Here is a 230,686-nt window from a genome sequence, read left to right as displayed (position 1 = left end):
TGGTGGCGATGATGGGGTTGTCGATCGTGCCGCCCTTCGACACCGCGTTGTCACCCACGAGGTTGAGCGTCGACAACTGGCTGCCGCCGGTGAAGGTCAGGTTTTGACCGGCGGTGCCGACCAAGGTGTTGAACTCTTTCACGCCCTTGACTTGGCCGTTGAAGATCGCCTTGTTGCCCACGGTCACGTACGTGCCGGTGGTGTCGGTCGTGGTCACGCCGTCGAGGTTATCGATGATCGAACCGCTCGAGTTCGAACCATCCTGCAGATCCAGCACCACCTTGCCCGAACCCTCGGCCGTACGCGACACGCGCAACAGCACGCCGTTGTTCTCGGTCAACGTGCTGCCGGCACCCACCACGATGTTCTGGTTGGCATCGGCCTTCGTCAACGTCGAGAGCATCGATTCGTTCTTGGACTTGACCGTGGTGTTGCTCAGGGCAATGGTTGCGCCGTCGATCAGGCTCAAACCGCTGCCTTGCTCGGAGGTCAACGTGCTGTTCTTCGCGTACAACGCGCCGCCGTAGCCCACTTGCGCGGCATGGCTGTCGGCGCCGGTGACGGTCACGGTCGAATTGTTGAGGTTGACCGTGCCGGGGCCATCGGTCGAGACCGGGATGGGTGCACGCATGATCGTCCAATGTTCTTCCACGACCGGCGCACCGCCAGCCGCCACGCCATGGCTGGCGATGCCGGCCGTGGTCACGTTGACGTCATTGAGCGTGACTTCCGTCAGCATCGGCTGCTCGATCTCACCGCGAGCAAACGACAGTTCCTTCGACGAGGCGCCCGATGCGGAGACGCCGTAGGCGGCGTCGCCCGTCGTGGCGATCGTGCCGCGTGTGAGCGATGCGAGCGCACCGCCAGCAACCAGACCGTGCGCATCGGCACCCGTCGTGGTCAACGTGCTGTCGACCAGATCGAGCGTCGATCCCGAGGTGGACCGTGCCGCGATGGAGCGCTTGCCGGTCGTCGCGATCGACGCATTGCCGGTGACGGTGCTTTGGTACGTGGCCGACAAACCGTCGCTGCCATCGCTCTCGTAGCCCCAGTTGTAGGTGTATGAACCGCCGGCGGTCGAGATCTTGACGTCGGTCAGCTTGACCAACGAACGCGAGGCATAGATGCCGCGGGATGCGTCGCCTGAGGTCTTGATCGAGACACCGGTCAGCGTCACGCCAACGTCGTTGCCGTAGGTGTTCAACGCGGTCGAGTCGAGCCCCTTCGTCGTAATGCTGCCGCCCTGGAAGCTGATCTCGGCGTTGTCTGTGCTGACACCTTGCGCCGACTCGCCTTCGGTCGAGATGTTCGCGTAGCCGGTGACCTTGGCGCCATAACCTGCCGTGAGGCCGGCAGATCCGAGTCCGGTCGTTTTAATCGATGCTGTGTCGGACAACACAAGCTGTGCCTTTTGATTTACGTCGATGCCTGTGCTCCACCGGCCGGTCGTCGTCACCGCCACGCCGGAGGTGATGACGCTGTTCTCACCGACCGCCGCGATGCCGATGCCGGTTTCACCGGAGGTGGTCACGGAACCGCCCGTCAACGTGACCTTGCCATTGTCGGCATAAACACCGCGCGCCACCATGCCCGACGTGTTGATCACAGCCGAGCTGGTGATCTCGGCGCCGTTCTGCGCCACCAACGCGTTGCCCCAATCGCCCTCGGTTGTGATGGTGCCGCCATCGATCGTGGCTATGCCATTGTCGACCCGCACGCCGTTGGACTGCTGGCCTTTGGTGATGAAGACGCTATTGGTGCTCTTCAGCATGCCGCCGAATGCCACTTGCGCAGCGTTGGCTTCGCGACCAAGTGTTGTGACGGTAGTGTCGACCAAGAAGGCGTTACCCGCGCTCGTGCCGAAGTTGTTGCCTTGAACGATGTACTCGCCACCGGCCACCACGCCATGGCTCAATAAACCATTGGTGGTGACATTGACGCCCGTCAGATTCAATGTGCTGACCGTCGCGACGCTCGCCAACCGGCCGAAAATGACTTCCTGACCGTAGGCCGCCGCGCCGTAGGCGGCGGTGCCGCTCGTCGAGATCGATCCCTGGTCCATCTCGGATGTCGCGTTGAAAGCCACAAGGCCATGCGCGCTGTCACCCGTGGTGCCCAAGTCGCTGGCCTTCAGGGAGAGAAGTCCGTCGAACGACGCCACTGCAGCGCTTGCCCCAAATCCGGAGGTGGTAACGCGTGCCGAGCCGGTGATCAGGCTGGAGTACGACGACAACACACCATAGCTGGAATCGGTCCGGTTCTGAACATAGGTACCGGTCGTGTCGATGACGACGTTATTCAACATCACTTTGGCGTCGCTGGCGTAAACGCCGTGGGCACTGTCGCCGTAGGTCGTAATCTTGGTGCCATCGACCAAGGTCGTGCCTACCGAGCGACGCGCGACGAGACCGTAGGCGCCAATGCCGCCCGTCGTGATCTCGCCGCCCTGGAGAGTAGCGGCTGCTTCGCTGACGTCCACCCCAGAGGAAGCATACCCTTTGGTCTTGATCGTGCCTGCTGCGGTCACCGTAGCGCCTGAGCGTGCGCGAACGCCCACGCTGTAATCCGCTGAAGTGGTGATTTTGGACTTGCTTGTCAGATTGACGATACCGCCGTCTTCCGCCGCCACCGCAACGGTATTGCGGGCGTTGGTAGAGATTGTCGCACCGCTCGAAATCGAACCGTTGCTTGCGGCGAGGAGGCCAAACGCGTCCATGCCGAGCGTGGTCACTTGTCCCGACAAGTCGACCTTGGCACCATCAAGGGCAACAACGCCATGCGCGTTCGCGCCACGGGTGATGATCTTCGCCGTCCCGTCGACCCTTGTGCCGATACCGCTTGCAAACACACCATAACTTTGGGTGCCCTGGGTCTCGATCTCGTTACCTGGCAACAGCATTGCTGTAGCGCCGTTCTCTGCGAGAAGACCATGCGCATTAGGACCATCGGTCTTGATCGACGTCGCGATGTCCGCGCTGGCCTTCGACAGTGCAACGGCATGTGCTTCACTACCGATCGTGTTGATCGAGCCCCCGGTGATCTTGACTTTCGAGCGCGCCTCGGCGCGAACGCCCACCGCTGCGGGACCGCGTGTGGTAACCGCCGTGTCCAGCAAATCGACAACCGTGGCATCGCCCAATGCCAGTACACCCGCCGCATTCGGGCCCCAGGTGGTGATCGTGCTCGACGTCACCAAGCCCTTCACTGCACCATCGAACGCGCTGTGAAATTCAAGCCCAGCGCCGCCCATCCCTGCCGTGACAACAGTGACGCGATCAAGTGTGAGTTTGCTCGCCATTTCGTCAGAGAGCGGCTTGTTCTGGTACACGCGAATGCCGGCCGAATTGCTGCCATTCGTCGATACGGTCGACGTCTGCAGGTGCAGCGATGCGCCAGACTCGACAAGAACGGCAGCGTTATCTTGAATGGGGCTGACTGACAGCGCGTGGAACGACGAATCTGTGAACGAAGCCTTATTCCCGACCGGAACGTACAGGGCCAATTCGCCGTCGGTCTCAACGTTTACATTCGAACTTGCTTCATCGGGCTGTGCAACGTAGGTATTGCTCGGGACGGCAGCGGCCGGCAGGTGTGCACCCAACATGCTCAAAGCGAGCGTCCCGCCGACGAGGACCGAACGACTGCTGGAACTGCGTTTGCCGCGTCCCTTGGTGGCTTCAGAGACGGCGACGAAGCACTGCGTGCGGTCGCTCCAGATCGATTTGTATGCGCGGTTCATAAGGGGTGCAGACCTGATAGACGATTGACAGAAATGAAAGCGAGTTACATCAGGTCGCAAATATGTACGTTTGGCACGGAAAACTCAAAACATTATGTGTAATTCTGAAGCTATTTACACATTTCGTAGCTTTTAGGATGCATTTCCACACCATGTCAAACCGGGTTTGGAAAATTTGGAATCTGGCAGGCGTTTTAATTCTTTTTGGCACCATCGAAAGAATGAGCTACCAAACGATCAACGCCAATGAATCTCGCACTAATTGAATGGTGCAAAACAGCCAGTTCAGCGAAGCGCTGAATCGAGAAATTGGACGGCGAGCGTTTATTCGTCGAGCGGCGGCACGATGCCATCAGACAGCGTCTTCAGCAGACGAACCCGACGCTTTTCCAGATCCGCGATCTGGCGCTCAATCGAGAGCAGCCGCTTGCGCTGCACCTCACCCGCTTCGGTGCACGACGCCGCCCCCTCGATCAAACGCATGCAATCTGGAAACGCCTGAATATCCGCCAGGCTGAATCCGGTCGCGATCATCCGCTGGATCTGTTTGACCTGGATAACCGCCTCGATGGGAAACGTGCGGTAGCCATTGCTTGATCGACTCGATCGCAGCAAGCCCTGGTCGTCGTAATGGCGAATCGAGCGCACGCTGGCGCCCGTTGCTTCCGCAAGCTTGCCGATCGACAGTTGCTGGGGCGAGGGGTCGTTTTCCATACGGAAAAGATATCACGTTCAAACCGCTTGACCCTCACATCAATGGCAGGGTTGAGACTGTGCACTCGATCAAAATGGAGTACCGCACATGTTCACCCTTGCCCACCGGCGCGCCATGCTGGCGTTCGTTCTGCTCGCCGCGCTAATCATCACCGCCACCGCTTCGGCGGCCACCACGTCGGTGCCCACAAAAAGCTATACCGTGAACTCGCCAGATGGCGTCGAATTGGCCGTGCAAGAAGCCGGCAATCCCAATGGCCCTGCGATCATCTTTGTTCACGGCCTGCTCGGCAGCCATCTGAACTGGGAAAAGCAGCTCGCCAGCCCACAGCTGCAGCGCTATCGCTTGATCACCTACGACATGCGAGGGCACGGACTATCCGGCAAACCCGCGGTGGCTGCCGCCTACAGCGACGGCAAACGGTGGGCGGAGGATCTGAACGCCGTGATTGCCGCGTCGAAGGCATCGCGTCCAGTGCTGGTGGGCTGGTCATTAGGCGGTGCAGTAATCACGAACTACCTGGCGTCCTTTGGCGACGATCGCATCGCCGGAGCCATGTATGTGGGCGGAGTGATCGAGCTCAACGCCGATCAGATCGTGTCGCACCCGGCCATCTACCGTGATCTCGTCTCACCCGATCTCAAAACGCACCTCGACGCGGTTCGCGAGTTCTTGAGCCTGTGCTTTCAGACGCAGCCGGATTCGACGACCTTTATGCGCCTTTACGCCAACGCCGCCATGGCGTCATGGACCATGCAGAAAGCCGTGCAATCGATGTCGATCGCGTCTGACGGGTTGAGTAAAGCGCGCGTGCCGATGCTGATGGTGTATGGCGAGCAGGATGCGTTGGTGCATGCCAGGCCGTCGCTGGCGAGAGCACAGGTGCTGAACCCGAAGGTGCGCGGCGAGGTGTTTGCCAAGTCGGGGCACGCACCCTTCATTGAGGAGGCGGAGCGGTTCAATCAGGTGTTGGCGGGGTTTGCGGCCACCACGTTTGGGCAGGCTGCGTCGAGGCAATGAACTCACGCGTTATTTGAACGATGCGGTGGCTATTCGTTCCTCGCCGAGCTTTCTGCGCCAACGTACCCGAAACGCTAAGACCGCGTCATTGCTCAATACAGATTGGTGCGCACCGCCTGCGCATAGTGCGCATCGATCTGCTCGATCTGTGACTCGTCCACCTGAGCCTGCGCATCACCTAGTTTGCTGAGTTCAACCATCATCTTGCCGATCGACGGCAGCGTGCTGCGATCGATGCGCGCATCTTCTTGCCAGAGCTTCGAGCGATTGATCGCTTTGCCACAATGCATCAATACCTCGTCGATCACGACAACGGTCGCGGTCTTGGGAAGGCGGTCACCCTCTTTGAGTTGCTCCAGCAGTACCGGGTCTGTCGAGATTCGTCCCCGGCCGTTTATCCGCATGAACACCTCGAGCCCGGGAAATAGAAACACCATTCCCAGTCGATCATCCGACTCCAGATTGCGCAACGATTCGATGCGATTGTTGCCGGGCCAGTCGGCGTAGGCCACGGTGTGCTTATCGAGCACGTGCACAAATCCAGGCGGGCCGCCACGCGGCGACGCATCCAGCCCTCGCTCACTACCCGTGGCCAAACAAAAGAATGTGGCCGCTTTCAAATAGGCCTCATGAAAGCCAACAAGGTGATTCAACACCGCTTTCTGAATGCGTTCTGCCGGCGGATCATAAAGGGTGGCCAGTGCCGGCCGCTCACCGCCCTTGGGCGGATGATGAAGATCGGCAGGGGATGTCGCTATCCTGTCGTCGTCTCCATTCTGGCGTTCTGAACCGGCTGCGTTCTGGCGTTCTTCATCGGCGTCATTCCGGCGTTCTTCACCCGCGCCATTCCGACGTTGTTTAGCGGCCCTATCTTGATCGTCTACAGTGCCATTCATCGCTTGCGCTCCCATCGGTAAATGCGTGGGGACGAAGATAGCGCCGATGTTCTGCCGTCGATAAACTAAACCGGACAACACATATCATTCTTCCGCCATGGCTGACCTGAAGGTAGACGTACACGCAACCAACAGCGCGGATGATCCGGTGCTATTCGTCCTGACGGCGCACGGCAATGTTGAATTGGCGGCAGCGCCGCATCGGCATGCACGGGGCCAATTGTTTGGCTCGTTGCGGGGCCTGCTCACTGTTGAACTCGAAGAAGGCGTCTGGGTCGTCCCCGCCATCCACGCGGTTTGGCTGCCACCCCATCACACGCACGCCGGTCGAGCCCACGGTCCGTATCACGGCTGGAGCGTCTACATCGCCGAACAAGCTTGCGAGAATCTGCCCAAACGGCCTTGCACCCTGCGCACATCGGCATTACTGCGCGAAGCGGTGTTGCGTGCAGGCACATGGCCAGTCGAGCCTCTGGACGCGCCCAGAGCGCGGATTGCCGAAGTCATCCTCGATGAGATCCGCACCCTGCCCGTCGAGTCGCTCGGCTTACCCATGCCCCGGGACCCGCGCCTGCAAAACATTGCCAAGGCCCTGATCGCCGATCCCGCAGACGTCTTCGATATCGACCACTGGGCGCTGAAGGCCGCCATGAGCACGCGCACGCTGAGCCGCCGCTTCGTAGCAGAAACCGGTTTCAATTTTACGGCATGGCGCCAGCGTGCGCGGTTGATGCGATCGCTCGAAATGCTCGCGGGCGGCACGTCGGTGACGGCGATTGCACTCGACCTTGGCTATTCAACTGCGAGTGCTTACATCGGCCAGTTCAAACGCACATTCGGCGACACCCCTTCCGCTTATCGAACACGGCTGTGACGACGTCGACGTAGCCTTGGGTATGCCGCGACCTGGGCGATGCGCACTCACTGCTTGAAAAACGTTGTGCGCTATAACGCACAACGGTATGCTGTCCGCTTCTGGCATGCAACGCCGCTGGAAACAGCGCCGACTGAATAAGTCGACTGCACGTGCCAAATGCACATGCCAAATGTTTGGGTTCCAGACCAATGTTCTCGGCGAACAGCGCAAGCCCGCGGGACGCCCACAGAAAGCCCAGTCCTCATCATCTTCATCGTTGTCCCTCATGACCACGCCACTCACCGCTTCACGCAGCCTGCGCCGCGATCTCTCCACCGCCTCGGTCGTCGCAGGCTTCACCGCCGTGTTGATCGGCTACTCGAGCTCGGCCGCCATCGTCTTGCAGGCCGCCTACGCAGTCGGTGCCACGCCCACTCAGGCCCAATCCTGGCTGATGACGTTGGGCTTGGCGACCGGCGTGCTGTGCATTGCCATCTCGCTCTACTACCGTGCGCCGGTGCTCTTTGCCTGGTCCACGCCGGGCGCCGCATTGATCGGCTTGCTGCCGCCCGGCACTGGCATGAACGAAGCCGTTGCCGGTTTCATGTTTGCTGCCGCCCTCATGACCCTCTGCGGCGTAACGGGCCTCTTCGATCGCGTGGCGCGCGCCATTCCGCGTGAGCTTGCCGCAGCAATGTTGGCCGGCGTGCTCGTGCGGTTCGGTCTCACGCTGTTCGCTTCAGCTCAGGCGCACCTCGCTATCGTGCTCGGCATGCTGGTGGGCTATCTCGTCACAAAGCGCGTAGCGCCCCGATACGGCGTCTTGGCCGCACTCGCCATCGGCATAGCGATCTGGCTCTTCTCCGGCCAAGCCGAAATGGCGCAGCTCTCCTTTGCACTGCCAGCACTCGAGTGGGTGCCGCCCCATTTCTCGCTTCCCGCGATCGTGAGCATCGGCTTGCCACTGTTTATCGTGACCATCGCCTCGCAAAACCTGCCCGGCATCGCCGTGCTAAGGCAAAACCATTATCAAACCCCCGTGTCGCCACTCATCACGGCAAGCGGCTTGGTCACGCTCGTGCTTGCGCCCTTCGGCGTGTTTGCCGTCAACCTGGCGGCGATCACCGCGGCCATTTGCGCCGGTCCCGAAGCGCACGAAGATCCCGCGCGGCGCTATACCGCGTCAGTTGCTGCGGGCGTGTTTTATTTGCTGGCTGGGTTGGCCGGTGCGGCGATCGTCACGCTCTTCGCCGTGCTGCCGCCCGTTATCGTGGCGGCCATTGCCGGCATTGCGCTGCTGGGCACCTTGGGCGCGAGCCTAAGCGATGCCTTGCTCACGCCCACGCATCGCGAAGCCGCGCTGATTACGTTTCTGGTGACGGCATCGAACTTGAATCTGATGTCGATCAGCAGCCCGGTCTGGGGATTATTGGCCGGCGGACTGGTGATTGCCGTGGCCCACCGACGTCAAGGTTGAGCGCCGTAGCGAATCGGCGACCATACGCACGCCGCCCGAATATTCGTCACTCGATCAAACCGTGCGATCAACGCGCGGCGCATGCTCTGCCATCAACTCGATGACCCAATCGATAAATACGCGCAGCTTTGCACTCACGTGTCGGTTGGGTGGAAACGCGATATACATCGGCATCGACTCAAGCTGCCAATCTTCAAACAACTGCACAAGCTCACCGCTCGCCAGATGCCCTCGCGACATATAGTCCGGCAACCACAGCACGCCCAGCCCCGCCAAGCCTGCCGCAAGATACGCATTGCCATCGTCCACCGATAACGCGTGACGCCCATGCACCTTCACGCTCTCGTCACCGTGATGCATCGCATACGGCAACGCCTTGCCCGTGCGCGACCATAGAAAACCCACGATGCGGTGATGCGTACTCTCGAGTTCGTTGGGATGCAATGGCCGCCCCGCTTGCGCCAGATAGCTGGGTGCCGCAAACACACCAAGCTGAAGATCGCCAATATGCCGCGCCACGAGCGACTCATCCCTGATCTCGCCCCCACGCACCACGCAATCCACGTTGTCGCCGATCACATCCACGATGCGATCGCTCACGCCCACATCCAGTTGAATGTCTGGGTAGCGCGCATAAAACGCCGGTAGTGCCGGCACCAAAATCATGCGCGCAAACGGCGCCGGCACGTCCACCCGCAGCCGGCCACGCGGCAACGCCGATGCACTCGACAGGCTCGTCTCCGCATCGTCCATATCCGCCAGCAGCCGCAGCACGCGTTCGTAATACGCCGCCCCATCGGCCGTGAGATTCACCCGGCGCGTGGTGCGATTCAGCAGCTTCACGCGCAACCGCGCCTCCAGTTGCTGCACCAGCTGGGTCACCGTGGTCTTGCTCATGTGCAGCGTCTCGGCAGCTTTGGTGAAGCTGCCCGCTTCCACCACGCGTGCGAAGGCCTGCATTGCATCGAACCGGTCCATGGGGTGCTCCGAAAGCTCAGGGGATTATTTGGATTCTACAAACAGTGATGGATAGATGTGGGCGTTTATCAACCGCGCGTGGGGGCATACAGTAGGTTCATCGAACACACCGGGCCGGGAGCGGCCCTTTCTCAGGAGATTCTTGATGACGACTTCCAAATCCACCCGCGATGTTGTTTTCCCCGCTGGACGCCAGGCACTGTACGAACGCTATCGCTATTCGCCCGCGGTGCGATCCAATGGACTGCTGTTTGTTTCGGGCCAAGTCGGCAGCCGTGAAGACGGCACACCGGAGCCGGACCTCGAAGCCCAAGTGCGGCGCGCCTTCACGAATCTCAATGGGATTCTCGAAGCTGCGGGCTGCACGTTCAACGATGTGGTCGACGTCACGGTATTCATCGTCGATCCCGAAAAGAACTTCGAGAAAGCCTGGGCCGCAGTTGCAGAGTTCTGGGGCGAGGCGCCCTACCCGAACGTGACCGTGCCTGGCGTGACCTGGCTGGCAGGGTTTGATTTTGAGATCAAGGTGATTGCGCAGTTGCCGAAGGGTGACTGATCGGCAGGCCATCTCGGCTGCCGACGGCACATAGATGGCTCGTCATGCGGCACACGGGAATCTCAGATTCCCTTCAGTGCCCTTGTCATTTCCGGACGGTGGATCTCAGCGGCGAGAGCGCGAGTTTATCCTCGCCTCCAATAATCCAAATCTTCGGCTGTGCAAGCACACGCGTTAAAAACGAGTCCTCGGACTTAATGCGCTTGCGCCATTCATCGCCCGTCAAAATAGTGGGATTAACCGGTCGACCAAGTGCATGACCAACATCTTCCAGCGCAGTGAAAACATCGCCGTAGCTGACGTTATCACCAATCAACATCAGGTCAATGTCACTTCGTGCGGTGTCGGTACGCTTTGCGACCGATCCATAAACGAACGCAGCCGTAATCTGTTGCGTTATGGGCGCGAGCGCTTCGCGTAGCGGCACGGCTAAGCCAATCGTTTTCTGAACAATCGCGCTTAGCTCTGCAAAGATGGGGGATTCGGCATTTGCCTGATAGTGCTTCTGGTTGCCGATGGTCTTCATCGTGACCAGGCCACTCTGCTCTAGAACAGCCAATTCGCGTTGCACCGCTCCTGACCCGCTACCAACGAGGCTGATGACCTCTTTAGCGTAGAAGCTTCGTTCAGGCTGGGCGAACAGCAACCCTAGCACACGCTGCTTGGTGCCAGGAAAAAGCGCATCGGCAAATCCCGAGCGCGATCGAGAGTCAGTCGTCATCGTACCCATATTGGGTTTTATTGCACCCAAATTGGGTACGACTGAGTAGTAACGCGTTTACTTACTCCGCTCACCCACCAAATCTCGGCCGTTCTGATGCAGCACCATCCGCACTGCCTCACCCTTCTCCCCCGGTGTCACGAAGCTGATCTGCGGATCCACTACGGTGTAGAAAAAGTCAGACGCACTTTCTGCATACACTCGAAACCGCTGCTGGCCGGTGGCCTGCACAAACAGTGCATCACCTTCGCGAGTCACCTCGAGAGCAAACTCCGGCGTCAGCCGATATCGCCCCACATACCGCTCCAGCACTTCCCCCGGCACATCGATCGGCACGCGCTGCGCGGAGAGCGGTTCAGCGGCAGACATCATCCCCGACATCAGCAGCCGTCTACCGATATCATCCACGCCAATCACCGGACGTACATTTGCCAGCACCACCACGCCCGTCCGCGTAAACGGCACGAACCCGATAAACGCGCTATAGCCGCCGGTCGCCCCGTTATGCCAAACCATCCCGCCGCGCGACTCAGGATCCACGTGCCACCCCAGCGCGATCTGCCCTTCCGAATCGGCAATATCGCGCTCGGTAGCCAGCGTAATCGCCATCGCGCGAGCGAGCGGCGGCGACGGATCGCCCATTGCCGTCTTCATCAACTTGAGCAAATCCTTGGCAGACGAATGCAATGCACCCGCCCCCGGCAACGCACCCATATGCCAGCCCGGCACGCGCTTGAGATCGCCGTCGTGACCTGGGGCCAATCGCGCCTGCATTGAAGGAGACAGCGCCGCAGAGGTGTCCGCCATGCCTAGTGGACCCGTTACCCGATCGCGCAGTGCGGCGTCATATGCCGCAACTGAATCGATCAGTGCGCCGACAGGCGCTTCAGCCTGGCCATCTGCGCCGATCAAGGCTTTGGCATTAGCACGCTCCGTGCTACCAACACCGGCGTCGGAACCAACAGCGCCCTTGCCACTGACGCCGGCCTCAGCATTCGCGTTGGTAACTTTCGAACCAGCAGCCGCCCGTCGCGCCAGCGCATCGCCCAGCAGCCCCATCCCCAGATTCGAATACTCATACGTCGCGCCAATATCCCGCGGCAATTGATACGACGACAAAAACGCATACAACTTATCCGGCGTGTAATCCGCATAGGGATCCGACATATCCGCAGGCTTCAAATTGCCCGGCAACCGCGGCAACCCCGACGTATGCGTCGCCAAATCTACCAACGTGATCGACTTCCCCGCGCGCTTCGGCGTGGTCACGCCTTCCAGCAAATACCTGTCCACCCGATCGTCGAGCTTCACCTCACCGCGCGCGACCATCTCGCCCAGCAATAGCGTCGTAAACACCTTCGACACCGACCCGATCTCAAAAATCGTATCGCCATCCACCGGCCGCCTATCGTCGCGGTCAAACTGCCCGTGACTGATCACGCGCATGCCATTGCTGTCGATCACGCCCACCACAACACCGATGGGCGGCTTCTCTCCCATCGCCATCACCAGCTCGTTCTTGATATCGGCGCTGGAAGGCAACTCGGCCCCGACGCTCATGGGAGCGGCGAGGCCGAGGCTCAAATAGCAAACCGCCGTCAAGGCGTAAAAACGCCCGACGGCGGCGGTCGCGCTACGGCGCGCGTGCGTGCCCAACTGCTGCCGCACACCCGCCGCCATGCTTATGCCTTCAACAGCAACTGGTTCAAGCGCTTCACGAAGGCGGCCGGATCGGCGATTTGCGCGCCTTCGGCGAGCATCGCTTGATCCAACAACAACTGCGCCCAATCGCCAAACTCTTCGTCGCTGGCCTTCTCGATACGGCCCACCAACGCGTGCTCGGGATTGATTTCCAGCACAGGCTTCACCACCGGCGCTTCCTGACCCGCCGACTTCAACATACGCAGCAGATGCGGGCTCAAGTCGTTCTCACCCACCACCACGCACGCCGGCGAATCCACCAGACGCGACGTTACGCGCACTTCCTTCACCTTGTCGGCCAAGGACGCTTGCAAACGCTCCACCAGCGGCTTGAACTGCTCGGCCACCTCTTCCTGATGCTTCTTCTCGGCTTCGTCCGACAGCTTGTCCAGATCCAGACCGCCCTTCGCCACCGACGCCAACGACTTACCGTCGAACTCACGCAGGTGCGACATCATCCACTCGTCCACACGCTCGGTGAGCAGCAGCACTTCGATGCCCTTCTTGCGGAATATCTCCAGGTGCGGGCTGTTGCTTGCCGCAGCAAACGAATCGGCCGTCACGTAGTAAATCTTGTCCTGACCTTCCTTCATGCGGCCCACGTAATCGGCCAACGACACGGTTTGCGACTCATCGCCCGAATGCGTCGACGCAAAACGCAGCAGCTTCGAAATGCGCTCCAGATTGGCCGCGTCTTCGCCCGTGCCTTCCTTCAGCACCTGGCCGAACTCCGTCCAGAATGCGGCATAGTCTTCGGGCTTGTTCTCGGCCATATCTTCCAAGAGCGACAGAATGCGCTTCGACGACCCTTCACGGATCGCACGCACATCGCGGCTCTCTTGCAGAATCTCGCGCGACACGTTCAGCGGCAGATCCGCCGAATCGATCACGCCACGCACAAAGCGCAGATACGACGGCAGCAATTGCTCGGCATCGTCCATGATGAAAACGCGCTTCACATACAGCTTCACGCCGCGCTTGCCATCGCGATCCCACAAATCCATCGGGGCATGCTTCGGGATAAACAACAGCTGCGTGTACTCGCTACGGCCTTCCACACGATTGTGCGACCACGCCAACGGCTCGGCGAAATCGTGCGTGATGTGCTTATAGAACTCTTGATACTGCTCGTCAGTCACTTCCGACTTCGAACGCGTCCACAACGCATTCGCCTGGTTGACCGTCTCGAGCTCCTCGCCCTTCACTTGCTCGCCCTTCTCCGCATCCCAATCTTCCTTGGCCATGCGGATCGGCAGCGAAATGTGATCGGAATAGCGACGCAGAATATCGCGCAGCTTCCAACCATTGAGCAGCTCGTCTTCGTCTTCACGCAAATGCAGCGTCACGCTCGTGCCGCGCTCCTCGCGCTCGACCTGGGCAATCGAGAACTCGCCCTGACCATCCGAAATCCACTGCACGCCTTCGCTCGCGGGCAAACCAGCGCGACGGCTCAGCACCGTAACCTTGTCCGCCACGATGAACGACGAATAAAAGCCCACGCCAAACTGACCGATCAGTTGCGCGTCTTTCTGCTTATCGCCCGTGAGCTTGGAGAAGAACTCGCGCGTGCCCGACTTCGCGATCGTGCCCAGGTTGGCCACCGCCTCGTCACGCGACAGGCCAATGCCGTTGTCGGTGATGGTAATCGTGCGGGCCGCCTTGTCGTAATCGACACGCAAGCCCAGATCGGCACCGCCTTCCAGCAGCTCGGGATGGTCAATGGCCTCGAAACGCAGCTTATCGCAGGCGTCCGAAGCGTTGGAGATCAGCTCACGAAGGAAGATTTCCTTATTGCTGTAAAGCGAGTGGATCATCAGGTGAAGCAGCTGCTTCACTTCGGCTTGGAAGCCGAGCGTCTCGGCGCCGTTCGCGCCAGCGGATGCGGTGGAAGTGTCAGTTTGGCTCATGATCGACTAGAAAAAGTGGGTTGAAGCGAGGGGCGCCAGGCCCCCAGACCGGTAAATTATGGGGGCATTCCACAAATTTTCAATATCCGATATAATTATTGGCTCGACACCACGCTGACCTTTCGCTGCAACGGCCTAAGGAACACGCGACCTCCTATGCCCGGGTGGTGAAATTGGTAGACGCAGGGGACTCAAAATCCCCCGCCGCAAGGCGTGCCGGTTCGATTCCGGCCCCGGGCACCAGATAAAGGAACCGCTACTCTCAATAAGTAGCGGTTTTTTGCTTTCTGCGTTGGTCACGAGCAGTAGCGCCTACGAGATTCATCGCAACTGCGAAGACGGATACGGCGATCTATGCGACGGTAACGCTCGAAGGATTCTCAAGAACGCTTGTCGCTCGGCATAGCCAGGCAGGTCAAACGCGTGCGTCAATGCCTAAAAGAGGCGAGCACGCGCGGTAATGATGTTGGCTCATGATTACGGAATGGTCTCCTATTCTTCCGCCATCCGGCGCTCATGAGACATCCAATGAGCCGTAAAACCGCAATATCTGCGCTGAAGAAATTACTGCTGGTCTGCCAGCGAAAAACTGCCTGAATAACTGCATGATGTACAATTTCCACCATCGGAAACAACTGCGAAATCGCTGGAACATCCATGCTTGTTACTGCTGTCATTGTCACCTGCTGCACTCAGAGAAAGTCTGGATCAGACCGGATAGATATGTCGCAGATTCCTCATCTGCTTACTACCAGGCAGTTGGCCGAGGCGTGGCGAAATGTTGTTAGCAAAGTGTTCCCGGTTGCGACTGCGCAGTCGTTGTACCAAGGTCGCTCGGTTACTGATACAGCAGCAGCGGCTAGCCACTTAGGTGTGTCTTGGCGCATCGTTTCGGCGGGACTAGGCCTAGTGAAGTCTGACGATTTCGTGCCAGGGTACGAATGCACGGTGGCTCCGGGGTCGGACCTGGCGCGTCGGCTCCAATCCATTAACGCAACTGCGGCTGATTGGTGGAACGAGTTAACCGCTCTCCGACCCTTCCCCTTATCTCACCTAATCGCCCAGTCACCGACGCTACTCGCGCTCCCTAGTAGTTATTTTCGTCTGGTCCATGATGATTTAGCTCGGGTGAGTCCGGCCTCTGCTAATCATCTGCGAATTTTCACCTCGAACGCGGGAGCGCGCGAGGTACCCAAGCACCTGATCGACTGCGTCATGCCTTACGACGAACGCTTGGAGTCGATACGCGAATTTGCCGGCACACAGTCTGATTTTGCACAGCGCGCGCTGAGGCATTTCGTGACTACTCTCGAAGCATCGACGCTACCGCTAACAAAGGCACGATCGGCGGTTGCAGCAGCACTCGCAAATCAATTGCGAATGCCCCGTTCAGCCAACAAGCGCATGTCGGATGAAGAAATTCGTGAGGTACTCATCAAAAAATGGGCACAGCATGAGGGTAAGAGTACGCGATTACTAAGATACCTGCGGGATGAGGCATGTATCTCCTGCGAACAAAAGCGATTCAGTCGTCTTTGGCAAGCGCTAGCAATTGAATTGCGCAACTGATATGGGAGTGTCCATGAAGCCTTCGCCGACTCGACCAGCACTTGTGATACGTGCATTACACACAACCCAGGGTCAAGGATTAGATGTTTACGCGTTCTTCATTAAGGGCGGGGACATCGTAAGAGTGGCGGACATTTCGCGGATTGGGCGAGATGCAACTGACGCACTAAAAGGCTTCCAACGACCAGAAATTCGTCAGCACGTGAAGGGTATTGTTGACTACCTCAACCAAGGCGACGTGTTGTTTCCCAACGCAATAATTCTAGCAATGGCACCCGATGTGAAGTTCACTGCCTCGCGCGGAAGCCGACCAACTGGCGATGCTAGAGTCTCTGAGAGCGGAACGCTAACTTTACCAATCTATGACGAGGGCCAGCGTGTGGCTTGGATAGTCGACGGGCAACAAAGGTCGATCGCCCTCTCTCAAGCGCAACACAGTGATTTAGCGGTTCCAGTGATCGGGTTTGTGTCGGACAAAATATCCGTCCAGCGAGAACAATTCATCTTGGTCAACAAGGCCAAACCGCTGCCAACCCGACTAATCAACGAACTCTTGCCGGAGACAGCAGCCTTCGTGCTGCCTCGTGATTTGGCGGCTCGAAAGCTACCGGCTGAGTTGGTAAATCTACTGAATCAAGATCCCGCATCGCCATTCCACCGGATCGTGAAGCGAGCATCAGACCAAACAGCCTCCGGGGCGGTAGTAACGGATACTGCACTTCTCTCGATCGTCAAAAATAGTCTATCGACTGCGCTAGGGGCACTCGCACCTTTTAAATTAATCGGACGCGACGGCGGCGGAGACGTTGAAGGTATGTACCGGTTATTAATCACATACTGGACAGCAGTAAAAAACGTATTTCCTAACTGTTGGGGAATGGATCCAAAAAATAGCAGGCTGATGCATTCGGCTGGATTGCTCGCGATGGGTCTGCTAATGGATGCGATCTACCTTCGCTTAGCTCCGAATGCTGACGTAGCCACAGTGCAACGCGAGATCGAAAAAATTGCCCCAGCTTGTAGGTGGACAGAAGGAACTTGGGAGTCGATAGGCTTACCCTGGAACGAAGTTCAAAACACTCCACAGCACGTTAAAAAACTACAAGCTGCTTTGATGCAAATCTATGCCGCGAGCAACCATACAAAAAAATTCACATGAAATTTCTCTACTCTGATACTCAGGATTACGTAGATCCTGGGTACGATTTTCTTAATGATCGCAACAGTCCCGGGCGTGAACGTTACTGGTCGGATGTGTACGCTCATGAACTCATGGAACCAGCACCATACGATGGCCTCCTGGTTGCAATGAGTGCAGTCCGACAAGCTCCCGGGGTTGCCGCTTCAAAAGTGCGTTACTCAACTCGAGAGGAGCAACGCCTACTGCGTGATGGCGCTCGAAAATTTCTGCGCTACGACGACATTCGCTTCAAGGATGCAATGCTGATGGGGGATTGCGGTGCTTTCGCGTACGCTAATCACCCCGAACCGGCGTACTCACCCAAAGAGGTTCTGGAGTTTTACATTGAAGCAGGATTCACTCATGGCGTCTCGCCAGACCACATCATCTTCGATTGTGACCTGAGCAACCCATCGGAGAACGAGGTAGGTGCAGCAGTTCGACGGCGATACGCGGTCACGCTGGACAACGCTGAGGCGTTTCTGAAACTAACCAAACGCGAAGGTATGCCATTCGAGCCCCTTGGTCCCGTGCAAGGATGGTCCCCGAATAGCATGGCCGAGGCGGCGTATCGCCTAGAGCGTATGGGATATGGTTACCTAGCTATCGGCGGTTTGGTACCTTTGAAGGTTGACGCGATTAAGACAGTCCTTTCAGCGATTCGCGCACGCATCCATCGAAATACGAAGATTCATCTTCTTGGCTTTGCGAAGGCGGATAGTATTCACGAGTTCACAGACTTTGGCATCACTAGTTTCGATTCCACTTCGCCGTTAATTCGCGCATTTAAGGATGAAAAAGCCAACTACTACAGTGAAGGGTCCGACGGTAGACTTGCTTACTACACTGCTATCCGCATCCCTCAGGCCATCGAAAATTCACGTTTATTACAAGGCATCAAGCGCGGGATATTCAGCGCCGAGGATTTGCATGTTCGCGAGCGCAAAGCCCTAGCAGAATTACGCTCATTCGACCGAGGCAATTCGAACGTCAGCGTCACGCTGGAAGCAGTGATGGATTACCACCAATTCTTGATCCGCGGCGATGGCACGGGAGGAGATCTTCAGGATAAGGCGCTCGGCAAAATTGCTTCGCACATCCAACGAACACTTGAGCACGAACCATGGAAGCAATGCAAATGCGATGTGTGTCGTGCAATCGGCGTGGAGGTAATCATCTTTCGATCGAGCAATCGCAATAAGCGTCGTGGATTCCACAATCTGGGCGTCTACCACCGCCATTTACGGAAAACCTTGAGAGAAACCGCGTGACTAAATATCGATTTAAGGCCGTTCGGGCCCAACAGGCAAAGGGGCATGACGTGTTTGTGTTCGCCGCGCATCCTCACGACATACTGTCATTTGCTGAAATCGAGCGAGTTTCCCGCTCGGACGATGGGAGCTTAAAGGGGTTTCAGCGCCATCAAGTGGCGTCCCATATTCGCGACATTCGCGACTACTTATCTCGTGATGACGCACTCTTGCCCAATGCGGTCATAGTAGCGTTCATCGACGGCGTAACGATAGAAAACCTGAGTGACGAAGTCGCAGAAGTCACGATAACGATGCAGGGCGACAAAAAACCCGGCTTCGTGGTCGACGGACAGCAAAGGCTAACAGCGCTGTCTGGTATCGACAAGCCGGACTTTCAGGTATTCGTATCGGCTCTTGTCTGCAGGGACTACAACGAATTGCGTCAGCAGTTCGTGCTGATCAACAATACGCGCCCCCTACCAAAAACACTAATTTATGAGTTGTTGCCAAACGTGGAAGGACTGCCGGAGCGCTTCACGCAGCGAAAGTTCTCCGCACGTATCGTCGATTTACTCAATTTCACTCGCGGTAGTTCGCTACATGGTGAGATAAGACAACACACCAATCCGGCGGGCGTAATCAGTGACACCGCAGTACAGCGCCTGATTATGAACTCGGCCTCAGACGGGGCTATTCGAGACCTCGTTCAATATGACGATCGAGATGAGCGGGCGTTTCGCCTCGTTAGCGAGTTCTTCCATGCAGTGGCCAACGTATATAAACCGGCGTGGGCGGGAATGACCCCACGGTTCTCACGATTGCGGCACGGCGCCGGTATCGTTTCAATGGGCTTTGTCATGGACCACTTGTACAGTGCTGAGGGAGCCACCGAACGTAAACAATTCGAGCCAGGCCTGCGGCTACTTGCTTCCTACACAGCATGGACTGGAGGGCAGTGGCCACTTGAGACGTGGGACACGCGCCCCTGGAATGGAATCCAGAATACTCCAAGTGACATCGATCAATTGACTCGCTACCTGGTCAGTTCTATCAAGAAGGCGCTACGTAAATCGCGCCGCATCGACAATGAATAACGACATGAAGCGCAAAGCATTGGTGCTGTTCTCCGGCGGGCAGGATTCCACGACATGCCTAGCCTGGGCTTTGAATCGCTATGCACATGTAGAGACAATCGGCCTCCACTACGGACAACGGCACGCGGTCGAGTTAGAGTGCCGATTAGTGATCCTGGAACGCTTGAAGGCGCAATTCCCTGCCTGGGCCGAGCGACTTGGTGCGGATCATATGCTTGACTTGACCTTGCTAGGGCAGATCAGCGACACGGCACTCACACAAGATCGTGAAATCACGTTCAAAGAATCCGGCCTACCCTCAACCTTCGTACCGGGTCGCAACTTGCTGTTCTTCACGTTCGCTTCGGCAATTGCCTACCGGCGCGGATTGACTGCGCTAATAGGCGGTATGTGCGAGACTGACTATTCTGGATACCCCGATTGCAGGGATAACACCTTGAAGGCGTTGCAGGTGGCGATGAGCCTCGGCTTGGATGCACCAATGGTCGTGGAGACGCCGCTCATGTGGCTGAACAAGGCGCAAACCTGGACGCTAGCGCAAGAACTGGGCGGCCCCCCTCTCGTAGAACTAATCCGCACCGAAACACACACCTGCTACTTAGGAGACCGTACTCACGTGCATCACTGGGGCTATGGGTGCGGTCACTGCCCTGCGTGTCATCTACGCCGCGACGGCTACGACATCTATGTGCAACCGGAGACAGCATGAACGCGCATACTCCCTCCCTCGCTATATTGCACGCTGCCAGCAGTCGATTTGAAGCTGCCCGGCAGGTAGATATGCTGCCAGACGGCCACCGCTGCCGGCACATGCACGGACACGGTTTTACGGCCACAGCATATGCTACCGTTCCGGCGGAGTGGGCGGCGTACCCGGGTGACGAGGCGACTGCTCTGCAGCGGCGGCTCCATCGCTGCACTGAGCTTCTCACCTATGGTGTGCTCAATAAGCATCTATCGCAGCCGACGGATGAAAACCTGGCACGCTGGATTCGCGAGCGACTCGAAATGCCCGGCATCGACCGAGTGGCGGTGCAAAGCACGCCGAACCAAGGCGTAGAAGTGGATGCGCGAGGCCACGCGCACGTCTGGCGACGCTACCGCTTCCAGGCGGCTCACCAGTTGCCGCATGTGCCACTCGGACACAAATGTGGCAGAATGCACGGGCATGGCTTTGAAGTGATTCTTCATGCCAACCAGGACATGGCTGGCGCGGATCTTAGCATCGACTACGATCATCTCGACGCGCTTTGGGATCCGATCTCGGCGCAGATCAATTATCGCTGCCTCAACGAGGTGCCCGGACTTGAAAACCCAACCAGCGAGACCATCTCGTCGTGGTTGTGGGAGCGGATCAAACCGGCGCTGCCGGCGCTTTCGTGGGTCACCGTCTACGAAACAGCTTCCTGCGGCGCTACGTTTGATGGGGCGAATTATCGGATCTGGAAAGACTTCACTATTGACAGCGCTGTTCGGCACCGACGTGCACCGACCACTGATCCGCGCCACGCCATTCACGGTCATACTTACACTCTGCGTCTACACCTAACCGCTCCGCTAGATCAAGTAATGGGATGGACAGTAGATTTTGGTGATGTGAAAGCGGTATTCGATCCAATCTTCAAGTCTCTAGACCATCATCCTTTACACGAACAGGCTGAACTAGCCGACGGCGACATCACGACGGTGGCGTGTTGGCTGCACGAAACAACGCTACGCGCATTGCCGCAACTTGTGCGCGTTGATTTATTCGAGTCCGAGGGCTGCGGTTCGATGATTGGCGTAGACCTAGGAGGGCCGGCACTGCCGGCGTGAAGCGATGACATATTCGGTCAAAGAAGTCTTTTATACGTTGCAGGGCGAAGGCCTTCAAGCTGGCAGACCAGCAGTGTTTTGCCGATTCTCCGGATGCAATCTGTGGTCAGGCCGTGAAGAGGATCGGACTTCAGCGATATGTCAATTCTGCGATACTGACTTCGTCGGCACGGATGGAACGTCGGGCGGGAAGTTCGCTTCCGCGCGAGAATTAGCAGGTCAAATTGCTTCTTTCTGGCCAGCCCACGATTTTGAGCACCGCTTAGTCGTGATGACTGGAGGGGAGCCACTACTGCAGTTGGACACAGAACTAATTGACTGCCTCCATGACCTCAGCTTTAAAGTGGCCGTGGAAACGAATGGTACGATCGCGGCGCCCGCCGGAATCGACTGGATCTGCGTAAGCCCAAAAGCCGGAACGCATTTGGTACAAACTCGCGGCGACGAACTGAAGTTGGTATTCCCACAAATGGGGTTTGGCCCGGCAGATCTAGATCTCTTGGCTCTAAAATTTGATCACTACCTAATTCAACCAATGGATAACCTTTTGGTCCGCGAAAACACCGCGGCAGCTATATCATATTGCCAAAGTCACCCACTATGGCGGCTATCAGTTCAGAGCCACAAGATTATCGGCATTCGCTGATTGCCGACTTTCACTTTCTTCAATGATTAACATTAGCTTCACGGGTCAAAAATACCCGGCCTAACTCATATCACACCTGTGGCAGGCTAAACGTCCACTAAGCTCCCGTTCTCGAAATGCCCGCATGGTGATCTCACATCGATTAAATGGCCTCACGACACTATTCCGACGACCAGTATCAAAATTTGGCGGTTGGCCATTCGTTGAGCGGCATCTTTCGAGACGCAAGTCGCCTGCATCTAACTTTCCATGCGCATCGATCATGCACTCCAGTAGAGGTGCGCGGAATGCTAGTGATAAAAGCTAGCCCTACTTAAGCCGTGCTAGCAGCACAACGCTATCCGGCCTTGGTCTGCTTCAAGATCGCGGTGATCCTCGCGATTTGCGAACCATGGGGTTGTCACGCAAAATTTTCCTATTTGCTGGTATTGGAAACTTTGCCTCTTTCGAAGGAAGCTTGCCAGGAGGTTTTCACCTAACCGCTTGGATCTGAAACTTTCCGACCAATCGTTGCCTTGCCTCTGTCACAAAGCTAAAAACTTCATACTTCCCGTGACAGCAGTTGTCAGTCTTACGCCGCGATTTTCCTAAGCACGCAATCGAGGATACTGGCACTGCCTTTGCCGATCGGAAGCAAGGTTTGCCGTGCGCCCCTAGCCTCCTTTGCAGCGAAGTATGCTTGGTGCTTGCTGCTTTTCCAAGCGAATACAAATATGTCAGCGGTGGCGGCTAGGACTTTAAGTTTTTCGGTTGCAACGTGGTCAGAATTCAACTCCACCTTGGCTTGCGGAAACAATTTCTTGAGGAACTGCTTCGCCCGCTGCCCTGCCGGCTCTGTTAGGGTGTAGATGCCAATCAAACCGGAAAAGTCGACGCGCGGCGCCAGCACTTCATGAAAGCTGTTACAACCTGGAAACGACTCCAATAGGCTGGAGCATCCGTAATCCTGGGCCAGCAAGCTAAGAATCTCGTATTGTACGGGACTGAGTCGGTGAAAATACGTACGGGCCGTGCCGACGACCTCCATGAAAAGCCGGAGCCGCGACTCTTCGTCCGGAGAAGAGTGAAGGGCTAGCATTTCTGCTGCGTTAAGTGCCCAGTCCATGTTGCCTGGAGCACGGTTCGCGCCCACAATTTCCGAGTAGGCATCGACCGCTTCAGCGTAATCCTCTTTCGAAGGCGCGAGGCCAACTAGGGCGTGAATTACAGCGGAAGCCAGTTCGAGCTCGTTAGCGCTAACCGCGCCGTTCCAGGCTACGACACGGATCAGCATGGCATAGAGTGGAGCGAAGGCACGGACCGGCCGTTCAGGCCTGTCTACGAAGAATTCGACTAGAGGTGCGAATGCGTCGCGGAACACCTGTTCGGCGCTTCCCCCAGCGTTCCCGATCCGTTCGGCCAATTCCCTGCAGATCGCCGGGTCCAAGGCATATGCCTCGACGCTCCATCGAGGAAGCGCATCCTCAAGGACCTCGAGCGGGGGACGGCCCTGGGTCCCGGATTTGACGTAGTCTACCCAAGACAGCCAATCCGCTTCTGGACGGATCGTCCTGGATGGTGGATCAGCGACTTCTCCCGATTCCACGGCGATGTCCGCAAGCAGTTGCTGGAGCCTGGCCAAGTCCCTCGTCGTCCATTTCAAGCGTTCGACTTCGGACGCTGTCTCAACAGCAGCAAGAACCCTAAGAGCAATTTCTGCATCATCCATTTCAACAGCGCAACGGAGCAGAGCACCGAACGTCCACGAATCAGGGAACGCGTCGAAGGAAAGTTGGAGGGCCAACCCATAGTCCTCGTCACCGAAAGCCTGGCGGACTAATTCGTAAATACCAGTGCTGGGCGTGACGTCCGAAGTAACCAGTCGTTCAGCCCAACGCTCCACCAGTGCTCGTCCACAACCGTCAGGGTAAGTGGACACAATAGCTAGGCAGCGCTCTGTGTTTGGTTCGGCCTGGATGAGTTCATAGAGCATGAAGGCTTTGAGCACGCTGGGATGCATGACGCCTTTACGCTCGAGAAAAAGAGGACCGAAGTCGGCGGCGATCTTTTTCCCAAATACCGACAGGACTAACTCGTCATCGCCGCTGTCCTCAATGTCGGCAATATGCGTCGAGTAGAGCGCTCCAACCAGGTCCGCAATAGTTTGGGCAGGTAACGACAGGCCAAGTACGGATCTGACGAGTGGGAAGTTGTGCGCTAATTCGAGTGGGCGGCGCAAACCGGCGAGCATCCGAATTTCCAGGTATTTTTCCTGTTCGGTATCCAAGCGGCCGCTGCCCACCAACTCCGCGCGCAGCCGTACTGCATCCAGTTCATTGCCAGCGAGCAAGGCTCGGTCGAACTCGGCTCGCACCTTGCCAAATGGCCGTTGAGCGCGGTCTGGAACGCTGGGCCGGCGGCGCAGCAAGCCCAAATACAGTTGTAGCGCGTCGGCAATTGCCAACCGATCCCTAGCATTAACTGGTACCAACCGGAAAACAAATCGCCCAAAATGTTCGAGCAGCGCGTTTTCGATTGCGTCGTCCCGGTCCGGTTCGAGGAACTGCCCTCGGAAATCGCTGAAACTGGGGCCGATAAACGCCGTCAGCTCCATCGACAAGGCGCTTGCTCCGTTCTCATCCGGCGCCATGGCGTACCATTGGGCGGACCCCTCAGAGCAGAAAACTGGTAGGACGATGGGCAACCGCCCTCCCGAAGCTGAGAACGCGGTGATCCACGGCAGCGCCTGCTCCAGCCAGGCCGGCGACGCGCTGCGAGCGAGTACGCTTTCCCATTTCAAGGAGTTTCGGCCCGAAAAGAATCTTTCGAGCCAGGACTTATCCGCCGGACGCAGGGCGTCAATCATCTCGATTCCCCATAACGCGCGAATTCGAGCCGCGTGCGCCTTAGGTCGGATGGGTCGAGCGAGAACTCCACCCATTCATCATTAATGGTCATGCCGTTATAGGTAAGGTTCATCGATCCCAACAGCAGGCCCCTCGTCAGCAGTACGCCCTTCGTGTGGAGTTGGTCATAGATACGAACGGTCAATGAGTCTTCCAGATCGTGTTCGCTGACAAGTTCGGCGAGGCTCGTACGGAACAAATCGTTGCTGCTCTCGTTGCGGGTGACGACGTGCGCTTTCGTGCCGCGACCCATCAAGGTTACCAACACGTCCGCGAGGCGGATCTCGCGCCGACCCCACTCAGGGTTAAGTGCATCAAAATTTCCGGAACGGTTGTCGATGAGTACAACATTACTAATCCAGGGCGAAACTATCCAAACTTCCTCACCAGGTTGCAGGACCTCTGCCACGAACATCGTTTGCATCAGTTCCTGAATGGCTGCGACGCCGGTGGTCTTCGTCTTGAAAATACGTCGGTAGGGGACGTTCATTGCACGGCTTCCACTAGTTCGATGTCGGCCTCGATCAGGGACAGCGTCTGGCGGACTCCCTGGAGGCGGGCATACGCGCGCAAGTAGCCCGATTCAATGGGGTTTGTCACCAACGCGTTAAGGGCCGCAGCCAGGCTGGAGCGGCTGGTCTCCGGACATGTAAGAGTCACCTGGCGGCCGGCCGCGAGCTCTTCGGAAGCTTTCTCAAACCACCCGGCGTCTAGCATCGAGATGCAAACGCGGTCGTCGCCAATAGACTCGGAGACAAGTAAACGCTCGACTAGGGGGAGTTCAGCGAAAGGGTTTCTCATCTGCAGGGCGGACCGGCGGATAGCTTGCCCGCGCGGCCACAAGAGGCCGCTGATAGCGTTGCTCCGCCAAGCGCTTCTGTCGCCGACCGATGGGCCGCCTAGGTCGGGCACCACTCGATCGACCTCGTCGGAGTGGCTGAGAAAGTAGGTCATGACGCGTAGGTCGACCTCAATGCCAATCCGCTCTTCTTCCTCCCGCCACTGCCGTAATACCCGGGACAGGTAAATGTCCGTCGCGGCACCCGATCCAGGGCGGAGGATGCGGTTTCCGAGAGCGACAACAAACCCGTGGAACGGGGAAAATCCTTCGAGCATGAGGGATCGGCGAAGAGACTTGAACGTCCGTGCCATTTCGTCCTGGCTTTTCGCCATCCTGAACCTGCGGACCAATTCTGCGCTTTCCGAAATACCGCAATCTTCGTCATCGGCTAGTACATTGACAATCTTGCCTAGTTGGTGCTCGATAAGTTCGAACTCGCCCATTTCGAGATTCGCGCGTACCGTGGAGAAAAAGCGGCGGGGATCTTCCGCGTAACGACGCATGAACTCTTCTACGAGCCCATTTCCGCCCGGATTTCGCTCGGTAAACCAAGCCTCGACCACATCCGGGCGCAAGCCCGCATCCTGTCCGTCGAGCGCCGGCCCCCGATCCAAGTCGACCGACAGGTCCTCTTGATCAATTCCCGGGCAAAGATCGGTCACTGAGCGAAGCACCGCCGCCGCCAGGGTGGCGTGGAACACCCCTCGAAGCCATGGTTCCCAATCAGCCCCGATCGGCTCCCAAAGTGTCGCACCGAAACTGTGCAACTCGTCGAGTACATTCGAATCCCGAAGACAGATGTCCAACTCCTGTCGGAGCTTTTCGGTGCTCGCAGATTCTCCGGCCTCTTCCTTTTCTTCCACCATATGCGACTGGAATAGCAAGCCAAGTACGTCCTGAAGAGAAATCGAAGCCCGGCCTTCCCGGATATTGGCGCCGGCGTCGGCCAGTCCTACCTCGCAGCTCATTGCCTCATAGGTCAGGGCCGAGAGATAGATCTGAGCGAGCCATTCGCGCATGAATGGATTTTGGACCGCCGCCAATCGCTCGCCGCGCCAAGCGAGGTCGGCAAACCTAGCAGTTCGCAGTGCACGCCATTTCTCGCTTCCGCCGATGTCTTGGGATAAGTGCAAGCATGAGGGAATCTTTATCTGGAACACAACGCCATCGGCCGCGAACCGCGCTCCTAGTGCCGCTGGCTTACCGTTGACCCGGAAAGTGGTCTCAGCACGGACCCTCTCGGTGCCGAGGCCGATTTCCGCGGAAGCCCCCGTGGTAAACCGCCGGATCTCAATCGGAGCGTGCCGTGTGTGTGTGAAGAAGCCTATGCGCGAAACGATCTCGCACCACAGACTTCCCTCGGGCGGCGATACCCAAGAGGGTTCAACCGCCGCGACAATTTGGCTGTGCCACTTTGGAGAGGCGTTGGAGGAATCGGTTACCTCTTTCGGCGGCGCCTTAGTCGTCAGGCTCAAGGGACGGAAGACCGGGAGCGACACGCTTCCATCGCCCGAGCGGATCTGGTAATCGCCAAGGGCCTGATGACTCCCAATCAACTCAAGCTCAAGATCGAACGTACCGGATCCGTTCGGGAAATTCGGCAACGGCGGTATCCAATGACGCTCGGTTCGGTGGCTGACGCCGTAGCGACGACTAACGCGACCGGGCGCGAACTCCCGCAGTGCCGCGAACACAGCCATTGCCGGCGCGTCGAACCGGTCCACGCCTCCCGTCCCAGGCAACTCGATAGCCACTTCAGCCAAGTTGAGGTCGGCGAAAAGGGAACCGGGGATGAATTCAGGAAGCGGATTATTGAACGTACGATAATCCTGCTTCGTTTTCCCTCCCGCAGCCCAGTCGCTCGACAGGCGCCTGATCGCGGTCGGTAAGACCGTCGTCAGGAGCGGCCTGGGGAACTCCCACATGATTGCCGAAAGGTCTTCCGCGGAAATCCCCAACGCGCTTTTCAGGTAATTGCTAAGGCGCCTTACCCCAGCCTCCGTCTCCAAGATGTTGCGCAGTTCGCGAAGCAACTTCTGGCGTCGAGTCGCACTGTATTTTTCGCCGCCGCACAGTTCACCCCAAACGCTGCCCGGTGAGACTCCATCCAATTTCGAGCCCAGATAATCGATCGTTGCGAACACGGCTTGCATCCTGGTAACGTATCGGTTGCCCAGAGGCAATGTCCGAACCGGCAATTCCGGATTGAACAGTAGGTCGTAGCTTTGGTAGGTAGCACGATCCCGCCCATAATCAGATAGCACGACCACTGTCCACGGCCGCATGCCACGCGTACGCCCGCCACGGCCCTTCCGTTGCAGCAACCCGGCCATGCTCCGCGGAGCCTTGTGCTGTATTACCGCTCCGACCGCAGGGTCGTCGAAACCGACTTCCAGTACTGCTGTAGCGACGACAACGTCGGCTTCCGCATCAACACCGCGGTCTTGCGAACTGACTCGTTTCACTACCAGGCGCCGGTTTAGGCCGCCGTGCAAGTCCTCGCAAACACGCCAGTCTTGACCGTTCAAGTACCGAGAATATGAAGTGCCAGTGTTCCGCAGTATCGCCAAGCCGCCGTTGGGAGCATTGCGTATGTCGGGGTCGCCATAACTATTCCTCCCCTCTGCACTCAGGAGATCAAAATACAGGCGGTTGATCACGTCTAGATTGTCAGTAAAAACGAAGGTACGCTGTCCAAACGTGCCGCAACTGACGGAGTCGCCAGGTTTATCCGCCTTCGGGTCGAGGCATCGCTGCAGCGCCATGCTCGCTTGGATCGTGGTAGAAAGCAGGGCCGCGCGCGACACTGGATCTCCTCGCAATGCCAGCATGTACTCCGCCCCTTCAGACACGACCTCTTCGGATCGAGGCGACACCTCATCAACCAGGTTGTTGTGGCACCCGGTCAGCGCCGAGAAAAACTGTGCAGCCTCCCGCAAGGTTGCAGAGAGGCCGACGAAACGAAGGCGCTGGTCCAGCAATCGCTGCCAGCGGCGCATAAGGTAAGCGACTTGCGCGCCGTGCTTGCCCTCGTAAGTGTGCACTTCGTCCATAAGAACCAATTCCGGAGCCCGTAAGGCATTCGGCCCTACGCCGAAGATGTGTGCCGTCGAAGTGTCCGATAGACGTTGATTGAGCATTTCCGTCGTGGTGAACAACAGATCAGGTACGCTTTCCTTCATGGATTCGCGAGTTATGGCGAAATCGCTGCCGTCTACGACGCCCTGGCAAGCCGCGCATACCAGGCGTTCGACCCCGTCCTCGCGGTCCTTCTTGAGCCAACGAAGTTCGCCGCCGCAGTCCGGGCAGGCAAGAGTCGGGCAGATGCTGTCGTTTCCAACCTTCCGCCAGTCGCAATACCGTGCAGAATGGGGCGTATCTCCATAAAGTGCCCCAATCCGGATCTTGGCCGCTGCTCCATCAGGCAAATCATCCTTCAGGGCACGGATGCGCTGCAGCACTTCACGCAATTGATCCTTGAGAAGCTCCGTCCGTGGGTAGAGCGCCACCGACTTCACCCAACCCGAGTTCTTTCCGTCCAACAGTACGTGACGGTAAGCGGATGCGAGTGCGGGCAGGTAAAAAGCTAATGTCTTGCCGCTACCAGTGCCAGCGCAGACGATAGTGGCCAGGTCCAAATCATTTTCGATGGCCCGGAGAATCCTTTGTGCTGCCCTCACTTGGAAACCTGACAATTGGACGGCGCCGCCCCCTCGTAATAACAAGGCTTTAACCGCAGTCAAAAGCGCAGGGCTCCCGGCCGCTTCGCCAATCAGGGCTAGAGCCTGCTCAATGGATATGTTGCGGGCCGGGTAACAACGTCTGCGGCGAAGGAAACGGAAGTCGGCGACCAGCTTGGGCGCGCGTTGCCATCCGGAGGATCCGCCATGCTTCGGGAAAAGTTGCCTGAGCCTTTGAAGTAGACGGACTGTCTCCGCCATGCGGGACCGGTAACTCAAGCATCCGCCGCCGATAGGCACCTCAGTAATCAACTTACGCACTAACAACTCACCCAGCACGTCGTCAGCCGTCAGGAAGTCTTCGATGCCGTTGTAAAGCGCTTCTTCGATGAGCGGGTCGATAATCCCGTGAATCTCTGTTTTGCTGAACGCACCATCCACGATGCCCCAGACTAGTAGCTTCGCTTCGCGTTCCTCAATGCAATCCAACGTGGTTCTAAGAAATTTTTCACGCGATTCCGACATAATTTCTTCCTGCTATCTCGCTCGTACAGAAAAATTTTTAAGCATGCCACTCAAACTCAGCCAATTGACGACGTCAGTCGTAAGCAACTCCAGATTAGCTCCGCTTGCCGAAGAAGTAGCATCGAAGAATGCTCGTACCTCGGAAGGAACATCCTGGTTTTCGACGAATCGAATCTCAGACAGTTGCCTGGAGCACTCCTGAACTTCTTCCAATGCTTCGGTTGTGTCAGGAACTCCCGCGCGATGCACTAACAATCGCTTGTGAAGACGTCTATAAAGCGCCAAAGCTTCCTGGTTTTCCTGCAGGGTCATCAGGATTGTCTGTTCTCGCTGTTCTGGAGGGAGCCCTCCGAACAGCCTGCTGCCGCAGTAGCCCTTCCAGTCGTACTTTTGTAGTGTCTCTTCCACGGTGTTGAATTCGCCGATCGACTCCGTCAGCCTGATCCAGCGCTGCTTATCCACCAGCGTTGCCGCCTTGGGAGATTCCATGAATCTGGTAAGTATCATGGCGCATGACTGCCTGGCCTTCTCTACATCCGGCGACTGAGACAGCGGAACCCCTCCCCGCTCTAGCAGGCCACGGCGCTCAGCCAAGGACGCGACCTTCGCAGCGAGAGCGTGCAACTCGCTCTTCTTCTTAGACAGAGCCTCAGCTTCCTCAACGCTGCTCATGGTCGCCTCCGCGCTTACTAAGCGTTCGCGCGCCTTCCTCGCTTCGTCGCGTATCACAGTGCTTCTCCCTCAACCGAAAAGGAATCTAACTCGTCCAGCAGGATCCGAAGCAGATCTTGGATCTCCGCGGCTTGCGCTTGGGGATCCACCCCTTCAAATTGCGTCTCCAATGCGGATGCATGCCTTTCGGCCGCGCGTACCACCTTTCGCGCGAGATCCACAAACTCGACTGCGATGATGAGCGGATTTACTTCTAGACGGCCCATCTTTGTAATGAGATGCGGACTGCCCTGTTCCATTTTTTCTTTACCCACGTCCGCAAGGGTGGCGAGTGCTGTCCCGACTGCAGCGGCACGGAAATCGTCGCAACGGTTCTTGAACGCGGCCGTACCGATGCCAATGTCCTGCATGGGCCAAGCGCCGCTACCGCCCAACTGATCCGCTAGGGCCTTAAGTTCATCGACGATTTCGTGCTTGTCGAAACTTTCCCCGAATTCGGCGACCAACTTGTTTCGGATGGACGTCGCTTCCTGCAACGCCCTTCGTGCCAAGGGACTAACTCGTGTTTCGCCCAACTCGATGAGCGTTGCCCTCAATTCGGTTGGCAATTCGAGGACATTAGCCCCCTGGGTTCCGCTTTCCGCTTGCAGCGCACTCATCACTCTAACCGTGTCTATGGCGTAAGCGATTTTGCCGGTAGATCCTTGGAAACTACCGCAGTATGATGCGACCAGTTGCATCAGATCGGTACGTACCCGTACAGCCTGCTCCTGGCGCGCACGCCATTCCACGAAGGCGGCGTTCGCCCCCACTAAAGCACCCGGAGGAGCGTCCGGTTCGCCGAAGAGGAAAAGAGCTATGCTGGCAGGCGTCATGCCGCGTAAAGACAAGCCGAGCATCTGACTGTTTGTTTGCAGCAACCGTGCTGCGGCTCCCAATTTCTGGTGGGTTACCGCCCGGAACAAGGAAACTGCTTGCGGCATCAACCGGTCAGCGAGGTTTCCAACCCAGACCATGTCGTCGTCCGCGTCCTCATAGGAGCGCTTGCCGGCGTTCAGGTGGTAAAGCCTGGTTACAGCAGCCAACTCGGAACGAAGGTGCCCACTCAAGTCGGCGTGGTCCTCAGATACCTTGATCGGGTTCGCGGCAAGACCTGCTTCCCCACCTGCGTTCGGAATCGAAATTTGGGTCGGCAGAATAGGTGCCTTCGCGCAACGTTCACCTGACCAGTCGATGCGGTCATTTAGTGCGGCCGCGACGGATTTCCTGATATGGTTCGCCGCGATCTGCGGCATGCGCTCCCCTTGGGCCCATTTTTCCAGTATTTCCTTAAGCGATCCGTCATCAGGCTTCGGTTGGGGTGCCCACTGGGGTGGCGCTTTTACCGGATCGGCTTTCGTTTCTGCCTCCGGCGCCGGATGGAAATCGATGGCAGGGCGCTTCAAGTTGAAGGCGTCGAACACTTCCTTCGGGATATAACCGACTTCCGCCATGTTTCGGGGTGCGTTGCCCCAGATCGAAACAACCCGCCGGTACCGTTCCTGCAATTCGGCTGAAACCGGTAACGACGCCACCCACTGTGCCACTTCCGCCGTAGTGACGGGTGCGCTTATGCCAGGGGGGGGGAACAATCCCTTTTCAAAGGCTGGTCTGCCTAGCAGCAGCAGCGAGCGCAAAACGTTATCGATGATAAACCGAGGGGTGAAAACCAGCGCGTTGTTACGTGTGAGCGCCGCCCTAGCCAGTTGTTCGATGGCCAACTCCGTATAAGGAAACAAGGGAATTCCTTCGTCGTATCCGAAAGCAGCCAAGACGGGGGAGTCCCCGACCCCGTCGGGATCAGCGTAAACGCCTATCCGTTCGGTTTGGCTGGCGCCTTCTCTATTAGTCTCGAAATGACGAAGTAATTCCTTGAATCCCCAGCGCGAAGCATTCAGATACGCAGCGATCAATGCCTTAGTTCGACTGAGGACTTCCGCAGGACTGGACAGTTCGCTTTCCACCTTCCATTCACGCTTGGCACGGGTCGCGATTGTGTCCTCCGTATCCAGGTAGCCATCCGTAACGGCGATAACCGACCGCATCGTGGCCAACTCCTGCACACCATCGCGGACGCCCTCCTGGATCAGGACCTTAAGTAAAATGTCCTGGATCCCGGTGAGCGCCTTGAAGTCTTCCACAAAAATAACCAGTTCGCGCCCCTGCCCCAGCAAACGGCGCCTGATTTCGAGGATGACTTCCTGGATGGTCATGCCGCCCAATGACTGGTGCAGATTGAACAACTGGCGGATCGCCTGATCCGCAACCATGTTCTCGTTTAGTAAACGGGTCGCTGCTCGCAGCCCCTCACCATCTCTGCCCAGCAGGTTCCTAGTGTAGTAAGCATTAGTCTGGAAAGCCGACTTGGAAAGGTCGATTGACTCGGGAAGGACCAGATCGTCAGGAACAAAATCTCTTATCAACTCCACACTCTCGACCTGGTGCTGTCCAACAATGGCCCGCTGGACGAAGCGTGGAAAAATTTTCCCGCGGAAATGGTCAACTAGAACCGGATCACCCATGAATTTCGAGAGGGCGCCAGCGTGCCCCAATTGCTCCTTCAAGACCGAGTCGCGGGGATTTGCCCTGACCCTAGTCTCCAATTCCTTGGCCAACTGGCCCAAAGTGATGTCCAACTCACGTTGAAAACGGATTACTGCCGTCTCGACGTTGAGATCCTCGGTTAGCACCTTCGCGAATTCTGCCCTCACCTGGACGTATTCGTCCTCCGGAAGCTTTTCTAGAATCAGTTCGACGACTTTCCGCAGGCTGGCGCTCTTCGGAATACGTATGACAACGTACCTGCCATCCTCGTTTATGCTCTGCAAACGCGCATTGAGGATGCGTACCATGTGCGATTTACCGACGCCTGAACGTCCCGTGATCGGCACTACGTGGGCGCCGGAAGGTACATCTCCACTTATCAGGTACTTAAAGAGATCCTCCTCGCTAGCATCGAATTTCTCGCCAGAAGAAATTAGCTTGTAACTAAGGGGCGATGGGCGGTGGACCGCGAGAAGCAGTGCATCGTGCGCGCCTTCAGCTTCATGCTTTATGCAGGCGTTAATCTCTTCAGCTACGGGCCAGTACTGCAGCAGGCTCATTGAAATTCCCCAAGTAGATTGACATGGGTAAAGCTCTCCCACGCCCGGCCTCCTTGCCGCGTGAGGGTGAGCTGTGACTCCGCATCGGCGAGCGTGGCCAGGCCCAAAACCCCCTGCTTTTGCAATCTTCGCAGAGCGAACGACAGCGATGTCGAAAGGTACCCTAGCGGTGGCGCCGTCCATTTCTCTGGCTTCAGGGCTTCCTCCATTTCGATTCGGTACAACCCCTTGTCCAAGACTGGCAACCGTCGGGAAAGCCGTGCGACGAATTCCGCAGCCGTGAGGCTTTCTTTCGATTTTGTCAATTCGGTTAGCTCCGAGCGGACCGCCTCGGTTGGATCGAAGAAAAAGCCGGTGTCGTCCCCAGTTGCGAAACCGAGGAACCTCGCCCAATCCCGGAGCCCGGGCCACCGCGTGTCGTTCAAGAAAACGAACCGACCAGGCTTAACCTGTTCGGTAATATGACTTTCCAACTCCCCATAGGAACTAGGCAGAGAATAAATATCTTGACTGAGGCACCAAGCAAGGCCACGGCAAAAATCGGCAGTCACTCCCGTCCCTTCCTCGGAAATTCTGCCGCCCGCCGGCCAAAGCGGATTCCCTTGATCACGGTCCAACACTAAGCGCCGGCAGACAGTTGGCAGTCGGTCGGAAAAGGATTGGGTGGATTCCCCGCGCTTCGGTTCGATGGCAAGCCGGAATTTGCCGCCCTCTTCTACGAATAGGCCGAGCGCCGTCCATCGGATCAAGGTCCCGCTGGCCCTTGAGGACAGGTCCTTCCTTTTATCGCTGTCCCGATCGCTAGGTGAAAAGGGGACGCAGATACTGAGCAAATCATCGCGGGAAATCGCCTTCTCTCGAGCAACAGTGACCGCGAGCGTGAGGAGTATGGAAGGAAGACCGTCGTTTTCGCGGTTTAGGATGGTCATTGGCTTATCTCTTGGATCAGAGCTTCCAGGCGAATGCTATTCGGACTGACCTCGGAAAGGCGGCGCAGGTCGTTTACAGGGTCGGGTACGCTAAGTGGTAGGAGGACCACGTGGAAGGGTCGCCGTAGCATCTGGGTTTCCAAAATAACATTTGCCGGTACCCCTGGATCCAGAACGGTCAGACGGGCAAGGGGAGAATACGGCTCCATGTCGGACTCCTGCGGGGAACGATGCAGGAGAACCTTGTCCCGCGTGCGCCTGTAAAGGCCGTTCCATTCAGAGTATTGGGCGAAGGTCGATTCTGGATCGATCGAAATCTCACGGACGCCGCAGGACTGGACGAGCCATGATGCGAACTCGACGATCTCTCGACGAAGCGCTCCACCTTCACGGTCCTCGTCATAGAAGACAAATACGAAAGCGGGATCCAACCAGTCGAACCTTTCCGGCCAAGCCATGGACGAGAACGGCATCACGCGTCCGACAGAGGTCGTGACTGGTTCGGCGTAGTAGTTGGGCTCCACGTCCTCGAAACGGTCCCATGGGCATCCGCCACACGCGTGGCTGACGTGGACCGGCCACCGCTGAGACTTAATTCGGTATAACTCCGCGAGGGTCTCTCCCACCTCACGCCCGACCAATCGCCCATCTGCGGAGGGATCGGGCAGAAGTTGGCGCATCATCTGCAAATTGCGCCCCGCTGCATGCAGGGTCGCGGTGCGGGACGCTCCAACAGCCTGTTCCCAACGCTCCGGAATGAGGTGCCCGTTATCGAGAATGCGGACACGGACGCTTGGGACGGCCGCCCGAAACAAGGAAGCGCCTCCGTCCGTGTCCTCACTCGCATCCCCGGCATTGTTGTCGATCTCGATCGTCAATAGAGCGGCTCTTGCCATCAGGATGAGCGTCCGCATGTTCCAATCAACGTTGTATTGGCTAGGCCTATCTCCGTGTCGAGGAACTGCATCAATATTGATGCACCACAAGTCCTCTTCACATGTTTCCTGGCGCGACTGATACATGGCCTGCCAACGATTGAAACCCAATTCGTCGGAAATAATCTTTGGCTTCGCGAGACGCTCAGGCAACGCCCAGTCGGAAGGATCAAAAACTAGTAGGCTTGCGGAAGGCCTTCCGTCTCGACCACCTCGGCCTACCTCCTGATAGTAGCGGTCTAACGTCTCGGGAATTGTCGCGTGCATCACCGTCCTTACATCGCTCTTGTCGAGGCCAACGCCGAAAGCCGAGGTTGCAACAATGCCGTCGAGACGGTTTTTTGCCCACTCCGTGATGATCCTAAGTCGTTCCGAGGTCGCCGTTTTGCCGTCGAAAGTAGCAATTCGCGACAGGCCCGCCCTGCTCTGCAGGGTAGCCCCCCATCGCGCGACCTCTTCCCTCTTGGTCACGTAGAGAATGAATGGTCGGGGCGCGTGCCGCAACGCCTCCAAAATCCTCTCACGTTTATCTTCTGGGGACTTAGCACCGTAAAACCAGTACTGAGGTTCGGGCCGAAGATGTACCGCTGACACCATCTGCACCCGTTCCTGCGGTCCGAAAAGGCTAGCAAGTGTCTTTACCGTCTCTTCTGTGAAGGTCGCGCTCATGAGCAGGGTACGGAACCCGCGCGGCGCGAGTTTCAGCATGGTGTAGCGCAAACCCGACAGTGCCTGGAAGGACGGGCGAAATTCATCCCCCCACTGGGTTATGAGGTGCGCCTCGTCTATCACCAAGTAGCGCAGCATGCCAGCGCTCGCCGCATCTAACACGGCACTGAGCAAGGAGGTCGTCAGCGCTTCAGGAGATGTGAAAAGAATCCTCTGGGTCCCGTTGCGCAAACGCTGTCGGATTTCAGAGCGCTGTTCCTTCGGCAGGCCTCCAAACCACGCGAGCGGCCAATCGGGCCGAGAGGGATCCTGCCGCCGAAACAGTTCGCGCATAGCGCGCTCCTGGTCCAACGCTAGCGCGACCGTTGGGACCACAAACAGGGTTAGATGGCCGCCTTCGCCGTACACGAGGGCCGGAGTCTGCCCTACCAGACTCTTACCTGAACCGGTCGGAAGGTTAACCACCAGGGTGTCCCCCTCAGGCACGAGGAAGGTGCCGCGAACAGCTTCACGCTGGCCGGGAGAAGAGTAACTTTCAAAACCCGTTGCATCCCGTACGAACGGATCAGTTGGGCAAGGCTTTAACCTTCGAACGACACACTTGGAAAATGCGTCGGAGAAGGCTCCCCCCTCGCCACTTCCGAGCCACTCTGGATGCCACTCGAGCGCGTTTAACAAATAAGCTGATGGACCCGCCTCCAAGACCTCGAACCCGTGTGCCTCCCAACTTTGCCGATCTGGCCAGCCATGATTAATAGGCACCTTCAACCTGGGCGCTTTTCCTGACTCTTTCCCTTCACGTAAAAGGACATGCCTTAGCAACGGTTGCAAGTCGGCTTGCCATTCATTCCCGCCACGACAATCCCGAGCGGCCAGGAGAACCTGGCAAATCCGGTCCATTACACTATCTTCAACCAAATCGGGAATAGCCGCTACCGGCGGCCATTCCTTCAATAGAGCTTGAAGATCGTTAAGGCCAAAATTCATCGGGTTTCCCTCATGTGCTCCGATAAAATGGACACTGGTTCGCTCGTAAGGACGACTACTCCGGCAACGTCGACCTTGAGCGAAGGAGATGATATGCCCTGGTGAAGCGCTTCGCTGAGGGCGCGTTCGAGCGCGAATTGCTCCACCTCGGCGACGGCCTCGCGTCCATCGAGCGACTCAATACGAGTTCGAAGTCGGGCATGACGGATCTCGCCTTCGGCCAATGCCCTCTCCAGAGAATCCTTCTGCCGATTCAGTAGTTCCGGCTTCGAATTAACTATGGATATCGCCTTGTCGCGCATGCGTTCGCAATGTGTGCTCCAGTTCGCCAGCATATTGGGCGACCATCGTCTTAAAGCGTGCAGATACGCCGCATCTAGGTTCTTGTCAATGTAGCCGTCGCCGCCCTGCTTCGCATATTCCGGGTCGAGGTATCTCTTGACGAACTCTGCCGGCAGTTCGTCCCCTTCCTCGTTCAGCCAAACTTGGATCACGGTCGGACAGAACAAAGTATCGCCCCGTCGAGCAAGCGAGGCACGGGCTAATGTGTTCGTACGACTGCGCGCCTGGGCCAGCACATCCAACGCCTCGTCAAGGTCTGCTTCGACAATGAAGTCGAAGCGAAAGCATATTTGGGTTTCCATCGGCCTAAATTCGTTGGGGACCTGTCGCCACATCGCAAAACTTCGGCCGCGAACGTCTAATTCACAGAATGATCTGATCGACTCAACAAACTCGGTTCCATAACGTAAGGGACGCACGCGATGCTTGACCGCGGAGGGCCGGTGGGCCACGTAGGGATAGGACTGCGGTTTGTTCGACCGGTTGCCAGGGGCTTCGAAATCGATTGCTCCTAGAAACCCATCAAGAAACTCGGACAGCGATATTAGCGTCGACCGACCGGTTCTCGCATCAGGTGGGCAATAATGGAAACGAAAGGGGTCGTCGACTGCCAGGTCTCCGTTCGACTGCGTCAACTTCACTTTTTCGAATAGAAGTGTATTCTCAATCCAATCCGTCATTGCCTTGCTTATGTTCCGCCAGTCTGCATCCGCGTCGAAAAGGTCGTCTAACTCATGTTCCGGGACGGGCGACAACTGGTCCAGAGCGTCCTGTTGTGCAATGAGACGTAGTTCTCGCGCTACTAAGCCTGACGATCCTGCTAATTTGGCAAGCAGTGAGTCAAGCCGATCAACTCCCTCGTGTATTAATGATTGTGCCACGTCACTGATTTCTTCTTCTACCAAATACTGCAAACTCGATATCGATCGTTCGAACACTCCTAGGCCTTCGTTTAGGATACGGAACCATGCCATTTGGAAAGACGCGTCTCCATCGAGGAGCACGAATGACCGTACCGGTCTCCCTGCTCCATAGCGGTCTACCCGTCCCATGCGTTGCTCTATACGATTCGGTTGCAGTGGCAGGTCGAAATGGACCAATGCCTTGTTTCCGCCTTGTAGATTGATACCCTCTTCTGCACGCGGCCCACATACGATAGCAAGCACCTCCGGAACGCTCAAGAAGTCTCTCCAAGAGTCCTGCTCCGAGAAGTCCAGCGCATCTCCAACCTCGTGCCTTACGATTTTAAGCTTACGATCTTTAAGATAATGGAAGACCCGGTCGGCAATTCCCTCCTCGCCGCAAAATATGACGGCTTTCGTCCCCCTTGTAAGCGTTCCTAATCCTTGATAAAGCGTTTCTAAGCGACGGTCTAGCCAAGAATCCGTGTCAACCGTTTGTAGGATGGTTTCAAGTAGTGAACTTTCACCGTCAAATGGCACCAGGACTCCGATGCTAATTTGCCTTAATCGCTCTATACAAACCCGCGAGAGTCCCTCGGGACCTTGTGCAAGCACGCACACAGCAGTCCAATAGAAATCTGCAAGTTCGGAAAAGCCGTCAAACCCAATTTCGCCTGTCTCCAACGATGCGCAGACGCGCCAATTCTCCAGTGCGGACTCAACCCTGTTCATCGAGGAGGCTTCCACGCGCCACACTTCGGCCCCCTTGCGCTCTGGGGTTAATCCCTCGACCTGTGTTCTGCGGTTTCGCAAGATACGCCGATTGAGTCGGTATGTCTCGGAAATGTGCGCTCTCAACTGCCCGACGGAGGCGCAGAACTTTGGGTCGAACTTGTCAGGCATATCAAGCAATTGCTCTTTTAGTGCCAAGGACAACTCGATCAAACGCGGATCGTTTGAAAGCCGATTCAATAGTTCATCAAGAACGGAATCCATGAATAACGCATTGCCGGGGTCTAGTGCTGCGACGGTCTCGGCGAATGTTTGTCTATTGGAAACCTTTGTCCGAAACCCTTCTACGTCGTCCAGTCGATAGACCACAGGATCGAGAAGGTTGAGCATCCGAAGGAAGCCGCTCTCATTGCGCAGTATTGGCGTCGCGGATAGCAGCAGGAGCCTTTCCGCCCGCGACGCATTCTCTTTCACAAGTTGATAAAAACTCTGGACAGAATCGTCAGCGTTTGTTGAACATAGGTGGTGAGCTTCATCTACCACTAACAACGAAATATTCCGCGACACTTCTTTTAATTCAGCGGCGTCATCCTGCGAGAGGACAAATATGGACTCATCAAGTAAATCCGAGAGCCCGAAGCGGACGGACAACTCCTCTCTCCACTGCGTGATCAATTCGCTGGGAACAAGGATAAGTATCCTGTGGCCGCGCATATCATCGAGCACGGTCTGGCGAATTATTATCCCAGCCTCAATGGTCTTCCCCAATCCGACCTCGTCTGCAAGCAAATAGCGCTGCGTGTGGTCCGTCAGAACGCGTCGAACGACTTCGACTTGATGTGGCTCTAACTCTATGGAAGAGGAGAGCAGTGCTGAGATCCCGAACGCCGCTCCTCTTTGAAAAACATAATTTCGGATGAATCCTGAGCGGGCTTGGGCATATTGGGGAGTTTCCGTGATTAAATTGCCGAGAAAATCGACTGGATCTTCAATCGGCCGTTTCCAACGCACGAAGACTCTTTCGTAAGGCAGATAAACGTCTTGCTTGTGCGGCAAGCGCACTTCAATTCCTTCACCGTCGTCATCGAGGACCCGAGCAACCGTCCATTGATTAGACATCTCGTCCAAGGTGAACACTCGCATATTCCGCCCTAAGCGTTTCCGCCGAATGCACGAATACGGAACCGAGACGCGATGATGGACTGCGTCGGCGGGGGAATCGAAATATTCGACGACTCCTGTATCCCCCTGTACTTCGACGATTTTCCCTAAACCTTCCGATTCCCTGCTTTTTATCCAGCAAAAAAAATTTGCAGCCATGGTTTATCAAACCTTATTGATGGGCTGAGAATGCGTCACGCAATCTTCACTAATTGACCTGATTAGCGCATTATCCATCGAATACCTATTCGTGAGTAACTGCGCTGATGATACGTCGAGATCCGGTCATGCAGTACAAGAGAGATGGACTTTGTGCAATGATCCACACTTGGCAAGTTGAACTTGGGTGTGCCCAATTGTCAGCATGAACTGAACGGAAATTGCGTGACAATCAGGGAATCGAAATCTAGCAATTCTATGTGAGAGCCTTGCAAGTGGCGCCATCCACAAACGTTAGTAGCTCAAGGAAATTCCTGCCGAATGGCCCATACAATCGAGATGCATCAAGACAGCGCGCGTAATCAAGACGCAAAAATTCCGGGGCCGGAAATAACAAAGGCCGCGGACGCGGCCCCTTGTAGCAGAAAGCTTGAATTATTACGTACCCGCTACCCTCCAAATCACATTGCCCACATCATCTGCCACAAGCAATCCACCCCTCTTGTCGATAGTCACGCCCACAGGACGACCATTCGCATCACCATTGGCGTTCACGAAGTCCGTCAACACGTCAATCGGCTGTCCACTAGGCTTGCCATTGGCAAACGGCACGAAGATCACGCTGTACCCCGAACGCGGTTTGCGGTTCCACGAACCATGCAACCCGACGAATGCCCCATTAGCAAACTGCTGCGGCAATGTATTGCCTTCAGCAAACGTCATCCCAAGCGGTGCCACGTGTGTGCCAAGCGCATAGTCAGGCTTGATGGCCTTGGCGACGAGTTCGGGCTTTTGCGGCTGGATGCGGTTATCCACGTTCTGGCCGAAGTAGCTGTACGGCCAGCCGTAGAAGCCACCGTCTTGCACTGACGTCAGATAATCCGGCACCAAGTCGCCGCCGAGTTCGTCGCGCTCATTGACCACGGTCCACAGCGCACCGGTCGATGGTTCCCAGCCCATGCCGTTGGGGTTGCGCAGCCCGGTCGCGAAGAGGCGTTTGTTGCCCGTTGCGCGGTCGATTTCCCAGATGGCAGCGCGACCTTCTTCGATTTCGATGCCGTTCTCACCCACGTTGCTGTTCGAGCCCACCGTGGCGTAGAGTTTCGTGCCGTCTTTGCTGGCAACGACGTTCTTGGTCCAGTGGTGGTTCAAGCCGCCAGGCAGATCAGTGACTTTGGTCGCGGGCGCGGAGATGCTGGTGTCGCCTTCCTTGTAGGGGAATTTGACGATGCCGTTGGCGTTGGCGACGAAGAGTTCGTTGCCGACAAGCACCATGCCGTAGGGGGACGTCAGATCTTTCAGGAAGACGTTTTTAACTTCGGCTACGCCATCGCCATCGGCGTCACGCAGCAAGGAGATGCGATTGGCGCTCGGTTCTTTGGCACCAGCACGTGCCATGACGGCGTCCTGCACGAAGGCCTTCACTTTGGAGCCTTTGTACGACTCATTGCCGACGGGCTCGGGCGCGTTGGTCTCGGCCACCAGAACGTCGCCATTGGGCAGCACGTAGAGCCAGCGCGGGTGGTTGAGCTCGGCGGCGAACTTCACGACCTTGGTACCGGCCACACCCTTGGGCGTGGCGTTGCCTGTCCAGGGCTGCGCAGGCGCGATGTACACGGTGGGCAGCATGCGTTGCTGCTGTTCCGGCAGCGTGGGGTTGGGACCCGTGCTGGCGGTGTTGTCGAGTTGCGCATTGGTGCGGTTGATCGACCAGTAGGTGCCGCCGGCGGCGACCACGACCAGGGCGACGGCCACGGCGATGACGGTCAGGGGTTTGTTCATGTGTTTGTCTCGATAACGAGGAATGGCGCTTGAAGAGAAGCGAGAGTGAACGCTAGGTAGCAAACGCCGCGCCGCCGCGTTCAGGCGGCCGCCCGCCTGGTGCACAGCAGAAGCTGATCGCCCCTGGAGGTGGCGTTTCGCATGCGCGCATGCTTCCGGCAATCAGGCAGGCCCCGCCCCAGGCAATGCGCGCTCGCTACAATGACCCTCAATCGCCCTCCTTGGCGATTCGCCCATTTCGCTCTTCTCACCCTTGCCGCACCGTCTGCCCCGCGCCGACGCCTACCGATGTCCGATCCCTCGTTCAGCTTGAAAAAGATCGCCGTGCCGGCGTTCGGCCCGTCGTTGCTTTACGGCGTGAGCAATGGCGCCACGCTTCCCGTGATCGCGCTTACTGCCCGCGAGTTGGGTGCGTCGCTGGCGATGTCTGGCCTGATTGCAGCGCTGATTGGCGTGGGGTCGCTGATGAGCAACATCCCGGCGTCGATGATCATTTCGAGCATGGGTGAGCGGCGATCAATCATCGGGGCGGCGGTGTTCAGCATGCTGGCGTTCTTGCTGGCGATTTTTGCGCCCACGATCTGGGTGTTGGCGCTTTCGATGTTGATGGTGGGGATGGCGTCGTCGGTGTTCGTGCTGGCGCGGCAGACGTATCTCACCGAGGCGGTGCCGCTGCAGATGCGGGCGCGCGCGCTGTCTACATTAGGGGGTACTACTCGTATTGGCGCGTTCATCGGGCCGTTTGCGGGTGCGGCGCTGATTCATAGCTTTGGCATCACCGGCGCGTACTGGGTGGCGATCGGTGCGATGGTGGGCGCAGGCGCGATTGCGTTGTTTGCGCCGGAGCTTCAAGTGATCTCCAAGCAGGAAGGCAAACCGGCCCCACGCATGCGTATCCGGGAGATTGCACGCACGCATGCGCGTGTGTTTCTCACGTTGGGTGTGGGGGTGCTGCTGGTGAGCGCGTTGCGCGCATCCAGGCAGGTGGTGATCCCGCTGTGGGCGGAGCAGTTGGGGCTGGAGCCGGCCGTGACGTCGGTGATCTATGGCCTGGTTGCCGCGATCGATATGGCGGTGTTCTACCCTGCTGGCAAGGTGATGGACGAGCGCGGCCGCATTTGGGTGGCGATTCCGTGCACGTTACTGATGGGGTTGAGCTTGATGTCGATGCCGCTCACCGGTGGGCTAATCAGCTTCACGCTGGTGGCGCTGATTCTGGGGTTCGGCAACGGCATTGGCTCAGGGATCGTGATGACGCTGGGTGCAGACTCGGCGCCACCGGGGCAACGGCCGTCGTTTCTTGGGCTGTGGCGGTTGATGGCGGACATGGGCGCGTGCGGCGGGCCAGTGCTGCTGGCTGGGATTACTGCGGTGGCGTCGCTCAGCGCAGCAGTCGTTGCTAGTGGCCTGCTGGGTTGCGTGGCTGCGGCTGTGTTCTGGAAGTGGTTGCCGCGCCGGGTGTCGAACTAGCCGTTGCCTAGCAGCCCACCGTTTCTGTGACCTCTTACTGTGGCGAACGCGGTGGGCTTCTGGAGCGCTGCACCACACCTGAACGTGGCGAGCATCTCGCACACGCGATCGCTAGCGCAAAGAATCAAAACGTTTTGATTGTCGAGGCTGCGCATTCGATACCTGCAGTCTTGCCAGCCGGGCGGCATTTGCCGTGACCGACGCCACCTCCCTCATGCTAGTTGTCGTTCGGTCCTTCGCTCCGTCTCACGTCTAGTTTCCCTGGCGGCCGCCGCGCTCGGGGGCCGGGTCAGTGTCCGGGTTGGGGGTCGGGTTCGAGCATGGGCCCGCGTTGAGCTCAATACCGAACATCAAAAAACAATTGCCTCCCAAAAATCCCACCTGTAAGATGTCCAACATCCTATAAGTAACCGAGCTCCTCGCTGGTCGTTCGACCGCGAAGCCGCTCAGGTTCATAAAAGCGTGGAGACAAGAGATGGACAACAAGCCGTTAGGCCGCTTTACCGTGCTCGATCTGACGCGGGTGCGCTCGGGCCCCGCTGCCGTGCGGCAGTTTGCCGATTGGGGCGCCACGGTGATCAAGATCGAGGAGCCCGGCCCGGAGCAGGACGACAAGCCTGGCGGCTCCGCGCAGTTTGCCGACTATCAAAACACCCATCGCAACAAGCGCAGCATCACGCTCAATCTGAAGCATCCGGAAGGCCTGGCGCTTTTCATGGATCTGGTGAAGAAGGCGGATGTGGTGGTGGAAAACTATCGTCCTAACGTGAAGTTCAAGCTGGGCATCGATTACGAGTCGCTGCGCAAGGTGAATCCGGGCATCGTGTTGGCGAGTGTGTCCGGCTTCGGCCAGGATGGGCCGTACGCGACGCGCCCGGGGCTCGATCAGATCGCACAAGGGATTGGCGGGTTGATGTCCGTTACGGGCGAGCCCGGGCGCGGCCCGATGCGCGCCGGTATTCCGATCGCCGATCTCACGGCCGGTCTCTTCTGCGCGATCGGGATTTTTATCGCGCTGCTGGAGCGTGAAGTGTCGGGGAAAGGCCAGTGGGTGCAGACATCGCTGTTGCAGTCGCAAGTGTGGATGATGGATTTCCAGGCGATGCGCTGGCTGCTCAACAAGGAAGTGCCGGCGCAAAGCGGCAACGACCATCCCACCAGCAGCCCGACGGGGGTGTTCCCCACGCAAGACGGCTACATGAACATCGCTGCGATGGGGAACGACATCTTTGCGCGTCTCTGCCGGGTTCTCGAGATCCCAGAGATCGTGGAAGACGAGCGCTTCCTGACGGTACCGTTGCGGGGTCGCAATCGTCCGGCACTCAACGCCTTGATCGGCGAGCAGACGCAGCGCAAGACCACCGCGCAGTGGATCGATCTGATGAACGCCGCGGGCGTGCCCTGCGGCCCGATTCTTGAGATGGACGAGACTTTCGCGGATCCTCAAGTGAAACACTTGGGGATGAGCCGCGATCTCGAGCATCCTAAGCTGGGCGCGATACCCGTGGTGGGCCAGGCCGTAATCCTGAGCCGCACCGGTTTGGGCGACATGAAGCCGGCGCCCGATCGCGGGCAGCATAATGCGCAGGTCTATGGAGACATGTTGGGCATTGAACCGGCGCGGCTCGATCGGTTGGTCGAGGCGGGTGTGATCTGAGCGAGACGGCTACTATCGCCGGCATTGCCGCAACATTTACGCAACGCCCAAGGAGCTGACCCCACCATGACCGTGACGCAATCGCCCCCGCAGCAGGTATTCGCCAGCCTCGGCCGGCCCGATAACCTGCCCGACGAAATCGCACAGCAGGTTCGCCAGCGGATCATGAATGGCGAGTTCGCGCCCGGCGAACGCTTGCCCACAGAATTCGAGCTGGCGGAGATGTTTGCGGTGAGCCGCAATGTGGTGCGTGAGGCGATTGCGCGTCTCAAGCTCGCGGGCTATGTGGATACGCGGCGCGGTGTGGGCACGTTCGTGGCGCAAGACATGGGCTCACGCCGCTTCGAAATCGCACCGGAAGATCTGCTGCAGGCGGATACGTTGGAGCATGTGTTTTCGTTGCGGGTGGAGATCGAGGCGGGTGCCGCCGCAATCGCCGCACAGCATCGCACGCCGGAGCAGTTGGCGCAGTTGGCGTTGGCACTGCGGCAAGTGGACGCCTCGGGCGACGACTGGGAGCAAGGGGCAGCGACGGCTTTGGATTTCCATATGGCGGTGGGCGTAGCGACCAACAACCCCTACTTCATGCAGCTGATGACGCATTTGAGCCACGTGATTCGCGGTGCCGTGCGTACGTTGCGCTATCGCAGCGCGGGCACCGAGCGCATCGAGCAGATCGAGCGCGAACATCATCTTATTTTCAATGCCATCGAATCGGGTGACAGCGACGCCGCACGTCTGGCGATGCGCACCCATCTGACTAACGGGATGCAGCGCTACAAGGCTGCGGATACGAGGACGACACCATGAGCAGTGAACGCATTCTTCAAGGCGAGATTACCGAGAACATCATCGCCGAGAAGCGCGGCGCCATCGGTTGGCTCACATTCAACGATGCCGAACGTCACAACGCCGTGTCGTTTGCGATGTGGGAAGCCGTGCCGATCGTGCTGAATGCCTTTCGCGAAGACGGCGATATTCGTGCGGTGGTGCTCACGGGTGCGGGAACGAAATCGTTTGTGAGCGGCGCCAATATTTCGCAGTTCGATAATCTGCGTTCGGGCGAAGACGCTGTCAAAGCTTATGAAGTGGTGGCCGAAGCGGCGCAGCTGGCGCTGTATGACTTCGAAAAGCCAACGCTCGCGCGCATCCAGGGTTATTGCATCGGCGGTGGGTTGAATATCGCGTTGTGCTGCGATATTCGCGTGGCCTCGCCCGATAGCTCGTTTGCCATCCCCGCAGGCCGCTTGGGCCTTGGATATCGGCTGACGGCCATCCGCAACCTGGTCACCGTGGTGGGGCCGGCCAATGCCCTTGAGATTTTCCTGTCCGCCGCGCGCTACAAGGCCGACGAGGCGAAGGCGTTGGGCCTGATTCAACGCGTGTCGGCGCAAGGCGAGCTGGATGCCGCACTGGAAAGTTATCTGGAGAAGATCCGGGCCAATGCACCGCTTACCTTGAAAGCGGGCAAGAAAATGATTCGCCAGATGCAGCAGCTCGGGCCGCAGGTCGACGTGAAGGCCATGCAGCAAATGGTGTTGGATTGCTTTGCGAGTGAAGACTACGCAGAGGGCAAAAAAGCTTTTGCAGAGAAGCGGGCGCCTGTGTTCAAAGGGCGCTGATCCCCCACGCAGTACCGGGATCACGCAAAAAAGCGTGACCCATCCGGAGACAAAAAAAATGAACGTAAGACAAGTTGGCACGGCACTCGCCGTGGCCGCAGGCCTGTGCACGTCTGCCGCATCCGTCGCGCAATCGACGTTTCCCAATCAACCGCTGCGCATCGTGGTGGGCTACGCCGCCGGCGGCACCACCGATATCCTCGCTCGCGCGCTTGGCGAGCAGTTGGGCAAAGAACTCAAGCAGCCTGTGATCATCGAGAACAAGGCCGGCGCGGCCGGCAACCTCGCCGCGTCGTACGTTCAACAGGCGTCGCCCGATGGCTACACGTTGTTCATGGCGACGGTGTCGAGCCACGGCATCAATCCTGCCGTGTACAAGAAATCGCTGGGCTACGATCCTGTGGGCGGCTTCACACCGGTGAGCATGATTGCGTCGATCCCGTTGGTGCTCGTGACCACGCCAAACTTGCCTGCGAAAAGCGTGGACGAGTTGGTTGCGCTGGCCAAAAGCAAGCCGGGTGAATTGAACTATTCCTCGAGCGGCAATGGTTCTCCGGTGCACTTGGCCGCGGCGATGTTTGCGCAGGAAGCGAAGGTAAACCTGCAGCACGTGCCCTACCGCGGTGGCGCATTGGCCAATACGTCGGTAATGAGCGGAGAAACCCAGCTGAGCTTTGCGACGTTGCCCGCTGCGTTGCCGCAGGTGAAGGCGGACAAGCTGCGTGCGCTGGCTGTGACCACGAAAACGCGATCCTCCGAATTGCCGGATGTGCCGGCGTTGAGCGAAATCGCGATGTTCAAGGACTACGACATCAATACGTGGAACGGGTTGATGGCGCCTGCCGGCACGCCGGCCGACAGGGTCAAGATACTCAATGAAGCCATCGCGCGAGCACTGCAATCGCCGACGCTGCAGCAGCGTTTCAAAGGTGAAGGTGCGACCGCAGGTGCCAGTAGCCCTGAGGAATTGGGCAAGTTTGTGAATGCTGAGTTAGTGCGCTGGGCGGATGTGGTGCAGGCCGTGGATATTCGGATCGAGTAATGCGGGCGTAGGAATTCGCATCTTGCGACGCACCGCGTTGTGATCAGGTCGCGGAAACATGCCATAGGCATGACAGCATCATTAGCTGACGATCGACTTCGGATCACAGTCACGCAAAAAAACGCGGAATGCATCACAGTGCATTCCGCGTCTTCATTCAATCAAACGACTTTGTGATGCCATGGCGCAGCGTCGTCATCAGGTGAATGAGGCACGACGCCTTCGGGCCGCCATTTCACCGGCGGCCCAAAGAGCTTCAATCCACAAACAACATCGCCGGCTGCTCAAGCAATGCCCTCACCGCTTGAATGAATTCGGCCGCATCCATGCCGTCCACCACGCGATGGTCGAAGGATGACGACAGGTTCATCAGCTTTCTCGGCACCACAACCCCGTTGCGATACATCGGGCGCTCGACGATGCGATTCACGCCCACGATGCCAACTTCAGGGTGGTTGATGACAGGCGTGGTGACGATACCACCCAGCGCGCCAAGACTCGTCACCGTGATAGTCGAACCCGACATCTCTTCGCGTCGCACCGATCCACTACGCACGGCTTGCGCCAGACGCGTGATCTCGGACGCCAACGACCACATGTCGCGCGATTCGGCATGCCGAATCACCGGCACCATCAACCCCGCATCGCTTTGCGCCGCAACGCCGAGGTGCACCGCACCAAAGCGCGTGACCACACCGGAGTCGTCGTCAAACCGCGCGTTGATCTGCGGGAAGTCCGGCAACGCCATCACGATGGCACGAATGAGGAACGGCAGGATCGTGAGCTTGCCACGCTTCTCGCCCCATTTCTGGTTGAGCTGCGCGCGCAAGGTCTCAAGATCGGTAACGTCGATCTCTTCCACATAGCTGTAGTGCGGGATGCGGGTCTTGGACTCGACCATCTTCTGCGCGATCTTGCGACGCAAGCCAATCACGGGCACTTGATGCTCGTCGTGGCGTTGCTCGTAGCGATCGTGAACAAAGTCTTCGTCGGCGTAGGAGCGCACTTCGGCGGTAGAGCGAGGCGCAGGCGCAGGAGCGCCCCCGCTTCTCATTGCCGCAGAAGCAGACGCACCAGCGTTCTTCGCCATGTTGGCAGCCGGCGCCGCTGAACCCGTTGCTCCCGCAGACGCAGAAGCAGGGGATGCAGTCTGCGCAGCTTTTCCAGCAAGCAGATGCGCATCGAGATCCTCGTGCTGAATCCGCCCGGCAGGACCTGAGCCTTGAACATCCGGCAGATCGATGCCCAGATCGCGCGCCCGTTTACGCACCGCAGGCGACGCTGCAGATTTCGCGTTAAGAGCGTGCACGTCCGCAGGCTCGTGTCGCTCGACCGGCTTTGCGCTAACAGACGATGCTGCCGATGAAGAACCGTGTGATGCGGATGACGACGCAAGCGATGCAGAAGCAGACGCATCAGCCCGCGACGACGACGTCGAGGACGAACCCGACGCCGAAGAAGCAGACGCCGCCTTCGCACTTTTGGCATTACCACCCGTCACTGCGCCACCATTGGAGGTCGCGCCTTCTGCAACGATGCCATCTGCGGCAACGCTATCCGCGGCAGGCACGTCCACTGGCGCATTGGTGGCCATGTGATCGGCATCGCCCTCGTCGTCATCGGATGCTGTCGCACGGTTGCCCGAGCTGGACGCTGAAGCGCGTGACGTTGCACCGCCCGCAGCCGCCCCACCCTTCTGATTCCCAGCCCCCTCCACCTCCAGGCGAATCAACTCACCGCCCACGGCCATCACATCGCCTTCCTGACCACCCAGCGACACGACAGTACCCACCACCGGCGACGGAATCTCGACTGTCGCCTTATCGGTCATCACATCCGCCAGCGGCTGATCTTCAGCCACCACGTCTCCAACCTTCACATGCCAGCCCGCGAGTTCGACCTCGGCAATACCTTCGCCGATATCCGGCATCTTGATGATATGAATGCCCATGTCAAACCTCCATCACGCGTCGTAATGCATCACCCACTCGACGCGGGCCAGGGAAGTACGCCCACTCTTGCGCGTGTGGGTAGGGGGTGTCCCATCCCGTCACGCGCTCAACCGGCGCTTCCAACGAATAAAAGCAATGCTCCTGCACCAACGAGATCAGCTCAGCACCGAAGCCGCACGTGCGGGTGGCTTCGTGCACTACCACGCAACGGCCGGTCTTCTTTACTGAGGTCACGATGGCGTCGAGATCGAGCGGCCAGAGGCTGCGCAGGTCGATCACTTCGGCATCGATCCCCGTTTCTTCTGCGGCAGCCAATGCCACATACACCGTGGTGCCATACGTGAGCACGGTGACCGCTTCGCCCGGGCGCACGATCGTGGCCTTATCCAACGGCACGGTGTAGTAGCCCTCGGGCACCTGGCTCGAGGGATGCTTGCTCCATGGCGTAACGGGCCGGTCGTGATGGCCGTCGAAAGGGCCGTTGTAGAGCCGCTTGGGTTCGAGAAAAATGACGGGGTCATCGTTCTCGATGCACGAGATCAACAGGCCCTTGGCGTCATACGGATTGGACGGCATCACCGTGCGCAGCCCGCATACTTGCGTAAACATCGCCTCGGGGCTTTGGCTGTGCGTTTGCCCGCCATAGATGCCGCCGCCGCAAGGCATGCGGATCGTCATCGGGGCTTCGAATTCGCCGGCTGAGCGATAACGCAGGCGAGCGGCTTCCGACACGATCTGGTCGGACGCGGGATAGAAGTAGTCGGCGAACTGGATCTCGCACACGGGACGCAACCCATAGGCGCCCATGCCGACCGCCACACCGACGATGCCGCCCTCAGAGATTGGCGTATCGAATACACGCGAGCTGCCGTATTTCGTTTGCAGGCCTTCCGTGCAGCGAAACACGCCGCCGAAGTACCCCACATCCTGGCCGAACACGACCACGTTGTTGTCGCGTTCGAGCATCACATCCATGGCCGAACGCAACGCTTGAATCATGGTCATCGGCTTGGTCGCCTGACCTTCGGCCACTGGCGTCGTGGCCTGACCTTCTTTTTCATGTGCAGACATGGTCAACCCTCCAATTCGCGACGCTGTTGGCGCAAGTGTTCGGGCATCTCTTTGTAGACGTCCTCGAAGATGCTCGCCACACTCGGCACGTGGCCATCGACCAGCGTGCCGTGGCGTTCGGCTTCCTTTTGCGCGGCGATGATTTCGGCTTCCAACGAAGCCCGCAAGGCGTCATGCTCCTCATCGGACCAGATGCCCAGACCAATCAAATGCTTCTTGAAACGCGCGATCGGGTCGCCCAGCGGGTAGTTGCTCCAGTCGTCGCCAGGGCGATATTTGGACGGATCGTCGGAGGTGGAGTGCGGGCCGGCGCGGTAGGTGACCCATTCGATCAAGGTGGGACCTAAACTACGGCGGGCGCGTTCGGCGGCCCATTGCGAGGCCGCATACACGGCGAGAAAATCGTTGCCATCCACGCGCAGCGACGCGATACCGCAACCCACGCCGCGTCCGGCAAAGGTTGCCCCCTCACCGCCGGCAATGGCCTGGAAGGTGGAGATCGCCCACTGGTTGTTGACCACGTTCAGAATGACCGGGGCGCGGTACACGTGCGCGAAGGTCAATGCAGTATGAAAGTCGGCCTCGGCCGTGGCGCCGTCGCCGATCCAGGCGGACGCAATCTTGGTGTCGCCCTTGATGGCAGACGCCATGGCCCAGCCCACAGCCTGGATGAATTGCGTGGCCAGGTTGCCGGAGATCGTGAAGAAGCCTGACTCGCGCACCGAATACATTACGGGCAACTGGCGGCCCTTCAATGGATCGCGCTCGTTGGACATGAGCTGGCACATCATGTCGACCAACGACACTTCACGCGTGAGCAGAATGCTTTGCTGGCGGTATGTGGGAAAGCACATATCCGTCACGTTCAGCGCCATGGTCTGGCCGGTGCCGATGGCCTCTTCGCCCAGGCTTTGCATGTAAAACGAGAGCTTCTTTTGCCGCTGCGCGATGAGCATTCGGGCATCGAAGATGCGCGTTTTGAGCATGGCGCGCATGCCGGCCTTCAACTGCTCATGACTCATCTCGGGCGCCCACGGTCCCACAGCTTTCCCGTCGTCGTCGAGGACGCGGATCAGGCTGTATGCGAGGTCGGCGGTTTCCACAGGAGCGATGTCGATCGGCGGCTTGCGCGCCTCGCCTGCGGGGCTGAGAAGAAGAAAGGAGAAGTCGGTCTTTTGACCCGGCCGCCCAGTGGGCTCGGGCACGTGAAATTTAAGCGATCCGTAGTCACTCATCGATATTGTCTCCGCGCATGATTGTGTCGCACGCTTGATCTTTTGAAGGCGCCACTTTGGGGGATAACCCGCAGTCGCGTCCGCCGAATGACACCCAGGGTGTTGAAGCGCCATCCGAACTCAAGATTAGCAGAAGCGAGTCTTATTGAGGTTTGCGTCTTAAGGATGATGCGGCATGCGCAAGCCGCGCGCCACAACTGACCGATCGAAACATCCCCCTCTTTATTCGCCAAAATGCTTTGTGGCGGCTCAGATAACTCGCGATAATCGTCCGCACCCTTCGCTCGGAGATGCGCGTGCCTGCTTTCCCGGATGACCTGTCATGAATGATCCCATCGCGAATGCCCCTCTTCTGGAGCGCCATCCAACCGGCATGATCCGGGGCACCGCGGCCTTTGTTGCACTGGTGGCGTTGGCGGGCCTCACCCTGAATTTCCTTGCGCTGTTCGAGTCGGCACCCACGGCGGTGTCTGCGATATGGACGCTGCTGCGGTACTTCACGATTACGACCAACCTGATGGTCGCGGTGCTATTCATCGCGATTGCGGTGGCAGGACGAGCGAGCCTGGCGCCCAAGTGGATGGGCTGTGCGGTGCTGTCGATCGTGCTAGTGGGCGTGGTGTACGCCGTGCTGTTGAGCGGGCTGTATCAGTTCACGGGTGGCATGTATGTGGCCGATGTGCTGCTGCACCGGGTGACGCCGATCCTCGTGCCGCTGTTTTGGCTGGCGTTGGTGCCGAAGGGTAATTTCAGATGGCACGACCCATTGATCTGGGCGCTCTACCCGTTGGGGTACTTTGCCTACGCGATGATTCGCGGTGAGGCGGATGGGCAGTATGCGTATCCGTTCATCAATGTGGCGGAGCTGGGTTGGGGGCAGACGGCGTTTAATGCGGTCGCGATCGCAACTGGCTACTTTCTGGTGGGTTCGGCGTTTATCTGGCTGGATCGAAAGCTGGATCGGTAGACCTCTGCCGGGTCAGCGGTCAGCGGGCCGAGAATCCTGCCGCTTGGCACCGCCCGACGCAGGATCGAAGCTGCTGACGTACTATCGGGGCGAATTCTCAATCTTTACCCCCCAGCACGCTCAATGACCCAACCCTCCCCTGTGCAGTTCATCCCCGCCGGCTTTGTTCCCACCGACGAGCAGCGCGCCATTCAACTTTCGCGCAGCCGCGTGACCCTGGTCGCAGCCAATGCAGGTGCCGCAAAAACTACGACACTCGCCTTGCGTATCGGCGAAGCCCTCACCCGCGGACTGCCGCCCGAGGACATCCTGGCGCTCACGTTCACGCCTGAGGCCAAGCAAGTGATGCAGGCGCGACTGGTGGAGGTGGGCATCGCCTACAGCACGGCAAGGAAGATTCGCGTGCAGACAATGGATGAGTTTGCTGCGCGCGTGTTGGGCAATATGGAGGACGCCAAGCCGTTGGCGATGCAGTCGGCACGCGAGCAAAAGGTGCATGCCCTGGCCGCGCTCGAAGACGTGAGCAGCAACTACCCGAGCAAATCGGAACAGCTCGAGATCCGCACGCACAATCTGGCAGTGAGCCAGTTTCTGGAAGCGCTGCTGCGCATGAAGGCCACGATGGCGTTCGATAGCGTGGACGAAGGGCTCGATCTGGAATACATCGCCGAAGACTTGGGCGTGCCGCTCACCGATTATCTGTGGTCGATCGAATATGAGAAGCACCGGCTGGGCACATTCGGCGAAGTGCCGTCGCGCGGGTTCTTCGACGCCACCTACGATCTGGCGCGGGCGCTGCGCGACGATCCTGAAACCATCGAAGCGTTTCCGGCGTATCGCCTGGTGGTGGGCGATGAGCTGCACGATTTGAACGAGGCGTCGTTTCGCATTCTCGAAGCGCTGCTGAAAATGGACAAGCTGTACTTCGTGGGCGTGGGCGATCGCGACCAGGTGATCTATTCGCAGATGGGCGCGGACGAGGCCTATTTGAATCAACGTTTCTCGGCCGTGTTCCCGCAGTGCGCGCATTATCCGTTGACGATGACGTACCGCCATGGGCCGCACCTGGCCTATGCGATGGAGGCGTTCAAGCGCAAGCCGGTGGATTCGAAGCTGCCGATGAAGACCGAGATCAACGTGGTGTTCTATGGGCCGGCGAATGCTGGCGATGGGGGCTCGCACGACGCTGTCGCGCACGCCGACCGCGCCAGTCGCGATACCTCAGAAATGTCCGGCACTGCGGTTTCCGGTGCTGTGACTTCCGGTGCTGTGGTTTCCGGCACTTCAGCGTCCGGTGCTGTGGCCCCCGGTGCTGTCGCGTCCCAATCGCAAGACGCTGTAGATCGTCCCGCATCGGCCAACGCCGTCACCTGCGCCACCCGCGTCGTCGAAGCCATCGCAAAGTGGCGTCGCGACCGCAAGCCGCTCGATGGCATTGCGATTCTGCTGCGCGATAGCCATCAATCCATCGAGATTGAGAACGCGTTGATGCAGGCCGACATCGGCTATCGCACGTTGACGATGAACAGCTATCTGCAGCGCGAAGAGATCTTGTTTTTGCGCGGCATGTTTGCCATCGCGCTGAACAATCTCGAGAAGGTGGCCTCGCCCGCGAGTCGGGAAGCGATCGTCGAATCGTTGTCGATGTTTGGTGAGGTGCCGATGACGCCCGCCGCGCTTGAAGAAGCCAAGACGACGATCGCGCGCGATCCGGGCACGCTCAAGTATTTTTTCGAAGGACAGATTCAGCGCGTGGGCGCGGCTGCGGCCAGTGCGCGTATCGCCCAGGCAGTGGCGTACGTGCAGGCGCTGGAAGCGGATACGCCGGCGTACGTGGCACTGACTGAGATCTGCGAGCGCATCGGCATGGAGGCGCTCGCGCGTCGGGTGTACGTGCATCCTTACGACGCATCGGTGATCGCGAAGTCGGTAGCCGGCTTCATCGAGGCAGCACGCGCATCGGGCAAGAACGTGCGCGACTTTGCGGATTGGATCGGTCAGGCCGATGCGTTCGCGGGCACGCGCAAGGCGCGCGATCTGGTGGCAATCGATTGCGTGGCGCACGCCAAGGGCAAGGAGTTCGATCACGTGATCCTGCCCTACATGGCGGCGAGCGAGTTTCCGAACCCGCTGCGGGCGTTCAAGGAAGAAGAGAACCTGTTTTACGTGGCCGCGACGCGACCCAAAACAAGGCTCACGTTGATTGCGCCGACGGATCCCGCAGCGCGCAGCAGCTTCATCGCCCAGATGCAGTTGGGTGCCACGCGCGGTCGGGCCGACACGGCCGTACGCCGCAATACCGCCGAGCCGCAAGCCACGCAAAGCCGGCGCGACCTGCGCGTGGCCTATGCCGACAAGGACATCGTGAAGGCAATGGGCGCGCAGTGGGATAAGACGCGCAAGGTGTGGTACGTGCCGGGCAATATGGACGTGACGCCGTTTGAGAATTGGTTGGCCGAACCGCCACGCTAGCGCGCGCGACGAGATGCCGGTCGCGCATCGGTGCTCAAGCGCGCTCGCAAAAACGACCAACTTATTGTCACAAGGCCTGGTAATCAGCGTGGCACTCGGCGAAGAATATTCTTTGGAGGGCATAACGATGCGTCGACTGCGATCCATCAGGTATGCGTAACGTCGGCGCCTCGTGATGCGCACTTACCTCCGTCACCGCCCCCCCCGCGCCACCGCGTCATCGCCCCGCCTTCCCCAATCCCAACTTCTCCATCGCTTCCTGCGCGTCGATCGCCATGGCTGCCACTTCGGCCACGGTGATGCGCAGGCTTGTCGCCCGTGCACGCATGTGCTCGTAGGCCTGCACGTCGTTCATGCCTTGGTTGTCCACCAGCACTTTGATGGCCTTCTCAATCATGCGACGCGACTTGATCGTTTCCTCAAGCTTCCTGATCTTGGCTTGCTGCCGCTGCTGAAAGCCTTGTGCGGAGCGGGCCAGCACCAGGGTGCTCAACACGCCGGATGACCGAAATGGCTTGGTGAGCACGCCATGCGCGCTGGTGTCAAGCAACAGCTTTAAGGTGGTTGGGCTTTCGTAATCGGATAGCGCGATCAAGGTCGCGTCGCACGAGCTGGCACACCAGATGCCGCCGCCCGGCAGGTCTTGCGACACATGGAAGAAGATCACGTCTGCGCCTGGGGGTATCTCAAGCGGAAACGGCCACACGATCTGCAGTCGGCAGCCAATGCGCTTGAGCTGCTCGATCAGCAGATCGCGATCTTCGCCTGGGGGATGCACGACGGCCACGCAGATGCTGCGCAGGTCTTCGTAGAGTCGGCGGATGCTGCTCATCGCTATGCGAGCCAGAATTCGGCAAGGCCGAAGCTGCTTAGGTAAGGATCGGGCTTGACGGGTGCGGAGCCTTGCCAGATCACGTCGAATTGGCCGGCCGCGTTGCACATGCCGATGCGGGGGGTGAGCAGGCAGTGATTGTTTTCCGCGTCGATCTCGAGTTGGCCCTCGGGTGAGTCGTACCGCACGGCGTGCGCAGTTCGCACGAGTTTGGCGGTATCCAGGCTGCCGGTGCGCTCGAGCGCGCGGGCGAAGAGGTGCACCTGGTTGTACGCCGTTTCCGACCACGTGCTGGTGGGCCGATCGCCATAGCGGCTATGCCAGAGCGCAGTGAAGCGGCGGTTGCTGTCGTTGTCGAGCGAGTTGAAATAGGTAGCGGCAGTGATGTGGCCTACGCACAATTCCGGCCCGATCAGGCGTATCTCTTCTTCGGCCATCGACAGGCTGGCGATGGGGACGCGCTTGGGGTCCATGCCACTTTCGGCGTACTGGGTGTAAAGCGTGCGCGCCGAGTCACCCACCACGGTGGAGAACACGACTTCGGGCTGCGCGGCCTGGATGTCGCGAATCACCTCAGCCACCTCATCGGGTCCGGCCGAGAGCGGCAAGTACACCTCGTCCAGAATCTCGCCGCCATGTTGCTCGACCATGTCGCGCATCACGCGATTGGATTCGCGCGGGTAGATGTAGTCCGATCCCACCAAGAAGAAACGCGAGCCTTTGTTTTGCAGCAGATACGCCGCCAGCTGCATGCTGTTCTGATTGAGTACGGCGCCGGTGTAGATCACGTTGGGCGAATACTCGAAGCCTTCGTAAAACGAGCAGTACCAGAGCAGGCCGTTGTTGCGCTCGATCACCGGCAAAACCGCTTTGCGGCTGGAGGAGGTACTGCAGCCGAAGATCACGTTCACATCGTCTTCGGTCATGAGGCGCGTGGCGAGCCGGCGGTATTCCTCCGGATCGCTTTTAGGGTCGTACACCACCGGCGCTAACAGCCGATCGAGCACGCCGCCCTGGGCGTTGATTTCCTCGATGGCCAGGGCGGTGCCCAGGAAATGCTCGTTCCCCGTCACACCCGTCACCCCGGTGCGAGAGAACAGAATCCCAATGGGCCAATCCGACGATGCGGGCTTCATAACCGCCATGTGTTTACCTTTTTTTGCCGCAAAGGCCGCTACACGCGTAGATACGCGAAGACGGTTTCAGCGGCGGTTGTGTCGCGTGCATTGCCCTGCTCGACGATCTCGCCCTGCTTGAGCACCATGAACCGATCGGCCACCTGCAGGGCAAACGCCACGTTCTGCTCGATCACCAGCATGGTGGTGCCGTGGGTTTTACGCTCCCACAGCAGCGCCTGCGCCAACCGGTCAATGACCGAGGGCTGCAGACCTTCGGTGATTTCGTCCAAGAGAATAACGGATGGCCGCATCATCAGCGCCCGCGCCACCAGCAACATTTTCTGCTCGCCGCCCGAGAGCGTGCCAGCGTATTGCTTGAGCCGCGTCTTGAACACCGGAAAAATCGGCTCGATGGCGTCGAACCGAGTCGCGAAATCACTTTCGCGCGCAAGCCCGATGCGCAGGTTGTCGCGAATGCTGAGGTCGGCGAAGATGGCCTGCTCTTGCGCGGCATAGGCCACGCCCATGCGTGCCACGCGGTGCGGCGCGGTACGGGTGATGTCTGTGCCGTCGAGCCGCACCTGCCCGCTTTGCTTGGGCAGGTAGCCCATGATGGTTTTGAGCAACGTGCTCTTGCCCATGCCATTCTTGCCCAGCAGCGCCACGGCTTCGCCCGCAGCGATATCGAGCGACAGATCGCGCAGCACCACCGAGGCTTTATAGCCGCTGCTCACACCCTGGAGTTGCAAGCTGCTCATGTCGGCTCCTTCGAGATAGTGGACCGAGGTGGATCTTCTTTTGGCGCTTCCGGCACCGGCTGCGCCGTGCCCGCATAGATGTTGCGCACGAGCTCCGAATTGACCACGTCCTGGAAGCTGCCTTCCATCACCAGTTTGCCTTGATGCAGCACCACAATGCGGGTGGCGATCTGTTCGACGAAGTCGAGATCGTGTTCCACCAGCAGGCAGCACAGGCCGTAGCGATGCGCCAGGGCGCTCAAAATCTCGCCGATTTGCGTGCGTTCATGTTTGCTCAAGCCTGCAGTCGGCTCGTCCAGAAGCACGATGCGGGGCGCCAGCGCGAGCACCATGGCCAGTTCAAGCGCTTGCTGCTCGCCATGCGAAAGATCGCGCGCCACGGCATCGAGCTTGTGGTCAAGTCCCGTGGTGCGCACCACGTCGAGGGCGTAAGCGGGCAACGCCAATACCTGCGAGCGGCGCCAAAGCGATGGCCGCTCAAGCAACGTGCCAGCGATACGCAAGCTCTCGCCCACCGTGAGGCTTTCGAACACATTGGCATTCTGGAACTTGCGGCCCAGTCCGAAGCGTACGCACGCCTGCGGCGACAGGCGGCCGATGTCGTTGCCGCACAGGGCCACCGTGCCGCTGGTGCGGTCGGCGCCATCGCTCATGCAGCGCATCAGTGTGGTCTTGCCCGCGCCGTTGGGCCCGATCAGGCCGACCAGCTCACCGGCACGTGCCGAGAACGAGATGCCCTGCAGCACATGCAGCGATCCGAAGCGGCGGGTGACGTCCTGCATCACCAAGGCGGGCGACGTGTTGGCCGTATCGACTGGGGGCAATGCCCGCTCGGTCAGCGCCGGCGCGGTGGCGGTTCGCCTGCCGAACCCGAAGGGGCGCAGCAGCAACGGTATCAGCCCCTGCGGCAACAACACGATCACCGCGACGAAAGCGCTGCCCAAAATGAGTTGCCAGGCAAACGGCATGCTGCCGCTCAAGTAAGCGCTGGCCACGTTGATGAGCACCGCGCCGATCAATGGCCCCCACAGGGTGCCACGACCGCCCAGGGCAACCCAGATGATGAGTTCGGTACCGAGCACGAAGCCGGAGAGCTCGGGCGCGACCACGCCGCTGAAGGCGCCGTAGCCAAAGCCTGCCAGACCGGCGACGATGCCCATGGCGATCAATAGCATGATCTTGACGCGCGACACGCGGATACCAAGGTACTCGCAGCGCGACTCGTTATCGCGGATGGCGGTCAACACGCGACCGCCGTCGCTGCGCATGGCCAGCCAGGCGAGGGTGCCTACGGCGAGCAACGCGCTGCCCGACACCCAGAACCAGGCCTCGAGCGACCAGTCGAAAGTTTCATAGCCGGTGAGTCCGGAGCTCGAGCCCGTCCACTCGCCACCCGACAGCAGTAATTGCGAAAGAACGATGGGCACCACCAGCGAGATCACGGTGGCGAAGAACGGCGATGCCCCGCGGTAGAACGAGAGCCAGCCCACGAGTGCGGCCAGCAGACCGGTGCACGCGATCGCCGCGCCAACGGCTGCGGCCACCGTGGCAGGCGAAAATCCGTAATGCGTAAAGATCAGCCCGGCCGCGTACGCGCCCACGCCGAAGAAGGCCGACTGGCCGAACGTAAGGTAGCCGGTATAGCCCCACAGCACGTCTACCGTGATGGCGGCGATGGCAAAAAAGAAGGCCTTGATGAGAATGTTCAACAGGTAAGTGTCGAACACGTACGGGCCCACGACGACCAGCGCAACCCCCAGCCCGCCCAGGGCGGCCAGGCCGGCAACCGAGACGGGTTTACGAGGTGCTGCACGCGTGGCAACGGTAGCGTCAGTCATGCGCAAATCCTTTGGGACGAATGCGAAGGGTGAGCGCGGCCAGCACCGCGATGGTCAGTCCGCCCAGCACGGGGCTGAAGTAGATGCTGACCAGTACCTGCGCGGCGCCGAACACCAGGCAGGTCGCCATCAAACTGACCATGGAATGCCCCGACACCATCACAAGCATGAACGCGCTGACGAGCCAGCCCACGCCCATGTTGGGGTCCACGCTGGACAGCGGCGACACCAAGGTGCCGGCCAACGTACCCAGGCCCGCGCCCAGGCTGAAGGTGATGAAGCGAATGCGCCCGGCATTGATGCCGAGCCCGCTCGCCAGCGTTTCGTTCATGATGACGGCGCGGGTGTTGACGCCGAACCGCGTGCCGTTGAGCAACGCGGTCAGCACCCCGCACAACACCACGGCCACCGGGATCAGCAGCAGCCGATACGCCGAATAGCCGGTGCCGGCGAGGGTCCACATGCCGTCCAGCGGCGTATCGGTGAACTGCACTTCACGGCCGAACGCGATCACGATCAGTTGCCCGATGATGATGCCCAGGCCCCAGGTGGCCAGGATCGCGTCCAGCGGCCGCTTGTACAACGGCCTCACTACCAGATACTCGATGATGAGCCCCGCCACCATGCCGCACACGAAAGCGAGCGGCCAGCTCAGCCAGGGATCGAGCTTGAGATGCGTGACCACGTAGCTCACGTAGCCGCCCATCGTGAGCAGCGCACCGTGGGCGAAGTTGACGATCTTCATCACGCCGAAGATCATCATCAACCCGGCCGTGACGATGAACAACATCGCCGCGGTGGTGAGCACATCCAGTAGTAAAGCCATAGTCGTTCTCCAATCGCCCGCAGCGCTTACTTAATGTTCGGGCACTGGGGGCCCGGATCCACGCTCGGGAACGTTTGCAGGATCTTGATCGAGCCGTCGGCCTGCACTTCACCCAGCTGCATGGCCAGCGCCGCATGCCGGCTCTTGTTCATCTGCACCACACCGCGCGGGCCCTTGAACGACACTTCCGCCAACGCGGCAATGACCTTCTCGCTCTCCGTGGTGCCGGCCTTCTCGACCGCCGCCTTGTACAGGAAGAACGCCTCGTACTGCGGTTCCGACAACTCATTCGGCGTCTTCAAGTCGTTGCCGAATTTCTTGGTCATCGCTTCGATGAAGCGCTTGTTTTCAGGCGTGTCGATACTCGTCAGATACGACGCCGACAGATACATGCCGGTGGCCACCACGCCCATGGTCTTCGCCGTGCCTTCGTCGATCGCCAGGTTGCCGTAGGGTTGCTTCAACCCTGCGCCTTGCAGTTGCTTGGCCAGCGAGACGTTGGGCGCACCGCCCGCCGTGGAACTGATGAGCGCATCGGGATTGGCCGACCGAATCTTCGAGACGATCGCCGTCCAGTCGCTGCCGTCCATGGGCAAATACTCCTCGCCCACCACCTTGCCGCCGGTCTGCTCGATGTACTTCTTGGTAAACGACAGCATGCCGCGGCCAAACGAATAATCGCTGCCGATCAGGAAGAACGTCTTGGCCTTCTTCTCTTTGGTGAAGTAGTCCACGACAGGCGCCACCTGCTGCTCCGGCACCCAGCCGTTCACATACATCCACTTGCTGCACGAGCGGCCTTCGTAAAACGACGTGTAGATATACGGCGTCTTGCCGCGCGCCACGATGGGCAGGGCCGCACTGCGGGCCGCGCTCGTTTCCATGCCGATGACGGCATCCACTTTCTTCTGAAAGACCAGTGTGTCGAAGGCCTTCTGTGCACCCACAGCGCCCGAGCCATCGTCGGCGATTTCCAGTTGCACCTGGCGGCCCAGGATGCCGCCTGCGGCATTGATCTCGTCCACAGCCAGTTGCGAAGACTGCACCACGGCGGGCGCCACCACGCTATTGGCACCCGACAGCCCGACGGGCACGCCGATCTTGATCGGCTCTGCCGCCTGTACAGACACCGCCAACAGACTGGCGGCAGCCAACGCACTCAAACGAAACGAAGAAAAGAGAGGGTTCATGATGCTTCCTGTGAGGGAGTTGAGCTCGAGCGTGATCGCTCAGTTGCGGGGCAACGGCCAGCCGGTGCCGAGCATGGGGTCGTAGACATCGTCGCGGCGGTCGCGCATGACGACGTTGAAGGCATTGAGATGCCGCGCACTGCGGGAGTGTTTGAGGTTGATGGGGGCATAGAGAATCTCCTCGGTGTCGTCGCTGGCGGGGCCCGCGAGCGGCCAGCCTTGCGAGCTGACGATCAGGCTCTGGCCGAGAAACGGCTGGCCGCGCTCCACACCCACGCGATCGGCGCACACGATGTTCAGCCCATTGCTGTGGGCGCTCGCCATCGCCAGCGTATTGGCCATCGTGGGATGACGGGCATCCTGCGCGGGCATGGGCACCCAGTTGGTGGGCATGCACACGATGTCTACCCCCTGCATGGCCATGAGGCGATATACCTCGGGAAACCAGCCGTCGTAGCAGATGATGACGCCGAGCTTGCCGTATTCGGTATCGAACACCGGCAGGCCGCGATCGCCCGCCTCGAAGAACAGATGCTCGTCGCCCCAGAGATGCAGCTTGCGGAACGTGCCCAGATACCCTTGCGGCCCGATGACCACCGCAGCGTTGTAGAGGCGTTGGCCATCCTGCTCGGTGATCCCGGCCACGATGTAGATGCCCAGCCGTGCGGCTGCGGCGATCCAGGCCTGGCTGGTGGGACCGGCCGGCACGGGCTCGGCGAGGCTGAACGCCTCAGCGCGGCTGGCGAACACATAACCCGTATTGGCCAGTTCAGGCAGTACAACGATGCGCGCGCCCTGCGCGGCGGCGGTTTCGATGTGCGCAATGGAGCGCGCCACGTTATCGGCTTTGTGGCCCACGCGGCAATCCATCTGGATCGCCGCCACGATGACGTCAGGAAAATCTTCCGCTGCGGGCGTTGGTGAAGACATGAATGCTCCAAGAAAACAAAAAGCCCTCGAGCGCGCACTAGGCACGTTTCGAGGGCTCATATAGCCGGATAGGTGGCGCAGCAATGTTGCTGCGTGGCGGGGACGCTGTTGTCCGCACACCGAGACTCGATTATCGGAACTGCGCCGATCACGTGTCAATCGATGCGTGCTAGGGACATACCCGCATGCAACATACATCTGGCTTGCACATCAACTTGAAATTACATATCGACGCACAACGCATTGCAGGGCGAAGGCCATGCAAACGCAATGAGGGGCATGCCACTCAGAACCGAATTTATGGTTCGCGATCATGCACCGCATCGGTGATTTTTCACGCACTCAATTGGTTCAAAAAACCGCGTCCCTACGGCGTGTTGCACGCTTCCGTGCACGCGTCGAAATCAATCCAGAAAGGTCTTGCGCCGCCAAATTTCGCCAAGCAGAATCGGCCTCTTCTCAATGACTTCAGGCTGATCGACAGCTTCGATTTTTCACACGCAATTCGACACCACCAGTCGTCAAACCCACCATCGCATCAAGAGGATCCCAGCGCATGCACACACGCTCTCCCCTACGCCTGCACCGCTTCGTGCGCAGCGCCCTGTCGCTCGCCCTTCTGGCCTCCGCTGCCGCCGCCTTTTCGGCGCTCCCCGTGGCCGATGCACAAGCCAAGACGATTACGGCGGTGATGCACTCGCCCATCCGCATCCTCGATCCCATCATCACCACCGCGCACATCGTGCGTAATCATGGGTACATGATTTACGACACGCTGCTGTCGATGGATTCGAAGTACCAGCCCACGCCGCAGATGGCCGAGTACAAGATCTCGGATGACGGCCTCACCTACACGTTCACGCTGCGCGACGGCCTGAAGTGGCATGACGGCGCCGCCGTGACGTCCGAGGATTGCATCGCGTCGCTCAAGCGTTGGGGTTCGCGCGATGCGGGCGGCCAGATGCTGATGGACCGCACCGCAAGCCTGACGGCGGTCGACGCGCGCACATTCGAGTTGAAGCTGAAGGCGCCGTTCTCCGATACGTTGGACATGATCGCCAAGCCGTCGGCCGTGCCGGCGTTCATGATGCCGGCGCGCGTGGCCGCCACGTCGTCGTCGGAAGCGATCAAGGAAAACATCGGCTCGGGCCCGTTCAAATTCGTGCAGAAGGAATACGTGCCGGGCGTGAAGACGGTGTATGAAAAGTTCACCGATTACGTGCCGCGCAAGGAACCCGCAGATTTCCTGGCAGGCGGCAAGGTCGTCAAGGTGGATCGCGTGGAATGGGTGACGATGCCCGATGCGCAAACCGCCGTGAGCGCGCTGAACTCGAACGAAATCGACTATATCGAATCGCCCCCGCTCGATCTGCTGCCGATTCTGCAAAACAATGACGACTTGCAAATCACGGTGTTCAACGAGCTCGGCAGCCAGACGATGGGGCGCATGAACTTTCTGTACCCCCCGTTCGACAATCTGAAGATTCGTCAGGCCGCCCTGCTGGCGCTCGACCAGGAAAGCATCCTGCAAGCCTACATCGGCAACAAGGATTACTACACGCCTTGCGCCTCGATGTATGGGTGCGGTGTGCCTTTTGAAACCGCAGCCGGTGCGCCCCCATCGCTCACCAAGGGCGCAGAGCCGGAGAAGGCGCGTGCGTTGCTGAAAGAAGCTGGCTACGACGGCAAGCCCATCGTGATCATGCATCCTACGGACGTGAGCACGGTGAGCTCCCAGCCGGTGATTGCAGCGCAGCTGTTGCGCAAGGCGGGGTTCACGGTCGATCTGCAGCCCATGGACTGGCAAACGCTCGTCAGCCGACGTGCGAGTACCAACGCACCGGCGAACGGCGGCTGGAATATGTTCTTCACCAACTGGGTGATTCCGGAGGTGTGGACGCCGATGGTCAATCCGATGGTGAACGGGCGTGGCAAGGAAGGCTGGTTTGGCTGGCCGACGGATCCGAAGCTGGAAGAACTGCGCACGGCCTTCACGACCGCCAAAACGCCTGAAGATCGCAAGGCGGCTGCGGCGGCCGTGCATCAACAGGCGATGGAGCAGGTCATCTACATTCCGCTCGGCTCCTACAAAGCGCCCGCGGCCATGAGCAAGAAATTGACGGGTCTGGTCAAGGCACCGGTGCCGTTGTTCTGGAACATGTCCAAAGCCGATTAAGGCTTCTTCACCCCGCCCGCCTCATGCACGCCGTGCGTGGCGCGGGCGAGATGCTTTAACCGGTCCACCGCGCGCCCATGGGAGCAACGGGGGCCACGCAGGCCCACTTCACGCTTCCGCGCGCCGTTTGAGCGAGAATCACCATGCCTGCTTATTTCCTGAAGCGGATATTGGCGGTCATCCCCGTAATGGGTGTGGTCGCGGTATTCGTCTTTCTACTGCTTCGATTGACCCCCGGCGATCCCGCCGCGATCATCGCCGGCGATATGGCGACGCCTGAGCAACTGGCCAAGATCCGCGCCGCGCTCGGCTTGAACGAGCCGCTGCTCACCCAATTCTTCAGCTGGATCGGCACCGTGCTGAAAGGCGACCTGGGCACCTCGCTCATCTCGGGCACGCCTGTGACCACGTTGATCGGCCAACGCCTGGAACCTACGCTGAGCCTGGCCATCATGACCGCCATCCTGGCCGTCGTCATCGCCGTGCCGCTGGGCGTGCTGGCCGCCTGGAAACATCAAAGCTGGGTCGACAACCTCGTGATGTCGATGTCGGTACTGGGCTTCTCGGTGCCCGTCTTCGTGATCGGCTACGTGCTGGTGCAGATCTTCGCGCTTGAATTGCGTTGGCTGCCAGTGCAAGGCTATCGCAGCTGGACGCAAGGCTTCTGGCCGTTTCTGCAACGCGCCATCCTGCCGGCGTTCACCCTGGCCTCGATCTACGTGGCGCTGATCGCACGCATGACGCGCGCCAGCCTGCTCACGGTATTGGGCGAAGACTACATCCGCACCGCACGCGCCAAGGGTCTGGGCGAGATCATCGTGCTGTTTCGTCACGCGCTGCGCAATGCGGCCGTACCCATCCTCACCGTGATCGGCACCGGCTTCGCGCTGTTGATCTCGGGCGTGGTGGTGACTGAAAGCGTGTTCAACATCCCCGGCCTGGGACGCCTCACGGTGGACGCCATTCTGGCGCGCGACTATCCCGTGATCCAAGGGTTGATCCTCACCACCAGCGGCGTGTACGTGCTGATCAATCTGGTGATCGACCTTTCCTACAGTGCGCTCGATCCGAGGATTCGCTACTGATGACAGCCACCACGAAAAACCTCCCGCCTACTGCAGGCAAATCCGGCTCGGCGCCCGGCCTCGATGCCGCAGCGGCCGCCACGGCATCCACACCTGCCCGCCCCGTCACCCCCGCGGCGCGGCTCTCGCTGCACAACAGCCTGGGCGGCTTGCGGCGCATGAAGGCTGCGCCCGCGATATCGGCATTCGTCGTGATCGCCTTGATCCTGATGGCGATCTTCGCACCATTGCTGGCGCCGCACGATCCCCTCGCGATGACGCCTGCAATGCGGTTGAAGCCTTCCAGCGACATGTATTTGCTGGGTACCGACGCCTTTGGGCGCGACATCCTTTCGCGCATCATCTACGGCGCGCGCGTGTCGCTCACCATCGGGCTGGGCGTGGCGATCGTCAGCATCCTGATCGGCTTGCCGCTGGGGTTGTTGTCGGGCTTCTTCAAAACGCTCGACGCCATTCTGATGCGCGTGATGGATGGCTTGATGGCCATCCCCAGCGTGCTGCTGGCCATTGCGGTCGTGGCGGTGTCGGGCGCGAGCATGTGGAGCCTGATCATCGCGATCACCATTCCCGAGATCCCGCGCGTGGTGCGCCTGGTGCGCTCGGTAGTGCTGTCGGCCCGCGAAGAGCTTTACGTCGAAGCGGCCATCTCGCTGGGCAGCAGCCTGCCGCGCATCCTGCGCCGCCATCTGGTGCCCAATACGATCGCGCCGCTCATCGTGCAAGGCACCTACATCTGCGCGTCCGCCATTCTCACCGAAGCGATCCTGTCGTTTCTGGGTGCCGGCATCGGCACCGAAATCCCTTCGTGGGGCAACATCATTTCCGAGGGCCGCATGTACTTCCAGCTCAAGCCTTCGTTGATCTACTGGCCCGGCCTGGTGCTGTCGGCCTGCGTGCTCGCCGTGAATTTGCTGGGCGACACCGCGCGCGACATGCTCGATCCCAAAATGAAGCAGCGGGGTGGCCACTGATGAGCAACGATGCGATTTTGAGTGTGCGCGACCTGGTCGTGACCGCCGGCACCATGGCGGGGGCGCCGCCGATCCTGAACGGCATCTCGCTGGATATTGCCGCCGGCGAAACGCTGTGCCTGGTGGGCGAAAGCGGCTCGGGTAAATCGGTGACGTCGCTGGCCACGATGGGGCTGTTGCCGAAAGGCATTTTGATGGCGCGCTCGGGCAGCATCATGCTCGAAGGCCAGGATCTGCTGAAGGCTTCGGAGGCCCAGCTCAAGGCCTTGCGCGCCAGCCGCATGGCAATGATCTTCCAGGAGCCGATGACGGCGCTGAATCCGGTGATGCCGGTGGGCCGGCAGATCGAAGAGGTGCTGCAGGCCCATACGCCGATGGGCGGGCGCGATCGCAAGAAGCATGTGCTGCAGATGCTGGATCAGGTTCACCTGCCCGATATCGAGCGGGTATACGCGTCGTATCCGCACCAGCTTTCGGGCGGGCAGCGCCAGCGCATCATGATCGCCATGGCGCTCGTGCTCGAGCCGAAACTGTTGATCGCGGATGAGCCCACCACCGCACTGGACGTGACCACGCAGAAGGAAATCCTGCGGCTCATCAAGGAACTGCAGACCAGACACGGCACCTCGGTACTGTTCATCACGCACGATATGGGTGTGGTGGCCGATATCGCCGATCGGGTGTGCGTGATGCACCACGGCGATATCGTCGAGACGGCCGCCATCGCCGATCTGCTGGAACGTCCCACCACGGCCTACACGCGCAAACTGCTCTCGTCCGTGCCGAGCCTGACCGCGCGGCCGCCGCGTCCGATGAAGAGTCAGGAGATCGTGCTCGAAGCGATCGAGCTCAACAAGACCTACAGCACCAAAAGCTGGCTGCGCCGCGCGCGCGAGACCCACGCCGCGGCCGATGTGAACTTCACGCTGCGCCACGGCCGCACGCTGGGTATCGTGGGTGAGAGCGGCTCGGGCAAGTCGACGGTCGCGCGTTGCATCATGCGGCTGATCGATCCCACGTCCGGCAGCATCCGCCTCAAGGGCGCGGATATCTCAGACCTGCAGCGTCCCGCGCTGCAGCCGCATCGCAAGCGCATCCAGATCGTGTTTCAGGATCCCTATCGGTCGCTCAACCCGCGCGTGACCGTGGGCGAAAGCATCACCGAAGGCCCCACCAATTACGGCATGCCGTTGGCGCAAGCCATGGCCCGCGCCGCCGAGCTGCTCGAGGTGGTGGGCCTGCCAAAGGACGCCATCGACCGCTATCCGCACCAGTTTTCGGGCGGCCAGCGGCAGCGCATCGCGATCGCGCGCGCGTTGGCAATGGAACCCGATGTGCTGGTTGCCGACGAGGCCGTCTCTGCACTGGATGTGTCGGTGCAGGCGCAGGTGCTCGATCTGCTGAGCGAATTGCAGGAGCGGCTGGGCGTGGCCATTCTGTTCATCACGCATGATTTGCGCGTGGCCGCGCAGATCTGTGACGATGTGGCGGTGATGCAGCATGGGCGTATCGTAGAGGCCGGTACGGCGCAGGAGGTGTTGATGTCGCCGCAGATGACGTATACCCGCGCGTTGATCGATGCCGCCCCCGGGCGACACTGGGACTTCGCGAACTTCCGCCCCCTTCCTCAACAACCAACAGGACTTTGATATGTCTCGCCCCCGTATCGCCGTAGGCGGCTTCATGCACGAAACCAATACGTTTGCGCCCACCCGCGCGGATTTTGCGGCGTTCGACGGCGGCGGGGGCCGGCCCATCATGCGCGGCGATGAGGTGATCACCCTCACGCGCGGCACCAATAACGGGATTGCAGGGTTTGTGGAATCGCCCGAAGCGCAGGCCTGGGAGATCGTGCCCACATTGTGGGCCCACGCCAGCCCCTCGGCGCATGTGACGCAGGATGCCTTCGATCGCATTGCCGGCGAGCTCGTGCAGGCGATCGAGGATGCCGGACCGCTGGATGGCATTTACCTCAACCTGCACGGCGCGATGGTGGCCGAGCATGCCGACGATGGCGAAGGCGAACTGCTGCGCCGCGTGCGCGCCGCGATGGGCGACGCCATTCCGATCGTGGTGAGTCTGGACCTGCACGCCAACGTGACGGAAGAGATGGTGGCCTATTCGGATGCGTTGATCGGCTATCGCACCTATCCGCATGTGGACATGGCCGACACCGGGGCACGGTGCGCCACCTATATGGCGCGCATCGTGGGCACCACGCAGCGCGACGCCAAGGCCTTTCGGCGCATCGAGTTCCTGATCCCGATCGTATGGCAGTGCACGTATATCGAGCCGTGCAAGAGCCTCTATTCCCACCACGTGACGATGGAAGCCGCCGGCTTGCCCACGATCTCGTTTTCGACCGGCTTCCCGGCCGCAGACATCCCCGGCTGTGCGCCCACGGTGGTGGCCTACGCGGCGGACGCCGCCACGGCCGAGCGGGCGGCAGATGAGATGGCGGGATTGGTGAACGACGCCGAGTCGGCATTTGCAGGCCAGGTGTGGACGCCGGACGACGGGGTGAAAGAAGCCATGCGCATTGCGCAGACGGCGACCAAGCCCGTGGTGATCGCCGATACCCAGGACAACCCCGGCGCCGGCGGCGATTCCGATACCACAGGGATGCTGCGCGCACTGATCGCGCAAGATGCGCAACGCGCGGCGATCGGCAATATCGTCGACCCGGGCGCCGCCGCTGCGGCACACGAAGCAGGCGTTGGCGCAACAGTACGCCTGGCACTGGGCGGCAAATCCGGCGTGCCGGGCGATATGCCGTTGGACGAGGCGTTCGTGGTCGAGACGCTGACTGACGGACGCTTTACCGCCACCGGCCCGTTCTACGGCGGCGCGAAGCTTGATCTGGGCTTGTCGGCCTGCCTGCGCATCGGCGGCGTGCGAATCGTCGTGACCTCGCGCAAGGCTCAGATGGCCGACCAGCAGATGTTCCGCCAGGTGGGCATCGAGCCGCGCGATCAGGCCATCCTGGTCAACAAAAGCTCGGTGCACTTTCGCGCCGACTTTGCCCCCATCGCAGAGACGATTCTGGTGTGTGCGTCGCCCGGCCCGATGCCGGTCGATCCCGCCGTCTTGCCGTTTACGAAGCTATTGCCCGGGATACGCCTGTCACCCAGCATTGCGCCCGGCCACCGCGTGAAGTAACGTCGCACACGACGCTCTGCGTTTCGCCCGACGGGCCCCGCCCGGTCGCGCGGCGCAATGAGGCATGGCCATCCCGGCCGGCCGAGCTGCTTCGCTCGAGGATGTGCCTTGCGTCAGTCTTCATCGTCGGATACGCCTTCGGCGTCTGGCTCACTCTCCTCCAAGCCGCCCCGGGGCCGGCTTCCCAGGCTGTGGTGGGTATGGCTGCTGCCGCTGGCCGCCGCGATCGCCGGCGTCGGGTTGCTGATGTTTGAGGTGAGTGCGCGAGGCCCCACGATCACCATCCGTTTTCAGGACGTCGAAGGCGTGGCGGCCGACCGCACGCGCGTGCAATACAAGCATCTCGATGCGGGCGTGGTGAAAGCCGTGCGCTTGAGCGATGACCGCCGTTCGGCCATCGTGACGGTTCAGCTTACCGGCGCAACCGCGCACGCGGCCCAGGAAGGCAGCCGCTTCTGGATCGTGCGCCCGCACTGGACCGGCAGCAGCGTCTCGGGGCTTTCCACCCTGCTTTCAGGCGCGTTCATCACCCTGGAAGTGCCCGATCCGGCCCGCCGCGACGGCGCGCCGCGCGTGGCGCAAACCGAATTCGTCGGTATGGAGACGCCGCCCCTGATCGCCCAGGGCCGCTCAGGCACGCGCATCGATCTGCGCACCCGTGACATCGGCACGCTATATCCCGGCGCACCGGTGTACTTTCGCGGCGTCAAGGTGGGCGACGTCCTCGACTATCAGCTCAATGACGACGGCCGCGGCCTGGGCGTCGCCCTCTTTGTGGATGCGCCCCACGATGCGCACATCAAACCCGACACCCGCTTCTGGCGCGTGGGGTTTGCCGATCTCCAGATCAACGCGTCGGGCGTTCGCTTGCGCACGCCCTCGGCATTGACGATCGCCCAGGGCGGCGTGGCATTCGACGAAGTCGAGCAGGCTGCAACAGAGGACGAACTCGGCGAACGTGCGCGGCGGCTGTATGCCAGCGAACAGATCGCCCGCACCGCGCCGGATCGTCGCGCCTATCGGATTCGGATGCGATTCGAGCAGTCGATCCGCGGGTTGAATCCAGGCGCGGTCATCGACTTCAACGGTGTCGTATTGGGACGGGTCGATCACGTGGAGGTCGATCTGGATGCGAAGACGGAGAAGCCGGTGGCCTGGATCGACGCGCGCATCTACCCCGAGCGGCTGGGCAATGTGTTCGAAAGCGCGCAGCGTCTGGTCGACAGCGAATCGGCGACGGGCAAGCCGGTGCCGGAAGGCCTGCTCATCAAAGCGCTCGTGGCCAGCGGCATGCGCGCGCAGCTGCGACAGGAGAACGCATGGTCCGGCCAGCAGTACATTGCGCTGGATGTGTTTGCGGACGCGCCGGCGACCGACGTGACGCTTGCCGAGGTGACGATCCTTCCGACGATCGGCAGCGATACCGAACGCCTGCAACAGCACATCGATTCGATAACCGCGCGCATCCGCAAGGTGCCGATCGCCGAGATCGGCGAGGGCGTGGGTCAATTGCTGGCGCAGACCGGCCGCGTCATCAAGACGATCGAAGCGCCCATCGGCACCAATCTCGCGAAACTGAAGCAAGAGGCCGAAGCGGCCATTGCCACCTTGCAGCGCTTGCAAACGCAAAACGATGGCCGGCCCGCCACGATCAAACGCGCCAATGCCGAGATCGAACGTGCGGTGACATCGCTGCAGGCGTTGGCCAACTACTTCAAGGGCAACCCCGCGGCACTGATACGCGGCCGCGGTCCCAACGACGCGCCGAACGTCGACGTGCGCAATTGATCCTGCGCACGGTGCCAGCCATCGTTATCCCGGATCGCCAAAGCGCGGCCATCGGCGTACGCTTACGGATTACGTTCAACCGTCACCCGGAACCTCAATGCCCACGCTTACCCGCATCGAAAGCTACGCCGACGAACTGAAATCCATCCGCTGGGATATCCATGCCCACCCTGAAATCGGCTTCGAAGAAGAACGCACTTCGGAGGTGGTCGCCACCTTGCTGACGTCCTGGGGCATCGCGGTGCATCGCGGGATCGGCAAGACCGGCGTGGTGGGTGTGCTGGAAGGCAAGCTGGGCGCGGGCCGCAGCATTGGCCTTCGCGCCGACATGGATGCCCTGCCGATGCAGGAAACGGCAGACGTACCGTACAAGTCGACCATCGACGGCAAGTTTCACGGCTGTGGCCACGATGGCCATACGACGATGCTGTTGGGCGCCGCCCGCTACCTCGCGGAAACGCGCGACTTCGCCGGTCGCGTCGTTTTCATTTTTCAGCCGGCCGAAGAAGGCCTGGGCGGTGCGCGCGCGATGCTCGCGGAAAAATTGTTCGAGCAGTTTCCGTGCGACGAAATCTACGGTCTGCACAATTCGCCGTATCTGGATGCCGGCAAGATCTCGATTCGCACCGGCCCCTCGATGGCGGGCGCCGATTTCTTCGATATCAAGGTCAAGGGCCATGGCAGCCACGGCGCCAACCCGCAGGCCTCGAAAGACCCCATCATCGTCGCCAACGCCTTGGTGCAGGCGCTGCAGACCATCGTGAGCCGCAATACCAGCCCGCTCGAGTCGGCCGTGGTGTCGGTCACCCAATTTCATTCGGGATCGGCCTATAACGTGATTCCGCAGGAAGCCACACTGGCCGGCACGATCCGCACATTCTCGGCCGAAGTGGGCGACATGGTGCGCCATCGCATGCGCACCATCGCAGCCGGCCTGGCGGCCAGCTTCGATGTGGAGATCGAGGTCGACATCCGCAACATCTTCGACGTGCTGGTCAATCACGAAAGCCAGACCGAGGCGCTCAAGCAGGCCGCGTTCGATATCGTGGGTGAAGACAACGTGTCGACCATGAAGAACCCGGTGATGGGCAGCGAAGATTTTGCCGACATGCTGCGCGTGGTGCCGGGCTCGTACTGCTGGATCGGGCACTCGGGCAACATGCCGCTGCACAATCCGGGCTTCATTCTGGGCGACGATATCCTGCCCGTGGGCGCCAGCTTGCTGGCCCGGGTGGTCGAACGCCAGCTGGCGGCCTGATTCCCACGCCCTTGTGCAAAAGGCCGAAAGGCCGAAAGGCACAAGCTGAAACGGCGCCTCGATCGAGGCGCCGTTTTTGCGTCTACCGTTGACGCCGCCAGCAACTACATCTTGCCCGGCAACCAGGTGGCGATACCCGGCACAAAGTAGATGATGAAAATCGCGGCAAGCATCAGGAAGAACATCGGCAGCGATACCTTCGCGATATAAGGCAGCTCCCTGCCCGTCATACCTGAAAGCACGAACAGATTGAACCCCACAGGCGGCGTGATCTGCGCCATCTCGACCACGAGCACGATGAAGATGCCAAACCAGATCAGGTCGATGCCGGCCGCCTGCACTGCGGGCAGCAGCACGCCCATGGTAAGCACCACGATCGAGATGCCGTCGAGAAAGCAGCCGAGGATGATGAAGAACACCATCAACGCCATCACCAATCCGAACTGAGACAGGCCCAACGTGCCGATCCATTCGGCCAGCGCGCGCGGCAGTCCGATATAGCCCATGGCAAGTGTCAGGAACTGCGCACCCGACAAGATCAAGGCAATCATGCAGAACAGACGCGTGGCGCCGAGCAGGGAGTCGATGAACGCGCGCCGCGTCAGCGAGCGCTGCGCGGCCGACAGCACCAGCGATCCCACCACGCCGACGGCAGCGGCTTCCGTTGCCGTCGCGTAGCCGGTGTAGATCGACCCCAACACCGCAGCGATCAACAGCACGACGGGAATCAAGTGACGCGACTGATAGAGCTTTTGCTTGAACGAGAAGTTCTCGTCGGCAACGGGTACCTTGCTCGGATTGCGGACCGCCCAGAAGACGATGTAGCCCATGAACAAGAGGGCCAGCATGATGCCCGGCAGAATGCCCGCGACGAACAGACGCGCAATCGATACATCAGCCGCCACCCCGTAGACGATCATGATGATCGACGGTGGAATCAGCAATCCCAAGGTGCCTGCGCCCGACAGCGTGCCGAGGATCTGATCGTCAGGATAGCCCCGACGGCGCAGTTCGGGAATCGTCATCTTGCCTACTGTGGCCACCGTGGCGGCGGACGAACCCGACACCGCCGCGAAGATCGCACAACCGATCACGTTGGTATGCAGCAAACGTCCGGGAATACGGTTTAACCACGGTGCCAAGCCCTTGAACAAATCCTGCGAAAGTCGCGTGCGAAACAGAATCTCGCCCATCCACAGAAACAGCGGCAACGCGGTCAGGGTCCAGCTCGACGCCGCGCCCCAGATGGTGACGGCCATGGCGTCGCCAGCCGGTCGGTTGGAAAACACTTCCATGCCGATCCATGCGGCGCCAGCCAACGTCAAGCCGACCCAAACGCCAGAACCCAAGAGCAGGAAAATCGATACGACAAGCAGGGTAACGATATAGAAATCATTCATGTTGTTGACTCGATACCGGTGCGGCGTGACCCATGAGACGGCGAACGAACTCGTCGACGATGGCGATGAGGAAGATGACGGCGCCCACGGCCATCGACAACTGCGGAATCCACAGCGGCGTGGCGTCGTTGCCGGTGGAGATGTCGTTGTAGGTCAATGAGTCCATGACCAGCTTGCAACTGAAATACGCCAGCGACAGGGCGAGCAATATCCCCACGACAAGGGCGAACAGATCCAGGCGGCGATGGCCCGCAGGCTTGAGCGAATTCAAGATCAACGTGACGCGAATGTGCTCGCCGTGCTTGAAGGTGCTGGCCAAGGCAAAGAACCCTGCCGCCGCCATCAGATAGCCCGCGTACGCATCGGTGCCGGGAATATGCACCCCGATCTGGCGGGTGACCACGCCGGACACCACCATGAGCAGGACACCGATCATGCACAACGCGGCAAGGTAGGCCGTAACACTGTAAAGCGAGTCTAGAAAGCGACGCATGTCCAACTCTATGTTCAAGGTTCAAGCGCCCTGGAGGCTGGCACTTACGTTGAACTGCGCGAAGGCAGTTGGGAAGATATCGCACACCGGTACGATGATCGGCGATGACCAGATTGGCCGTTCGGTCGATGCTGCACCGCGGCATGAACCGAACGACGGCAAATTCTATCGAAGCGGACCGCACTTGAGCGTATAAGTGGCCTCATTTACGGGTAAGTCCTGAGTAAGTGGCGCACATCGCGGCCATTGTTCAGGCTCAGCAGCTCACGCCGAACAGCCTCCTGCGCTGCCTGGCGGCTTGCCCACTGAATTGGGTAATCGGGCCGTTTGCGTTACTCTCTTTCGTCTATTTAGAAGGAGTAATACTCATGGCCCAAGCCACTGCTCGTCATATCCTGGTTTCCAGTGAAGCCAAATGCAATGAACTGAAGGCCGCGATTGAAGGCGGCGCCGACTTCGCTCAAGTCGCCAAAGACAATTCGTCGTGCCCCTCCAGCCGCGACGGCGGCAACCTGGGTTCCTTCGGCCCCGGCCAGATGGTCAAAGAATTCGACACCGTGGTGTTCAGCGCCCCGATCAATGTGGTGCAAGGCCCCGTGAAGACCCAGTTCGGTTACCACCTGCTGGAAGTCACGAGCCGCCAGGACTGATCGCGGCCAGCCAGGCGCGGGGTTCATCACCCCTCGCCTCGCGCCGCACCGCGTGCGGCGTCTTCGGTGATCGCCGATCAGCGAAGCCCGCGCGGCAGGCGAACTCAAAAAGCGAGCGTTTCGACGCTCGCTTTTTGCATCTTGATGCCTGGTGATGTTCGGCAAGGCAGGGCTCCCGGCGTATGAATGGCGCAGCCGGATTCGTTCGGCCCGCGTATCCACAATGCGCAATTCGATACAGTGCGCTAGCAAATGTTCACTTTCCGCACTCGGCACACCCCTGGTGCTACGCTCGCGCCGCCTAAATCTTCAGGTCGGCCTTGATTCCGGCGGGGACCGACCGTTAACGATATAGGCCTGTGCCTTACTTCGCCCGTCGGATCGTTATGCGATGCCCCTTACCAAACTAAAGAACGCCGAACGCAACCAGGCGCTGCTGCGCCTGATCGTGGCCGGAATCGCCGAGGTCTACACGCTGGTCACGGCGGCGTTCAGCAGCATTCCGCTTGCCGATTCGCTGGCCGTGCTGATCTTCATCGCCCTCTTCATGGTGGTCTCCGCCGGGTTGCTGCTGCACGTGGTACGCCGGCCCGGCGTTTATCCCTGGCGGCGCGTGCTGGGCATGGCCTTCGACTACACCGGCATCAGTTTCACGATGATCATGGGCGGCGAATACCTGCTGCCCATCTATGTGGTGCTGCTGTGGGTCACCGTGGGCAATGGCATGCGCTATGGCTCGCAATACCTGGCGGTATCGACCACGCTGGGATTGATCGCATTGGCCACGATCTTCTACAACACGCCGTACTGGCACGCCCACCCGTATGTGATCGCGACCGTGGTGCTCACCACCGTGATCGTGCCGGCCTACGCGCAGGTGCTGCTCAGCCAAACCCGCGAGGCCTACGAAAAGGCCGATGCCGCCAATTTCGCCCGCTCGCGTTTTCTGGCGCAGGCCAGTCACGATCTGCGTCAGCCCATTCATTCGATCAGCCTGTTTACCGCCTGCCTGCGGGATGCCGATCTGGGGCCTGAGGAACGGCGCATGGTCGACAACATCGACAAATCGCTGCACAGCGTCTCGCAACTCTTTCGCTCGATTCTGGACAGCTATACGCTGGACAACGGCCGCGTGGCGGCGCGCACCGACGTGATCCCGGTGAAGAGCCTGATCGATGCCGTCGCGTTGCAGAATTCCGAAGTGGCGCGCTGGGCGGGTGTGACGCTCAAAGTGCGCGCGAGCCGGCATCGCGTGCGCGTCGACCCCAATCTGCTCAGCACGATGGTCCAGAACCTCGTATCCAACGCGATCAAGTACGGTCCGGGCGGCTCGGTGCTGATCGGCTGCCGCCAGCGCAACGGCACGCTCTCGATCGAAGTACACGACCAGGGCCGCGGGATTTCGGATCAGCATCTGCCGCATGTGTTCGACGAGTTCTATCGGGTGCGGCAGGTGCGTGACAAGGATATCGAGGGCGTGGGCCTGGGGCTGTCGATCGTGCAACGCATCGGCACCCTGATGGGCCTGTCGGTGCGCATCGCTTCACGCGCTGGCGTAGGCACCGTTGCCAGCATCGACGGCATCCCCATCGAAGCCGGTCCGCCCCTGACGCCGACCGTCGCGCCCGTCGCCTCGACGCGCCTGCTGGCCGGCCTGCGCGTGCTGCTGATCGAGGATGACCAGAACGTGCTGCTGGCCACGGCCACATTGCTGGAGAAGTGGGGCTGCCAGGTGCAAACGGCCACCACGATTCCCTCGGACGACGTGCAATGCGACCTGGTGATCAGCGACTTCGATCTGAATACCGAAGCGTCGGGCGCGGATTGCATTGCCTACATGCGGCAGTTGAGCGGCAGCAACATCCCGGCGATGCTCATCACGGGGCACGATACCCAACGCGTCGAAGATGCCGTGGGCGATCCCACCATACCCGTGCTATCCAAGCCGGTGCGGCCCGCCGAGTTGCGCTCGATGCTGACCGCGCTGAAGGCGGGACTCCCGCTGGATGCGATGCCGGCGGGCGCCGCGCGGCCGGTGTGAATACCCTCCCAAACCGCAAGGACGCCGAGCGCTCGCAGGCGATCGTGCGCCTTACGCTGGGCGGTGTGGCGGCCATCTATGTGCTCGCCACGGCGGCGCTCAGCCCGGTGCCTTCCGAAGGTGAATCCTTTGCCATTTTGATCGGCGGGTTCATGCTGGTGGCCGTGGCGCTTTACGCCAGTATCGTCAAATGGCCGGGCCACTACCCTGCCCGCCGGATATTCGGAATGGTGCACGACTACGCCGGCATCTCGATGACGATGATTCTGGGTGGTGAGGCGATGCTGCCTGTGTTCGGCACGTTGCTCTGGGTCACGGTGGGCAACGGCATGCGCTTCGGCACGCGCTATCTGGCCATTGCGACCACGTTCGCCATCACGGCGCTGTGCACGATCGCGTATCTGACGCCCTACTGGCGCGAGCAGCCGCAGGTGGTGGCCACCTTGCTGATCACCACGATGGTGGTGCCCGCCTATGCACACATGTTGCTGCGGCAAACGCGTGGCGCCTACGAGAAAGTGGACGAAGCCAACTTCGCGCGCTCGCGATTTCTGGCGCAGGCCAGTCACGACCTGCGTCAGCCCATCCATGCGATCAGCCTGTTTACCGCCTGCTTGCGCGATGCCCGCCTGGGCAGCGAAGCGCGCCGCATGGTCGACAACATCGATAAATCCTTGCACAGCGTCTCGCAGCTGTTCCGCTCCATTCTCGACAGCTACACGCTGGACAACGGGCAGGTCGAAGCCCGCGCGGCCTCCACGCCCATCAGGACGTTGCTCGAGGCCGTGGCGGCGCAAAACGCCGAAGTGGCCCGATGGGCCGGCGTGACGCTGCGGGTGCGCGCGGGCAGGCAACGCGTGCATGCGGATCCCGCGTTGCTCACGACCATGGTGCAGAACCTCGTGTCGAACGCGATCAAATACGGGCCCGATCGGCCGGTGCTGATCGGCACCCGAATGCGTCGCGGCCTGCTATCGGTCGAGGTGCACGATCAGGGCCGCGGCATCTCCGCCACGCACCTGCCGCATGTGTTCGAAGAGTTCTATCGCGTGCGCCAGGTCCGCGACAAGGACATCGAAGGCGTGGGCCTGGGGCTCTCGATCGTGCGGCGGATCGGCGCGCTCATGGGCGTTTCGGTGTCGATCCGATCGCGGCCCGGGCGCGGCACCGTGGTCACGATCGACGGGCTGCCCGTGGATCGCGGCCCCGTGCACACCCCTGCGCTGGCGACGGCCCCACCCACGGCGCCGCTCACGGGCCTGCGCATCCTGCTGATCGAGGACGACCACAATGTGCTGCAAGCCACGGCAACGCTCTTGCGCAAATGGGGCTGCCGCGTCGACACAGCCACCACGATCCCCACGGCGGACGTCGATTACGACCTGGTGATCAGCGACTACGATTTGAACACCGACCATTCGGGCGCCGACTGCATTGCCTACATGCGGCAACTGAGCGGCCGCAAAGTGCCTGCGCTATTGATGACCGGGCACAACGTCAAACAGGTGGAAGCAGCCCTGGACGACGCCGGCATTCCCGTGCTGTCCAAACCGGTACGCCCTGCCGAGCTGCGCGCAGTGCTGGCGGCGTTGCGCGCCCAGCTGGTCCTTCCTGCATGACAGGCGACTCAGCATATGCGCGCCCCGATGATGAGGCGCGGGAGGCGCGCTACCTGACGTTGCGATTGACCCCGGCACCCACGCCGAAGGCCGCTGCGCCCGCACGCGTGCTGACGTTCAACGCCCGCAACAATGCCGATACGTGAATGCGCACCGTGAAGGGCGAGATGTCGAGTTCACGCGCAATGCCCTTGTTCGACTGACCTTCCACGATCAGGCGCAGCACATCGTGCTGCCGGGGCGTGAGCTGCGCCAGGATGCGTTCGGCTTCGGCTTGCACATGCAAACCCGAACGACTGTATTTGACGACGAACTCGCCATTGCGGATGGCCAGCAAGGCCTGGGCGATCTCGTCCGGCGGTACGGCTTTGCCGATGAAGCCATCGGCCCCTGCAGCCATCACCTCGTTGATCTGGCGCTCGTCATCCACCATCGAGACGATGATGATCGAGCTCCGATTGAACTCCTGACGCAACGCGCTGATCGAGGTCGACGGCTGAAATCCCGGAAACAACAGATCCAGTATCAGCACCTCCGGGGCGCGGCCGGTGCGCGCGAGGCGCAACACGTGTTCGAGGCTTTCCGCCTCTTCAACCACCGCCTGGGGCACGCATCGCTCAACGATGCGCCGCATCCCTTCACGAAATACCGGATGATCGTCAGCCACGATGATGCGCTCCGGCTCACGGTTTTCTACTGCCAACTCATTCATGTCCCGTTATCTCCGGCCTGACGACCCTGCGAGCGATTGTGGTGGTACCGACATCGCGTCTGCCGCGCGCCACATTATTTTCCGGCGCCGGTGTTTTCTTCGTCAATGACAAGACCGAAGGAACCGCTGGGTGATGGGCCAACCCGCCCAACTACAAGCCAAATGAAACAGCCGGGAGTTTACTGCAAGCGTACTAGTGCAACGACATTATTTCTTGTCTGAATGTACGGGAGAGCCGCGCCAGCGTTGATTCTCGAGAACGCCCGAAGCGCCGATAGCACATCTGTACTAATGCCATCCGTACTAATGACGCACGCGTTGCCGTGCCGTAGCCTTGGCCCCGCCGAAAAGCCGAAAGTCATGCCTGCCACTTTGCCGTGCATGGCTTTTCGTTTTCCCATGCCTCCTACCCGTTTACGCCGCGCGTAACCCCCGCCGAGTGTCCCTCGGCACGATCCGCGCATTTTTCTTTACAGGATCACCTCGTGATTGCCCCTCGACAAACATTCAAGAAAACGGCGCTGAGCAGTCTGCTTTCCAGCGCCGTGCTGTTCCCGTCATTTGCCACGGTTGGCCTGACAGCCGGCATGAGCATCGCGCACGCTGCGGATGGCCTTCTCGATGGCACCCAGACCACCTGGAGTTCGGACCGCGCCTATGACGGCACGCTGACCATTGGCCGAGATCTGCCCAACAGCGCGTTGATCATCGACAGCGGCGCGACCGTTGTCAGCAAGGGCGGCTTCATCGGCCGCTACAACGGCTCGACGGGCGATGTGGTCGTGCGCGGCCCGGGATCGGAGTGGATCATCCCCCGCACCAACTTCGTCTTGGAAAACAGTCTGTACATCGGCGGCGCGTACGACGCCACGTTGGGCGGCGGCAAGGGTTCGCTGCGCATCGAAGATGGCGGCAAGGTGTCGGTGAAGAACACCAACATCACGTACGGCGCCACCGCATCGGGCTCACTGGTGGTGACGGGCGCGGGCTCGGTGCTGGACACTGAAAATCTGGCGCTGGCAGGCGGCAACAACGGCGTGTTCCGCATCGAGAACGGCGGCAGCGTACTCACGACCTACGCCAATATCAATAACCCGATGGTCATTACCGGCACGGGTTCAACGTGGACGAGTACCGGCACGATCGAAGCCACGGCCGATCTGCGCATCGAGAACGCCGCGAACGTGACCAGCAGCATCGTGTTGCTGGGCGCAAGCGGCGCGCAGACCAGTTCGCAACTGACCGGCGCGGGCTCCTCGCTCACCACCACGCGTTATCTGGTGGTGGGTGACAGCACCAGTTCGAAAGCCAATCTGTCGGTGGCCGAGGGTGCAACGCTGAGCGCCAAAGAAGGGATCCTGATCGGCCGAGGCAGTGCCGTCTCGGAAGGCTTCGGCAACCTCACGATCGGTGGCGACGTGGATGTTTCGAGCTGGACGTTGGTACCGTCGCCGCTGGCCGCTGCCGCTGCGGGCACGATCGATCCGGCGACGAACATTACGTTCGGAACGGGCCGTTCGCATCTGAACTTCAACCACACGAATACCGGCTACGTGTTTGCCAACACGCTGCTGGAAGAAGGCCGCATCAACCAGTTCGCCGGCGAAACCACCCTGACGGGCAACGCCGACCGCTTCTCGGGCGAGGTTGCAGTGAGCGGCGGCAAGCTGACCCTGGCCAGCAACATGACGCAGGTCAACACCGAACCGTCCAACAGCATCAACTACAGCTATACCCGTTTCGTCGTCGACGGCGGCACGCTGATCGCCAATGCCGAAGCGGGCCGTATGCAAACGGACTTCCTGGGCAACACCTACTACACGAACCGCAACGAAGTGACCGGCACCGGTATATTGGGCGGCTCGGGTCGACTGGGTTACACGCAAGTTCGCGACGGCGGCACGATCTCCCCGGGCGACAATGGCATCGGGACGTTGAACATCCAGGGCGACCTGGACATCCTCAACGGCGGCAATTACGCGGTCGACATCGCGGGCAACGGCGCCAGCGACAAGATTGCCGTCACCGGCAAGACCCGCCTGGACGGCAGCACGACGGTCGCCGTCACGGCCCTGGACCCGCAGCAAAGCTACCAGACCGGCCAGACCTATTCGATTTTGAGCTCGGCGGGTGGGATCACCGGCACGTTTGCGCAAGCCGTGTCGAAGTCGGCCTTCCTGGACGTGTCGCTGGCTCACAACCCGAACGACGTGGTGCTGTCGATCGCGCAGAAGGACGTGGGCGGCAATCCGGGCACCCCTGGCAACCCGGGAACGCCGGAAAATCCCGGCAACCCCGGCACACCCGAGAATCCTGGCACGCCAGGCGATCCCGGTAATCCCGGCACCCCCGGCAATCCTGGCACGCCCACCAATCCGGGTACGCCCGGCACCGGCGGCTCGGCCACGCCCGGCATCTTCCAGACGGTGGCCGAGAGCAGCAACCAATGGAACACGGCGGGCGCCTTGGGCACGCTCGCGCAAAGCGGCGCGTCGCTCGCGCTCTACAACAATGTGCTGGTGTTGAGCGCGGACGAAGCCCGCTCGGCCTTCAATCAGTTGTCGGGCGAGCAGCATGCCGCCACGCGTGGTGCGTTGATCGGCAGCACGCAACTCGTGAGCAACGCGGTCAACGATCGCATGCGCGCCATGTTCGACAATGACGGCACGCCCGTGCCCGCCATGGCCCGCAGCCTGGTGGCCTCGCCTGCTCCCACGCGCAATGGCGCCTGGGCGCAAACGTTCGGCACGTGGTCGCGCACGCAGGGCGACGACAACACCGGCAAGCTCTCCAACAACACCGGCGGTTTCCTGATCGGAGCCGATCACGCGTTCAACCCGAACGTGCGTGCAGGTGCCTATGCGGGCTACAGCCGTTCGAGCTTCGACGTGGATAGCCGCCGCTCCTCGGGCGATAGCGACAACTACCACCTGGGGATCTACGGTGCCGGCAAGATGAACGCGTTCACGTTGCGCGGTGGCCTGGGCTACACGTGGCACGACGTCGAAACGAAGCGCTCGGTGGCATTTGGCGGCTTCTCGGATTCGCTGAAAGCCGACTACGACGCCCGCGCCTTCCAGGCATTTGCCGACCTGGGCTATCGCATCGATGCCGGCCAGGCTGCGTTCGAGCCGTTCGCCAATGTGGCGTATGTGCGCCAACGCAGCGACAGCTTCATTGAAAGCGGCGGCGCCGCCGCCCTGCGCGCCGATAGCGACACGATGAGCACCACGTTCTCGACGTTGGGCCTGCGTGCCTCGACGGCCTTGCCGTGGTCGCGCGTGGATGCCGTGCTGCGCGGCTCGGTGGGCTGGCGTCACGCCTATGGCGACACGCTGCCCTCGGCCCGCATGGCCTTCGCCACCGGCGATAGCTTCTCGACCGCCGGTGCCCCGATCGCCAAGAACGCTGCCGTGCTCGAAGCCGGCATGGACTTCAAGGTCGGTCGCGCCACCACCATCGGCGTGGGCTACCAAGGCCAATACGGTTCGGACACCCGCGCCAACTCGGTCAACGCGCGCGTGAACGTGCTGTTCTGATCGAACGCGTGCCGCACCGGGATCGCTCGATCCTGAATGCGGCACACGGGCATCACGCAAAAGGCGGCCTCGGCCGCCTTTTGTTCGATCACTTCACGCCGAAGCGATTCAGGATCACCGTGCTGGCCGGTGCATTCGCCGTTTTCCATTCGGCGACCGAACCCGACGACGCACGCGTCAACGCCTGCTTCACCTCGGCGGGTACGGTGGTGTCGATCGTCACACCGTTCTTGCGCATGGTGTCGTAGTTTTCCTTCAGCCGTGTCTCGATGCGCTTCCATTGCGCCTTCTCGGTTTCGGCCGCCGCAGCATCGATCGCCGCACGCGCGGCCGGGTCGAGCGCCTTGTAAGCCTCGAGGTTCATCGTGGCTACCGATACCGGCATGGCGTAGTTGATCTCGGTGAAGTGCGGCAGATGCTCCCAAAGCTTGCGCCCGGCACCGCCATCGCCCGACGACAGCACGGCATTCACATCGCCCGCTGCAATTCGCGGCATGGCATCGGCAAACGAGATATTGACCGCCTTTGCACCGGCACGCGTCATCACGGCCTGTGAGGTGTTGTCATAAGTGCGAATGTTGAGCGCCTGCAGATCCGCCACGCTGTTCACCGGGGCCTTGGACCAGATGCCCGATGCGGGCCACGGCGTGGTGTAGAGCAACTTCTGGCCATGCTCGGCGAAAAATTTTTGGTACGTCGGCATGGCGGCTTTGTTCAGGCCAACGGCTTTCTTGAGCGAGTCCGCCAGGAACGGCAGCGACGACACCGCGAAGATCGGGTACTTGTTTGCCATGCCACCCGCGAAGGCATCGCCCGCATCCACCTTGCGCGCGGCCACGGCATCGATCATGTCACCGGATTTGAATCCGGCCGCAGCATCGAAGCTCGGCTTGATCGTCACGGCGCCCCGCGTCTTCTTTTCGACGAGTTCGGCGAAGGTGGTCACGCCCTGCCCCGGCATCGAGGTCGCCGGGTATTCGGTGGCCATCGAGAGCGAGACGGGCGCTCGGCCTGTGGCTTTTACCGCAGGTGCCGCCTGCGCCGCCAACGTCATCAGCAGCAAGGCCGCCGCCACCGCCAATACCGCGCGCCGCCGATAGATACCGGCCGCCACCGTTGCGATTTCAAAACCCTGTTGATTGTTCATGACACCCCCGAAGCCCACGCCGCCGGCCGATTGCCGAGAACGGACCAGTGTACGAACGAATGCCCCTGCCGGGCAGACGTACAAACGCCTAGTTCGAAGGCTGTAACCGGGTTGCCTGCAGGCCACGAAATCGTCCGGTTTTTCCACAGCGCGGATTACTTCCTAATGCACCCGCATAAGTTGTGTCGTACCCGGCAACCTTAAAAATCGAAATATTCCTGAAATGGTATATTCCCATCCAAGATGCATTGAACGTCCACTCCTCTGGATGGGGAGCGCCCTGAAAGATCTCAACAAACTGCCAGTGGAAGTCCGCACGCATATCGGCCACGCGTTGAATGCTGCTCAAAGGGGCGAGCGCGCTCCGTCCGCCAAAGCGCTCAGGGGATTTCATGGCAGCGATGTTCTCGAGATCGTCGTATCCGACCGCTCAGGCACGTTTCGAGCGGCTTACCTCATTCGCTTCCCTGAGGTGATCGTCGTGCTTCATGTTTTCCAGAAGAAAAGCAAAACAGGAATCGAAACGCCGAGAGAAGACATGGCATTGATCAATCGACGACTAAAAACGGCAATCTTCCAGCTGAAGGCGATCCAAAATGAAAAGAAAAGCGAACGACCACACTGAGTTTCAGATCAGTTCCGGCAACGTATTTGCTGATCTTTGCTTGCCTGACGCTGAAAGTCTGAAAGTTAAATCGGGCTTGGTGTGTGAAATCACCAAGGCCATACGTGATCGCAACCTGACGCAAAAGAATGCAGCCCAGCGAATGGGACTGACGCAGCCCAAAGTGTCGGCACTCCTGCGTGGTGATTTCACCAACTTCTCAGAACGAAAGCTTATGGATTGCTTGAATCGTCTCGGATACGACATCGAGATCCGCATTCGCGCCACGGAAGATCAGGTCGGACATTTGCTGCTCATGCACGGCTAACCCCGCCGGAGCCCAGTCCATGTCCATGACCCACACCTATGCCGTCGTCGAACCTACGCGCGCCGACGTCGACGCCCTCACGCAACCAACCGTACTGGAGTTCGGCACGGGCTGGTGCGGGCACTGCCGCGCCGCGCAGCCGCTCATTGCCGCCGTGTTCGACGATCATCCGGAAGTTGGCCACCTGAAGGTGGAGGACGGCAAAGGTCGGCCGCTGGGCCGCGCTTATCGGGTGACGCTCTGGCCCACGCTGGTGTTCTTGCGCGACGGCAAGGAAGTGGCTCGCCTAGTGCGGCCTCAGCGGCAGGACGACATCCGCGCGGCGTTCAAGGCGCTGACACCCACTTGATGCAGTGCGGCACGGCCCTTGCGCGACCCGGTACACACCTGGAGAACGCCATGACCGATCCGAAGCCCGATACACAAAAAGACCCGCAGGCGCCCACGGGCGTGAATGACGATCCCCCGCCCCATGCCGATGACCGGCCGCAGCACGAGGATGAAACCTTGAGCGGCTTTTTGCGCACGCACGATTCGGAAAGCACGAGCCGCGGCAAGGACAAGCCCGCCAAGTAGTGATTGGCCGGTGGGCGCGCGGTCTGCGGGCCCACCGGCGCTTCGCGCACGCGAACGTTCAACTTCGAAGTCTTTCTATCCGCGAACGCGCGCCGGGTTGCCGACGACGGTAGCACCGGCCGGCACATCGCGGGTGACCACACTCCCGGCACCGATCAACGCATCGTCGCCCACGGTAACGCCAGGCAGGATGATGGCGCCCGCGCCGATCCATACATTGCGTCCGATGCTGATCGGCCGGCCGAACTCGATGCCCTGCTCGCGGCTTGCCGCGTCGCGCGGATGATCGGCCGTGAGAATCTGCACGCCAGGGCCAATCTGCGTTTTATCACCCACCGTCACACTGACGACGTCGAGGATCACGCAGTTGAAATTGAAGAACACCCCCTCGCCCAGCGTGATGTTGAAGCCGTAATCGCAATGGAAGGGCGGACGCACGGTAGTGCCGTCGCCTACCGCTTTCAAGCGCTCACGCAGCAGTTCGCGGCGCTGATCGCGGTGCATGCCAAGGGCGGCGTTGTAGCGCACCATCCACGCCATGTTCTCGGCCAGATCATTCTGCAGTTCGGGATCGCCGGGATCGTACATCTCGCCGGCCAACATCTTTTGCTTCTCTGTGGGCATGAAAAAGGTCTCCTGGTTGGACACCGATCATACCCAGCACGCCGTGCGCCGCGCGCGGCGTCATCGTTGCCCGCTCAGGCGCGGTACCAGCGACGGACGGTTCGCCCGCGCGGCCAATATCAAACCCCTCACATCGCGCTGCGCCGCCCGCTACGGCGCGGGTAAACCCAAATTGACGTTGCAATTGGTGCATCTATAAGATGATTTTTTACGTAGTCGGGTGATCCTCGATCTGCGGCAAAGCCAAATGTCTTAGAGAGTTGTTCACCGTGCATCAGAAGTTTCCTGTCGTGTTCACCCTCTACACAGCGACGCGTTACCGCCCGCCTTTCGCCGCCCTCACCGCGATCCCATTTGCCGAGCCGACGCCTGGTGCGTCGACCGATGCTGGGCGCACCGCGCGCCACAACATGCCTGCCGCCCCTCCGTTTTCCGCTGCGCGCCATGCGTTCGCGCCGCATTCGGCCACGCGCAGCCAGCATCCCTCATAGCTTTTTGCTGCACCCACCAACCCCTGGCCGACATTCGTGTCTCGAGCGCCAAGGAATATCCGACGAAGATCGCGCCGCGAGCGCCAAAGGAGCACCCCAGACCATGCGTACTTCCACGTTGCTGAAGCGATCGGCGCTGGCCGCCGCCCTCGTTGTTGCCACCGGCCTGGCGCATGCCGCCGAGACCAAGACGTTCCGTTGGGCCTATCAGGGCGATGCGATGTCGCTCGATCCGATGGCGCTGAACGAGACGTTCACGTTGGGTTTCCAAAACAACATCTACGAACCCCTGGTGGCTTATGACGGCGAACTGAAGCTGGTACCCGCGCTGGCCACGAGCTGGGAGAATCCCGAGCCCACGAAGTGGGTCTTCAAGCTGCGCCAGGGCGTGAAGTTTCATGACGGCACGCCGTTCAATGCCGACGACGTGATCTTTTCGTGGAAGCGCAGCCTGACGCCGGGCTCGGACATGAAGGCGTATGGTGCCAAGGCCGCCGATATCAAGAAGATCGACGACTACACGATCGAAGTCACCACGCCCACGCCCAACCCCATCCTGCCGCGCGAATGGGTATACCTGTTCATCATGAGCAAACCGTGGTCGGAAAAGAACAAGACCACCGAGGCGACCAACGCCAAGGGCGACAACCAGGGCAACTTTGCCAATTTGAATTCGAACGGCACCGGCCCCTTCATGGTGACGTCGCGCCAGCCCGACATTCGCACGACGATGAAGCGCTTCGACGGCTACTGGGGCAAGGACAAGATCGCCACCAATGTGGACGAAGTCATTTTCCAGCCGATCACCCAGGAAGCGACGCGCGTGGCCGCGTTGATTTCAGGCGAAATGGATGCGGTGATTCCGGTGCCGGTGCAAGACTGGAAGCGGCTTGAAGACGCGAAAGGCGTGAAACCGTTGACGGGTGCCGAAGCGCGCGCGATCTTCATCGGGATGGATCAAAGCCGCGACGAGCTGCTGTTCTCGAACATCAAGGGCAAAAACCCGTTCAAGGATGTGCGGGTGCGTGAAGCGGTCGTGCTGGCCGTGGATACCAAGGCCATCAACGACAAGATCATGCGCGGCGCCGCCAAGCCGCTGGGGTCGCTCGTGGCCACGGCCATCAACGGCTATGCCGACTCGTACGGTGCGCCGATCAAGCCCGACGTCGAAAAGGCGAAGAAGCTGCTGGTGGATGCCGGATATCCGCAGGGTTTCGAAGTGACGATGGATTGCCCGAACGACCGCTACGTCAATGACGAAAAGGTCTGCCAGGCGGTCGCCTCGATGCTGGCGCGCGTAGGCATCAAGATCAACCTGCTGGCGCAGACCAAGTCGAAGTATTTCGGCAAGATCCTGCCGCAGGCCGGCAACCAGACCAGCATGTACATGCTGGGTTGGACGCCGAGCTCGATCGACGCGCACAACGCGCTGCTCAACCTCGTGACCTGCCGCGATCCCAAGACATCGGCCGGCCAGTTCAACCTGGGGGGCTATTGCAATCCCAAGGTCGACGAGCTGACGGCCAAGGTGGGTGTGGAGACCGATCAGGTCAAGCGCAATGCCATGATCAAGGAAGCCTTCGAGATCGTGCGCACCGATTGGGGTTATCTGCCGCTGCATCAGCAACCGATGTCGTGGGGCGTGAAGGACACCATCAAGGTCGTGCAACGCGCCGACGACGTGATGGATCTTCGTAGCGTCGTGATGCCCTGATATGGCAACGTTCATCGCCAACCGCCTCTTTCAGGCCGTGCTTGTCATGTTGGCCGTGGCGCTGATCGCCTTCGCCATGTTCCGCTATGTCGGCGATCCCGTCGCCGCCATGGTGGGACAGGACACCACCACCGAGCAGCGGCTGAAACTACGCCAGGACCTCGGGCTCGACGATCCGTTTCTCGTGCAGTACGCCCGCTTCGTGGGCAAGGCCGCACAGGGTGATTTCGGTATCTCGTACCGGCACCGCCGCCCGGTCAGCGAACTGCTGGCCGAGCGGTTGCCCGCCACGCTTGAACTGTCGCTGGTTTCGGCAGTGATGGCGTTGGCGCTGGGCATTCCCATGGGCATCTATACGGCGCTGCGCCGCCGCGGCATCGTCTCCAAGGCGTTCATGGCCGTGTCGCTGGCCGGCATTTCGCTGCCCACATTCCTCATCGGCATCCTGCTCATTCTGGTGTTCAGCGTGCAGTTGCGCTGGCTGCCCAGCTTCGGGCGCGGCGATGTGGTCAACATCGGCGGCTGGACCACCGGGTTCCTCACCCGCTCCGGGTGGGCCGCGTTGATCCTGCCGGCCATCACCCTGGCGCTCTTCCAGATGACGCTGATCATGCGGCTGGTGCGGGCCGAAATGCTGGAAGTGCTGCGCGCCGACTTCATCAAGTTTGCCCGTGCACGCGGGCTGCCGGAGCGCCTGATCAATTTCCGCCATGCCCTGAAGAACACGCTGGTGCCGGTGATCACCATTACCGGCCTGCAACTGGGCTCGATCATCGCATTCGCCATCATTACCGAAACGGTGTTTCAGTGGCCGGGCATGGGGCTGCTCTTCATCCAGGCCATCAGCATGGTGGACATCCCCGTGATGGCGGCGTATCTGCTGTTGATCGCCTTCGTATTCGTGCTGATCAATCTCGTGGTCGACCTGCTCTACCTGGTCGTCGATCCGCGCTTGCGCGTGCAAACCCGTTAAGCACCGCACTTTAAGAGACGCATGATGAATCGCGTAGCGACCTTCTTCGCCCAGACCGCCGATAGCGACATCTGGTACAGCTTCAAACGCTCGCCGGGCGCCGTCATTGCGGCCGTGGTGACCCTGGTGATGGTGCTTGCGGCGCTATTCGCGCCGTTGATTGCGCCGCACAACCCCTTCGACCTGGCGTCGTTGAGCATCATGGATGCCAACACGCCGCCGTCGTGGGAAGACGGCGGCAGTCGCGACTTCCTGCTGGGCACGGACGACCAGGGCCGCGATATCTTGTCGGCCGTGCTGTACGGCTCGCGCGTGTCGCTCTTCGTCGGGTTCGCTTCGGTCATTTTCTCGGTCGTGCTGGGCGTGACGCTCGGGTTGATCAGCGGCTATGCCGGCGGGCGGGTCGACAGCTTCATCATGCGGATCGCGGATGTGCAGCTGTCGTTCCCCGCCATTCTGGTGGCGCTCCTGATCGACGGCGTGGCTCGGGGCCTGTTGCCCCGCGATCTGCACAACGAACTCGCGTTGTACGTGCTGGTGTTCGCGATCGGCATTTCGGGCTGGGTGCAATACGCGCGCACCGTGCGCGGCGCCACGCTGGTCGAACGCAACAAGGAATATGTGCAGGCCGCACGCCTGATCGGCATCGGCCCGATCACGATCCTGCGCCGGCACATTCTGCCCAACGTGATGGGCCCGGTGCTGGTGATCGCCACCATCCATCTGGCCGTGGCCGTGATTACCGAAGCCACGCTGTCGTTTCTGGGCGTGGGTGTGCCGTCGACGACGCCGTCGCTGGGCACGCTGATCCGCATCGGCAACAGTTATCTGTTCTCGGGCATGTGGTGGATCTCCATTTTTCCGGGAATTGCGCTCGTGGTGCTGGTGCTCGCGGTCAATCTGCTGGGCGACTGGCTGCGCGACGCCTTGAACCCCAAGCTGCGCTGAGGCTGAAATGGCATTATTGAACGTTCAGAATATGCGCATCGAATTCGCCAGCCGCCGCGGCACGCTGGTGGCGGTCGATGGTTTGAATCTCACCCTGCAGAAAGGCGAAATCCTCGGCGTGGTGGGCGAATCCGGCGCGGGCAAATCGACGGTAGGCAATGCCATCATCGGCCTGCTCGAACCGCCGGGCAAGCTCACCGCGGGCGAGATCAGTCTGGCCGGCACGCGTATCGACGCGCTGGGCCCAGCCGAACTGCGCGCGATGCGGGGCCGCCGCATCGGCATGATCTTCCAGGATCCGCTCACCTCGCTCGATCCGCTGCAAACGGTGGAAAGCCAGTTGGTGGAAACCATGCAGGTGCATCTGCGCCTTTCGCATGCCGAGGCCTGCCTGCGTGCGATCGACGCGCTCAAGCAGGTGGGCATCCCCGAGCCCGAATTACGCGTGAAGCAGTATCCGCATCAGTTTTCGGGCGGCATGCGGCAGCGCGTGGTGATCGCCCTGGCGCTGTGCTGCGAGCCCGAGGTGATCATCGCCGACGAGCCCACGACCGCGCTGGACGTGTCGATCCAGGCTCAGATTCTGGATCTGCTGCGCAAGCTGTGCAAAGAGAAAGAAGTGGGCATGATCATCATCACCCACGACATGGGCGTGATCGCCGACATCACCGATCGCGTGGCCGTGCTGTATCGCGGCAAGCTGGTGGAGGAAGGCCCCACGCAGAAGATTTTGGGCGACCCGGATCACGAGTACACGCGCAGCTTGATTTCTGCCGTGCCGCGCCCGGATATCAAGCTGCACCGCTTTCCGATGGTGACGTACATCGAAGACGTGCGCACGCCCGCCAAACCGCTGGATATCGCCACGCACTGGCTGGGGCAACGCCGCGATTTCGGCACCCGCGAAGCGGGGCCGCTGGTCGAGACGCGCAACCTGGGCATGCAGTTCACGCTCAAGAATGCATTTCTGAAACGCAATCGCCGCACGCTCGATGCCGTCAAACAATTGAATGTGTCGATCCGCGAAGGCGAAGTGTTCGGTCTCGTCGGCGAATCCGGATCGGGCAAGTCGACCGTCGCACGCTTGATCGCCGGCCTCTACACCCCCAGCAGCGGCTCTGTGCACTTCAATGGCACCGAGCTTACCGGCCTGAAGGACGAGAAGGCGCAAAACGCATTTCGCCGCCAGATCCAGATGGTGTTCCAGGATCCGTTCTCGTCGCTGAATCCGCGCATGCGCGTGCTGGATATCGTGGCCGAACCGATCCGGTTCCATCGCCTGACCGAAAACGAAACGCAAACGCGTGCGGTGGTACACGATCTGCTCGACGTCGTGGGCCTGGGCGCACAAGCGGCCAAGCGCTTTCCGCATGAATTTTCAGGCGGCCAGCGCCAACGTATCTGCATCGCGCGCGCGCTCGCCACCCGCCCCCGTTTTCTGATCTGCGACGAGCCGACCTCCGCGCTCGATGTGTCGATTCAGGCGCAGATTCTGAATCTGCTGAAGGATCTGCAGGAAACACTGGGGCTGACGATGCTGTTCATCAGCCACGACTTGCCGGTGATCCGCCAGATGTGCGATCGCGTGGGCGTGATGCGGCACGGCGAACTGCTCGAAGTGGCGGATACCGAAACGCTGTTCAAGGCGCCGCAGCACCCCTACAGCCAGCATCTGCTGAGTCTCATGCCGAAGCTGAGCGACATGTCACGCGAAGGGCTGGATGTGGTGGCGGCTTGATCCCGTCGCTGTCGATTGCGCCCCGCTCGTCTCAACGCACCGGCGGCGCGCCTTCGTCGTAGGCCGGCACATCGGCATGCCATTGCAGCCAAGGCCGATCATGCGTGGTCCAGATGCGGGCGGCCGGTTGCACGCCAGGGTCATCGTCCAACGACGCCACGCGCAAGATAACGTAGTCGCGGCCCACCCACTCTGCCATCAGATGCGTGCCGCACTGTGCGCAGAAGTGCCGCAATTTTCCGGGCGTCGACTCGAAGGCGCGGCGCACGTTATCGCCGCGCGTCCAGCGAAAGCCGCTGCGTTCGACACGGGCCGTCGAGGCGAATACCGCCGAGTGCGCCTTCTGGCAGGTCAGGCAGTGACAGTGCACGATCGGCCCGGTCAGCGCATCGGCGTCATAAGCGACGCTGCCGCATAAACAAGATCCCTGCATGAGTCGGCCTCGTTGGGATGCAGTGAAAGATCCCGCCATCATAGGCGAAGCGCGCTATGGCGTGCCCATCGCCAGATGCTGTCGAAGCCCGACTCAAGCGCCGGCCAGCACGGCGTGCTTGCGATAGCCATCGCCCGCGCCTGTCGGTTGGATCGACGCCGCGCCCGCGTCTCCAGCAATCCGAAACACCGCGACGCTATCGCGCAACGCTTCGGCTTGCTCAGCCAGCGACAAGGCTGCCGCAGAGGCCTCTTCCACCAGGGCTGCGTTTTGCTGCGTCATCGCGTCCATTTGAGATACCGCGGTGTTGACCTGCTCGATGCCCGACGTCTGCTCCACTGCGGCGGCAGCGATGTCTTCCATGATGACCGTCACATCGCCGATGGCGCTCGCGGTGCGTTCAACCGTTGCGACGGCCGCGTCCACATTGGCTTCACCCGCACGCACACGGTCTACCGACTCCGCGATCAACCCTTTGATTTCCCTGGCGGCGCTCGCACTGCGTTGCGCCAGCGCCCGAACCTCGCTGGCCACCACGGCAAACCCTTTGCCCTGTTCTCCGGCGCGCGCAGCTTCGACGGCAGCGTTGAGCGCAAGAATATTGGTTTGAAAGGCGATCGTATCGATCACGCTGTTGATCTCGCTGATCTTGTGCGCGCTTTGCGCAATGTCCTGCATTGCGGCTTTCAACCCGTTGACGGCAGCGCCACCCTCGCGCGCGATATCCGCGCCGGTTCGCGCGAGTTGACTGGCCTCGCGCGCCTTGCCCGCATTGCCCTTTACCGTGTCGGTCAGCGCCGCCATGCTGGCGGCGGTTTGCTCGAGCGACGCCGCTTGCTCCTCGGTGCGGCGCGACAGATCGGTATTGCCCATCGCGATCTCGCCCGCGGCGCCCGAGATGCTGTAGGCGCTGGCGCGGATATCGCTCACCAGCTTGGCCAAGCCGCTGTTCATGTCGTTGAGCGCCCCCAACAACTGCGCGGTTTCGTTGTTGCCGACAATGCGGCTGCGACCGCTGAGATCGCCTCCCGCAGCCCGCTGGGCGAAGGTGACCGCATGCGCGACAGGCTGGGTGATCGACCGCGCAATGGCGATGGCCAGGCCGATCGACACCAGCAGCACCGCACCGACGACGCCCAACAACACGCCAACGTCGCGTTGCAGGGCCCCGGCCTGCGCCCCGATCCGATCAGCGAGAAACGCGCTTGCCGCCGTGTTGAAGGCGAAGTTGGCGTCGATGGCACGTGTGAGCGTGGCGAAGAACTCACCTGCCGGGGCATCCATGGACACGGCGTCGAGGATCGCCGTGCGCGCCAGCTTGAGCGCGGCATCCGTCTGGCCATGGGCGGACGCGGCACTGCCCTGCAAACGTTCGGCCAGTTCGGCATTGGCACCAGCCGCTTTCGTGTAGGCCTGGCGTTGCACATCGGCGCGCTCCTGCGCGCGCTCGACGAAGTTGATCATCGCCGTCATGTCCCAGGGCGATGCCGACTGCTTGGTCAAGACGGTAAAGCCGCGTGCGCGAATCTTGCCCAGGTCTTCGGTCAACGCGGGCACCGCGACCAGTGCGGCCGATATGAGCTCTGCAGTGTCGAGGTCGCCATCCAGCGACAAGCCATAGTGATCGAGCAGCAGACCATTGACGGTCAGCAGCTGTTGCGCGAGCGCCAGATGCGCAGCCAAGCTCTGGAGCTCGTCGAGGTCGCCCTTGGCGGCGCGATCGCGCAGCGCGCGCCAATCTGCTGCGGCGCGCGTCCACGCCTGCACGACCGCGCTCTGGCTGTCCAGCGCTGCAAGTTGCGCATTGACCGCATCTTGCGTGGCGTCGACCTGCCTGGCAGCCGCGAGCCGGGGGCCGTCGGCCGCCTTATCTTTTGCGGCCAATGCGGCGCTGGTCGCACTGCGATGCAGCTGCAACGTTTGCAGGACGCTGGTCACTGCCTTGATCGGCGCCAATCCCTGTAATTCGGTCTGCTTTTTTTGAATGCCGACGGTATTGCTCAACACAAACAGTGCCGTGGGCAGCCCTACGAGCAACAGCGCAATCACGCCCAGCATGCAAAACTTGACCGATAGCGTGAATCTGGAAAGCAGGGCCTGCATGATTACCTCTTGAGAGCGTTCCGATCACCCATTCTTCACATTTCACGCACAATTCGCCACGGTGTTAACTCTGTTTACAGTTGGCGAAATTTAAGGCAGTGTCGGTGTCAAGCATGGCGATGGCAATTCCATTTGCACATACGTGTCAGCAGCGCTGCGGGCAGCGATAATGCACCCGGCGTCGCCACCCCAGGATCGGTGCCACACCAATCAGGCTTATCCCATGCTGCCAATGAATGTGCTGTTTGTTCCCGATCACGATCGCGACAGCGACCGCGCTGCGATGATCGCCGCTGCCATCGCGTGTATCGAGGCGTTTACCGAGCGGTTCAATGCGCGTGATCTTGCAGGTATGGATGCGCATCTGCATTTTCCGCACGCCATCCTGTCGGCCGAAACCATGGTGATCTGGGAGGCGCCCAACCAGGTACCGCTTGATTTTTTCGACGCCATGGTGCGCGACAGCGGCTGGGATCGGACGGTATATCTCGATCGCCAGGCGGTGCTGGTCAGCCCGCGCAAGGTTCATTTACGGGTGAGCTACACCCGCAATCGGGCAGACGGCAGCGTCATCTCACAGCACAACAATCTGTGGATCGTCACATTGGAAGGCGGCCGCTGGGGCATCAAGGCCCGATCGTATTGATCAGGACGTGCTCAACGCGAGGCAAGCACGGCCTTCATCGATTCAGGCGCTTGCGATGAAGGCGCGTCGGTCCGTCAAGGTGCGCAGCCTTCGCCCGCCTTGCCTTCCGGATTGTTGGCCCGCTCCATTTCGCACGTGCGCTGCTGCGTCATGGCGCGCAGGCATTCGGCACCTTCGATGCGGCTGATCGTGCCCTGGCCGGCGCCATAGAACCTGCAGTTGGCGTCGCGATACGTGATCCACGCCCGCTGCGCCGATTTGAGCGGTGCGCGCTGCGCGGGATCGCTGCGTTTGGTCAGCGCCTGGTAGGCCGTATTCAGCCGCCCATCCCACACCTTCGCGCGTTCGGCCACGCATTCGGCGATGCCCATCGTGGTCTTGGCGCTGCATTGTTCGTAGTCGGCACCGTACATCTGCGCCGAGGCGGCGCTGGTGGCCACGGCCGATCCGCCCGCCGCCGGAGGGGCGCTGGAAGAGGCAGCAAGCAATGTTGCCGGTGCGCTGATCAGTGTCAACGTCAATGTGGATAGTGCAATGGCGTAACGCATGGGACACTCCTTTTTAAGTACGACTATGCCACGACCGCCCAATGCCCACCAACGCGACGGGCGATCTAATCCGGCCACAATGCAGGCCGTAACCATGCATGAATCTGATGGAGCGTGACATGACCGACGCGATTGCTGCCCGCGCCTGCACCCCTTGCCGCCGCGACGCCCAAGCCTTGACGCCGCAAGCGATCGCGCACGATCTGGCTCACCTGCCGGAGTGGGCATTGCTGGATGACGGACGGCGCATCGAGCGCCGATATCGCTTCAAGAACTTCGCGCAGGCCCTGGCGTTTGCCGTGACCGTGGGCGCCGCTGCCGAGGCGGAGGATCACCATCCCGACATGGGACTGGGCTGGGGCTGGGCGACGGTGTCGTGGCAGACCCACAGCATTGGCGGCCTGCACGGCAACGACATCATCATGGCAGCGCGTACCGACGCGCTATACGTCGCGCACCAATGACACCGTCCACCTCCCTGGATTAACCCCAAACCGTATCGAAAATGCGCCTTGCGAAAAATAAATGCGAAAAACACTTGCGCACCTATCTACTAGTAGGTAATATTCAACACATGGACAACGCAATGCGAGCAACACAGCAAAGCGCTCAGACCCACGGACGGCACCAAAAAGTCCGTTTTTATTTCCCGGTTTACCTACCTAGTAGTAGATACAACGAAAGCATCATCTTAACCGTATAGGACACCATCATGAAAACCATCACCTCCGCCCTGTTGATTTCCGCCTCCCTGCTGGGTTCCAGCGCTTTTGCCGCCGGCCCCGCCCCGTCTGGTGAGTTGGACTACCCGCCTGCCATTGCACAAACCTCGACGCTCTCGCGTGCCGATGTGGTCGCGCAATTGCACGCCGCCCAAGCCGCCGGCCAAGTGACCTTCGGTGAAAACGATGCCCCGGTGCTCGCCACCAATCAAGGCGCCACCGCCACGCGTGCCGAAGTGAAAGCCGCCGCCCGCGATGCGCGCGCCGAAGGCCCTGTGTCGTTCAGCGGTCAAGGTTATCCCCAAACCGGCGGCGCTTGATCGTGCTTTATTTTTCCCTCGAAACCTATCTACAGATAGATAGCTTTCGAGGCGAACACCCACCCGCTACATGCATGAATCCGATTCCCCCTATTTCTGGAGTGTCACCATGAAGACCCTTTTTTCCGCCCTGCTGCTTTCCATGACCTTTGCCGGTAGCGCCTACGCCGCTGGCCCCGCCCCTTCGGGCGAACTGGACTATCCGCCCGCCACCGTCAGCACGTCGAGTCTCACTCGCGCGCAAGTCGTTGAAGAACTGCGGGTGGCACGCGCCAATGGCCAAGTCACCTTCGGTGAACTCGACCAGCCTGCAGCGCAAACGCACGGCACGGCATTGACACGCGAACAGGTCCGCGCCGAAACCGCCCAGGCACGCGCCAATGGCGATATCGCCTTCGGCGAACTGGACTATCAAGGCAATCGCAGCTAATCGACGCGGCACCCTTTGCGCCGCAAGGAGCCGATCATCATGAATTCCCCCACCAACACGCGCGACCAGATCGTGGCGTTGGCCCAAACGCTTATTCAAACACAAGGCAGCAACGGGTTCAGCTATCGCGATCTGGCGGCGCGGATCGGCATCAAGACGTCGAGCATCCACTACCATTTCCCGCAGAAAGAGGACTTGCTGCTGGCGGCCGTTGAGGATTACCACCAGCGTTGGCACGTGGCCATTCGTGGGATCGATCGTCAGTTGCCCGCGGACGAGCAATTGCGGCAGTACATCGCCATGCAGCACAGCGCCTGTCGCGACTCCGGCAGCGTGTGCCTGGCCGGTGCGTTGGCGGCAGACGTCGGCTCGCTGCCGCCCGCCGTGTGCGAGGCGTTGCAGGCGTTTTACCGATCGAATGAAGATTGGCTGGAAGGCTTGCTGCGGCAGGGTCAGGACGACCACGCGTTGCGTTGCCCGAAAGATGCGAAGGCAGGGGGACGCGCGCTGTTTGCAGCGATCCAGGGCAGCCTATTGGCCGCCAGATTGTTTCATAACGAAGCGCGCACGCAGGACGTGGTGGCGGGGATGGTCAACGACCTGGTCAGGCAGCTGCCGACTGTGCATCCGGCTGGCCAACCGGCCGTTCAACCTGCACCGACGCCATGACATCGTTCAGGCGGCTGGCATTTTGAAAGAGGCGGCTGCTCATCAGGCCGCCTTGAAACGCAGCAAACAACCAGCGGCCGTCGCTTTCGCAATCGCCTGATGTTTTGAGCGTGCCATCGGCTTGCGCGCGTGCCATGACCTTGGCGAGCCAGGCTTCGTGCACGCGATAAAAGGCTTGCAAGGTCTGGCGCGAGCGCTCCGAGAGCGACGCCAGATCCGCGGCCAATGTGCCGCACAGGCAGATCTGGTCGCTGGGCGCGTTGGAAAACAACTGCGCATAGCGATCCAGCTGTTCCTTGGCGGATAGCGTTTCGTCGATGGCGTTGATGTTGGCGCTGACGCGCGCCGCGTAATCGCTGACGACTTCCAGCAGCAGATCTTCCTTGGTGGGGAAGTAGTAATGGATGCTCGCAGTCTTGACACCCACGTGCTCGGCCAGATCCCGGTAGCTGAAGCCGTTATAGCCCCGTTGCCGGATCAGGATCTGAGCGTGGTTCAACAACTGCTCGCGCGTGGTGGCGGTATTCATGCCTTGATGCTACCTACTACTAGATTGGGACGCAAGTCCACATCCGTGACAGGGTCTACCGACTCGACGCGCTATTCGTGCGCCGTGGGGTTGCCCAGGCTTACACCCAGGGTCGCCAGCGCGTCTTCCAATGCCGCACTGGGATACGGCTTCTGCAGGAACAACATTCGGCTGTCGGCCGGAAAACTCGCCTTCAGCTCGGGCGCGTGATAACCGCTGGCCATCACGATCGCCAGATCGGCGCGTAGCGCCAGCAGTTGGTGCGCCAGCACGTCGCCCTTCATATCGGGCAATCCCACGTCCAGAATGATGGCATCGAACGGCTCGGCCTGCATGAGGCTCAAGGCTTCTGCGGCGTTTTCGGCTTCGGCCACCTCGTAGCCGGCATCCTCGAGCGTTTCCACCGCAATCATGCGAATCATGGGCTCGTCGTCCACGACCAGCACGCGGGGAATGGCATGTGAGCGACCGGGCGCGGCCTTGGAGGATACGGGCGTCGTTTCGGCGAGCCCGGCAGATTCGACGGGTTGAGTGGGCGCTGAGGTGACGTCAGGCGCAGCGGCGTCGGCAGATCCGGCGAGCTCGGCAGCTTCGACCGCATCCAGCATCACCCGGACGCGATTGGCCAGGGCCACGAATGTGAACGGCTTGGACAGCAATTCCACACCCGCTTCGAGCCGGCCGCCGCGCGTGACCGGTCCTTCCGCATAGCCCGACGTAAAGAGCACCGGCAGTTCCGGCCGCACCGCATGTGCGGCTTCGGCCAGCTCGCGGCCATTCATGGCGCGCGGCAAGCCCACATCCGTAAACATCAGCGAGATGCGTTGCGCGCTCTGGATGATGGCCAAGGCCGCGTGACCGTCAGCCGCCTCGATCACGTCGTAGCCCAGGTCGCGCAGAATCGCCGTCGAATGCGCCCGCACGCCCTCGTCGTCTTCGACCACCAGAATCGTTTCGCCCTTGGCGATCAGCACCGACGGATCGGTATCGGGTTGAACAGGCGCGGCCACGTCCACACCTTCAAGGCGCGGCAGATAGATGTCGATGCGCGTGCCCTGCCCGAGTTCGCTATGCAGGTCGATGTGGCCACCGGATTGCTTGACGAAGCCGTACACCTGGCTCAAGCCCAGGCCAGTACCCGACCCGATATCCTTGGTGGTGAAAAACGGCTCGAACACCTTATCGATGATTTCCGGCGGCATGCCCGTGCCGGTGTCGGCAATGCTCAGCAGCACGTATTGGCCGGCATCGATACCCTTGAACGGCGGCGTGCCATCGCGGGCAATCTCGGCGTTGGACGTGGTGATGCTCAGCCGGCCACCGGCGATCATCGCGTCGCGCGCGTTGACCGCCAGATTGAGCAAGGCGTTCTCGAGCAAGTGCGGATCGGCGCGGGTGAACCACACACTCGGAGCCAGATCGGTGTAAATCTCGATCTGCTCGCCCAGGGTGCGAAACAGCAGTTCCGACATGCCCTGCACAAGCTGGTTGGGATCGATCTGACGCGGGCGCAACGGCTGGCGGCGGGCAAAGGCAAGCAACCGCTCGGTAAGCGCCGCAGCGCGTTGCGCGCCTTGCTTGGCATGTTGCAACGCCTTGACGATGCGTTCATCGCCCGTGGCACCGGCCATGCCGCTCAGTCGCCGCTCGAGCGTCTCGACATTGCCGAGAATGACGGTGAGCAGGTTATTGAAGTCGTGCGCCACGCCGCCGGTCAGTTGCCCGAAAACTTCCATCTTCTGCGCCTGGCGCAGTTGATCTTCGGCCACCACGCGCGCGTTATCGGCGTCCACACGCTGGTTGAACTCCTGGCGCAACCGCTTGTTGCTGTCGCTCAGCTCGGCGGTGCGCAGGGCAACCATGTGCTCCAGGGCATCGCGGGTGGTCTTGGTCTCGGTGATGTCGATGTTGACGCCGGTGTAGCCCAGCAGTTGCTGGCTGCCGTCGAAACGGGGCGCGCCATCGCACTTCAACCACCGGATGGCGCCATCCCGGTCGTACACCCGGACTTCGAACTCGAATCGCGTGCGTTCGGCCATGGCCTGACGAAACTTGGCCGAAAACGCTTCCACGTCATCGGCGTGCATGACGCGGCGCCACCCGCTTTCCAGCATTTCACCCGGCGCAATACCGAAGATGTGCTCGAAATGATGATTGGCGAACGTGACGGCGGCCTTCTCATCCGTGGTCCAGATCAGCGCGGGCGCGCTGTCGGCCATCACGCGGAAACGTGCTTCGCTATCGCGCAACGCATCTTCGATGCGTTTGCGCTCGCGCCGGCCTTCCGCCTCGGCCAATGCCCGTTGGGCAGCCGCCCCGAGACGCTCGAGCCGCTGCTTCATCACATAGTCGATCGCGCCTTCCTTCAGCGCGGCGATGGCGAGTTCTTCGCCGACCACGCCGGAGACGATGATGAAAGGAATGTGCTGTGCCTGGATGCGCGCGAGCTTCAGGGCCGACAAGCCATCGAAGGTGGGCAAGGAAAAGTCCGACACGATGAGCTCGATGTCACCGGCGGCCAGGGCAGCCTCGAACGACTCGCGATCGCTCACCCGATGCGTGATGGTGTCGGGCAGCGCCTCACGCAGCTGAAACGTCATCAGCTCCGCATCGAGATCGTTGTCTTCGAGAAGCAGAATACTCACGGGTCGCCTCTGGTACTGCGATCAGACGGGTTGCACGGGGCCGCGGGAAGGCACCTGGTTGAGAATCGCCCAAAACATGCCGAGGCTTTGGATGGCTTCGAAGAACTCGGTGAACTCGACGGGCTTGACCACGAACGAATTGACCCCGAATTGATAACTGCGCACGAGGTCGCGCTCTTCGCGGGAAGACGTGAGCATGACGACGGGAATCTGGCGCTGTTCGGGATCGGATTTCAACTTCTCCAGCACTTCGAGCCCATCGACCTTCGGCAACTTCAGATCGAGCAGGATCACCGCCGGATCGCCGGCCGGCCGCTTGGCGTGCGTGCCGCGGCGATAGACATAGTCGAGTGCCTCCGCACCATCGCGCACCACGGTGACCTCATTGGCGATGTTGCACTGCTTCAAGGCCGCCAGGGTCAACTCGATGTCGTTGGAATTGTCCTCGACGAGGAGGATAGGCCGTAGATCGTTCATGTGTTCGTTTGCTGGTTCGGAAGCGCAAAGGTAAAGCGCGCCCCCTGGTTAATCGTGCTGTGGGCCTCGATTCGCCCACCGTGTTTTTCCACAATCCGCTTGGAGAGCGCAAGACCGATGCCGGTTCCTTCGAAATCCTCGGGCCTGTGCAATCGCTGAAAGACGCCGAACAGCTTACCCACATACTCCATCTCGAAGCCCACGCCATTATCCGAAACCGTATACACCGTTTCGTCGCCAACGACCTCGCCCGTGATCCGGATCACTGCGGGATCGGCGTGCCGCGAATATTTGGCGGCATTGTCCATCAGATTGAACAAGGTTTGGCGCAGGTAGTTCTGATCGCCCCATGCACGGGGCAAACGATCGACCTGCCATTCGATCCGCCTGTCTTTGTTGGCGAAAGTGATCGTCTGACGGGCCTCATCCACCAGCTTGTTCATATCGACGTCACCGTGCGACAGCGCTGCGCGCCCGAGATGCGAAAACCGCAGCAGGTCATCCACCAGCGTGCCGGCCGTGATGGCTGCCGCGACGATATTGGCCAGATAGTGCTGCGAGGTCTCGTCCAGCCCGGTGGCGCGACGCTTCAATAATTCTGCGAAGCCCGCAATATGCCGGAACGGCGCCCGCAGATCGTGCGATACGGAATAGGAAAACGATTCGAGCTCGGCATTGCTGCGTTCGAGTTCGTCCGTCATTTCGGCGCGTTCTTCGGCGCGCAGCAGAACGAAGCTGATCAGCGCATTACGCAGATCGGCCACCGCCTCGACCTCCGATGCTCGCCAGGGCACGGAGCGCTGACGCAGTTGCTCCTGCCAGGCAGCAAACGACTTGCGCGGATGCAGCCGACCGTTGGACGGGTCCATCGGCTTGTGTGGATCGCCGCTCCATTTCACTGTGCGCACGACTTCGGGGCGAAACCAGAGGATGAAACTGGCGTGCAGCTGCGAAATCGGCACGGCGATCAAACCGCTGGCCTTGTCGGCAAAGGCGTCGGCGCCCGGCATCGCGCCGCTCAGATGATCGGTGGCGAAGGGGCGCTCGATCGCCTGGTGCTCAAGCCAATCCACAATGGCGGCGATCTGCGCCACAGAGGGCGTTTCGCCGGCTACATCGATGCGGCCCTGATCGACGATGGCCACGCCCTGCGCATTGGCGAGCCGCAACCACAAATCGGGCGTTTCGGTCATGCCGATCTGCAGGGACGAGGCCCGGGACAGCTTGGCCACCAACTCGGTTTCGATGTGTTTGGTGGCGAGACGGCGGGCATTTTCCAGCACCCGGTGCGTGGCACCGATCTGCTGCGCGACGATGCGTCCCAGAAACTCGCACGCCGCCCTCACCTGGGGCCCGACGGCCTTGGCTGTAGCGTTATGGCATGAGATGAGTCCCCACAAGCGCCCGTCGATCACCAGCGATACCGACATCGACGCCATCGTGCCCATGTTGCGCATGTACTCCACGTGCACCGGGGACACGCTGCGCAGATTCGCCGCCGACAAATCGATCGGCGCGCCGTCCAGTAGTGCCGGCGTCAGCGGCACCGGCGCATAGTCGGCATTGGGAATCAGGCGGACCCGATTCGAGACATAGAGTTCGCGCGCCTGCGGCGGGATATCGCTCGCGGGGAAGCGATGGTCCATGAACCCGGGCAGCGTACCGTCGCCGTTTTCACCGATGACCGTGCCGTGCCCATCCTCATCGAAGCGATACACGAGCACGCGGTTGTAGCCTGTGATGCCGCGGATTTCCTCGGCCGCTTTGGCGGCGATGGCGCCGATGCCCGATTCCGGCTCCAGATTGTCCAAAAAAGTGCGCATCCGCGGGTAAAGCGCCTCGAGCGTTTCCGTATCGCGCGGTTGCACCACTTCAAATTCGCACAGCAAGCCCTGGGAGGTGCGGTGGACAGCCAGTTGGAACGAATGGTTGTTGAACGCAATGGCGCGCACGAAGTGCGTCTCGCCAGATTGGGCCCAGGTGGCCACGGCGTCGAGCACCAGCTGCGCCTCGGCCGCATTGTTGCCGACGTGCAGACACTCTCCCACAGCAGCGCAATGCCCAAGCATCTCGGCGCAATTCGCACTTGCGCTCAGGACGCGCAGCGCCGTGGGCTCCACCAGCACCACCGCACCGTGCGGCTGCACGGCGCCTGGAATGCGGATCGGCTCCTCGGCGCATTGATCGATAGCGGTCGGATTGAGCGAGAACGAGATAAATCTTCCCCTGATAGATGGCGGCAAGCGTGCATACGAGGCGGCGACGACCACGGATGCGCAAAAGCTGAAAGGATACCGTACCAACGATTTCCAACTTGCAACAAAACACGTCGGAAACCTCCTTATTCCCCTGGCCTTCACCTGACAAAAGGTTTAAATTGCCGTGCTTGTAATTTTCGTGAAAGGTTTTACAGAACGGCCCGGAGCCGTCGCTTTCACAGCCTGTGCCACCGTGTGGGGAGGGGCCTGGGTCAAACGATTCGTTTGAATGCAGTATTTGGAGAAGCAAAGAAGTGATGTTCAAGAAAACCGCAGCAGCAATCCTCTTATCGTTCCCGTTGTATGCCGTACCGATGGCCGCCCACAGTGCCGCCGGCCCCGTGGTGGCCCACGGCACCACGCCCACGATGGGCAGCGTGCTCACCGACGGCGCCGGCAAGACGCTCTATGTGTTGTTGAGCGATTCCAAGAACGCCGATGAGCAGAAGGCCGCGCTCGCCGCCTGCGACAAGGCCTGTCAGGACAAATTCATACCGGTAGCGACCACCGGCCGCCCGTTGGGACTAGCGGTGATCCCGGGATTCCTCGGTAGCGTCAAGGGTGCCAGCGGCGCCGAGCAAGCCACCTTCCGCGGCTGGCCGCTCTATACGTTTGCCGACGACACGGCGAAAGGTCAGGTCAACGGCCAAGGGTTCAAGCAAGCCGCTTATGTGATCTCGCCCGTCGGCGAAGTCAACCGCGCCGCCCCCAAGGCTGTGGCCCGCGCGGGTGCAGCCGTTGCGAAAAAACCGGTCGACACGGCATTGATGCCGATCGGCCAGGAAAAATACGCAGCCACCTGTGCCGGCTGCCACGGCGCCAACGGTCAAGGCGCATTCGGCGCCGCGCTCGCGGGCTTTGCGCGATTGGGCGAAGACGACGCGTTCATCAAGCAGATCCTGATCGGCAGCGGCGATATGCCCGGCTTTGCCGGCGCGATGGACGATCGCGAGATCGCCGCCGTGGCGACCTACGCGCGCAACAGCTGGGGCAACGAGTTCGGCGGCATCACGCCCGAACAAGTCAAGGCCCTGCGCTGATTTCGTCTTCTCGACCCTTCGTTAGAACACTAAGCGCGGCCCGCCGCGACGCTGCCGGCACCGTCCGGCTCGCGCGCCGCCGACGCCAATGGAGCTTTACATGAAATTGCTGAATCTGATTCTGGCCGCCAGCGCCGGCATCCTGATTGCGCCCACGGTTACCGCCGCCGACGCGCAGAAATTCAATCCGATCACCGACAAGGACATCCTCGAGCCGTCGCCCAACGACTGGCTGATGTGGCGTCGCACGGTCGACAACCAATCGTTCAGTCCGCTCAAGCAGGTGACCACCGAGAACGTGAAGTCGCTGCAAATGAAATGGTCGTGGGCCCTGCCCGACACGGGTCTGCAGGAAATGGCGCCGCTCGTGCATGACGGCGTGATGTATCTGGGCATCAACCGCGGCATCGTGCAGGCGCTGGACGCCACCACCGGCGACATGCTGTGGGAACACCGCCAGGCATTGCCCGAATTCAAGGGCGGCTACCAGGCCAGCCAGCAAGACCGTCAACGCAACAACATCGCGTTGTACAAGGACAAGGTCTACCTGACGACGCCCGACGCCAAGATCGTGGCGCTGGATGCCAAAACCGGCAAGGTCGTGTGGGACGTGCAGGCGCACGATTGGGAAAAGGGCTTCAGCTACACGGCCGGCCCCCTGGTCATCAACGGCAAGATCTTCACGGGCATTTCGGGCTGCAGCATCACCGGCACGGCCGGCGGCTGCTTCATCACGGCGCACGACGCCGAGACGGGCAAGGAATTGTGGCGCCTGAACACCCTCTCCAGCGATGTGGATCCCGCGATCGACAAGACCTGGGGCGGCTTGCCGCGCGAGAACCGCTATGGCGGCTCTCCGTGGATCACGGGCGCCTACGACGCCAAGCGCAACATGCTGTACTGGGGCGTGGGCATGCCCGCACCGTGGTCGGAACAACTGCGCGGCTCGGGCGACGGCTCGGCGCTGTACACCAACTCGACCCTGGCGATCGATGCCGACACCGGCGCGGTCAAGTGGTATTACCAGCACCTGCCGCGCGACGACTGGGACTTGGATAGCCCGTTCGAACGCGTGCTGGTCAACAGCGAAATCGCGCCGAAAGCGGCCGACGTGAAGTTTCTGGCCAAGGACGTGAAGCCGGGTCAGAAGTACGACGTCATCGTCACGGTGCCGGGCAAGTACGGCACGGCGTTCGTGCTCGACCGCGACACGGGCAAGCTGCTGTGGGCACGCGACACGGCCTATCAAAACGTGATCAAGGGCTATACGGATGACGGCCATGCCATCACCAACGATGCCCTGATCGCCAAGAAGCTCGACGATTCCCCGCTGATCTGCGGCGGACGCGGGCTGGGCAAGCTGTGGATGGCCGGCGCCTACAGCCCGTTGAACAACACGTTCTACGTGCCGTTGAGCGAATCGTGCCGCACGATCACCCCGCGTCCGACCGAAATGCGCGAAGGCGAAATCATCGGCATGCAGTCGTCGGGCAAGTCGCAATACGCGCCGGGCGAAGACAGCACCGGCCGCATCTACGCGGTGGATGTGAAGACGGGCAAGATCACGTGGGTGCGCAAGCAGAAGCCGATTTTCAGCTCGTCGTTGCTGGCAACGGCCGGCGGTCTCGTGTTCGGCGGCGACAGCGCCCGCGAATTCTCGGCTTTCGACCAGAAGACCGGCAAGACGCTGTGGAGCATCAAGCTGAACACGACGATCGGCGGTCACCCGACCACCTATAGCGTGAACGGCAAGCAATACATCGCCGTACCCACGGGTCCGAACGCGCAAACGGCTGCTGCCGCCGCAATCGATCCCGAACTGAAGAAGATCACCGAAGGCGGTAACTCGCTATTCATCTTCGCGCTGCCGTAAGGCAGCCCCGCCCTCCCCGCGCTAGCCGATCTGTTCGGCCAATGGCGCGGGGGGCGCGGACGCGTCCTGCGCGGCGTGCCACGCCGCCAGACCGCCCAATAGCGCATAGGCGCGGCGCACGCCGCTGCGCTGCAGCCGTTCGGCCAGCAAGGCCGCCGAGATTTCATTTGGACAGGCGCAATAAATCACCAAGTGGGTATCGTCATCGATCGCCGGCAAGCGATCGAGGGCGACTTCCTGCGTGACGGCAATGGCGCCCGGAATGGCCGGCAAGGCATCGTCGGCGCCACGCACATCGAGCACCACGACCGGCGCGCCCGCGGCACACAATGCCTGCAGGTCGGTCACCGAAAGCCGCGGAATACGCCGGCTGCGCCGCAACAGCCCACGCCGACGCCAGAATCGCCACGCGATGAACGCGGCCAGCGCGCCCACGACGATCGCGATGCCGATGGGCACATAGCTGGCCAACAGGGCCAGCATGATCTGCACGGTGTCTTGAAACACGATACCCAGCATCAGGGCCGATGCGACCCAGATCGCCGAACCCGCCAGGTCATAGAGCAGAAAGGTGCGGTAGCGCGTGCCGACGGTGCCTGCCATCAGGGTGGACAGCGCGCCGGCGCCAGGTAGAAATTTTGCGATCAGCAGAATCTTCGGGCCGACCTGAAGATACAGGTGCGTGCTCTTGCGGATGCAGGTGTCGGGCGACATCGATACCCTGCAAATCGTGCTCATCATCCATGCGCCATACCGCCGGCCGGCAAAATACCAAGCCGAATCGGCCACCACACAGGCCAGCACACCCAGCGCCAGAATCACGCCCGGCGTGGCGGTCACGGCATCCAGCGATAGTGCGCCTGCCACCACGAGCGACGGATAGGCAGGCACCGGCAGCCCGGCCTGCTCGACCAGCACGTTGAGAAACAACAGCCACAGCGCCTGGTTCGACAGCAGGGCATGAAGGACGTCCATCGCACATTCCTAATCAGTGAGCGTGAATTATCCGCCTCGCTCGATCGCCCACTGCCAATGCCGTCACGGCGATCAGGGTCTCTTGCGCGGCCGGGCCACGTCTGCCTAAAATCGATCCTGCAGATCTCCTGCCAACCGGACCATTCGCCCATGCGCTTCTAAGCCCTTTCAAGTTTTTCTCGTGTTATCGCTGCGCTTTCGCGCGGTACGACGACGTGTGCAACACCTTGTCTGGAGCTTCGTGCCTTGGCCGACCTCAACCCGCGAGCGGCAGCGCTCGTCATCGCTGCCCCCAACCACCCTCCCACCGATCGCTCGGCCCCCGAGACCTTTGCCGCCGCGTTGCGGCATGTGACGTTGCGCGCGCCCGACGGCCGCGTGCTGCTCGACGATCTCGACCTGCATCTGCCTGCCGCACGCGCTGGCCTGGTGGGCCGCAATGGCACCGGAAAAAGCATGCTGGCGCATCTGCTGACCGGGGCCGTCTTGCCCGATGCGGGCAAGGTCGTGCGCACCGTATCCGTGGCGTACGTGCCGCAGACGATCGTGCCCGGGCCGCAGGATACGGCGGCTTCATTGGCCGGTCTGGATGCCGTGTTTGCCGCGCTCGATCGCGTCGAACGCGGCATCGCCCATGCTGCCGATCACGAGCTGCTGGAAGGCCGGTGGGACATGACGGCGCACTGGGCGCGCAGTGTGGCCGCTGCTGGATTGCGCCCCCTCGATCCCAGTGCGGCCGCGACCACGTTGAGCGGCGGCGAATGCACCCGCGTGGCGCTGATCGGCGCCTTGCTGTCGGAGGCGGGGATGCTGATCCTTGACGAACCCACCAACCATCTCGATGCGCCCGCACGCGACTGGTTGCGCACGCAGCTGAAACGGTGGCGCGGCGCGGCGCTCGTCGTCAGCCATGACCGGGAGCTGCTCGACGACATGGACCGCATCCTGGAGTTGTCGCCAGCCGGGCTGCGCAGTTATGGCGGCAACTACAGCGCGTACCGCGACGCACGCCTGGCGGAGGACGACGCGGCGCACGCCGCATTGGCCCATGCGCGCAACGCCCGCCGCGTGGCCGACCGCACACGCCACAAGCAGCACGATGCGCAACTGAAACGCCAGGAGCGCAACACCCAAGCCGCCAGGACCGCCAACCTGCCCGCGATCGTACTGGGCCGACGCCGCGACAACGCGCAAGCGCATGCCGGGCGCGAACACGCGCGCGAAACCGCTGCGCAAATGCAACTGATGGAAGCCGTACGCGCCGCGGCGGCAGACGTAAACGCCACCGCCGAGGTGGCGTTGCTGTTGCCTGACACAACCGTCCCTGCGGGACGCCGCGTGGCCGAGCTGATCGATGCCGTGCCACCGTACCCAGATGACGCGCCCCCGCTCACGCTGACGCTCGTCGGTCCCATGCGCGTGGGGCTTGCGGGCCCCAACGGCAGCGGCAAAACCACGCTTTTGCGCCTGCTCGAAGGCTCGCTCGCGCCGCGCGCCGGGCGATGCGCCACCTTCGTACCGACGGCCACACTGGATCAGCATGCGCACGCCTTGCTCGCGCCCGAGCACACGCTGCTCCAGCAATTGGCGATCTGGGAGTGCCCGTTGCCCGACGGCGTACTGCGCAGTCATCTCGCCTTGCTGGGTCTCACGGCCGAACACGTCAACCGGCCGTCCGGCACCTTGAGCGGTGGCGAGCGGTTGAAAGCGGCGTTGGCCTGTGCGCTCTGGCGCAAGCACCCCGCGCAGTTGCTGTTGCTGGATGAACCCACCAATCATCTCGACCTGCCTTCTGTCGCGGCATTCGAATCGGCGCTGACGCACTTTTCAGGGGCAATGGTGGTCGTGTCGCACGACAGGCGGTTTCTGGACGCGTTGAATCTGACGCATCGGCTGGCACGCATCGACCACGCGTGGGTCATGCAGGCGGTATGACATCAAAGATGGTGCAGCATGCGTAGCGACCGCGCGTCTTGTTCACGCTGAATCTCGATCTGATGCATCAGCCAGGGCGGCGCGCCCACGTCACGCAAGGTGTCGCCGTCCAGATGCTGCAATTCGGTCATGGCTTCGGTCCAGGCACCATAGGGCCGCGGGGCGAAGATCGCGATGATCCGCCGCCATATTCGTACGAGCGCGCTGGGTGTGCCGTGCGCTGCGGGGGCGGGGGCAGCGGCTGGGCCGCCGCATGCGGCCACATTGGCGGGGATAAAAGCCATGATGTTCTCCTCGATGAACCATGTGGTAAGACTATTCGCCCAAACTCGTGTCGAAAAGCGCATTGTTCTACCCTACTTGGTCGGCTATGCTTACCAGTCCGCACTTACGGCGTTGCCATGTCCCGCCTGCCACTTGCCACCCTGCCCGCCTTCCGCGCCGTCGCCGAACTGGAAAATCTGCGTGCGGCCGCCGATCGTCTGCACCTCACGCACAGTGCCGTGAGCCAGCAGATTCGCGTACTGGAAACGCAGTTGGGGTTTGCGGTATTCGACCGCGGCGGGCGTCGGATCAAGCTGAACGCGGCCGGCCGGGTGCTGCTGCACAGTGTGCAAGGCGCGCTGACCCAGTTGGACGACGGCGTGCACGCGGCCGCGCAGGCGGCATGTGGCCTGGAGCAGCGACTGCGCGTGTCGGTGTTGCCGTCATTTGCGCAACGCTGGCTGCTGCCACGCATGCACCGCTGGCGCGATCGCCATCCCAAACTTGCCTTGGAGATCGACGCGTCGCAACAGCCCGTCGATTTGCAGCGCGAAGGCTTTCACGTCGCGCTGCGTCAAGGTGCCGGGCCCTGGGCCAATCTGATGTCGGAACGGTTGTTCGAAGGCGCGATGCCGCTGATCGTGGTGGGCTGCGCCATCGACGCGCGGCGCTTGTTGGGCGAACCCGCCGAAGCACTGCTGGGTGAACCGTTGCTGGGCGACGCGGAGGTGTGGCGCGCCTGGTTCGCTGCGGCCGGCGTGCGCGCGAACGTTACCCCGGTTGCGGTGTTCAACGACAGCGGCATGATGCTGCAGGCCGCGGAGCAAGGACTGGGACTGGCGTTGACGCGCGAGTTGCTGGCCGCCGACGCCTTGCACGCCGGGCGTCTACTGCGGCTCTCGCCGATATCGGTGGAGTATGACGTGGGGCACACCTACCACTTCGTTTATCCGCCCAACCTGCAAACGTGGCCGCCCCTGATTGCGTTTCGCACGTGGATACGCGACGAGCTGGCGTTGTCGCAGCAACGTTTGGAAGAAAACGCGCCGGCGGCTATGCCCCGTTGAATACCGGCATCTGCGTTTCGATTCGCCGCAGCAGTTCATCGGCGGCGCGCGACAACGGCCGGCCCAGGCGCACCATCAACCGGCATTCGGGCTCGCGGGCCGCCTTGTGATCCAGCGGAATGAGCACCAGATCGCCGTCGGCAATTTCGCGTGTGACGCCGATATTGGTCATTAACGCCACGCCCGCGCCGCTCATCACATATTGCCTCACCACCGCCAACGAGTTCGTGGTCAATGCCGGTGAAAGATGAATCTTTTCGGCAAACTCGATCACATCGGCGATCCGTCGCAAGCCATACGGCGCCGTCATCAGCGCCAACGGATACTTCAACGCCTGATCAAGTGTGATGGCGCCGCGGTTGCGGGTGAGCGGATGGCCGCGCCCCACCAGCACATCCACGGGCAAACCGCGTCGCATCCGGCAGCGGATCTCGGGATGCGTGGGCGGGTTGAACGCGATGCCGATATGCGCGCGATCGGTGCGCACGGCTTCGACCACCTCATTGACCGACTCGACGTTGATGCCGATCTTGATGCTGGGATGTTCGAGGCAGAACGGTCCCACGACGTGCTGCATCAAGGTGTCGATCACGCCCTCGCTGATCGCCATGTTCACATGGCCGCGTTGCATGCCGCGCAGCTCCTGCAACCGGTCGGCCAGATGCTCGTGCTGGGCGCGATAGCCGCGCAGAAAGTCTTCCAGCATCTCCGCCGCTTCAGTTGGCACCAGCCCGCGCGCGCGGCGCTCGAAAAGCGGCAGTCCCACTTCCTTTTCAAGCAGTTGAATCTGCCGGCTGATGACCGACGGCGCGGTATTGAGCACATCGGCCGCGCCGCGGATCGACCCACAGGCGATCACTTCATGGAAATACCGCAACCGGGTTTGACTGATGTCCTGCATGCGTACCGCGCCTTGTTCGACTGTTGCCCTGAAAGCAACGATAAGTGATTGCCGTGGTCATTGTCTATAACAGCGATCTTGCTCACCATGCGCCATTCGCCTCGCCAGAATCACATCAGTAAAAAGGGAAAACCGATGGCCTCCACCTCCGCCGCGCTGCACGCGGATCAGCCCGCGTCCGACGCCGAAACGCGCGCGCTTTATCGCAAGATCGGCTGGCGCCTGCTGCCGTTCCTGCTGCTTTGCTACACCTTTGCCTACCTGGATCGTGTCAATATCGGCTTTGCGAAACTCCAGATGCAGGCCGACATCGGCATCAGCGACGCGGTGTACGGCCTGGGCGCCGGTATCTTTTTCCTGGGCTATGTGATGTTCGAGGTGCCCAGCAACCTGTTGTTGGTAAAGATCGGCGCGCGCAAAACGATCAGCCGCATCATGGTGCTCTGGGGCGCCACCTCGGCCTCGATGCTCTTCGTGCAAGGCGAATACAGCTTCTACGCCCTGCGCTTTCTGCTCGGCATCTTCGAGGCAGGCTTTGCGCCCGGCATGATCTTCTATCTCACCTACTGGTACACGCAAAAGCGCATGGCCGGCGTGATGGCGGTCGTGATGTGCGCCGGCCCCATCGGCGGCATGTTCGGCGGGCCGGCATCGGCGTGGATCATGACGCGTTTCAACGGCGCGCACGGGCTCGAAGGCTGGCAATGGATGTTTCTGATCGAAGGCCTGCCCTGCATGGTGCTGGGCGCCATCGCCTTCTTCTACATGGTCGACAAACCGCAAGATGCCAAGTGGCTTTCGGCACGCGAAAAGACGCTGCTCGAACGCGACATCGGCGCGCGCAGCAGCGGGCAGGTCAAGCACGCGTTTCGCGATGTGCTTAAGGATCGCGGCGTATACGCCCTGGCCGCCACCTATTTCTGTTTGATCTGCGGGATCTACGCCGTGAGCTTCTGGCTGCCCACGTTGCTGCAAGCCACCGGCATCAAGGACACGATGCAGATCGGCCTGTATTCCGCCCCGCCCTATGTGGCCGCCATCATCGTGATGGTGTTGCTGGCACGCAGTTCGGACCGCATGCGCGAACGCCGCTGGCACGTGGCGCTGCCCGCCATCGCCGGGGGCGCGGCGCTTTGCCTGGCGACGGCCTTTCCGCAGCATTTCGTGTTCTCGATGATCGCCATCGCGGTGGCAACGGCATTGATGTGGGGCGCCTATACGGTGTTCTGGGCCGTGCCGTCGCAGTACCTTAAAGGCGAAGCGGCCGCGGGCGGCATTGCGCTCATCAACAGCATCGGCTTGCTTGGCGGCTTTCTCAGCCCCTCGTTGATCGGGTGGATCAAGCAGAGCACCGGGTCGCTGAACGCCGGTCTGTATTTCATCGCCGCCCTGCTCGTGGTCGGCGCTATTCCGATTATCCTCACCAAACACGCCCGCTAACGAAGTTCACGGAGTCGATATGCACATTCTCGTTGCTGGCTTTCAGCATGAAACCAATACCTTTGCGCCGTCGCAGGCCGATTACAAGAACTTCGTCAATGGCGAAGGCATGCCCGCCCTGGCCCGCGGTGCCGACGTCATGCCGCTGGCCGATACCAACATTCCCGCCGGCGGCTTCATCAAGGCCGCCATGGCGGCCGGCCACACGATCGAGCCTGTGATCTGGGCTGCGGCCAGCCCTGCGGCGCACGTCACGCGCAACGCCTACGAACGCATCGCCGGAGAAATCGTGGCGGCCGTGAAGGAGAAGACGTACGACGCGATCTATCTGGATCTGCATGGTGCCATGGTCACGGTCGACGCCGACGATGGCGAAGGCGAATTGCTCAAACGCGTGCGCGCCGCGATCGGCCGCGAGATCCCCGTCGTCGTCAGCCTGGATCTGCACTCGAACACCACAGCCGGGATGCTGAACGATGCGACAGCGCTCGTGGCCTATCGCACCTATCCGCATGTGGACATGGCCGAAACCGGCCGCCTGGCGTTCGTGCTCCTCGAAGACATCGTGGCGGCAGCCGCGCCCCTGCATACGCATGTGCGCCGTCTGCCGTTCCTGATTCCCATCAACGGCATGTGTACGCTGCTCGAGCCGGCGCAAGGCATCTACGCGCAACTCGAACAACTCGAGCAACGCCCCGGTATCGTGTCGCTGTCGTTTACGCCGGGCTTTCCGGCCGCCGACTTCGACGAGTGCGGCCCGGTGGTCTGGGGCCACGGCACGGATGCCGCCGCCGTGCAGGCTGCCGTCGAAGAACTCTACGACGCCGTGGCGGCCGCCGAGCCGCAGTGGGCAGTCGAGTTTCTGGCTCCCGCCGAGGCCGTCGGCCAGGCTCAGCAGATCGCGGCAAACGCCTCGCGTCCGGTGGTGATTGCCGATACGCAAGATAACCCGGGCGCGGGCGGCGACTCGAACACCACCGGCATGCTGCGCGCGCTCGTCGACGCCGATGCCCAGGGCGCGGCGATCGGCTTGATCTGCGATCCCCTCGCCGTGGCGCAAGCGACGGCGGCCGGCGTGGGCCAAACGCTAACGCTCACGCTGGGCGGTCAGTCGGGTGTGCCCGGCGACTCGCCGTTTACGGGCACCTTCAAGGTGGAAACGCTGGGCGACGGCAAAACCCGATTCGACGGCCCGATGATGCATGGCGTGCAGGTCAATGTGGGCCCGGTGGCGGGATTAAGCATCGGCGGCGTGCGCGTGGTGGTGAGCTCGGGCAAGTCGCAGATGCTGGATCGCAATCTGTTTCGCATCGGCGGGGTGGATCCCGACACCATGCAGATTCTGGTCGTGAAGAGCTCGGTGCATTTCCGGGCCGACTTCCAGCCCATCGCCGAAAAGGTGCTGGTGGCCAAGGCGCCCGGCCCCATGAAGGCCGATTCCGCTGACCTCCCGTGGCAACGATTGGCGGCTGGTATCCGCATCCGTCCCTTGGGCGCGCCGTTTGCGCCATCGAGCGACTTGCGGTGATTACCGCCCCGTCCTAAGCTGGCGCTGTCCGTTCCGAGACACGTGCGGACGGCGACCTACAGGACACGATGCCATGCGTTTGGACGACTCAAGAGAAAGCAGCAATGTCGAAGACCGCCGCGGCAGCGGACCGCGCATCGGGCGCGGCGGCAGCATCGGCATTGGCGGCATCGTGCTGGCGCTGGTCGCCATGTACTTTGGCGTGGACCCTTCCGTGGTGCTCAACATGGCCGAAGGGCCGCAAACGCAGCAGCAGGAATCACGGCCCATTCCGGCCAACGATCCCCAGGCGCAGTTCGTTGCCCGGGTGCTGGGCGAGACCGAAGACACGTGGCGTGCCGTCTTCAAAGAGCAAACCAACGGCAGCTATCGCGACCCCGGCCTGGTGCTTTTTACCGGCGCCACGCCCACGGCCTGCGGCACCGGCCAGTCGGCCATGGGGCCGTTCTACTGCCCCGCCGATCAAAAGGTGTACATCGATCTGAGCTTCTTCAGCGAATTGCAGAAAAAGCTCAATGCGCCGGGCGACTTTGCCCAAGCCTATGTGATCGCCCACGAAGTGGGCCACCACGTGCAAACGCTGCTCGGCACCTCGGCCAAGGTCGATCAACAGCGCCGGCAGGTGTCGCAGCAGCAGGCCAACCAATTGTCGGTTCGCATGGAACTGCAGGCCGATTGCTATGCGGGCATCTGGGCCAACAAGGCTCAGGCCGCACGCAAGATTCTGGATGATGGCGACATCGCCGAAGGCATGAACGCGGCCAGCGCCGTGGGCGACGACACCCTGCAACGCCGCAGCCAGGGCCGCGTGGTGCCGGATGCCTTCACGCACGGCTCATCCGCCCAGCGCGTGGCGTGGTTCAAACGCGGCTGGGAGTCCGGCCAGATGCGCAACTGCGACACGTTCGCCGCCAACGCGATGTGATCGCACGCGACCCGGCATCGTGCGATGTCGGGCCGTGCTGCGTGCGACGCAGCCTTGGGGCCAGGCCTACAGGGATGCCGCTTCGGTAGCCACCCCGTTCACGTCAGCCTCATGCTCGGACGCCTGCGACGCCAGGGCGCGCCGATAGTCGGCCAACTCGGCCACCGTCAGTGCCACCAGGCCATGCACCGCCGCATAGCGCGCAATCGCGTCGCCCCGCATCATCGTGCCGTCAGGGTTCATCATTTCGCACAACACGGCAGCCGGGCGCAGACCGGCCAGCACGGCCAGGTCGACTGAGCCTTCCGTGTGCCCGCGGCGCGCCAGCACGCCATCGGGTTGCGCCCGCAACGGAAACACATGCCCCGGGCTGACGATGCTGCCCAACGGTGCCGCGCGATCGAGCGCCGTGCGGATCGTGGTGGTGCGATCCAATGCGGACACACCCGTGGTAACGCCCGAACGCGCTTCGATCGACACGGTAAAGGCGGTGCCGTGACGGCTTTCGTTATTGGGCACCATCGGCCGCAGTTGCAGTCGCTCAAGATCTTCGTCGCCCAGGCACAGGCACACGATGCCGCTGCAATCGCGAATCAACTGGGCCATCACGGGAACGGTAATTTTCTCGGCCGCCACGATCAGGTCGGCTTCGTCTTCGCGGTCGAAGTCGTCCATCAAAATGACCGGACGGCCGATGCGCAGATGCTGCAAGGCACGCGCCAACCGCATCTCAAACGGCTGAGCAGCGATGGTGGCGTGTAGCGGAGGGGTAGCGGTAAAACTGGACATTGAAACGCTCTCGCAAAAGTCAGTGGCGAAAAACGTTTCAGGGCTGCGTGACTGGCCGCGCCCATAGGAAAAGATGCCGGGCAAATACCGGCATCCGCACCTGTGGCGCAAGGCTCATCTTCTCTCATCCGGACTATACCGTCGGCTCTGGTATCTCACCAGATCTGCTGACCCCGCACTCGTGGAAGTGCGGGCGCTCGCGGGCTTTGCCCCTGGGGGCTTACCGCCGGTGGGGAATCTCACCCCGCCCTGAAGACGCATAACGAGCCGAAGGATTCGGCCCGCGTCGAGGTTAGATCGAAAGACGGCAGGGCGTCAAACGCGCATTGGACATAAGCATATGGCGTGGCGCCACGCGTCCGCGTCGTCGTAGCCCGTGGCCGTAGCTGTAGCCGGCGTCAATCTTTGCAACCAAATAAAGTGCGCGCCATCGCTGCTCATTGCCGAATTTTCCGTTTTCAGGCGCGGTATTTGCCTAAGTCGGACTACGCGGGCGACGACTCCCTCATCGGCCATCCGCCAAAAATCAGATCCCGTATTCCTGGAGAAGTCATGTCTATGCGTTCATCCGTACCCGCCCAAACGACCGCACGTCGGCCCTTTGCGCGTCCGTTCATCCTGCTTGCCGGCGTGGCCGCCATCGCCAGCCTCGCCGCCTGCAGCGCCCCAGCCGACAAGCCCTCGCCCGTGGCCAATGCCGTGGCCAATACGTCGGCCGCGCTGCGCGCCGACGACGATATGAAAACGGTGCTCGATGCTTTCGCTGCACTCGATCCCAAGGCGATCGAGAAGATCAGCGTGACCGAAGCGCGGGCGCAGCCTACGTTTGCCGACGCCGTGAACAGCGTGCTGCGCCAACAAGGCCGCGATACGTCGCCCACCGCGCTCGTGCCGGGCGTGACCTCGCGCGACACCACGATCAAGACCGCCGCCGGCGCCCTGCCGGTGCGCATCTTCACGCCACAAGGTAAAGGCCCCTTCCCCGTGATCGTGTACTTCCACGGTGGTGGCTGGGTGATCGCCGACAAGGCGGTGTACGACGGCGGCGCGCGCGGCTTGGCCAAACAGGCCAATGCCGTGGTGGTGTCGGTCGACTATCGCCGCGCGCCGGAGGCGAAGTTTCCCGCCGCTTGGGATGACGCCTTGGCGTCGTATCGTTGGGTCGCGCGCAATGCCAAATCGATCAAGGGCAATCCGAAGCAACTGGCCCTGGCCGGCGAAAGCGCGGGCGGCAACCTTGCCGTGGCCACAGCCGTGGCGGCACGCGATGCGGGCCTGACCGCGCCGATGCACGTGCTGGCGGTATATCCGGTAGCCCAAACCGGCAGCCTGAATACGCCGTCGTACATCGAAAACGCCATGGCCAAACCGCTCAATCGTCCGATGGTCGAGTGGTTCCTAGACAAGCTCTTGAAGAGCCCCGCCGACAAGGAAGATACGCGACTGGACCTGGTGCATGCCAACCTGACGGGCCTGCCGGCAACCACCATTATCAACGCGCGGCTCGACCCGTTGCGCAGCGATGGCGCACAGTTGGAAGATGCATTGCGCCGCGCCGGTGTATCGGTCGAGCGCAAGGATTACGAAGGCGTGACGCACGAGTTCTTCGGCGGCGCGGCAGTGATCCAGAAGGCCCAGGAAGCACAGACGTACGCCGGTGAACGTTTGAAGCAGTCGTTCGGCAACTAAGGCGATCGCGCGGGCTCGCGCCTGCACCTGGCAAAGCACGGCCCACTGAACATGTGGGCCGCTTTTTTAACGGGCGTTGCCACCGGGGCATGCCTCAAGATGGCCGGCCGCAACCTTAAAAACGATGCCGGATGCCCGCCGCATACTGCGACTCGTGCCAGTTTGCGTCATGCCAGGCGCCCTTCATATAGCCGTAGATCGCGTAGAGGTTGGTGCGTTTGGTCAGGTCGTAGCCGTAGCCGATCGAATACACCTGCTGACGGTGCGTGGCATCGTCGCGCGCAAGTGCACCGCTCGAACGCGGCATGCTGGCTTGCCATGAGGCGAGCATCGTACCCGCACCGATGCGCCACGCCGCACCCACCATGGCGCCATCGACCGTGCTGCCGGGAAAATAGGCGCGTTGGCCCGGCGACACGACGCCGGGAAGGGTCGACCCATTGCGCATGATCGACCATGCGGCGTACAGCGTGACGGGATTCAGACGCCACTTGCCGGCAAGCGTTGCCGCGTAAGGCTGTTCATCGCCACCGGCCGCGCGCATGGCAGTTTCCTGTGTGGTGCCCTGGCCCCAGTGCGCGCCTTCGTAAGTGGCCGTGAGCGCATAGGCATCGCGGTCGTACACGACCGCCCCGCTCATGAGCTTGCTGGAGGTCGGGGTGCGGTAACCCTGGCCGTCGTAGCTGAAACTGTAGTCCACGCCTGCGCGCAGGCCGCCGATGGTGGGCGTCCAATACGCCACGGTGTTGTCGGCCCGATTGGCGTTGTAGGGTAAGAGCGTGGTTTGCGCACCCGTGATCAGATACGACCCCAGAAACGCGTCGAAGTCGGCCAATGTGAGCGAGGAAGCAGACGTCTGGCGACCCAGACGCCATTCACCCCAATTGCCGGAAAGCCCCAGCCAGGCTGCGCGGCCGAACAAGCGGCTCCCTTGCGCCGACCGGCCTTCGTTCGCGAGAAAGCCACTTTCCAGAACGAAGTTGGCGCGGGTGCCGCCACCGAGATCTTCACTGCCGCGCAGGCCCCAGCGCGACCCGGACTGCACGCCGGACAGCATCTTCAGCGACGTGCCATCGTTCTGGCTCGAGATGCCGCCCACACTCAGATCGACCACGCCATACAGCGTGACACTGCTGGATTGCGCGTGAACCGTGCAGGCTACGCACGCCGCCAGGCCGGCGGCCATCCGCGAAAGTACCGTCATCGTGAGCGGCCCTTTACAGATACTTGAGCCAGGCGATATCGCGGCGGCGCGACTTCAGCCGCCCGAAAGCGCGCACCGGCCAGTACATCGCGATCGCCAGCAGCACTGTGATCACCCAGATCGTACCGATGCTGTTCACACCGAAGAACTTGCCTTGATCGAGTCCCCAGATCGCCACGCAACCCAGGTAGAGCGCCTTGAGCACGTACAGGTGCACCACGTAAAAGAACATCGGCGCCGCGCCGTACACGCACAGCGCGCGCACCCACGCGCGATGCTGGGCGCGTTCGATCAGGGCCAGCAGCAGGCATCCCAGCCCCAGCGTGAGCAGCAGGAAAAGCAGCGACGGCGGGTACTTCGTGATGTTGACGAAGCTCATCAGCGTGTGCAGGCCGTCTGCCCCGACCGACCACTTCTGCGATTGACCGTAGCCATTGGCACTGCGCAGCGCCACGAACGCGAGAAGCGCAATCACCCCGCAAAACGTCAGGTTGCGGCGGCGCGCTTCGGCATCGGCATCCCGCGCAAACCACGGCCCGGCGGCAAAGCCCAATGCGATCACGCCGATCCACGGCAGCACGGGATAGGAGGTTCGCAGGCGCAAGGCCTCGTTGACCTCGATCCAGCCGCGATCGTGCAGCACGGCCCACACCACGTGCAGCGGGTGCCCGACCGCGAAGTGCACGTGATCGAGCAGGTTGTGCCCGGCCACAATCGCCACGCCGACCGCCACCAACGCCCAGCGCGGCAACCACAGCAACGCCGCCAACGCCACCATGCTCAGACCGATCGCCCAGATCACCTGCAGGTACACCACCGAGGGCGGGAACTGGAAGGTCCATGCAAAGTTGATCACGATCATTTCGAGCAGGATCAGGAACACGACGCGCTTGAACAAGAAGGCCGACACCGCTACCCGATTGCCTGCCTTGTCGCCATAGAGCCATGCCGAGAGGCCGGTCAAGAATACGAATACGGGTGCGCAGAGGTGCGCCAGCAAACGCGAAAAGAAGAGCGCGGGGTCGGTGCTCGCCACATCCATCGGGTCGCCCACCTGATGATGCAGGAAGAACGTCTCGCGAACATGATCGAGCAACATGATGACGATCACCAGACCGCGAAGCGCGTCGATCGAGTGCAAACGTGCGGAGGACGGGGCGGGCGAAGCGGAGGATGACGAAAGCGACATGAGACGAGGAGCGATGCGGACAGCGGAAAACGCAAAGCCGGGATTGTAATGTAATAACATTGCTTTTCAACTCAACGTTGAACGAATTTCCCTGCTTCGGGAACAAGGCGTGCAGAGGCGGACTCCAACCTCGTCGAGGCCTGAACCTCTCGCTCGATGCCCACGCGACATTCGGCCGATCGCCCCGCCCTAGGAGAACCGCCCCTGATGACCTTGCACAGCCGCGCCACCACCTCCGATGACACCCGCGCCCTCATCGCCACACAACGCCCGATCGAAGCGCACGGCATCGTGGGCGATATGCGCACCGCCGCGCTCGTAGCCGATGACGGCACGGTCGATTTCTTCTGCTGGCCCGAGTTCGACAGCCCGTCGCTGTTCGTCTCATTACTGGATTCGCCGCGCGCCGGCGCATTCGAGCTGGCACCCGATCTGCCGGATGCACGCCGCATGCAGATCTATCTGCCGGATACGAATGTGCTGGTCACGCGCTGGCTCTCGGACGACACCATCGTGGAAGTCACCGACTTCATGCCGATCTATCCAGTCGATCGGCAATCGCGGCTGGTGCGCATCGTGCGCGCGATCGGTGGCGATGCCCGTATCGACATGCATTGCGCCGTGCGCCTCGACTACGCCCGGGCCGACACTCAGGCGCGCCAGGACGGCGACGACATCTGCTTTTACGCTGACGGTCAGCCGAGCGTGCGCCTGGCGGCAAGCCGCGCCATGACGCTTGACGACAATGCCGCGCACGCCAGTTTCGATCTGCGCGAAGGCGAAACGGCCGAGTTCATTCTTGGCGGTGTCGACGACGAACTCGTGCGCACCGAGGACATCGCCAACTGCTATAGCGACACCGTCAGGTTCTGGCAACGCTGGATCGGCACCTCCAATTACCGTGGACGCTGGCGCGAAATGGTGCAGCGCTCTGCGCTAGCGCTCAAGCTGCTGACGTCGCGCACCACCGGCGCGATCGCCGCAGCCGCCACGTTCGGCCTGCCCGAAAGCCCCGGTGGCGAACGCAACTGGGACTATCGCTATACCTGGATTCGCGATGCGTCGTTCACGATCTATGCGTTCATGCGCCTGGGCTTTACCGAAGAAGCGAACGACTTCATGCGCTGGACCGCGCAGCGCGTGACCACCGATGCCGACGGCAAGAACGTGCTGAGCATCATGTACACGATGGACGGCCACGAAGATATCGAAGAAAGCAATCTCGATCATCTGATTGGCCATGGCGGCGCCCAACCGGTACGCATCGGCAATGGCGCGCACGATCAGGTGCAGCACGACATTTACGGCGAATTGCTCGACGGCATTTACTTGAGCAATAAGTACGGCGAAGCCATTTCCCATCAAGGCTGGAAGCACGTGGTGGCGATCGTGGACGAAGCCTGCGAGCGTTGGAATACGCCCGACGTGGGCATTTGGGAAATGCGCGGCGAACCGCAGCATTTTCTGCATTCACGGCTGATGTGCTGGGTGGCCGTCGACCGCGCCATCCGGCTGGCGCAGAAGCGCTCGCTGCCCGCGCCGTTCAAGCGTTGGAACGATGTGCGCGCCGCGATTCACGACGACATCTGGAACAACTTCTGGGATGAAGAGGCCGGCCACTTCGTGCAGCGCCTGGGCAGCAAAGCGCTGGATGGGTCGTTGCTGCTGATGCCGCTGTTGCGCTTCGTGGGCGCGACCGATCCCTGCTGGCTGGCCACGCTCGAAGCGATCGAAAAGCGCCTGGTGCGCGACGGCATGGTGCGCCGTTACCTGCTCGAAGACACACCCTGCGATGGCTTGAAGGGCGAAGAAGGCGCGTTTGCGGCCTGCTCGTTCTGGTATGTCGAATGCCTCGCCCGCGCCGGGCGCCTCGACCATGCGCGCAGCGAGTTCGACAAGCTGATGTCGTATGCCAATCCGTTGGGGCTCTACGCCGAAGAGTTCGACCCAAAGGGCCATCATCTGGGCAATACCCCACAAGCCCTCACGCACCTGGCGCTGATCAGTGCAGCCACGTTCCTCGATCGCAAGCTCGACGGCAAGGACACGCACTGGCAGCCTTGAGAAAAACCCGGCTTCACCATGCGAGCGAAGCCGAGGTCGTCCGGATCAGCACTGAGCGCAGCGTCATGTTGGGCACACGTCTACGATCCCAGCCGCTGCAGGGTTATCAATTCAGCGTGAGGTTCGCCTCTTTCACCACCCGTTCCCACTTCACCAGTTCGGCACGGCGAAAGTCGTCCAGCGCTTGCGGTGTGGAGCCGATCGGCTCGGCGCCGAAGCCCTTCAGCTTGGCATCGATCTCGGGATCCTTGAGCACGTCGGCCAATGCCTTCGAAAGCGTGTCGACGATGGCGGGATCGGTGCCGGCCGGCGCAAACACCGCATTCCACTCATAGGATGCAAACCCAGGCACGCCCGCCTCGGCGATGGTGGGCAGCTCCGGGGCTGCCGGCGAACGCGCCGTGCCGCCCACAGCGATCGGGCGCAGCTTGCCGCTCTGAATGTGCGTCCATGCGGATCCCATGCTCGCAAACATCACGGGCACCTGACCCGCCATCACGTCGATCATGGCCGGACCGCCGCCTTTGTAGGCCACGTGCTCGAGATGCGTCTTGGCCAGCATATTGAACAGCTCGCCCGACAAATGCTGCGCCGACCCCGGACCGGCCGAGGCGAAGTACACCGGCTTATCCTTTTGCTGACCCAATGCGATCAGTTCCTTGACGGACTGCAGCGGATAGGACGGCGTCACCACCAGCACGTTGGGCACGCGCAGCAGCAGCGACACGGGCGCAAAATCCTTCAAGGTGTCGAACGTCATCTTGCTGTTCAACGCCGGGTTTTGCGAGTGATTCGAAGCATCGAGCATCAGGGTGTAGCCATCAGGCTTGGCCCGTGCCACCACCGCACCGCCGATCATGCCACCGGCGCCGCCACGGTTTTCGATCACCACAGGTTGACCGAGCTTCTGGCTCAGTTTGGGGCCGATCAATCGTGCCACCACATCGACGGTGCCGCCGGGCGGGTAGGTGACGACCAAGGTCACGGGCCGCTCGGGATATGCGGCCGCGCTCGGCGCGCTCACACCGAGCACGGCAACGCCCGTGAGCGCCGCGGCCACGACGGCGCGGCGCAGAATGTGATCGATCATGGTTTGTCTCCTAGATTTTGAATAGGTGTGCTGCCGTCGCGCCCAGGATGGCGCAGCGCGCGGAGGCGGGGGTGATCCAGTCATCCAGCTGCTGCCGGCAGGTGTCGAAATCCGTGGCGTTCCGGTGTTCGGTGTGGGGCCAGTCGCTGCCCCACACCAGGCGATCGGTGCCGAACGCGGCGAGCAGCAAGCGTGCGGCGTGTGCACTTTGTGCGGCAGCATCGTCGCACTGCCAGTTGCGGTACGCCGCCGAAAGCTTGACCCACACTTGCCTGCTCGCGGCTTGCGTCAGCAGATAGGCGAAGCCCGGGTCTTCCACGCCCTGGCGCGGATCGGGCCGGCCGAAGTGGTCGACGACCACGCGGCAACCGGCCGCCAGCAAGGGGGGCAGCACGTGCGGCAGCGCGCTCGCACGCTGATGCACCTCGATGTGCCAGCCCAGATCGTTGATGGCATGCAGCATCGCCGGCCATCCCCCTGACGCGAAATCGGGCACATCGCGGCCGAAGAGGTTGAGGCGCATGCCGACGATGCCCACGCGGTCCATCTCGCGCAACGCCCCCACCGGCGTTTCGGGCGGCACCACCGCCACCCCACGCAAACGCGCCGGTGCCACGCGCAGCGCGTCGATCAGATAGCGATTGTCGTAACCGAGAAAGCTGGGTTGCACCAGTACCCCATGGCTCAACCCCGCACGATCGAGATGCGCCAGATAGGCCGGCAACTCAGCATCTTCATCCGGCGTGTAGCGGCGGTCGGCCTCCATCGGCAGATCGCGATGAAACACATGCGCATGCGTGTCGATGGCCAACGTCGAGGAGGGTTCAGGTGCGGTCGGCGTCATGAAAGACGTGTCTCCGAAAGGCGGGCCGGCTGCATGAGCGGCGCGCTCGTTATGTCCAATGCGGCCAGTGTAGGCATCGCTCCCATTGTTTTCTATCTCTGGAATCGCCTTCTGATATATCGTTTCGATATGGAAACCCGTCACTTGCGCCATTTTCTGGCCGTCGTCGATCACGGCAGCATCAGTGCTGCATCTGCGTGGCTGGGCATTGCCCAACCTGCGCTGAGCCAATCGCTTGCACGCATGGAGAAGGAACTGGGCCTGCGTCTCTTCGAGCGATCGCGGGCCGGCGCCTCGCCCACACCGGCCGCACGCGCCATTCTCGAGGACATCCGGGTCAGCGTGGCGCGCATCGACGCCGCCGCCTTGCGGGCGCAAGCCATCGCCCAAGGCCGGGCGGGCCAGCTCACGGTAGGTCTGGTGTCGTCCGCGTTGTTCGAGACGTTGCCGCGCGCCCTGCGGGCATTGCGTCGCGAAGCACCCGATGTGCGCGTCGTGCTCAAGGAGATGAGCAATGTGGAGCAGGCCGACGCCTTGCAAAGCGGCGACATCGACATCGGCCTGATGCACACGCCGGTGGCCGTGGGCGGGCGCATGCGAGAGCGGCTGCTGGCGCGCGATCGGCTGTTGGCCGCCGTGCCGGACGATTTCGTGACCGATGCGAAAGGCCAGGTCGGCCTGGCCCAGATCGCGCACGCGGGCCTGGTGATGTTTCCCCAGTCGCATCTGCCCGTGCTCTACGCCGGCATCATGGACACCATCCGCAAGGCGGGCCTGGATGCCCGCGTGGAACAGGAAGCCAACCGCACATTGACCGTGCTCGCTTGCGTGGCCGGCGGTTGCGGCGTGGCCTTGCTGCCCACATGGATCCGCGCGCTGAAGTTCAGCGGGGTGAAGTTCTGCGACGTGCGCGATGGCGCAGCCCTGCCCAGCTTCGACCTGAGCGCTATCTGGCCGGCGCGTACGCAACCGGGGCTGGCGGATATCTTCGCGAATCTGGATCTCGCCCCGCTGTAACCGCGACCGGGCCGGATCGCCGGCAGGTGACGATCATCCTGCCGGCCGTGCGCTTTATTGCGGGGCGAGTTGCAGGCGATACGCCGACAACTGCGTCACCGGATCGAGATCGGTGCTGTGCACCGTCACGTTGGTCACACCGTGCGCCTGCGCGAGCGGCAACGTGCCGGGAATGCTGTTGAACACCACCGGCCCGGCCAATGCCACCGGTGCAAAGCGCCAGCTGCGATCCAGTCCAAACTGTGCCAGATCCAGCGTCTTCTTCGCCTTGATGTAATTGATCAGCACATCGCGGCTGGCATCCGGCGCTTGCAGCACGATGTCGCCCTTGCCGCCCTCCAGGCCGGGAAAGTTGCCACCGCCACTGGCGCGATAGTTGTTGGTGACCACGAGGTAGGCGTCATTGGCCTGCACCGGCGCGCCGGCGTAGGTGAGCGACGTGATGCGCGCGCCCTTCGGCTGCGTGATGTCGATCGTGTACTGCAGCGCGTTGCCCTCGGCGTAAAGCACGTCGAAGTTGAACGTGGGAAACGTCGTATCGATCAACGGCTGCACGGCGGTACGGGCAGGATCGATGCGATTGAATTGCTCGGCGGTCTTCTCCAACCATTGCCGCACGGTATTGCCGGTCACGCGCACCACCTGCAAGGTGTTCGGGTACAGATACAGATCGGCCGCGTTGTTGATCGCCACGTCACCTTGCTTCACGTTGGTGAAGTCGCCTGGCCCGTTGCGACCGCCTTTGAACGGCGCCGCGGCTGACAGGATCGGCAGGCCGGCATAGGCGGGCTGATTGGCCGCGATATACGTCTTCAGATAATCGATCTGCGCCATGTTCACGATCTGCAGCGCCGAAACATCGCCCACCAGCGCAAAGTTGGTCGACAGGTCGAACGTGGCCCGCCCGATCGGTGTTTTCACGTAGTCGATCGTAGCGGTATGCACACCAGTCACGAGCTGCTGCGTGCCGAGGTCCGGCTCAACGTAGGTCGCGGGTGTGGCACCGTTTTGCGCGGTCAACAGGGTCGGCACGCGCTGCACGACGGTCGCGTCGCGCTGCACCTGCCAGCCGCCGTCATACGCCAACGTCAAGCCGATCACGCCAAGATTGTTGCCCCATTGGCCGGGCTGCACGGCCGGCACGCCATTGACCAGGCCTTTCACCGGATCCACGCCGGGCTGGCCCGCAAAAGGCGAATTGGCCGCGGCATTCGGGAAGAGCTGATGCTGGTGGCCCGTGAGCAACACGTCGATGCCCGGCACTTCGGTCAGGTATCCCGCGCCATTTTCCATATCTGGCGCGTACGGCGTCGTCATATCGATGCCGCCGTGCGCCAGCGCCACCACGATATCCGCGCCGGCAGTCTTCATTTCCGGTACGTAACGCGCAGCCGTTTCCTTCCAGCCTGTCACTTCGACGTGCCCTTCCAGATTGGCCTTGTCCCATTGCATGATGGGCGGCGGCGCAAAGCCGATCACCCCCACATTGACGGTGACCTGGGTCGTTTTGCCATCGGGTGCCGTGGCGTCGAACGTCTTGGGCAGGATCACATACGGCTTGAAGATCGGCGCCTTGCTGGCCGCCGACACCACGTTGGCCGACACGAACGGAAAACGCGGCGCGGCGCATTGGGCGGCGCCTGCGGGATTGCTTTGCGGCGTGCCTTTGGTAATGCCGCTCAAGCCAAAATCGACGTTGGTGATCTGCGATAGATACGGCAGCCCGTAGTTGAACTCGTGATTGCCCATCGTGCCGGCGTCCACACCAAGCGCATCCATCTGGCGATAGATGGCGATCATGTCGGCGCATTGGACAGGGTTCACCAGCGCCTGATAGTCCGACAGCGCCGTGCCCTGGATCGTATCGCCGTTATCCAGCAGCACATGATTCGGAAACGCGCGGCGCGCATTGGCGATCAACGTTGCCGTGCGGTCCACGCCATAGCTTTTGTCTTCAGCAAGCTTGTAGTAGTCGTAGCCCAGCACGTTCGCGTGCAGGTCGGTCGTCTCGAGCACGGCCATCTGCAGGCGCGTGCCTTGGGCGACCGCGGGCGGTGCGGGTTCGGTGGGCGGCGTGCCGGGATCGGCGACCTCATCGCGGTCGTCGTGATCGTCGCCGCCGCAAGCGCTCAGGCTCAAGCCCAGGATGGCCGCAAGCAGCACGCGTGCAAAATTCTGATTGTGAAACGTCACCGCAGATTCTCCTCGATTGGCGAAGCGATTCTGAGGCTGACGTATGACGTGGCAGTGACATCGCGCAGGATGTGCGACGGCTGGCGGCGCGCCATCCGATTGCGCGCCGCACCGCACGGGTCATTTGAACAACGGGATCAGTCGAACGCCGCCGGATCGATGCGGCCGAGCGCCTTGAACGCGGGCTTGCAGAAGAAATAACCTTGCATCAGATCCACGCCGGCATCACGCAGAAAGTCGCGCTCCGCGATCGTCTCGATGCCCTCGGCCAGAACGTGCACATCGAGCGCCTGGCACATCGACAGAATGCCGCGCACGATGGCTTGCTTGGGCAGGTTGCGATCCACATCGCGTACCAATTCCATATCGATCTTGACGATGTCCGGTTGGTATTCCGACAGCAAGCTCAGCCCGGCGTAGCCCGCACCGAAATCATCGATCGCCGTTCGAAATCCGAAGCGGCTGTACTCGCGAAAGATGTTGACCAGATGCGGTCGATCCTGCACCTGCTCGCCTTCGGTCACCTCGAAAATGATGCGTTCGATCGGAAAGCCGTACGTGCGCGCCGCCTCGAATGTGCTTTGAATGCAGGCCTTGGGCTGATACACGGCGTTGGGCAGAAAATTGATCGACAGGAATTCCTGCATGCCCAAGGCGGCAGCGCCGCGTATGGCTTGCACCCGGCAGGCTTGATCGAAGGAATAGCGCGTGTCGTCGTTGACCTGTGCCAGCACGGATGCCGCCGACTCGCCATTCGGCCCGCGCACCAGCGCCTCGTGCGCATACACGCTGCGCGTGCTCAGTCGCACGATGGGTTGATACGCGAACGTGAATTCGAAATCGAGGGCGGCGGCATCCTTGCAGCGTCCGCAGCCCGGCATCCGGTTGGCTTCGGAGGGTGAACCCGACTCGCGTGGCCCTGCCGGCGCCGGTGCCGCGAACGGCAACGCACTCGACTGCAAAGGCACGACAGCGATTTGCGCACTACCCACAGATTTCTCCAATCGGTCGTCAGGCCGGGTTCAACACAGTGATTCGACGTTTTCCAGCTGGGGATGCGCTGCTTTCCAGCGCGCAGCCCGCCTTTCAAGCAAGCGATGTGCCTCGCGTGGCCCACGCCCCTTCCCGCACGATACGCCTGGTGCCGCTTCGTGTGGTGCGTTTCGCCCGGATCGACCCTGACACTCGGCCCATTGCAGTAGACTTTCGCCTATGAACCCACCTATCTACACCCTCACCTCCGGCACCGTGCCGCTCGTCGTCTCGATCCCGCACGGCGGAGCCTTTCTCCCCGAACCTTATGCGGGCGCCATGACGCCGGCAGCGCAGATCGTGGCCGATACCGACTGGCACTTGGCGCGGCTGTACGACTTCACGCACGCCCTGGGCGGCTCGATGCTCGAAGCGAACTATTCGCGCTACGTGATCGACCTGAATCGCCCTGCCAGTGGCGAAAGCCTGTATCCCGGCCAAACCACCACCAGCCTGTGCCCCACCGAAACGTTCCGCGGCGAGCCCTTGTATGGCGCGCCCGATCAGCCGTCGGATGCCGATGTGGCCACGCGTGTGGATACGTTCTGGCGGCCTTACCACGACGCCCTGCGCGCCGAACTCGAACGCCTGCGTGCCCTCCACGGGCACGTACTGCTGTGGGAAGCGCATTCGATTGCGAGCCAACTGCCCCGCTTGTTCGACGGTCAACTGCCCGACCTGAATATCGGCACGTTCGGCGGTGCGAGTTGTGCGCCGAGCGTGCATGAAGCGGCCGCGGCCAGTGCGGCCGCCATGCCGTTCACGTCGGTGGTCAACGGACGCTTCAAAGGCGGCTACATTACGCGCCATTACGGCCAACCCGAGCAAGGCATTCATGCCGTACAGCTCGAAATGAGCCAGTGCATCTACATGGACGAAACGGCGCCGTTCGGCTATCGCGAGGATCTGGCGGCCAAGATCCAGCCGCACTTGAAGCACATGGTCGAGAACGTGTTTGCGGCACTGCCGCGCTGAGCGGCAGCGGGCGCAGCAATACCTGCCACGCCCCACGCACTCATGACCTCAGCGCCCTCTGAACGAGATCCGGTCGACACGGCCAATACCACGGCGTCGCTGCTGCTCGACCTCCTGAGCCGAGAAGCCACGCTGGACGATTACGCCGATCTGCTGGCGAGGATGACGGCGCAGGCCGCATCATCGGCAGGCCGCGATCAGGTGCGGGAGCACGTCCGCCTTGCGCTGGCCATACGCGAGCGCATCGAACTGCATCAGCAGAAGGAACGGGGCCTGTTGGCCGTGATCGATTCTGCCCAGGATCTGACGGCGCTGCGCGACGTCGACCGGGTGCTGGCCGCCATCGTGCATCGCGCCCGGCAATTGGTGGCGAGCGACGTCGGCTATCTATCCATCTACGACGCGGCCGAGGGCGATTTCTATGTGCGCGCCACCGATGGCGCCTTTTCCGAGCGCTTCAAACGCATTCGCGTGCCGGGCGACATCGGCATCTGTGGCCACGTCGCGCGCACCCGGGCGCCCTACAGTTCGACCGACTACATGACGGACGCGCGCTTTTCGCACACGCAAGGCATCGATCACGGTGTGCGCGACGAACATATCCGCGCGATTCTCGGCGTGCCACTCCTGATCGGCGCGCGGGTGCTGGGCGTGTTGTTCGTCGGCGATCGCTACGCCCGGCCCTACTCACCCTGGGAAACGTCCATTCTGACCACGCTGGCGTCACATGCGTCGGTGGCGATCGAGAATGCACGCCTGTTCGCCGAAAACGAAGTCGCCCTGGCGCAGACCAGCGCCGCCAATGCCCAGTTGCAGGATCAGGCCGAGGCCACGCAGTTCGCAGCCGATGCGCACGAGAAACTGACGGCGTTGGTGGCGCGCGGGGGGAGCCTTCACGATGTGGTCGCCATGGTGGCCGCGTTGCTGGATGGCAGCGTGGTCGTGCTGGACGAGAGTGAGCAACCCAGCGTCTGGTCCGACAATGCGCCGGCCTGGGACGCGCTCACCTACGCCAAACAGGATCGCATTCACGCCGCGCTGTTTGCAAGCCGATCGCAAGGCCGATCCGTCCTGGCCTACGACGATGGCGGCCGGGTGTGTCGCGTGGCCGCCATCACCAGCGGTGCAGGCCTGCTGGGCGGACTGGCCATCACCACCCCACACGATCTCACCCACCTCGAAACCCGCACGCTGGAACGGGCGGCTCTGGTGGCAGGGATGGTGCTGCTGGCAAAGGAACGTGCCAATTACGCCGGCCTGGGCAACCGCGTGGATCTCTTGCGCGCGGTGTTCGATCCGCACCGGGAGGTGGGCCCAACCGAAACCGCTCACCTCAATGCACTGGGGCTCGACGCGCGCCAACCCTTTACCTTGGCCGTTGCCGCAGTGGTCGAAGGCGATGGGCAGTATGTGTTGAAGCGTCTGCAAACTGCGATGAAACGCGACGCGACGCTCTTCGATTTCTACGACGGCCACATCGTTTGCCTCAGTGCGAGTGCGAGCACGGCGTCGCTCGCGCACGAGGTGCAGACCTGCGTGACCCTCAAGCCGGGCCTGACGGTGACCTGCGTCGACGCGGCGCCGGCGCCGCTCGAGGATCTGCCGCATGTGCTGGCCTCGCTGAAGCGCTGCATGACCTTGCTTGCAACGTTGGGCCGCAATGGCACGGCCGCGCACGAGGCCGAGTTGGCGCTGTATGCGCGGCTCTTCGACGGCCGCAGCGATGACGACATCGCCGGGTTCATTCGCGCCACGCTGGGCGCACTGGCGGCAGGCGAGGCGACGCGCAGCAGCGATCTGTGCCGCACCTTGCTCGCCTACCTGGATGCGGGCCGCCATGCCGGGGCAACGGCGCGGGCGCTGGACATTCACGTGAACACCTTGCGGCAACGGCTGGATGCCATCGCAAGCGACCTGCCGGATTGGCAACACCATGGCCGCGCACTGGATATTCACATGGCGCTGCGCCTGCAACAGCTCCGCCGTCCGGGCTGACCAACCGCGGCGGCGGGTTCCAGACCGGCAGGTGGCGGGTGGCGGTGGGCCTGGATATACGCAGGAACCCGCAAACGCATCCCACCGCCCGGAAGCACAGCATTGGGTTAATTCACCATTTCCAACGGCCGAATATGTGGAATTTACACATAGGTGGGCATGCGGCCTCCCTGGACAATGACGACTCAAAATCAGAGCCGCCCCTATGGCGGCCGCCAGGAGACAAACCATGCGCCACCGCCACGCCCCCTAGCCGCTACCGCGCCATCGCCCGACGCCACGCCGCCCCCGCAACCCTGTCTGCCTGCGCCGCGGCGTGCACGTACGGCACGCACCGTCTTCACTCATTCCTCAGGAGCCCTCACTCATGGCACTCGACTCCCGTCTTCCCAATTTTCGCGCGTTGACCCCCGCCCAGCGTCTGGACCACATCGCCGAGACCGCCGGTTTCACCGCAAGCGAAAAAGCGCAACTTGCCCAACCCGGCGCGTTGCCCCTGGAAACCGCCGACGGCATGATCGAAAACGTGATCGGCACCTTCGAGCTGCCGCTTGCCGTTGCCGGCAACTTCACGGTCAATGGCCGCGATGTGCTCGTGCCGATGGTGGTGGAAGAGCCCTCGGTCGTGGCAGCCGCCTCGTTCATGGCCAAACTGGCACGCGAATCGGGCGGCTTTCAAACGTCGTCGACCGGCCCCATCATGCGGGCGCAGGTGCAATTGATCGACGTGTCCGATCCCTATGGCGCGCGTCAGGCCATTCTGCAAGCGCGCGAGGAGATCCTGCGCATCGCCAATAGCCGCGACAAGGTGCTGATCGGCCTGGGTGGCGGCTGCCGCGACATCGAAGTGCATGTGTTTCCCGACACCAAGCGCGGCCCGATGGTCGTCACGCATTTGATCGTCGACGTGCGCGACGCCATGGGCGCCAACACCGTCAACACGATGGCCGAGGCCGTGGCCGGCCATATCGAGAGCATCACCGGGGGCAAGGTACGCCTGCGCATCCTGTCCAACCTCGCGGATTTGCGCCTAGCGCGCGCCCGCGCACGTTTCAGCCCCGAGGTGCTCACCACCAAGGCCTACAGCGGCGCAGACGTCATCAACGGCATCGTCGACGCCTATGAGTTCGCCGCCGTCGATCCCTATCGCGCCGCCACGCACAACAAAGGCATCATGAACGGCATCGATCCGGTGATCGTGGCCACCGGCAACGACTGGCGCGCCGTCGAAGCCGGGGCGCACGCCTATGCGTGCCGCAGCGGCCAATACACGTCGCTCACCACCTGGGAGATCGCGAACAATGGCGATCTCGTGGGCGCGATCGAAATGCCGATGCCAGTGGGCCTCGTAGGCGGCGCCACCAAGACGCATCCCTTGGCGCGGCTCGCGCTCAAGATCCTCGACATCAAGTCGGCGCAGGAACTGGCCGAAGTGGTCGTGGCGGTCGGGTTGGCGCAAAACATGGGCGCCTTGCGCGCGTTGTCGACCGAAGGCATTCAGCGCGGCCACATGGCCTTGCACGCCCGCAACATCGCATTGAGCGCCGGCGCCACCGGCGCGGATGTGGACTGGGTGGTCAAGCGCATGGTGGCGGCAGGCGACGTCCGCACCGAAGTCGCCGCGCAGTATCTGGCCGAGCGCCAGGCGTCGTAACGCAGCACCCGCGGGGCATCCCGCGGACACGAACCGGCGAGACCCATCGCCGGCAACCTTGAGCGGAAGAGACACATGACCAAGCCTTTGAAACTGATCGAAGTGTGGGGCGACACCGTCGACTCGCGCCATTTGCTGTGGGCCATCGTGATCGGGGCGGTGATCAGCCTGACCGCGTTTCTGGTGGCGCGCCATTTTCTGCTCGGCGTGGTCGCCCAACCGGCCATGGCGGGGTCTTACGCCATGCTGATCGGACTGGGCGGCTGCCTCGTCGGAGGCGGCATCTGCGCCAAGCTGTTCGCACCCAAACGCGTCGTGCTCGAAGAACACAACAGCGATCCGAACTGGCGCGATGCGGCAATGGCGGAATTGGCAGGCGAAGCCGGCGGACTCGGCAAGCTCGCCGATCTGCCGCCCGAGGTCGCGGCCGAGATGCGCGAAGTCGGACTGTACGACCTGTTTGCCGATTACGAGAAAAAGCTCGAAGCCGAGGCCCGCGCCGCCGGCACGTCGCCGTCTGCCGCCGCATCGCCTCTCCCATCAAAATAAGAACAAGGATCCGACATGGAAACCCTCATAACCGACATTCTCGTCGCCATATCGATGGGCCTGCTGGGCGCGGTGATTTTCTCCGCGCTCGGCCTGGTCTCCGGCACGGATGAAACGGCGACCCTGGCGCCGCTGACTCTGCTCGTCGTGTTGCTGGGCGTGCCGCCCGCCGGCGTCCTGACCTTCTTTCTGGCGGGCGCCGTCGCCAAGCACATGACCCACGCCATACCCACCACGCTACTGGGCATACCGGGGGATACGCTCGCCACCCCCTTGCTTGCCCATGCCACGGCGTTGCGCAATCTTGGGGTGCCGCATATCGCGTTGCGCAAGATGATCTCGGGTGCCTTCATCGCGGCGTTCATTGCCGTGCCGCTCGCGGTGCTGTTCGCCGTGCTGCTCGCCCCGTTCGGCCCCGCGATCACCAAGTCGGCCCCCTGGATCTTCTTTGCTGCGGCGCTGATGATTGCGTACTTCTCGCCAGGCCGCTGGGCATCGGTGGCCCTGCTGGTGCCGTTCGTGACGATCATCATGGCGCTGCAAGCCGTGAGCCTCAAGTACGACGCACGGCTGACGATCAGCTATTTTCTGGGCATCGCCATCGGGCCCTTGATCGCCGACCTGTTCGCCTCGATTTCGCCCGTGGACAATAAGCGCATGCAGCGCGACAGCCCGCGCAAATTCTCGCTCTCACCCGACGTGCGCAGTTGGACCGGGTACTTTCCAAATCCCTTGAAAGTGCTGGATGGCACGCAGCGCAAGTGGACCGCGATCACCGCCACGATCTCGAGCGCCACCTTCGTGTTCAGCCCGGTCGCGATGACCGTGTTGATGGGTGAGGTGGTGGGATCGCGCGTGAAGCACGCCTATCACCGGATGACCACGGTGCTGGCCGCGCGCAATGGCGTGACCGAAGCCACCTATATCGCCGAGGCGCTGATTCCGCTGATCGCGTTCGGTTTGCCGTTGAGCCCGGTTGCAGCGGGCCCCGCCGCGCCGCTCTTCAACGCGCCACCGCGCTTCACCATCGATGCGGCCACCGGCCAGGTGAACAACCTGCACACCATGCTGTCGCATTGGGAGTTTCTGGGATACGGCTTGCTGGCCGTGCTGCTGGCGGCGCTGATCGCCTATCCGCTGACCATGAACTTTGCGCACCGCGCAGCGTTGTTCGTGTCGCGCAAGCTCAGTCATGAAGCCATCATCGCTACCTTCATCGGCCTGATCTTCGTCATCAGCATCTGGGAAGGCGGGATCATGGGCTTCCTGGTCATTCTCACGATGGGCTTGATGGGGGGATTGCTGTCGCGCCATTTCGGATTCAATACCGGCGTGCAGTTCATGGGGTTCTACATCGCCATCCTGACGGTGCCTGCGCTCTTGCGGGTGACGGGACTGGCGTGATGAGGGATTAGGACTTTTAGGCACGCGCGATGCTTAAGGGAAAGTCCTAACCCCCCCTGCTCCGGAGTCCATCATGAAGAACGCAAAATTACTGGCTGTTGCCCTCACCCTCGCCGTACTCGCTGGTTGCAGCAGCATGGGCAGCATGCCCTCCTCCACCGGCCCCGCGACCAACGCGAGCCAGCCGGGCTACTACCCCGACACCGGCGCCGGCAACTGATCTGCCCCAAGCCGTCGTGCCCCGAACGCCCCATTGCCATGGGGCGTTTTCACGTGCGCACGACGGCGCGCGAGGATGCGAGTACGATCTTTTTTCCTCTGCCTGCCAAGGAACGAATCATCATGCCTATGCTTTCATCCCCCGTCATGCGCCCGCGCCAAACCGGTCTTGCCCTGGCGCTTTTGCTTGCTCTGGGCGCCGCTCAGGCCGCACCGGTCGCCCAGGTCCACGACGCGGCGCAAGCCCAGCAACAGGACGTACTGGACACGATGCGCGACCTGGTCAACATCGAATCCGGTAGCAAGGATCCTGAAGGCGTGGCCAAGATTGCCGCGCTGGTGGCAGAGCGGTTGAAACAGCAAGGCGGGAAGGTCGAGATCATCACGCCCACCGATATCTTCCGCATGGACGATACGCCCGAGAAGATCGGCCCGATGGTGCACGCCGAGTTTGCCGGCACGGGCACCAAGAAGATCATGCTGATCGCGCACATGGATACCGTCTATCTGCCCGGCATGCTGAAGGATCAACCCTACAGGGTGGAAGGCGACAAAGCCTACGGCCTGGGTATCGCCGACGACAAGCAAGGCGTGGCGCTCATCATCAATACGGTCGCCATCCTGCAGAAGCTGGGCGTGAAGGATTACGGCACGCTCACCGTGCTGATCAACGGCGACGAGGAAATCAGTTCGCCTGGCGCACGCAGCACCATCACCCGGCTGGGCGCCGAGCAAGATGCCGTGTTGTCGTTCGAGGGCGGTGGGGCCAAGGGCGATCTGCGTCTGGCCACCAGCGGCATCGGTTCGGCCTATCTCACGGTGCAAGGCCGCACGTCACACGCCGGTTCGCGCCCCGAAGGCGGCGTGAACGCCCTGTACGAACTTGCGCACCAAGTGCTGCAGATGGACGACCTGTCGCAGAACGATGCGGGGCTCAAGCTCAACTGGACCGTGGCGCAGGCCGGCACCAATCGCAACGTGATTCCAGGCCAGGCCACCGCGCAAGCCGATGCCCGGGCGCTGAAAGTGTCGGACTTCGACGCCTTGGAAGCGGCGATGCGCGAACGGATTCAGAAGAAGCTGCTGCCCGAATCGAAGGTCGACCTGAAGTTCGAGGTACGCCGCCCGCCCCTGCAAGCCACCGACGCCTCGCGCGCGCTCGCCGCACACGGCAAAACGATTTATGACGAACTCGGCCTGCCCATGAATGTGCTCGACCGGGCGACCGGCGGCGGCACCGATGCGGCATTCGCCGGCTTGAAGTCCAAGGGCGCGGTGATCGAAGGCTTCGGGTTGAGCGGATTCGGCGCGCATTCGAACGACGCCGAATATGTGCTGACCAACACCATCGTGCCGCGCCTGTATCTGGCCACCCGCATGATCATGGATGTGTCGCAGGGCAAGGCCGCACCGAAGTAGGCCATCGTCGCCCCAGTCCACTACCCCGCTCGGCCCGTTCCCCCGGGCCGGGTTTGTTTGGGGTGTACGGAACTTTCTGACGCACTGACAATCTGCTTAATCGATTACGCTTCGCATCCTGCCAAGCATAAGGAGCTGGATAGATGAGCACGACTTCTTCTTCAACCTGGACTGACAACTCGCATCGTTACGGCACCGTCAGCCGGTTGTTTCACTGGACGATGGCGGCCTTGTTTGCCTGGCAGTTCACCAGCGCCCTGTTGCACGCCTTCGCCGGCGATACCCCGATCGAGCGCTTCTTCTGGTCGACCCATGGCACCAATGGCTTCTGTTTGATGGTGCTGGTGCTGCTGCGCGGCGCCTGGGGGTTGAGCAACCTGAAGCGCCGTCCTGCCCACCAGCCCGGCCCGCTTGGCCGCTTCGCCGCCGCCGGGCACTTGCTGCTGTACGCGCTCATGATCGTCGTTCCCGCCCTGGCGCTGATGCGCGCCTATGGGCGCGGACGCGGATTTGCGCCGTTCGGCATCCAGGTGTTCGAGGCGACCGGTCAACAGCATCCCGCCTTGATCGCCCCGGCCAGCGCCGCGCACGGTCTGCTGGGATGGACGTTGCTGGCGCTGATCGTGGGCCACATCGCCATGGTCATCATGCACCGCGTGGTCTGGAAGGACGACATCCTGACGCGGATGGCCGGACGCGCGTAAGCGCAAACGTCGCGGTCGTCATCGATATGGCTTAGGCCGCATGCCGGAGCGACGGCAGCGGCGATTGCGGCCACCATACGCCTGACAGGTTCCCTCACAACCACAGGCGGCAGGACTCGATGACTGCACGAATCCCTACCTGGCGGGTTGCTTTGGCATTGCTGCTCGGCGCGACGATACTTCCGGTCGCCCACGCCAACGACACTTACCGCTACAAAGATCCCTTCGGCCGTTGGCGCACGATGATTGTGCCCACCGGCATGGCCAAACATTACAAAGCGGCGCAAATGCGCGCCGCCGCGCGTTTGGGTACGACCGACCGCTGCTCGGCATGCGGTGCGGGCGGGCTCGTCGACAGCCCGGAGGCGACCGCTGCCCGGATGGCGCAGTTGCAAGCCCATCCCGGTCTGGCCGGCTTTCACAATGTGATCGGTCAGGCGTCCAAGGACTCTGGCGTCGATCGCGCCCTGATCAGTGCCGTCATCGCCATCGAATCCGGCTTTCGCAAGGATGCCCGGTCGCCCAAGGGTGCGCTGGGGTTGATGCAGTTGATGCCCGGCACGGCCGTGGCGTTGATCAACGCCCGCGACATCCAGACGGCGCTGCTCGATCCGGCGACCAATGTGGGCGCCGGCGCCCGGCACCTGCGGCGTCTGCTCGACCAGTACCCGGGCCGCATGGACCTGGCGCTGGCGGCCTACAACGCCGGCGAAGGCGCGGTGGCGCGCTATGACGGCATTCCCCCCTATGCCGAAACGCAGGCCTATGTGCGCAATGTGACCGCGCTTTACCGCTCCTACGTCGTCCTGAAATAGCCGCGCAAGTACCCGCCGCATCGTCGCGTAATCCCTAATGCGGCAAGCATTGCGGGCGCGACGCTGTGCGCATACCATGACTTACCGTATACATAATCCTGGATCCAATCCAATGTATTCGAGGTAGCGCGCGCAACCGTAGCTGCCCACCCGGTCGAGACATGGGCATCTTCTAGGGGAAGTTGGCGTGCTGGATATCAAGGACTTGCGCGTAGGGTTCAGTGGTGTGCGCGTACTCAACGGGGCGTCGTTTGCGGTTCGCGGCAATACGATTACCGGATTGATCGGCCCCAATGGCGCCGGCAAGACCACGCTCTTCAACTGCGTGACGGGTCTATTGCCCACGATGCAGGGCGGCATCGTTTTCGACGGCGCACCGATCGCCGGGCTGGCCCCCGAACGCATCACGCAAGCCGGTCTGGTGCGCACTTTTCAACTGGCTCGCGGCTTTCCCCGCATGTCCGTCTTCGAACACCTGATGCTCTACGGCACCCGTCAGCCCGGCGAACGCCTGTGGTCGGCCTACTTCAATTCGCGCGCGGCGGCGCGCCGCGAAGCCGAGCTGCAGGAACGCGCCTGGCAGGTCGCCCGCCGCGTCAAGCTCGACCACGTGATCGACAACCTCGCCACCGATATCTCGGGCGGACAGAAGAAACTGCTCGAGATCGGCCGCGCACTGATGGCCGATCCCAAGATGATCCTGCTCGACGAGCCCATGGCCGGCGTCAATCCCACGTTATCGCGCGATATCGCCGCACAGCTCGTGTCGCTGCGCGACGAAGGGATGACGATCCTGCTGATCGAGCATGATCTGGAACTGGTGCGGATGATCTGCGATGAGGTCGTGGTGATGGCCGAAGGCACATTCCTCACGCGCGGCAGTTACGACGAGGTGGTGGCCGATACGCGTGTGCAGGAAGCGTATCTGGGCCATCGGCATGCGGTGGCGCCATGAGCGCCGAATGCGTGTTCAGCGCGCGTAATCTGGCCGGCGGCTACGCCCCCGGCGAGCGCATCGTGAAAGGTGTGGATCTCGACATCGCGGCCGGCGAACTGGTGGTGGTGATCGGTCCCAACGGCGCCGGCAAGTCCACGCTCCTGAAGTTGATCGCGGGGTTGCTCAGCCTGGCGGACGGCACGGTCGAACTCAAAGGCCAACTGCTCGCCGAACATTCGCCCATGGCGCGAGCCCGGGCCGGCGTGGGGTTCGTCCCGCAGGAGTACAACGTTTTCGCCGGCATGACGGTGCGCGAAAACCTGGAAATGGGGGCCTACCTGGATGGCCGCGACGCCGCCGCCCGGATCGATGAGATGTACACGCGCTTTCCGATCCTGGGCACCAAGCGCCGCGCCTTGGCCGGCACGCTTTCCGGCGGCCAGCGGCAGGTGGTTGCGATGGCGATCGCATTGATGGGCAAGCCCGATATCCTGCTGCTTGACGAACCGTCCGCGGGCCTCTCACCCGTCGCGTGCGATGTGTTGTTCGACACCATCGGCGAACTCGCGCGCAGCGGCCTCACGATCCTGATGATCGAACAGAATGCGCTGGCCGCGTTGGATATCGCCGACCGTGCGGTGGTGATGGTGAGCGGCGCCAAGCGCGCCGATGGCCGCGCCGCCGACCTTGCGCACGACCCCGACACCCGCCGTCTGTTTCTGGGCGGCTCGCCCGAACGCTCTCTCCCCGCTTGACCGTCCCCAAGGATTCGCGCCATGCCGACCCCTACGCCACGCCGTCGCTTTTTGAAGTTCTCCGCCTCCGGGCTGCTGTTGTCCGCGCAACCGCTGGCGTTGCAGCGCGCCTTCGCCCAATCGGGCGGCATCGCCATCGGTGCACTCTCGCCCCTGTCCGGTTCGGGCGCGCAGTATGGACCGCCGATGCAGAAAGCGATCGCCGCCGTGATCAAGGAAGTCAACGACGCCGGCGGCGTGCTGGGCAAGCGCATCAACCTCATCACCGAAGACTGCCAGACCAACCCCGAAGCCGCCGTGCGCGCGGCCCGCAAGCTGATCGACATCGATCATGTCTCGGCCATCATCGGCCTGTGGTCGTCGCCGGTGACGCAAGCCGCCGCCCCCTTGTGCTGGGAAAGCAAGACGGTGATTGCGTGCGCGTCGGGTGCCGATGGCCTCACCCTCCTGCCGCATCAGGGCTATCTCTTTCGCACCCAACCCACCACCACCTTGCAAGGGCGCAAGTTCGGCGAATTCGCCCTCAGCCAGAATGCGAAGAAGCTGGTGTATCTCACTCCGCAAACGCCGTTCGTGCAGTCGATGACCGACAACATCACGAAGGCCATTGCGTCGGCCGGCGGTACCGTCACGACCATCGTCTATGAAGACAAGAAAGCCACGTACCGCAGCGAAGTGGACCGCGCCCTGGCCGGCAAGCCCGACATGCTGATCCTGGGCGGATATGTGGCCGACACCGCCGTACTGGTCAAGGAAATCTATCGCGCCGGCTTCGAGGGCAAGATGGTGGCGTTCGCCTATGCCGTCAACAAACAGTTGATCGACTCGGTGCCGAAAGAAACCGTGGAAGGCATTTTCACGATCGCACCGTCGCCGGCAGAAGGCAGCGGCGCCTACACGCACCTCAAGCAACTCATCGGCCAGGACAATCCCGATCCCTACACCTGCCAGGCATTCGACCACGCCAACCTCGTCACCATGGCGATGGCGATCGCCAAGGATTCGAGCGGCGAAGCGATCAAGAACGCCATACGTCGCGTGGGCACGGCAGGCGGCGAGCCGGTGACCGACGCGGTCGCAGGCATCAAGGCGATCGCGGCCGGCAAGACCATCGACTACGTGGGCGCCAGCGGGCCCTGCAAGTTCACACCCATCGGCGATGTGGTGGACGCGCAATTCCGCTACGAGCAGATCAAAGCCGGCAAGCAAACGCTGCTCAAGATCGCATGACGGATCGCCGTGGTCACCTCAACCGGGAGCGGATGTGAACGAGTTTTTGCAGGCGCTCGTCAATGGCGTGATCTCGGCCGGTGCCATCGCGTTGCCGGCGGTGGGCCTGTCGATGATGTACGCCGTGCTGCGGTTTCCGAACTTCGCCGTGGCCGGCATCGCCAGCCTGGGTGCCTATGTCGCGTATCTGGCCAACTTCCATTTCGGCCTGCCCGCACTGGCGACGATCCCGATTGCCTTCGTGGGTGCGGGGATCGCAGGCGTGCTGTGCGACTGGCTCTGCATGCGGCGGCTGCGCGACAAGATGGGACCGGACGGCATGCTTACGGTGGCTATCGTGTCGATCGCCGTCATGATCGCCATCGAGTCGGCATTGCGCTTCACGTTCGGCAACGATCTGCGCAACTTCGATGTGCCGCTGATGCGCGACGTCACGGTCGTGGGCATGCGCGTCAGTCCGCAGCAGCTCTCCAATCTGGGCATCGCCGTGGGCGTGACCGTCGTCCTGTTCGCCTATTTTCGCTTCACGCGCATGGGCAAAGCCATGCGTGCGGTGGCCGACAATCCCATGCTTGCGCGCCTCAAAGGCATCGATCCGAAAACGATCGCGATCCTCACGATTTTCGTCGGCATGGGCCTGGCCGGGGTAGGCGGCACGTTGTTGGGGATCGACACCAGCATCGACCCGCTCACCGGCACGCGCTTTCTGCTGACGTTTTTCGCCGCCAGCGTGCTGGGCGGTCTATCCAGCCCGGCAGGGGCGGTGATCGGTGCCGTGGTCATCGGTGTGGCCGAGGAAGTGGCGCTCATCTGGCTCCCCAGCACCTATCGCAGCGCCATCGGCTTTCTGGCGATCTTTCTCTTTCTCACCTTCCGGCCGCAAGGCCTGATGGGTCAGCGTTGATGGGGCGCTCACGATGATCTCCTATCTTGCTTTCTCGCTCACGCTGGCCGCCGTCTATTGCCTGATGGCCTTGGGGCTGACGGTGATCTGGGGCTACACCGGCATGGTCAACCTCGGCATCGTCGGTTTCTTCGCCGTGGGGGCATATGCCTCCGCCATCGTCACCACGCAGCTCGGCTTGCCGATCTTCGTCGGCTGGATCGCAGCCTCGATCGCCGCAGCGCTGGCCGGTGTGGTGCTCACTTATGCCACGCGTGGGTTGCGGGGCGACTATCTCGCCATCGTCACACTGGGCTTTGCCGAAACCGTGCGACTGGTGGCACTGAACGAGCAGTGGCTCACGCGTGGCGCCGAAGGCATCTCGGGCATTCCGGGCCCCTTCAAGGCCCAGTTGGGAAGTTCGTTCAATATCGCCTACCTGATCGTGGCGTGGGTGATTGCCGGATACGCCGCATGGTCGCTGGCGCGGCTGGACAAGAGCCCGTTTGGCCGCGTGCTGCGCGCCATCCGCGACGACGATCTGGTGGCGCGCGTGGCCGGCAAGAATGTCGTGCGCTTCAAGCTCACTGCGTTTGCGATCGGGTCGGCATTGGCTGGGCTGGCCGGTGCCCTATACGCGCATTTCACGTCCTACTTCGCGCCGGACATCATCGCGCCGCTGCTGACCATCTATGTATTCCTCGCCGCTACGGCAGGCGGCAACACGCGTCCGATGGGCGCGATCGTGGGCGCGCTGGTCGTGATGCTGCTGCTGGAAGGCAGCCGTATCTTCACCACGGCAGCCCTGGGGCTGCCCGCTGTGCAGGCGGCTGCGCTACGCGACTTCATCATCGCCATCGCCCTTATCGTGATCCTGCAATGGCGGCCCAAGGGGCTGTTGCCCGAACGCATTCGCCCTGCGCCGCGCGCGAAGTAACGCGAGTGGGTCGAGCAAGACGGGAACGGCTGCAGAAACCCTTGGCCTCAGCGGCACATCAAAGCGACCGGCGGAAGACCCTGTTAGGATAGCGCCCGCAATACTTACATGCACCTTACGTTCATGGGCGCTGGGGATTGCGGTCTATCAATTGGAGTGGGTTGTATGTCGTTCTCGACGAAGTTTCTCGCAGGTCTGGTTCTCGCCGCTGCCGCACCGCTGGCCTCGGCCGCCGACACGTGTGCCATCGACGTGACGGGCAATGACGCCCTGAAGTTCAACACGGCGCAGATCACGGTTCCCGCCACCTGCAAAACCTTCACGATCAATCTGGCGCACATCGGCAAGATGCCCGCCGCCTCGATGGGTCACAACGTGGTCATCACGAAAACGGCCGATCTGGATGCCGTGGCCAAGGATGGCGCTGCGGTCAAGCCCGACCACGTCAAGGCCGTCGATACGCGCGTGATCGCCTTCACGAAAGTGATCGGCGGCGGCGAAACGACCTCGGTCACGTTCGATACCAGCAAGCTCGAAGCCGGTGGCGATTACAGCTTCTTCTGCTCGTTCCCCGGTCACTGGATGATCATGAAGGGCAAGATCGTCAAGAGCTGATCGGTATTCGCGGTCTTACAGGCCGTGATGTCGCCGGGGCCGCTGCGTGCGGCCCTTTTTATTGGGCGCACCGTTCAGCCCCGAGTCAAACACTTGTAGAAATGAGAATTGTTAGCAATAATGCGGCCTCATTGAAAGCTGAAGTCGAGGTTGTGCCCGAATGTCCACACGCAAACGCCCTGTCCGCCTCATGGGTGCGCCAGGGCTGATATTGGCCGCAGCGCTGATGGCAGTCGGCGTCTTCTGGTGGACCACGACCGACGCGACGACGTACGACACGCACGTCGTCAAACGCAGCGATATCGAAGCCACGGTGACGGCCATCGGCACGTTGCAGCCCCGGCGTTATGTGGATGTGGGCGCGCAAGTGTCCGGGCAGATCATGCGGCTTCACGTGCAGCCCGGCGACGCCGTCGAGCGTGGCAAGCTGATGGTGGAAATCGATCCCAGCGTGCAGCAAGCCACGGTGGACGCCGGACGCGCCGAGATCGCCGGCCTGCGCGCGCAACTCGCCGACGAACAGGCGCAGGCACGGCTCGCCAACCAACAACTGGCACGACAGCGCGCCATGGCACGCGAAGGTGCCACGCGCGAGGAAGACCTGCAGATGGCGCAAGCCACGGCTATATCGGCGCAGGCCCGCATCGATCACCTGCGCGCCCAGATCGACCGCACCCAAGCCACGCAGCGCGCCGAAGAAGCGCGGCTGGGTTACACGCGCATTTATGCGCCGATGGCCGGCACCGTGGTGTCGGTCGACGCACGCGAAGGGCAAACGCTCAACGCCACGTACCAGACGCCGAATATCCTGCGTATCGCGGATCTTTCGGGCATGACCGTGTGGACCGAGGTGTCCGAGGCCGATGTGCGGCGCGTGAAACCGGACATGCCGGTGTACTTCAGCACGCTGGGCGGCCAGAGCGACGCCACGCCCCGCCGCTGGGAAAGCCGGGTGCGTCAGGTGCTGCCGGCGCCGCCCAAGCCTGAGGGTGCCGCCAGCACCAGTGACAGCACCACCCCGGCAGCGGCCACCAAGGCCGTGGTCTACACGGTGCTCTTCGATGTCGACAACGCCGATGGCGAACTCATGCCGCAAATGACGGCACAGGTGTCGTTCATTACCGCGCTCGCGCGCGACACGATCGCCGTGCCGCTCTCCGCGCTCACGGCCGCGCCCGATGCACCGGGCCGCTACACCGCACGCGTGCTGGATGACGCCGGCCGCCCGCAAACGCGCAACGTGCACGTGGGCACCCGCAGCCGCCATCTTGCAGAGATCCTCGACGGGGTCGAGGCCGGCGATCGCCTGGTCACTGCCGAATCCACCGGCGACGGCGGCATGCGGTGGTTTCAGTGGTGAGCGTGCCACTGATCGAATTGCGCGGCATTCGCAAGCGTTACGGCGGCCGCGCGACCCGCGGCGACGCCCAACCGCCCGAAGTCGAAGTTCTGCACGGCATCGATCTGGACATTTACGCCGGCGAGTACGTGGCCATCATGGGCGCCTCGGGCTCCGGCAAATCGACGCTGATGCATGTGCTCGGCTGCCTGGATCGTCCAAGCGACGGTGTGTATCGCTTCAACGGTCACGACGTGGCCACGCTGGATGCCGACGCGCTGGCCTGGCTGCGGCGAGAGGCGTTCGGTTTCGTTTTTCAGGGCTATCACCTGATCGCCACCGAATCGGCAGGCGAGAACGTGGAAGTGCCCGCCATCTATGCGGGCATGTCGGAAGCGGCGCGCACGGCACGCTCCACCGCGTTGCTCGCGCGCCTGGGTCTTGCTGACAAACGGCACAACCGCCCCAACCAACTCTCCGGCGGGCAACAGCAGCGCGTGTCCATCGCGCGGGCATTGATGAACGGCGGCCAGATCATTCTGGCCGACGAGCCGACGGGCGCGCTCGACACCAAGAGCGGCGCCGATGTGATGCGCCTGTTGCGCGAACTCGCCGACGCCGGCCATACCCTGATCGTGATCACGCACGACCGCAATGTGGCCGCCCAGGCGCGGCGCGTGATCGAGATTCGCGACGGGTGCATCGTGGGGGATACGGGTGCCCACGCGGCTGCAAATGAGGGGCCGAGCGCGAGCACGCCCGAGCGTGTGGATGCCGAGACACCTGGCGCCGGCAGGCGCCCACCCATCGCCCTGCCCCTGCCCGATATCGCGCATGCCCACACGCAGGGCCATACCGGCGCCTCGCTGTGGGCCGATCTGCGCGAGGCGGCCCGCACCGCGTGGCGCGGCATGCGCTTGAACCGCTCGCGGACCGGCCTGACGTTGCTCGGCATCGTGATCGGCGTGGCCTCGGTGATCGTGATGCTGGCGGTGGGGGAAGGCGCCCGGCAAAAGGTGATGGCCGAACTGGGCACCATGGGCACCACCATCATGTACCTCGGCAGCCGCCCGCCCAGCACGGGCGGGCCGCGCGGCATGCTTACCGACGAAGATCTGGACGCCGTGCGCGCGTTACCCGAGATCGGCCATGTGATGCCCGTGATCGGCGACCCCATCACCGTGCGCTTCGGCCGGGCCGACAAGCAGATGTATGTGATGGCCGCCAGTCACATCATGCCCGAGGTGCATCGTTGGCAAGTGGCGCAAGGCCGCTACTACACCGATGCCGAAGACCGCGACCTGGCGCCCGTGGCCGTCATCGGCAGCAAAACGCACGCACACTTTTTCCCCGACGATCCCAGCCCGCTCGGCCGTCAGCTTCTGATCGGGAATTCGCCTTTCGAGATCGTCGGCGTCATGCAGGAGCGCGGCGCGGATTCCGGCGCGCAAGACTACGACGACATGGTGTTCATCCCCTACGATTCCGGTCGGGCACGCGTCTATCAGGCGCAGACGGAACCCGATTACGTGGTGGTCGAGGCCGCCAGCGCCGAGCTGGTGCAGGCCGCCGAGGCCGCCATGAAGAACGTGCTGCGCACACGCCATGGCCGTGAAGACTTCGGCGTGGGCAACGCGGCGGCGCGCCTGCAGGCCGAAGCCGCCACGCGCAGCGCGATGACGATGATGCTGGGATTGATCGCTGCCGTGTCGCTGGTGGTGGGTGGCATCGGCGTGATGAACGTGATGCTGATGACGGTGCGCGAACGCACCCGCGAGATCGGGATTCGGATGGCGACCGGGGCGCGGCAACGCGACATCTTGCGCCAGTTCCTGACCGAAGCCACCTTGCTGACGTTCGTGGGCGGCACGATCGGCGTGGTCGCCGGCCTCGCCATCGGCACGGTGCTGCGCCTATCGGGCGTGCCGGTGGTGTTCGCGGTCAGCGCCATGGCGGGCGCCTTTCTTTGCGCGGTGGCCACGGGTCTGATCTTCGGCTATATGCCCGCCAAAACCGCCGCGCGACTCGACCCCGTGGTCGCGCTCGCCGGAGAATGAAATGCGGCACATGATTCGTGCTTGGCGTTTGCGCGCAATACTGACCTCCCTCACCGGCATGGTCCTGCTGGCCGGTTGCAGCGTGGCGCGCGATCGCACGGCGGCCAGCCTGACGCTGCCGGCGGCCTATTCGGTGCAGACTGCAGCCGTATCGCTACCCGAACATCAGGCCGACTGGCGGCTATTCGGCAATGCCGAACTGGCCGAATTGATCGCCATGGCCAATACCGGCGCCTTCGATCTGGCTGCCGCCATGGCGCGCGTACGCCAGGCCGAAGCCTACGCCCGCATCGCCGGCGCCCCGCTGCTGCCGCAGGTCGATGCCACGGCGTCGGCCGGCCGCAGTCGTATTGACGACGACACGGCGTCAAGCTATGGCGCAGGCCTCTCGGCCAGCTATGAGATCGACGTCTGGGGCGGCAATGCCGCGGCCCGCGATGCCGCGCTGGCCTCGTTGGCCGCCACGCGATACGCCAGCGACACCGTGCAGCTCACGTTGGCTGCGAGCGTGGCCACCACCTGGATGCAAACCGTCGGCGCGCGTGAACGCACCGCCATCGCGCGCCTGAATCTCGAGGCCGCCGAACGGGTGCTTGCCTTGGTCGACACGCGCTGGCGCGCGGGCATGGCCACGCCGCTCGAACGGGCCCAGCAACGCGGGCTGGTCGCCACGCAGCGGCAGGCGCTCGCCGCACGCGAGCGCGAGGCGCGCGACGCGCAAGCCGCGCTGGCACTGTTGGTGGGACGTGCCCCGCAAGACCTGGTGGTGCGCACCGCGCGCTTGTATGCGATCGCCTCGACTGCGATCGCGCCCGGCGTGCCGGCCGATCTCCTGGCACGCCGTCCGGACGTGGCCTTTGCCGAACGCGCGCTTGCGGCGGCCGACGCCAACGTGGCCGTAGCCCGTGCCGCGCTCCTGCCGCGACTCACACTCACCGCCGGCGCAGGTGTGGGGCACGACCGGATACGGGGCCTCTTCGACAATCCGCTCTACAACCTGGCGGCCGGGCTCACCGCGCCCATCTTCGACGCCGGGCGATTGTCCGGCGCACGGGATTTTTCCCTGGCGCAACGCGAGGAACTGCTGGCGGATTATCGCGCTGCGATCGTCAATGCGATCGGCGATGTGGCGCTGGCATTGAATGCAATCGACGGGCTCGGCCACCAGCGCCAAGCGCAGGACGAGGCGTTGACGCAGGCGCGCGAAGCCGCCCGGCTGGCGGCATCGCGCTATCGGTTCGGCGCCGAAACGCTGTTGACCGTGCTGGACGCGCAACGCACGTTGTACGCCGCGCAGGATGATGCCGCCGTGCTGCGTCTGGCGCAACTGCAAGCCGATGTGGCGCTCTTCAAAGCCGCCGGCGGCGACTGGCGTGCCGGCGCGCCGCCAGCGGCTGCGGTAAGGGAAGCGCCTGCCTCTGCGGCTGACGAGCCGAAGGACGGCCCGGTGGCTGACGCCCGCTCACGCTCCCCCGCTACGCGCTGAGGGCGCGATCGCGCCCCAGATCCTTCGAGCGGTACAGCGCCGCATCCGCCTGCACCACCAGATCACGTAAACCCGGCGTGGCGATCGGTCCCTGCGCCACGCCGAGACTGATCGTGGTCGCGATCCCGGCATGATGCCGGGTCATCAACGCCGCAAACCGGGTGCGGATCGTTTCCGCCATCAGCAGTGCCTGCGCGCCATCGACGTTGGGCAGGACCACCAGAAACTCGTCTCCGCCGTGGCGCCCGGCGATGCCCTGGGTGCCGACCGCGCCGGAGATGGCATCGGCCACGCGCTGCAAAATCGTATCGCCCGTGGGATGACCGTGCGCATCGTTGACGGCCTTGAAATGGTCGACATCGATCACGATCACGGCGGCGTGCTGCTGCCCCTCAGGGTGCGCGGCCGCCACGATCCCGGCGATGTCGTGGCGCATCCCCTGCCGGTTGCGCAGGCCCGTCAGCGCATCGGAGTACGCCTGATCGCGCAGCTTCACGTGCTCACGTTCGAACGCCACCAGCAGCAAGGCCACCCCGCGCGCCAGCAGCAGCGGCGCACTGATCACGCTGATCCAATGCGCAGGGGTGGAGCCGGTGTCGAACAGCACCACGCTGCCCCAACCCGTGGCCAGCAGCGCCGCCCGGGTGGCGAAGGCCACCGCGCTGAAGGCAAACAGCCCGATCACCAGATATATCGACGGGATTTGTCTGGCGCGCGCCAAACGCCCCATCTCGAAGGCCACGATTGCATCGCACAGCCCGAACGTCAGGCAGAACACGGCCACCCGGACCGCGTACTGGGCCGGATCGGGAAAAACCACACCCAGCAGAACCGCAGCGGCAACCGCCACCGCGACGTGCGCAGCCACATGCGGCGGGCGTCCACAGAAATTTCTGACGCTGGCCACCTGCAGCACATAAGCGAGCATCGTGATGCCGTTGGCCGCGTGCACGGTAGACCAGCCGGCGATCGTGACCTGCAGGGCCGTCATCAATACGCCCACGCCCAGCGCCAACGCGCTCAGGCCCCAGCCCAGCAACCAGCCGTCGCTCTGGCGGCGGCGATAGGCGGCCACTTGCAGCAGCCCCATGAAAATGGAAGTGACCGCGGTCACGATGTAGACGGTTCGAAGATCGATCATGAAAAAGTGAACCGCACACTCGAGGTCGGGACGGCATGAAATGGGAAGACGTGCGTAAGCATAAGGCGTCGCGCCATCGCGCTGCGGCTGGTTTGTGCAGACGTGGCAGCGCCGCAACGGCAGAGGCGGCCGCTAGACTTTTCGGCCGGACTGTCGCAGGTGCGAAAAAAGCGTGCGCCGATGCGACGCGCGGTGTGCACGGCCGACGCGCGCACGCAATGAGATCAGCGCAGTTCCATCGTCGCGGCGATCACCCGGAAGGTCGGCATCAACTGCCGCCACGCATCCTTGGACAGCGTGGGTGGGCGCACGAGCGCCAGTGCGCCGAGATCGTCGGGCAGCTCGCCCTTGCAGGCAAACACGACACTGTTGGTCATGTCGTCATCCACCACTTCGATCATGGATGCGCCGAAGGCCGCGCGTACGCGACCCATGTACTCGTGATGATCGGGATGATTGACGTGAAAGTTCACGACCATCACGCCGTCGGGCTTGAGCACATCGCGGCAAGCGGCGTAGAAGGCGGCCGTGCACAGGGCATCGGGAATGCCGCCCTCGCCGAAGCCGTCCAGGAGCAACACATCGGCCGCCGGCTGGGCCTGCTGCATGTACGGGGCGGCATCGGCGTGGACCACGCGAAAGCGTGCGCTGTCGAGCGGCACCATGAATGCCTCGCGCAATGCGATGACGTCCGCATCGATTTCGATCACGTCGATCGTGGCGTCGGGCAGATAACGATGGCAGAACTTCGGGAGCGAACCGCCGCCCAGGCCCACCATCGTGATGTGGGCCGGCTGCGCATTGAAGAGCAGAAAACCCATCATCATCCGCGTGTACTCGAGATCCAGCGCATCGGGACTGAGCAGCGACATGCGGCTCTGGATTTCCTTTTGCGAGAAATGCAGTGCACGCGTGTTGCCCACGTTCTGCACGAAGGGGCGCGTGGGCGTGCCACGCGCATCGGCAGCGTCGCGGCGGGAGGTTTGCGGCGCAGCGGATGCGTCCGGAGCGTCGGGGGATGCGGCGTCAGGCATGCTGCGATGTTACACCGCCATGCCGGCCTCGAAGCCCTCCCGCGTGGCATCCACCACGCCGCGTGCGACGCGGCAATCGCCCACCGATCGCACCTTTACGCCATGCGCGCGCAGCGGTCCCATCAACGCATCATTGGGCGTGCGCGGCGTGGCAAACGAAAAGAACGCCACGTTGTCGATACGGCCCACCTCCCCGCCATACACGTGCTCGAGCGTCATCGTGCCGGTGTCTTCGAACGCGTCGTTCCACTGCGGTTCGCACAGCGTGCGAACCTCGATGCCCATCTGATGAAATCGCCGATGGATGGTCTGACGGGTCACGAGTGGTGTTTCCTGCGCAATGCTCTCGCGCGGCGTGACCACCACGGCACGCTCGAAGCGCGCATGCAGCAGCTCGGCACAGGCATAGACGCCTTCGGTCTGATCCATATCCAGCAGTACCGCCACGCCGGGTTGGCGGGTGGTGAGCGTCAATACGTCCGCGATCGCCTCGCGAATGTCCAGCACCAGACCGTCGCCGCGCAGCGACGCGGGCAGCATGGGTGGCCACACCATCGTGGCGCCCGTGGCCAGCACGACCTCATCCGGCTCGCAGGCCAGCACCCGCGCGAGATCGGCCGACCGGCCAAGTTCGAACACCACACCCGCCTTCACCGCCTCGGCATATTGATAGTCATACACGCTGCTGAGCGACTCACTGCTGGGCAACGCGGCATGCACGCGCGTTTTCCCGCCCACCTCGGCGGACGCCCCCAGCACCGTGACGCGATGGCCGCGCCGCGCGGCCGTCCACGCCGCTTCAAGCCCCGCGATTCCTGCGCCCACGACCACCACATGATGCGCGGCCGCGGGGGCCGCAACCTGCGGCCGCCACAGCACTTCATACTCCGTGGCCACGCGCGGATTGTTGTCGCACTGAATGGGACGGTGGCCGATCACGACGTTCCAGCAGGTGTTGGCGTTCAGGCAGTAACGGATATCGCGCGCCCGCCCGGCCTGTGCCTTCAGCGGCCAGGTGGGATCGGTGATCAACGGTCGGCCCAGCCCGATCAGATCGGCATCGCCATGCGCCAGGATGCCTTCCGCCTCCGCCGGATCGGTGATGCGCCCAAGCGCCATCACCGGCACATCGGGCACCGCCGCCCGCAGCGCGCGCGTCAGTCCCACATAGGGCACGCGCGGATAGGTATCGTTGGGGATGTGCATCTCGAGGCTGCGATGATGTGCCCCCTGTGCCAGGCAAAGATAGTGGGCATGCCCGGTATCGGCGAGCCGGCGGGCGATCCGCAGCGACAAGGCCGGATCGATCCCGCCGGGCACACCATCGTCGCCCGGCAGCTTCAACCCCAGAATGAAATCGCGCCCGCACGCATCGTGAAGCCGCGCCATCAACAGCACCATGAAGCGCATGCGGCCATCGAAGTCGCCACCGTAGGCGTCATCCCGGCGATTCGACCACGGCGACATGAACTGATGGAAGAGATGCCCGTGGCCGGCCGAGAGTTCCACGCCGCTGAAACCGCAGCGTTTGAGCCGCAGCGCGGTCTGGGTCAGATCATCGATGAACCACGCGATCTCATCGGCCGTCATCACATGCGGCATCGTCCAGCTCAGGTCGTCCGGCAGCGGCGATGCGCCGATGGCCGCAAAATTGCGGCCCGGTTCGTGCCGGCCCCGGCCGCCGTCCTGGAGTTGCCCCAGCAGCCGGCAATCTTCGCCCTCGACCGCCGCGGCCCAGCGCTGCAGGCCGTCGAGATTGCTGTCGTCGAATGCGCGTACGCGCAGGGCGCCGAGTTGGTGGCGTGCCGCGCCCAGCGGCTCGGTCACGACTGCAGCCGCCCCTCCTTTGGCACGGTTCGCGTAGTACAGGATCTGCCGATCCGTCACTTGAGAATCCTTCGCCAGCGAGGTTGAAATGGATGCATGCACGATGCGGTTGCGCAATGGCCGGCCGGCCAATGCAAACGCGCTGAACAACGTGGGATAGGCAGCATCGCCCTTGGCATCGGCAGGGTGTGTCATTGCAGTTGCAGCCCCGCTTGCTTGATGATGGTGGCCCACTGCTGCACTTCGCTGTCGAACCGTGCCTGGAAGGCCGGCTGGTCACCGCCCAGTGGCGTCGCGTTCAACGCCTTGAGCCGCGCCTGAAGCTCGGGCGTTTTGAGCGCATCGTTGACGGCGCGATTCAACGTGTCCACCACGTTTTGCGGCACGGCGGCCGGCGCCATCAAGCCCCACCACACGCCCACCTCCATCTTGGGGTAGCCCGCCTCGGCAAAGGTCGGCACGTCGGGAAACATGGGCGAGCGCCTGGTGTCGGCCACGGCGAGCGCCCGCATGCGATTGCCCTGCAGATGCGGCGCCGCGTTCAGCATATTGGTGGTGACCATATTGAGACGTCCCCCCATCAGATCCGTCATCGCGGCCGCACCGCCGCTATAGGGCACCGAGATCATCTGGATCTTGGCCTGCCCCAGGAACATCTCCGAGGCCAGATGCTCCGAGGTCGTGCCGTTGCCGCCATGCCCGTAGGTCAGTTCGCCCGGCTTCTTCTGCGCCATCTGCACCAGATCGTTCAGCGATTTCGCGGGCGAATCGGTGGGCACCAGCAATACGCTGGGTGCCGAACCCACCAGCGCGATCGGCTTCAAGCCCCGCACCGGGTCGTACTGCAGTTCCTTATAGAGACTGCCGGCGGCGGCGCGCGACGGCTCGCCCATCAGCAAGGTGTAGCCGTCGGCCGTGGCACGGGCGACGTAGGCACTGGCGATATTGCCGCCGGCACCCGGCCGGTTCTCGACGATGAAGGTCTGGTGCAGTTGCCTGGACAGCGCCTCGCCGGTGGTGCGCGCGATCACGTCCACCGCGCCACCCGGCGCATACGGCACGATGATCGTCACAGCCCGGCTTGGATATTTCGGGGGATCGGACGCCGCCTGGGCATGCGCCGCCGCGACGAGCGATAAGCCGCACAGGGCGGCCTTGAGGATAGTCATGGTTTGTCTCCAACGTCTTTATCGTTTTGTTGTGTGCGCCCTTGCCCTGCAACGCGATCGACTGGCGCCTGGCGATCGATCCCGTTCCTGCGTGTAAGCGTGACGACGCCGCGTTCGATGCTGTGCCGATCGCAGTCGATGAATGCAGAGGGGTGACGTCACCGCGCCTGTCCTCTCAGGCGCGGCCAGGATCCTGAACGGCTGTCCTCCCAGCCGGAGATCCTGTTGTTCGAAATCAGGCGAGGGCCATCACCGCGCCCGTCTGTGCGTGAGCCTACGCACCGGGCTCCTCGCCCGGGCGCACCAGCAGGCGCGATCCGGCTTGTTCGAGGTGATTGCGCATGGCGGTTTCAGCCGCCACGGGGTCGCCGGCCAGCACGGCGGCCACGACCTGCCGGTGCTCGGCCATCGACGCGCGCTGGTATTCCGCATCGATCGCGGCGCGAAACTGCAGCCGCACCAATGGAATGCGCATCTGATCGAGTGTGGTCTTGAGTTGCGCGTTTTGGGAAAAATCCACCAGCACCTGGTGGAACAGGCGATTGGCCTCGGGGAACGACATGCCCGGTGGGGGCAACGTGCTCAGCCCGACATCGGCCAGGGCCTGCGCAAACGCTTCCGGCGCCTGCTGCGCGCGCACCCGTTCGGCGCAGGTGCGTGCAGCCAGTCCCTCGAGGGTTTCGCACATGCGAAACAGATCGACCAGCTCCTTGTGCGACAGGCGTTTGACGATTGCGCCGCGATTGGGCACGAGCTCGACCACGCCTTCCGCAGCCAGCCGGCGCAGCGCCTCACGCACTGGACCGCGGCTGGAGCCGAACGATGCGATCAGATCGTTCTCGATCAGGCGTTGCCCGGGGGCATAAAACCCGTCGAGGATGGCATCGCGCAACTGCGCCACCACCACCGCACTCATATTGCCGGGCCGGGTGCCTGATACCGGGGAACTCTCCACCATTGCCATCGTTCTTCCTTAATGCGCTTGAAGCCATTAAACTATTAACAGTTTTGTAGCGCAATAGTGTTTACGATAAATCAACGAGGAGACATGATGGCCAACAGCCGCTCGATTTACCTGGTGCTCGATATGGAAAACGACCTCGTCCACGACGACGGCCCGAATGGCACATCCGAACTGGGCAATCAGGTGCGCACGCGCGGCATTCTCGCGCGCACCTCGAAGGCGATCGCGCAGGCGCGCGCCGCCGGGCTGCCGATCGGGTTCGTCACGGTGGGCTTCAAGACGGGATATCCGGAGTGCCCGGCAGGATCGCCGCTCTTCGCGGGCGCGCCCAAGCATGGGCTATTTCAATTGGGTGCCTGGGGTACCGAGGTGCATCCCGATCTCGATCGCCAGCCCGGCGACCTCGATATCGTCAAGCATCGGGTGAGCCCCTTCTATGCCACCACGCTCGAAGCGCAATTGCGCGCCCAGAAGATCGAGCGCATCTATTGCTCGGGCGTATCCACACAAGCCGTGGTGCAAGCCACCGTGCGCGATGGCCACGATCGCGATTACGAGATGATCGTGCTGGAAGACGCGTGCGCCGCGCATTCGGCGCAAGAGCACGTCAACTCGATCGACAGTCTTCGGCTCTTCTGCAAGATCACCACGACCGATGAGGTGGTGTTCGAACGCTGAATGAACTGGCGGGCGTATCGCACGCCCGCCAGCATCGGCGCCGCTGGCCGCATTGCCGTCAGATCAACGCAGTGCGGCTGGAAACAGCGCTGTTGGAGGCGTCACGGTCAGAACCGGTGACGTATCCCGGTGGCCACCACCGTATCGGTCACGCCGTCATGAAACGCGTAGTTGTCGGCATACGACGCATACACGTACAGGTTGGTGCGCTTGGTGAGGTTGTGCGTTGCGCCCAACGCATACACGTTGAACGTCTTGTCATCACCCGTCAACGTGGCGTTGTTGGGTGCGGCGCGTTGCCACGAACTGAACACGCTGGTGATCGCCCCCACCGGCACCGTCACACCCAGCATGGTCGAGTTGGCGCGAAAGCCGTTGCGCAACTTGAACGTGCCAAGGTCGCTGTAGTCGCCGCCGGGGCTGCTGTTGAGCGATTGGCCGATGAACCAGCCATCACGCGTCTGGCTGAATGCCGCCGCAATCTTCACGATCTCGAAGTTGTACGTGCCGCCCAGGCTCCATTCCTGCAGGCGCGCGGGCGATTGACCGCCCGTGGCTGCGTTCGTGGGGTTCAGACGATCGTACGATGCCGCCAGGTAAACGGGACCGTTTTCATACGACAGCCCGGTGGTGATGGCACGGTTGTTGTCGCCCGTGGCGAAGCCCGTATTCTGACCATCGTTCGTGGTGCGCGAGGTATCGGCGTTGAACGAATAGCCCACACCGAAATTGAAGCCGCCCACCGTGGGCATCTGGTACATCACCAGATTATCCAGGCGCATGGTGTTCAACGCCCCCATGGTGGTGCCCATGTTGGCGCTATTGAAGCTGATGGCAAAGGGGTCGACCGCCCCCATCACCTTCGTGCCCATGCTGGTCTGGCGCCCGAACTCGAGCTTGCCCCAGGTTTGCGATGCCAGGCCGAGCGTGGCCTGACGACCGAACAGTCGGCCGCCTTGCAGTGCACGGCCATCGGTGGGCCCGAAGCCGTTTTCCAGCGTGAAGATGGCCGACAAGCCGTCGCCAAGATCTTCCTTGCCGCGAATACCGAAGCGCGAGCCGCTTTGCGTGCCCTGCACTTGGCCGATACGCGAGGCCTTGTAGCCGTCGCCTTTGATGCGTTCGTAACCCACGCCCACATCGAGCAAGCCGTAAAGCGTCACGGAAGTTTCGGCGTGTGCCACGCCCGTAAACCCGGTGACCAAGGCCAGCGCGAGGAGAGTCTGTTTCATGATTGTTCCAGTGGAGATAAAAGAGCCGGCGGGTGCTGCCCGATTGCCGGGCAGACCAAGTGTCGAGCTATTTCCAGCTGGGATAAACCGCGATTTTGGCGAACTTATTTGCACCCATGGGACAGTGGCCGAGCGCCAGGATCTGCCGGCAGGCAAGGCCGCGCAGGTAACGCCCCGCATTCAGCCGGCGTACCGCGCGGGAATCAACGTGCCTTGGGCGGGTAGTCGAGTTCGCCGAAGGTGTAATTGCCCGACGCCTTGGCTTGCGCAAGTTCAGCGCGCACGTCGTCGCGCGACTTGCCGGTCGTGGTGGCGAAGGGCTTGGGCGGATAAGCGAGTTCGCCGAAGGTGTATTGACCGTCGGCCTTGGCTTGTTGCAATTCAGCTTGCACCTGGTCGACCGACTTCTCGCTGCGCTGTTGAATCGCAGGCGGATAGTCGAGCTCGCCAAAGGTGTATTCGCCGGTGGCCTTGGCTTGTTGCAGTTCGGCGTTGACTTGATCGCGGGTCATGCCGTCAGCATACGCGGCGCTGGCGCCAACGAGGGTTACGGATAGCATCAGGGCAGTTGCCAGGGTTTTCATAGTGCCTCCAGTCTTGGCTTGCCGTCTGTTCGCCATGAGCACAATTGCAAGCATGGTGACGTGACAGGCGTGTTGCAGTGACCGAAGTATGCGTCGCCAGAGCATTAGTAAAAACCCTTAATTTGGCGAAGTTATTTCCATATATGGGATAAATGCGTTTTCCCCTCGTGTGGGCGCCCTCAGGGTGTTCCCTGATACCGCCCATCCGATGTCGGCTAGATCGAAGATCCTTATCATAACAACGGACTACGTTCTTTTTGTGGCGGATTCGAGACACGCCGATGTGCTCGCTGACGGGCCGCTGAACCGTCCTCCCATCATTTCCGATTGAATTTCACGGCGAGGGAATGGCCTACAATTATCCCGTGAATGGAAAATTGAATCGCACAGTAATGGACGTCCAACTCAACGATATTGCCTTGTATGTCGAGGTCGCCAAACGCAAGAACTTCAGTCGCGCCGCTCAGGCGCTCGACATCCCCACCTCCACCCTTTCGCGTCGCGTGAGCGAGCTGGAACGCGGCATCGGCATGCGGTTGCTCAATCGCAGCACCCGCCGTATCGACCTGACCGAAGCCGGCAAGATCTACTACGAGCGCTGCCGCCATCTGGTGGATGAAGCGCGCGTGGCGCACGAGCAACTTGCCTCGCTGTCCGGGCAGCCGAAAGGCAAGTTGCGCATCTCGATCTCGACGAGCCTGGCGCAGCTTTTCCTGCCGGCGGTAATGGGCGCCTTTGCCCAGACGTATCCCGACATCGAATGCGATTTCGATCTGAGCGCCCGCGCGATCGACCCGATCTCCAACCCCTTCGACGTGGCCTTGCGCTTCGGGGCGCAACCCGACTCGAATCTGATCGCGCGCCGCCTGGTGCTGATGCCCAATCAGCTCTACGCATCGCCCGACTACCTCGCCGTGCATGGCGTGCCGCGCGTACCGCAGGATCTGGTGCATCACCAATGCTTGCGCCAGACGCGCAGCAAGGAGCCTTCGGTGTGGGCATTGCACAACGGCGATACCGTCGAACGCGTGGATGTGGCTGGGCAGATATCCGCCAGCCACGCCGGGGTGCTGGGGCGGCTGGCCAGCAGCGGCATGGGCATCACCTCGCTGCCGGTGTTCGACGCCATGCGGCGTGCCATCGAACAATCCGGATTGGTGCGCGTGCTGCCCGAGTGGCATCTATCGCCCATTCCGCTCTATGCCTTGCTGCCCACCCGCACGCCGCCGGCGAAGACCACGGCGTTTCTGGATTTCATCGAGCCGCATCTGCACGACTCGAGCGCGGCCGCCGTTGCGGCCTAAGTAGCGTATAACTGCCGGGCCTGCCACGCCATTGCGCGCGGCATCCTCACACAACGCTCGATCTCACACGGCCCGCGCATCGCATGAATATTCAAGAGGTTCTCGACGACATCACGGCAACCCTGCGTCCCGAACTGGGGCAAGCGGGCAAAGTCGCCGACTACATTCCCGCCCTTGCGCGCGTGCCGGCCGAACAATTCGGCATTGCCGTGCGCACGGCGAAGGGCCAGGAGTATGCCTCGGGCGACTGCGATGTGCCGTTCTCGATCCAGAGTATTTCCAAGCTGTTCTCCCTCACGCTGGCCATGCGCGCAATGGGCGATGACCTGTGGAAGCGCATCGGCCGCGAACCCTCGGGCAACCCGTTCAACTCGCTGGTGCAGCTGGAGCGTGAAGAAGGCGTGCCGCGCAATCCGTTCATCAACGCCGGCGCGCTGGCCGTGGCCGATCGCCTGGTCACGTGCGGCGACGGGCTGGACGATATCCTGGCATTTCTATCCAGTCTGTCGGGCGACGCGATCGGCATCGATGAAGAGGTTGCCGAGTCGGAAGCCGCCACAGGCTTTCGCAATGCCGCACTGGCGAATTTCATGAAGAGCTTCGACAAGCTCGACAACGACGTGGCCGCGGTGCTGCACGTGTACTTCCGGCAGTGCGCGATCGTGATGAACTGCCGCCAACTGGCGCGCGCCGCGACTTATCTCGCGCGCGATGGCGTACACCCGCGTCAGAAAACGGCCGTGCTGAGCGATCGGCAGGCGCGCCGCGTGAACGCACTGATGCTCACCTGCGGCACGTATGATGCCGCAGGCGAGTTTGCGTTTCGCGTAGGTTTGCCGTGCAAGAGCGGCGTGGGCGGCGGCATCGTCGCCGTCTTGCCCGACAAGCTCAGCCTGTGCGTGTGGTCGCCTGCGCTGGACGAATCCGGCAACTCGGTGCTGGGCATGCGCGCGCTGGAGCTTTTCGTGGCGAACACCGGGATGTCGGTGTTTTAACGCCGCATTCGCGCGTGCATGAATGTCCGCGACTAAGCCGCGTTCGCACGCGCGTAAGCCGCGACCTCGGCATGGGTCGCAAACCACGCGCCCTTCTCTTTCGCATAGCGAATCAGCTCTTCCAGGATCCAGATGCGCGAGCGCGCCGTGATGATGTGCGGGTGCATCGTCAGCTGAAAGAGCCCGCCCTCCTCCAAGGCGTAATCGAGTTCGCGCTTGAAGATGTCGAAGACGTCGGTGGGCGGCGTGTAGGGCCGCAAGGCCTGGCCGAAGCGCTGCATCATGAAGTACACCGCGTCGTCGCGGATCCACTCCACCGGCAACTCCACCACATTGGTCGGCTTGCCATCCAGGAGCAGCTCGTAGCAGTCCTCGTCGGCCATCAGCGACGAGTCGTATTCCAGACCCATCTCGACCGCGATGCGCAAGGTGTGCGGGCTGAAATCCCAAGACGGCGTGCGCATGCCCACAGGCCGCACGCCCGTGATCGACGTCAACGTATCGGACGCGCGCATCATCAGGTCGCGTTCGGCCTCATACGGCAGCACGGAATTGAGTTCGTGGATCCAGCCATGGATGCCGATCTCATGCCCGGCCGCGACCAGGCGGCGTTGCTCGTCGGCATGCAATAGCGCGGCCACAGCCGGCACATAGAAGCTCGCCTTCACATCGTAGCGATCGAGGATTTTCTCCACGCGCGGAATGCCGACGCGATTGCCGAACTGGCCCCAGCTCAAGCGGCCGATGGACTTGCCGCCATCGCGCAGCTCATTGGTTTCGTGGTCGCTATCGAACGACAGCGCCACCGCACACGGTGCCCCGCCCGGCCAGCTTTGGGGTCGCAACGTGCGCCCGGCGCGCGCTTTGTTGACCAGGCCGCGCCAGGTGTCTTCGGGCCATTGCCAGGGGAGCAACGCGTCGTTGTTTACTTGATCCATGATGTCTCCAGTGTGCGTTCAGCGGCCGCCATCGACCGAAATGATTTGGCCGTTGACCATGCCTGCCAGGTCTGACGCCAGAAATGCCGTCACGTTCGCAATATCTTCGGGCGTGCCCAATCGACGCAGGGCGATGCCTTCGAGCAGCGCCGCCTGTTTGGCCGCACCCATGGCATCCCATTGCCGCTCGGTGGCGTCGTTGGTGCGCACGAATCCCGGCGCAACCGCATTGACGCGAATGCCATGCGGTCCCAGCTCATGCGCCAGTTGCCGCGTGAGGCCCAGCACCGCATGCTTGGCCGCGCAATAGGCCTGCACCCCGGTCAACGACGCCTGCAGCGCGGCACCGGAACTGATGTTCACGATCACGCCCGAACCGCGTCGCTTCATCGATGGGGCCGCCGCTCGGCTCAGTGCGAACGTGCTGCCCAGATTGATGTCGATCACACGATCCCAGGCGGCATCGGTCACGTCTTCGATCGGTTGGTGCGCATGGCCCGCCACGCCACCGGCGTTGTTGATCAGGATGTCGATCGCACCGCCGGCGCGCGTTTCGACATCGCGTATCCAGGCGGCGCCCGCCTCGCGATCGCACAGGTCGACCACTGCGGTGGTCACGCCCACCCCGGCCAGCTCGGCGAGCCTGTCGGCCTGCACATCGCACCCATACACGTGCGCGCCGGCCCGCACGAAATACTCGGCGATGGCACGGCCAAAGCCGATGGCCGCACCACTCACGACAACCGTTTTGCCCTCAAAAGTCATGTTCATGCGCGCATCAACTCAAGCAGGTTGTCATCCGTCATCGGCCGTTTGCCATCTTCAATCTCGTGAATCATGGCGATCAATCCCGAAAGCCTGGGGCAAGCGATATCGTGCCGTGCGCCGGCGGCCACCACCGCGCCCAGCATCATGTCGACCTCGGTGCGGCGTTTGCGAATCGCCAGATCGCGCCAGATGCCCGAATGCGTTTTTGCATTGGGACGATTGAAGGCCACCATATCGGCCACACTGGCCCGCGCCTGTGCTTCGCTGGCGCCGGCCGTAAACGCTTCCGGCGAAAATCCATTGAAGCCCTGTGGCGTCACATGCTCGGCGGCGGCCACCGTCATCACTTCGCCGGCGATATCGCGCCACAACGGCAGAAGCTCCTCGCGCGCCAGGCAATCCGCGATGCCCAATTGCCCCACCGCTTGCGCGATCAGCAACGAGCCGTAGCCAAGCTTGCCCCACAGGTAGGATGCGATATCGTCGGTGACGATGGCATCGGGCTCGAAGTGCTGCAGGTCGTTATGCAGCGCTTGCAGGCGCGGGGTGATCTTGCCGTCCAGTTCGCCCACGACCACCGCCGCACGATTGCCGAACAGGATTTCGCCCGGCGCGATCCAGTCCGCGCCGAAATTGACGAAGGCGCCCACGGTGCGATGGGCACCTACTTCGGCCGCGATAAACGATTCGCACAAGCCGTTCTGCAGCGACAGCACATAGCCGTCGTCAGCCAGGAAGGGCTTGAGTGCCGCGCTGGCGGCGGCCGTATCCTGCGATTTGACCGCCAGGAATACGCGTTGCCATTTGCCCGTCACCTGATCGGGCGTCATGGCCGGCGCGGTGACGGTAAAGCTGTCGATCGGCCCGGTGATCCGCAAGCCGCGTTGCGGGTCGCGAATCGCCGCGACGTGATCGGCCACGATGTCGACGAACGTGACGTCATAGCCCGCACGCACGAGGAACGCGCCGACGGTGCCGCCGATCGCGCCGGCGCCCCAGATCAGAATATCTTTGTTGGACATGAATCCTCCCAGGTGTTGCGTGTCAGGCCAGTTTCTCGTGCGCGGTCTCTCGGAATCCCCAGATCACCACACCCGAAATCACCGCCGCCGCAATCACGTAGTAGGTGGGTGCGATGGGCGAACCGGTGCGATCGATCAGGTAAGTCGCGATGAACGGGGCGAAACCGCCGAAAATCGCAGTGGCCAGGCTGTAGCCGATCGAAAGCAGGGTCGTGCGCGACTTGGTTGGAAACAGCTCGCACAACGTGGCCGGTGCGGCACCGGAAAACGAGGCGATGAAGATATTGAAGAAGATCTGGATCGCCATGATCGTGTAGAACGAGCGGCTTTCGAGAATCAGACGGAACAGCGGATAGGCCAGCAGCGCGAAAACCACGCAGCACACGAGCAACAACGGTTTGCGCCCAATGCGATCCGACAGCCAGCCGAAGAACGGCGTGCTCAGCACCAGCACCACCAGCGCGACGGAGTTGGACGTCAATGCCTGCGTCGGCGTCAAGCCTGCATACTTGGTGAGGAACGTGGGCATGTACGACAGCATCAGGTAGTACGACACCGTCCAGATGATCGTGAAGCCGAATGCCTTGCTCATCAAACGCACGGCTTCGCCCTTGGGCATGGGCGCCACGGCCTGCGGGGCCGCTTGCGCTTCGGTGAAGGCGGGCGTTTCGGCCAGATTGCGGCGCATGTACACGCCCACCGGCAAAATGATGGCGCCCAGCAGGAACGGCACGCGCCACGCCCAGGCATCCATTTGCTCGGCCGTGAAGACGTAGGTCACGATCCCCACGATCACACTCGACAAGAGCGTTGCCGCGGCGATCGACGCTTGCCCCAGGCCACCGAAAAAGCCGCGTTTGTTGGGCGGTGCGGATTCGACGATGAACGCCGTTGCACTGCCCCACTCGCCACCGGCAGCCAACCCCTGCACCAGGCGCATCGCAACCAGAAGGATCGGCGCCATGATGCCGATGGTTTCATACGTGGGCAGCAGACCGATGCCAATGGTGCCCAGGCCCATGCCGAAGATGGTCAATTGCAACGCCGCGCGGCGCCCCAGCTTATCGCCGATGCGGCCGATGATGGCGCCACCCAGCGGACGCGCCAGAAAGCCGACGCCGAAGGCCGCAAAGCTTGCCAACAGGCCGGATACCTCGTCGCCATGAAAGAACTTGCGCGCCAGAATCGACGCCAGGAACGCATACACGATGAAATCGTAGTACTCCAGCACGTTGCCGATCATGGCAGCCGCAAGCTGACGCTTGGGGTTGAAGGCGGCGCCCGAGGGCGCGGCTGGCGGCACGACGGATATGGACTCGACTCGACTCATGTTCGATCAACCTATCTGCAAAAAGCCACGCAAGTGCGTGAGCGGAGAAGCCTGCCTGCGACAGACCGGGGATGCGATAACCTTCATGCGCAACGTTCATATATATGAACGATAGTCATAATTATGAATGACGCATCTTTTCACGTTGCCAAAAGGCACGTCTATCCGGGATAACGCGAATGCAGCAGGCGCAAAAAAGCCCCGACCGGGCGGGGCTGAGCGATGTGGCTGTGCGACGCCTTCACGCCGGCAGTTGAAACCGCCTTTCGAGTTCGCTCACGGTGTCGTGCAAGGCGCGCGTGATCTCCTTCTGCTTGTCCTGATAACGCACGGAAACGCACGCCACATTGACGATACCCACGGCCGTGCCCTGTGCGTCGCGCACCGGGGCGGAGATTCCCGTGCCGCCGCGCTCGTGCTCTTCGATCACGACGCAATAGCCCTGATCGCGCGCGCGATCCATTTCGGCATGCAGCCCCGGCAGATCGGTAATCGTAAACGGCGTCATGGCCTTGATGGGATGCAGGGCCAGGAGGGCTTCGCGCTCGGGGCGCGACATGGCCGACAGGAACATGCGTCCCATCGCCGTACAGTGCAAGGGAATCAGACGCCCGACCGTCATCTCATAGCGCAGCGGATTGGGCGACAGGCACTCCATCAGCAAACGCACCTGACCGGTGTCGGCCAACGCACCGAAACAGGTGGTCTCGCCAACCTCGGCCGTCAGCGCCTGCATCATCGGATGCGCCATCGCCATCAGCCGTGCCAAGGGGCTCCCGCCCCAGCCGAACCCTTGCGCGCGGAAGACTTCATTGAGCGCATACTGGCCCTGCTCGTCACGCAGCACATAGCCGCGCGAACAGAGCGTGCGCAGCAATCCGAGCGCACTGCTCTTGGGCATGGCGAACGCGCCGGAGACTTCCGCCAATGAGACGCTGCCTGGGTTGGCGGCGAAATACTCGAGCAGATCGAGTACGCGCGCGGCCGATCGGACGATCTCACTCATTGACGAAACGTTCCTTCACGTGTTTTCTTGGGGGTTTTCACGAGAGGCACTGTATCAGCAAAGTCGCCGCCTGCAAGTCACCCCACCGGGCCCGTCGCCCGCCACGATAAGGAATCGAGACATGCGTTCTTTCGTCTTTCAAACCACGCCCACGATCGTTTGCGAACAGGGCGCGGCCGCCACATTGAGTACAACGGTGAGCGCCCTGGGCGGTACGCGCGCGTTCGTGGTGACCGACCGCGGCGTGCTGGACGCCGGTATTGCCACGGCACCCGTTGCCGCGCTCACGCAAGCCGGCATCGAGGTCACCGTGTTCTCGGACGTACAGGCGGATCCGCCCGAAGCCGTGGTGTTGCAGGCCGTTGCGGCCGCACGAACCGCTGGGGCCGACATGGTGATCGGGTTGGGTGGCGGCAGTTCGATGGATACCGCAAAGCTGGTGGCGCTGCTTGCATGCACCGATCAGCCACTGGCCGATATCTACGGCATCGGCCTGGCACGCGGACCGCGCCTGCCGTTGATCCAGGTGCCCACTACCGCCGGCACAGGCTCCGAAGTCACCCCGATCTCGATCGTCACCACCCCCACCTCGGAAAAGAAGGGCGTGGTGTCGCCGCTGCTGCTGCCCGATGTGGCCGTGCTGGACAGCCTGCTGACGCTCGGGGTGCCCCCTGCCATCACCGCGATGACGGGGGTGGACGCGATGGTGCATGCCATCGAGGCGTATACCAGCCGCGTGAAAAAGAACCTGCTGTCCGACGCGCTCGCGATCAAGGCGCTGCAACTGCTGTATACCAACATCCGCATCGCCGTCACCGACGGGGCCCATGCGGATGCCCGCGAGAATATGCTGCTGGGTGCCACGCTCGCCGGCATGGCCTTCGCCAATGCGCCGGTGGCGGCGGTGCATGCGCTGGCCTACCCGCTCGGCGGTCACTTCCATCTCCCGCATGGGTTGAGCAATGCCTTGATGCTGACGGCCACGCTGCGCTTCAATCTCGGCTCGGCCCGCGCCGAGTATGCACAACTGGGCCGCGCCATCGACCCTGCGTTGGCCGCCGCCGATGACGCCAGCGCCGCCGAACGTTTCGTGGCATCGATCGCCGCGCTGGTGGCGGAGATGCCGTTCGCGCAATCTCTCCGTGCCGCCGGGGTGACCGAAACGGCGCTGCCGGTTCTGGCGGAAGACGCGATGAAGCAGCAACGGCTGCTGGTCAACAATCCCCGTGATGTGGCCTTGGCGGATGCGTTGCAGCTTTACCGGACGGCTTTCTGATACGACGTTCACGGCGAAGGCGTAGTCCCTCACTGCGCGCTTCGGTGGCTGGCGCATTCGCATGGCCCCATGTATAAAGGAGTGGACTTGAACGGCGGCCGCAGGGTGCCGGCAGTTGATGACATCAATGGCGCGTTGCGCGCTCGATCATTTCCACTTCAGGAATGCATTCATGTTCGACATCGACGCGCCGTCGGATGCCAGCCCCGTTTCGCGGGGCGCTCTGCCGTGGTTTCGCCGTCCTCCCGTCTGCCGTTTCGCCCTCCGCCGTTTCCCCGTACGCCATTTACCTGTCCGCCACGTCGGCAGCATTGCCGCGCTCATCGTCATCCTGTTGTTACCGGCCGCCGCGCCGGCCCAATCCTCCGGCGCACGCCCCGCATACGGCGCCCCCGGATACGCCCTTACCGCCGTGGACCCGCTGGCCCACACCATCGACGATATCGTGCGCCCGACGCTGGCCAGCCAGGCCATTCCGGCGCTTACCGTGGCGATCACCCAAAACGGCCACCGGCGCTATTTCACCTATATCGGCGGCGCCGGGCCCCGCATCGAGCGCGACACCATCGTCGAGATCGGCTCGATCACGAAAGTGTTCACCACCGCCTTGGCTGCCGAAGCCGCAAGCGCCGGTCAGATGTCGCTGGATGCCCCGATGCAGCAGTATCTGCCGCAGCTTCGGCTGAGTGACTGCGCCGCCCGCGTCACACCGCTGCAACTTGCCGATTTCACGTCGGGCATGCCCACACTGCCCGACAACGCGCCGGCGGCACTGCGCAACCGCGGCATCGACAACTACACCGAGCGCGATTTCCTGCAGTGGATCGCGGGCTGGAACCCCAGCGTGGACGGTCGCTGCACCACGCCCGCGCACTATGCGTACTCCAATGCCAGCGTGGGATTGCTGGGTCACATGGTGGCCAACGCCACCGGCACGCCCTGGCGCGAGCTCGTGGCCCAACACATCACCCTTCCGCTCGGCATGGTGGACACCGCCATGGATGTGCCGGCGCAACATCGCAATCGGCTCGCACAAGGCCACGGGCCACTGGGCGCACCCGCGATGCCGTGGCCGGTATTCGCCTGGTTCGCCGCCGGTGCCTTGCGGTCCACGCCCCAGGATATGCTGCGTTTCGGCGAAGCCGCGCTGGGCATGCCCCAGGTGGACGGCCATCGTGTGCCGGATCGGTTGACGCAGGCCTTGCGCACCGCCATGTCGCCCATCTATCAGCCCGACGGCAAACCGTTTCTGCAGGCCATGTCATGGGCCGTGCGTCCCGCCACGAGCGCGCCCGGCAGTGTGCCCGTCACGCTCAAGGATGGCGGCACGGATGGGTTCAATTCGGTGCTTGTGATCAGTCCGGACACCCAGGTTGCCGTGTTCGTGGTCGCGAACAAAGCGCAGTCGGGCGTGCCCGGTCTCGGCGTGGCGATCGCGCGGGCCATCCCGGCCGCAGCGCGCTCGACACTCGCCACGCAGTAAGACATCCCCGGCCGGCGCGCGCGCCGGTCCTACGTTGTGCAATGCGTTTCGACAGGTGAACATCATGGGCAATTCGCAAATCGCCATCATCGTCGCACTGTGCGTGTATGCGCTGTACCGGCAAACCGTGCGGCATACGATCGACGGGCATAACCGCTACAAGATCGCCATCATCTACGCCATCGTGGGCCTGGTCATCGGCGGCTTTCACGCGCCGCCCACCGCGCTGGCCTGGGCGTTCCTCGCAGGCGGCCTCGGGTTGAGCGCCATCGTCGGCTACGCACGCGGAAGGCTCACGCGCGTCTGGCAGCAGGACGGCCAGATCTACGCGCAAGGCACCGCGCTCACCATCACGCTGTTCGTCTTGTTGATCGCGCTGAAATTCGCCCTGGGCACCGCAGAGTATTTCATCGGGATCCGGATGCACGGCAGTTTCGGCGAGATCCTGATTCTCATCGCCGTAATGGTGGCGTTTCAGTCGCATATCGTCTGGCTGCGTGCGCAGGCATTGCAGGCGCAGCATCCGCGCGCAAGCGGCCCGTCGCTTGCGCGGCCGGCGGGTAACGGCCCGCTTGCTCGCATCGACACGATCGAAGGCAATTGATGTTCATGCATCTGGGCATCGGATTCGGGGTATTCGCTTGCGTATTCGCCTGCGCACTGCTGGGGCTCTATCTGCGCAACCGGCTGCCCGCCGATCACCTCAGCGACGACTCGGTGAATTCGATCAAGCTGGCGACAGGCCTGATTGCCACCATCGCCGCGCTGGTGCTCGGCTTGATGATCTCGTCGGCCAAAGGTTCGTTCGACAATGTGCGCAACGACCTGGTGCGCAATGCTGTCAACGTGATCGCTCTGGACCGTTCGCTGGCGCAATTCGGGCCGACGGCGCAGCCCCTGCGCGAGGCGCTCAAGCACAACTACGCCACGTGGGTCGCGCTTTTGGCCACGCGTGAAGAAATCGATCCCAGTGAACTCGATCGTGCCAATATCCTCAGCGACTTCGAGACCTTTCAATTGAATCTGGCGGCGCTGAAAACCACCACCGTGCAGCAGCAACGATTGCTGACGCGCGCCCTGAGCATGTCGGACGATGTGTTCTCGGCACGTTGGACGGCATTGATGCACAAGGATGGCTCGATTCCCATTCCATTGCTTGTCGTGGTGGTGTGCTGGCTCGCCGTGATCTTCGGCACGTTCGGTCTGGTCGCACCGCGCAACGCGACGGTCATCGTGTTTTTCCTGCTGTGCTCGCTCTCCGCATCGGGCGCAATATTCGTCATCCTTGAAACGGATACGCCACTGGACGGCATCATCTGCGTGTCGTTGACCCCCATGCAGGATGCGTTGGCGCGGCTGGGGTCGTAATCACGCCTGCGGTCGGCATCTGTTATGTTGGCGCCCTGTCATCGGGAGATTGCTTATGTCGTGGATTGCCAGTCGCTATGCCGCTTTTGCGTTGGTTGTGGTCGCATCGCTCGCCAGCCTCGCGCTGATCGTGACCGACTCGGCCTGGTGGCTGTTGCTGGCCTTGCCGGCGATTGCGCTGTCGATCCTTGGCGTGTACGACATCCTGCAGACCTCGCATGCGATCCGGCGCAACTATCCCGTGATCGGCAATCTGCGCTTCATCTTCGAGGCCATTCGGCCCGAGATCCGGCAGTATTTTCTCGAAGACGACACCAACGCCACGCCGTTCTCGCGCTCGCAGCGCTCGATCGTGTATCAGCGCGCCAAGCGCGAAATCGACAAGCGCCCGTTCGGCACGCAAGAGAACGTGTATGGCGACGGCTACGAGTGGATCAACCATTCGAGCGTGCCCACCCATATCGCCAGCAGCGACTTCCGCGTGCAAGTGGGCGGGCCGGCCTGTACGCAGCCGTATTCGATGTCGGTATTCAATATTTCGGCGATGAGCTTCGGCGCCATGTCGGCCAATGCCATCCTGGCGTTGAACGAGGGTGCCGCCAACGGCAACTTTGCGCACGATACCGGCGAAGGCGGTGTGAGCCGCTATCACAAGAAGCCGGGCGGCGCCCTGGTGTGGAATATCGGTTCGGGCTATTTTGGCTGCCGCGATGCCGACGGCGCGTTCTCGGAAAGCGCCTTTGCCGCCACAGCGTCGCTGCCCCAGGTCAAGATGATCGAGATCAAGCTGTCGCAGGGTGCCAAGCCCGGCCACGGCGGCGTCCTGCCCGGCAGCAAAGTCACGCTCGAGATCGCCGAAGCCCGGGGCGTCACGCCTTGGCAAGACTGCAATTCGCCGGCGGGCCACAGCGCATTCAAAACGCCGATCGAGTTGATGAAGTTCGTGCAAAAGTTGCGGGAGCTGTCGGGCGGCAAACCGGTGGGCTTCAAGTTTTGCCTGGGTCACCCGTGGGAATGGTTTGCCATGGTCAAAGCCATGCTGCATACCGGCATCACGCCCGACTTCATCGTCGTCGACGGCGCTGAGGGCGGCACGGGCGCCGCCCCCGTCGAGTTCGTCGATCATGTGGGCACGCCCTTGCGCGAAGGCCTGCGCCTGGTGCACAACACATTGGTGGGCGTCAACCTGCGCGAGAAGATTCGCATCGGTGCGTCAGGCAAGATCATCACCGCCTTCGACATGGCACGCACGCTGGCGATCGGCGCCGATTGGTGCAATTCGGCGCGGGGGTTCATGTTTGCCATCGGCTGCATCCAGGCGCAAACCTGCCATACCGGCAAGTGCCCAACGGGTGTGACCACGCAGGATCCGCTGCGCCAGCGCGCCTTGGTGGTGGGCGACAAGGCACCCCGGGTGGCGAGCTTTCACGCCAATACGCTGCATGCCTTGGCGGAACTCCTGGCCGCCGCCGGCCTGGAACATCCCGACGACCTGCGCCCGCATCACATCGCCAAGCGCATTTCGTCCAACGAAATCAAGTTGCTGTCGGCGTTGTTTCCCGAGCTCGCGCCAGGCGAATTGCTCGAGGGCAAGTTTCGCCACAACATTCTTGAAGCGGGGTGGGCGATGGCGCAAGCCGATTCATTTCAGCCCGTGCGCGACCTGACCTCGACGCTGGCGCTGCTCGAAGCGGAACAGGCCGAGCGTCATGCGCCGCTGAGCGACGCACCCAGCAAACGCGCGCAACCGGAGCGCGAAGCCGCCGCGGCCGAGTAAAAGCAATCGCCTGCCCCGCTATCGCCCCTCGGCGATCAGGAAATCCATCAGCGCCTGCAACGGCGCGTCGACCTGCATGTTTGCCCGCAGCCGCATCACATAGCGCCACGATCCGGCCATGCGCCGCTCGGGCATCAGTGCGACCAGCCGGCCGCTGGCCAACTCGGCATCGATCAAGGGCGCGCGGCCAAGCGCAATGCCGAAGCCGCCGGCCGCTGCGCCCACCACGGTGCTCATGCCTGTGAGCGTCAGCACATCCTGTTTGGGCGCCGGCCGCAACCCCACATGCCGGCGCCAGGTGCGCCAATCGGTTTCGGGGCTGGCCACATGTTCTTCCTGAATCAGGCGAAACCGGTCGAAAATCTGCGGATCGTCGCGCTCGGCCTCGGGCACCAGGGCCGGACTGCATACCGGGATGACCGTTTCGCGCACGAATGGGATATCGCCGGGCGCCGGCGCATGCGGACTCCCGGCACTCATGTGCAAGATCGCCAGCTCGATGCCGTGAGACTGCCAATCGGGATCCTGACTGGCGTGCAGGTGCACGCGGATCTGGATATCCGGATGCAGCATCGAGAACTTGCCGATGCGCGGCGCCAGCCAGAGCGATGCCAGCGACGCATTGGCCGACACGTGCAAGAGCCGCTGTCCGGCGTTGACCGCACTGGCCCTGACCTCGCGGCACGCCCCATCGAGTAGGGCCAGGGCCTGCTGCACGGCACGCAGCAACTCGAATCCGGCGTCGGTCGGTTCGGCCCGCGGCATGCCCCCGCCGCGCCGCAAAAGCGGCGTGCCGAGTTCGCCTTCGAGGCCACGCAGCTGATGACTGATCGCGCTCTTGGTCACGTTCAACTCGAGCGCGGCCTGGCTCAAACTGCCCAGACGCGCCACCGCCTCGAACGCCCGCAGCGCGCCCAGGGAGGGAAGTCGAGAGAAGATCGCGTTCATCCGGTTGAGTTTATCTCAACCGGACGTTGAAAAAGCATCGCTATCGCCGCGCGCGCGGTTGCGCGACTATTCGCTCCTCGGCTTGGAGTAAACACGATGTATTTCGATTATCGACTGTGGCAAATGATGGCCGGCCTGCGCGCCGGCATGGCGGGCGGCGTCGTCCTCGGCCTGCTGGCGCTGGGCGCCGGCATCGCGCGATTCGTGTTTCTGGGTTGGCTGCTGGCAGGCGTGTTTCGCGGCGAGCCGTGGCGCGATCTGCTGCCGTCCATCGTGGGCGTCGCCGCCATGGTACTGCTGCGCGCCGGGCTCGATCATCTGCGCGCGGTGCAGGCCCACCGCAGCGCCATCGCGGCACAGCACGTCTTGCGCGGCAAGCTCTACGACCGCATCGTCGCCCTGGGACCCGCCTGGTTTGCCAACCAGCGCACCGGCGGCATCATGCTCAGCGTGGTCGATGGGGTTGAGCAACTCGAAACGTTTTTCGGCACCTACCTGCCCCAAGTGGCGATCGCCGCCGTCGCCCCCTTCGCCATCTTTGCCGTGATCGCGTGGTGGGATCTGCCGGTCGCGTGCGTGCTGCTCGTGGCGGCGTTGTTTTCACTGTTCGCGCCCATGGCCGTTCACATGCTGGATCGCCGTGCGAGCCTGGCGCGCTCGCAGGCCATGAGCGCGTTCGGCGAAAGCTTCCTGGATGCCGTCCAGGGCCTGCCTACCCTGAAATCGTTCGGCCAAGGCAAGACGTGGGGCCGGCGGCTGGCCGAGCGCGCCCGGGCACTGTCGGATCAAACCTTCTGGGTGCTATCGGTGTCGCTCCTTACCCGCGGCGCAGCCGATCTGGGAATCGCCCTGGGTGCCGCCCTGGCGCTCACGCTGGGCGCCAGGCGCGTGGTCGACGGACAGATGAGCGTCGAGGCGCTCCTGATCGTGCTCATGGCCGGCACCGAGATCTTTCGCCCGTTGCGCGACCTGCGCAGCGTGCTGCATCGCGGCATGTTGGGCCAGTCGGCGGCCGACGGCATTCATGCGATCCTGCAAGCGCAGCCCGACCTGCCCCCTGCCGGCACCACCCGGGCAGCCCGCCTCACGCCCACCATCGCTTTCAATGCCGTCACGTTCTCGTATTCGGGCCGCCGCGCCGCCCATCGCGGCCTGGACTTCAACGTCAAGGCGGGCGAGCGCGTCGCCATCGTCGGCCCCAGCGGAGCGGGCAAGTCGACCATCGTGCGGCTGCTGCTGCGCGAGCACGATCCCGAATCCGGCAGCATCGTGGTGGGCGGACATGACCTGCGCGCCCTCGACACCGCCGATCTGCTGGCGCACATCGCCATCGTGGCGCAGGACAGCACCCTCTTTCACGGCACGATCGAAGACAATCTGCGCCTGGGCAAACCCGATGCAGGCAGCGACGCCGTGCGTGCGGCAGCGCGCGCCGCCAACGCGCACGACTTCATCATGGCTTTGCCGCAGGGCTACGACACGCGCATCGGCGAGCGCGGCCTGCAACTCTCGGGCGGCCAACGCCAACGCATCGCCATCGCGCGCGCCCTGTTGCGCGACGCGCCCATCCTGATTCTGGACGAAGCCCTGTCATCGGTGGACACCGAAAACGAAGCCGTCATCCAGGAGGCACTCAATCGCTTGATGGTGGGCCGCACCACGCTCATCCTGGCGCATCGACTGGCCAGCGTGATCGGTGCCGATCGCACCCTGGTGCTCGACGGCGGACGTGTGGTCGAGCAAGGCACGCATGCCGAGCTGATGCAGGCGCAAGGCTTGTATCACCGGCTGATGCACGAACAGGAAACCGTGGTCACCTCGCCGGGCAATCCGCCACGGAACGATGCGGTCGATCCACGTGTCATGTCGATGGACGACGCGGCTGTGGCAGGCAGCACGCCGCCCGCCGTTGACGATCCCATGCAAACCCGCGCCGAGGGGCATGCCGAAAGACAGGCCGCCGATCGCAGCGAAGCGCGCGCGGGTCCGGTGCTGCGCGAACTCGATGCCGATGCCGCCCAGGTCGGCTGGCGCGACACGATCAGCTCGTTGCTCTCCGTAATCGCGCCGTGGCGCGGCACGTTGATCCTCACGATCGCCCTGGGCGTGGCCCGCGTGGTCGCCTTCATCGGCGTGGGCGTACTGAGCGCGCTGGTGGTGGCCGCCATCCGCGATGGCCGCGAGATCGATAACCTGATCATCGCGCTGCTCATCACCGCGCCGCTGGCCGCGCTGTTCCATTGGCTCGAATCGTGGCTCGCGCACGCGATGGCCTACAAGCTGCTGGCCGACATGCGCATCGCATTATTCGACAAGCTCGAACGCCTGGCACCCGCCTATCTGCTGCGCCGCCGCTCGGGCGATCTCGTGGCGCTCGCCACGCAGGACGTCGAAATGGTGGAGTACTTCTACGCCCACACCGTGGCGCCCGCCATCGTGTCGGTCCTCGTGCCCTTGAGTGTGCTGGGCTTTCTGGCCGTGTTCAGCTGGCCGCTGGCGCTCGCGCTGTTGCCTTTCCTGGCCTACGCCATGCTCTCGCCCTTGCGCGGGCGCAAGCGTGTGGATGCGTTGGGCGGCGAAGCCCGCAGCGGCCTGGGCGCGCTCAGCGCCCACATTACCGACACCATCCAGGGCCTGGCGGACATCGTCGCGTTTCAAGCCGCCGGCCGCCGCCGCACCGAGTTCCTCGCGCTGGCGCAGCACTACGGCGAGCGCCGCATGCGCCTGCTGCGCGACCTGTCGGCGCAACAGGCCTATTTCGAGATCGCAACCGGTCTGGGCGGTCTGGCCGTGGCGGTGCTCGGCGCCTATCTGGTCACACTGGGAACCCTCTCGGCAGGCATGCTGCCGCTGCTGATCCTGATCGCGGTGGCGACCTTCCTGCCCGTTTCCGAAATCTCGCAGGTCAGCCGCCAACTGGCCGACACCATCGCTGCCACGCGTCGTTTGCATGTGGTGAGCCACGAGCCGGAACCCGTCGTCGATGGCCCCCTCGCGCCCGCAGCGCCGGTGGGCGGCTCGGCCATCGTGTTCGACGACGTCGGCTTTACCTATCCGGGCCGCACCCAACCTGCACTGCGTGAGCTGACGGTCGAGCTCGCCGCCGGCACCACCGTCGCGTTGGTCGGCCCGTCGGGTGCCGGAAAGAGCACCTTCGCAGGCCTGCTCATGCGCTTCTGGGATGTGCAATCCGGCGCCGTGCGCCTGGATGGCCACGATGTACGCGAGCTTGAGCTCGATGGCTTGCGCCAACGCGTCGCGCTGGTGGCGCAGGATACCTATCTGTTCAACGACACCCTCGAAGCCAATATCCGCCTGGCTCGACCCGACGCCAGCGCCGACGATCTCACGCAAGCGCTCGATCACGCCGCGTTGACGACGGTGGTGGCGCAACTGCCGGACGGCCTGGCCACGAAAGTGGGCGAACGCGGCGCGCAACTCTCGGGCGGACAACGCCAACGCATCGCCATCGCACGCGCGTTTCTGAAAAATGCACCGGTATTGGTGCTCGATGAAGCCACCTCGCATCTCGACACGCTGAGCGAGCTGCAGGTTCGGCACGCGCTGGACAAACTGATGCACGGCCGCACCACCTTGGTCATCGCCCATCGCCTGGCCACCATCCGCCATGCCGACACCATTCTGGTATTGAAGGACGGGCAACTGGCCGAACAGGGAACGCATGACGATCTGCTGGCGCAGGGCGGCGTCTACGCGCAGCTGTGGCATCGGCAAAGTGTTAAAACGGTCGAGGCCGCACCCGCGGCCGCAACCTGGAAAGATCATGAAGCTATTGCTTAAAATCGTGGGCGCCGTCCTCATCGTGATCGGCGGCATCTGGGTGCTGCAGGGCATCAACATCCTGCCGGGCAGTTTCATGACCGGACAGATGCAGTGGGCGATTTACGGCGCCATCGCGATGGCCGTCGGCGTGGTGCTGTTTCTGGTGGCACCGCGCCTGAAATGAACGATTGATCAGATAAAGTCGCTTGTCGCGCAGTTGCCGGTGCGCCCAGAATGGGCCATCACATTAGAACCCGGCTACCAGCATATGCGAGACCAGGGCTTTGAACTCCCCTACCAGCGGGCTCGGTCGATGACCTGGCCGGCTGATGATGCACAAGGTGCGGCGCAGTACGGGTTCACACAACGGCAGCGCGCGCACGCCCGGCCCCAACTTCGGCAGCATGATGCGGGGCAACACGGCAATGCCCACGCCGGCATTGACGAAGGCAATCACGGTTTGCGGCTGCTGCGCCTCGTACCGGATATCGAGTGTGATGCCGATCCCGGCCACGGCCTCGTCCACTACCGACCGCAGCGCCGCCATGCTGCTCAATACGATCATCGGGCATCCGGCCAATGCCGCCAGCGGCACACGCTGGCGCCGCGCCAGCGGATGGCCTTCGGGCACGACGGCGTAAAGCTCTTCGTCGAAAAGCGGCGCGAAATCGACCCGCGATTCGCCGGCCGCCAATGGGCCCAAACCAAAATCCACACTCTCGTCGCTCACTGCATCCACGATCTGCGTGGACTGCAGTTCGCGCACGCGCACCACCGCCTTGGGAAACCGGTCTTGAAAGGCAGCCACGATGGCGGGCAGGCGCGTGGCGGCGATGGTGGGCGACGACGCCAGCGTCACGACGCCTCGGCGCGCACTTACCGCATCCGTCAGCTCGTCCAGCCCCTCGGACAGATCGTCCAGGGTGCGTTGCACGCGATCGAGCAGCATCCGGCCTTCGAGCGTCAATTCGACGCGCCGCGTGGTGCGCATGAACAGCGCCACGCCAATCTGATCTTCGAGCGTTTTGATCTGCATGCTGACGGCCGACGGCGTACGCAGGCACTCGGCTGCGGCGCGCCTGAAGCTGCCGTGTTCGGCCACCAGCACGAACGTCTGCAAAAGCTTCAGATTGATATTCGCCACGCCGCCCCGTCCCCCAACGCCATCGTTGCATCGCGCGCACGGGCTTGATCCACGGGCGCGGCAGCGCTTTGTATTGTTGATTCTGTTCAAAGGAGTATAGCTGTGTCCACACGCACTTTCGTGCCGCGCCGGCCGCGTCTGCAACGATCCGAACTGGCCGTTCCCGCCACCTCCGCCCGCTTTTTCCAGAAGGCGGCCGAGGGCGCTGCCGACGCGATTTTCATCGATCTGGAAGACGCCGTTGCCGATGCGCGCAAGGTGGATGCGCGCGCCCTCGCCATCCAGGCGATCAACAGTCACGACTGGCGCAACAAGACGCTATCGGTGCGCGTCAATGGCCTGGACACCCCCTGGGGCCAGCGCGACATCCTCGAGCTCGCCACGCACTGTCCGCGCCTGGACATGATCCTGTTGCCCAAGGCGGGCTGCGCGTTCGACGTGCGCTTCGTCGATCAACTGCTCATCGGGGTCGAACACGACACGCCGCGCGAGCGGCCCATCGGCATCGAGGTGCTGATCGAGACCGCGCAAGGCGTGGCCTATGCCGAAGAGATCGCCAGCGCCAGCAACCGGCTCGAGGCCATGATCTTCGGCGTGGGCGATTTCACCGTCGACATGCGCACCTACGATCGCGTGTTCGGCCGTCCCAGCGCCCGCTATGCCGTGATGACCAATCCCGATGCCGAAGGACGACGCGACACCCATTGGAACGATCAATGGCACTTCGCGCAGGCCCGCATCGCTGCCGCGTGCCGCGCCAACGGGCTGCGCGCCATCGATGGCCCCTTCACCGATTTCGGCGATCCCGACGGCTACACCGCGTCGGCGCAACGCGCAGCCGCCCTGGGCTTCGAAGGCAAGTGGGCCATCCACCCGTCGCAGATCGCGCAGGCCAACGCGCTCTTTTCCCCCACCGATGAAGAAACGCAGTGGGCCGTGCGCATCGACGAGGCGCTGCGTCGATCCACCGCCAGCGGCAACGGCGCATTCGCCGAGAAGGATGTGCTGATCGATCTGGCGCACGGCAAACTGGCCCGCTCCTTACTCGCGCGGCAAGCCGCCATCGATGCCTTCGAACGTGCCGCCCACCGCAACGCATCGACCGTGAGTGCCTGACATGACCCAAGCCGCTCCGCTGGCCGATATCCGGGTACTGGACATCGCCACCTTCGTGGCCGCACCGTTCTGCGGCACCATCCTCGGCGACTTCGGCGCCGAGGTCATCAAAATCGAGAAACCCGGCGAGGGCGATCCGCTGCGAAAATTCGGCACGCCCTCGGAGGCCGGCGATACCTACGTCTGGCTGAGCGAATCGCGCAACAAAACCTGCATGACGCTCGACTTGCGCACGCCCGATGGCCGCGACACCTTTCTGGCGCTGGTCGCCAAATCGCACGTCGTGCTCGAAAATTTCCGCCCCGGCACGCTGGAAAAATGGGGATTGGGGATGGACGTGCTGCGCGCGGCCAACCCGAAGATCGTGCTGCTGCGCGTGAGCGCCTACGGGCAAACGGGCCCTTACCGCGAGAAGGCCGGTTTCGCGCGCGTGGCCCACGGATTCAGCGGTCTGTCGCATCTGGCGGGCGAAGCCGACGGGCGGCCCGTCGTACCGGGATCGACATCGCTGGCCGACTACACCTCGGGCATCTGGGGCGCACTCGGCGTGCTGCTCGCGCTGCGTGGGGTGGATCGCGGTGAACCGGGCCAGGTGATCGACGTGTCGCTGTACGAATCGATGTTTCGCCTGCTCGACGAAATGGTGCCGGTATACGCGAAGCACGGGGTGGTGCGCGGGCGCCTGGGTGCGGATGTACCGCACGTGGTACCGCATGGCCATTGGCAAACCAGCGAAGGCAAGTGGGTGGCCCTGGCGTGTTCGAGCGACAAGATCTTTGCGCGGCTGGCGCGCTTGATGGGCGACACCCCGCTGGCCGACGCGCGCTTTGCAAGCAACGCTCAGCGTGTGGCCGCGCGCGCCGAAGTCAACGCCGCGATCGCCTTATGGGTCGGTCGCCACACACGCGAGGCGGTGGTGGCGCTGTGCGACGACGCGGGTGTGCCGTGCGGCCCAATCTACGCGGTGGACGATATCTTCACCGACCCGCAGTATCAGGCGCGCGGCAATCTGGTCACCACCACGGATACGCGTGCCGGCGAGGTGGTCGTGCCGTCCGGCATGCCGATGATGTCGGCCACGCCGCCCACCCTGCGCCATCTGGGCCGGGCGCTGGGCGCGGATACCAACGCTATTCTTGAACGTGTGCTGGGCCTGGCGCCCGAACGCATCGAGGCGCTCAGAACCAACCGCACCCTTTGATCATCGCTCGACCCGACGCAGCCGATACAGGCGCGCACCACAGGAGACACGCACCATGGCCGTTTCATTGCCCCCCGCCCCGCGCGCACGTTCGTTCATTGCCGCCCTGGGTTTGACGTTGAGTGTTGGCGTCTTCGCGCAAGCTGCGTTGGCGGCCGCACCGTATCCGAGCCGGCCCGTCATGGTGATCGTCGCCTCGCAACCCGGTGGCTCGATCGACTATCTGGCGCGTCTGCTGTCCGAGCCTTTGTCCAAAGCACTGGGTCAACCCGTGCTGGTCGAAAACAAACCGGGCGCCAGCGGCAACATCGGCAATCAATACGTCGCGGCCGCGCCGCCCGATGGATACACGCTGCTGCTCTCGTACAACGGCTTCCACGTGGGCAACCCACACCTCTTCAAGAACGCGGGCTGGGATCCCATCAAGGATTTTGCGCCCATCGGCATGGTGGCGCGCTCGCCGCAGGTGTTTGTGGTCAACGCGAAGTTGCCCGTCAATTCGATCAAGGAATTGATCGACTATGCGCGTGCCAATCCGGGCAAGCTCGATTACGCCTCATCGGGCAATGGCTCGGTGCCGCATGTGGCGGGCGAATTGTTCAAACAGATCACCGGTACCAAAATCGAGCACATCCCCTACAAGGGTGCAGGCGGTGCCGTCCAGGATCTGGCGGCCGGCCAGGTCGACATGTACATCACCAGCGCAGCCGGTGTGATGCCACAGATAAAGGCGGGGCGGATCAAGGCGCTCACCGTGACGGGTGACACACGGCTGACCTCGCTGCCCGATGTGCCCACGGCCAAGGAAGCGGGTCTGCAAGGGTTTGAACTCGACTCATGGTTTGCGTTGTATGCCCCCAAAGGCACGCCCGACCCGATCGTGCAGCGCCTGCACACCGAACTCGACAAGCTGCTGAGCGATCCTGCGCTGATCAAGCAGGCCGAAGGCCAAGGCATGACGTTCGAAAAAATGAGCTCGACCGACCTTGCCGCCTATACCAAGCAGCAACTCGATTACTGGGGCAAGGTGATCGCGGATGCCAAGCTGACGATGGATTGATTCAAGGCGCGGGCTTAGCGAGCAGCACATTCACGTTTGCGTCCTCGCCCGCGCATTGCAAGGTGATGCCCAGCGGCACCTGCCGCACGGGCGGCACGGCTCTACCGTAGCGATAGGGAAACAAGCCACGCTGCCCGCCGCCAAATGAGGCGGGCATGCCGCAGGCACACGGCAGGCATACGGCGGCCAAGCCATCAAGATTTGTCGGTCGCGCATAACCGCCGGTTATCGATGCGGCTGCCCAGCAATCGATTCGTCGCCGAATTGTGTTTGATTTCAATCGATTAGCGCGCATCGCGCTGCGGCTGGCGCGGCGCGGCAGAAGGTTGCCCCCCGACGCCATCGCGCTCACAATCGATCGGCATTGCGAGCCGGCCGCTCTCCGGCGGCCGCGCTTCGCAGTGCCCATCCTTCACGTAAAGAGAACACGCCATGACGAGACTTGCGCGCATTGCCGCCGCCCAGATGGGTGCGGTCAATCGATCCGACGCCCGCCCGCACACGTTGCAGCGCATGATCGCGTTGCTCGAGAACGCGGCGAGCCAAGGGGCACAGTTGGTCGTGTTTCCCGAACTGGCGTTGACCACGTTTTTTCCGCGCTGGTTGCTGTCGCCTGAAGAGGTGGAAGGCTACTTCGAAGCCGCCATGCCGAACCCCGACGTGCAGCCGCTCTTTGAGCGCGCCCGAGAATTGAAGGTCGGCTTCTATCTGGGCTACGCCGAAAAAACGCCGCAGGGCAAGCATTACAACAGCGCCATTACCGTGGCGCCCGACGGCACGATCATCGGCCACTATCGCAAGGTACACCTGCCCGGCTCGGTGGAGCCGCGGGAAGGCGCACGCGTGCACCAACTCGAAAAACGCTACTTCGAATACGGCGACCTCGGCTTTCAAGCGTTCTACGGTCCGCAAGCCTGGGGCGCGCCCGTGACCGGCATGCTGATCTGCAACGACCGCCGCTGGCCGGAAGCGTGGCGCAGCTACGGGTTGCAAGGCTGCGAACTGATGTTGATGGGCTATAACTCCGCCGCTTACGATCCCAATGGCGGGTCGAGCGAAGACGCCGCCTTGCGCACATTTCATTCGCTGTTGGCCACCCAGGCCAACGCCTATATGAACTCGACCTGGGCCGTGAGCACCGCGAAGGCGGGTGTGGAAGACGGCTTCGGCCTGATCGGCGCCAGTTGCATCGTCGACCCCAACGGCGTAATCGTCGCGCAGGCCCAAACCCTCGACGACGAGGTCATCGTGGCCGATTGCGACTTCGATGCCTGCAAGCAGGGTCAGGAGAAAATGTTCAACTTCGCCAATCATCGCCGGCCCCAGCACTACGCGCGGCTGGTCGATCAAGTGGGCGCCGTCCGTCCGCCAGAAGACATCGCTCGGCCATCGTGAGCACCGCGCGCATGGCCTCGTGGCGGCGGCTGCGACGGCCTGCGGTTCGCGGCCGGCGCCGCGCGCAGCATGCCGTCGCCAGCCCCCGGTATCGGAGCGTGCTGCGTGCGGGATCACGCGTCACATCGCCCACGCAAACCGCCCCGAGCGGCCCACCCGGCACCGGGACGATGCCGCGCTCACCCTTCACTTTGCTGAAACCCTCGATTTTGGCGACAATGCTCGATGCAGCTGAACGAGGCTGGCGCTTTCATTGCCCCTGGGTAGCGGTGCGCCTGCCAGCGTTTTCGCCATTTCTAATGCAGCAAGGTTAACGAGAAAAATGTCTACTACTTCGAAGATCATTTACACGCTTACCGACGAAGCTCCCGCCCTCGCGACGTACTCCCTGCTTCCGATCGTCAAAGCGTTTACCCGCTCGTCGGGCATTGCCGTAGAAACCCGCGACATTTCGCTGGCCGGCCGCATTATTGCGTCGTTCCCCGACTTCCTGGACGACAAGCAAAAGATCAAGCAAGACCTGGCCGAACTCGGCGAGCTAGCCACCAAGGCCGAAGCCAACATCATCAAGCTGCCCAACATCAGCGCGTCGATTCCGCAGTTGAAGGCCGCCATCAAAGAACTTCAAAGCCAGGGCTACAAGCTCCCGGATTACCCGGATGACGCCAAGACCGATGCCGACCGCGATGTGAAAGCACGCTACGACAAGATCAAGGGCAGCGCCGTCAATCCCGTGCTGCGCGAAGGCAACTCCGACCGCCGCGCGCCGTTGTCGGTCAAGAACTACGCCCGCAAGCACCCCCACAAGATGGGTGCCTGGAGCACCGATTCGAAGTCGCATGTGTCGCACATGGACGGCGGCGATTTTTACGGCAGCGAAAAATCCGCACTGATCGCCGAAGCCGGCAGCGTCAAGATCGAACTGACCACGGCCGATGGCAAGAAGACGGTGCTGAAAGAAAAAACCGCCGTGAAAGCCGGCGAGATCATCGACGCTTCGGTGTTGAGCAAGAACGCCCTGCGCACCTTCATCGAGGCGCAGATCGCCGATGCGAAGGCCAAGGGCGTGCTGTTCTCGGTGCACCTGAAAGCCACGATGATGAAGGTTTCCGATCCCGTCATCTTCGGTCATGTGGTGTCGGTGTTCTACAAAGACGTGCTGACCAAGCATGCCGACACGCTCAAGAGCGTGGGCTTCGACGCCAACAACGGCATCGGCGACCTCTACGCCAAGCTGAAAGAACTGCCCGCCGACAAGCAGGCCGAAATCGAAGCCGACTTGAAGGCCGAATATGCTCAGCGCCCGCAATTGGCGATGGTCAACTCCGACAAGGGCATCACCAGCCTGCACGTGCCCAGCGACGTGATCGTCGACGCCTCGATGCCCGCGATGATTCGCGACTCGGGCAAGATGTGGGGCCCGGACGGCAACCTGCACGACACCAAAGCCGTGATCCCCGACCGTTGCTATGCCGACGTCTATCAAGTGGTGATCGACGACTGCAAGCAAAACGGCCCCTTCGATCCCGTCACGATGGGCAGCGTGCCCAACGTAGGCTTGATGGCGCAGGCCGCTGAAGAATACGGCTCCCACGACAAGACGTTCCAGATCGCCGCTGCCGGCACGGTCACCGTGACCGACACTGCAGGCAAGGTGCTGCTGGAGCAGAAGGTCGAGGCCGGCGATCTGTGGCGCATGTGCCAGACCAAGGATGCTCCGATCCAGGATTGGGTGAAGCTTGCCGTGAACCGCGCGCGCGCCACCGGCACGCCGGCCGTGTTCTGGCTGGACTCGGGTCGCGCCCACGACGCGCAGATCATCGCCAAGGTCAATCAGTACCTGAAGGATCACGACACCAACGGTCTGGATCTGCGCATCCTGTCGCCGGTGGAAGCCACCAAGTTCTCGCTGGCTCGCATCCGCAAAGGTGAAGACACGATTTCGGTCACCGGCAACGTGCTGCGCGATTACCTGACCGATCTGTTCCCCATCATGGAACTGGGCACCAGCGCCAAGATGCTGTCGATCGTGCCGCTCATGGCCGGTGGCGGTCTGTTTGAAACGGGTGCTGGCGGTTCGGCCCCCAAGCACGTGCAGCAGTTCGTGGAAGAAGGCTTCCTGCGCTGGGATTCGCTGGGCGAGTTCCTCGCGTTGGCCGCCTCGCTCGAGCACCTGGGCAACGCCACCAAGAACGCCAAGGCGCTGGTGCTGGCCAAGACGCTCGACCAGGCTACCGGCAAGTTCCTTGATCTGGACAAGTCGCCCGCGCGTAAGGTGGGGGGTCTGGACAACCGCGGCAGCCACTTCTATCTCGGCTTCTACTGGGCCCAAGCCTTGGCCGAGCAAACCGAAGATCCGGCCCTGCAAGCGCAGTTCAAGGGTGTGGCCGAAAAGCTTGCCCAGGACGAAACCAAGATCCTGGACGAACTGAAGGCTGCCCAAGGCAAACCGGTCGACATCGGCGGCTACTACCGTCCGAATACCGACAAGACGTCGCAAGCCATGCGCCCCAGCAGCACGCTGAACGGCACCGTGGACGCGATCAAGTAATACCGGCGCCCGTGTAGTCACCCAAAAAGCCGAGGCTCATGCCTCGGCTTTTTGTCGTTCGTCTCAGGCCACCTGCAGCTCACAAGTACTCGACGTTGAACGATAGGGCGCTGCACGGCCCATGCTTCGCTTCATCAGGCAAACGCCGGCCCGCCCAACGCGCGTGGCGCGGTGCCGTGGTCATCGTGCTCGGCACGACGCGTCACATTGAACACCGCCATCGCCTGCACCAGCGCATCGGCCTGCTCTTTCAGGCCGACGGCCGCCGCGGCACTTTCCTCGACCAACGCCGCGTTCTGCTGCGTGGTCAGATCCATCTGATTGACGGCCTGCCCCACCTGCGCCACACCCTGGCTTTGCTCGACCGTCGCTGCGCTGATTTCGCCCATGATGTCGGCCACGCGCCGAATCGATGCCACCACCTCTCCCATGCTCTCACCCGCTCGATCGACCTGAGCCGTACCGAGTTCGACCTTGGTCACGCTGGTGGTGATCAATCCCTTGATCTCTTTGGCGGCTTCGGCGCTGCGCTGTGCGAGGTTGCGCACCTCGCTCGCCACCACGGCAAAGCCACGGCCTTGCTCACCCGCACGCGCCGCCTCGACGGCCGCATTCAACGCGAGAATATTGGTTTGAAAGGCAATGCTGTCGATCACGGCGATGATGTCCACGATGCGTTTCGAGCTTTCGTTGATGCCCTTCATGGTTTCCACGACTTCGCCCACCACGTCGCCGCACGTCATGGCCGACGTACGCGCCTGCAATGCCAATTGATTGGCTTGCTGTGCGTTATCCGCGTTCTGGCGAACGGTGCTGCCCAGTTGTTCCATCGAGGCCGCCGTTTCTTCCAGTGCGGACGCCTGCTCCTCCGTGCGACCGCTGAGGTCGGTATTGCCCTGCGAAATCTCCGCACTCGCAAGAGCCACGCTATGCGCGTTGTCGCGTACGGTGGAGACGGTGGTCAGCAAGCTGTCCTGCATGCGTTGCAGCGCGTTAAGCAATTGTCCGGTTTCGTCGCGCGCACCTGTGGGCACGGGGATACTCAGATCGCCGCTGGCCACACGGTCGGCCGATTCCACTGCGGACTTGAGCGGCCGCGTCACCGAGCGTGTGATGAGCCACGCGCAAGTCAGGCCCGCAACCGCAGCGACCAAAGCCGCCAAAATCATCACCCACATCCCCTCGGTGGCGTCCTGGTGCGAGGCGTCGCTGGCGATCGTGATCTGCCGGTTCTGCACGTCGACCAGCGTTTTCAACGCAGCCAGATAGGCGCCTTGAGTGGCATAACCCGGACCGTAAAGCAGTCGCGTGGCTTCGGCCTTGTTGTTGGCCAACGCCGGCGCAATCACTTGATCCGTGAAGGTGCGGAAATTGGCGCGCGCCGTGCTGACGGCGGCAAACGCAGTGCGGTCTTCGTCGCTGTAGAGCAGCGCCTCGATCTCGGCCATTCGCGCCGTCGAGGCGGCACCGGCTTTTTCCAGTGCCGCCTTATTGGACGCGAGGTCGGCATCGCTGGTAAGCAAAATCAGATTACGTACGATGCGCGCAATGTCTACCGCGTGATACGACAGCTCGTTGGAGGCTGACAACGTAGGGACGAGGTTCGATGTGATGTGCGTGGTTTGGTCTTCCTGTGCACGCATCTTCGCCACGCCCATCATTGCGACGACGACGATGAGCACGATCATCGCGGCAAATGCAATGCCGAGGCGCAGGCCAATCTTTAAATTCTTCATGGGGGCTTGCCGGCAATCAAAAAGTAATAGGAAAGCGGTTTACGACGCCTCATGAGAAACATTTAGCCGGTATTACCGAATCTTCTCAATTTGCCATTTGGTTACGTTTGCCGATGTTGGCAAGATTTGACCTTGGATAACGACTGGATACCTGCAGATCGCGCCGCTGAAACGCAGCACGACGCGCGCCGGGGCTTGGCTGGTCGGGGATCAGGAGGATCGTGAGTCCATCGACGCTGCCTGGGATGAAGGCGACATTCTGCTGTCGTTCATGCCGCCGTCATCACGTTCGGCTATCGTTTGAGGCAAGCTGCAGATCGGGCGCCTCATCGGCCCCATCGGTGCGCACGCTGCTCCACCAACGTTTGCTGGCCTCCCCTCTCTGCGCACCATCTTCCAGCCAACGATCTCCAGCCAAGGATCTCCACCCAACGATCCCGAGCACCTGTATAGCCCCTGTTCTCGTCTACCCTTCGCTATCCACCTTTCTCGCCCACCGCTTCCTGCCATGCCGCTCAATCAATCCGCTGCGACGCCCTCCACAGATGACGTGCCCCACATCGTTGCCGTGAGCCTCGATGCACGGCACGGCTTCACGAAGTGGCCCGTACCCATGATCACGCTGCTCGCGGGCCAAGGCGTGGCCGGCGACGCCCACGCCGGCATCACTGTCCAGCATCGATCGCGCGTCGCCGCGAATCCGCACCAGCCCAATCTGCGCCAGGTGCATCTGATTCATGCCGAGTTGCTGGATGAGTTGCGTGCCGCCGGATTTCGCGTCGATCCCGGCACCCTGGGCGAGAACGTCACCACACGCGGGCTGGATGTACTGGCGCTGCCACAAGGCACACGGCTCACGCTGGGGAAGACAGCCATCATTGAGATCACGGGCTTGCGCAACCCGTGCCGCCAACTGGACGGCTACCAGCGCGGGCTGACCGCCGCAGTACTCGACCGCGATGCGAACGGTGAGCTGGTGCGCAAATGCGGTGTTATGGCGATCGTGATCAAAGGCGGCGATGTGTTCGAGGACGACCTCATCAAGGTGAAGCTGCCCCGTGCCCCACACGTGCCGCTCAAGCCGGTTTGAGAAAGTGAACGCTAGGCGTACGCCGGTCCACCCAGCGCCGGCGTCGGCGCCGTACGCTCGGGTCGCGCGGCCGAGATCTCCTGCGCTGCCAGCTTGAACACCGCCATGGTGTCCACCAGCGTTTGTGCCTGATCCTTCAACCCGGCCGCAGCGGCAGCACTTTGCTCGACCAGCGCCGCGTTCTGCTGCGTGGTCTGATCCATCTGATTGACGGCGTGCACCACTTGCGACACGCCCTGGCTTTGCTCGACCGTGGCCGCCGTGATCTCGCCCATGATGTCGGCCACCCGCTGAATGGCCGCCACGACGTCGCTCATGCTCGCACCTGCGCGATCCACTTGAGCCGTACCCAGCTGGACATTCGCGACGCTTGTGGTGATCAACCCCTTGATCTCCTTTGCGGCCTCGGCGCTGCGCTGCGCGAGGTTGCGCACTTCGCTCGCGACCACGGCAAAGCCCCGTCCCTGCTCACCCGCACGCGCCGCCTCGACGGCCGCGTTCAAGGCCAGAATGTTCGTCTGAAAAGCAATGCTGTCGATGACGGCAATGATATCGACGATACGTTTGGAACTGTCGTTGATGCCCTTCATGGTTTCGACCACTTCAGCCACCACGCCGCCACATGTTGCGGCCGACGTGCTGGCGTGCATCGCCAACTGATTGGCCTGCTGCGCGTGATCGGCATTCTGCTGCACGGTCGTGCCCAACTGTTCCATCGATGCTGCGGTTTCTTCCAATGCCGCAGCCTGTTCTTCGGTGCGGCTGCTCAGGTCGCTGTTGCCTTGCGCAATTTCCGCGCTTGCCAGGGCCACGCTGTGAGCGTTCTCGCGCACCGTGCCCACTGTTTGAAACAGGCTGTGCTGCATTCGCTGCAGGGCATTGAGCAAACGCCCCGTTTCATCGCGAGCCCCATCAGGCACCGGCACGCTGAGGTCGCCATTGGCCACGCGATCGGCGGATGACACGGCAAGCGCCAAAGGCTTCGTGACGGAACGCGTGATCAATACCGATCCGAAGATCGCGGCGAGTGCCGCCAGCACCGCCACTGCAATCATCATCGTCATGCCGAATTGGGTGTCGGCTTCCGACGCCACCGCCGCCGCTTGAATTTGACGATTCAGCAAGTTCACCATCTTTTCCAGGGACGCGATCAACGCCGCTTGAGTCTTGTACCCCGCACCGTACAAAATCCGCGTGGCCGTCTCGTTATCGTTCAGCATCGCAGGTGCAACCACCTGATCGGTAAAGAGACGATAGGCAGTCAATGCCGCACGCACCTCAGCGAATGCCGCCCGGCTTTCGTCGGTGTCGACCAGCTTCTCGAGCCGGTCCATCAACATGTTGGCCTGAACGCGGTGCGCATCGAGCGACATCTTGTTGGCCTGCATGCCGGCATCGTCGGTGAGCAGGATGATATTGCGCACCACATGTGCAATATCCACTGCCCGATAAGCGATGTCCTGCGCCGCATCCAACTTGGGCACCAGGCTCTGCGTGATTCGATTGGTTCGAACCTCTTGCGCACGCATCTCATATACGCCGACGCCTGCCACGCACGCCAGAAAGACGATCAGCGCAGTGAATGCTGCGGCCAGACGTGTTCCGATCTTTAAGTTTTTCATAGGTGCCGTGGTCCAGAGAAGCCGTGTGGAATAGACCTCGTTTACGACTGGACTTGCACACCATTTAGCGGATTTACCTAATTTTCCGTTTTTGCCGTATTGTTGCGCTTTAGTGCCATTTGTATTTGAAAATGACACCCCTGGCGTGCCATGACGGACCGGTCAGCCCAAGACATACCGGTCAGGCCAAGCGCCAATAGCTGTGCTCACCACTCCGCTCATGCTGGGTTGGCCTGGCGACCTGCCGCTCACGCGTAGGCGCCGGCAGCCATACCGATCAGCTTCGGCGGCTTACCCGCAGCGGTTGCGGTATGGCTGCCGAGCTTGAATACCGCCATGGCCTGAACGAGGGCATCGGCCTGATCTTTCAACCCGGCGGCCGCCGCCGCACTTTCTTCCACCAGCGCCGCGTTCTGCTGCGTGGCCTGATCCATCTGATTGACCGCTTGGCTCACTTGCGCCACACCCTGACTTTGCTCGGTGGTCGCCGCGCTGATTTCACCCATGATGTCGGCCACGCGACGAATCGACGACACCACCTCGCCCATGCTTGCGCCGGCACGGTCGACTTGCGCGGTACCCAGTTCGACCTTCGAGACGCTGGTGGTGATCAACGCGGTGATCTCCTTGGCCGCATCGGCACTGCGTTGCGCCAGATTGCGCACTTCGCTCGCAACCACGGCGAAGCCGCGGCCCTGCTCGCCGGCCCGTGCGGCCTCTACGGCGGCATTGAGCGCAAGAATATTCGTTTGGAAAGCGATGCTGTCGATCACGGCAATGATGTCGACGATGCGCTTGGAGCTTTCGTTGATTCCTTTCATGGTTTCGACCACTTCGCCCACCACGTCGCCACACACCACCGCCGACGTGCTGGCCTGCATGGCCAGTTGATTGGCCTGCTGTGCGTTATCGGCGTTTTGCCGCACGGTGCTGCCCAACTGCTCCATCGATGCCGCGGTTTGCTCAAGCGCGGCCGCCTGTTCTTCGGTGCGTTCACTCAGATCGGTATTGCCTTGTGCGATTTCAGCACTGGCCAACGCCACATTGCCCGCGTTCTCACGCACCGTACCCACCGTTGCGAGCAGGCTCTGCTGCATGCGTTGCAGCGCGTTGAGCAACAAGCCCGTTTCATCGCGCGCGCCGTCCGGCACGGGCACCCCCAGATCGCCATCGGACACGCGATTGGCGGACGCCACCGCCAATCCCAGCGGCACCGTTACCGAGCGCGTCATGTAGACCGCTCCCAGAATGCCTGCAATCACGGCCACGACGGCGACCACGATCATGCTCGTCATTCCCTGCACCGCATTGTCGTGCGACGCCGCAGCACCATCGGTGATAAATCGATTCTGCAAATCGACCATCTTCTGCAGCGACGCCACGTAATCGGTTTGCGTTTGCAGCCCCGACCCAAAGAGCAATGCCGTGGCAGCGCTGTTTTCGTTTTCGAGCGCGAGGTTGACCACCTGCGCGGTGAAATCGCGATAAGCGCGCTGATGCGTCAGGATCGCGGCCAGGATCGCGCGCCCCTCATCGGTATCCACGAGCCGGTCGAGCGTTGCTGTCGCTTCAGTCGCGCGCGCCTGCGCGGCATCCAGTGCCGACTTGCTTGCGGACATCGACGCGCCATCGGTCGACAGCACGATGTTGCGTACCAGCCGGGCATTATCGGACGAGATGAACTGCAACGTGCGCGCCGCCGCGAGCTTGGGCAGGATATCGCTTGTGACTTCGGTCGCCTGCCGATCCTGTGCGTTGAGCTGATTGACGCCGACCAATGCCACTGCCGACAGCAGCACGATCATCACCGCAAAAGCGATCCCCAAGCGTAGGCCAATCTTCAGGTGTTTCATACATTCTCCGCGGGATGATCGAGATAACTCGAAAGCCCGTTTACGGCGAACTCAGAAAACCTTTAAGCAAAAAATACAATTGGCCTTTTCTTCTGACGTGGCGTGCGGATCGCACGCCACGCCATCTATTGCGCGGCCGCCCAGCACGCCGGCTGCGCCGCGGCTGGCCCGCCGCATTGCCGATAGCGAACCGCAAACCAGGCCTTGCCCGCCGTACGATACCGACCGGAACTATTGACGTCGGCGCGCCAGATATCGTCCTCCATCACATCGTTCCAATCGCCGGCTTTGGCGGGTGCATTCAACCGCCCCAAGTCCTCGGCCGATCGCTCGGGTGCGATCGGCTCATCAGGCCGAGTTGCCACCATGCGCAACGCCGCATCGCGCACGGCCGCGACATAACTCGATGTGGCGTCACCGCTGCGCGCAGCCACAACCCCGTTCGTCACCGTAATCCGACTGCGATCCAACGACGCCAGATCGTATTGCGTGAGATCGAAGCCCTGGCGCCGCAACCAACTGCCCCAGCTGAACTCGGCGAACTCGGAGACGTCATTGTTGCTGTAGCCCAGGCCACGCGTGAGGTACACCAGCGAACGGTATGCATCGTCCTGAAAATTGGCCAGCGCGACACGCGGCGGCAAAGCACTCGGCTCGATGACGCGGTCGGCAGCATCGCGCAGCCACACAAAGCCGGCACCGCGCATCCGCGACCAGAACACCGGCATGGATTCGGCATCGCTGTAGTTGGCCGCCACGCGCACCCACACCGGCAGCAGCGCTCCGCCATCAGCCAGCTCATTCAACACCGTGAAAGTGTGGTGGCCGTCGGTGAGATACAGCACGCCGCCCGGTCCGACGACCACTGTCTTCAATGCTTGCGCGTTGGCGCTACCTGCCGTGGGTGGATCGGTCAGGCAACGAAACGTGTTGGCATCGATCAAACGCACCGTGTGCGGTTGGTAGCTGGCGTCATCCAATCCGGTCTGGCCGTTATCGGCGCAGTAATCGTCGGCCCGTTTGCGCTCGCTGCGATAAAGATAACGGGAATAATTGTCGAGCTCGTCATCGCCGAGATAGCCCGCTGGCGAGGGCGTGAAGCGTGCCATATCCGGTTGCTTGCGCGCCAGGTGGTAGTAGATTTGATCGTATCCGACCGCCGCTTGTGTCGGCCGAAGTTGCCCTAACGCGATCTTGATCACATCGCCCACTGCCGAATCGAGGTAGGGGGACGACGGCTCGGGTTCCGTGGGCGTCGGCGCCTCATCCTCAGGCTCAGGCAGCGGTTCGGGTGTCTCGGCGGGCGGAAACGGGCTGACCGGGTCGGCGGGCAGCTCAGGCGATGGGCCGGGCGTCGGGTCGAGCGGCGTGACCACCGGCGGCGGCACAACGACGGGATCGTCATCGTCGTCGCCGCCACAGGCGGCAAGCGCCGCGCACAGCAATGCGGCAAATAAGCACTTGGCCAGCGGCGCGATACGCAGCCGTTGGAAAGGAAACGATGAATGCAGCAACATGAAGACGATCCGAAAAATGCGTAGGGTCACCAGGCGATCCCGATGGCGGCAAATCAAGGCGCGAAGTATGCCGACGCACTATGTCGCGCACATGGCATTTTCCCTTCAGACTACATTCAGCTTGCTTTCGTTTTCCTGTCTATCGATGCACGCCGCATTCGACATCACCGCACAAACCCGCCTTGCGCGCACGTCACCGCTGATCGCCACCTGACGCGACGCTCGCTATTCGCTGCCGCGTGCTTCCGATAACGCGATCGTCAGGTGCTGCACCTTCTTCTTCAACTGATCGCGCTCGTCCTTCAGCTCGGCTACCAGCACGGTCAGCCGATGGATCTCCAACTGATCGGGCGTCGCATCCTCGGGCGGCGCTTCCACATCGGGCTTGGGCTTGGCGGGCTGCCTTGCCTCGCGCACCTGGCGGGCGGCTTCGCGCAGCTCTTTCTTGCCGCCGGCCACCGCGGCCACTTGCTTGTCGCTCGGCAAGGAAGCGACCGCCGCCGCGGCGTTGATCGAAATCACGCCCGACTTCACCGCACCCACCAACTCCGGCGCCGCTGTCTTTTGAATCTTTTCGATCTGATTCAACGTGGCATTGCTAACGCGAGCGGCGCGCGCCACGACATCGCGCGTCCATGGCGGTTCGCTTTCGACCGCAGCCTGAGACGCTGCCGCAGCAGCGGGTTCACCCTCCACCCCCGTCGCGCCGTCGTCTGCCGCCGACTTCCTGATCTTCGCCTGCGCCAGACGCGCCGACACGATCTCTTTCTTGCGCAATGCAAGCACACCGCGCTGGAAGTCGGACACACTGCGGCGTCCGAGGTGATTGTCGATCATCCAGAGATGAACGTCATCCATCGACTTGAACGTGGTGTTTTGCATCGTGTTGAACGGGATGCCGTGCTTCTGGCAAATGCCATAGCGGTTGTGCCCATCCACCAGCAGATCGCCCCACAGCACCAGCGCATCGCGGCATCCCTCGGCAAGCAGACTGCGCTCGAGCGCGGCGTACTCGTCGGGCGTGAGCGGATCGATATAGGCACGCAGATCGTCATTGATCGTGATCGTCATCGTTAATCTTCCGCCGCCCACTCCACTTGCACGCCCAGGCTGCGCAAATTCTCGACGAAGTGCGGATGCGCCCGGCGGATCGGCGTGGCATTGCGAATCTCGGAGCGGCCGTCGATGCTGGCCGCCACCATGAACAGCGCAATCGCGACGCGAATGATGTACGGGCTTTCCACCACCGCAGGCGATAGCGGATTGCCGCCGAACGTGATCAAGCGATGCGGGTCGGACGAAAACACATGCGCGCCGAACTTGGTGAGCTCACCGGTCCAGCCGAGTGCGCCGTCATACACCTTGTTCCAGAACATCGCGTTGCCTTCCGCACGCACACCCAAGGCAATGAAAATGGGCAGCAGATCCACCGGGAAATAGGGCCACGGTGCGGCTTCGACCTTGGTGAGCACATTGCTGGTAAACGGCGTTTGCACCTTTAGCGGTCCGGCGCAGCTCGCGCGCGACCAGCCGTCTTCATGGGTAATCGTGACGCCGAACTTGGCAAACGTGCGATCGATGAGCGGGAAGTTCTCGGGCGCGCTGTTACGCACCACGATATCGCCACCAGTGATTGCACCCAGCGCCAAAAAGGTCGTGATCTCGTGAAAGTCTTCATCGAAACGGAATTCACCGCCCGTGAGCGCCGCACCGCCTTGCACGGTCAGACGCGAGGTGCCCATGCCGTCGATCTTCACGCCGATCATGGCCATGAATCGGCAGAATTCCTGCACGTGCGGCTCCGAGGCCGCGTTGGTGAGCGTCGACACCCCACCGGCCGCAGCGGCGCACAGCACGAAATTCTCGGTGGTGGTGACCGAAGCATAGTCGAGCCAATGATCGGTCGGGGTCAACCGGCCGTCACAGCGCACCACGAGCGAACCCTCTTCGCGCCCCACTTCGCCCCCAAAGCGGCGGAACACTTCCACGTGGGGGTCGATCTCGCGCACGCCGAGCGTGCAGCCCTTCACATTGTCTTCAAGACGCGCCACTCCAAAGCGCGCCAACAGCGGCGGCACCAGCATGATCGACGAACGCATCTCCTCCGGCAGGCGGTGGCACGTGGGATCGAACGCCGTGTCGCGGTGATGCAGCGCCAGGGTGCCGCTTTCGTGATCCATCTGCACATCGCTGCCCAGTGTGCGAAAGATATCGAGAATCTTGCGCACGTCGGTAATGTCGGGCACCCCGTGCAACCGCAACGGCTCACGCGTCAACAAGGTGGCGCACAGCACGGGGAGCACTGCGTTTTTGTTGGCCGAGGGAGTAATGCGACCGCGAAGCGGCGTACCGCCGTGAACAATAAGACTGGACATGGATCTGCAAATCAAATGGGAGGGTGAGTCCCGAAAGGGAACCCCGGAGCTTATCGCACATCAGGCCGGTCATGCCCGCAGCAGGCGGTTTTTGACACGGGTTGAGGCCGATACCGCCCAGGCAACGAGGGCTTGCCCCGTGGCCGCGCCCCACCCCGTCGCCTCACGCCCGCAAATCAGAATTGCTGCCGTCGCCCTGGCTGACGGCGCACGCTCCGTCTATAAAAGTGACGGCCGCCCCCCGGGCGCTCGCTCACAACCCGACCGGCGATCCACGCCGGCGATCGATGGAGACCTCGTCATGGCCGTGCACACGCGTCGCTATCTTCCCTGGCACCAGGAGATGGCATGATCGATTACGACACCATCAAGCGCGTCTCGGCCGAGTTGTATGACCGTTCGCTACGCGGCATCCCGGCAGATACCCGCAAGGCCCTGGCCGCCATGAGCCAAAGTGACGGCGACGATACTGCCCGGCACACGCTGCGCATCATGCTGAAAAGCGCCGATACGGCAGCTGCGGGCAACCATTTCATTTGTTCTGACGCCGGCGTGCCCGTGTATTTCGTTCGCGTCGGCACACAGGCGCAATTCAGCGGCAATGTGCGTGCGGCGATTACCGACGGATTCGATGCACTCGTCGCCACCATCGATCCCCCGCTGCTGCCTCATGTGACCCACCCGTTGACGCAGGCGCGAGGCTATCGCGGGCCCGGCATGCCGATCGTGACCTTCGACATGGTGGACGACAGCGATGTCATGGATATCACCTGCTCGCCCAAGGCGCTCGGATCGGGACGGTGGGCCGCACTCGAGATCTTCAGCTTTCCCGATCTGGCCACCATCGAACGCTTCGTGCTCGACACGGTGATCCGCGCCGGCTCGCAGCCCTGTCCTCCCGTGGTGATCGGCGTAGGCATCGGCGGCTCGTTCGATTACGCCGCCAAAATGTCGAAGGAAGCGACCTTGCGGCCGATCGGCACGTTTCATCCCGAGCCCATGGTGGCCGACATGGAGCGCCGCTTGACCGACGCGGTGAATAAGCTGGGGTTTGGACCGATGGGTACGGGCGGCGACAGCACGGCGTTTGCGGTCAATATCAACTACGCTGCCGGCCACGGCTTCACGCCGGTCGCCGTGAGCTTCAACTGCTGGATCAACCGCCGCACGCGCGCCCGGCTGCACAATTCCGGCGCCGTCGAGATTGTGGAGTGATCGCATGACATTGCGTACGCACCGCCTGACCTTTCCCCTCACTGCCGATCAGGCTCGCGAACTCCGCGCGGGCGACCAGGTGATCATCGATGGCGAGATCACCACCACGGCCGGCATTCCCACGCACGAACGCCTGCTGCGCTGCGTTGAAGGCGAAGAGCCGCTGCCGATGCCGTTGGCCGGCCACTGCCTGTTTCATCTGGGCAGTTTCAGCCGCGACACGCCCGACGGCTTCGACGTGCTGTACATGAACCCCACCACCAGCACGCGCTTCAATCCGCACATGCCGCGGTTGATCCGTGCGCTTTCGCTGCACGCCGTGGGCGGCAAAGGCGGCCTGGATCAGCACAGCGTGGACGCCATGCGCGAGACCGGCTGCGTATACCTCTCGTTTCTGGGGGGCGGCGCCGCCCTGCATTCCGACGCCATTCGCGAAGTGCTGCAGGTCGGCTGGCCGGATATGCTCACCCACTACCGCCTGGTGCGCCTGCGCGTCGAGGGATTGGGGCCGCTCACCGTGGCGATCGATGCGCACGGCAATAGCCGCTACAACGACGCCCAAGCCATTGCCCAATCCCGCTATGCCGAGATCCTGGCGGCGCTCGACGCCGCGCGCGCGACCATCAATCGAGCTTGACCCCTGCGCTTTCCACGACCGTTGCCCAGCGCTCGATCTCGCGCCCGATATGGGTATCCAATGCCTGTGGGCTCGACCCTACCAGTTGATACCCCATGCCCTCGAGCTGGCGTTTGAAATCGGGCTGTTTGACGATGCGGGCGATGTCCTGGCTCAAGCGGTCGCGGATGGTCTGCGGCGTATCGGCGGGCGCCAGGACGGCATACCAGCCGTTGACCACGAAGTTGTCCACACCCGCCTCCTTCATGGTGGGCACCTCGGGCAAGATGGACAAGCGCTGCTCGCTCGTCACGGCCAGGGGCCGCAAACGCCCCGATTGCACATGCGGCAGTGAGGTCGACGCGCTGTCGAACGTCATGTCGACCTCGCCGCCCAACATCGCGTTCACCATGGGTGCGCTGCCCTTGTACGGAATATGCAGCATCTTGATGCCCGTCATCGAGCAAAACAGCGACGGCGCAAGATGGCTCGTGTTGCCATTGCCGGCAGACCCGAACGTGAGCTTGCCCGGATTGGCGCGCGCATACGCGATCACCTCTTGAATGCTGTTGGCCTTGAGCGATGCGCTGGCGCACACCAGCAGCGGCAGATTGGCGACCAGCGATACGGGAGCGAAATCGCGGCGCGTGTCGTACGGCAACTTCGAATACAAGCTTTGGTTGATGGCGTGCGCAGCCAGCACCATGATGAAGGTTTGCCCGTCCGGTTTGGCGCGGACCAACGCTTGTGACGCCAGGATGCCGCCCGCACCCGGCTTGTAGTCCATGACGATAGGTTGCCCGAGCGCATCGTTGAGTTTCGCCGCGAGCGGTCGTGCCACGAGATCGGTGCTGCCGCCTGGCGGGTACGGAATCAGCAATTGAATCGGGTGATCGGGCCACCTGGACTGCCCCCGTGCCAGGGCGGGCCATGCGGCGTATGCGGCCGCCCCGCACATCGACACCAGAATGTGTCGTCTGTCGCGATCCATCGTCATGCGTTGTCTCCTGCTCGTTTTAGTATTTTCTTGGACACTGCCATTGCGTCACGACACTGCGCGGCGACGCCTTCGCGCCGCCGATGCATCAACCTGCGTCAGCCGGCAGCGCGGCGGCAACCTGTTGCTGCAGTTCACGTTTGAGCACCTTGCCGATCGGGCTGCGCGGCAACGCATCGATCATTCGAACGTCGGCCACGCGCTGCGTTTTCCCGACGCGGTCGTTGATCCAACGTTTTAGATCCTGCGCAGCAGGCGCGACCCCTCCGGCGCGTGCCACTACAAATGCCAACGGCGTCTCCCCCCACTGTTCGGAAGCTACGCCCACCACAGCGCACTCCTGCACATCCGGATGCCGGCTCAACGCCGCTTCGATGTCGCTCGGGTAGATGTTGAAGCCGCCGGAAATGATCATGTCCTTTTTGCGGTCGCCAAGAATCAAGAAACCATCCTCGTCGAATCGGCCCACGTCGCCAGTACGAATGAATCGCGTGCCGGCAGCATCGAACCATTCCGCTTCGCGCGTCTTCTCCGGCAAGCCGTGGTAGCCGCTCATCATGGCGGGCGATCGCCCCACGATTTCACCTGTGCCGCCGGGCGCTACTTCGACACCAGCGTCATCGATCAACCGCATCTCGTGACCCTCAATGGGCTTGCCCACCGTATGCAGCTTGTTGGGGTAAAGATGCGCATGCAATTCACATCGCCCACCACCTTCGGTCATGCCATAAAGCTCGATCAACGCGCCCGGCCAGCGCCGCACCACCTCCGCCTTCAATTCGGCATGAAACGGCGCACCGGTACTGAACTTGGCACGGAAAGCGCTCAGATCGAAACGATCGAAGTCGGGCGAGGCCATCAAGCGTTGATATTGAATCGGCACCAGCATCGAATGCGTTGCCCGGTAGCGCTGTGCGAGCTCAAGATAGTCGCGCACGTCGAACTTACGCATCAGTACCACCGTGCCGCCCAGCGCAAGCGCGGGTAGCGCGGACACCAATGTCGTATTCGAGTACAACGGGGTGGCCGCCAGGGTGACTGCATCTTCACCGTAGCCATTGCTGCGCGCGCGCTGCACGTGCGTCCACCGCATCCGCCACGGCTGCACGATGCCTTTGGGCATACCGGTGGTGCCTGACGAGTAGATCAGGTTGAATGGCCAATCGGGCTGGGGATCGATTGAAGCCGGTTCTGCTGCAACGATCCAGTCGCGCCACGGCGTGCCCGCTTCGCTGTCATCCAACGCGATGGTGTGCGGCAGGCCATCGCACAATTGCACCCAACCTGCCGCGCTGTCGCGATCGCAAAACAACACCCTGGCGCCAGCGTTGTGCAGCATCGCATTCCGATGCTGCGGGGTGGCCGACGGTGCAAGCGGCGTGAACGCCACACCAGCACGCACGCAGCCAAATATTGTGGCCATGTAGGCGATGTCATTATGGGCGCAGATGGCCGCCACATCGCCGGGGCGCAGGCCATCGCGCTGCAACGCGGCTGCCACGCCATCAACTTGGCGATCGAACGCCGCGAAGTCGATCTGCGTCTCGCCGCACACCAATGCGACGCGATCTGGCCGATGCTGCGCCTGCCATCGAATCAAGTCCGACATCGAACCGAAGGATTGAAAAACGAGATCGTCTAGCGTCATGGCGATAGGGACGTGCGAGCGTTGTCGAGCCGCCCATGTTCCAAGGCTTGAACCGTTCTGGAAAGTAGCCGAAACTGGATCATCGTTAACCATTGGCTAACGCCCGCCACCTGCCACCGAAGGCCGGCACGCCGCACCGCCCGCCATGAAACTAAATCAGCTGCGCGACTTCATTGCCATCGCCGATCACGGCAGTTTGCGTGCTGCGGCGCGGCATCTTGGTGCCTCCGCGCCCGCGCTCGTCAAGAGCATCGCACTGCTGGAAGATGAATTGCATGTACCGCTACTGGTGCGCGGTTCGCGGGGCGTGCGTCTGACGGACTACGGACAAGCTCTGCTGCAACGCGCCAGATCGATCGATAACGAGGCGCGTAAAGCGAAGCAGGAGATCGAACAATTGCGCGGCAAGATCGAGGCGACTGTTAACGTTGGCGCGTCGTCCACACCAGGGGTCACGCTGATTCCGGATGCGCTGGTTGCGTTGCATCACATCGCACCTTCCGTGCGCATCAACATCGTGGGCGGCATTTATCGCACCCATATCGAGGCCATTCGCTTCGGTCAGATCGACTTTGCGATCACGGCCCGGCCTGCCGGTGGTGTGGATAGCGATATGCTGAGCGAAGATCTGTTTCGGAACGATCTTGTGGTGGCGGTGCGCCGTGGCCATCCGCTGGCATCGGCCCGATCGTTGAGCGAACTGGCCGATTGCGGCTGGATAGTGACGGGCCCTGACACGCAAGGCCCTGGCGCCTCGATACTGGAAGCGTTTCGGGCTCAGGCATTGCCACCGCCAAGGTTGGCGGCGCAATGCGAATTAGGGTGGACCTTGCACAGCCTGCTGATCACGACCGACCTGCTGTGCGCCCTTCCTCGGCTTTTCTTCGAGCGCCTCAATCTGAATGCGCAATTACAGCCGATTGCGATCGCCGAGGCGCTGCCACGCTACAACATCTCATTGTTGCGTAGCGCAAGTGCGCCGTTACTGCCCTCGGCGAATCGCTTCGCGACGCTCTTGCGGCGGCATGCGGCCTATCTCACCCGCGCGCATCCCGCACTTGCACTGGACGCGACTCAGTAAGCGCCCATGTAATCGCGCTTGCCGATTTCCACGCCGTTGTGACGCAGGATGGCGTAGGCGGTGGTGACGTGGAAAAAGAACTGTGGCAAGCCGTATTGGTGCAGATAGACCGTACCCACCAGCTTCTTTTCCTTCGGCGTATTGGGGCGCAGCACGATCTCGCGCGATTCGCTTTGTGCGAACTGCTCGGGCTGGAAGCCGCCGATATAGTCCAACGCCTTGGTGATCAACGCCTGCAATTCGTCGAACGTGGTTTCGGTATCGTCCCACTTGGGCACGTCCACACCCGCCAGACGCGAGGTCACGCCTTTCGAGAAATCGGCGGCCACTTGCACCTGGCGCACCAGCGGAAACATGTCCGGAAACAGACGGGCCTGAAGATAGGCGTTGGGGTCGATATTCTTCTCTTCGGCGTGTGCTTCCGCCTTCTTCAGCACATCGGAAAGTGCCGTGAGCATTTGTTTGAACACGGGCACGGAGGCGCTATACATGGGATTCGTCATGGTGATTTTCACTGTGTGTTTGAAAGCGAGGCGCCAATTGCGCCCTTGCGGCTGCCAAGACTAACAGCAAAACATCTCGATCCGACAGGCACGCCGCGGCCAATTGCCTGGACGTCAGGGTCAGGGTCAGGGTCAGGTCTGCCCCCAAGTCGCCAGGCCTGCACCGCGCCCTCTACATTGCCACGTCATCCGTCAACCGGATCACAGCGCCGGCGCGCGCGCCCGTGGCGGCATCGCCGCACCAGCTCACCACACCATTGACGATCACCGTATCGATGCCCACGGATCTCGACGTCGGCGCCCCCCAAGTGGCGCGATCCATGATCGTCTCGGGATCGAAGATGGTGATGTCGGCAAAGTAACCGGGCTTGAGCACGCCACGCGCAGGTAACCCGAACGTGGCGGCGGTGAGGCCGCTCATCTTGTGGACGGCGGCTTCGAGCGTAAAGAGCCCGATATCGCGGCAGTAGTGGCCCAGCACACGCGGAAACGTGCCCCATAGACGCGGATGGGGTGCAGTGTCGTGCGGCAAGCCGTCCGACCCGATCATGGTGGGCGGATACGCCAGAATGCGTTGCACATCGGCTTCGTCCATCAGGAAGTAGATCGCACCCGCCGGCTGCAGCGCATCCACAGTGTCTTCGGGAGAAAGGCCCATGCGCTTTGCGATATCGTCCAGATCCAACCCGGCATACTCGGGATGCGGCACCGAAGACGTCACGATCACACGGCTGGCGACGGCAAGCCGGTCGCGTCGCAAGATGGTAGAGCCTGCAGTGTAGGGATAGCAGTCCAGCCCCACCGGCTGCCGCGTCATGGCCTGCGCGATGTGGGCCAGCGTTTCGGTGGAGCGGCCATGATTGCGCGGCCCGATCAGTTTGTGATGCGAGATCACGGTGGGCGCACTACCCGCCGCGCCCACGGCAAAGGCTTCGTCGAGCGCGTCGAAAATCTTGTCGCCCTCGTCGCGAATATGCGTGGCGTACACGCTATCGAATTGGCGCAGCACGCTCGCCACGCCGGTCAACTCGGCGGTGCTGGCAGGCATCGCCGTGGGATAGGCTGCGCCGGTCGAGAGCCCGATGGCGCCACTCGTCATCGCTTCGTGCAAGAGCGCCTGCATGGCCGCGATTTCGGCGTCGGTGGCCGTGCGGTCCAGGCTTGCCATCGCGGCCACGCGCAGGGTGGTGTGGCCCACCAGGCAGGCGGCGTTGATGGCTGCCGGCTGCGCTTCCAATGCAGCGAGATAGGTTGCGAAATCGGCAAAGCGAAATTCTGCCGGATCCTGCCCCAGGAGGTTGAGCGGCGGCGGCACCGTGGCATCGGCAGGGGCGCGCCACGGCGCGAGACTGATGCCGCAGTTGCCGGTGACTACCGTGGTGACGCCTTGGCTCAATTTGGCCGGCATCTCCGGCGACAGCATCAGATAGCGGTCGTCATGCGTATGCGCGTCGATGAAGCCCGGCGCCACCACGCGCCCGGTGGCATCGATCTCGATCGCCCCCACCGCGCCGGAGAGGTCACCGATGGCCGCCACGCGGCGTCCCACGATGCCCACGTCGGCGTGGCGCCGCGGCGCGCCGGTGCCATCCACGAGCAGGCCGTGCCTGACGACGATATCGAATGCGGTCATCTATTTCCTCTCTTCAATCGACAACGGCGCCGGAGCTTCTGACGGCTTCGGCCCAGATCGGACGTTCACGTACGGCCCGCTTGAACAAGGCATCGGTGGGCGCCGGCTCGACCGAGATGGCCATGCTCTTCAGGCGCGCCTGGATCTCCGGAGTTTCGAGCGCCTTGTTGACCGACTGGTTCAGGCGATCGGCAATCTTCTTGTCCACAGCGGCAGGGGCCACGAAACCGGTCCACGCCACCGCCTGATATCCCTTCAATCCCGATTCGGCCATCGTGGGCAGCTCGGGCAATGTGAAGTCACGCACGGTGCCCGTCACGGCCAACGGCTTCACCGATGGGTTGCTCAAGTAAGGCAAGATCGATGCGACGTTTTCGAATACCAGATCGACTTCGCCGCGCAACAGGGCCAGATCGGCTTCCAGCCCGCCCTTGTAGGGCACGTGCATGATCGACACGCCCGCCATGGCCTTGAACATTTCGGCGCTCAAATGGCCGGTGGTGCCGTTGCCGCCGGAGCCCACCGTCAGCTTGCCGGGATTGGCTTTGGCATACGCAATCAATTCGGCCACCGAATTCACGCCCAGCGCCGTGCGCACCGCCAGCACGTTTTGTACCGAACCGGTTTCGGCCACCGGCTGCAATTGCGTGTCGGCGTCATACGACAGCTTCTTGTAGAGCGATTGATTGATCGCCAGGGTGGCGGCGTTGGCAAAGCCGATCGTGTAACCATCCGGCTGCGCATTGATCACCGCTTGCGTGCCGATGATGCCCGAGGCGCCCACGCGATTCATGACCACCACCGACTGCCCCAGATCGCGCGACATCGAGTCGGCCAGCATGCGGGTAAGGATATCCGGGGTGGTGCCTGCATTGAACGGCACGATGATGGTGATGGCACGTTCGGGGTACGCGGCGACGGCTGTGCCGCCGATAACGCCTATCAGCATGGCGGCCAGGGGCGCTGCGAGCCACCGCAGCAGGCGGGAGGTCGAGTAAGACATGATTTTCACCTTGGAAGATTATGGGTAGAGCAAAAAACAGAATGGCCGCGTCACTTCAAACGGTGACGTCGAGCATCCTGGCGAGTAAAGCGGTATCGATATTGCCGCCCGAGAGCACGATGATCGTTGGGCGGCCGTTGAGCGTCAGTTTGCCGGCCAATAATGCCGCCAGCGCCACGGCCCCACCGGGCTCCACCACCATGCGCAGCTCTTCGAGCGCGAAGCGGATGGCGTGTGCGACCTCATCGTCCGTGACGGCCACAGCGGCTTGCAGAAAACGACCATTGATGGCGTAGGGCAATTCGGCCGGCGTGGCGGCTTGCAGCGCGTCGCACAGCGACACCGCATCGGGCGCATTGTGCTCACGACGCCCGCTGGCCAGCGACCTCACGGTATCGTCGAAGCCCGCAGGCTCCACGGCAATCATGCGGGCCTGCGGCGCCAGCGCCTCGATCACGAGACCGCAGCCGGCAGATAATCCGCCGCCACCGCACGGTGCGGCAAAGGTGCCCAGCTCGCCGACCTCGCCATCGGGTAGCGCGCGCAATGCTTCCAGCGCCACCGTGCCTTGCGCGGCGAGCACGTCGGGATGGTCGCCTGGCGGCACGAGCACGCCGCCGGTCTCGGCAAGCAGCGCCATGCCGATCGTTTCGCGGCTTTCACGGGTGCGGTCGTAGTGCACCACCCGGGCGCCCTGCTTGAGCGCCTTGGCGATCTTGTTCTTTGGGGCATCCACCGGCATCACGATGGTCGCAGCCACACCCAACTGGTGCGCCGCCCACGCAATGGCTTGACCGTGATTGCCCGTCGAGTAGGCGACCACGCCGCGCTTGCGTTGTTCGGGCGACAGCGCCAGCAGCGCATTGAAGGCGCCGCGGGCCTTGAACGATCCGGTGATCTGCAGGCACTCGGCCTTGAGATACACCGGCGCGCCCACCAGCGCATCGAGCACCGGGCTGCGCAACAACGGGGTATGACGCACGTGCGAAGCGATGGCCAGGGCGGCGCGTTCGACGTCCGCGAAAACGGGCACGCGCATCGCGCCCAGCATTTCGTGCTCGATCGTGAGCGGCGGCGCGCGCCGCGGCAAGACTTCGGACGGCGATTGAGAGACGTGTGACATGAGCGTGTGCCCTTATGCTGCAGGCGGTGTCCACACGGGCGGCGCCACGCTGCCCGTTTGCTCGGTGATGCGGCGGTAAGCCTCGACGCGGCGGTGCGCCTCGAAGTTGAAGATCGTCGATCGCCCAAGCTGGCACATATCCAGGTCGCAATCGGCAACGATGAGTTCATCGCTCCAGCTCGTGGCCTGCGCCATGATCTCGCCCTGAGGATTGACGATGACCGAATGGCCGAACAGCTCATGACCGTCTTCGGTACCGGCCTTGGCTACCGCTACAGCGAAGCAGCTGTTTTGATAGCAACCCGCCTGAATCGACAACTGTGAGTGAATCACGCGCAGGTGATGCGCTTCGAAGCCGCGGTTTTCCATGTTCAGGCTGGGCGTGTTGTAGCCGAGCATGACGAGCTCCACTTGCTGCAAACCCAGCACCCGCCACGCCTCGGGCCACCGCCGATCGTTGCAGATCAGCATGCCCATGTTTACGCCATCCAGATCGCCGGCCGGCGCACGCACCACCGGGAAGCCCAGATTGCCTACTTCGAAATAACGCTTTTCCAGATGCTGCACCGTGCGCGTGGGTGCGTATTCCACATGCCCCGGCAAGTGCACCTTGCGGTACTTGAGGATGATGTCGCCAGATGGCGCAATCACTACCGAGGTATTGAAGTGACGCCGCCGCACCACGCCGGTATCGTCCGCCTCATTGGCGATCTCGCCGTAGCCCAGTTGAATCGTGATGCCGTATTTGCGGATCGCATCGAACAGCGGTTGAGTCGCGGGCGACGGCAGCGTTTCCTCAAACCAGCGATCGGCCTCGGCGCGGTCTTCGTGATACCAGCGCGGAAAGAACGTCGTCAGCGCGAGTTCGGGAAACACCACCACTTGTGCACCGCGCCGATGCGCGTGCTCCAGCAAGCGCACCATGCGGCCCACCGCCACATCGCGGCCTTCCGCTTTTTGAATGGGCCCGAGCTGGGCCGCCGCAACGGTGATGTTTCTGGACATGATCGACAGCCTGCAAGAGAGGAGACAAGCCAGGATCATGCCGCGCGCGTGGGCGCGCGTAAATCGCGTCAGCTGCGCGGTGACGATGCATCGCAACAATCGGGAAGAACGCGCTAATACATTGTTTTATATTGGTTTTACAGGTGTGATGACTCGGGCATGTCGCCCTTGTCGATAACACGATGTGGGGGATACCCCTCAAACAGTGATCGTTGCGACCGCCACGATTTCGACGATCCGCAACGCACTTCCGGGTTAACCCCGACCTGGAACGCGCGGGATCATGGCGTCCAACGGTGAATGGTCGTTCTGGAGCACATGACGCAACGTTGCCATGAAGCCTTTGGCGAGATTGGACAACGGCTGCGTGCGCGCATGCACCACGTAGATCTTGTGCGTGGGTGCAGGATCGATGCGTTTGAGCACGATGTCATCCAGCGGACCGGGCGGCAGCCCATACGGATCGATCAGCGCCACGCCTACCCCCTGGCGCACCAATGCCACCGCTTCAGGGGTGGAGGTGGCTTCGATATCGGGAATGCGCGGGCCGGCGCTCAGCTTCAGAAAATCGTTGGTCAATTGCCCATACGGCGAATTCGGATTGAAGCCGATGAAGGTGTGCCCCACCAGATCGCCGGGCGCAATCACGGCATGCTGCGCCAAGGCGTGACCCACCGGCAGCGCGCATACGACTTCGCTCTGCCCGATCTCCTTGGCGGCGAGACTACCGCCCTGCGTGGGCTCGGTAGAAAGAATGCCCAGATCGGCATGACCCAACAGCACCTGCGCCACGATCAGATCGTAGGAAAGTGACCGGTATTTGATCTGCACATCGGGGTGCCGCGCGCGAAAGCGGCCGATGGTGCGCGGCACGAGCCATTCGCTATAGGTTGGGCTGGAGACGATGCTCAACTGGCCGACCATGCCTTCGGTCATGCGCTGCGCGAGAATGTTGAAGCGCTTCACACCCTCCTGGATCTCGATCGCTTCGGCAAAGAGCAATCGCGCTTCGGGCGTGGGTTGCAAGCGCCCTTTCACGCGTTCGAACAACAAAAACTTCAAGCGATTCTCGGCGCTGGCCAGCACCCGGCTGATGGCCGGCTGCGACACGCACAGCACCCGTCCCGCCTCGCTCAAGGAGCCGGTGGTCATGATGGCGTGAAAGACTTCGATCTGGCGCAGGTTCAGCATGGCGTGGCGGCGGCGGGTTCAGTTGCATGACCCGCCACCCGCAGTGAAGGGGCTTGGATCCCATTATCTGCGATCGCCCCCTGCCTTGCATCGGAGCCACAAAAAAATGACGCGGACCCGAAGGCCCGCGTCAAGGTACCGCCTTCCCGCACCCTTACCAGCTGTAGCGGTACCCCACCTGCCCGAAGACGCCGCGACGGTCTTCACCGCCCAGGTTCTTGGACAGCTTCGTGACGGCATAGAGCTGCCCACCCTTGCCGATACTTGAACTGATGCCTACGCCCACTTCACCCCACGTGCGGCCGAAGTCCGGGCTGATGTTGGCGCCGTCGACCCGTACGCTGCGCGGCGACACGAAATCATGCAAGACATCCAGCGTGACGTAAGGCGTACCTGCACCGGTGCGATCGGTGTTGTCCAGACTCGGCGCAAACAGTCGCACGCCCAAGCGGCCGCGCAACGCGTTGTCGCTGGCACCCGACACATCCGAGACGCCATCGTTGAAGCGGCTGAGTTTCAGGTATTGGTACACCAACTGCGCCTGCGGCTCGATCGCCATGGTGCTGCCCAACGCGAAGGGCTTGCCCACTTCCTGCGACAGCGCGATGCCGGCGCCGTTTTGCGTATCGCCACCGCCGTACACATCGCTGTACTTGTTGCGGTAGTGGGTGACCTGCGCCACCGAATCCCAGTAGCTGCCGTCCTTCGCGTACTTGGTGTAGTAACCGCCCAAGCTCTGCGCCTGCGTATTCACCTTGCCCACGTTGTTCGACAGGTTCATGTTCAGGTCGCGCAGATCGTCGCGGAATTTCGCGTCCGAGGTGCTCAGGCTCGCCGTCACGCCGGCATGCGTGCTGCCGCCGTCGGGTGCCTGCGACAGGGTCCAATCCTTGCCGAACTGCATGAAGAACGTTTGTTGATGCACCGAGAACCGGCCGGCATCGGCTTGCAAGCCCGATCCGCCGATACGGCCCCACACGCCGTCGGTATTGCCCTTCTGCTTGAGCTCCGTGCTGGCGATGTCGCCCACACGCTCTTGCAGTCGGCCCAGATTCGCGAAGCCATAATCCAGGTTCAACGTCGGCGTCATCACATAGCCGGCGACGCCGGGACGATACGCCACCGGTGCGGACGGCGACGTGCCGCCGCCCGGGGTGGTCGCGTCGCCCAAGGACGAACGCAGGTAGTAATTGTCGGCGCTGTCGCTGCCGCCGCGATACAGCAAGTATTCGTAGGCGCCGGCCTGCACGGGTGCCGCCAGACGGAACGCATTCGCGGCCGTCGTGCCGCCATTGGTCGTCTGCACGACGTTGATCCCGTTGCCGGTCGTCAACCCACCCATGCCGCCGGTGTTGTTCACCTTCAGGCCAGTGCTGCCGGTGGCGGTGCCGCCGTTGATGATCAGGCGATCGGTGGGCGAGTTATCGGTTCCCAGAAACGTATTGAGCGCGATCGTGCCGTTGTTGCCCACATAGTTGGTGGCGGTGATCGTCTTGTAGCTCGATGCCAACGCCGGATTGGCCGACGGTGCGACGAATGCAACCGTACCGGCATTGCTCAGATTGTCGAGCAAGGAACTGGCGGTCACGTTCCACGAACTGGTGTTGTCGATGTTCAACGATACCGGATCGATGAAGCCCGTCAACGACGTGCCACGGCGCAGGTTCACCACACCGGTGCTGCTGGCATCGGCGATCAGGTTGCCCACGAGCTGCGTATTGTCGACGTTGACATTGGCCTGCGCGCCGTTGCTGAAATTGAGCAGCGTGCCGGTCGATGCCGTCAACTGCGCACCGTTGCTGATGTCGATATTGGCGCGGGCGCCGTTCACGTCGATCGCGTTGCCCGCTTGCGCGTTGAGCGTACCGCCATTGACCGACACCGTGGCCAGGTTGCCGCTGCCCACCGTATCGGTAATGGCGACGGCGCTGCTGGCCGCGTTGATGCGCGTCCCGTTCAAGGCAATTGCGCCGCCCGCATTCGAGGTGGCGCCCACGCCGGCGCTACTGGTGAGCGACGTTCCGGTGACGGTGGCGGCACCCGTGGGGCCGGTCACGAACAGGGCTGAAGAACCGGTCCCGTTCGAGGTGACTTCACCGCCCATCAACGAAGCCGTCGCGCCGCTATCGAGCACCACGCCGCGCGAGAAGTTGCCCGACGTGTTGATCGATGCATTGGACATCGTCAACGTGCCTGCGCTGCCCACCAACACACCGACGCCATTGGCGCCGGTGGCGTTGATCGTGCCGCCGGTGATGTCGATGTTGCCATTGGCGCCCAGCGAACTGATGCCGGCCGCGCCCGCGCCGTTGGCGGTCACGGTGGTGTTGGTCACGTTGATCGTGGCGCCTGCGGCCTGGTTGTTCAAGGCGATACCGGTGCCATTGATCACGATGTTGCCGGCGGTCCCCGTGACGCTGCCGCCGACGGCGGTGCTGTCGATCAGGATGCCGTCGGCGGTGCCGCCAGCGTCAATCAAACCCGCACCCGAGAACGCGACCGATGCGCCGGGGCCCGTCAAATGCACGGCCGCAATGCCGTCGGCCGCCTGGATCGTGCCGTCGTTGATCAGGTTCGCACGCGCGCCCTGGACCAGCGCGCCGTTGCCATTGGCGACCGAAATCGTGCCCGTGTTGCGCACGGTGCCTTCCGAGCCCACGATCACGCCGGTCGATCCGGCGCCGGTGAGCGCCACCGTGTTGTTGTTGACCAGCGTGCCGCGATTGCGTGCGATGAAGCCTGTGGTACCGGGCGTGGACGATTGAATCACCGCGTTATTGGTCAACGTGGTCGACAACGGCATGCCCACGGCCGCGCCGGTGATGTCGAACGCCTGGCCGTCGACGATGCCGGCAATCGCCCCAGTGCTGTTCAAGCGCACACTGGACGCCGCTTCGATCGTGCCGCTGGCGCCGCCTTCGATGGCGATCGCAACAGGCCCGCCGTTGGCGCCTGTCACACCCGTCACGGTGTAAGCCGAGGCACCGGTCGACACCGTCGTGCCCAAGCCCGTACCCACCACACCACGGGCATCTTCACCCGAAACGGTCAAGCTCGATGCTGCACCGTTGAAGGTGGCGCCATCGGCCACGCGGAACATCGTCGAACGTGCCGTACTGACGTCCAGCGCATTCGCCGCCACATTGATGGTCGATCCTGCGCCCGACGCATATGCGCCGATCTGATCCGAGCTCGAGAGGAACTTCGGCTCGGCGCCATTGGCGATATTGATGGTGCCGCCGTCTTGAGCAAATGCGCCGATGGCGCCCTTGCCCACGAGGTTCAAGCCACCGCCGATATTGGCCACCGCGCCCGCACCATCGACCCACACGCCGAAGTTGCGCGTGCCGCTCGCCGGATCGGCAGTGCCGTTGACGTTGATCGTGCCCGTCGATTCGGCGTTGGCTTGTGCGTTCGGGTTGGCGTTGACCTTGATGCCCACGCCATTGATGCCGTTGACATTGATCGTGCCGGCATTGCGGGCGATCGCGCCCGTGCCGGCCGCACCATTGTCGTCGGCCAGAATGCCGATGTTGGCCAACGGCGTGCCGCCCGCAGCGCCATTGATGTCGATCGTGCCGCTATTGAGCAGCAGGGACTGTTGCGGCGCCGTGGAGTACATGGCGACGGCATTCTGCGTTTTCGAGCCGATGGTGATCTGACCTGCATTGACCGCCGAATCGCCCGTGTCCATGATGCGCACGCCATAGGTCGGCGCAAACGTGCTGACCTCAACGCTCGGATCCGACAGCGAGTATTGCGCTGCGCGGCCGATGTAGATCGTGCCGTCGGCCGCGTTGACGAACGAACTGCCGCCGCTCACGTTGACGCCGATCACGTCGGTCACGTAGTCCGGGTTCACGCCCACGTTGATGTTGCCGTTGTTATTGCCCGACGCGCCGTTGGCCAGGCCCAGGCCGGTCGACGTGTTGTACAGATAGCCGAAGCCGGCGGTGTTGATGACGCCGCTGTTCTGCACCGTGGTGCCCGCGCCCGTGGCCATCACGCCCGAACCGGTGTAGTAGAACGGCGTGGCCGTCGCGGTGTTGAGCTTGTCGCCCGCGAGATAGCCGGACGACACGACGCCGGACGCGCTGTTCACAAAGCGTGAGCCGCTTTCGATTTGCGCGACCTGCGTGATCACATTGCCCGACAGCGTGCCGTTGTTGGTGACGAGGGCGCCGTTGGTCGCTTTCACGGCACCCGAGGCGCGTTCGATATCGATCTGCGCACCGGTGCCGATCGTGGCCGAGGCGCGTGCCCCTTGCGCCAGGATCGCGTAGCGATCGCCGTTCGGGATACGCGTGAAGTCGCCTGCGGTGGTGTTGGTGGCGTACGTGACGGCTTCAAGCCGGGTAGAGAAGGCACTATTGAAGGCGTCGTTGTAGGCCTGCTGCGAGGTCAACTGACCATTGCGCAGTGCCGCGACCAGCACGTCGTTGTACGCCGCCAATTGGCTGGCGTTGTTCACGGCGTAGTTCGTACCATTGAACGCCACGGTGCCGGCGTAGGTGGTGACGGGGATTTCAACCAGCAGATTGCCGTTGACGTCGGGCGTCGGCAAACCGGGATCGATGCCCAGGTTGATGGCGTTGCGCGACTGCCAATTCACGGTGCTGTTGGCGCTGCCCGTGCCGTCGGCAGAAGTGAGATACGTCTGCTTGGCCGTCATCATGATGGAATTGCTCGACGGTGCCGCCGTCGGCGTGTTGCCCAGGTTCACGTTCAACGTGCCACCGCTGGCCTCGACCTTGCCGAACGACGCGTTGATGTACTGGTCGCCGTTCACGTCGCTGAACTGATTGAAGGTTTTGTCGGCGTTGCTGCGATCGGCAAAGGCACGCGAGTCGAACGTTTGGTAAATCACGTTGGTACCGGTCGCGGCGTTGCGCTGCGCGACTGCCGTGGTCTGCGATCCGATCACCAACTCATTCGAATTGAACGACCCCGACACCGCCGTGAGGCTGCTTGCCGGCACAGTGGTGTTGCCGGTGTAGCCCGAGCCGTAGTTGCCCATGCCGCGCAACGTCACGTTGTCGCCGGCGGTAATGACCGCCCCGCCTACGCCATTCTGGTTGATCGGCGTGTCGTAGTCGCCGATGGTGCACGCGCCACCCGCCGGGGTGGACTCGGTACCGGTGCCCGTCGCGCAGGTCGACGCCAGGACTAATCCCGGTGCGCACAATCCAACGATGACCAATGCCCGGGAGAGCGCGGACAGGCCCGTTCGCACGGCACCCGACGTTGTGCTTAGACTGGCCGTGGCGCCTGCGGTGGAGGTCGATGACGACTTGCCGCGGCCTCGCGCCAGCTCCGACGTGACGACGTATTGTTGTCGAGCGGTGTTCCAGAGAACTCTGTATAGCTGATTCATGACGGGACCTGATCAAGTCGAACGGCAAACAATGCTTGCCACGTGACGCACGCCTTTCGGACGCAGCGGGGATTGGCTGCATCATTGGCGTTAATCTGAACAGGGCCAATTACCGATTCGCTCTAGGGCGAACAGACGAGATAACCGGGGAGGGATGGGGCACAACGCTTTCGCAGTTGTAAAAAACGCCGGTGATTTCGGCGTGTCACGGGGCGACCGGCGTGCATATTTTTCAAATCCGGCAGAGCAGCCGAGCCGAAGCAGACGAAGGTATTAGGTCCCGTGGCTTAAGCCCCGGCGCTCGCGCTCATCACCCTGGCTGAGCCGGGGATGCGACGCCTGAACGGGGGATAGTCGTCAATTTGCGACAGATCCATGCGCAGGATCGCCGGCGAATCGCCCCCCGGCGGCGAACACGACGCTAGAACGCGCCGGTGTACGTTGCGACGATCGCTGCCACCGCGACCGTGGCTGCAACCGCAAAGATCGTGAGACCGATCAGCTTGCGGCGCTCCATTTCGGTCCAAAGCAATAAGCCGGTAATCGACAGCGCAATCAGGCTTCCGGCGATCGTGTCGGAAAGCAGTACCCAGGCAATCCCCACGCCGTTGGCGCGATGGAAATTCTGCACGACACCCCACCAGCTCGACGTGCTGCGCTTGGCCGTCGCCATGCCTGAACCGGGCCAGAATTCGGCTTGCACGATGTAGGCTGGGGTGCGGTAAAGCAATAGCCACCGGGCCGGCTGCGTAGCCGTCACGTCGCCCCAAACCACCGTTTGCGCACGTTCCTGCCGAACGCGTTCCGCCGCAACCGTCAGCCCGAGTTCGCGCTGCATCCAGGCCGCCACCGCCTCGGGTGTGCGCGGTAGATCGGCAGGCGACTGCAATTGAAGGGTGTCCACCTGAGGGCCAGGCATGTCGAGCTTCAGCACCGCACGGTGATTCTGCACGATGCCGCTCAAGCCGAAGAGCATGCCGAGCACGGCGCCCCACAAGCCCAGCCATCCGTGCACGCGGCGCAGGGTTTTGAGATAGACGCCTCGGCGCGCCGCAGGTTTGGCCGGCCGTGGCGCCCGATCGCGCGTCATGGCCGCACCTCGCGCAGGCGCAGCGTGACCACGGCATTGGCACCCTCGGTGCCTGCGATGGGCGGCTGCGCACGTTGATGAACCACGTCGAACACGGTCAAACCGTTCTCCCGCCGTGCGACGAACACCGTTTGCGCGTTGGGCGACAACGCGCCGAACCCCCAACTGTGCCCTGAACCCGACAGCACCACGGCGTCGCGGCTGCGAACGAGCGGGTCCACCGGCGGCGCCGGTGCAGCCGGTTCGGCGCCAAAGGCCGAACATGCCGTCAATGCGCCAGCCACTGTTAGCCACATCCGCGTCAACACGCGCAAGGTATTGAAATGAAGCATCGCGCGTCTCCTAGAATTCGACGCGCGTGCTCAGAACGACCTGACGGCCATCGCCCATCGCGAGAAAGTATTGATTGGCGCTCGAGGGATAGTAGGTGCGGTCGAACAGGTTGTTTACGTTCAACTGGAATTGCACATTGCGGCTTGCGATCTTGGTCTCGTACGTCGCGAATGCATTGGCCACGGTGTAGGCAGGTAAAGCGAAGGTATTGGCCGAATCGCCCGGCCGCGTGCCCACATAGTGCGCGCCGCCACCCACACGCAGGCGGCCGTTGCCGAATACCGGCCCCACGTTGTAGACCAAAGCCACGCCGCCGGCATGCTGCGCCACGTTCCACAGGCGATTGCCGCGATAGAGCGGATCGTCGGTCGTGCGCGCATCGATATAGGCATAGTTGGCGATCACGTCCCAGCGATCGGCCAGCTTCCCGCTCACATCCAACTCGATACCGCGCGAGCGCGCGGCGCCCGCGGTGCGCCAGTCGGTGAGTTTGGTGACGTCGTTGTACTGCGACACGAGCACATTGCGTTTGCGGATGTCGAAGAACGCCAACGTGCCGGTCATCTGGCCCGGCATGTCCCACTTCAGCCCCACCTCCCACGACTTCGCCAGCTCCGGTGCCACGCCCGAATCGATCACGACACCGCTGGCAAGCGGCGCAATCGTCGACGTCGGTTTCAGCGACTCGGTATAGCTGCCGTACATGGATACCGTATCGTTCAACTTATAGACGAGCCCCGCGCGCGGCAACCACTTGTCGCCCGAGATATCGGTGTTGGCCCGGAACGGCCGGCCGCGGCCGGCGATCTGCTCGTAGTGCTGGTAGCGCAGTCCGCCCACGAGAATCCATTTGTCGGTCAGATGCAGCGAATCCTGCAGAAAAAACGAGGTCGCAGTGAGGTTGTCCGTTTGATCGCTATCGCTCGCCGACACCGTGGTGCCGGGGTTCTCCAGCCCATACACCGGATTCAGATAACTGAACGTGGTCTGCGTTGCCTGGCGAATGAGATCTGCGCGATAGATTTTTCGACGCTCGTAATCGCCCCCGAACTGCACGTCGTGACGCATGCCGGCCACGTCTACATTACCTTCGAGATAGGCGATGCCGTAGTGATCGGTGCTCAGGGCGCCGCGGGTGCCGTCATTGCTACGCGCAAGCGTACCGCGCGCAGTATTCACGCCGGTGATGCGCAACTGATTGGCATCGTAGTTTTCCTGGTTATAGCTATAGCCGGCATGCGCTTTCCAGCGCGTATTGAACGCGTGATCCAATGTCAGCTGCGCCAGTTCCGAGCTGCCCTGCATATCGTTATAGGGCTCGTCCAGACGCCGACGCGCCGGAATATCCAATGCACGGCCGGTGCGCGGGTCGAGCGCCGTGCCGCGATCGAAGGGGTAGCGAAAATCGCGATGCTCATAAGACGCCACCACTTGCGTATCGGTGCCGTACCAGGCCAGCGAAGGCGCAATCAACGTATCGCGCCGCCGGCCGAAATTGCGCCAGTAGTCTTCATGCACGTCATCGACAATGAGGCGATACGCCACGCCGGACGCTCCGATCGGACCGGTCGTGTCGAGCGTGCCGCCAGCGCCGTTGCGCCCCGCCCCGTAGGTCGAGCCGGTGGCGGTAATCGCGTTGTACTGCGTGAGCAGCGGCCGCTTGCTCACCACGTTGATCACGCCGCCAGGATCCATGATGCCGTAGAGGAGCGACGACGGTCCCTTGAGCACTTCAACGGTTTCGGCCGCAGCGTTGAGCCCCCGCCCTTGCACCAGCGGCATGCCGTTGTGCATGATCGAACCGTCGCGATTCGCGCCAAATCCCCGCTTCATCAACGTGTCTTGCGTCCCCGCCAAAGTATTGCCTTGCGTGATGCCGCTGACGTTGACCAGCGCGTCGTCCAGGTTACGCGGCCGTTGATCTCGAATGACCTGCGCCGGCACGACGTTGATGGCCTGCGGTTGATCCAGCACCGGCGTGGACGACCGCGCGATCGACGCCGTCGGTTCGGGTTGATAGGCATCGCTGGTGGCGGCACCCAGCACGGTGACGGCTTCCAATTGTGTGGCCGTGTCGGTTCGCGGCGCAGGCACCACGGTGTAGACGCCGCCCTCCTGCCGCTGAACGATCAAACCCGTACCGTTCAGGATCTGCCGAAAGCCTTGTTCGACGCTCGTCTCGCCTCGAATGCCTGAACTTTGCCGGCCTTCGGCCAGCCGTGCATCCAGCGAAAGCAACACCCCCGCCTGGCTGGCGAATTGCCGGAGCGCCTGACCGAGCGGGCCCGGCGCGACGTCATAGCCGCCGGCACGCGTGGACGACGTGACGGGCTGGGCGGTGCCGGGGAAGTGAGCGAAAGTGGCCGCGAGCGCAAGCACCAAAACGGGCGTGCGGCGGCCTGGCGGCGAGGTGAAGAGCGACATGACATTCCTTTCCGGAGAGATCGCGATAAGCAGTTGTCTCGTTTGCCAATCCAATCGCGAGAAAGGGAACTGCTGTTACAAAATATCAAGCCGCTTCGATCCGAATCCACCAAGGCAGGATGCGCCGCACCCGTACCGGCAGCGTGCTTTGCAGGGCATTGAGGATGCGGTCGGTATCGTCCAGGGGATATACGCCTACCAGCCGCAGGCCCGCCACCTCCGGTGCACAGACGATGTAGCCGTGCCGGTACCGGCTGAGTGCCGTCACAAAAGCGGCGAGCGGCTGATTGTCGGCGACCAATTGCCGGTGCACCCAGGCGGTGCGGTTGTCGTCGGTGGGGGCAAGCGTCCCGACACCCCCTGCGTCGAACCAGGCATGCATCCCGGCAGGCACCACTTGCGGGGTGGCCGCGTCGCGCGGCCGAATGTCCACCGCGCCGTCGTACACATCGAGCCGAGCGCGTGAGGCCTCACGCCATACGCTGAAACGCGTCCCGACCGCGCGCAGACGCGCATACGGCAGATCGACCACAAAAGGACGCGGGGGAACCCGGATGTCGGTATGCGTCTGAATCAACACTTCGCCCTCGACCAGCTCGACGGCGCGACGTTCGGCACCAAAGCGCACGTTGACGGCGCTGGCGGTGTTGAGCCAAAGCTGCGAGTCGTCGTCCAGACTGATACGGCGCGTCTCCCCGACGCCGGTATGCATCTGCGCAAACTGGCGGCGGCTCGCCGGGTGCCATGCCACGGTTGTGCCCAACCCGATTGCGCCTGTCAATCCCACCAGGGTTTTCAGGCCACGACGGCGCCGTTGTCCCGCCACATCGAGTGTTTCGCGTACCGGCTGCCCGTCCAGCGCCTCGAACCGCGCACTGATCGCGACCACCGAGTCCCACGCCTGACGATGCGCGTCCGAGGCCATCAACCACGATTGCCATTGGGCCGAAACGTTCGCGTCGGCGCCTTCGCGCAGCGTGGCAAACCAGTGCGCCGCCGCCTGCAACACTTGCACATCCTGATCGGCCGCGCGGCGCGCATGAGGTCCGTGCAAGGCCGTCATGCGTAACTGCCCGCCACCAGCAAGCAGTGAAACATCGCTTGCGCCATGTACTTCTTGACCATGCGTTCCGATACGCCCAGGCGCACACCGATCTCCGCATAAGTGAAGCCCGAGAGCTGCGCCAGCAGAAAGGCTTCGCGTACTTTCGTTGGCATGCGATGCAGCATGGCGTCGATCTCGAGCAGCGCTTCCATCACCAGCGCACGCTGCTCAGGCGAAGGTGCCACGTTGGGCGGCGCTGCCGCCAGCGCCTCGAGGTAGGCGCGCTCCAACGTCAACCGCCGCCAATAGTTCACCACCAGGCCGTGCGCGATGCGCACCAGAAACGCGCGCGGTTCATGCAGTTGCAATGCATCCTTGGATAGCATTAAACGCACGAACGTATCCTGCGCCAGGTCGGCCGCTTCCTGGTCGTTTTTCAGCTTGCGCCGCAACCATGTCTGTAGCCAAGGATGGTGAGAACGGTAGAGCGAGGTGATCGCGTCCGAAGCGGACAGATCGGCTGTGTGCACAGCGGCTCCGGCAATGGAGAATTACGTAATAGGAATGAGTCCCATTAGTATAACCAAATTGCCGGTGCCGCGTGGATCGAATTACGCCGTCTCGATCGCCTGCAGCGCGCGTGCCAAAGAGATGGTGTCATAGGGCTTGCGCAAGACGATCGCATCGTCCGACGTATCGGTGCGCTCCATTCCCGACGCATACACCACGCTCACATTGGGGATCCGCGTGCGCACCTGACCGGCCAGCGCTTCGCCAGAGATCCCCGGCAACGTGATGTCGGTGATCAACACCTGAATCGGCTCGGATTCGAGCATCGTCAAGGCATCCTCGGCGCTGCCTGCATGCAATACCCGATGGCCCAGCGTCTCAAGCAGCTCCACCGTGTTCAGCCGAATGATCTCCTCGTCTTCGACGAGCAGAATCGACAGTGGCTTGCCGGACGTCTTGAAGTCGAGCAATGGCGCGGGCGCCGGGCTGGCGGCCGGTTTGGTAATGCTGTCGCGTTGCGCCTGACTGGCCAACACATGGCGCACACGACGCGCCAAGGCTTCGCGGGTGTAGGGCTTGCCGAGCAACTCCACACCGGCATCGAGCTTGCCGCCATGCACGATCGAATTCTCGGTGTAGCCCGAGGTGAACAGCACGGCGATATTGGGCAGCCGTTCGCGCGCCTTCTTGGCCAGCTCGGGGCTGCGCAGCGGGCCGGGCATCACCACATCCGTAAACAGCAGATCGATCGGCATGCCGCTGTCGATCACCGTCAATGCGCTTGCCGCATCGTTGGCCTTGAGCACCCGATAACCCAAGCCGGTAAGCATTTCGACGACCGTGGTGCGCACCTCTTCGTCATCTTCGGCCACCAGGATGGTTTCCTGCCCGCCCACCACCGGCTGCGTATCGATCACGGCAATCGCGTCTTCATTGCTCAACGAACGGGGCAGATACAACTTCACCGTCGTACCGTGCCCGACTTCGCTGTAGATCTTGACGTGCCCGCCCGATTGCTTGACGAAGCCGAACACCATCGACAGACCCAGTCCGGTGCCCTTGCCTTCCGGCTTGGTCGAGAAGAACGGATCGAACGCGCGCCGCAATGTTTCGGGCGACATGCCGGTGCCGGTGTCGCTCACGGCGATCATCACATATTGACCCGGCGTCACCTCATCGTGGTTGCGCGCATAGGTATCGTCCAGCGAGGCATTGCCTACCTCAATCGTGAGTTTGCCCGCACCCTCCATGGCATCGCGGGCGTTGATGCACAAGTTGAGCACTGCGTTCTCGACCTGTGTGGCGTCAACGTAGCTGTTCCACAGACCGGCGGCGACGATCGTTTCGATTTCGAATTCTTCACCCAGGGTTCGGCGCAGCATGTCGTCCATGCCAATGACCAACCGGCCCACTTTCAACACCTTGGGTTCCAGCGGCTGCCGGCGGCCGAACGCGAGCAGATAGCTTGCAAGCTTTGCGCCGCGCGTCACGCCCGACAGCGCACTGTCCAGACGACGCTGCGCGCGCGCATTGCCCGCCACATCGTTGGCCAGCAATTGCAGGTTGCCCGAGATCACTTGCAGCAGGTTATTGAAATCGTGCGCCACGCCCCCGGTCAGGCGCCCAATAGCTTCCATCTTCTGCGCCTGCTGCAGCGCAAGCTCGGTCTTGCGAATGGCGGCGGCAGCCTCACGTTCGGCCGACATATCGCGGCCGATCGCCAGCACCAGGCCGTCGTGCTCCGTCATGGACCAGGACACGTGCGCATACTGCCCGGCTTTGCCGCGAACGCGACTCTCGACGCGACGGCTGCCATCCTGCATATGCAGGTCGTCGAGCGTTCGGGCGGTATCCGGGCGCTCAAGCGGATCGATCAAGTCGAGCAGAGACTGTCCTTGCAGGTCGTCTTCGGTCCACCCGAGCAACGATCGGAACGCCGGATTCACCGAGACGATCGCGCCATCGGCTTTGGTGAGCAACACCATATCGCTGGCCAGTTGCCAGATCAGGTCGCGCTCCGCAGCAGTGCCACGAACTTGCTCTTCAAGCGCCGTGGCAATCGCGGCCAGACGATGCTCCGCCTTGACCTTGCCGGTCGTCTCCACAACCGTATCCAGCATGCCAACCACCACGCCCGACTCATCGAAGACGGGGCTGTAGCAAAACGTGAAGTACGCGTCTTCGTGCTTACCGTGCCGTTCGATGTTCAACCGAAAGTCATCGATGTAGGTCGCTTCGCCGTTGAAAGCCCGCTCGACGATGGGGCCGATGTCGTCCCATGCCTCGCGCCACACGTCGCGAAACGATCGGCCACTGGCATCGTGCTTATCGCCCAGGATGGGGATGAACGCATCGTTGTAGATCATCGTGAGGTCCGGCCCCCACACGAGGCAGGATGGAAACTTCGATGCCATCACCAGATTGACGGCGATTCGCAATGATGACGGCCATGTCTCGCGCGCGCCCAGCGGCGTAAGGGACCAATCCAAGGTACCAAATTTCATGCGTTCTGCAGTCATCGCTGCCAATCCAGTTCGATCGAGAAAGAGCTGCCCGGCACAGCGCGGGCGGACTTGGTGGCCAGCGCCACCGGTACTGCACCCCGGTTTCGGGAGCAAACCGGTAAGAAATGACCATCGGACGAGCCAATACCGACTACGCGCGGATTTTAATCGCGCCGTCAGATGCCGTGAGCGGGATGATCGGTTACGGATGAAATATTCGCGTCCAGCCGTGAATATGACGCTATATCTGACGCTGCGCCGCAACGGTCCGGGCAGTCGGCCCGCCGTTAGAGGCGAGCAAGGCCGGAAGATTCCCCTGCGGTATGCAAATTGCCCCTAGGCGGCCTCGACGACACCACGCTGCACCCACCATGAATATCAAACGCTTTTTCTCGCTCGCCCAAAAGGCTGTCAACGCCTGGATCGACGATTACGCCCCGAGCATGGGTGCCGCCATCGCGTTCTACACCGTGTTTTCGCTGGCACCTTTGGTCATCATCGTCCTGGCCGTGGCGGGTTTTTTCTGGGGTGCCGAAGCGGTTCAGGGCGAGTTGTTCGGCCAGATCCGCGGCCTGGTAGGTGCCGACGGGGCGTCCGCCGTGCAAGGCATCATCCAGGGTGCCTCCGAGCCGACGAAGGGCATTATCGCCACCGCCATCAGTGTGGTGGTACTGGCCGTCGGCTCCACCACCGTGTTCGCCGAGCTGCAAAGCGCACTCGACCGGATCTGGCATGTGCCCGAAGCGAAGAAAAAGAGCGGACTTTGGAACACCCTGCGCTCACGCCTGCTGTCGTTCGGTCTGGTGCTGGGCCTGGCGTTTCTGCTGATCGTGTCGCTCGTGGTGAGCACGGTGCTTACCGCGATCAGCGCCTGGACGGTCGGCCGCATCCCCGGCTGGGAGATCGTGCTGCAGATCGTCAACATCGTGGTCACCTTCAGCGTGCTCACATTGCTGTTCGCCATGATCTACAAATTCATGCCGCAGGCGCATGTGGCTTGGCGCGATGTGTGGGTGGGCGCGCTGCTGACCGCCTTGCTGTTCGAGATCGGAAAGTACTTGATCGGCCTGTACATGGCGCAGGCGTCGGTCACGTCATCGTATGCCGCGGCCGGTTCCCTGGTGGCGCTGTTGATCTGGGTGTACTACGCCGCACAGATCTTTCTCCTGGGTGCCGAATTCACCTGGGTGTATGCGTCGGAGCATGGGTCGTTGGCAAAGGCGAAGGCGGCCGCCACGCCTCGCGCGGTGTCGCAAGAGCGCGCGCAACTCAATAAAAAACTGGGAAAGTTGGGTGCGTCGTTTGTCCCGTCGGGCACCGAATTGCCCGAAAAGAAATCGGCGTCGAAGCATGCCATGGCGGTGGCGAGCCACCGCGAAATCTGGCTGTTCGGTGCGGGCAGCGTGCTGACGTGGTTGGCCCTGCGCGCCACGCGCCGGAAATAGCACCGATGACTAATGCGCGCGGCACATGGTGTTTGCGCGCCTAATTCCCTACCATGAGGGCAAATCATGTCGATGAGCCACCATGGAATTGCGCCAGCTGCGTTACTTCGTCAAAGTCTGTGAACTGCGCAGCATGGGCCGCGCGGCGGTCGAGCTTGGGGTGGTGACCTCAGCCTTGAGCCAGCAAATCAGCCGGCTTGAAAGCGAGCTCAGCACCCGCCTGTTGCAGCGCGCCTCCACGGGCGTCACGCCTACCGCAGCCGGCCTGGCCTTCCTGCATCAAGCGCAGCTCACCTTGCGCCACGCTGCAGACGCCGTGCGCGCAGCCCAGCAAGCCCGGCTGTCCGGCCACGTCAGCGTGGGCTTGGCGCCCACCACCGCTTCGGTTCTGGGGGTGCCGCTGATTCGGGCGATGCGCGAACGCTATCCCGACGTCCGGCTGCACATGGTTGAGTCGCTCTCGGGCCACTTGGCCGCGATGCTGCAGGCGCGGCAACTCGACCTCGCCGTGATCTTCAAAACCAGCACGCCGCAGAAATTGAGCGTCGAACCCATTCTCGACGAAAAGCTTTTTCTGATTGCCGCAGCGGCGGCCGACATCCCCTTCATTCCCGACACCGATGTGCGGTTGCTGCAACTCGCCAACGTGCCGCTGATCCTGCCCAGCGGCGGCCATGGGTTGCGCGCCACGTTGAACACCACCTTCGCTCGCGAGCAGATCGAACCCAACGTGGTCGCCGAAATCGACGGCCTGGCGCTTCTGATGGACGCCGTGCGCGCCGGATTCGGCGCCACCATTCAGCCCGGCGCCGGCATCGCGCGCCATCTCGCCAGCGATTTGCGATTCAACCCGATCGCGGATGCCCACGCGGGGCGGCGCAACTTGCTTGTGAGCCTGTCTGACGACGAACTCTCGCCCGCCGCGCTCGCCACGCGCGTGGTCATTGCCGACACCATGCGTAGCCTGGTCGCCTCGGGTGGCTGGGCAGGCGCAAGTCTTCTCGATTGCTGAACACCTCTTGCCTGATACCGCCTTTCGGCTGAAGACGGCTGCTTCTACAGTCTCCGCATAACCAGGAGACTTCAGTGATCGATGTTCTTGTCGTCGGCGGCGGCAATGCCGCGCTATGCGCTGCGCTGATGGCGCGCGAAGCCGGCGCCTCGGTGTTGCTGCTCGAAGCGGCGCCAAGAGCGTGGCGCGGCGGCAATTCGCAGCACACCCGCAATCTGCGCTGCATGCACGATGCACCGCAGGATGTGCTCATCGACGCCTATCCCGAAGAAGAATATTGGCAGGATCTGCTCAAGGTCACGCAAGGGATGACCGACGAGCATCTCGCCCGTCTGGTGATTCGTGCATCGTCCAACTGCCGCGACTGGATGCGCAGCCACGGCGTGCACTTCCAGCCACCCCTGTCAGGGGCGCTGCACGTGGCCCGCACCAACGCCTTCTTCATGGGCGGCGGCAAAGCCTTGGTCAACGCCTACTTTCGCAGCGCCGAGCGCCTGGGTGTGCAAATCCGCTACGAGACGCCGGTGGTGTCGATCGAACAGGATGGCGACCGCTTCGTTGCAGCCCTCACCGAGCAAGGCGAACGCATCGAGGCGCGCAGTTGCGTGCTGGCCGCCGGCGGGTTCGAATCCAACCGCGAATGGCTGCGCGAGGCGTGGGGCCAGAACGCACGCGGTGAGTGGCCCGCCGACGAGTTCCTCATCCGCGGCACACGCTACAACCAGGGCGTCTTGCTCAAGCACATGATCGCAGCAGGTGCCGACACGATCGGCGATCCGTCGCAGGGCCATATGGTGGCCATCGATGCCCGCGCGCCGCTCTACGACGGCGGCATTTGCACGCGTATCGATTGTGTGTCGCTGGGCGTGGTGGTCAATCGCGAAGCCGAACGGTTCTACGACGAGGGCGAGGATTTCTGGCCCAAGCGCTACGCCATCTGGGGCCGGCTGGTGGCGATGCAGCCTGGTCAGATCGGCTACTCGATCATCGACCAGAAAGCCATCGGCCGCTTCATGCCGCCCGTGTTTCCCGGCACGCAAGCCAATACGCTTCCTGAACTGGCGCAAAAGCTCGGCCTGGACGTGGCCACGTTCATGCGCACCGTCGACGATTTCAACGCGGCCTGCAAGGTGGGCACGTTCGATCACACCGCGTTGGACGATTGCCATACCGAAGGTGTCACGCCCGCCAAAACGCACTGGGCGCGCCCCATCGATACCGCACCGTTCTACGGCTATCCATTGAAACCCGGCATCACGTTCACTTATCTGGGCTTGAAGGTCGACGACACCACCGCCGTGCGCTTCAGCGACCGGCCCAGTCCGAACCTGTTCGTGGCGGGCGAAATGATGGCCGGCAACGTGTTGGGCAAGGGCTACACGGCCGGCGTGGGCATGAGCATCGGCACGGCCTTCGGCCGCATCGCAGGCACTCAGGCGGCACGCGCCGCGCTTGCCGCCGGTGAGGTGGAAAAGGAACGTTATGCAGCAGCTTGAAGCCCTCACGCGTGAAGCGATGTCTACCGCCGAAGTGAAGCGCACCGTGATCCCGATCATGTCCGTGGGCGAAACCGAAGTGGCCCGGCAAATGCAGATCTGCAATTCCTGTCGGTACTGCGAGGGCTTTTGCGCGGTGTTTCCGGCCATGACGCGCCGGCTCGAATTCGCCAAAGCCGACGTGCACTTTCTGGCCAATCTGTGCCACAACTGTGGCGCCTGTTTGCACTCGTGCCAGTACGCGCCGCCACATGAGTTTGCAGTCAATGTGCCGCAGGCCATGGCCACGGTGCGCGGTCAAACATACATCGATTATGCGTGGCCGCCCGCGTTGGGCAAGCTGTACCAGCGCAATGGCCTGACGCTCTCGCTGGCATTGGCTGCTGGGCTCGCGTTGTTCATGCTGATCGCGGTGGCGCTGAACGGCACGCTGTGGGGCGTGCCGCCGGGCAGTCCAGCGGGCGGCAACTTCTATCGGATTTTCCCGCACAACCTGCTGGTGGGTTTGTTCGGCCCGGTGTTCCTCTACGCCACGCTGGCGTTAGCCATGGGCGTGCGCCGGTTCTGGCGAGACATCACGCCCTCAACCAGCGGCGCGCCGGTAAGTTCACCGGCCGCAGCCGAAGCCGCCGATGCCGTACTGCGATTGAAGTATCTCGATGGCGGTCATGGCGAGGGCTGTAACAACGAAGACGACGCCTTCACGCAATCGCGCCGCCGCTTTCACCATCTCACGTTCTACGGCTTCATGCTGTGCTTTGCCGCCACCAGCGTGGCCACGATCTATCACTATGCCTTCGGCTGGGTGGCGCCTTACGAACTGCCGAGCCTGCCCAAATTGCTGGGCGTGGTGGGCGGGATCAGCTTGATGATCGGCACGGCGGGCCTTTGGTATCTGAATCGCAAGCGCGATCCGATGCATGGCGACCTCAAACAAAAGCCGATGGATCTCGGCTTCATCGCGCTGCTCTTTTTAACCAGCGCCAGTGGCATCGCGTTATGGCTGGGCCGCGGTACGCCGGCCCTGGCGATCCTGCTGTGTCTGCATCTGGGCGCGGTGATGGCGCTCTTTGCGACCCTGCCCTACGGCAAGTTCGGCCATGGCATTTTCAGATCGGCGGCGTTGTTGCGCCACGCGATCGAGAAGCGCCAACCGAATCCGATCGGACTGAGTGCAGATTAAAGAAAACAACAACAACAACAACAAGAGCGACAACAGAAGCCACAACAACAAAAGCAACAACACACGTTTTACCGGAGACAAAGAGGATGAACACATTGCAGGTTTTACGTGCGGCCTTATTGGCAGCGCTTCCATTGGCGCTCTCCTGTACCGCCAGCGCCCAGGACTTTCCGCCTGCCAAAACCGTGACGCTGGTGGTGGGCTTCGCCGCCGGCGGTGCGGCGGACGCGGCAGCACGCCTGATCGCCAAGAAGCTCGGCGAGAACGTGGGCGCCAAGGTCATCATCGATAACAAGGCTGGCGCCGGTGGCAACATCGCCCACCAGCACGTGGCCAACGGCCCGGCCGACGGCTCGATGCTGCTGCTGGGATCGATCGGCCCGCTCACCATTGCGCCGCACATCATGCAGGTGGGTTACGACCCGTTCAAAGACCTGGCACCCGTCTCGGGCGGGGTGAACTTTCCCAACGTGCTGGTGGTGCACAAAGGCCTGGGCGTAAAGACCATGGCCGAGTTCGTGGCGCTCGCCAAGCAGAAGCCCGGCACCATCGATTTTGCGTCCACCGGCGTCGGGTCGGCGTCGCATCTGGCGGGCGAATTGCTGGCGCAACAAGCCGGCATCCAGATGGTGCACGTGCCCTACAAAGGCGGCGCACTCGCCTTGCAGGACAATCTCGGCGAGCGCGTCGCGTCCTACTTCTCCGCCCCGCCCACCGCTTTGCCGCATATCGCCACGGGCCGGCTGATTCCGCTGGCGACCACCGGCCTCACGCGTCCGGCCTATATGCCCGATATTCCTACCGTGGCAGAGTCGGGCTATCCGGGATTCGAGGCGCTCAACTGGTATGCGTTCGTCGCGCCCGGCAAGACCCCGGCCGCCATGCTGGATCGCTGGAACGTCGAAATCGTGAAGGTGCTCAACGATCCCGAAGTGCAGGATGCGCTGAATAAACATGGTCTTACCCCGCAACCCACCACGCGTGCCGAATTGACCGCTTTCATGAAGCAGGAAGACGCCAAATGGGGCGCCATCGTGCGCGATCGCAAGATCGTCGCCGAGTAATCTTTCCTCTTCCTTCCTCTCGCCCTCAGGAGCCGCCATGACTTCCGCTCACCTGCCGCATGCCTTGCAGATTTCGTCGATGAAAGACCGATGTTCGCCTGAGGAATGGCAGGCACGCGTCGATCTCGCGGCCTGCTATCGGTTGGTCGAGATGTATGGCATGGCCGACATGATGGCCAACCACATCTCATCGCGCGTACCGGGTGAAGACGGCGCCTTTCTGATCAACGCGTACGGCATGATGTACGAAGAGATCACGGCGTCCAGTCTCATCAAGGTGGATCTGGACGGCAACATTCTCGCCAAGCCCGACTACGGCCCGCTCGACTACGGCATCAACAAGGCGGGCTATGTGATTCACAGCGCCGTGCACCGCGCGCGGCATGAAGTGGATTGCGTGATCCACACGCACAGTTGGGCGTCGATGGCGGTGTCGTCGTTGGAAGAAGGGCTGCTGCCGCTCACGCAGACGGCCATGCGCTTTTTGAAGATCGGCTATCACGCATATCAGGGCGTGGTGCTCGATACCAAGGAGCAGGCTTCCCTGCTCGAGGATCTGGGCCAGGGCGAAGCCCTGATTCTGCGCAACCACGGCGTGATGACGGTAGGCCGCACCGTGGGTGAGGCGTTCAACTGGATGCATCGCCTGGAACTGGCATGCCGCGCGCAGTTGGCGGCGCAGGCGACGCAACGCCCATTGATGCCGGTGCCCGCCGCCGTACTCGAAGAAACCTGGAACAACTATCAGCCCGGCACCCGCCGCCCTTATGGCGTGATGGAGTGGCCGGCGTTGTTGCGCAAACTCGACCGCATCGATCCCAGCTATCGGGATTGACGCGATCGAAACGCAGTTGAAGATCGTAGTCGAAACCCGTAGTCGAAGAACGTAGTCCGAAGCGTCGTCCAACAGTACGCCGTTCATAAAAACGATCAGGAGACAAACATGCTTGATGCCAAGGCAGGACCCCACACGCGTGCACGCGCCAGGATGTTTCGTGCCCTACCCCGCTTCGTGATTATGGCCGCTGTGACATGCGGCGGCATCGGTGCCGCCCACGCTCAGGCCTATCCCGACAGATCCGTGAAGGTGGTGGTGGCGTTCACGGCGGGCGGCACCACCGATACCCTCACCCGCGCCGTGAGCAACCAGATGGGGCAAGCGTTCAAGTCCACATTCGTGGTGGAGAATCGACCCGGCGCGGGCGGCAATATCGGCACGGAATATGTGGTGCGCTCCCCGCCCGACGGCTACACGCTCATCGTCAATTCGGTGGGCCCCATCGCCGTCAATCAGTCGATGTACAAGCTCAACTACAACCCGCTCACCGACCTCATGCCGATCGTGCAGATCGCCAACGTGCCCAACGTACTGGTCGTGCCGGCCGACCTGCCGGTGAAGACCATCGAGGAATTTCTGGCTTATGCGAAGAAGGCGCCGTCCGGCACGTTGAACTATGCTTCAACCGGCGTGGGTACGTCCTCGCATTTATCGGGCTATATGTTGATGGACAAATTGGGCGTGAATGCCACGCATGTGCCGTACAAGGGTGCGGATGCCTTGAACGATCTGCTGGCCTCACGCGTGACCTTCATGTTTGCGACGATTCCGTCGGTGATCGGTCATATCAAGGCGGGCAAGTTGCGCGCGCTGGCGGTAAGCAGCAAGGCGCGCTCGGCGTCGTTGCCGGATACGCCGACGGTCGCCGATCAGGGCTTCCCGGATTTCGACGCCGGATCATGGTTTGGTTTTTTTGCGCCCAAGGGCACGCCGCCCGAGGTCATCGCAAAGATCAATGCCGGGGTCAATCAAGCGCTGCCCGCATTGAAGACGCAGATGATCAGCGAAGGGGCCGATCCCGTGGGCGGTACGCCTGAAGATTTCGCACGATTTACCCAGGCCGAACAAAAGAAATGGGAAAGTGTGGTGAAGAAAATGGGTATCGCGCAATGAACGATCCGGGCGCCTCCACGGCGATACGCATACTTTGTTCGCCGGTCACGGCCGCCGAATTGCGGCAGCGCATGCCGCAGGCGGGCGTGTGCGGCACGTATACCTTCGTGCATCCCACCCCCGAGGCACCGCAACCCGATGCCGAGATCGGCTTCGTTTCGCGCGATATCACGGGCGCCTCGACGAAATTCGACGTCAAGCCCGACACCGCGATGTATTACGAGGCACTTCTGCACGCACCGCACTTGCAGTGGGTCCACATCCATTCAGCCGGTCTCGACCGCCCGATCTATATCGACCTGCAGGCTCGCGGCGTCACCGTCACGAATTCGGCCGGTCACAACGCGCGTTCGGTGGCTCAGATGGCGCTGGGCGGCGTGCTGGCCTTGTCGCGACATCTGCCCCGCTTCATGGCGGCGCAGCGCGAGGCCCGTTGGCTGCCGCCCTTCGAGCAGGCGCCGCCACGCGATCTCGACGGCCAGGTGGCGGTCATCGTGGGCTGGGGCGCGATCGGCCAGCACATCGCGCAGGTGCTTCAGGCCTTGGCAGTGCGGGTGCGCGTGGCGCGGCACGACGCCAGCCGGGCGGCGCAAGGCGCAGACATCACGGTCGCGTATGACGCCGTCGGCACGCTGCTGGCGGACGCCGATTGGTTGATCCTGGCGTGCCCGATCAGCGACGCCACACTTCGGCTGATCGATGCCGAAGCCCTGGCGCGGCTGCCCGCGCATGCCCATCTGATCAATGTGTCGCGTGGCACGGTAGTGGACGAGGCGGCGTTGATCGACGCCTTGACGCACGGGCGTCTGGCCGGCGCGTATCTCGACGTCTTCGAGCAAGAGCCGTTGCCCGCGGATTCGCCGCTCTGGCGCCTCGACAACGTCATCGCCACGCCGCACAGCTCGGGTCATTCGTCAGGCAATCGAGAGCGCGTGCTGCAGATGTTTCTTCGCGAACTGGCGCGCCGTGAGGCTGCCGGGCTACTTCGCGAGTAGGTTCAGGGAGCCCAGCAGGGTCGTCATCGCCGCCTGGTCGCGACGGACGAACTCAGTGGTTTGCGCCGGGGAGAGGCTCATGCGCTCGGCGCCCTGGTTATCCAGAAATTGCTGCCACGCGGGCGTGGCCTGAATCGCACTCACGGCCTCGCGCAGCACCTCGATCGCCTGCGTCGGCGTGCCTTTCGGCGCGGCCAGGCTGTACCACGTCGAGACCTCCGTGCCGCCGTAGCCGGCCTCGGCCAATGTGGGCACTTGGGGCAATGCCGTTGCACGCTTCGGGCCGCCATACGCCAGCGCCCGCAACTTGCCTTGTTCGATGAAAGGCAACGTGGCCGCGAGGTTGAGCATGCCCAATTGCACTTGGCCGCCCAGCAGATCTTTCAGCGCCGGCGAGGCACCGGGATAAGGCACATGGGTAATGCGCAACCCGGCCTTCTGCAGAAACGCCTCGGCCCCCAGATGCGTCGCGCCCCCCGTACCCGCCGACGCGTAGTTCAGCGTACCCGGCGCCTTCTTGGCGAGCGCCACCAGGCCTTCCAGGCTATCCACGCCCACCGTTGCATTGACCACCAGCACATTGGGTTGATTGGCGACGATCCCGATGAAGGAAAAGTCGGCCACTCCGTCATAGGGCGTGGTTTGCATCAAGGGCGTGACCACAT

Annotated in this window: 182 protein-coding genes, 1 tRNA gene and 1 riboswitch (2 of these 184 running past the window's edge); of the genes, 98 read left to right on the top strand and 85 right to left on the bottom strand. The window is 62.3% G+C overall.

Features of this window, described 5'->3' with window-relative positions; all coding sequences use genetic code 11:
- Positions 1 to 3,739 carry the 5' portion of an autotransporter domain-containing protein gene (locus tag EYW45_RS05815; RefSeq protein WP_161134625.1) on the bottom strand. The gene continues 1,550 nt to the left of window position 1, outside the view, so only the first 3,739 of its 5,289 coding nucleotides appear in the window; the start codon lies at positions 3,737 to 3,739; its stop codon lies beyond the left edge, outside the window.
- Positions 3,740 to 4,063: 324 nt separating this feature from the next.
- Positions 4,064 to 4,453 carry a MerR family transcriptional regulator gene (locus EYW45_RS05810; protein ID WP_161134396.1) on the bottom strand — a complete coding sequence of 130 codons (390 nt, stop codon included), beginning with the start codon at positions 4,451 to 4,453 and terminating at the stop codon, positions 4,064 to 4,066.
- Between the two features lie 88 nt (positions 4,454 to 4,541).
- Here EYW45_RS05810 and EYW45_RS05805 point away from each other — a divergent pair, with 88 nt between their 5' ends.
- Positions 4,542 to 5,474 carry an alpha/beta fold hydrolase gene (locus tag EYW45_RS05805; RefSeq protein WP_235938864.1) on the top strand — a complete coding sequence of 311 codons (933 nt, stop codon included), beginning with the start codon at positions 4,542 to 4,544 and terminating at the stop codon, positions 5,472 to 5,474.
- Between the two features lie 92 nt (positions 5,475 to 5,566).
- On the opposite strand, the gene EYW45_RS05800 is transcribed toward EYW45_RS05805, so the two are convergent.
- On the bottom strand, positions 5,567 to 6,232 hold the full coding sequence (locus EYW45_RS05800; protein ID WP_407924902.1) for an MSMEG_1061 family FMN-dependent PPOX-type flavoprotein: 666 nt from the start codon (positions 6,230 to 6,232) through the stop codon (positions 5,567 to 5,569).
- 235 nt (positions 6,233 to 6,467) lie between these two features.
- On the opposite strand from EYW45_RS05800, the gene EYW45_RS05795 reads away from it, so the two are divergent.
- Positions 6,468 to 7,244 carry an AraC family transcriptional regulator gene (locus EYW45_RS05795; RefSeq protein WP_161134394.1) on the top strand — a complete coding sequence of 259 codons (777 nt, stop codon included), beginning with the start codon at positions 6,468 to 6,470 and terminating at the stop codon, positions 7,242 to 7,244.
- A gap of 268 nt (positions 7,245 to 7,512) precedes the next feature.
- The gene (locus EYW45_RS05790) at positions 7,513 to 8,703 is read left to right on the top strand and encodes a benzoate/H(+) symporter BenE family transporter (protein ID WP_161134393.1); all 1,191 of its coding nucleotides are present in this window, start codon (positions 7,513 to 7,515) and stop codon (positions 8,701 to 8,703) included.
- Positions 8,704 to 8,757: 54 nt separating this feature from the next.
- Here EYW45_RS05790 and EYW45_RS05785 read toward each other — a convergent pair whose 3' ends face one another.
- Positions 8,758 to 9,681, bottom strand: a complete 924-nt coding sequence (locus EYW45_RS05785; protein WP_161134392.1) for a LysR family transcriptional regulator — start codon at positions 9,679 to 9,681, stop codon at positions 8,758 to 8,760.
- Positions 9,682 to 9,826: 145 nt separating this feature from the next.
- Here EYW45_RS05785 and EYW45_RS05780 point away from each other — a divergent pair, with 145 nt between their 5' ends.
- Positions 9,827 to 10,237, top strand: coding sequence for a RidA family protein (locus EYW45_RS05780; RefSeq protein WP_161134391.1), 411 nt, complete (start codon positions 9,827 to 9,829; stop codon positions 10,235 to 10,237).
- Positions 10,238 to 10,322: 85 nt separating this feature from the next.
- Here the strand turns inward: EYW45_RS05780 and EYW45_RS05775 are convergent, their stop codons facing one another.
- The 3 genes from EYW45_RS05775 to htpG are packed head-to-tail and all read right to left on the bottom strand — an operon-like array spanning position 10,323 to position 14,566.
- On the bottom strand, positions 10,323 to 10,958 hold the full coding sequence (locus EYW45_RS05775; protein ID WP_202444588.1) for a transcriptional regulator: 636 nt from the start codon (positions 10,956 to 10,958) through the stop codon (positions 10,323 to 10,325).
- A 57-nt stretch (positions 10,959 to 11,015) separates the two neighbouring features.
- Positions 11,016 to 12,638, bottom strand: a complete 1,623-nt coding sequence (locus EYW45_RS05770) for a serine hydrolase (RefSeq protein WP_161134389.1) — start codon at positions 12,636 to 12,638, stop codon at positions 11,016 to 11,018.
- A 2-nt stretch (positions 12,639 to 12,640) separates the two neighbouring features.
- Positions 12,641 to 14,566 carry a molecular chaperone HtpG gene (htpG, locus tag EYW45_RS05765; RefSeq protein WP_161134388.1) on the bottom strand — a complete coding sequence of 642 codons (1,926 nt, stop codon included), beginning with the start codon at positions 14,564 to 14,566 and terminating at the stop codon, positions 12,641 to 12,643.
- 158 nt (positions 14,567 to 14,724) lie between these two features.
- Here htpG and EYW45_RS05760 point away from each other — a divergent pair.
- The 8 genes from EYW45_RS05760 to queE all read left to right on the top strand — a co-directional run bounded on the left by EYW45_RS05760 (position 14,725) and on the right by queE (position 22,123).
- Positions 14,725 to 14,809, top strand: a tRNA-Leu gene (locus tag EYW45_RS05760).
- Between the two features lie 972 nt (positions 14,810 to 15,781).
- Positions 15,782 to 16,135, top strand: a complete 354-nt coding sequence (locus EYW45_RS05755; protein WP_161134387.1) for a hypothetical protein — start codon at positions 15,782 to 15,784, stop codon at positions 16,133 to 16,135.
- Positions 16,136 to 16,148: 13 nt separating this feature from the next.
- Complete coding sequence (gene dbpB, locus EYW45_RS05750) at positions 16,149 to 17,294, top strand: DGQHR domain-containing protein DpdB (protein WP_161134386.1); 1,146 nt, start codon at positions 16,149 to 16,151, stop codon at positions 17,292 to 17,294.
- Positions 17,291 to 18,586: a tRNA-guanine transglycosylase DpdA gene (dpdA, locus tag EYW45_RS05745; RefSeq protein ID WP_161134385.1), complete on the top strand. Its 1,296-nt coding sequence runs from the start codon at positions 17,291 to 17,293 to the stop codon at positions 18,584 to 18,586. Before dbpB (EYW45_RS05750) ends, dpdA begins: the two co-directional genes overlap by 4 nt.
- A complete protein-coding gene (gene dbpB / locus EYW45_RS05740) occupies positions 18,583 to 19,662 on the top strand; it encodes a DGQHR domain-containing protein DpdB (protein WP_161134384.1) in 1,080 nt (359 codons plus the stop codon). Before dpdA ends, dbpB (EYW45_RS05740) begins: the two co-directional genes overlap by 4 nt.
- Before the next feature lie 4 nt (positions 19,663 to 19,666).
- Entirely contained in the window at positions 19,667 to 20,371 is a 705-nt protein-coding gene (gene queC, locus EYW45_RS05735) for a 7-cyano-7-deazaguanine synthase QueC (RefSeq protein ID WP_161134383.1), read from the top strand.
- On the top strand, positions 20,368 to 21,477 hold the full coding sequence (locus EYW45_RS05730) for a 6-carboxytetrahydropterin synthase (protein ID WP_161134382.1): 1,110 nt from the start codon (positions 20,368 to 20,370) through the stop codon (positions 21,475 to 21,477). The genes queC and EYW45_RS05730 overlap by 4 nt, the downstream gene beginning before the upstream one ends.
- A 4-nt stretch (positions 21,478 to 21,481) precedes the next feature.
- Entirely contained in the window at positions 21,482 to 22,123 is a 642-nt protein-coding gene (gene queE / locus EYW45_RS05725; RefSeq protein ID WP_161134381.1) for a 7-carboxy-7-deazaguanine synthase, read from the top strand.
- Between the two features lie 571 nt (positions 22,124 to 22,694).
- Here queE and dpdD read toward each other — a convergent pair.
- The 9 genes from dpdD to EYW45_RS05680 form a co-directional block, all read right to left on the bottom strand.
- A complete protein-coding gene (gene dpdD / locus EYW45_RS05720; RefSeq protein ID WP_161134380.1) occupies positions 22,695 to 24,968 on the bottom strand; it encodes a protein DpdD in 2,274 nt (757 codons plus the stop codon).
- Complete coding sequence (gene dpdK / locus EYW45_RS05715) at positions 24,965 to 25,498, bottom strand: phospholipase D-like domain-containing protein DpdK (protein ID WP_161134379.1); 534 nt, start codon at positions 25,496 to 25,498, stop codon at positions 24,965 to 24,967. Before dpdK ends, dpdD begins: the two co-directional genes overlap by 4 nt.
- Positions 25,495 to 30,054 carry a protein DpdJ gene (gene dpdJ, locus EYW45_RS05710; RefSeq protein ID WP_161134378.1) on the bottom strand — a complete coding sequence of 1,520 codons (4,560 nt, stop codon included), beginning with the start codon at positions 30,052 to 30,054 and terminating at the stop codon, positions 25,495 to 25,497. The genes dpdK and dpdJ overlap by 4 nt, the downstream gene beginning before the upstream one ends.
- A gap of 12 nt (positions 30,055 to 30,066) precedes the next feature.
- The gene (locus EYW45_RS05705; protein WP_161134377.1) at positions 30,067 to 30,726 is read right to left on the bottom strand and encodes a hypothetical protein; all 660 of its coding nucleotides are present in this window, start codon (positions 30,724 to 30,726) and stop codon (positions 30,067 to 30,069) included.
- A 53-nt stretch (positions 30,727 to 30,779) separates the two neighbouring features.
- The gene (dpdH, locus tag EYW45_RS05700) at positions 30,780 to 33,869 is read right to left on the bottom strand and encodes a protein DpdH (protein ID WP_161134376.1); all 3,090 of its coding nucleotides are present in this window, start codon (positions 33,867 to 33,869) and stop codon (positions 30,780 to 30,782) included.
- Positions 33,866 to 34,798, bottom strand: a complete 933-nt coding sequence (dpdG, locus tag EYW45_RS05695) for a protein DpdG (RefSeq protein ID WP_161134375.1) — start codon at positions 34,796 to 34,798, stop codon at positions 33,866 to 33,868. The genes dpdH and dpdG overlap by 4 nt, the downstream gene beginning before the upstream one ends.
- Positions 34,795 to 37,389: a protein DpdF gene (dpdF, locus tag EYW45_RS05690; RefSeq protein WP_161134374.1), complete on the bottom strand. Its 2,595-nt coding sequence runs from the start codon at positions 37,387 to 37,389 to the stop codon at positions 34,795 to 34,797. The genes dpdG and dpdF overlap by 4 nt, the downstream gene beginning before the upstream one ends.
- Positions 37,386 to 40,685, bottom strand: coding sequence for a protein DpdE (dpdE, locus tag EYW45_RS05685; protein WP_161134373.1), 3,300 nt, complete (start codon positions 40,683 to 40,685; stop codon positions 37,386 to 37,388). The genes dpdF and dpdE overlap by 4 nt, the downstream gene beginning before the upstream one ends.
- Positions 40,686 to 41,123: 438 nt before the next feature.
- Positions 41,124 to 42,467, bottom strand: a complete 1,344-nt coding sequence (locus EYW45_RS05680) for a PQQ-dependent sugar dehydrogenase (protein WP_161134372.1) — start codon at positions 42,465 to 42,467, stop codon at positions 41,124 to 41,126.
- A 288-nt stretch (positions 42,468 to 42,755) separates the two neighbouring features.
- On the opposite strand from EYW45_RS05680, the gene EYW45_RS05675 reads away from it, so the two are divergent.
- From EYW45_RS05675 to EYW45_RS05655, 5 genes are all read left to right on the top strand, one after another.
- On the top strand, positions 42,756 to 43,937 hold the full coding sequence (locus EYW45_RS05675; RefSeq protein ID WP_161134371.1) for an MFS transporter: 1,182 nt from the start codon (positions 42,756 to 42,758) through the stop codon (positions 43,935 to 43,937).
- Between the two features lie 475 nt (positions 43,938 to 44,412).
- Positions 44,413 to 45,594: a CaiB/BaiF CoA transferase family protein gene (locus EYW45_RS05670; protein ID WP_161134370.1), complete on the top strand. Its 1,182-nt coding sequence runs from the start codon at positions 44,413 to 44,415 to the stop codon at positions 45,592 to 45,594.
- Between the two features lie 66 nt (positions 45,595 to 45,660).
- On the top strand, positions 45,661 to 46,404 hold the full coding sequence (locus EYW45_RS05665; protein ID WP_161134369.1) for a FadR/GntR family transcriptional regulator: 744 nt from the start codon (positions 45,661 to 45,663) through the stop codon (positions 46,402 to 46,404).
- Positions 46,401 to 47,216: an enoyl-CoA hydratase gene (locus tag EYW45_RS05660; RefSeq protein ID WP_161134368.1), complete on the top strand. Its 816-nt coding sequence runs from the start codon at positions 46,401 to 46,403 to the stop codon at positions 47,214 to 47,216. Before EYW45_RS05665 ends, EYW45_RS05660 begins: the two co-directional genes overlap by 4 nt.
- A gap of 58 nt (positions 47,217 to 47,274) precedes the next feature.
- Entirely contained in the window at positions 47,275 to 48,258 is a 984-nt protein-coding gene (locus tag EYW45_RS05655; protein ID WP_161134367.1) for a Bug family tripartite tricarboxylate transporter substrate binding protein, read from the top strand.
- A 256-nt stretch (positions 48,259 to 48,514) separates the two neighbouring features.
- On the opposite strand, the gene EYW45_RS05650 is transcribed toward EYW45_RS05655, so the two are convergent.
- From EYW45_RS05650 to EYW45_RS05640, 3 genes are read right to left on the bottom strand one after another with little or no spacing between them, the layout of a single operon-like run.
- Positions 48,515 to 50,209 (bottom strand): dihydrolipoamide acetyltransferase family protein, encoded by a 1,695-nt coding sequence (locus tag EYW45_RS05650; RefSeq protein WP_161134366.1) that lies wholly within the window; start codon positions 50,207 to 50,209, stop codon positions 48,515 to 48,517.
- A 1-nt stretch (position 50,210) separates the two neighbouring features.
- Positions 50,211 to 51,281 carry an alpha-ketoacid dehydrogenase subunit beta gene (locus EYW45_RS05645; RefSeq protein WP_407924898.1) on the bottom strand — a complete coding sequence of 357 codons (1,071 nt, stop codon included), beginning with the start codon at positions 51,279 to 51,281 and terminating at the stop codon, positions 50,211 to 50,213.
- Positions 51,282 to 51,283: 2 nt separating this feature from the next.
- Entirely contained in the window at positions 51,284 to 52,516 is a 1,233-nt protein-coding gene (locus EYW45_RS05640) for a thiamine pyrophosphate-dependent enzyme (RefSeq protein ID WP_161134365.1), read from the bottom strand.
- Positions 52,517 to 52,838: 322 nt separating this feature from the next.
- Between EYW45_RS05640 and EYW45_RS05635 the strand changes: the two genes are divergently transcribed.
- Together EYW45_RS05635 and EYW45_RS24465 are read left to right on the top strand one after the other, a co-directional pair.
- Positions 52,839 to 53,483: a Pr6Pr family membrane protein gene (locus EYW45_RS05635; RefSeq protein WP_161134364.1), complete on the top strand. Its 645-nt coding sequence runs from the start codon at positions 52,839 to 52,841 to the stop codon at positions 53,481 to 53,483.
- A 123-nt stretch (positions 53,484 to 53,606) separates the two neighbouring features.
- Positions 53,607 to 55,955, top strand: coding sequence for a UvrD-helicase domain-containing protein (locus EYW45_RS24465; protein ID WP_235938861.1), 2,349 nt, complete (start codon positions 53,607 to 53,609; stop codon positions 55,953 to 55,955).
- Between the two features lie 217 nt (positions 55,956 to 56,172).
- Here the strand turns inward: EYW45_RS24465 and EYW45_RS05625 are convergent, their stop codons facing one another.
- The 7 genes from EYW45_RS05625 to EYW45_RS05595 are packed head-to-tail and all read right to left on the bottom strand — an operon-like array spanning position 56,173 to position 63,447.
- The gene (locus EYW45_RS05625) at positions 56,173 to 56,787 is read right to left on the bottom strand and encodes an ANTAR domain-containing response regulator (RefSeq protein WP_161134363.1); all 615 of its coding nucleotides are present in this window, start codon (positions 56,785 to 56,787) and stop codon (positions 56,173 to 56,175) included.
- A 2-nt stretch (positions 56,788 to 56,789) separates the two neighbouring features.
- Complete coding sequence (locus EYW45_RS05620; RefSeq protein ID WP_161134362.1) at positions 56,790 to 57,932, bottom strand: transporter substrate-binding domain-containing protein; 1,143 nt, start codon at positions 57,930 to 57,932, stop codon at positions 56,790 to 56,792.
- 29 nt (positions 57,933 to 57,961) lie between these two features.
- Complete coding sequence (locus tag EYW45_RS05615) at positions 57,962 to 58,663, bottom strand: branched-chain amino acid ABC transporter ATP-binding protein (protein WP_161134361.1); 702 nt, start codon at positions 58,661 to 58,663, stop codon at positions 57,962 to 57,964.
- A complete protein-coding gene (locus EYW45_RS05610; RefSeq protein WP_161134360.1) occupies positions 58,660 to 60,501 on the bottom strand; it encodes an ABC transporter permease subunit in 1,842 nt (613 codons plus the stop codon). Before EYW45_RS05610 ends, EYW45_RS05615 begins: the two co-directional genes overlap by 4 nt.
- Complete coding sequence (locus EYW45_RS05605) at positions 60,494 to 61,327, bottom strand: branched-chain amino acid ABC transporter permease (protein ID WP_161134359.1); 834 nt, start codon at positions 61,325 to 61,327, stop codon at positions 60,494 to 60,496. Before EYW45_RS05605 ends, EYW45_RS05610 begins: the two co-directional genes overlap by 8 nt.
- A 26-nt stretch (positions 61,328 to 61,353) precedes the next feature.
- Positions 61,354 to 62,517 carry a substrate-binding protein gene (locus EYW45_RS05600; RefSeq protein WP_161134358.1) on the bottom strand — a complete coding sequence of 388 codons (1,164 nt, stop codon included), beginning with the start codon at positions 62,515 to 62,517 and terminating at the stop codon, positions 61,354 to 61,356.
- Between the two features lie 39 nt (positions 62,518 to 62,556).
- Complete coding sequence (locus tag EYW45_RS05595; RefSeq protein WP_235938860.1) at positions 62,557 to 63,447, bottom strand: nitrilase family protein; 891 nt, start codon at positions 63,445 to 63,447, stop codon at positions 62,557 to 62,559.
- A 556-nt stretch (positions 63,448 to 64,003) separates the two neighbouring features.
- Between EYW45_RS05595 and EYW45_RS05590 the strand changes: the two genes are divergently transcribed.
- The 7 genes from EYW45_RS05590 (at position 64,004) to EYW45_RS05560 (ending at position 73,884) form a co-directional block, all read left to right on the top strand.
- Complete coding sequence (locus EYW45_RS05590; protein ID WP_161134357.1) at positions 64,004 to 65,623, top strand: ABC transporter substrate-binding protein; 1,620 nt, start codon at positions 64,004 to 64,006, stop codon at positions 65,621 to 65,623.
- Positions 65,624 to 65,766: 143 nt separating this feature from the next.
- Entirely contained in the window at positions 65,767 to 66,708 is a 942-nt protein-coding gene (locus EYW45_RS05585; protein ID WP_161134356.1) for an ABC transporter permease, read from the top strand.
- Positions 66,708 to 67,679: an ABC transporter permease gene (locus tag EYW45_RS05580; RefSeq protein ID WP_202444587.1), complete on the top strand. Its 972-nt coding sequence runs from the start codon at positions 66,708 to 66,710 to the stop codon at positions 67,677 to 67,679. Before EYW45_RS05585 ends, EYW45_RS05580 begins: the two co-directional genes overlap by 1 nt.
- The gene (locus EYW45_RS05575; protein WP_161134355.1) at positions 67,679 to 69,328 is read left to right on the top strand and encodes an ABC transporter ATP-binding protein; all 1,650 of its coding nucleotides are present in this window, start codon (positions 67,679 to 67,681) and stop codon (positions 69,326 to 69,328) included. Before EYW45_RS05580 ends, EYW45_RS05575 begins: the two co-directional genes overlap by 1 nt.
- A 1-nt stretch (position 69,329) precedes the next feature.
- A complete protein-coding gene (locus tag EYW45_RS05570; protein ID WP_161134354.1) occupies positions 69,330 to 70,838 on the top strand; it encodes a M81 family metallopeptidase in 1,509 nt (502 codons plus the stop codon).
- A 108-nt stretch (positions 70,839 to 70,946) separates the two neighbouring features.
- Positions 70,947 to 72,626 carry a PqiB family protein gene (locus EYW45_RS05565; protein WP_161134353.1) on the top strand — a complete coding sequence of 560 codons (1,680 nt, stop codon included), beginning with the start codon at positions 70,947 to 70,949 and terminating at the stop codon, positions 72,624 to 72,626.
- Between the two features lie 97 nt (positions 72,627 to 72,723).
- Entirely contained in the window at positions 72,724 to 73,884 is a 1,161-nt protein-coding gene (locus tag EYW45_RS05560) for a M20 aminoacylase family protein (protein WP_161134352.1), read from the top strand.
- Positions 73,885 to 73,988: 104 nt separating this feature from the next.
- On the opposite strand, the gene EYW45_RS05555 is transcribed toward EYW45_RS05560, so the two are convergent.
- Positions 73,989 to 75,284, bottom strand: coding sequence for a TRAP transporter large permease (locus tag EYW45_RS05555; protein ID WP_161134351.1), 1,296 nt, complete (start codon positions 75,282 to 75,284; stop codon positions 73,989 to 73,991).
- Positions 75,277 to 75,777, bottom strand: coding sequence for a TRAP transporter small permease (locus EYW45_RS05550; RefSeq protein WP_161134350.1), 501 nt, complete (start codon positions 75,775 to 75,777; stop codon positions 75,277 to 75,279). Before EYW45_RS05550 ends, EYW45_RS05555 begins: the two co-directional genes overlap by 8 nt.
- Positions 75,778 to 76,145: 368 nt before the next feature.
- Between EYW45_RS05550 and EYW45_RS05545 the strand changes: the two genes are divergently transcribed.
- The 3 genes from EYW45_RS05545 to EYW45_RS05535 all read left to right on the top strand — a co-directional run bounded on the left by EYW45_RS05545 (position 76,146) and on the right by EYW45_RS05535 (position 80,087).
- Complete coding sequence (locus EYW45_RS05545; RefSeq protein ID WP_161134349.1) at positions 76,146 to 76,427, top strand: peptidylprolyl isomerase; 282 nt, start codon at positions 76,146 to 76,148, stop codon at positions 76,425 to 76,427.
- A gap of 391 nt (positions 76,428 to 76,818) precedes the next feature.
- Positions 76,819 to 78,468, top strand: a complete 1,650-nt coding sequence (locus EYW45_RS05540; protein ID WP_161134348.1) for an ATP-binding response regulator — start codon at positions 76,819 to 76,821, stop codon at positions 78,466 to 78,468.
- Positions 78,465 to 80,087, top strand: a complete 1,623-nt coding sequence (locus EYW45_RS05535) for an ATP-binding response regulator (protein ID WP_161134347.1) — start codon at positions 78,465 to 78,467, stop codon at positions 80,085 to 80,087. Before EYW45_RS05540 ends, EYW45_RS05535 begins: the two co-directional genes overlap by 4 nt.
- Before the next feature lie 49 nt (positions 80,088 to 80,136).
- On the opposite strand, the gene EYW45_RS05530 is transcribed toward EYW45_RS05535, so the two are convergent.
- The gene (locus EYW45_RS05530) at positions 80,137 to 80,799 is read right to left on the bottom strand and encodes a response regulator (RefSeq protein WP_161134346.1); all 663 of its coding nucleotides are present in this window, start codon (positions 80,797 to 80,799) and stop codon (positions 80,137 to 80,139) included.
- Between the two features lie 485 nt (positions 80,800 to 81,284).
- On the opposite strand from EYW45_RS05530, the gene EYW45_RS05525 reads away from it, so the two are divergent.
- Positions 81,285 to 84,338, top strand: a complete 3,054-nt coding sequence (locus tag EYW45_RS05525; RefSeq protein ID WP_161134345.1) for an autotransporter domain-containing protein — start codon at positions 81,285 to 81,287, stop codon at positions 84,336 to 84,338.
- An 88-nt stretch (positions 84,339 to 84,426) separates the two neighbouring features.
- On the opposite strand, the gene EYW45_RS05520 is transcribed toward EYW45_RS05525, so the two are convergent.
- Complete coding sequence (locus EYW45_RS05520; RefSeq protein ID WP_161134619.1) at positions 84,427 to 85,392, bottom strand: TRAP transporter substrate-binding protein; 966 nt, start codon at positions 85,390 to 85,392, stop codon at positions 84,427 to 84,429.
- A gap of 316 nt (positions 85,393 to 85,708) precedes the next feature.
- On the opposite strand from EYW45_RS05520, the gene EYW45_RS05515 reads away from it, so the two are divergent.
- The 4 genes from EYW45_RS05515 to EYW45_RS05500 are packed head-to-tail and all read left to right on the top strand — an operon-like array spanning position 85,709 to position 86,993.
- Entirely contained in the window at positions 85,709 to 86,110 is a 402-nt protein-coding gene (locus EYW45_RS05515) for a type II toxin-antitoxin system RelE/ParE family toxin (protein ID WP_161134344.1), read from the top strand.
- The gene (locus EYW45_RS05510) at positions 86,082 to 86,417 is read left to right on the top strand and encodes a helix-turn-helix domain-containing protein (protein WP_161134343.1); all 336 of its coding nucleotides are present in this window, start codon (positions 86,082 to 86,084) and stop codon (positions 86,415 to 86,417) included. The genes EYW45_RS05515 and EYW45_RS05510 overlap by 29 nt, the downstream gene beginning before the upstream one ends.
- A gap of 19 nt (positions 86,418 to 86,436) precedes the next feature.
- Complete coding sequence (locus tag EYW45_RS05505) at positions 86,437 to 86,766, top strand: thioredoxin family protein (RefSeq protein ID WP_161134342.1); 330 nt, start codon at positions 86,437 to 86,439, stop codon at positions 86,764 to 86,766.
- Positions 86,767 to 86,816: 50 nt separating this feature from the next.
- Complete coding sequence (locus EYW45_RS05500; RefSeq protein WP_161134341.1) at positions 86,817 to 86,993, top strand: hypothetical protein; 177 nt, start codon at positions 86,817 to 86,819, stop codon at positions 86,991 to 86,993.
- Positions 86,994 to 87,068: 75 nt separating this feature from the next.
- Here the strand turns inward: EYW45_RS05500 and EYW45_RS05495 are convergent, their stop codons facing one another.
- Positions 87,069 to 87,617: a sugar O-acetyltransferase gene (locus EYW45_RS05495; protein WP_161134340.1), complete on the bottom strand. Its 549-nt coding sequence runs from the start codon at positions 87,615 to 87,617 to the stop codon at positions 87,069 to 87,071.
- Between the two features lie 594 nt (positions 87,618 to 88,211).
- Here EYW45_RS05495 and EYW45_RS05490 point away from each other — a divergent pair.
- The 4 genes from EYW45_RS05490 to EYW45_RS05475 are packed head-to-tail and all read left to right on the top strand — an operon-like array spanning position 88,212 to position 93,481.
- Complete coding sequence (locus tag EYW45_RS05490; protein ID WP_161134339.1) at positions 88,212 to 89,822, top strand: ABC transporter substrate-binding protein; 1,611 nt, start codon at positions 88,212 to 88,214, stop codon at positions 89,820 to 89,822.
- A 1-nt stretch (position 89,823) separates the two neighbouring features.
- The gene (locus tag EYW45_RS05485) at positions 89,824 to 90,795 is read left to right on the top strand and encodes an ABC transporter permease (protein WP_161134338.1); all 972 of its coding nucleotides are present in this window, start codon (positions 89,824 to 89,826) and stop codon (positions 90,793 to 90,795) included.
- A 21-nt stretch (positions 90,796 to 90,816) separates the two neighbouring features.
- Positions 90,817 to 91,743: an ABC transporter permease gene (locus EYW45_RS05480; protein WP_161134337.1), complete on the top strand. Its 927-nt coding sequence runs from the start codon at positions 90,817 to 90,819 to the stop codon at positions 91,741 to 91,743.
- Positions 91,744 to 91,750: 7 nt separating this feature from the next.
- Positions 91,751 to 93,481: a dipeptide ABC transporter ATP-binding protein gene (locus EYW45_RS05475; protein ID WP_161134336.1), complete on the top strand. Its 1,731-nt coding sequence runs from the start codon at positions 91,751 to 91,753 to the stop codon at positions 93,479 to 93,481.
- 31 nt (positions 93,482 to 93,512) lie between these two features.
- Here the strand turns inward: EYW45_RS05475 and EYW45_RS05470 are convergent, their stop codons facing one another.
- Both EYW45_RS05470 and EYW45_RS24825 read right to left on the bottom strand, forming a co-directional pair.
- Positions 93,513 to 93,914, bottom strand: a complete 402-nt coding sequence (locus EYW45_RS05470; protein ID WP_161134335.1) for a GFA family protein — start codon at positions 93,912 to 93,914, stop codon at positions 93,513 to 93,515.
- 93 nt (positions 93,915 to 94,007) lie between these two features.
- Positions 94,008 to 96,017, bottom strand: a complete 2,010-nt coding sequence (locus tag EYW45_RS24825; protein WP_161134334.1) for a methyl-accepting chemotaxis protein — start codon at positions 96,015 to 96,017, stop codon at positions 94,008 to 94,010.
- 223 nt (positions 96,018 to 96,240) lie between these two features.
- Between EYW45_RS24825 and EYW45_RS05460 the strand changes: the two genes are divergently transcribed.
- Positions 96,241 to 96,663, top strand: coding sequence for a hypothetical protein (locus tag EYW45_RS05460; RefSeq protein ID WP_161134333.1), 423 nt, complete (start codon positions 96,241 to 96,243; stop codon positions 96,661 to 96,663).
- A 74-nt stretch (positions 96,664 to 96,737) separates the two neighbouring features.
- On the opposite strand, the gene EYW45_RS05455 is transcribed toward EYW45_RS05460, so the two are convergent.
- Positions 96,738 to 97,211: a lysozyme inhibitor LprI family protein gene (locus tag EYW45_RS05455; RefSeq protein ID WP_161134332.1), complete on the bottom strand. Its 474-nt coding sequence runs from the start codon at positions 97,209 to 97,211 to the stop codon at positions 96,738 to 96,740.
- Between the two features lie 119 nt (positions 97,212 to 97,330).
- On the opposite strand from EYW45_RS05455, the gene EYW45_RS05450 reads away from it, so the two are divergent.
- The 4 genes from EYW45_RS05450 (at position 97,331) to EYW45_RS05435 (ending at position 99,352) form a co-directional block, all read left to right on the top strand.
- Positions 97,331 to 97,675 carry a 4a-hydroxytetrahydrobiopterin dehydratase gene (locus tag EYW45_RS05450; protein WP_161134331.1) on the top strand — a complete coding sequence of 115 codons (345 nt, stop codon included), beginning with the start codon at positions 97,331 to 97,333 and terminating at the stop codon, positions 97,673 to 97,675.
- A 248-nt stretch (positions 97,676 to 97,923) separates the two neighbouring features.
- Positions 97,924 to 98,253, top strand: a complete 330-nt coding sequence (locus tag EYW45_RS05445; RefSeq protein WP_161134330.1) for a DUF4148 domain-containing protein — start codon at positions 97,924 to 97,926, stop codon at positions 98,251 to 98,253.
- Positions 98,254 to 98,362: 109 nt separating this feature from the next.
- The gene (locus EYW45_RS05440; protein ID WP_161134329.1) at positions 98,363 to 98,683 is read left to right on the top strand and encodes a DUF4148 domain-containing protein; all 321 of its coding nucleotides are present in this window, start codon (positions 98,363 to 98,365) and stop codon (positions 98,681 to 98,683) included.
- Between the two features lie 39 nt (positions 98,684 to 98,722).
- Complete coding sequence (locus EYW45_RS05435) at positions 98,723 to 99,352, top strand: TetR/AcrR family transcriptional regulator (RefSeq protein ID WP_161134328.1); 630 nt, start codon at positions 98,723 to 98,725, stop codon at positions 99,350 to 99,352.
- Here the strand turns inward: EYW45_RS05435 and EYW45_RS05430 are convergent.
- The 4 genes from EYW45_RS05430 to EYW45_RS05415 form a co-directional block, all read right to left on the bottom strand.
- The gene (locus EYW45_RS05430) at positions 99,288 to 99,881 is read right to left on the bottom strand and encodes a TetR/AcrR family transcriptional regulator (RefSeq protein WP_161134327.1); all 594 of its coding nucleotides are present in this window, start codon (positions 99,879 to 99,881) and stop codon (positions 99,288 to 99,290) included. The two genes, EYW45_RS05435 and EYW45_RS05430, sit on opposite strands and share 65 nt — an antisense overlap.
- Before the next feature lie 71 nt (positions 99,882 to 99,952).
- Positions 99,953 to 102,526 (bottom strand): response regulator, encoded by a 2,574-nt coding sequence (locus tag EYW45_RS05425; RefSeq protein ID WP_161134326.1) that lies wholly within the window; start codon positions 102,524 to 102,526, stop codon positions 99,953 to 99,955.
- A 21-nt stretch (positions 102,527 to 102,547) separates the two neighbouring features.
- Complete coding sequence (locus EYW45_RS05420) at positions 102,548 to 103,003, bottom strand: response regulator (RefSeq protein ID WP_161134325.1); 456 nt, start codon at positions 103,001 to 103,003, stop codon at positions 102,548 to 102,550.
- Complete coding sequence (locus EYW45_RS05415; RefSeq protein WP_202444586.1) at positions 103,000 to 105,273, bottom strand: ATP-binding protein; 2,274 nt, start codon at positions 105,271 to 105,273, stop codon at positions 103,000 to 103,002. The genes EYW45_RS05420 and EYW45_RS05415 overlap by 4 nt, the downstream gene beginning before the upstream one ends.
- 245 nt (positions 105,274 to 105,518) lie before the next feature.
- Here EYW45_RS05415 and EYW45_RS05410 point away from each other — a divergent pair, with 245 nt between their 5' ends.
- Together EYW45_RS05410 and EYW45_RS05405 are read left to right on the top strand one after the other, a co-directional pair.
- Complete coding sequence (locus EYW45_RS05410) at positions 105,519 to 106,301, top strand: c-type cytochrome (RefSeq protein ID WP_161134324.1); 783 nt, start codon at positions 105,519 to 105,521, stop codon at positions 106,299 to 106,301.
- Between the two features lie 100 nt (positions 106,302 to 106,401).
- Positions 106,402 to 108,174, top strand: coding sequence for a pyrroloquinoline quinone-dependent dehydrogenase (locus tag EYW45_RS05405; RefSeq protein ID WP_161134323.1), 1,773 nt, complete (start codon positions 106,402 to 106,404; stop codon positions 108,172 to 108,174).
- 21 nt (positions 108,175 to 108,195) lie between these two features.
- On the opposite strand, the gene EYW45_RS05400 is transcribed toward EYW45_RS05405, so the two are convergent.
- Positions 108,196 to 109,149 (bottom strand): VTT domain-containing protein, encoded by a 954-nt coding sequence (locus tag EYW45_RS05400; protein WP_161134322.1) that lies wholly within the window; start codon positions 109,147 to 109,149, stop codon positions 108,196 to 108,198.
- Positions 109,150 to 109,431: 282 nt separating this feature from the next.
- Between EYW45_RS05400 and EYW45_RS05395 the strand changes: the two genes are divergently transcribed.
- Positions 109,432 to 111,084: an ABC-F family ATP-binding cassette domain-containing protein gene (locus EYW45_RS05395; RefSeq protein ID WP_161134617.1), complete on the top strand. Its 1,653-nt coding sequence runs from the start codon at positions 109,432 to 109,434 to the stop codon at positions 111,082 to 111,084.
- Positions 111,085 to 111,086: 2 nt separating this feature from the next.
- On the opposite strand, the gene EYW45_RS05390 is transcribed toward EYW45_RS05395, so the two are convergent.
- Positions 111,087 to 111,368: a hypothetical protein gene (locus EYW45_RS05390; RefSeq protein WP_161134321.1), complete on the bottom strand. Its 282-nt coding sequence runs from the start codon at positions 111,366 to 111,368 to the stop codon at positions 111,087 to 111,089.
- A 117-nt stretch (positions 111,369 to 111,485) separates the two neighbouring features.
- Between EYW45_RS05390 and EYW45_RS05385 the strand changes: the two genes are divergently transcribed.
- Positions 111,486 to 112,415: a LysR substrate-binding domain-containing protein gene (locus EYW45_RS05385; protein WP_161134320.1), complete on the top strand. Its 930-nt coding sequence runs from the start codon at positions 111,486 to 111,488 to the stop codon at positions 112,413 to 112,415.
- On the opposite strand, the gene EYW45_RS05380 is transcribed toward EYW45_RS05385, so the two are convergent.
- Positions 112,402 to 113,316, bottom strand: a complete 915-nt coding sequence (locus EYW45_RS05380; RefSeq protein ID WP_161134319.1) for a LysR family transcriptional regulator — start codon at positions 113,314 to 113,316, stop codon at positions 112,402 to 112,404. The genes EYW45_RS05385 and EYW45_RS05380 overlap by 14 nt on opposite strands.
- 135 nt (positions 113,317 to 113,451) lie before the next feature.
- Between EYW45_RS05380 and EYW45_RS05375 the strand changes: the two genes are divergently transcribed.
- The 3 genes from EYW45_RS05375 to ypfJ all read left to right on the top strand — a co-directional run bounded on the left by EYW45_RS05375 (position 113,452) and on the right by ypfJ (position 117,209).
- On the top strand, positions 113,452 to 114,756 hold the full coding sequence (locus tag EYW45_RS05375) for an MFS transporter (protein ID WP_161134318.1): 1,305 nt from the start codon (positions 113,452 to 113,454) through the stop codon (positions 114,754 to 114,756).
- 19 nt (positions 114,757 to 114,775) lie between these two features.
- Positions 114,776 to 116,284: a M81 family metallopeptidase gene (locus EYW45_RS05370; RefSeq protein WP_161134317.1), complete on the top strand. Its 1,509-nt coding sequence runs from the start codon at positions 114,776 to 114,778 to the stop codon at positions 116,282 to 116,284.
- A 73-nt stretch (positions 116,285 to 116,357) separates the two neighbouring features.
- Complete coding sequence (gene ypfJ / locus EYW45_RS05365) at positions 116,358 to 117,209, top strand: KPN_02809 family neutral zinc metallopeptidase (protein WP_161134316.1); 852 nt, start codon at positions 116,358 to 116,360, stop codon at positions 117,207 to 117,209.
- A gap of 66 nt (positions 117,210 to 117,275) precedes the next feature.
- On the opposite strand, the gene ribB is transcribed toward ypfJ, so the two are convergent.
- Complete coding sequence (gene ribB / locus EYW45_RS05360) at positions 117,276 to 117,998, bottom strand: 3,4-dihydroxy-2-butanone-4-phosphate synthase (protein ID WP_161134315.1); 723 nt, start codon at positions 117,996 to 117,998, stop codon at positions 117,276 to 117,278.
- A gap of 112 nt (positions 117,999 to 118,110) precedes the next feature.
- Positions 118,111 to 118,259, bottom strand: a riboswitch (FMN riboswitch).
- 291 nt (positions 118,260 to 118,550) lie between these two features.
- Between ribB and EYW45_RS05355 the strand changes: the two genes are divergently transcribed.
- Entirely contained in the window at positions 118,551 to 119,687 is a 1,137-nt protein-coding gene (locus EYW45_RS05355) for an alpha/beta hydrolase (protein WP_235938856.1), read from the top strand.
- Between the two features lie 115 nt (positions 119,688 to 119,802).
- Here EYW45_RS05355 and EYW45_RS05350 read toward each other — a convergent pair whose 3' ends face one another.
- Together EYW45_RS05350 and EYW45_RS05345 are read right to left on the bottom strand one after the other, a co-directional pair.
- Entirely contained in the window at positions 119,803 to 120,891 is a 1,089-nt protein-coding gene (locus tag EYW45_RS05350; protein ID WP_161134314.1) for a porin, read from the bottom strand.
- A 13-nt stretch (positions 120,892 to 120,904) separates the two neighbouring features.
- Positions 120,905 to 122,080, bottom strand: coding sequence for a DUF1624 domain-containing protein (locus tag EYW45_RS05345; protein WP_161134615.1), 1,176 nt, complete (start codon positions 122,078 to 122,080; stop codon positions 120,905 to 120,907).
- Between the two features lie 207 nt (positions 122,081 to 122,287).
- Between EYW45_RS05345 and EYW45_RS05340 the strand changes: the two genes are divergently transcribed.
- Entirely contained in the window at positions 122,288 to 124,144 is a 1,857-nt protein-coding gene (locus EYW45_RS05340) for a glycoside hydrolase family 15 protein (protein ID WP_161134313.1), read from the top strand.
- Between the two features lie 106 nt (positions 124,145 to 124,250).
- Here EYW45_RS05340 and EYW45_RS05335 read toward each other — a convergent pair whose 3' ends face one another.
- Both EYW45_RS05335 and EYW45_RS05330 read right to left on the bottom strand, forming a co-directional pair.
- Positions 124,251 to 125,234 carry a Bug family tripartite tricarboxylate transporter substrate binding protein gene (locus EYW45_RS05335; RefSeq protein WP_161134312.1) on the bottom strand — a complete coding sequence of 328 codons (984 nt, stop codon included), beginning with the start codon at positions 125,232 to 125,234 and terminating at the stop codon, positions 124,251 to 124,253.
- 10 nt (positions 125,235 to 125,244) lie between these two features.
- Positions 125,245 to 126,078 carry an amidohydrolase family protein gene (locus tag EYW45_RS05330; RefSeq protein WP_161134311.1) on the bottom strand — a complete coding sequence of 278 codons (834 nt, stop codon included), beginning with the start codon at positions 126,076 to 126,078 and terminating at the stop codon, positions 125,245 to 125,247.
- 129 nt (positions 126,079 to 126,207) lie between these two features.
- Between EYW45_RS05330 and EYW45_RS05325 the strand changes: the two genes are divergently transcribed.
- On the top strand, positions 126,208 to 127,095 hold the full coding sequence (locus EYW45_RS05325) for a LysR family transcriptional regulator (protein ID WP_161134310.1): 888 nt from the start codon (positions 126,208 to 126,210) through the stop codon (positions 127,093 to 127,095).
- A 54-nt stretch (positions 127,096 to 127,149) separates the two neighbouring features.
- On the opposite strand, the gene EYW45_RS05320 is transcribed toward EYW45_RS05325, so the two are convergent.
- Positions 127,150 to 129,288 carry a 5'-nucleotidase C-terminal domain-containing protein gene (locus EYW45_RS05320; RefSeq protein ID WP_161134309.1) on the bottom strand — a complete coding sequence of 713 codons (2,139 nt, stop codon included), beginning with the start codon at positions 129,286 to 129,288 and terminating at the stop codon, positions 127,150 to 127,152.
- 137 nt (positions 129,289 to 129,425) lie between these two features.
- The gene (locus tag EYW45_RS05315) at positions 129,426 to 130,169 is read right to left on the bottom strand and encodes an EAL domain-containing protein (RefSeq protein WP_161134614.1); all 744 of its coding nucleotides are present in this window, start codon (positions 130,167 to 130,169) and stop codon (positions 129,426 to 129,428) included.
- Between the two features lie 331 nt (positions 130,170 to 130,500).
- Here EYW45_RS05315 and hutG point away from each other — a divergent pair, with 331 nt between their 5' ends.
- The 18 genes from hutG to EYW45_RS05225 all read left to right on the top strand — a co-directional run bounded on the left by hutG (position 130,501) and on the right by EYW45_RS05225 (position 150,293).
- Positions 130,501 to 131,295, top strand: a complete 795-nt coding sequence (gene hutG, locus EYW45_RS05310) for an N-formylglutamate deformylase (protein WP_161134308.1) — start codon at positions 130,501 to 130,503, stop codon at positions 131,293 to 131,295.
- A gap of 42 nt (positions 131,296 to 131,337) precedes the next feature.
- A complete protein-coding gene (locus EYW45_RS05305) occupies positions 131,338 to 133,290 on the top strand; it encodes a helix-turn-helix domain-containing protein (protein WP_161134307.1) in 1,953 nt (650 codons plus the stop codon).
- A gap of 367 nt (positions 133,291 to 133,657) precedes the next feature.
- The gene (locus EYW45_RS05300) at positions 133,658 to 134,944 is read left to right on the top strand and encodes a hydroxymethylglutaryl-CoA reductase, degradative (RefSeq protein ID WP_161134306.1); all 1,287 of its coding nucleotides are present in this window, start codon (positions 133,658 to 133,660) and stop codon (positions 134,942 to 134,944) included.
- Positions 134,945 to 135,019: 75 nt separating this feature from the next.
- Complete coding sequence (locus EYW45_RS05295) at positions 135,020 to 135,493, top strand: hypothetical protein (RefSeq protein WP_161134305.1); 474 nt, start codon at positions 135,020 to 135,022, stop codon at positions 135,491 to 135,493.
- A 15-nt stretch (positions 135,494 to 135,508) separates the two neighbouring features.
- Positions 135,509 to 136,897, top strand: a complete 1,389-nt coding sequence (locus tag EYW45_RS05290; protein WP_161134304.1) for a tripartite tricarboxylate transporter permease — start codon at positions 135,509 to 135,511, stop codon at positions 136,895 to 136,897.
- A gap of 73 nt (positions 136,898 to 136,970) precedes the next feature.
- Positions 136,971 to 137,117, top strand: a complete 147-nt coding sequence (locus EYW45_RS05285; RefSeq protein WP_161134303.1) for a hypothetical protein — start codon at positions 136,971 to 136,973, stop codon at positions 137,115 to 137,117.
- A gap of 122 nt (positions 137,118 to 137,239) precedes the next feature.
- Positions 137,240 to 138,535 (top strand): M20/M25/M40 family metallo-hydrolase, encoded by a 1,296-nt coding sequence (locus EYW45_RS05280; RefSeq protein WP_161134302.1) that lies wholly within the window; start codon positions 137,240 to 137,242, stop codon positions 138,533 to 138,535.
- A 143-nt stretch (positions 138,536 to 138,678) separates the two neighbouring features.
- Positions 138,679 to 139,239 (top strand): cytochrome b, encoded by a 561-nt coding sequence (locus EYW45_RS05275; protein ID WP_161134301.1) that lies wholly within the window; start codon positions 138,679 to 138,681, stop codon positions 139,237 to 139,239.
- A 119-nt stretch (positions 139,240 to 139,358) separates the two neighbouring features.
- Complete coding sequence (locus tag EYW45_RS05270; RefSeq protein ID WP_161134300.1) at positions 139,359 to 140,054, top strand: lytic transglycosylase domain-containing protein; 696 nt, start codon at positions 139,359 to 139,361, stop codon at positions 140,052 to 140,054.
- 187 nt (positions 140,055 to 140,241) lie between these two features.
- The gene (locus EYW45_RS05265; RefSeq protein ID WP_161134299.1) at positions 140,242 to 141,009 is read left to right on the top strand and encodes an ABC transporter ATP-binding protein; all 768 of its coding nucleotides are present in this window, start codon (positions 140,242 to 140,244) and stop codon (positions 141,007 to 141,009) included.
- Positions 141,006 to 141,746 carry an ABC transporter ATP-binding protein gene (locus EYW45_RS05260; protein ID WP_161134298.1) on the top strand — a complete coding sequence of 247 codons (741 nt, stop codon included), beginning with the start codon at positions 141,006 to 141,008 and terminating at the stop codon, positions 141,744 to 141,746. Before EYW45_RS05265 ends, EYW45_RS05260 begins: the two co-directional genes overlap by 4 nt.
- 21 nt (positions 141,747 to 141,767) lie before the next feature.
- A complete protein-coding gene (locus EYW45_RS05255) occupies positions 141,768 to 142,976 on the top strand; it encodes an ABC transporter substrate-binding protein (protein WP_161134297.1) in 1,209 nt (402 codons plus the stop codon).
- 34 nt (positions 142,977 to 143,010) lie between these two features.
- A complete protein-coding gene (locus EYW45_RS05250; RefSeq protein ID WP_202444584.1) occupies positions 143,011 to 143,880 on the top strand; it encodes a branched-chain amino acid ABC transporter permease in 870 nt (289 codons plus the stop codon).
- 13 nt (positions 143,881 to 143,893) lie between these two features.
- Positions 143,894 to 144,796, top strand: coding sequence for a branched-chain amino acid ABC transporter permease (locus EYW45_RS05245; protein WP_161134295.1), 903 nt, complete (start codon positions 143,894 to 143,896; stop codon positions 144,794 to 144,796).
- 165 nt (positions 144,797 to 144,961) lie between these two features.
- Positions 144,962 to 145,411: an azurin gene (gene azu, locus EYW45_RS05240; RefSeq protein ID WP_161134294.1), complete on the top strand. Its 450-nt coding sequence runs from the start codon at positions 144,962 to 144,964 to the stop codon at positions 145,409 to 145,411.
- 160 nt (positions 145,412 to 145,571) lie between these two features.
- Positions 145,572 to 146,771 carry an efflux RND transporter periplasmic adaptor subunit gene (locus EYW45_RS05235; RefSeq protein WP_161134293.1) on the top strand — a complete coding sequence of 400 codons (1,200 nt, stop codon included), beginning with the start codon at positions 145,572 to 145,574 and terminating at the stop codon, positions 146,769 to 146,771.
- Positions 146,765 to 148,807: an ABC transporter permease gene (locus tag EYW45_RS05230; protein ID WP_161134613.1), complete on the top strand. Its 2,043-nt coding sequence runs from the start codon at positions 146,765 to 146,767 to the stop codon at positions 148,805 to 148,807. The genes EYW45_RS05235 and EYW45_RS05230 overlap by 7 nt, the downstream gene beginning before the upstream one ends.
- Before the next feature lie 10 nt (positions 148,808 to 148,817).
- Positions 148,818 to 150,293, top strand: a complete 1,476-nt coding sequence (locus tag EYW45_RS05225; RefSeq protein WP_202444583.1) for an efflux transporter outer membrane subunit — start codon at positions 148,818 to 148,820, stop codon at positions 150,291 to 150,293.
- Here the strand turns inward: EYW45_RS05225 and EYW45_RS05220 are convergent.
- The 5 genes from EYW45_RS05220 to EYW45_RS05200 all read right to left on the bottom strand — a co-directional run bounded on the left by EYW45_RS05220 (position 150,283) and on the right by EYW45_RS05200 (position 156,422).
- On the bottom strand, positions 150,283 to 151,434 hold the full coding sequence (locus tag EYW45_RS05220) for a GGDEF domain-containing protein (RefSeq protein ID WP_161134291.1): 1,152 nt from the start codon (positions 151,432 to 151,434) through the stop codon (positions 150,283 to 150,285). The two genes, EYW45_RS05225 and EYW45_RS05220, sit on opposite strands and share 11 nt — an antisense overlap.
- Before the next feature lie 224 nt (positions 151,435 to 151,658).
- Positions 151,659 to 152,468, bottom strand: a complete 810-nt coding sequence (locus tag EYW45_RS05215; protein ID WP_161134290.1) for a fused MFS/spermidine synthase — start codon at positions 152,466 to 152,468, stop codon at positions 151,659 to 151,661.
- Between the two features lie 9 nt (positions 152,469 to 152,477).
- A complete protein-coding gene (locus EYW45_RS05210) occupies positions 152,478 to 154,490 on the bottom strand; it encodes an oxidoreductase (protein ID WP_161134289.1) in 2,013 nt (670 codons plus the stop codon).
- Positions 154,487 to 155,464, bottom strand: coding sequence for a Bug family tripartite tricarboxylate transporter substrate binding protein (locus EYW45_RS05205; RefSeq protein WP_161134288.1), 978 nt, complete (start codon positions 155,462 to 155,464; stop codon positions 154,487 to 154,489). The genes EYW45_RS05210 and EYW45_RS05205 overlap by 4 nt, the downstream gene beginning before the upstream one ends.
- A 274-nt stretch (positions 155,465 to 155,738) precedes the next feature.
- Positions 155,739 to 156,422 (bottom strand): GntR family transcriptional regulator, encoded by a 684-nt coding sequence (locus EYW45_RS05200; RefSeq protein WP_161134287.1) that lies wholly within the window; start codon positions 156,420 to 156,422, stop codon positions 155,739 to 155,741.
- A gap of 90 nt (positions 156,423 to 156,512) precedes the next feature.
- Between EYW45_RS05200 and EYW45_RS05195 the strand changes: the two genes are divergently transcribed.
- Positions 156,513 to 157,106, top strand: coding sequence for a cysteine hydrolase (locus EYW45_RS05195; protein ID WP_235938854.1), 594 nt, complete (start codon positions 156,513 to 156,515; stop codon positions 157,104 to 157,106).
- 107 nt (positions 157,107 to 157,213) lie between these two features.
- Here EYW45_RS05195 and EYW45_RS05190 read toward each other — a convergent pair whose 3' ends face one another.
- Positions 157,214 to 158,338: a porin gene (locus EYW45_RS05190; protein WP_161134286.1), complete on the bottom strand. Its 1,125-nt coding sequence runs from the start codon at positions 158,336 to 158,338 to the stop codon at positions 157,214 to 157,216.
- Positions 158,339 to 158,541: 203 nt separating this feature from the next.
- Positions 158,542 to 158,922 carry a DUF4148 domain-containing protein gene (locus tag EYW45_RS05185; protein ID WP_161134285.1) on the bottom strand — a complete coding sequence of 127 codons (381 nt, stop codon included), beginning with the start codon at positions 158,920 to 158,922 and terminating at the stop codon, positions 158,542 to 158,544.
- 392 nt (positions 158,923 to 159,314) lie between these two features.
- Between EYW45_RS05185 and EYW45_RS05180 the strand changes: the two genes are divergently transcribed.
- Positions 159,315 to 160,226: a LysR family transcriptional regulator gene (locus EYW45_RS05180; protein ID WP_161134611.1), complete on the top strand. Its 912-nt coding sequence runs from the start codon at positions 159,315 to 159,317 to the stop codon at positions 160,224 to 160,226.
- Positions 160,227 to 160,309: 83 nt separating this feature from the next.
- Positions 160,310 to 161,221 carry a glutaminase gene (locus EYW45_RS05175; protein WP_161134284.1) on the top strand — a complete coding sequence of 304 codons (912 nt, stop codon included), beginning with the start codon at positions 160,310 to 160,312 and terminating at the stop codon, positions 161,219 to 161,221.
- Positions 161,222 to 161,253: 32 nt separating this feature from the next.
- Here the strand turns inward: EYW45_RS05175 and EYW45_RS05170 are convergent, their stop codons facing one another.
- The 5 genes from EYW45_RS05170 to EYW45_RS05150 form a co-directional block, all read right to left on the bottom strand.
- Positions 161,254 to 162,159: a polysaccharide deacetylase family protein gene (locus EYW45_RS05170; protein WP_161134283.1), complete on the bottom strand. Its 906-nt coding sequence runs from the start codon at positions 162,157 to 162,159 to the stop codon at positions 161,254 to 161,256.
- Positions 162,160 to 162,177: 18 nt separating this feature from the next.
- Entirely contained in the window at positions 162,178 to 162,930 is a 753-nt protein-coding gene (locus EYW45_RS05165) for an SDR family NAD(P)-dependent oxidoreductase (protein WP_161134282.1), read from the bottom strand.
- Entirely contained in the window at positions 162,927 to 163,949 is a 1,023-nt protein-coding gene (locus EYW45_RS05160) for a ketopantoate reductase family protein (protein ID WP_161134281.1), read from the bottom strand. The genes EYW45_RS05165 and EYW45_RS05160 overlap by 4 nt, the downstream gene beginning before the upstream one ends.
- 22 nt (positions 163,950 to 163,971) lie before the next feature.
- Positions 163,972 to 165,279, bottom strand: coding sequence for an MFS transporter (locus tag EYW45_RS05155; protein WP_161134280.1), 1,308 nt, complete (start codon positions 165,277 to 165,279; stop codon positions 163,972 to 163,974).
- Between the two features lie 241 nt (positions 165,280 to 165,520).
- Positions 165,521 to 166,285: an IclR family transcriptional regulator gene (locus EYW45_RS05150; RefSeq protein WP_161134279.1), complete on the bottom strand. Its 765-nt coding sequence runs from the start codon at positions 166,283 to 166,285 to the stop codon at positions 165,521 to 165,523.
- Positions 166,286 to 166,406: 121 nt separating this feature from the next.
- On the opposite strand from EYW45_RS05150, the gene EYW45_RS05145 reads away from it, so the two are divergent.
- The 5 genes from EYW45_RS05145 (at position 166,407) to EYW45_RS05125 (ending at position 172,189) form a co-directional block, all read left to right on the top strand.
- A complete protein-coding gene (locus EYW45_RS05145) occupies positions 166,407 to 167,561 on the top strand; it encodes an iron-containing alcohol dehydrogenase (protein ID WP_161134278.1) in 1,155 nt (384 codons plus the stop codon).
- Between the two features lie 172 nt (positions 167,562 to 167,733).
- A complete protein-coding gene (locus tag EYW45_RS05140; protein WP_161134277.1) occupies positions 167,734 to 169,044 on the top strand; it encodes a serine hydrolase domain-containing protein in 1,311 nt (436 codons plus the stop codon).
- A gap of 64 nt (positions 169,045 to 169,108) precedes the next feature.
- Positions 169,109 to 169,648, top strand: coding sequence for a DUF1453 family protein (locus EYW45_RS05135; protein WP_161134276.1), 540 nt, complete (start codon positions 169,109 to 169,111; stop codon positions 169,646 to 169,648).
- Complete coding sequence (locus tag EYW45_RS05130) at positions 169,648 to 170,412, top strand: bestrophin-like domain (RefSeq protein WP_235938852.1); 765 nt, start codon at positions 169,648 to 169,650, stop codon at positions 170,410 to 170,412. The genes EYW45_RS05135 and EYW45_RS05130 overlap by 1 nt, the downstream gene beginning before the upstream one ends.
- A gap of 55 nt (positions 170,413 to 170,467) precedes the next feature.
- A complete protein-coding gene (locus tag EYW45_RS05125; protein WP_161134275.1) occupies positions 170,468 to 172,189 on the top strand; it encodes an FMN-binding glutamate synthase family protein in 1,722 nt (573 codons plus the stop codon).
- 18 nt (positions 172,190 to 172,207) lie between these two features.
- On the opposite strand, the gene EYW45_RS05120 is transcribed toward EYW45_RS05125, so the two are convergent.
- A complete protein-coding gene (locus tag EYW45_RS05120; protein WP_161134274.1) occupies positions 172,208 to 173,137 on the bottom strand; it encodes a LysR substrate-binding domain-containing protein in 930 nt (309 codons plus the stop codon).
- 96 nt (positions 173,138 to 173,233) lie between these two features.
- On the opposite strand from EYW45_RS05120, the gene EYW45_RS05115 reads away from it, so the two are divergent.
- Together EYW45_RS05115 and EYW45_RS05110 are read left to right on the top strand one after the other, a co-directional pair.
- The gene (locus EYW45_RS05115; RefSeq protein WP_161134273.1) at positions 173,234 to 176,938 is read left to right on the top strand and encodes an ABC transporter ATP-binding protein/permease; all 3,705 of its coding nucleotides are present in this window, start codon (positions 173,234 to 173,236) and stop codon (positions 176,936 to 176,938) included.
- A complete protein-coding gene (locus EYW45_RS05110) occupies positions 176,922 to 177,104 on the top strand; it encodes a hypothetical protein (RefSeq protein WP_161134272.1) in 183 nt (60 codons plus the stop codon). The genes EYW45_RS05115 and EYW45_RS05110 overlap by 17 nt, the downstream gene beginning before the upstream one ends.
- Before the next feature lie 63 nt (positions 177,105 to 177,167).
- Here the strand turns inward: EYW45_RS05110 and EYW45_RS05105 are convergent, their stop codons facing one another.
- Positions 177,168 to 178,064 carry a LysR family transcriptional regulator gene (locus EYW45_RS05105; RefSeq protein ID WP_161134271.1) on the bottom strand — a complete coding sequence of 299 codons (897 nt, stop codon included), beginning with the start codon at positions 178,062 to 178,064 and terminating at the stop codon, positions 177,168 to 177,170.
- A gap of 102 nt (positions 178,065 to 178,166) precedes the next feature.
- Between EYW45_RS05105 and EYW45_RS05100 the strand changes: the two genes are divergently transcribed.
- Genes EYW45_RS05100 through EYW45_RS05090 form a run of 3 tightly spaced genes read left to right on the top strand, consistent with a single transcriptional unit; the run spans position 178,167 to position 181,441 of the window.
- Positions 178,167 to 179,180 (top strand): HpcH/HpaI aldolase/citrate lyase family protein, encoded by a 1,014-nt coding sequence (locus EYW45_RS05100; RefSeq protein ID WP_161134270.1) that lies wholly within the window; start codon positions 178,167 to 178,169, stop codon positions 179,178 to 179,180.
- Position 179,181: 1 nt separating this feature from the next.
- The gene (locus tag EYW45_RS05095) at positions 179,182 to 180,381 is read left to right on the top strand and encodes a CaiB/BaiF CoA transferase family protein (RefSeq protein ID WP_161134269.1); all 1,200 of its coding nucleotides are present in this window, start codon (positions 179,182 to 179,184) and stop codon (positions 180,379 to 180,381) included.
- A gap of 55 nt (positions 180,382 to 180,436) precedes the next feature.
- Positions 180,437 to 181,441: a Bug family tripartite tricarboxylate transporter substrate binding protein gene (locus EYW45_RS05090; protein WP_161134268.1), complete on the top strand. Its 1,005-nt coding sequence runs from the start codon at positions 180,437 to 180,439 to the stop codon at positions 181,439 to 181,441.
- A gap of 1 nt (position 181,442) precedes the next feature.
- Here the strand turns inward: EYW45_RS05090 and EYW45_RS05085 are convergent, their stop codons facing one another.
- Positions 181,443 to 181,598: a hypothetical protein gene (locus tag EYW45_RS05085; protein WP_161134267.1), complete on the bottom strand. Its 156-nt coding sequence runs from the start codon at positions 181,596 to 181,598 to the stop codon at positions 181,443 to 181,445.
- A 275-nt stretch (positions 181,599 to 181,873) separates the two neighbouring features.
- Here EYW45_RS05085 and EYW45_RS05080 point away from each other — a divergent pair, with 275 nt between their 5' ends.
- Both EYW45_RS05080 and EYW45_RS05075 read left to right on the top strand, forming a co-directional pair.
- Positions 181,874 to 182,836 (top strand): N-carbamoyl-D-amino-acid hydrolase, encoded by a 963-nt coding sequence (locus EYW45_RS05080; RefSeq protein WP_161134266.1) that lies wholly within the window; start codon positions 181,874 to 181,876, stop codon positions 182,834 to 182,836.
- A 322-nt stretch (positions 182,837 to 183,158) separates the two neighbouring features.
- The gene (locus tag EYW45_RS05075) at positions 183,159 to 185,387 is read left to right on the top strand and encodes an NADP-dependent isocitrate dehydrogenase (RefSeq protein WP_161134265.1); all 2,229 of its coding nucleotides are present in this window, start codon (positions 183,159 to 183,161) and stop codon (positions 185,385 to 185,387) included.
- Positions 185,388 to 185,521: 134 nt separating this feature from the next.
- Here the strand turns inward: EYW45_RS05075 and EYW45_RS24820 are convergent, their stop codons facing one another.
- On the bottom strand, positions 185,522 to 187,123 hold the full coding sequence (locus EYW45_RS24820; RefSeq protein ID WP_161134264.1) for a methyl-accepting chemotaxis protein: 1,602 nt from the start codon (positions 187,121 to 187,123) through the stop codon (positions 185,522 to 185,524).
- 508 nt (positions 187,124 to 187,631) lie between these two features.
- Between EYW45_RS24820 and EYW45_RS05065 the strand changes: the two genes are divergently transcribed.
- Entirely contained in the window at positions 187,632 to 188,213 is a 582-nt protein-coding gene (locus EYW45_RS05065; protein ID WP_202444582.1) for an MOSC domain-containing protein, read from the top strand.
- Between the two features lie 11 nt (positions 188,214 to 188,224).
- Here EYW45_RS05065 and EYW45_RS24815 read toward each other — a convergent pair whose 3' ends face one another.
- From EYW45_RS24815 to EYW45_RS05040, 5 genes are all read right to left on the bottom strand, one after another.
- Positions 188,225 to 189,835 (bottom strand): methyl-accepting chemotaxis protein, encoded by a 1,611-nt coding sequence (locus tag EYW45_RS24815; protein ID WP_161134263.1) that lies wholly within the window; start codon positions 189,833 to 189,835, stop codon positions 188,225 to 188,227.
- Positions 189,836 to 190,083: 248 nt separating this feature from the next.
- Positions 190,084 to 191,688, bottom strand: coding sequence for a methyl-accepting chemotaxis protein (locus tag EYW45_RS05055; RefSeq protein ID WP_161134262.1), 1,605 nt, complete (start codon positions 191,686 to 191,688; stop codon positions 190,084 to 190,086).
- A gap of 125 nt (positions 191,689 to 191,813) precedes the next feature.
- Positions 191,814 to 193,205 (bottom strand): ParB/Srx family N-terminal domain-containing protein, encoded by a 1,392-nt coding sequence (locus tag EYW45_RS05050; protein WP_161134261.1) that lies wholly within the window; start codon positions 193,203 to 193,205, stop codon positions 191,814 to 191,816.
- Between the two features lie 225 nt (positions 193,206 to 193,430).
- The gene (locus EYW45_RS05045; RefSeq protein WP_161134260.1) at positions 193,431 to 194,276 is read right to left on the bottom strand and encodes a ParB N-terminal domain-containing protein; all 846 of its coding nucleotides are present in this window, start codon (positions 194,274 to 194,276) and stop codon (positions 193,431 to 193,433) included.
- 2 nt (positions 194,277 to 194,278) lie between these two features.
- Positions 194,279 to 195,580 (bottom strand): UDP-N-acetylglucosamine 1-carboxyvinyltransferase, encoded by a 1,302-nt coding sequence (locus tag EYW45_RS05040; RefSeq protein ID WP_161134259.1) that lies wholly within the window; start codon positions 195,578 to 195,580, stop codon positions 194,279 to 194,281.
- Between the two features lie 348 nt (positions 195,581 to 195,928).
- Between EYW45_RS05040 and EYW45_RS05035 the strand changes: the two genes are divergently transcribed.
- Both EYW45_RS05035 and EYW45_RS05030 read left to right on the top strand, forming a co-directional pair.
- Positions 195,929 to 196,795: a fumarate hydratase gene (locus EYW45_RS05035; RefSeq protein WP_202444581.1), complete on the top strand. Its 867-nt coding sequence runs from the start codon at positions 195,929 to 195,931 to the stop codon at positions 196,793 to 196,795.
- A gap of 4 nt (positions 196,796 to 196,799) precedes the next feature.
- A complete protein-coding gene (locus EYW45_RS05030) occupies positions 196,800 to 197,432 on the top strand; it encodes a fumarate hydratase C-terminal domain-containing protein (protein ID WP_161134258.1) in 633 nt (210 codons plus the stop codon).
- Here EYW45_RS05030 and EYW45_RS05025 read toward each other — a convergent pair.
- Both EYW45_RS05025 and EYW45_RS05020 read right to left on the bottom strand, forming a co-directional pair.
- A complete protein-coding gene (locus EYW45_RS05025; RefSeq protein ID WP_161134257.1) occupies positions 197,419 to 198,408 on the bottom strand; it encodes a tripartite tricarboxylate transporter substrate binding protein in 990 nt (329 codons plus the stop codon). The two genes, EYW45_RS05030 and EYW45_RS05025, sit on opposite strands and share 14 nt — an antisense overlap.
- An 88-nt stretch (positions 198,409 to 198,496) precedes the next feature.
- Positions 198,497 to 200,056, bottom strand: coding sequence for a class I adenylate-forming enzyme family protein (locus EYW45_RS05020; RefSeq protein ID WP_161134256.1), 1,560 nt, complete (start codon positions 200,054 to 200,056; stop codon positions 198,497 to 198,499).
- Positions 200,057 to 200,201: 145 nt separating this feature from the next.
- Between EYW45_RS05020 and EYW45_RS05015 the strand changes: the two genes are divergently transcribed.
- On the top strand, positions 200,202 to 201,137 hold the full coding sequence (locus tag EYW45_RS05015; protein WP_161134255.1) for a LysR substrate-binding domain-containing protein: 936 nt from the start codon (positions 200,202 to 200,204) through the stop codon (positions 201,135 to 201,137).
- On the opposite strand, the gene EYW45_RS05010 is transcribed toward EYW45_RS05015, so the two are convergent.
- From EYW45_RS05010 to EYW45_RS04950, 13 genes are all read right to left on the bottom strand, one after another.
- On the bottom strand, positions 201,131 to 201,640 hold the full coding sequence (locus tag EYW45_RS05010) for a DUF1993 domain-containing protein (RefSeq protein WP_161134254.1): 510 nt from the start codon (positions 201,638 to 201,640) through the stop codon (positions 201,131 to 201,133). The genes EYW45_RS05015 and EYW45_RS05010 overlap by 7 nt on opposite strands.
- Before the next feature lie 172 nt (positions 201,641 to 201,812).
- The gene (locus tag EYW45_RS05005; RefSeq protein ID WP_161134253.1) at positions 201,813 to 203,273 is read right to left on the bottom strand and encodes an N-acyl-D-amino-acid deacylase family protein; all 1,461 of its coding nucleotides are present in this window, start codon (positions 203,271 to 203,273) and stop codon (positions 201,813 to 201,815) included.
- A gap of 13 nt (positions 203,274 to 203,286) precedes the next feature.
- Positions 203,287 to 204,276, bottom strand: a complete 990-nt coding sequence (locus EYW45_RS05000) for a Bug family tripartite tricarboxylate transporter substrate binding protein (RefSeq protein ID WP_235938850.1) — start codon at positions 204,274 to 204,276, stop codon at positions 203,287 to 203,289.
- 55 nt (positions 204,277 to 204,331) lie between these two features.
- A complete protein-coding gene (locus tag EYW45_RS04995; RefSeq protein WP_328703594.1) occupies positions 204,332 to 205,399 on the bottom strand; it encodes a threonine ammonia-lyase in 1,068 nt (355 codons plus the stop codon).
- 12 nt (positions 205,400 to 205,411) lie between these two features.
- The gene (locus tag EYW45_RS04990) at positions 205,412 to 206,404 is read right to left on the bottom strand and encodes an N-carbamoyl-D-amino-acid hydrolase (protein ID WP_161134252.1); all 993 of its coding nucleotides are present in this window, start codon (positions 206,402 to 206,404) and stop codon (positions 205,412 to 205,414) included.
- Positions 206,405 to 206,659: 255 nt separating this feature from the next.
- Positions 206,660 to 207,595, bottom strand: coding sequence for a LysR substrate-binding domain-containing protein (locus tag EYW45_RS04985; protein WP_161134251.1), 936 nt, complete (start codon positions 207,593 to 207,595; stop codon positions 206,660 to 206,662).
- Between the two features lie 154 nt (positions 207,596 to 207,749).
- Positions 207,750 to 212,969, bottom strand: coding sequence for an autotransporter outer membrane beta-barrel domain-containing protein (locus tag EYW45_RS04980; protein ID WP_161134250.1), 5,220 nt, complete (start codon positions 212,967 to 212,969; stop codon positions 207,750 to 207,752).
- Between the two features lie 421 nt (positions 212,970 to 213,390).
- Positions 213,391 to 214,059 (bottom strand): PepSY-associated TM helix domain-containing protein, encoded by a 669-nt coding sequence (locus tag EYW45_RS04975; RefSeq protein ID WP_161134249.1) that lies wholly within the window; start codon positions 214,057 to 214,059, stop codon positions 213,391 to 213,393.
- Complete coding sequence (locus tag EYW45_RS04970) at positions 214,056 to 214,391, bottom strand: hypothetical protein (protein ID WP_161134248.1); 336 nt, start codon at positions 214,389 to 214,391, stop codon at positions 214,056 to 214,058. Before EYW45_RS04970 ends, EYW45_RS04975 begins: the two co-directional genes overlap by 4 nt.
- A 10-nt stretch (positions 214,392 to 214,401) precedes the next feature.
- Positions 214,402 to 216,816: a TonB-dependent siderophore receptor gene (locus EYW45_RS04965; RefSeq protein ID WP_161134247.1), complete on the bottom strand. Its 2,415-nt coding sequence runs from the start codon at positions 216,814 to 216,816 to the stop codon at positions 214,402 to 214,404.
- An 85-nt stretch (positions 216,817 to 216,901) separates the two neighbouring features.
- Positions 216,902 to 217,879: a FecR domain-containing protein gene (locus tag EYW45_RS04960; RefSeq protein WP_161134246.1), complete on the bottom strand. Its 978-nt coding sequence runs from the start codon at positions 217,877 to 217,879 to the stop codon at positions 216,902 to 216,904.
- Positions 217,876 to 218,391 carry a sigma-70 family RNA polymerase sigma factor gene (locus EYW45_RS04955; RefSeq protein WP_161134245.1) on the bottom strand — a complete coding sequence of 172 codons (516 nt, stop codon included), beginning with the start codon at positions 218,389 to 218,391 and terminating at the stop codon, positions 217,876 to 217,878. The genes EYW45_RS04960 and EYW45_RS04955 overlap by 4 nt, the downstream gene beginning before the upstream one ends.
- 81 nt (positions 218,392 to 218,472) lie before the next feature.
- The gene (locus EYW45_RS04950) at positions 218,473 to 220,875 is read right to left on the bottom strand and encodes a hybrid sensor histidine kinase/response regulator (protein WP_161134244.1); all 2,403 of its coding nucleotides are present in this window, start codon (positions 220,873 to 220,875) and stop codon (positions 218,473 to 218,475) included.
- A 371-nt stretch (positions 220,876 to 221,246) separates the two neighbouring features.
- Between EYW45_RS04950 and EYW45_RS04945 the strand changes: the two genes are divergently transcribed.
- The 8 genes from EYW45_RS04945 (at position 221,247) to EYW45_RS04910 (ending at position 230,021) form a co-directional block, all read left to right on the top strand.
- A complete protein-coding gene (locus EYW45_RS04945; RefSeq protein ID WP_161134243.1) occupies positions 221,247 to 222,320 on the top strand; it encodes a YihY/virulence factor BrkB family protein in 1,074 nt (357 codons plus the stop codon).
- An 82-nt stretch (positions 222,321 to 222,402) separates the two neighbouring features.
- Complete coding sequence (locus EYW45_RS04940) at positions 222,403 to 223,332, top strand: LysR family transcriptional regulator (protein WP_161134242.1); 930 nt, start codon at positions 222,403 to 222,405, stop codon at positions 223,330 to 223,332.
- Positions 223,333 to 223,406: 74 nt separating this feature from the next.
- On the top strand, positions 223,407 to 224,828 hold the full coding sequence (gene tcuA, locus EYW45_RS04935) for an FAD-dependent tricarballylate dehydrogenase TcuA (RefSeq protein WP_161134241.1): 1,422 nt from the start codon (positions 223,407 to 223,409) through the stop codon (positions 224,826 to 224,828).
- Positions 224,815 to 226,011 carry a tricarballylate utilization 4Fe-4S protein TcuB gene (gene tcuB / locus EYW45_RS04930; protein WP_161134240.1) on the top strand — a complete coding sequence of 399 codons (1,197 nt, stop codon included), beginning with the start codon at positions 224,815 to 224,817 and terminating at the stop codon, positions 226,009 to 226,011. Before tcuA ends, tcuB begins: the two co-directional genes overlap by 14 nt.
- 86 nt (positions 226,012 to 226,097) lie before the next feature.
- Complete coding sequence (locus EYW45_RS04925) at positions 226,098 to 227,075, top strand: Bug family tripartite tricarboxylate transporter substrate binding protein (RefSeq protein WP_161134239.1); 978 nt, start codon at positions 226,098 to 226,100, stop codon at positions 227,073 to 227,075.
- A 37-nt stretch (positions 227,076 to 227,112) separates the two neighbouring features.
- On the top strand, positions 227,113 to 227,910 hold the full coding sequence (locus tag EYW45_RS04920) for a class II aldolase/adducin family protein (protein ID WP_161134238.1): 798 nt from the start codon (positions 227,113 to 227,115) through the stop codon (positions 227,908 to 227,910).
- 153 nt (positions 227,911 to 228,063) lie between these two features.
- Positions 228,064 to 229,026 (top strand): Bug family tripartite tricarboxylate transporter substrate binding protein, encoded by a 963-nt coding sequence (locus EYW45_RS04915; RefSeq protein ID WP_161134605.1) that lies wholly within the window; start codon positions 228,064 to 228,066, stop codon positions 229,024 to 229,026.
- Positions 229,023 to 230,021 carry a D-2-hydroxyacid dehydrogenase gene (locus tag EYW45_RS04910; protein ID WP_161134237.1) on the top strand — a complete coding sequence of 333 codons (999 nt, stop codon included), beginning with the start codon at positions 229,023 to 229,025 and terminating at the stop codon, positions 230,019 to 230,021. Before EYW45_RS04915 ends, EYW45_RS04910 begins: the two co-directional genes overlap by 4 nt.
- Here the strand turns inward: EYW45_RS04910 and EYW45_RS04905 are convergent.
- On the bottom strand, positions 230,007 to 230,686 hold the 3' portion of the coding sequence (locus EYW45_RS04905; RefSeq protein ID WP_161134236.1) for a Bug family tripartite tricarboxylate transporter substrate binding protein. The gene runs 301 nt beyond the window's last position; 680 of the gene's 981 nt are visible here — the last part of the coding sequence; its start codon lies beyond the right edge, outside the window; it ends in the stop codon at positions 230,007 to 230,009. The two genes, EYW45_RS04910 and EYW45_RS04905, sit on opposite strands and share 15 nt — an antisense overlap.

Source organism: Schauerella aestuarii, from assembly GCF_009866805.1.
GTDB classification, from domain to species: Bacteria; Pseudomonadota; Gammaproteobacteria; order Burkholderiales; family Burkholderiaceae_B; genus Schauerella; species Schauerella aestuarii.
This window is presented reverse-complemented; position numbering and strand designations above follow the sequence as displayed.

Bases quoted from the DNA above. Each gene is read 5' to 3' on its own strand.
- EYW45_RS05810 (WP_161134396.1), bottom strand. From the start codon at position 4,453: ATGGAAAACGACCCCTCGCCCCAGCAACTGTCGATCGGCAAGCTTGCG.
- EYW45_RS05805 (WP_235938864.1), top strand. From the start codon at position 4,542: ATGTTCACCCTTGCCCACCGGCGCGCCATGCTGGCGTTCGTTCTGCTC.
- EYW45_RS05795 (WP_161134394.1), top strand. From the start codon at position 6,468: ATGGCTGACCTGAAGGTAGACGTACACGCAACCAACAGCGCGGATGAT.
- EYW45_RS05790 (WP_161134393.1), top strand. From the start codon at position 7,513: ATGACCACGCCACTCACCGCTTCACGCAGCCTGCGCCGCGATCTCTCC.
- EYW45_RS05785 (WP_161134392.1), bottom strand. From the start codon at position 9,681: ATGGACCGGTTCGATGCAATGCAGGCCTTCGCACGCGTGGTGGAAGCG.
- EYW45_RS05780 (WP_161134391.1), top strand. From the start codon at position 9,827: ATGACGACTTCCAAATCCACCCGCGATGTTGTTTTCCCCGCTGGACGC.
- EYW45_RS05775 (WP_202444588.1), bottom strand. From the start codon at position 10,958: ATGACGACTGACTCTCGATCGCGCTCGGGATTTGCCGATGCGCTTTTT.
- EYW45_RS05770 (WP_161134389.1), bottom strand. From the start codon at position 12,638: ATGGCGGCGGGTGTGCGGCAGCAGTTGGGCACGCACGCGCGCCGTAGC.
- htpG (WP_161134388.1), bottom strand. From the start codon at position 14,566: ATGAGCCAAACTGACACTTCCACCGCATCCGCTGGCGCGAACGGCGCC.
- EYW45_RS05755 (WP_161134387.1), top strand. From the start codon at position 15,782: ATGCCTTACGACGAACGCTTGGAGTCGATACGCGAATTTGCCGGCACA.
- dbpB (WP_161134386.1), top strand. From the start codon at position 16,149: ATGAAGCCTTCGCCGACTCGACCAGCACTTGTGATACGTGCATTACAC.
- dpdA (WP_161134385.1), top strand. From the start codon at position 17,291: ATGAAATTTCTCTACTCTGATACTCAGGATTACGTAGATCCTGGGTAC.
- queC (WP_161134383.1), top strand. From the start codon at position 19,667: ATGAAGCGCAAAGCATTGGTGCTGTTCTCCGGCGGGCAGGATTCCACG.
- EYW45_RS05730 (WP_161134382.1), top strand. From the start codon at position 20,368: ATGAACGCGCATACTCCCTCCCTCGCTATATTGCACGCTGCCAGCAGT.
- queE (WP_161134381.1), top strand. From the start codon at position 21,482: ATGACATATTCGGTCAAAGAAGTCTTTTATACGTTGCAGGGCGAAGGC.
- dpdD (WP_161134380.1), bottom strand. From the start codon at position 24,968: ATGATTGACGCCCTGCGTCCGGCGGATAAGTCCTGGCTCGAAAGATTC.
- dpdK (WP_161134379.1), bottom strand. From the start codon at position 25,498: ATGAACGTCCCCTACCGACGTATTTTCAAGACGAAGACCACCGGCGTC.
- dpdJ (WP_161134378.1), bottom strand. From the start codon at position 30,054: ATGTCGGAATCGCGTGAAAAATTTCTTAGAACCACGTTGGATTGCATT.
- EYW45_RS05705 (WP_161134377.1), bottom strand. From the start codon at position 30,726: ATGAGCAGCGTTGAGGAAGCTGAGGCTCTGTCTAAGAAGAAGAGCGAG.
- dpdH (WP_161134376.1), bottom strand. From the start codon at position 33,869: ATGAGCCTGCTGCAGTACTGGCCCGTAGCTGAAGAGATTAACGCCTGC.
- dpdG (WP_161134375.1), bottom strand. From the start codon at position 34,798: ATGACCATCCTAAACCGCGAAAACGACGGTCTTCCTTCCATACTCCTC.
- dpdF (WP_161134374.1), bottom strand. From the start codon at position 37,389: ATGAATTTTGGCCTTAACGATCTTCAAGCTCTATTGAAGGAATGGCCG.
- dpdE (WP_161134373.1), bottom strand. From the start codon at position 40,685: ATGGCTGCAAATTTTTTTTGCTGGATAAAAAGCAGGGAATCGGAAGGT.
- EYW45_RS05680 (WP_161134372.1), bottom strand. From the start codon at position 42,467: ATGAACAAACCCCTGACCGTCATCGCCGTGGCCGTCGCCCTGGTCGTG.
- EYW45_RS05675 (WP_161134371.1), top strand. From the start codon at position 42,756: ATGTCCGATCCCTCGTTCAGCTTGAAAAAGATCGCCGTGCCGGCGTTC.
- EYW45_RS05670 (WP_161134370.1), top strand. From the start codon at position 44,413: ATGGACAACAAGCCGTTAGGCCGCTTTACCGTGCTCGATCTGACGCGG.
- EYW45_RS05665 (WP_161134369.1), top strand. From the start codon at position 45,661: ATGACCGTGACGCAATCGCCCCCGCAGCAGGTATTCGCCAGCCTCGGC.
- EYW45_RS05660 (WP_161134368.1), top strand. From the start codon at position 46,401: ATGAGCAGTGAACGCATTCTTCAAGGCGAGATTACCGAGAACATCATC.
- EYW45_RS05655 (WP_161134367.1), top strand. From the start codon at position 47,275: ATGAACGTAAGACAAGTTGGCACGGCACTCGCCGTGGCCGCAGGCCTG.
- EYW45_RS05650 (WP_161134366.1), bottom strand. From the start codon at position 50,209: ATGGGCATTCATATCATCAAGATGCCGGATATCGGCGAAGGTATTGCC.
- EYW45_RS05645 (WP_407924898.1), bottom strand. From the start codon at position 51,281: ATGTCTGCACATGAAAAAGAAGGTCAGGCCACGACGCCAGTGGCCGAA.
- EYW45_RS05640 (WP_161134365.1), bottom strand. From the start codon at position 52,516: ATGAGTGACTACGGATCGCTTAAATTTCACGTGCCCGAGCCCACTGGG.
- EYW45_RS05635 (WP_161134364.1), top strand. From the start codon at position 52,839: ATGAATGATCCCATCGCGAATGCCCCTCTTCTGGAGCGCCATCCAACC.
- EYW45_RS24465 (WP_235938861.1), top strand. From the start codon at position 53,607: ATGACCCAACCCTCCCCTGTGCAGTTCATCCCCGCCGGCTTTGTTCCC.
- EYW45_RS05625 (WP_161134363.1), bottom strand. From the start codon at position 56,787: ATGAGCAGCATCCGCCGACTCTACGAAGACCTGCGCAGCATCTGCGTG.
- EYW45_RS05620 (WP_161134362.1), bottom strand. From the start codon at position 57,932: ATGGCGGTTATGAAGCCCGCATCGTCGGATTGGCCCATTGGGATTCTG.
- EYW45_RS05615 (WP_161134361.1), bottom strand. From the start codon at position 58,663: ATGAGCAGCTTGCAACTCCAGGGTGTGAGCAGCGGCTATAAAGCCTCG.
- EYW45_RS05610 (WP_161134360.1), bottom strand. From the start codon at position 60,501: ATGACTGACGCTACCGTTGCCACGCGTGCAGCACCTCGTAAACCCGTC.
- EYW45_RS05605 (WP_161134359.1), bottom strand. From the start codon at position 61,327: ATGGCTTTACTACTGGATGTGCTCACCACCGCGGCGATGTTGTTCATC.
- EYW45_RS05600 (WP_161134358.1), bottom strand. From the start codon at position 62,517: ATGAACCCTCTCTTTTCTTCGTTTCGTTTGAGTGCGTTGGCTGCCGCC.
- EYW45_RS05595 (WP_235938860.1), bottom strand. From the start codon at position 63,447: ATGTCTTCACCAACGCCCGCAGCGGAAGATTTTCCTGACGTCATCGTG.
- EYW45_RS05590 (WP_161134357.1), top strand. From the start codon at position 64,004: ATGCACACACGCTCTCCCCTACGCCTGCACCGCTTCGTGCGCAGCGCC.
- EYW45_RS05585 (WP_161134356.1), top strand. From the start codon at position 65,767: ATGCCTGCTTATTTCCTGAAGCGGATATTGGCGGTCATCCCCGTAATG.
- EYW45_RS05580 (WP_202444587.1), top strand. From the start codon at position 66,708: ATGACAGCCACCACGAAAAACCTCCCGCCTACTGCAGGCAAATCCGGC.
- EYW45_RS05575 (WP_161134355.1), top strand. From the start codon at position 67,679: ATGAGCAACGATGCGATTTTGAGTGTGCGCGACCTGGTCGTGACCGCC.
- EYW45_RS05570 (WP_161134354.1), top strand. From the start codon at position 69,330: ATGTCTCGCCCCCGTATCGCCGTAGGCGGCTTCATGCACGAAACCAAT.
- EYW45_RS05560 (WP_161134352.1), top strand. From the start codon at position 72,724: ATGCCCACGCTTACCCGCATCGAAAGCTACGCCGACGAACTGAAATCC.
- EYW45_RS05555 (WP_161134351.1), bottom strand. From the start codon at position 75,284: ATGAATGATTTCTATATCGTTACCCTGCTTGTCGTATCGATTTTCCTG.
- EYW45_RS05550 (WP_161134350.1), bottom strand. From the start codon at position 75,777: ATGCGTCGCTTTCTAGACTCGCTTTACAGTGTTACGGCCTACCTTGCC.
- EYW45_RS05545 (WP_161134349.1), top strand. From the start codon at position 76,146: ATGGCCCAAGCCACTGCTCGTCATATCCTGGTTTCCAGTGAAGCCAAA.
- EYW45_RS05540 (WP_161134348.1), top strand. From the start codon at position 76,819: ATGCCCCTTACCAAACTAAAGAACGCCGAACGCAACCAGGCGCTGCTG.
- EYW45_RS05530 (WP_161134346.1), bottom strand. From the start codon at position 80,799: ATGAATGAGTTGGCAGTAGAAAACCGTGAGCCGGAGCGCATCATCGTG.
- EYW45_RS05520 (WP_161134619.1), bottom strand. From the start codon at position 85,392: ATGACGTTGGCGGCGCAGGCGGCACCTGCGGTAAAAGCCACAGGCCGA.
- EYW45_RS05515 (WP_161134344.1), top strand. From the start codon at position 85,709: ATGGTATATTCCCATCCAAGATGCATTGAACGTCCACTCCTCTGGATG.
- EYW45_RS05510 (WP_161134343.1), top strand. From the start codon at position 86,082: ATGAAAAGAAAAGCGAACGACCACACTGAGTTTCAGATCAGTTCCGGC.
- EYW45_RS05505 (WP_161134342.1), top strand. From the start codon at position 86,437: ATGTCCATGACCCACACCTATGCCGTCGTCGAACCTACGCGCGCCGAC.
- EYW45_RS05500 (WP_161134341.1), top strand. From the start codon at position 86,817: ATGACCGATCCGAAGCCCGATACACAAAAAGACCCGCAGGCGCCCACG.
- EYW45_RS05495 (WP_161134340.1), bottom strand. From the start codon at position 87,617: ATGCCCACAGAGAAGCAAAAGATGTTGGCCGGCGAGATGTACGATCCC.
- EYW45_RS05490 (WP_161134339.1), top strand. From the start codon at position 88,212: ATGCGTACTTCCACGTTGCTGAAGCGATCGGCGCTGGCCGCCGCCCTC.
- EYW45_RS05485 (WP_161134338.1), top strand. From the start codon at position 89,824: ATGGCAACGTTCATCGCCAACCGCCTCTTTCAGGCCGTGCTTGTCATG.
- EYW45_RS05480 (WP_161134337.1), top strand. From the start codon at position 90,817: ATGATGAATCGCGTAGCGACCTTCTTCGCCCAGACCGCCGATAGCGAC.
- EYW45_RS05475 (WP_161134336.1), top strand. From the start codon at position 91,751: ATGGCATTATTGAACGTTCAGAATATGCGCATCGAATTCGCCAGCCGC.
- EYW45_RS05470 (WP_161134335.1), bottom strand. From the start codon at position 93,914: ATGCAGGGATCTTGTTTATGCGGCAGCGTCGCTTATGACGCCGATGCG.
- EYW45_RS24825 (WP_161134334.1), bottom strand. From the start codon at position 96,017: ATGCAGGCCCTGCTTTCCAGATTCACGCTATCGGTCAAGTTTTGCATG.
- EYW45_RS05460 (WP_161134333.1), top strand. From the start codon at position 96,241: ATGCTGCCAATGAATGTGCTGTTTGTTCCCGATCACGATCGCGACAGC.
- EYW45_RS05455 (WP_161134332.1), bottom strand. From the start codon at position 97,211: ATGCGTTACGCCATTGCACTATCCACATTGACGTTGACACTGATCAGC.
- EYW45_RS05450 (WP_161134331.1), top strand. From the start codon at position 97,331: ATGACCGACGCGATTGCTGCCCGCGCCTGCACCCCTTGCCGCCGCGAC.
- EYW45_RS05445 (WP_161134330.1), top strand. From the start codon at position 97,924: ATGAAAACCATCACCTCCGCCCTGTTGATTTCCGCCTCCCTGCTGGGT.
- EYW45_RS05440 (WP_161134329.1), top strand. From the start codon at position 98,363: ATGAAGACCCTTTTTTCCGCCCTGCTGCTTTCCATGACCTTTGCCGGT.
- EYW45_RS05435 (WP_161134328.1), top strand. From the start codon at position 98,723: ATGAATTCCCCCACCAACACGCGCGACCAGATCGTGGCGTTGGCCCAA.
- EYW45_RS05430 (WP_161134327.1), bottom strand. From the start codon at position 99,881: ATGAATACCGCCACCACGCGCGAGCAGTTGTTGAACCACGCTCAGATC.
- EYW45_RS05420 (WP_161134325.1), bottom strand. From the start codon at position 103,003: ATGAACGATCTACGGCCTATCCTCCTCGTCGAGGACAATTCCAACGAC.
- EYW45_RS05410 (WP_161134324.1), top strand. From the start codon at position 105,519: ATGTTCAAGAAAACCGCAGCAGCAATCCTCTTATCGTTCCCGTTGTAT.
- EYW45_RS05405 (WP_161134323.1), top strand. From the start codon at position 106,402: ATGAAATTGCTGAATCTGATTCTGGCCGCCAGCGCCGGCATCCTGATT.
- EYW45_RS05400 (WP_161134322.1), bottom strand. From the start codon at position 109,149: ATGGACGTCCTTCATGCCCTGCTGTCGAACCAGGCGCTGTGGCTGTTG.
- EYW45_RS05390 (WP_161134321.1), bottom strand. From the start codon at position 111,368: ATGGCTTTTATCCCCGCCAATGTGGCCGCATGCGGCGGCCCAGCCGCT.
- EYW45_RS05385 (WP_161134320.1), top strand. From the start codon at position 111,486: ATGTCCCGCCTGCCACTTGCCACCCTGCCCGCCTTCCGCGCCGTCGCC.
- EYW45_RS05380 (WP_161134319.1), bottom strand. From the start codon at position 113,316: ATGCAGGACATCAGTCAAACCCGGTTGCGGTATTTCCATGAAGTGATC.
- EYW45_RS05375 (WP_161134318.1), top strand. From the start codon at position 113,452: ATGGCCTCCACCTCCGCCGCGCTGCACGCGGATCAGCCCGCGTCCGAC.
- EYW45_RS05370 (WP_161134317.1), top strand. From the start codon at position 114,776: ATGCACATTCTCGTTGCTGGCTTTCAGCATGAAACCAATACCTTTGCG.
- ypfJ (WP_161134316.1), top strand. From the start codon at position 116,358: ATGCGTTTGGACGACTCAAGAGAAAGCAGCAATGTCGAAGACCGCCGC.
- ribB (WP_161134315.1), bottom strand. From the start codon at position 117,998: ATGTCCAGTTTTACCGCTACCCCTCCGCTACACGCCACCATCGCTGCT.
- EYW45_RS05355 (WP_235938856.1), top strand. From the start codon at position 118,551: ATGTCTATGCGTTCATCCGTACCCGCCCAAACGACCGCACGTCGGCCC.
- EYW45_RS05350 (WP_161134314.1), bottom strand. From the start codon at position 120,891: ATGACGGTACTTTCGCGGATGGCCGCCGGCCTGGCGGCGTGCGTAGCC.
- EYW45_RS05345 (WP_161134615.1), bottom strand. From the start codon at position 122,080: ATGTCGCTTTCGTCATCCTCCGCTTCGCCCGCCCCGTCCTCCGCACGT.
- EYW45_RS05340 (WP_161134313.1), top strand. From the start codon at position 122,288: ATGACCTTGCACAGCCGCGCCACCACCTCCGATGACACCCGCGCCCTC.
- EYW45_RS05335 (WP_161134312.1), bottom strand. From the start codon at position 125,234: ATGATCGATCACATTCTGCGCCGCGCCGTCGTGGCCGCGGCGCTCACG.
- EYW45_RS05330 (WP_161134311.1), bottom strand. From the start codon at position 126,078: ATGACGCCGACCGCACCTGAACCCTCCTCGACGTTGGCCATCGACACG.
- EYW45_RS05325 (WP_161134310.1), top strand. From the start codon at position 126,208: ATGGAAACCCGTCACTTGCGCCATTTTCTGGCCGTCGTCGATCACGGC.
- EYW45_RS05315 (WP_161134614.1), bottom strand. From the start codon at position 130,169: ATGCCGGGCTGCGGACGCTGCAAGGATGCCGCCGCCCTCGATTTCGAA.
- hutG (WP_161134308.1), top strand. From the start codon at position 130,501: ATGAACCCACCTATCTACACCCTCACCTCCGGCACCGTGCCGCTCGTC.
- EYW45_RS05305 (WP_161134307.1), top strand. From the start codon at position 131,338: ATGACCTCAGCGCCCTCTGAACGAGATCCGGTCGACACGGCCAATACC.
- EYW45_RS05300 (WP_161134306.1), top strand. From the start codon at position 133,658: ATGGCACTCGACTCCCGTCTTCCCAATTTTCGCGCGTTGACCCCCGCC.
- EYW45_RS05295 (WP_161134305.1), top strand. From the start codon at position 135,020: ATGACCAAGCCTTTGAAACTGATCGAAGTGTGGGGCGACACCGTCGAC.
- EYW45_RS05290 (WP_161134304.1), top strand. From the start codon at position 135,509: ATGGAAACCCTCATAACCGACATTCTCGTCGCCATATCGATGGGCCTG.
- EYW45_RS05285 (WP_161134303.1), top strand. From the start codon at position 136,971: ATGAAGAACGCAAAATTACTGGCTGTTGCCCTCACCCTCGCCGTACTC.
- EYW45_RS05280 (WP_161134302.1), top strand. From the start codon at position 137,240: ATGCCTATGCTTTCATCCCCCGTCATGCGCCCGCGCCAAACCGGTCTT.
- EYW45_RS05275 (WP_161134301.1), top strand. From the start codon at position 138,679: ATGAGCACGACTTCTTCTTCAACCTGGACTGACAACTCGCATCGTTAC.
- EYW45_RS05270 (WP_161134300.1), top strand. From the start codon at position 139,359: ATGACTGCACGAATCCCTACCTGGCGGGTTGCTTTGGCATTGCTGCTC.
- EYW45_RS05260 (WP_161134298.1), top strand. From the start codon at position 141,006: ATGAGCGCCGAATGCGTGTTCAGCGCGCGTAATCTGGCCGGCGGCTAC.
- EYW45_RS05255 (WP_161134297.1), top strand. From the start codon at position 141,768: ATGCCGACCCCTACGCCACGCCGTCGCTTTTTGAAGTTCTCCGCCTCC.
- EYW45_RS05245 (WP_161134295.1), top strand. From the start codon at position 143,894: ATGATCTCCTATCTTGCTTTCTCGCTCACGCTGGCCGCCGTCTATTGC.
- azu (WP_161134294.1), top strand. From the start codon at position 144,962: ATGTCGTTCTCGACGAAGTTTCTCGCAGGTCTGGTTCTCGCCGCTGCC.
- EYW45_RS05235 (WP_161134293.1), top strand. From the start codon at position 145,572: ATGTCCACACGCAAACGCCCTGTCCGCCTCATGGGTGCGCCAGGGCTG.
- EYW45_RS05225 (WP_202444583.1), top strand. From the start codon at position 148,818: ATGATTCGTGCTTGGCGTTTGCGCGCAATACTGACCTCCCTCACCGGC.
- EYW45_RS05220 (WP_161134291.1), bottom strand. From the start codon at position 151,434: ATGATCGATCTTCGAACCGTCTACATCGTGACCGCGGTCACTTCCATT.
- EYW45_RS05215 (WP_161134290.1), bottom strand. From the start codon at position 152,468: ATGCCTGACGCCGCATCCCCCGACGCTCCGGACGCATCCGCTGCGCCG.
- EYW45_RS05210 (WP_161134289.1), bottom strand. From the start codon at position 154,490: ATGACACACCCTGCCGATGCCAAGGGCGATGCTGCCTATCCCACGTTG.
- EYW45_RS05205 (WP_161134288.1), bottom strand. From the start codon at position 155,464: ATGACTATCCTCAAGGCCGCCCTGTGCGGCTTATCGCTCGTCGCGGCG.
- EYW45_RS05200 (WP_161134287.1), bottom strand. From the start codon at position 156,422: ATGGTGGAGAGTTCCCCGGTATCAGGCACCCGGCCCGGCAATATGAGT.
- EYW45_RS05195 (WP_235938854.1), top strand. From the start codon at position 156,513: ATGATGGCCAACAGCCGCTCGATTTACCTGGTGCTCGATATGGAAAAC.
- EYW45_RS05190 (WP_161134286.1), bottom strand. From the start codon at position 158,338: ATGAAACAGACTCTCCTCGCGCTGGCCTTGGTCACCGGGTTTACGGGC.
- EYW45_RS05185 (WP_161134285.1), bottom strand. From the start codon at position 158,922: ATGAAAACCCTGGCAACTGCCCTGATGCTATCCGTAACCCTCGTTGGC.
- EYW45_RS05180 (WP_161134611.1), top strand. From the start codon at position 159,315: ATGGACGTCCAACTCAACGATATTGCCTTGTATGTCGAGGTCGCCAAA.
- EYW45_RS05175 (WP_161134284.1), top strand. From the start codon at position 160,310: ATGAATATTCAAGAGGTTCTCGACGACATCACGGCAACCCTGCGTCCC.
- EYW45_RS05170 (WP_161134283.1), bottom strand. From the start codon at position 162,159: ATGGATCAAGTAAACAACGACGCGTTGCTCCCCTGGCAATGGCCCGAA.
- EYW45_RS05165 (WP_161134282.1), bottom strand. From the start codon at position 162,930: ATGAACATGACTTTTGAGGGCAAAACGGTTGTCGTGAGTGGTGCGGCC.
- EYW45_RS05160 (WP_161134281.1), bottom strand. From the start codon at position 163,949: ATGTCCAACAAAGATATTCTGATCTGGGGCGCCGGCGCGATCGGCGGC.
- EYW45_RS05155 (WP_161134280.1), bottom strand. From the start codon at position 165,279: ATGAGTCGAGTCGAGTCCATATCCGTCGTGCCGCCAGCCGCGCCCTCG.
- EYW45_RS05150 (WP_161134279.1), bottom strand. From the start codon at position 166,285: ATGAGTGAGATCGTCCGATCGGCCGCGCGCGTACTCGATCTGCTCGAG.
- EYW45_RS05145 (WP_161134278.1), top strand. From the start codon at position 166,407: ATGCGTTCTTTCGTCTTTCAAACCACGCCCACGATCGTTTGCGAACAG.
- EYW45_RS05140 (WP_161134277.1), top strand. From the start codon at position 167,734: ATGTTCGACATCGACGCGCCGTCGGATGCCAGCCCCGTTTCGCGGGGC.
- EYW45_RS05135 (WP_161134276.1), top strand. From the start codon at position 169,109: ATGGGCAATTCGCAAATCGCCATCATCGTCGCACTGTGCGTGTATGCG.
- EYW45_RS05130 (WP_235938852.1), top strand. From the start codon at position 169,648: ATGTTCATGCATCTGGGCATCGGATTCGGGGTATTCGCTTGCGTATTC.
- EYW45_RS05125 (WP_161134275.1), top strand. From the start codon at position 170,468: ATGTCGTGGATTGCCAGTCGCTATGCCGCTTTTGCGTTGGTTGTGGTC.
- EYW45_RS05120 (WP_161134274.1), bottom strand. From the start codon at position 173,137: ATGAACGCGATCTTCTCTCGACTTCCCTCCCTGGGCGCGCTGCGGGCG.
- EYW45_RS05115 (WP_161134273.1), top strand. From the start codon at position 173,234: ATGTATTTCGATTATCGACTGTGGCAAATGATGGCCGGCCTGCGCGCC.
- EYW45_RS05110 (WP_161134272.1), top strand. From the start codon at position 176,922: ATGAAGCTATTGCTTAAAATCGTGGGCGCCGTCCTCATCGTGATCGGC.
- EYW45_RS05095 (WP_161134269.1), top strand. From the start codon at position 179,182: ATGACCCAAGCCGCTCCGCTGGCCGATATCCGGGTACTGGACATCGCC.
- EYW45_RS05090 (WP_161134268.1), top strand. From the start codon at position 180,437: ATGGCCGTTTCATTGCCCCCCGCCCCGCGCGCACGTTCGTTCATTGCC.
- EYW45_RS05085 (WP_161134267.1), bottom strand. From the start codon at position 181,598: ATGCCCGCCTCATTTGGCGGCGGGCAGCGTGGCTTGTTTCCCTATCGC.
- EYW45_RS05080 (WP_161134266.1), top strand. From the start codon at position 181,874: ATGACGAGACTTGCGCGCATTGCCGCCGCCCAGATGGGTGCGGTCAAT.
- EYW45_RS05075 (WP_161134265.1), top strand. From the start codon at position 183,159: ATGTCTACTACTTCGAAGATCATTTACACGCTTACCGACGAAGCTCCC.
- EYW45_RS24820 (WP_161134264.1), bottom strand. From the start codon at position 187,123: ATGAAGAATTTAAAGATTGGCCTGCGCCTCGGCATTGCATTTGCCGCG.
- EYW45_RS05065 (WP_202444582.1), top strand. From the start codon at position 187,632: ATGCCGCTCAATCAATCCGCTGCGACGCCCTCCACAGATGACGTGCCC.
- EYW45_RS24815 (WP_161134263.1), bottom strand. From the start codon at position 189,835: ATGAAAAACTTAAAGATCGGAACACGTCTGGCCGCAGCATTCACTGCG.
- EYW45_RS05055 (WP_161134262.1), bottom strand. From the start codon at position 191,688: ATGAAACACCTGAAGATTGGCCTACGCTTGGGGATCGCTTTTGCGGTG.
- EYW45_RS05050 (WP_161134261.1), bottom strand. From the start codon at position 193,205: ATGTTGCTGCATTCATCGTTTCCTTTCCAACGGCTGCGTATCGCGCCG.
- EYW45_RS05045 (WP_161134260.1), bottom strand. From the start codon at position 194,276: ATGACGATCACGATCAATGACGATCTGCGTGCCTATATCGATCCGCTC.
- EYW45_RS05040 (WP_161134259.1), bottom strand. From the start codon at position 195,580: ATGTCCAGTCTTATTGTTCACGGCGGTACGCCGCTTCGCGGTCGCATT.
- EYW45_RS05035 (WP_202444581.1), top strand. From the start codon at position 195,929: ATGATCGATTACGACACCATCAAGCGCGTCTCGGCCGAGTTGTATGAC.
- EYW45_RS05030 (WP_161134258.1), top strand. From the start codon at position 196,800: ATGACATTGCGTACGCACCGCCTGACCTTTCCCCTCACTGCCGATCAG.
- EYW45_RS05025 (WP_161134257.1), bottom strand. From the start codon at position 198,408: ATGACGATGGATCGCGACAGACGACACATTCTGGTGTCGATGTGCGGG.
- EYW45_RS05020 (WP_161134256.1), bottom strand. From the start codon at position 200,056: ATGACGCTAGACGATCTCGTTTTTCAATCCTTCGGTTCGATGTCGGAC.
- EYW45_RS05015 (WP_161134255.1), top strand. From the start codon at position 200,202: ATGAAACTAAATCAGCTGCGCGACTTCATTGCCATCGCCGATCACGGC.
- EYW45_RS05010 (WP_161134254.1), bottom strand. From the start codon at position 201,640: ATGACGAATCCCATGTATAGCGCCTCCGTGCCCGTGTTCAAACAAATG.
- EYW45_RS05005 (WP_161134253.1), bottom strand. From the start codon at position 203,273: ATGACCGCATTCGATATCGTCGTCAGGCACGGCCTGCTCGTGGATGGC.
- EYW45_RS05000 (WP_235938850.1), bottom strand. From the start codon at position 204,276: ATGTCTTACTCGACCTCCCGCCTGCTGCGGTGGCTCGCAGCGCCCCTG.
- EYW45_RS04995 (WP_328703594.1), bottom strand. From the start codon at position 205,399: ATGTCACACGTCTCTCAATCGCCGTCCGAAGTCTTGCCGCGGCGCGCG.
- EYW45_RS04990 (WP_161134252.1), bottom strand. From the start codon at position 206,404: ATGTCCAGAAACATCACCGTTGCGGCGGCCCAGCTCGGGCCCATTCAA.
- EYW45_RS04985 (WP_161134251.1), bottom strand. From the start codon at position 207,595: ATGCTGAACCTGCGCCAGATCGAAGTCTTTCACGCCATCATGACCACC.
- EYW45_RS04980 (WP_161134250.1), bottom strand. From the start codon at position 212,969: ATGAATCAGCTATACAGAGTTCTCTGGAACACCGCTCGACAACAATAC.
- EYW45_RS04975 (WP_161134249.1), bottom strand. From the start codon at position 214,059: ATGACGCGCGATCGGGCGCCACGGCCGGCCAAACCTGCGGCGCGCCGA.
- EYW45_RS04970 (WP_161134248.1), bottom strand. From the start codon at position 214,391: ATGCTTCATTTCAATACCTTGCGCGTGTTGACGCGGATGTGGCTAACA.
- EYW45_RS04965 (WP_161134247.1), bottom strand. From the start codon at position 216,816: ATGTCGCTCTTCACCTCGCCGCCAGGCCGCCGCACGCCCGTTTTGGTG.
- EYW45_RS04960 (WP_161134246.1), bottom strand. From the start codon at position 217,879: ATGACGGCCTTGCACGGACCTCATGCGCGCCGCGCGGCCGATCAGGAT.
- EYW45_RS04950 (WP_161134244.1), bottom strand. From the start codon at position 220,875: ATGAAATTTGGTACCTTGGATTGGTCCCTTACGCCGCTGGGCGCGCGC.
- EYW45_RS04945 (WP_161134243.1), top strand. From the start codon at position 221,247: ATGAATATCAAACGCTTTTTCTCGCTCGCCCAAAAGGCTGTCAACGCC.
- EYW45_RS04940 (WP_161134242.1), top strand. From the start codon at position 222,403: ATGGAATTGCGCCAGCTGCGTTACTTCGTCAAAGTCTGTGAACTGCGC.
- tcuB (WP_161134240.1), top strand. From the start codon at position 224,815: ATGCAGCAGCTTGAAGCCCTCACGCGTGAAGCGATGTCTACCGCCGAA.
- EYW45_RS04925 (WP_161134239.1), top strand. From the start codon at position 226,098: ATGAACACATTGCAGGTTTTACGTGCGGCCTTATTGGCAGCGCTTCCA.
- EYW45_RS04920 (WP_161134238.1), top strand. From the start codon at position 227,113: ATGACTTCCGCTCACCTGCCGCATGCCTTGCAGATTTCGTCGATGAAA.
- EYW45_RS04915 (WP_161134605.1), top strand. From the start codon at position 228,064: ATGTTTCGTGCCCTACCCCGCTTCGTGATTATGGCCGCTGTGACATGC.
- EYW45_RS04910 (WP_161134237.1), top strand. From the start codon at position 229,023: ATGAACGATCCGGGCGCCTCCACGGCGATACGCATACTTTGTTCGCCG.